The sequence below is a fragment of the Cellulomonas sp. NPDC058312 genome, assembly GCF_042880135.1.
Taxonomy (GTDB): Bacteria; Actinomycetota; Actinomycetes; order Actinomycetales; family Cellulomonadaceae; genus Cellulomonas.
This window is the reverse complement of record NZ_JBHVZE010000002.1, coordinates 695995-921252: the sequence shown is the minus strand read 5'-3', so window position 1 is coordinate 921252 and position 225258 is coordinate 695995. Positions and strand designations below refer to the sequence as shown.

General features: G+C 75.3%; 208 protein-coding genes, 3 tRNA genes, 1 other RNA gene and 1 riboswitch (2 of these 213 cut by a window edge). Of the genes, 107 read left to right on the top strand and 105 right to left on the bottom strand.

From position 1 onward, the window contains the following. The 3 genes from clpX to ACFVXN_RS08740 all read left to right on the top strand — a co-directional run. Positions 1–251, top strand: the final stretch of a protein-coding gene (clpX, locus tag ACFVXN_RS08750) for an ATP-dependent Clp protease ATP-binding subunit ClpX (RefSeq protein WP_389230376.1). It extends 1036 nt beyond the left edge of the window; the window shows 251 of its 1287 coding nt (coding positions 1037–1287); its start codon lies beyond the left edge, outside the window; it ends in the stop codon at positions 249–251. After that, a complete protein-coding gene (locus ACFVXN_RS08745; protein WP_389230373.1) occupies positions 248–580 on the top strand; it encodes a chorismate mutase in 333 nt (110 codons plus the stop codon). The genes clpX and ACFVXN_RS08745 overlap by 4 nt, the downstream gene beginning before the upstream one ends. Positions 581–735: 155 nt before the next feature. Then, complete coding sequence (locus tag ACFVXN_RS08740; protein ID WP_389230370.1) at positions 736–1938, top strand: Vms1/Ankzf1 family peptidyl-tRNA hydrolase; 1203 nt, start codon at positions 736–738, stop codon at positions 1936–1938. Between the two features lie 181 nt (positions 1939–2119). Here ACFVXN_RS08740 and efeB read toward each other — a convergent pair whose 3' ends face one another. The 9 genes from efeB to valS form a co-directional block, all read right to left on the bottom strand. After that, positions 2120–3475, bottom strand: a complete 1356-nt coding sequence (efeB, locus tag ACFVXN_RS08735) for an iron uptake transporter deferrochelatase/peroxidase subunit (protein WP_389230367.1) — start codon at positions 3473–3475, stop codon at positions 2120–2122. Next, on the bottom strand, positions 3465–4676 hold the full coding sequence (efeO, locus tag ACFVXN_RS08730; protein ID WP_389230364.1) for an iron uptake system protein EfeO: 1212 nt from the start codon (positions 4674–4676) through the stop codon (positions 3465–3467). The genes efeB and efeO overlap by 11 nt, the downstream gene beginning before the upstream one ends. 166 nt (positions 4677–4842) lie before the next feature. Beyond that, positions 4843–5727, bottom strand: a complete 885-nt coding sequence (efeU, locus tag ACFVXN_RS08725) for an iron uptake transporter permease EfeU (protein ID WP_389230361.1) — start codon at positions 5725–5727, stop codon at positions 4843–4845. Between the two features lie 174 nt (positions 5728–5901). Beyond that, positions 5902–6258, bottom strand: a complete 357-nt coding sequence (locus tag ACFVXN_RS08720) for a TM2 domain-containing protein (RefSeq protein WP_389230358.1) — start codon at positions 6256–6258, stop codon at positions 5902–5904. A gap of 126 nt (positions 6259–6384) precedes the next feature. Further along, positions 6385–8199 carry an AMP-dependent synthetase/ligase gene (locus ACFVXN_RS08715; protein WP_389230354.1) on the bottom strand — a complete coding sequence of 605 codons (1815 nt, stop codon included), beginning with the start codon at positions 8197–8199 and terminating at the stop codon, positions 6385–6387. 96 nt (positions 8200–8295) lie between these two features. Beyond that, positions 8296–9078 carry an amino acid ABC transporter ATP-binding protein gene (locus ACFVXN_RS08710; RefSeq protein WP_389230351.1) on the bottom strand — a complete coding sequence of 261 codons (783 nt, stop codon included), beginning with the start codon at positions 9076–9078 and terminating at the stop codon, positions 8296–8298. Then, on the bottom strand, positions 9078–9914 hold the full coding sequence (locus ACFVXN_RS08705) for an amino acid ABC transporter permease (protein ID WP_389230347.1): 837 nt from the start codon (positions 9912–9914) through the stop codon (positions 9078–9080). The genes ACFVXN_RS08710 and ACFVXN_RS08705 overlap by 1 nt, the downstream gene beginning before the upstream one ends. A gap of 1 nt (position 9915) precedes the next feature. Then, positions 9916–10755 (bottom strand): ABC transporter substrate-binding protein, encoded by an 840-nt coding sequence (locus ACFVXN_RS08700; RefSeq protein WP_389230344.1) that lies wholly within the window; start codon positions 10753–10755, stop codon positions 9916–9918. Positions 10756–10966: 211 nt separating this feature from the next. Further along, positions 10967–13675, bottom strand: a complete 2709-nt coding sequence (gene valS, locus ACFVXN_RS08695) for a valine--tRNA ligase (protein WP_389230341.1) — start codon at positions 13673–13675, stop codon at positions 10967–10969. A gap of 195 nt (positions 13676–13870) precedes the next feature. Here valS and ACFVXN_RS08690 point away from each other — a divergent pair, with 195 nt between their 5' ends. Continuing rightward, positions 13871–17731 carry a Pls/PosA family non-ribosomal peptide synthetase gene (locus tag ACFVXN_RS08690; RefSeq protein ID WP_389230338.1) on the top strand — a complete coding sequence of 1287 codons (3861 nt, stop codon included), beginning with the start codon at positions 13871–13873 and terminating at the stop codon, positions 17729–17731. Continuing rightward, positions 17728–19035 carry a M1 family metallopeptidase gene (locus tag ACFVXN_RS08685; RefSeq protein ID WP_389230335.1) on the top strand — a complete coding sequence of 436 codons (1308 nt, stop codon included), beginning with the start codon at positions 17728–17730 and terminating at the stop codon, positions 19033–19035. Before ACFVXN_RS08690 ends, ACFVXN_RS08685 begins: the two co-directional genes overlap by 4 nt. Before the next feature lie 63 nt (positions 19036–19098). On the opposite strand, the gene ACFVXN_RS08680 is transcribed toward ACFVXN_RS08685, so the two are convergent. Then, the gene (locus tag ACFVXN_RS08680; protein WP_389230332.1) at positions 19099–19875 is read right to left on the bottom strand and encodes a 4'-phosphopantetheinyl transferase family protein; all 777 of its coding nucleotides are present in this window, start codon (positions 19873–19875) and stop codon (positions 19099–19101) included. Positions 19876–19952: 77 nt separating this feature from the next. Further along, a complete protein-coding gene (locus ACFVXN_RS08675; RefSeq protein WP_389230329.1) occupies positions 19953–21419 on the bottom strand; it encodes an MFS transporter in 1467 nt (488 codons plus the stop codon). Between the two features lie 190 nt (positions 21420–21609). Here ACFVXN_RS08675 and ACFVXN_RS08670 point away from each other — a divergent pair, with 190 nt between their 5' ends. From ACFVXN_RS08670 to ACFVXN_RS08650, 5 genes are all read left to right on the top strand, one after another. Beyond that, positions 21610–22455: a LysR family transcriptional regulator gene (locus ACFVXN_RS08670; protein ID WP_389230326.1), complete on the top strand. Its 846-nt coding sequence runs from the start codon at positions 21610–21612 to the stop codon at positions 22453–22455. Between the two features lie 54 nt (positions 22456–22509). Further along, complete coding sequence (locus ACFVXN_RS08665; protein WP_389230323.1) at positions 22510–22887, top strand: hypothetical protein; 378 nt, start codon at positions 22510–22512, stop codon at positions 22885–22887. Between the two features lie 104 nt (positions 22888–22991). Continuing rightward, on the top strand, positions 22992–24011 hold the full coding sequence (locus ACFVXN_RS08660) for a TIGR03557 family F420-dependent LLM class oxidoreductase (RefSeq protein ID WP_389230320.1): 1020 nt from the start codon (positions 22992–22994) through the stop codon (positions 24009–24011). Positions 24012–24013: 2 nt separating this feature from the next. Then, positions 24014–24817, top strand: coding sequence for a coenzyme F420-0:L-glutamate ligase (locus ACFVXN_RS08655; RefSeq protein ID WP_389230317.1), 804 nt, complete (start codon positions 24014–24016; stop codon positions 24815–24817). Positions 24818–24917: 100 nt separating this feature from the next. Next, the gene (locus ACFVXN_RS08650; protein WP_389230313.1) at positions 24918–25310 is read left to right on the top strand and encodes a hypothetical protein; all 393 of its coding nucleotides are present in this window, start codon (positions 24918–24920) and stop codon (positions 25308–25310) included. A 50-nt stretch (positions 25311–25360) separates the two neighbouring features. Here the strand turns inward: ACFVXN_RS08650 and ACFVXN_RS08645 are convergent, their stop codons facing one another. The 3 genes from ACFVXN_RS08645 to ACFVXN_RS08635 are packed head-to-tail and all read right to left on the bottom strand — an operon-like array spanning position 25361 to position 26604. Then, entirely contained in the window at positions 25361–25741 is a 381-nt protein-coding gene (locus ACFVXN_RS08645; protein WP_389230310.1) for a YbjQ family protein, read from the bottom strand. Positions 25742–25793: 52 nt separating this feature from the next. Further along, on the bottom strand, positions 25794–26366 hold the full coding sequence (locus ACFVXN_RS08640; RefSeq protein ID WP_389230307.1) for an HhH-GPD-type base excision DNA repair protein: 573 nt from the start codon (positions 26364–26366) through the stop codon (positions 25794–25796). A 40-nt stretch (positions 26367–26406) separates the two neighbouring features. Then, positions 26407–26604, bottom strand: a complete 198-nt coding sequence (locus tag ACFVXN_RS08635; protein WP_389230304.1) for a hypothetical protein — start codon at positions 26602–26604, stop codon at positions 26407–26409. A 168-nt stretch (positions 26605–26772) separates the two neighbouring features. Here ACFVXN_RS08635 and ACFVXN_RS08630 point away from each other — a divergent pair, with 168 nt between their 5' ends. Then, positions 26773–27156, top strand: a complete 384-nt coding sequence (locus tag ACFVXN_RS08630) for an iron chaperone (RefSeq protein ID WP_389230301.1) — start codon at positions 26773–26775, stop codon at positions 27154–27156. 43 nt (positions 27157–27199) lie between these two features. Next, positions 27200–27874, top strand: coding sequence for a 2-phospho-L-lactate guanylyltransferase (gene cofC, locus ACFVXN_RS08625; protein WP_389230298.1), 675 nt, complete (start codon positions 27200–27202; stop codon positions 27872–27874). A gap of 31 nt (positions 27875–27905) precedes the next feature. On the opposite strand, the gene cofD is transcribed toward cofC, so the two are convergent. The 5 genes from cofD to ACFVXN_RS08600 form a co-directional block, all read right to left on the bottom strand. Then, positions 27906–28919: a 2-phospho-L-lactate transferase gene (cofD, locus tag ACFVXN_RS08620; RefSeq protein ID WP_389230295.1), complete on the bottom strand. Its 1014-nt coding sequence runs from the start codon at positions 28917–28919 to the stop codon at positions 27906–27908. Then, positions 28916–29716: a putative F420-0 ABC transporter ATP-binding protein gene (locus ACFVXN_RS08615; protein ID WP_389230292.1), complete on the bottom strand. Its 801-nt coding sequence runs from the start codon at positions 29714–29716 to the stop codon at positions 28916–28918. Before ACFVXN_RS08615 ends, cofD begins: the two co-directional genes overlap by 4 nt. Further along, the gene (locus ACFVXN_RS08610) at positions 29707–30789 is read right to left on the bottom strand and encodes a putative F420-0 ABC transporter permease subunit (RefSeq protein ID WP_389230289.1); all 1083 of its coding nucleotides are present in this window, start codon (positions 30787–30789) and stop codon (positions 29707–29709) included. The genes ACFVXN_RS08615 and ACFVXN_RS08610 overlap by 10 nt, the downstream gene beginning before the upstream one ends. Positions 30790–30799: 10 nt before the next feature. After that, complete coding sequence (locus ACFVXN_RS08605; RefSeq protein ID WP_389230286.1) at positions 30800–31831, bottom strand: putative F420-0 ABC transporter substrate-binding protein; 1032 nt, start codon at positions 31829–31831, stop codon at positions 30800–30802. 427 nt (positions 31832–32258) lie between these two features. Continuing rightward, a complete protein-coding gene (locus ACFVXN_RS08600; RefSeq protein WP_389230283.1) occupies positions 32259–33662 on the bottom strand; it encodes a PLP-dependent aminotransferase family protein in 1404 nt (467 codons plus the stop codon). Positions 33663–33860: 198 nt separating this feature from the next. On the opposite strand from ACFVXN_RS08600, the gene ACFVXN_RS08595 reads away from it, so the two are divergent. The 9 genes from ACFVXN_RS08595 (at position 33861) to ACFVXN_RS08555 (ending at position 43236) form a co-directional block, all read left to right on the top strand. After that, positions 33861–34709 (top strand): nitrilase-related carbon-nitrogen hydrolase, encoded by an 849-nt coding sequence (locus tag ACFVXN_RS08595; RefSeq protein WP_147796250.1) that lies wholly within the window; start codon positions 33861–33863, stop codon positions 34707–34709. A 13-nt stretch (positions 34710–34722) separates the two neighbouring features. Continuing rightward, positions 34723–36156: a dihydropyrimidinase gene (gene hydA / locus ACFVXN_RS08590; protein ID WP_389230279.1), complete on the top strand. Its 1434-nt coding sequence runs from the start codon at positions 34723–34725 to the stop codon at positions 36154–36156. Between the two features lie 32 nt (positions 36157–36188). Beyond that, on the top strand, positions 36189–37220 hold the full coding sequence (locus ACFVXN_RS08585; RefSeq protein ID WP_389230276.1) for a TIGR03842 family LLM class F420-dependent oxidoreductase: 1032 nt from the start codon (positions 36189–36191) through the stop codon (positions 37218–37220). After that, positions 37217–38101 carry an ABC transporter permease gene (locus ACFVXN_RS08580; RefSeq protein ID WP_389230273.1) on the top strand — a complete coding sequence of 295 codons (885 nt, stop codon included), beginning with the start codon at positions 37217–37219 and terminating at the stop codon, positions 38099–38101. Before ACFVXN_RS08585 ends, ACFVXN_RS08580 begins: the two co-directional genes overlap by 4 nt. Then, complete coding sequence (locus ACFVXN_RS08575) at positions 38098–38928, top strand: ABC transporter ATP-binding protein (protein WP_389230270.1); 831 nt, start codon at positions 38098–38100, stop codon at positions 38926–38928. The genes ACFVXN_RS08580 and ACFVXN_RS08575 overlap by 4 nt, the downstream gene beginning before the upstream one ends. Further along, positions 38925–39695: an ABC transporter permease gene (locus tag ACFVXN_RS08570; protein ID WP_389230267.1), complete on the top strand. Its 771-nt coding sequence runs from the start codon at positions 38925–38927 to the stop codon at positions 39693–39695. Before ACFVXN_RS08575 ends, ACFVXN_RS08570 begins: the two co-directional genes overlap by 4 nt. Before the next feature lie 122 nt (positions 39696–39817). After that, positions 39818–40975, top strand: coding sequence for an ABC transporter substrate-binding protein (locus tag ACFVXN_RS08565; RefSeq protein WP_389230264.1), 1158 nt, complete (start codon positions 39818–39820; stop codon positions 40973–40975). 88 nt (positions 40976–41063) lie between these two features. After that, positions 41064–42380: an aspartate aminotransferase family protein gene (locus ACFVXN_RS08560; protein WP_389230261.1), complete on the top strand. Its 1317-nt coding sequence runs from the start codon at positions 41064–41066 to the stop codon at positions 42378–42380. Between the two features lie 85 nt (positions 42381–42465). Continuing rightward, positions 42466–43236 carry an SDR family oxidoreductase gene (locus ACFVXN_RS08555; protein WP_389230258.1) on the top strand — a complete coding sequence of 257 codons (771 nt, stop codon included), beginning with the start codon at positions 42466–42468 and terminating at the stop codon, positions 43234–43236. A gap of 42 nt (positions 43237–43278) precedes the next feature. On the opposite strand, the gene ACFVXN_RS08550 is transcribed toward ACFVXN_RS08555, so the two are convergent. The 3 genes from ACFVXN_RS08550 to ACFVXN_RS08540 form a co-directional block, all read right to left on the bottom strand. Continuing rightward, positions 43279–44076 carry a transglutaminase family protein gene (locus tag ACFVXN_RS08550; protein ID WP_389230254.1) on the bottom strand — a complete coding sequence of 266 codons (798 nt, stop codon included), beginning with the start codon at positions 44074–44076 and terminating at the stop codon, positions 43279–43281. Positions 44077–44186: 110 nt separating this feature from the next. Next, on the bottom strand, positions 44187–45707 hold the full coding sequence (locus ACFVXN_RS08545) for a peptide MFS transporter (protein WP_389230252.1): 1521 nt from the start codon (positions 45705–45707) through the stop codon (positions 44187–44189). Between the two features lie 239 nt (positions 45708–45946). Then, positions 45947–46020, bottom strand: a tRNA-Ile gene (locus ACFVXN_RS08540). A gap of 55 nt (positions 46021–46075) precedes the next feature. Between ACFVXN_RS08540 and ACFVXN_RS08535 the strand changes: the two genes are divergently transcribed. The 5 genes from ACFVXN_RS08535 (at position 46076) to ACFVXN_RS08515 (ending at position 49199) form a co-directional block, all read left to right on the top strand. Beyond that, positions 46076–46585: a hypothetical protein gene (locus ACFVXN_RS08535; RefSeq protein ID WP_389230249.1), complete on the top strand. Its 510-nt coding sequence runs from the start codon at positions 46076–46078 to the stop codon at positions 46583–46585. A gap of 75 nt (positions 46586–46660) precedes the next feature. Next, positions 46661–46733: transfer RNA gene (locus ACFVXN_RS08530), tRNA-Asn, on the top strand. A gap of 295 nt (positions 46734–47028) precedes the next feature. Then, positions 47029–47658 (top strand): hypothetical protein, encoded by a 630-nt coding sequence (locus ACFVXN_RS08525; RefSeq protein WP_389230246.1) that lies wholly within the window; start codon positions 47029–47031, stop codon positions 47656–47658. Between the two features lie 288 nt (positions 47659–47946). Further along, complete coding sequence (locus ACFVXN_RS08520) at positions 47947–48267, top strand: hypothetical protein (protein WP_389230243.1); 321 nt, start codon at positions 47947–47949, stop codon at positions 48265–48267. A 464-nt stretch (positions 48268–48731) separates the two neighbouring features. Then, positions 48732–49199 carry a hypothetical protein gene (locus tag ACFVXN_RS08515; RefSeq protein ID WP_389230240.1) on the top strand — a complete coding sequence of 156 codons (468 nt, stop codon included), beginning with the start codon at positions 48732–48734 and terminating at the stop codon, positions 49197–49199. A gap of 52 nt (positions 49200–49251) precedes the next feature. On the opposite strand, the gene ACFVXN_RS08510 is transcribed toward ACFVXN_RS08515, so the two are convergent. The 4 genes from ACFVXN_RS08510 to uxaC are packed head-to-tail and all read right to left on the bottom strand — an operon-like array spanning position 49252 to position 55316. Beyond that, positions 49252–50715 carry a tagaturonate reductase gene (locus ACFVXN_RS08510; protein WP_389230237.1) on the bottom strand — a complete coding sequence of 488 codons (1464 nt, stop codon included), beginning with the start codon at positions 50713–50715 and terminating at the stop codon, positions 49252–49254. Positions 50716–50759: 44 nt separating this feature from the next. Then, a complete protein-coding gene (locus ACFVXN_RS08505) occupies positions 50760–52328 on the bottom strand; it encodes a UxaA family hydrolase (RefSeq protein WP_389230234.1) in 1569 nt (522 codons plus the stop codon). Positions 52329–52342: 14 nt separating this feature from the next. After that, entirely contained in the window at positions 52343–53788 is a 1446-nt protein-coding gene (locus ACFVXN_RS08500; protein ID WP_389230231.1) for a glycoside-pentoside-hexuronide (GPH):cation symporter, read from the bottom strand. Between the two features lie 34 nt (positions 53789–53822). Beyond that, positions 53823–55316 carry a glucuronate isomerase gene (gene uxaC / locus ACFVXN_RS08495; protein WP_389230228.1) on the bottom strand — a complete coding sequence of 498 codons (1494 nt, stop codon included), beginning with the start codon at positions 55314–55316 and terminating at the stop codon, positions 53823–53825. Positions 55317–55564: 248 nt separating this feature from the next. On the opposite strand from uxaC, the gene ACFVXN_RS08490 reads away from it, so the two are divergent. The 7 genes from ACFVXN_RS08490 (at position 55565) to ACFVXN_RS08460 (ending at position 64830) form a co-directional block, all read left to right on the top strand. Then, positions 55565–56620 carry a LacI family DNA-binding transcriptional regulator gene (locus ACFVXN_RS08490; RefSeq protein ID WP_389230225.1) on the top strand — a complete coding sequence of 352 codons (1056 nt, stop codon included), beginning with the start codon at positions 55565–55567 and terminating at the stop codon, positions 56618–56620. A 104-nt stretch (positions 56621–56724) separates the two neighbouring features. Next, a complete protein-coding gene (locus ACFVXN_RS08485; RefSeq protein ID WP_389230222.1) occupies positions 56725–57285 on the top strand; it encodes a hypothetical protein in 561 nt (186 codons plus the stop codon). A gap of 238 nt (positions 57286–57523) precedes the next feature. Continuing rightward, positions 57524–58480: a hypothetical protein gene (locus tag ACFVXN_RS08480; protein WP_389230219.1), complete on the top strand. Its 957-nt coding sequence runs from the start codon at positions 57524–57526 to the stop codon at positions 58478–58480. Positions 58481–58612: 132 nt separating this feature from the next. Beyond that, a complete protein-coding gene (locus ACFVXN_RS08475) occupies positions 58613–60907 on the top strand; it encodes a hypothetical protein (protein WP_389230216.1) in 2295 nt (764 codons plus the stop codon). Positions 60908–61144: 237 nt separating this feature from the next. Then, entirely contained in the window at positions 61145–63706 is a 2562-nt protein-coding gene (locus ACFVXN_RS08470) for an ATP-binding protein (RefSeq protein WP_389230213.1), read from the top strand. Continuing rightward, on the top strand, positions 63703–64434 hold the full coding sequence (locus ACFVXN_RS08465) for a response regulator (RefSeq protein ID WP_389230210.1): 732 nt from the start codon (positions 63703–63705) through the stop codon (positions 64432–64434). The genes ACFVXN_RS08470 and ACFVXN_RS08465 overlap by 4 nt, the downstream gene beginning before the upstream one ends. 83 nt (positions 64435–64517) lie before the next feature. After that, a riboswitch (cyclic di-GMP riboswitch) is annotated at positions 64518–64592 on the top strand. A 13-nt stretch (positions 64593–64605) separates the two neighbouring features. Beyond that, entirely contained in the window at positions 64606–64830 is a 225-nt protein-coding gene (locus tag ACFVXN_RS08460; RefSeq protein ID WP_389230207.1) for a BldC family transcriptional regulator, read from the top strand. Positions 64831–65196: 366 nt separating this feature from the next. Here the strand turns inward: ACFVXN_RS08460 and ACFVXN_RS08455 are convergent, their stop codons facing one another. Genes ACFVXN_RS08455 through ACFVXN_RS08445 form a run of 3 tightly spaced genes read right to left on the bottom strand, consistent with a single transcriptional unit; the run spans position 65197 to position 68846 of the window. Then, on the bottom strand, positions 65197–65805 hold the full coding sequence (locus tag ACFVXN_RS08455) for a TetR/AcrR family transcriptional regulator (RefSeq protein WP_389230204.1): 609 nt from the start codon (positions 65803–65805) through the stop codon (positions 65197–65199). A gap of 32 nt (positions 65806–65837) precedes the next feature. Next, positions 65838–68000: a YhgE/Pip family protein gene (locus ACFVXN_RS08450; protein ID WP_389230200.1), complete on the bottom strand. Its 2163-nt coding sequence runs from the start codon at positions 67998–68000 to the stop codon at positions 65838–65840. A gap of 57 nt (positions 68001–68057) precedes the next feature. After that, on the bottom strand, positions 68058–68846 hold the full coding sequence (locus tag ACFVXN_RS08445; RefSeq protein ID WP_389230197.1) for an ATP-binding cassette domain-containing protein: 789 nt from the start codon (positions 68844–68846) through the stop codon (positions 68058–68060). A 342-nt stretch (positions 68847–69188) separates the two neighbouring features. On the opposite strand from ACFVXN_RS08445, the gene ACFVXN_RS08440 reads away from it, so the two are divergent. The 6 genes from ACFVXN_RS08440 to ACFVXN_RS08415 all read left to right on the top strand — a co-directional run bounded on the left by ACFVXN_RS08440 (position 69189) and on the right by ACFVXN_RS08415 (position 75046). Further along, positions 69189–70823 (top strand): DNA-3-methyladenine glycosylase 2 family protein, encoded by a 1635-nt coding sequence (locus ACFVXN_RS08440; RefSeq protein WP_389230539.1) that lies wholly within the window; start codon positions 69189–69191, stop codon positions 70821–70823. Between the two features lie 41 nt (positions 70824–70864). Then, complete coding sequence (gene def, locus ACFVXN_RS08435) at positions 70865–71350, top strand: peptide deformylase (RefSeq protein ID WP_389230193.1); 486 nt, start codon at positions 70865–70867, stop codon at positions 71348–71350. Positions 71351–71526: 176 nt separating this feature from the next. Beyond that, a complete protein-coding gene (locus ACFVXN_RS08430) occupies positions 71527–72024 on the top strand; it encodes a DUF3145 domain-containing protein (protein ID WP_389230190.1) in 498 nt (165 codons plus the stop codon). Between the two features lie 139 nt (positions 72025–72163). Then, positions 72164–72667, top strand: a complete 504-nt coding sequence (locus ACFVXN_RS08425; RefSeq protein ID WP_389230187.1) for an FMN-binding protein — start codon at positions 72164–72166, stop codon at positions 72665–72667. After that, positions 72654–73541 (top strand): FAD:protein FMN transferase, encoded by an 888-nt coding sequence (locus tag ACFVXN_RS08420; protein ID WP_389230184.1) that lies wholly within the window; start codon positions 72654–72656, stop codon positions 73539–73541. The genes ACFVXN_RS08425 and ACFVXN_RS08420 overlap by 14 nt, the downstream gene beginning before the upstream one ends. Continuing rightward, positions 73538–75046, top strand: a complete 1509-nt coding sequence (locus tag ACFVXN_RS08415) for an FAD-dependent oxidoreductase (RefSeq protein WP_389230181.1) — start codon at positions 73538–73540, stop codon at positions 75044–75046. The genes ACFVXN_RS08420 and ACFVXN_RS08415 overlap by 4 nt, the downstream gene beginning before the upstream one ends. 117 nt (positions 75047–75163) lie before the next feature. Here the strand turns inward: ACFVXN_RS08415 and ACFVXN_RS08410 are convergent, their stop codons facing one another. The 5 genes from ACFVXN_RS08410 to ACFVXN_RS08390 form a co-directional block, all read right to left on the bottom strand. Next, the gene (locus ACFVXN_RS08410; protein WP_389230178.1) at positions 75164–76402 is read right to left on the bottom strand and encodes a beta-ketoacyl-[acyl-carrier-protein] synthase family protein; all 1239 of its coding nucleotides are present in this window, start codon (positions 76400–76402) and stop codon (positions 75164–75166) included. A gap of 173 nt (positions 76403–76575) precedes the next feature. Continuing rightward, positions 76576–76824 (bottom strand): acyl carrier protein, encoded by a 249-nt coding sequence (locus tag ACFVXN_RS08405; protein ID WP_122148979.1) that lies wholly within the window; start codon positions 76822–76824, stop codon positions 76576–76578. 88 nt (positions 76825–76912) lie between these two features. Continuing rightward, positions 76913–77917 carry a beta-ketoacyl-ACP synthase III gene (locus ACFVXN_RS08400; protein ID WP_389230174.1) on the bottom strand — a complete coding sequence of 335 codons (1005 nt, stop codon included), beginning with the start codon at positions 77915–77917 and terminating at the stop codon, positions 76913–76915. After that, the gene (locus tag ACFVXN_RS08395) at positions 77914–78897 is read right to left on the bottom strand and encodes an ACP S-malonyltransferase (RefSeq protein WP_389230171.1); all 984 of its coding nucleotides are present in this window, start codon (positions 78895–78897) and stop codon (positions 77914–77916) included. Before ACFVXN_RS08395 ends, ACFVXN_RS08400 begins: the two co-directional genes overlap by 4 nt. A 122-nt stretch (positions 78898–79019) precedes the next feature. Then, complete coding sequence (locus ACFVXN_RS08390) at positions 79020–80342, bottom strand: PucR family transcriptional regulator (RefSeq protein WP_389230168.1); 1323 nt, start codon at positions 80340–80342, stop codon at positions 79020–79022. 113 nt (positions 80343–80455) lie between these two features. On the opposite strand from ACFVXN_RS08390, the gene ACFVXN_RS08385 reads away from it, so the two are divergent. Then, positions 80456–81136 carry a hypothetical protein gene (locus tag ACFVXN_RS08385; RefSeq protein WP_389230165.1) on the top strand — a complete coding sequence of 227 codons (681 nt, stop codon included), beginning with the start codon at positions 80456–80458 and terminating at the stop codon, positions 81134–81136. 84 nt (positions 81137–81220) lie between these two features. Here ACFVXN_RS08385 and aceE read toward each other — a convergent pair whose 3' ends face one another. Then, a complete protein-coding gene (gene aceE, locus ACFVXN_RS08380) occupies positions 81221–83965 on the bottom strand; it encodes a pyruvate dehydrogenase (acetyl-transferring), homodimeric type (RefSeq protein ID WP_389230163.1) in 2745 nt (914 codons plus the stop codon). A gap of 361 nt (positions 83966–84326) precedes the next feature. Here aceE and ACFVXN_RS08375 point away from each other — a divergent pair, with 361 nt between their 5' ends. Together ACFVXN_RS08375 and ACFVXN_RS08370 are read left to right on the top strand one after the other, a co-directional pair. Beyond that, a complete protein-coding gene (locus ACFVXN_RS08375) occupies positions 84327–84746 on the top strand; it encodes a DUF3052 domain-containing protein (RefSeq protein WP_389230160.1) in 420 nt (139 codons plus the stop codon). Between the two features lie 4 nt (positions 84747–84750). Next, complete coding sequence (locus ACFVXN_RS08370) at positions 84751–85239, top strand: redoxin domain-containing protein (RefSeq protein ID WP_389230157.1); 489 nt, start codon at positions 84751–84753, stop codon at positions 85237–85239. A 13-nt stretch (positions 85240–85252) separates the two neighbouring features. On the opposite strand, the gene ACFVXN_RS08365 is transcribed toward ACFVXN_RS08370, so the two are convergent. Beyond that, positions 85253–86527: a hypothetical protein gene (locus ACFVXN_RS08365; protein WP_389230154.1), complete on the bottom strand. Its 1275-nt coding sequence runs from the start codon at positions 86525–86527 to the stop codon at positions 85253–85255. A gap of 109 nt (positions 86528–86636) precedes the next feature. Here ACFVXN_RS08365 and ACFVXN_RS08360 point away from each other — a divergent pair. Continuing rightward, a tRNA-Val gene (locus tag ACFVXN_RS08360) sits at positions 86637–86713 on the top strand. Between the two features lie 23 nt (positions 86714–86736). Here ACFVXN_RS08360 and ACFVXN_RS08355 read toward each other — a convergent pair. Both ACFVXN_RS08355 and ACFVXN_RS08350 read right to left on the bottom strand, forming a co-directional pair. Beyond that, positions 86737–87279: a hypothetical protein gene (locus ACFVXN_RS08355; protein WP_389230151.1), complete on the bottom strand. Its 543-nt coding sequence runs from the start codon at positions 87277–87279 to the stop codon at positions 86737–86739. Between the two features lie 516 nt (positions 87280–87795). Further along, positions 87796–88407, bottom strand: a complete 612-nt coding sequence (locus ACFVXN_RS08350) for a hypothetical protein (RefSeq protein WP_389230148.1) — start codon at positions 88405–88407, stop codon at positions 87796–87798. Between the two features lie 162 nt (positions 88408–88569). Between ACFVXN_RS08350 and ACFVXN_RS08345 the strand changes: the two genes are divergently transcribed. Continuing rightward, on the top strand, positions 88570–88947 hold the full coding sequence (locus ACFVXN_RS08345) for a hypothetical protein (protein WP_389230145.1): 378 nt from the start codon (positions 88570–88572) through the stop codon (positions 88945–88947). A 12-nt stretch (positions 88948–88959) separates the two neighbouring features. Beyond that, positions 88960–90240, top strand: a complete 1281-nt coding sequence (locus ACFVXN_RS08340; RefSeq protein ID WP_389230142.1) for a chloride channel protein — start codon at positions 88960–88962, stop codon at positions 90238–90240. 97 nt (positions 90241–90337) lie between these two features. Here the strand turns inward: ACFVXN_RS08340 and ACFVXN_RS08335 are convergent, their stop codons facing one another. The 3 genes from ACFVXN_RS08335 to ACFVXN_RS08325 form a co-directional block, all read right to left on the bottom strand. Further along, positions 90338–91021: a hypothetical protein gene (locus ACFVXN_RS08335; protein WP_389230139.1), complete on the bottom strand. Its 684-nt coding sequence runs from the start codon at positions 91019–91021 to the stop codon at positions 90338–90340. Between the two features lie 189 nt (positions 91022–91210). Beyond that, a complete protein-coding gene (locus ACFVXN_RS08330; RefSeq protein ID WP_389230136.1) occupies positions 91211–92059 on the bottom strand; it encodes an HAD hydrolase family protein in 849 nt (282 codons plus the stop codon). 34 nt (positions 92060–92093) lie between these two features. Beyond that, a complete protein-coding gene (locus ACFVXN_RS08325; RefSeq protein WP_389230133.1) occupies positions 92094–93794 on the bottom strand; it encodes a putative PEP-binding protein in 1701 nt (566 codons plus the stop codon). Between the two features lie 317 nt (positions 93795–94111). On the opposite strand from ACFVXN_RS08325, the gene ACFVXN_RS08320 reads away from it, so the two are divergent. Next, positions 94112–95209 carry a fatty acid desaturase family protein gene (locus tag ACFVXN_RS08320; RefSeq protein WP_389230130.1) on the top strand — a complete coding sequence of 366 codons (1098 nt, stop codon included), beginning with the start codon at positions 94112–94114 and terminating at the stop codon, positions 95207–95209. An 88-nt stretch (positions 95210–95297) separates the two neighbouring features. Here ACFVXN_RS08320 and ACFVXN_RS08315 read toward each other — a convergent pair whose 3' ends face one another. Then, positions 95298–95501: a cold-shock protein gene (locus tag ACFVXN_RS08315; protein WP_213283010.1), complete on the bottom strand. Its 204-nt coding sequence runs from the start codon at positions 95499–95501 to the stop codon at positions 95298–95300. 236 nt (positions 95502–95737) lie between these two features. Between ACFVXN_RS08315 and ACFVXN_RS08310 the strand changes: the two genes are divergently transcribed. Both ACFVXN_RS08310 and ACFVXN_RS08305 read left to right on the top strand, forming a co-directional pair. Next, the gene (locus ACFVXN_RS08310) at positions 95738–96841 is read left to right on the top strand and encodes a fatty acid desaturase family protein (RefSeq protein ID WP_389230126.1); all 1104 of its coding nucleotides are present in this window, start codon (positions 95738–95740) and stop codon (positions 96839–96841) included. A 59-nt stretch (positions 96842–96900) separates the two neighbouring features. After that, positions 96901–97740 carry a siderophore-interacting protein gene (locus ACFVXN_RS08305; RefSeq protein WP_389230124.1) on the top strand — a complete coding sequence of 280 codons (840 nt, stop codon included), beginning with the start codon at positions 96901–96903 and terminating at the stop codon, positions 97738–97740. A gap of 163 nt (positions 97741–97903) precedes the next feature. Here the strand turns inward: ACFVXN_RS08305 and ACFVXN_RS08300 are convergent, their stop codons facing one another. Continuing rightward, positions 97904–98599, bottom strand: a complete 696-nt coding sequence (locus ACFVXN_RS08300) for an SOS response-associated peptidase (RefSeq protein ID WP_389230121.1) — start codon at positions 98597–98599, stop codon at positions 97904–97906. 55 nt (positions 98600–98654) lie between these two features. On the opposite strand from ACFVXN_RS08300, the gene ACFVXN_RS08295 reads away from it, so the two are divergent. Genes ACFVXN_RS08295 through ACFVXN_RS08280 form a run of 4 tightly spaced genes read left to right on the top strand, consistent with a single transcriptional unit; the run spans position 98655 to position 102427 of the window. Beyond that, the gene (locus ACFVXN_RS08295) at positions 98655–99704 is read left to right on the top strand and encodes a zinc-dependent alcohol dehydrogenase family protein (RefSeq protein WP_389230118.1); all 1050 of its coding nucleotides are present in this window, start codon (positions 98655–98657) and stop codon (positions 99702–99704) included. A gap of 25 nt (positions 99705–99729) precedes the next feature. Further along, a complete protein-coding gene (locus ACFVXN_RS08290; RefSeq protein ID WP_389230115.1) occupies positions 99730–100953 on the top strand; it encodes a Nif3-like dinuclear metal center hexameric protein in 1224 nt (407 codons plus the stop codon). Further along, complete coding sequence (locus tag ACFVXN_RS08285) at positions 100950–101690, top strand: zinc ribbon domain-containing protein (protein ID WP_389230113.1); 741 nt, start codon at positions 100950–100952, stop codon at positions 101688–101690. The genes ACFVXN_RS08290 and ACFVXN_RS08285 overlap by 4 nt, the downstream gene beginning before the upstream one ends. Next, positions 101690–102427, top strand: a complete 738-nt coding sequence (locus tag ACFVXN_RS08280) for a histidine phosphatase family protein (RefSeq protein ID WP_389230111.1) — start codon at positions 101690–101692, stop codon at positions 102425–102427. Before ACFVXN_RS08285 ends, ACFVXN_RS08280 begins: the two co-directional genes overlap by 1 nt. 48 nt (positions 102428–102475) lie before the next feature. On the opposite strand, the gene ACFVXN_RS08275 is transcribed toward ACFVXN_RS08280, so the two are convergent. Both ACFVXN_RS08275 and ACFVXN_RS08270 read right to left on the bottom strand, forming a co-directional pair. Continuing rightward, positions 102476–104299, bottom strand: a complete 1824-nt coding sequence (locus ACFVXN_RS08275) for a threonine/serine exporter ThrE family protein (protein WP_389230108.1) — start codon at positions 104297–104299, stop codon at positions 102476–102478. Positions 104300–104405: 106 nt separating this feature from the next. Continuing rightward, positions 104406–105191 carry a YaaA family protein gene (locus tag ACFVXN_RS08270; RefSeq protein WP_389230105.1) on the bottom strand — a complete coding sequence of 262 codons (786 nt, stop codon included), beginning with the start codon at positions 105189–105191 and terminating at the stop codon, positions 104406–104408. Between the two features lie 59 nt (positions 105192–105250). On the opposite strand from ACFVXN_RS08270, the gene ACFVXN_RS08265 reads away from it, so the two are divergent. Together ACFVXN_RS08265 and rnpB are read left to right on the top strand one after the other, a co-directional pair. Next, complete coding sequence (locus ACFVXN_RS08265) at positions 105251–106099, top strand: hypothetical protein (protein WP_389230102.1); 849 nt, start codon at positions 105251–105253, stop codon at positions 106097–106099. Between the two features lie 61 nt (positions 106100–106160). Next, positions 106161–106545, top strand: an RNA gene (rnpB, locus tag ACFVXN_RS08260) — RNase P RNA component class A. Between the two features lie 35 nt (positions 106546–106580). On the opposite strand, the gene ACFVXN_RS08255 is transcribed toward rnpB, so the two are convergent. Further along, the gene (locus ACFVXN_RS08255) at positions 106581–106778 is read right to left on the bottom strand and encodes a hypothetical protein (protein ID WP_389230098.1); all 198 of its coding nucleotides are present in this window, start codon (positions 106776–106778) and stop codon (positions 106581–106583) included. 162 nt (positions 106779–106940) lie between these two features. On the opposite strand from ACFVXN_RS08255, the gene ACFVXN_RS08250 reads away from it, so the two are divergent. From ACFVXN_RS08250 to ACFVXN_RS08230, 5 genes are all read left to right on the top strand, one after another. Next, positions 106941–107450 carry an ASCH domain-containing protein gene (locus tag ACFVXN_RS08250; protein WP_389230095.1) on the top strand — a complete coding sequence of 170 codons (510 nt, stop codon included), beginning with the start codon at positions 106941–106943 and terminating at the stop codon, positions 107448–107450. 75 nt (positions 107451–107525) lie between these two features. After that, the gene (locus tag ACFVXN_RS08245) at positions 107526–108008 is read left to right on the top strand and encodes a GNAT family N-acetyltransferase (RefSeq protein WP_389230092.1); all 483 of its coding nucleotides are present in this window, start codon (positions 107526–107528) and stop codon (positions 108006–108008) included. Positions 108009–108051: 43 nt separating this feature from the next. Next, positions 108052–108381: an ArsR/SmtB family transcription factor gene (locus ACFVXN_RS08240; protein WP_389230089.1), complete on the top strand. Its 330-nt coding sequence runs from the start codon at positions 108052–108054 to the stop codon at positions 108379–108381. Further along, entirely contained in the window at positions 108378–109040 is a 663-nt protein-coding gene (locus tag ACFVXN_RS08235) for a cation transporter (RefSeq protein WP_389230086.1), read from the top strand. Before ACFVXN_RS08240 ends, ACFVXN_RS08235 begins: the two co-directional genes overlap by 4 nt. Positions 109041–109145: 105 nt before the next feature. Next, a complete protein-coding gene (locus ACFVXN_RS08230; RefSeq protein WP_389230083.1) occupies positions 109146–109469 on the top strand; it encodes a hypothetical protein in 324 nt (107 codons plus the stop codon). Between the two features lie 83 nt (positions 109470–109552). On the opposite strand, the gene ACFVXN_RS08225 is transcribed toward ACFVXN_RS08230, so the two are convergent. The 4 genes from ACFVXN_RS08225 to map all read right to left on the bottom strand — a co-directional run bounded on the left by ACFVXN_RS08225 (position 109553) and on the right by map (position 111912). Beyond that, on the bottom strand, positions 109553–109726 hold the full coding sequence (locus tag ACFVXN_RS08225; protein ID WP_389230080.1) for a CsbD family protein: 174 nt from the start codon (positions 109724–109726) through the stop codon (positions 109553–109555). Between the two features lie 79 nt (positions 109727–109805). Continuing rightward, a complete protein-coding gene (locus tag ACFVXN_RS08220) occupies positions 109806–110201 on the bottom strand; it encodes a VOC family protein (protein WP_389230077.1) in 396 nt (131 codons plus the stop codon). 44 nt (positions 110202–110245) lie between these two features. Further along, positions 110246–111043 (bottom strand): polyphosphate--glucose phosphotransferase, encoded by a 798-nt coding sequence (gene ppgK / locus ACFVXN_RS08215; RefSeq protein WP_389230074.1) that lies wholly within the window; start codon positions 111041–111043, stop codon positions 110246–110248. Continuing rightward, entirely contained in the window at positions 111040–111912 is an 873-nt protein-coding gene (gene map / locus ACFVXN_RS08210) for a type I methionyl aminopeptidase (RefSeq protein ID WP_389230071.1), read from the bottom strand. Before map ends, ppgK begins: the two co-directional genes overlap by 4 nt. A 71-nt stretch (positions 111913–111983) precedes the next feature. Between map and ACFVXN_RS08205 the strand changes: the two genes are divergently transcribed. Further along, on the top strand, positions 111984–112160 hold the full coding sequence (locus tag ACFVXN_RS08205) for an SPOR domain-containing protein (RefSeq protein WP_389230068.1): 177 nt from the start codon (positions 111984–111986) through the stop codon (positions 112158–112160). Between the two features lie 12 nt (positions 112161–112172). Here the strand turns inward: ACFVXN_RS08205 and ACFVXN_RS08200 are convergent, their stop codons facing one another. The 4 genes from ACFVXN_RS08200 to ACFVXN_RS08185 form a co-directional block, all read right to left on the bottom strand. Then, positions 112173–112952, bottom strand: a complete 780-nt coding sequence (locus ACFVXN_RS08200) for a M15 family metallopeptidase (protein WP_389230065.1) — start codon at positions 112950–112952, stop codon at positions 112173–112175. A 140-nt stretch (positions 112953–113092) separates the two neighbouring features. Further along, entirely contained in the window at positions 113093–114124 is a 1032-nt protein-coding gene (locus tag ACFVXN_RS08195) for an endonuclease/exonuclease/phosphatase family protein (protein WP_389230062.1), read from the bottom strand. A 74-nt stretch (positions 114125–114198) separates the two neighbouring features. Further along, positions 114199–115038 (bottom strand): 3-methyl-2-oxobutanoate hydroxymethyltransferase, encoded by an 840-nt coding sequence (gene panB / locus ACFVXN_RS08190; RefSeq protein ID WP_389230059.1) that lies wholly within the window; start codon positions 115036–115038, stop codon positions 114199–114201. Next, the gene (locus tag ACFVXN_RS08185) at positions 115038–116777 is read right to left on the bottom strand and encodes an NAD+ synthase (protein ID WP_389230056.1); all 1740 of its coding nucleotides are present in this window, start codon (positions 116775–116777) and stop codon (positions 115038–115040) included. Before ACFVXN_RS08185 ends, panB begins: the two co-directional genes overlap by 1 nt. Before the next feature lie 95 nt (positions 116778–116872). Between ACFVXN_RS08185 and glnA (ACFVXN_RS08180) the strand changes: the two genes are divergently transcribed. After that, the gene (glnA, locus tag ACFVXN_RS08180) at positions 116873–118210 is read left to right on the top strand and encodes a type I glutamate--ammonia ligase (protein WP_389230053.1); all 1338 of its coding nucleotides are present in this window, start codon (positions 116873–116875) and stop codon (positions 118208–118210) included. A 4-nt stretch (positions 118211–118214) separates the two neighbouring features. Next, positions 118215–121277, top strand: coding sequence for a bifunctional [glutamine synthetase] adenylyltransferase/[glutamine synthetase]-adenylyl-L-tyrosine phosphorylase (locus ACFVXN_RS08175; protein WP_389230050.1), 3063 nt, complete (start codon positions 118215–118217; stop codon positions 121275–121277). 203 nt (positions 121278–121480) lie between these two features. Here the strand turns inward: ACFVXN_RS08175 and ACFVXN_RS08170 are convergent, their stop codons facing one another. Next, positions 121481–122653: an AI-2E family transporter gene (locus tag ACFVXN_RS08170; protein WP_389230047.1), complete on the bottom strand. Its 1173-nt coding sequence runs from the start codon at positions 122651–122653 to the stop codon at positions 121481–121483. Positions 122654–122901: 248 nt separating this feature from the next. On the opposite strand from ACFVXN_RS08170, the gene ACFVXN_RS08165 reads away from it, so the two are divergent. From ACFVXN_RS08165 to ACFVXN_RS08155, 3 genes are all read left to right on the top strand, one after another. Further along, positions 122902–123921 (top strand): family 43 glycosylhydrolase, encoded by a 1020-nt coding sequence (locus ACFVXN_RS08165; RefSeq protein ID WP_389230044.1) that lies wholly within the window; start codon positions 122902–122904, stop codon positions 123919–123921. Then, positions 123918–125249 carry an oligosaccharide MFS transporter gene (locus tag ACFVXN_RS08160; RefSeq protein ID WP_389230041.1) on the top strand — a complete coding sequence of 444 codons (1332 nt, stop codon included), beginning with the start codon at positions 123918–123920 and terminating at the stop codon, positions 125247–125249. The genes ACFVXN_RS08165 and ACFVXN_RS08160 overlap by 4 nt, the downstream gene beginning before the upstream one ends. A gap of 68 nt (positions 125250–125317) precedes the next feature. Next, entirely contained in the window at positions 125318–127870 is a 2553-nt protein-coding gene (locus tag ACFVXN_RS08155) for a SpoIIE family protein phosphatase (protein WP_389230038.1), read from the top strand. Between the two features lie 31 nt (positions 127871–127901). Here the strand turns inward: ACFVXN_RS08155 and ACFVXN_RS08150 are convergent, their stop codons facing one another. Next, the gene (locus ACFVXN_RS08150; protein WP_389230035.1) at positions 127902–130244 is read right to left on the bottom strand and encodes a putative bifunctional diguanylate cyclase/phosphodiesterase; all 2343 of its coding nucleotides are present in this window, start codon (positions 130242–130244) and stop codon (positions 127902–127904) included. Positions 130245–130398: 154 nt separating this feature from the next. Here ACFVXN_RS08150 and ACFVXN_RS08145 point away from each other — a divergent pair, with 154 nt between their 5' ends. Continuing rightward, on the top strand, positions 130399–131754 hold the full coding sequence (locus ACFVXN_RS08145; RefSeq protein WP_389230032.1) for an NAD(P)/FAD-dependent oxidoreductase: 1356 nt from the start codon (positions 130399–130401) through the stop codon (positions 131752–131754). Positions 131755–131788: 34 nt separating this feature from the next. Then, positions 131789–132355 carry a dihydrofolate reductase family protein gene (locus tag ACFVXN_RS08140; protein ID WP_389230029.1) on the top strand — a complete coding sequence of 189 codons (567 nt, stop codon included), beginning with the start codon at positions 131789–131791 and terminating at the stop codon, positions 132353–132355. Between the two features lie 27 nt (positions 132356–132382). On the opposite strand, the gene solA is transcribed toward ACFVXN_RS08140, so the two are convergent. The 6 genes from solA to ACFVXN_RS08110 all read right to left on the bottom strand — a co-directional run bounded on the left by solA (position 132383) and on the right by ACFVXN_RS08110 (position 139187). Next, positions 132383–133561 carry an N-methyl-L-tryptophan oxidase gene (solA, locus tag ACFVXN_RS08135; protein WP_389230026.1) on the bottom strand — a complete coding sequence of 393 codons (1179 nt, stop codon included), beginning with the start codon at positions 133559–133561 and terminating at the stop codon, positions 132383–132385. Between the two features lie 157 nt (positions 133562–133718). Beyond that, a complete protein-coding gene (locus ACFVXN_RS08130; RefSeq protein ID WP_389230023.1) occupies positions 133719–135512 on the bottom strand; it encodes an alpha/beta hydrolase in 1794 nt (597 codons plus the stop codon). Continuing rightward, complete coding sequence (locus ACFVXN_RS08125) at positions 135509–136837, bottom strand: type II toxin-antitoxin system HipA family toxin (protein WP_389230019.1); 1329 nt, start codon at positions 136835–136837, stop codon at positions 135509–135511. Before ACFVXN_RS08125 ends, ACFVXN_RS08130 begins: the two co-directional genes overlap by 4 nt. Further along, complete coding sequence (locus ACFVXN_RS08120) at positions 136827–137159, bottom strand: helix-turn-helix domain-containing protein (RefSeq protein WP_389230016.1); 333 nt, start codon at positions 137157–137159, stop codon at positions 136827–136829. The genes ACFVXN_RS08125 and ACFVXN_RS08120 overlap by 11 nt, the downstream gene beginning before the upstream one ends. Before the next feature lie 55 nt (positions 137160–137214). Then, the gene (locus ACFVXN_RS08115) at positions 137215–137886 is read right to left on the bottom strand and encodes a response regulator (protein ID WP_389230013.1); all 672 of its coding nucleotides are present in this window, start codon (positions 137884–137886) and stop codon (positions 137215–137217) included. Then, complete coding sequence (locus tag ACFVXN_RS08110; RefSeq protein WP_389230010.1) at positions 137886–139187, bottom strand: sensor histidine kinase; 1302 nt, start codon at positions 139185–139187, stop codon at positions 137886–137888. Before ACFVXN_RS08110 ends, ACFVXN_RS08115 begins: the two co-directional genes overlap by 1 nt. A 246-nt stretch (positions 139188–139433) precedes the next feature. Between ACFVXN_RS08110 and ACFVXN_RS08105 the strand changes: the two genes are divergently transcribed. Then, the gene (locus ACFVXN_RS08105) at positions 139434–139691 is read left to right on the top strand and encodes a hypothetical protein (RefSeq protein WP_389230007.1); all 258 of its coding nucleotides are present in this window, start codon (positions 139434–139436) and stop codon (positions 139689–139691) included. Between the two features lie 3 nt (positions 139692–139694). Further along, on the top strand, positions 139695–142319 hold the full coding sequence (locus ACFVXN_RS08100; RefSeq protein WP_389230004.1) for a LuxR C-terminal-related transcriptional regulator: 2625 nt from the start codon (positions 139695–139697) through the stop codon (positions 142317–142319). Between the two features lie 21 nt (positions 142320–142340). Here the strand turns inward: ACFVXN_RS08100 and ACFVXN_RS08095 are convergent, their stop codons facing one another. Together ACFVXN_RS08095 and ACFVXN_RS08090 are read right to left on the bottom strand one after the other, a co-directional pair. Beyond that, positions 142341–142838, bottom strand: a complete 498-nt coding sequence (locus ACFVXN_RS08095; protein ID WP_389230001.1) for a DUF1269 domain-containing protein — start codon at positions 142836–142838, stop codon at positions 142341–142343. 61 nt (positions 142839–142899) lie between these two features. Then, positions 142900–144009, bottom strand: coding sequence for an alkene reductase (locus tag ACFVXN_RS08090; protein ID WP_389229998.1), 1110 nt, complete (start codon positions 144007–144009; stop codon positions 142900–142902). 73 nt (positions 144010–144082) lie between these two features. On the opposite strand from ACFVXN_RS08090, the gene ACFVXN_RS08085 reads away from it, so the two are divergent. Continuing rightward, the gene (locus ACFVXN_RS08085; protein ID WP_389229995.1) at positions 144083–145180 is read left to right on the top strand and encodes a DNA glycosylase AlkZ-like family protein; all 1098 of its coding nucleotides are present in this window, start codon (positions 144083–144085) and stop codon (positions 145178–145180) included. Positions 145181–145236: 56 nt separating this feature from the next. Then, complete coding sequence (locus tag ACFVXN_RS08080) at positions 145237–145644, top strand: PPOX class F420-dependent oxidoreductase (RefSeq protein ID WP_389229992.1); 408 nt, start codon at positions 145237–145239, stop codon at positions 145642–145644. 3 nt (positions 145645–145647) lie between these two features. Here the strand turns inward: ACFVXN_RS08080 and ACFVXN_RS08075 are convergent, their stop codons facing one another. Both ACFVXN_RS08075 and ACFVXN_RS08070 read right to left on the bottom strand, forming a co-directional pair. Next, a complete protein-coding gene (locus ACFVXN_RS08075) occupies positions 145648–146037 on the bottom strand; it encodes a hypothetical protein (protein WP_389229989.1) in 390 nt (129 codons plus the stop codon). A gap of 201 nt (positions 146038–146238) precedes the next feature. After that, positions 146239–146952, bottom strand: a complete 714-nt coding sequence (locus tag ACFVXN_RS08070) for an SDR family oxidoreductase (RefSeq protein ID WP_389229986.1) — start codon at positions 146950–146952, stop codon at positions 146239–146241. A gap of 114 nt (positions 146953–147066) precedes the next feature. Between ACFVXN_RS08070 and ACFVXN_RS08065 the strand changes: the two genes are divergently transcribed. After that, on the top strand, positions 147067–147672 hold the full coding sequence (locus tag ACFVXN_RS08065; protein WP_389229983.1) for a TetR/AcrR family transcriptional regulator: 606 nt from the start codon (positions 147067–147069) through the stop codon (positions 147670–147672). A 16-nt stretch (positions 147673–147688) separates the two neighbouring features. Here the strand turns inward: ACFVXN_RS08065 and ACFVXN_RS08060 are convergent, their stop codons facing one another. After that, positions 147689–148678, bottom strand: coding sequence for an NADP-dependent oxidoreductase (locus ACFVXN_RS08060; protein WP_389229980.1), 990 nt, complete (start codon positions 148676–148678; stop codon positions 147689–147691). A 60-nt stretch (positions 148679–148738) separates the two neighbouring features. Continuing rightward, complete coding sequence (locus tag ACFVXN_RS08055) at positions 148739–149866, bottom strand: GNAT family N-acetyltransferase (RefSeq protein WP_389229977.1); 1128 nt, start codon at positions 149864–149866, stop codon at positions 148739–148741. A gap of 115 nt (positions 149867–149981) precedes the next feature. Between ACFVXN_RS08055 and ACFVXN_RS08050 the strand changes: the two genes are divergently transcribed. Continuing rightward, on the top strand, positions 149982–151109 hold the full coding sequence (locus tag ACFVXN_RS08050) for a glycerate kinase (RefSeq protein WP_389229974.1): 1128 nt from the start codon (positions 149982–149984) through the stop codon (positions 151107–151109). 58 nt (positions 151110–151167) lie between these two features. Here the strand turns inward: ACFVXN_RS08050 and ACFVXN_RS08045 are convergent, their stop codons facing one another. Then, complete coding sequence (locus ACFVXN_RS08045; RefSeq protein WP_389229971.1) at positions 151168–151713, bottom strand: hypothetical protein; 546 nt, start codon at positions 151711–151713, stop codon at positions 151168–151170. A 207-nt stretch (positions 151714–151920) separates the two neighbouring features. Here ACFVXN_RS08045 and ACFVXN_RS08040 point away from each other — a divergent pair, with 207 nt between their 5' ends. Beyond that, positions 151921–152124 carry a hypothetical protein gene (locus ACFVXN_RS08040; RefSeq protein WP_389229968.1) on the top strand — a complete coding sequence of 68 codons (204 nt, stop codon included), beginning with the start codon at positions 151921–151923 and terminating at the stop codon, positions 152122–152124. Positions 152125–152197: 73 nt separating this feature from the next. Here the strand turns inward: ACFVXN_RS08040 and ACFVXN_RS08035 are convergent, their stop codons facing one another. The 4 genes from ACFVXN_RS08035 to ACFVXN_RS08020 all read right to left on the bottom strand — a co-directional run bounded on the left by ACFVXN_RS08035 (position 152198) and on the right by ACFVXN_RS08020 (position 155431). After that, the gene (locus ACFVXN_RS08035) at positions 152198–153601 is read right to left on the bottom strand and encodes a DNA polymerase IV (protein ID WP_389229964.1); all 1404 of its coding nucleotides are present in this window, start codon (positions 153599–153601) and stop codon (positions 152198–152200) included. A gap of 83 nt (positions 153602–153684) precedes the next feature. After that, the gene (locus tag ACFVXN_RS08030; protein ID WP_389229961.1) at positions 153685–154242 is read right to left on the bottom strand and encodes a flavodoxin family protein; all 558 of its coding nucleotides are present in this window, start codon (positions 154240–154242) and stop codon (positions 153685–153687) included. A gap of 101 nt (positions 154243–154343) precedes the next feature. Further along, a complete protein-coding gene (locus ACFVXN_RS08025) occupies positions 154344–154628 on the bottom strand; it encodes a dsRBD fold-containing protein (RefSeq protein WP_389229958.1) in 285 nt (94 codons plus the stop codon). Between the two features lie 146 nt (positions 154629–154774). Beyond that, positions 154775–155431 carry a response regulator gene (locus tag ACFVXN_RS08020; RefSeq protein ID WP_389229955.1) on the bottom strand — a complete coding sequence of 219 codons (657 nt, stop codon included), beginning with the start codon at positions 155429–155431 and terminating at the stop codon, positions 154775–154777. A gap of 93 nt (positions 155432–155524) precedes the next feature. Here ACFVXN_RS08020 and ACFVXN_RS08015 point away from each other — a divergent pair, with 93 nt between their 5' ends. Then, entirely contained in the window at positions 155525–157087 is a 1563-nt protein-coding gene (locus ACFVXN_RS08015) for a GAF domain-containing protein (RefSeq protein WP_389229952.1), read from the top strand. Between the two features lie 168 nt (positions 157088–157255). Further along, positions 157256–158104 (top strand): universal stress protein, encoded by an 849-nt coding sequence (locus ACFVXN_RS08010; protein ID WP_389229949.1) that lies wholly within the window; start codon positions 157256–157258, stop codon positions 158102–158104. 196 nt (positions 158105–158300) lie between these two features. Here the strand turns inward: ACFVXN_RS08010 and glnA (ACFVXN_RS08005) are convergent, their stop codons facing one another. Then, positions 158301–159725: a type I glutamate--ammonia ligase gene (gene glnA, locus ACFVXN_RS08005; protein WP_389229946.1), complete on the bottom strand. Its 1425-nt coding sequence runs from the start codon at positions 159723–159725 to the stop codon at positions 158301–158303. A 172-nt stretch (positions 159726–159897) separates the two neighbouring features. Between glnA (ACFVXN_RS08005) and ACFVXN_RS08000 the strand changes: the two genes are divergently transcribed. Next, positions 159898–160392, top strand: coding sequence for an RDD family protein (locus ACFVXN_RS08000; protein WP_389229943.1), 495 nt, complete (start codon positions 159898–159900; stop codon positions 160390–160392). 88 nt (positions 160393–160480) lie between these two features. On the opposite strand, the gene ACFVXN_RS07995 is transcribed toward ACFVXN_RS08000, so the two are convergent. Continuing rightward, positions 160481–161200, bottom strand: a complete 720-nt coding sequence (locus ACFVXN_RS07995; protein WP_389229940.1) for a DUF4191 domain-containing protein — start codon at positions 161198–161200, stop codon at positions 160481–160483. 171 nt (positions 161201–161371) lie between these two features. Between ACFVXN_RS07995 and ACFVXN_RS07990 the strand changes: the two genes are divergently transcribed. Then, positions 161372–161881, top strand: coding sequence for a flavodoxin domain-containing protein (locus ACFVXN_RS07990; RefSeq protein WP_389229937.1), 510 nt, complete (start codon positions 161372–161374; stop codon positions 161879–161881). 43 nt (positions 161882–161924) lie between these two features. Here ACFVXN_RS07990 and ACFVXN_RS07985 read toward each other — a convergent pair whose 3' ends face one another. Next, positions 161925–162419, bottom strand: coding sequence for a MarR family winged helix-turn-helix transcriptional regulator (locus ACFVXN_RS07985; protein WP_389229934.1), 495 nt, complete (start codon positions 162417–162419; stop codon positions 161925–161927). A gap of 100 nt (positions 162420–162519) precedes the next feature. Between ACFVXN_RS07985 and ACFVXN_RS07980 the strand changes: the two genes are divergently transcribed. Then, positions 162520–164886 carry an MMPL family transporter gene (locus tag ACFVXN_RS07980; RefSeq protein ID WP_389229931.1) on the top strand — a complete coding sequence of 789 codons (2367 nt, stop codon included), beginning with the start codon at positions 162520–162522 and terminating at the stop codon, positions 164884–164886. A gap of 27 nt (positions 164887–164913) precedes the next feature. Further along, a complete protein-coding gene (locus ACFVXN_RS07975) occupies positions 164914–165948 on the top strand; it encodes a Gfo/Idh/MocA family oxidoreductase (protein ID WP_389229928.1) in 1035 nt (344 codons plus the stop codon). A 205-nt stretch (positions 165949–166153) separates the two neighbouring features. Here the strand turns inward: ACFVXN_RS07975 and ACFVXN_RS07970 are convergent, their stop codons facing one another. Then, the gene (locus ACFVXN_RS07970) at positions 166154–167041 is read right to left on the bottom strand and encodes a TIGR01777 family oxidoreductase (protein ID WP_389229925.1); all 888 of its coding nucleotides are present in this window, start codon (positions 167039–167041) and stop codon (positions 166154–166156) included. 97 nt (positions 167042–167138) lie between these two features. Between ACFVXN_RS07970 and ACFVXN_RS07965 the strand changes: the two genes are divergently transcribed. Then, on the top strand, positions 167139–168200 hold the full coding sequence (locus tag ACFVXN_RS07965; RefSeq protein ID WP_389229922.1) for a LacI family DNA-binding transcriptional regulator: 1062 nt from the start codon (positions 167139–167141) through the stop codon (positions 168198–168200). 73 nt (positions 168201–168273) lie between these two features. Here the strand turns inward: ACFVXN_RS07965 and ACFVXN_RS07960 are convergent, their stop codons facing one another. The 3 genes from ACFVXN_RS07960 to lpdA all read right to left on the bottom strand — a co-directional run bounded on the left by ACFVXN_RS07960 (position 168274) and on the right by lpdA (position 173615). Continuing rightward, positions 168274–170262, bottom strand: a complete 1989-nt coding sequence (locus ACFVXN_RS07960; protein ID WP_389229919.1) for a glucoamylase family protein — start codon at positions 170260–170262, stop codon at positions 168274–168276. Between the two features lie 201 nt (positions 170263–170463). Continuing rightward, positions 170464–172197, bottom strand: a complete 1734-nt coding sequence (gene sucB / locus ACFVXN_RS07955; RefSeq protein WP_389229916.1) for a 2-oxoglutarate dehydrogenase, E2 component, dihydrolipoamide succinyltransferase — start codon at positions 172195–172197, stop codon at positions 170464–170466. Between the two features lie 32 nt (positions 172198–172229). Further along, positions 172230–173615 (bottom strand): dihydrolipoyl dehydrogenase, encoded by a 1386-nt coding sequence (lpdA, locus tag ACFVXN_RS07950; protein ID WP_389229913.1) that lies wholly within the window; start codon positions 173613–173615, stop codon positions 172230–172232. Between the two features lie 216 nt (positions 173616–173831). On the opposite strand from lpdA, the gene ACFVXN_RS07945 reads away from it, so the two are divergent. Further along, positions 173832–174218 (top strand): oxidoreductase, encoded by a 387-nt coding sequence (locus tag ACFVXN_RS07945; RefSeq protein ID WP_389229910.1) that lies wholly within the window; start codon positions 173832–173834, stop codon positions 174216–174218. 107 nt (positions 174219–174325) lie between these two features. Here the strand turns inward: ACFVXN_RS07945 and ACFVXN_RS07940 are convergent, their stop codons facing one another. Beyond that, complete coding sequence (locus ACFVXN_RS07940) at positions 174326–175819, bottom strand: leucyl aminopeptidase (RefSeq protein ID WP_389229907.1); 1494 nt, start codon at positions 175817–175819, stop codon at positions 174326–174328. Positions 175820–175859: 40 nt separating this feature from the next. On the opposite strand from ACFVXN_RS07940, the gene ACFVXN_RS07935 reads away from it, so the two are divergent. The 4 genes from ACFVXN_RS07935 to ACFVXN_RS07920 are packed head-to-tail and all read left to right on the top strand — an operon-like array spanning position 175860 to position 177961. After that, positions 175860–176216: a hypothetical protein gene (locus ACFVXN_RS07935; protein ID WP_389229904.1), complete on the top strand. Its 357-nt coding sequence runs from the start codon at positions 175860–175862 to the stop codon at positions 176214–176216. Further along, positions 176216–176641: a hypothetical protein gene (locus ACFVXN_RS07930; RefSeq protein ID WP_389229901.1), complete on the top strand. Its 426-nt coding sequence runs from the start codon at positions 176216–176218 to the stop codon at positions 176639–176641. The genes ACFVXN_RS07935 and ACFVXN_RS07930 overlap by 1 nt, the downstream gene beginning before the upstream one ends. 10 nt (positions 176642–176651) lie before the next feature. After that, positions 176652–177719, top strand: a complete 1068-nt coding sequence (locus tag ACFVXN_RS07925; RefSeq protein WP_389229898.1) for a quinone-dependent dihydroorotate dehydrogenase — start codon at positions 176652–176654, stop codon at positions 177717–177719. Then, on the top strand, positions 177719–177961 hold the full coding sequence (locus ACFVXN_RS07920; RefSeq protein ID WP_389229896.1) for a hypothetical protein: 243 nt from the start codon (positions 177719–177721) through the stop codon (positions 177959–177961). Before ACFVXN_RS07925 ends, ACFVXN_RS07920 begins: the two co-directional genes overlap by 1 nt. A 6-nt stretch (positions 177962–177967) precedes the next feature. Here ACFVXN_RS07920 and ACFVXN_RS07915 read toward each other — a convergent pair whose 3' ends face one another. Next, positions 177968–179470, bottom strand: a complete 1503-nt coding sequence (locus ACFVXN_RS07915) for a PLP-dependent aminotransferase family protein (protein ID WP_389229893.1) — start codon at positions 179468–179470, stop codon at positions 177968–177970. Positions 179471–179531: 61 nt separating this feature from the next. Here ACFVXN_RS07915 and ACFVXN_RS07910 point away from each other — a divergent pair, with 61 nt between their 5' ends. From ACFVXN_RS07910 to ACFVXN_RS07885, 6 genes are all read left to right on the top strand, one after another. Then, positions 179532–180209: a YitT family protein gene (locus ACFVXN_RS07910; RefSeq protein WP_389229890.1), complete on the top strand. Its 678-nt coding sequence runs from the start codon at positions 179532–179534 to the stop codon at positions 180207–180209. A 113-nt stretch (positions 180210–180322) separates the two neighbouring features. Further along, positions 180323–180889, top strand: coding sequence for an LppA family lipoprotein (locus ACFVXN_RS07905; RefSeq protein ID WP_389229888.1), 567 nt, complete (start codon positions 180323–180325; stop codon positions 180887–180889). Between the two features lie 181 nt (positions 180890–181070). Continuing rightward, positions 181071–181388: a hypothetical protein gene (locus ACFVXN_RS07900; RefSeq protein WP_389229885.1), complete on the top strand. Its 318-nt coding sequence runs from the start codon at positions 181071–181073 to the stop codon at positions 181386–181388. Further along, a complete protein-coding gene (locus ACFVXN_RS07895) occupies positions 181385–183067 on the top strand; it encodes an alpha/beta hydrolase (RefSeq protein ID WP_389229882.1) in 1683 nt (560 codons plus the stop codon). Before ACFVXN_RS07900 ends, ACFVXN_RS07895 begins: the two co-directional genes overlap by 4 nt. After that, a complete protein-coding gene (locus ACFVXN_RS07890; protein WP_389229879.1) occupies positions 183064–183639 on the top strand; it encodes an LppA family lipoprotein in 576 nt (191 codons plus the stop codon). Before ACFVXN_RS07895 ends, ACFVXN_RS07890 begins: the two co-directional genes overlap by 4 nt. A 61-nt stretch (positions 183640–183700) precedes the next feature. Continuing rightward, positions 183701–184204: an LppA family lipoprotein gene (locus ACFVXN_RS07885; protein ID WP_389229875.1), complete on the top strand. Its 504-nt coding sequence runs from the start codon at positions 183701–183703 to the stop codon at positions 184202–184204. Positions 184205–184291: 87 nt separating this feature from the next. Here ACFVXN_RS07885 and ACFVXN_RS07880 read toward each other — a convergent pair whose 3' ends face one another. Together ACFVXN_RS07880 and ACFVXN_RS07875 are read right to left on the bottom strand one after the other, a co-directional pair. Next, a complete protein-coding gene (locus ACFVXN_RS07880; protein ID WP_389229872.1) occupies positions 184292–185302 on the bottom strand; it encodes an aldo/keto reductase family protein in 1011 nt (336 codons plus the stop codon). A 31-nt stretch (positions 185303–185333) separates the two neighbouring features. Beyond that, positions 185334–185948: a DUF3043 domain-containing protein gene (locus ACFVXN_RS07875; RefSeq protein WP_389229869.1), complete on the bottom strand. Its 615-nt coding sequence runs from the start codon at positions 185946–185948 to the stop codon at positions 185334–185336. 32 nt (positions 185949–185980) lie between these two features. Here ACFVXN_RS07875 and ACFVXN_RS07870 point away from each other — a divergent pair, with 32 nt between their 5' ends. Beyond that, entirely contained in the window at positions 185981–187387 is a 1407-nt protein-coding gene (locus ACFVXN_RS07870; protein ID WP_389229866.1) for a dipeptidase, read from the top strand. A 99-nt stretch (positions 187388–187486) separates the two neighbouring features. Here ACFVXN_RS07870 and ACFVXN_RS07865 read toward each other — a convergent pair whose 3' ends face one another. Continuing rightward, on the bottom strand, positions 187487–188068 hold the full coding sequence (locus ACFVXN_RS07865) for a DJ-1/PfpI family protein (protein WP_389229864.1): 582 nt from the start codon (positions 188066–188068) through the stop codon (positions 187487–187489). A gap of 35 nt (positions 188069–188103) precedes the next feature. Next, complete coding sequence (gene nadA / locus ACFVXN_RS07860) at positions 188104–189318, bottom strand: quinolinate synthase NadA (protein WP_389229861.1); 1215 nt, start codon at positions 189316–189318, stop codon at positions 188104–188106. Positions 189319–189392: 74 nt separating this feature from the next. Here nadA and ACFVXN_RS07855 point away from each other — a divergent pair, with 74 nt between their 5' ends. After that, positions 189393–190688, top strand: coding sequence for a glycerate kinase (locus ACFVXN_RS07855; protein ID WP_389229858.1), 1296 nt, complete (start codon positions 189393–189395; stop codon positions 190686–190688). 175 nt (positions 190689–190863) lie between these two features. After that, positions 190864–191214: an iron-sulfur cluster insertion protein ErpA gene (erpA, locus tag ACFVXN_RS07850; RefSeq protein WP_389229856.1), complete on the top strand. Its 351-nt coding sequence runs from the start codon at positions 190864–190866 to the stop codon at positions 191212–191214. Positions 191215–191387: 173 nt separating this feature from the next. Here the strand turns inward: erpA and ACFVXN_RS07845 are convergent, their stop codons facing one another. After that, positions 191388–192587, bottom strand: a complete 1200-nt coding sequence (locus tag ACFVXN_RS07845) for a cysteine desulfurase family protein (RefSeq protein ID WP_389229853.1) — start codon at positions 192585–192587, stop codon at positions 191388–191390. 281 nt (positions 192588–192868) lie between these two features. Between ACFVXN_RS07845 and coxB the strand changes: the two genes are divergently transcribed. The 3 genes from coxB to ACFVXN_RS07830 all read left to right on the top strand — a co-directional run bounded on the left by coxB (position 192869) and on the right by ACFVXN_RS07830 (position 196022). Continuing rightward, a complete protein-coding gene (gene coxB / locus ACFVXN_RS07840; protein WP_389229850.1) occupies positions 192869–193726 on the top strand; it encodes a cytochrome c oxidase subunit II in 858 nt (285 codons plus the stop codon). Continuing rightward, positions 193726–195552, top strand: coding sequence for a cytochrome c oxidase subunit I (gene ctaD, locus ACFVXN_RS07835; RefSeq protein WP_389229847.1), 1827 nt, complete (start codon positions 193726–193728; stop codon positions 195550–195552). The genes coxB and ctaD overlap by 1 nt, the downstream gene beginning before the upstream one ends. Positions 195553–195623: 71 nt before the next feature. Continuing rightward, the gene (locus tag ACFVXN_RS07830; protein WP_389230536.1) at positions 195624–196022 is read left to right on the top strand and encodes a cytochrome c oxidase subunit 4; all 399 of its coding nucleotides are present in this window, start codon (positions 195624–195626) and stop codon (positions 196020–196022) included. Between the two features lie 71 nt (positions 196023–196093). Here the strand turns inward: ACFVXN_RS07830 and ACFVXN_RS07825 are convergent, their stop codons facing one another. The 10 genes from ACFVXN_RS07825 to ACFVXN_RS07780 all read right to left on the bottom strand — a co-directional run bounded on the left by ACFVXN_RS07825 (position 196094) and on the right by ACFVXN_RS07780 (position 205217). After that, entirely contained in the window at positions 196094–197161 is a 1068-nt protein-coding gene (locus ACFVXN_RS07825) for a hypothetical protein (RefSeq protein ID WP_389229844.1), read from the bottom strand. Then, positions 197158–197790: an ATP-binding cassette domain-containing protein gene (locus ACFVXN_RS07820; protein WP_389229842.1), complete on the bottom strand. Its 633-nt coding sequence runs from the start codon at positions 197788–197790 to the stop codon at positions 197158–197160. Before ACFVXN_RS07820 ends, ACFVXN_RS07825 begins: the two co-directional genes overlap by 4 nt. Positions 197791–197799: 9 nt before the next feature. Then, entirely contained in the window at positions 197800–198846 is a 1047-nt protein-coding gene (locus ACFVXN_RS07815; protein WP_389229839.1) for a hypothetical protein, read from the bottom strand. Further along, the gene (locus ACFVXN_RS07810) at positions 198846–199481 is read right to left on the bottom strand and encodes a hypothetical protein (protein WP_389229836.1); all 636 of its coding nucleotides are present in this window, start codon (positions 199479–199481) and stop codon (positions 198846–198848) included. Before ACFVXN_RS07810 ends, ACFVXN_RS07815 begins: the two co-directional genes overlap by 1 nt. Beyond that, complete coding sequence (locus ACFVXN_RS07805; RefSeq protein WP_389229833.1) at positions 199478–199783, bottom strand: hypothetical protein; 306 nt, start codon at positions 199781–199783, stop codon at positions 199478–199480. The genes ACFVXN_RS07810 and ACFVXN_RS07805 overlap by 4 nt, the downstream gene beginning before the upstream one ends. A 263-nt stretch (positions 199784–200046) precedes the next feature. Further along, entirely contained in the window at positions 200047–200676 is a 630-nt protein-coding gene (locus ACFVXN_RS07800; protein ID WP_389229830.1) for a superoxide dismutase, read from the bottom strand. A 297-nt stretch (positions 200677–200973) separates the two neighbouring features. Beyond that, positions 200974–202728: a cytochrome bc complex cytochrome b subunit gene (locus tag ACFVXN_RS07795; protein WP_389229827.1), complete on the bottom strand. Its 1755-nt coding sequence runs from the start codon at positions 202726–202728 to the stop codon at positions 200974–200976. Continuing rightward, on the bottom strand, positions 202725–203750 hold the full coding sequence (locus ACFVXN_RS07790) for a Rieske 2Fe-2S domain-containing protein (RefSeq protein ID WP_389229824.1): 1026 nt from the start codon (positions 203748–203750) through the stop codon (positions 202725–202727). Before ACFVXN_RS07790 ends, ACFVXN_RS07795 begins: the two co-directional genes overlap by 4 nt. Then, on the bottom strand, positions 203747–204550 hold the full coding sequence (locus ACFVXN_RS07785; protein ID WP_389229821.1) for a c-type cytochrome: 804 nt from the start codon (positions 204548–204550) through the stop codon (positions 203747–203749). Before ACFVXN_RS07785 ends, ACFVXN_RS07790 begins: the two co-directional genes overlap by 4 nt. Before the next feature lie 67 nt (positions 204551–204617). Continuing rightward, positions 204618–205217, bottom strand: a complete 600-nt coding sequence (locus tag ACFVXN_RS07780) for a heme-copper oxidase subunit III (RefSeq protein WP_389229818.1) — start codon at positions 205215–205217, stop codon at positions 204618–204620. A gap of 268 nt (positions 205218–205485) precedes the next feature. Here ACFVXN_RS07780 and ACFVXN_RS07775 point away from each other — a divergent pair, with 268 nt between their 5' ends. After that, positions 205486–205935 carry a hypothetical protein gene (locus ACFVXN_RS07775; RefSeq protein WP_389229815.1) on the top strand — a complete coding sequence of 150 codons (450 nt, stop codon included), beginning with the start codon at positions 205486–205488 and terminating at the stop codon, positions 205933–205935. Beyond that, on the top strand, positions 205932–206984 hold the full coding sequence (gene trpD / locus ACFVXN_RS07770) for an anthranilate phosphoribosyltransferase (protein ID WP_389229812.1): 1053 nt from the start codon (positions 205932–205934) through the stop codon (positions 206982–206984). The genes ACFVXN_RS07775 and trpD overlap by 4 nt, the downstream gene beginning before the upstream one ends. 274 nt (positions 206985–207258) lie before the next feature. Here the strand turns inward: trpD and ACFVXN_RS07765 are convergent, their stop codons facing one another. Both ACFVXN_RS07765 and ACFVXN_RS07760 read right to left on the bottom strand, forming a co-directional pair. After that, positions 207259–207540, bottom strand: coding sequence for an Lrp/AsnC family transcriptional regulator (locus ACFVXN_RS07765; RefSeq protein ID WP_389229809.1), 282 nt, complete (start codon positions 207538–207540; stop codon positions 207259–207261). A 7-nt stretch (positions 207541–207547) separates the two neighbouring features. Then, on the bottom strand, positions 207548–209458 hold the full coding sequence (locus ACFVXN_RS07760; protein WP_389229806.1) for a DEDD exonuclease domain-containing protein: 1911 nt from the start codon (positions 209456–209458) through the stop codon (positions 207548–207550). A gap of 88 nt (positions 209459–209546) precedes the next feature. Here ACFVXN_RS07760 and ACFVXN_RS07755 point away from each other — a divergent pair, with 88 nt between their 5' ends. Continuing rightward, positions 209547–210863 (top strand): NYN domain-containing protein, encoded by a 1317-nt coding sequence (locus tag ACFVXN_RS07755; protein ID WP_389229803.1) that lies wholly within the window; start codon positions 209547–209549, stop codon positions 210861–210863. A 33-nt stretch (positions 210864–210896) separates the two neighbouring features. On the opposite strand, the gene ACFVXN_RS07750 is transcribed toward ACFVXN_RS07755, so the two are convergent. Beyond that, positions 210897–212708: an AMP-dependent synthetase/ligase gene (locus tag ACFVXN_RS07750; RefSeq protein WP_389229801.1), complete on the bottom strand. Its 1812-nt coding sequence runs from the start codon at positions 212706–212708 to the stop codon at positions 210897–210899. A gap of 267 nt (positions 212709–212975) precedes the next feature. On the opposite strand from ACFVXN_RS07750, the gene ACFVXN_RS07745 reads away from it, so the two are divergent. Beyond that, complete coding sequence (locus ACFVXN_RS07745; protein ID WP_389229798.1) at positions 212976–213920, top strand: ROK family glucokinase; 945 nt, start codon at positions 212976–212978, stop codon at positions 213918–213920. A 68-nt stretch (positions 213921–213988) separates the two neighbouring features. Here ACFVXN_RS07745 and ACFVXN_RS07740 read toward each other — a convergent pair whose 3' ends face one another. Next, on the bottom strand, positions 213989–214636 hold the full coding sequence (locus ACFVXN_RS07740; RefSeq protein WP_389229795.1) for a hypothetical protein: 648 nt from the start codon (positions 214634–214636) through the stop codon (positions 213989–213991). Positions 214637–214730: 94 nt separating this feature from the next. Here ACFVXN_RS07740 and ACFVXN_RS07735 point away from each other — a divergent pair, with 94 nt between their 5' ends. The 3 genes from ACFVXN_RS07735 (at position 214731) to ACFVXN_RS07725 (ending at position 218232) form a co-directional block, all read left to right on the top strand. Beyond that, positions 214731–215522, top strand: coding sequence for a lysophospholipid acyltransferase family protein (locus ACFVXN_RS07735; protein WP_389229794.1), 792 nt, complete (start codon positions 214731–214733; stop codon positions 215520–215522). Between the two features lie 137 nt (positions 215523–215659). Then, positions 215660–216880 carry a pyrophosphate--fructose-6-phosphate 1-phosphotransferase gene (locus tag ACFVXN_RS07730; protein ID WP_389229791.1) on the top strand — a complete coding sequence of 407 codons (1221 nt, stop codon included), beginning with the start codon at positions 215660–215662 and terminating at the stop codon, positions 216878–216880. Then, on the top strand, positions 216880–218232 hold the full coding sequence (locus ACFVXN_RS07725; protein ID WP_389229788.1) for a class II 3-deoxy-7-phosphoheptulonate synthase: 1353 nt from the start codon (positions 216880–216882) through the stop codon (positions 218230–218232). Before ACFVXN_RS07730 ends, ACFVXN_RS07725 begins: the two co-directional genes overlap by 1 nt. A gap of 74 nt (positions 218233–218306) precedes the next feature. On the opposite strand, the gene pknB is transcribed toward ACFVXN_RS07725, so the two are convergent. Then, positions 218307–220295: a Stk1 family PASTA domain-containing Ser/Thr kinase gene (gene pknB, locus ACFVXN_RS07720; protein ID WP_389229784.1), complete on the bottom strand. Its 1989-nt coding sequence runs from the start codon at positions 220293–220295 to the stop codon at positions 218307–218309. A gap of 48 nt (positions 220296–220343) precedes the next feature. Then, the gene (locus ACFVXN_RS07715) at positions 220344–221561 is read right to left on the bottom strand and encodes a LysM peptidoglycan-binding domain-containing protein (protein WP_389229781.1); all 1218 of its coding nucleotides are present in this window, start codon (positions 221559–221561) and stop codon (positions 220344–220346) included. A gap of 269 nt (positions 221562–221830) precedes the next feature. Here ACFVXN_RS07715 and ACFVXN_RS07710 point away from each other — a divergent pair, with 269 nt between their 5' ends. Then, positions 221831–222268, top strand: coding sequence for an Rv2175c family DNA-binding protein (locus tag ACFVXN_RS07710; RefSeq protein WP_389229778.1), 438 nt, complete (start codon positions 221831–221833; stop codon positions 222266–222268). A 101-nt stretch (positions 222269–222369) separates the two neighbouring features. Here the strand turns inward: ACFVXN_RS07710 and ACFVXN_RS07705 are convergent, their stop codons facing one another. Both ACFVXN_RS07705 and ACFVXN_RS07700 read right to left on the bottom strand, forming a co-directional pair. After that, the gene (locus ACFVXN_RS07705) at positions 222370–223488 is read right to left on the bottom strand and encodes a polyprenyl synthetase family protein (protein ID WP_389229775.1); all 1119 of its coding nucleotides are present in this window, start codon (positions 223486–223488) and stop codon (positions 222370–222372) included. 79 nt (positions 223489–223567) lie between these two features. Further along, the gene (locus ACFVXN_RS07700; RefSeq protein WP_389229772.1) at positions 223568–224080 is read right to left on the bottom strand and encodes a hypothetical protein; all 513 of its coding nucleotides are present in this window, start codon (positions 224078–224080) and stop codon (positions 223568–223570) included. A 127-nt stretch (positions 224081–224207) separates the two neighbouring features. On the opposite strand from ACFVXN_RS07700, the gene ACFVXN_RS07695 reads away from it, so the two are divergent. Continuing rightward, positions 224208–225258, top strand: partial view of a DUF4192 family protein gene (locus ACFVXN_RS07695; protein ID WP_389229769.1) — the 5' portion only. 209 nt of this gene lie beyond the right edge of the window; 1051 of the gene's 1260 nt are visible here — the first part of the coding sequence; it begins with the start codon at positions 224208–224210; the stop codon falls past the right edge of the window.

The window sequence follows — 225258 nt, the reverse complement described above, 5'->3', positions numbered from 1 at the left end:
GCGTCGAGCTGGAGTTCACCGCCGACGCGGTCGAGGCCATCGCCGACCAGGCGCTGCTGCGCGGTACCGGTGCGCGCGGGCTGCGGGCCATCATGGAGGAGGTCCTCCAGCAGGTGATGTTCGAGGTGCCGAGCCGTGACGACGTCGAGCGCGTGGTCGTGACCCGCGAGGTCGTCCTGGAGAACGTGAACCCGACGCTGGTGCCCCGCCAGGCGCCCGCGAAGCGCACGCCGCGCGAGAAGAGCGCGTGAGCCTCGCAGACGCCGGCGGTCCGCCGCCGGAGCTGGCGCGCCTGCGCGGCAGCATCGACAACATCGACGCCGCGCTGATCCACCTCCTCGCGGAGCGGTTCAAGGCGACCCAGCAGGTCGGCGTGCTCAAGGCGCGCCTCGGCCTGCCCGCGTCGGACCCCGGCCGCGAGGCCCGGCAGGTGGCCCGGCTGCGGTCGCTCGCGCACGACGCCGACCTCGACCCGGTGTTCGCGGAGAAGTTCCTCGCGTTCATCGTCGAGGAGGTCATCCGGCACCACGAGGCGATCGCGGCGGGCGGCGACGCCCCGGGCGCGGTGCCCCCGGCCTGACCTGGCGCGCCACCGCGACCGGGACCCGGTCAGGGGTGGCGCTCGGCGCCGACCTGGCCCAGGGTGGGAGGGGTCAGGACAGGTCGGCCGCAGGGGCCCGGCAGGCGCCTCATCGGCTCGACCGACGCATCCGAAGAACCCTCGGAGGTCGCCCCGTGGAACTGCACTGGCTCAAGCCCCTGCTCGGCCGTCCCGCTCCGTTCGTGACGGTCCACCTCGACGCCACCCGCGCCGACGCGTCCGGTGACGAGGAGGTGGCGGGCCGCTGGCGGTCCCTGCGGCGGGACCTCGAGCGCGCGGGTGCCGCCGCCGGCGTGCTGGACGAGATCGAGCAGGTCGTCACCCGGCCCACGGGTGTCACCACGCCGCACGGGCGGGTCGTCATCGCGGACTCCCGCGGGGTGGTCGTCGACCGCGTGCTGAAGTCCCCGCCCGCGCAGTCGACGGCCGTGCTCGACGACGTGCCGGTGCTGCTGCCCGCGGTCCGGGCCGCGGACGAGGCGACCCGGTTCCTCCTGGTCGAGATCGACCGGCAGGGCGCGGACCTCACCTGGTCGGACGGCTCGGGCGTGCGCGGGTCGTCGAAGGAGACGGTCGAGGGCGACCACGACGTGCTGCACAAGGTGAAGGAGGGCGGCGGCGCCTGGGCGCACAAGCGCGTGCAGGTCCGCGCCGAGGACTCCTGGGAGCGCAACGCCGAGACCGTCGCGGCCGACCTCGACAAGCAGGTGGTCGAGAAGAAGCCGGAGATCGTGCTCGTCACCGGCGACGTCCGTGCCGTGTCGCTGCTCTGCCACGCGGTGGCGCCGCGCACGCGCGAGCTCGTGGTCGAGGTGCAGGGCGGCTCCCGCGCCGACGGCGTCAACCAGCAGGCGTTCCACCAGCGCGTGTCGGAGGCGCTGGAGACGTTCCGGCGGACCCGGCGGACCAGCGTGCTCGACCGCTACCGCGAGGCCCTCGGTCGCGGGGAGGCGGCGGTGACCTCGGTGGACGACGTGGTGACCGTGCTCCAGCGGGGGCAGGTCGCGGAGGTCGTGCTGCACGAGGACGCCACGCTGCCCGGGTCGTCGCTGTCCGAGCGCCGGCTGTGGGTCGGGCCGGAGCCGCTGCAGATCGCGAGCAGCGAGTCCGACCTGGCGGGCATCGGGGTCACCTCCGGGGCCCGGCAGATGCCCGCGGACGTCGCGCTGATCCGGGCGGCGCTGGGCCAGGACGCCGGGCTGACCATCGCCTCGGACGGGCAGGTCGAGGTCGTCGACGGCATCGGGGCGGTGCTCCGGTGGAGCGACGACTCGACGCCGAGCGAGTCGATCCCGACCCAGTCGGACGACCAGTCCCGCCTGCGCGACGTGGTCTGACGCCGGCGGCGGATCCGCCCGGCCGGCTCCGCCCGGCCTGACCCGCCCGGCCTGGTCGCCGAGACAGGGCCGCCGCGCCGAGACAGGGCGCTGGACGGCCCTGTCTCGGCGCGCGCGTCCTGTCTCGGCGCCTGCTGGCCGGAGTCGGGCGGCGCGGGGGGTCCGGGCTCGGGGCCGGGCGTCAGGCGAGCAGGCCGGCGCCCACGTAGGAGTCGTCCACCAGGGAGCCGTCCGGGGCGATCCGGGGGACGCCCGGTGGCACGGCGAACTGGGCGGACGCGGTGTGCTGCAGGTACTCGGACATGAGGTCCTGCTGGGCGAGCGCCTGCTGGACCGGGACGTAGTGGGTCCGCGGGTCGCGGGTGAACGCGATGAAGTAGAGGCCGGCGTCCAGCCGCCCGAGCGCGTCGTTGCCGTCGGTGAACGTGTACCCGCGGCGCAGCATCCGGGTGCCGCCGTTCGACGTCGGGTGGGCGAGCCGCACGTGCGACGCGGGGTCGATCAGCGGCGTCCCGTCGGACCCGGCACGCTCGAAGTCGGGCGCGGTGTGCTCCACGCCGCCGGACAGCGGGGAGCCGGAGCCCTTCGTCCGGCCGACGACCCGCTCCTGCTCGCGCAGCGAGGAGCGGTCCCAGGTCTCGACGGTCATCCGGATGCGCCGGCCCGTCAGGTACGTGCCGCCGGTCATCCAGGCGGAGTCGGTCCCGGTGTCGGCGCGCGCGTCGGCGGCCTGCACCCACACGTGGTCCTCGAGGGCGGTGGCCTCCTCGGCCATGATGTTCGCGGTCCCGTCCTTGAAGCCGAACAGGTTGCGCGGCGTCTGCTGGGCGGTCGACGTGGACGACGTGCGCCCGTAGCCGAGCTGCGCCCAGCGGATCCGGGCGGTGCCGAACGCGGCGCGGGACAGGTTCCGCACGGCGTGGAACGCGACCTGCGCGTCGTCGGAGCACGCCTGGACGACCAGGTCGCCGTCGCTGCGGTCGGCGTCGAGCGCGTCCCCGGGGAAGTGGGGCAGGGGCGCGAGCGCGCCCGGCAGCCGGCCGGCGAGCCCGAACGGGTCCGAGCCGCCGTCGGCGCCCACGAACAGCGACCGGCCGAACCCGAAGGTCAGGGTGAGGCCGGCGGGCGGCAGGTCCGCGGCCTCGCCGGTGTCGTCGGGCGGGGCGTCGTAGCTGCCGCGGTCGAACCCGAGCGGTCCCGCGCCGAGCCCGGCGGTGAGCCGGGCGGCCATCGTGGTCCAGGTGCGCAGCAGGTCGACGAGCGCGGCGCGGTCGGTGGTCGTCAGGTCGAACGCGGCGACGTACAGGCGGTCCTGCGCGGGCGTGACGATCCCGGCCTGGTGCGCGCCGGCGAACGGGTAGGTGCGCGCCTCGACGGCAGCGGCGCGGTCGGGGGCGGTGGCGCGTCCGCCGGCGAACGCGGCACCGGCGACCGCCGCGGCGCCGGCCGCCGCGCCGCCCCCGAGGAGGACGGCACGGCGGCTGAGACCGCGCGGGCGGTCGTCGCCGGCGGGTGCGGCGGGGTCGTCAGGCCGCATCGGTGATCGTCGCGGTCAGGCGGGACAGGGGCTCGCTCACGGCGTCGACGGCGGCGGCGAGCTCGGCGACCTGCGCGGGTGTCAGGTCGGTGTACGAGGCGAAGCCGGCGTCGACGGAGCCGTGCTGGGCGAGCAGGGCGTCGAGGTCCGCGAACCGGTCGTCGAGCTCGGTCACCAGCTCCGGGTCCTGCTGCTCGGCGACGCCACGCAGCACCCCGAGGGCGACCTCGGCCCCGTCGACGTTCGCGCGGAAGTCCCACAGGTCGGTGTGGGACCAGATCTCCTCCTCGCCGGTGACCTTGCCGGTCGCGACCTCGTCCAGCAGCTCCTTGGCGCCGTTGGAGATCTGGAACGCCTCGAAGGTGAAGTCGTCGGCGGTGACGCGGGCCTCGAGCTCGCCGGTGAGCTCGACGAGGGTGTCGGCGGCCTCCTGGCGCTGCTCGGGGGTCAGCGGGGTGTACGTCTCGCCGCCGTTCGCGTCGGGGGCGGGCTGCCAGAGGTCCTTCTCGATGTAGTGCCAGCCGCTCCACTCGTCGCCCTCGGCGAGGTCGGCCTCGCGGGCGTCGAGCAGCGGGTCCAGGTCGCCGAAGGACTCGGCCACCGGCTCGACGCGCTCCCAGTGCACGCGCACGGCGGCGTACCGGGACCGGGCGGTCGCGTCGTCGCCCGCGGCGTACGCGTCGGCGAACTCCTGGGTGCCGGTGACCAGCGAGCCGACCTGGTCCTTCACGTACGCGACGTAGTCGGCCTGCGCGGTCGCGAGCTGCTGCGCGACCGGACCGGACGGGCCGACGTCCGCGCCGGAGTCGGTCACGGTGAACGCGGCCGTGATGCCGTCGCCGACCATGCCGGGCTTGCAGGCGGTGTAGTAGTCCCCGGCCGGGACCTGCACGACGAGGTCGCGGGTGATGCCGGGGCCGATGTTCTCGACCTCGGAGACCACGCGCAGGCGGTCGTCGGCGAGCAGGTAGAACTCGGTCACGTCGTCGCCGCTGTTGGTGACGGTGAACGTGACGGTGCCGGACGGCGCCTCGGCGGTCGCGACGTCGCAGGCGTCGGCGGTGGAGTCGACGGTGATCGCGCCGGGTCCGGTGGCGTCGGCGCCGGCGGCGCCGTTGTCGACGCACGCCGCGAGCGGCAGCACGAGCGCGGCGAGGGCCGCGGCGGACGTCAGGCGGGCGGTGGGCAGGGAGCGGGACATGGGGTCTCCGGGGTGGTGGCAGGTGCGGGGTGACGGGCGCGCCGGACCCGGGGGGCCGGGTCGTGCGGCGCGCGTGCCTGCGGCGAGGAGGCGGTGGGGGCGGCTCGGGCGGGGCGCGAGCCGGGCCGTTGCGGGCCGGTGCCGGCCGGGTGCGCTACCGGTCGGGTCAGGAGCTGGCGGGTGCGGCGCCGGCGGGCGCGGCGCCGGCGGCCGGGGCGGCGGCGGGCGCGGGGGACCGGGGCCGGGCGGACCCGCCCCACACCTGCCGCACGTACACGGTGCCGACCACGGCGAGGTAGCAGGTCCACGCGACGACCTGCGCCCAGGTGGGGGCGGGGCTGAACGTGAACATGCCGGCCAGGACGGTGCCGACCCAGCTCGACGGCGGGATCAGGGCGGAGATGTCGTAGGCGACGGCGCCGAGCCCGGGCAGCACGCCGGCCTCCTGCAGGTCGTGGACGCCGTAGGCGACGACGCCGGCGGCCACGACGACGAGCAGCATCCCGGTCCAGCTGAAGAACCGGCGCAGGTCGAGCCGGACGGCGCCGCGGTAGACGGCCCAGCCGAGGACGACGGCCACGGCGATGCCGAGCAGCGCGCCGACCAGGGGTCCCGTCAGGGAGGACGACGCCTGCGCGCCGGCCCACAGGAACAGCGCCGTCTCGAGGCCCTCGCGGCCGACGGCGAGCAGCGCGACCACGTAGACCGCGCGCGGTCCTGCGCCGAGCGCGGCGCCGAGACGGCCCTCGAGGTCGGACTTCATGTGCCGCGCGGTGCGGGCCATCCAGAGGGTCATCCAGGTCAGCAGCCCGGCGGCGACCAGCGACAGCGAGCCGCCGATGATCTCCTGCGCCTCGAACGTCAGCCCCTTCGGGCCGAACGTGAGGGCGGCGCCGGCGACGAGCGACACGGCGACGGCGGTGGCGACCCCGGACCAGAGCGCGGGGACGAGGTCGCGACGGCCGGTGCGCACGAGGTAGGCCAGCAGGATGCCGACGACGAGCGAGGCCTCGAGGCCCTCGCGGAGCCCGATGAGGACGTTGGCGACCACCGGTACCTCCGTGGACGTCCGGCGACCCGCCGTGGGGATGAGGTATGCCTTACCTCACCGCGGGCGACTGTAGCGCATGGGGTCGGGTCCGCCGGACCCTCCTCGCGGCGGTGAGACACCCCGGACGCACCACCGGCCGGGCGCTCGTGCGCGGCCGGCCGGTGGTGCGGTCGCTCAGGAGCCGATGGCTGCCAGCGTGCCGGAGGCGATGTTGCCCACGATGCCGAGCACGAACAGGACGGCGGTGACGATCCAGGCGATCTTCTTGTTCTGGTCGTAGCCGGCCAGCGACCGGCCCTCCTTGTCCTTCTGCGCGCCGGCGAGCACCAGGATCAGGTCGATCAGCGCCCAGACGCCCAGGCCGCCGAGGGTGACGAGCTTGAGGACGCCGGTGCCGATCTTGCCCAGGTAGAACCGGTCGACGCCGAGCCCGCCGAGGAACGCGGACAGGAGCCAGGTCGCGACGAACGACTTGGAGGACTCGCCGGCGGTGGACGAGTAGGCGGAGGTGGACGGCTGCGGGTAGGACACGGAGGGGCTCCCGGGATCGAGACGGCTGCGGCACGAAGTGTCCCGCGCGCCGCTGAACCTATGAGTCCGCTGTGGCCCCTGTCCCGCCCTCTGAGGGTGACGTAGGTCACATGCTGCGACCGGTGCTCAGTGCTCCCGGGTGTCGACGTAGAGCTCCTCGACGTCCGCCGCGAAGTCCTTCAGCACGAGCGCGCGCTTCACCTTGAGCGACGGGGTGAGGTACCCGTTCGCCTCGGTGAAGTCGCCGTCCAGCACGCGGACCTTGCGGATCGACTCGGCGCGGGACACGGCCTCGTTGGCCCGGGCCGCGGCGCGGTCCAGGGCCGCCAGCACCTCCGGGTGCCGACCGGCCGCGCGCACGTCCATCGCCGGGAGCCCGTGCATCGACAGCCAACCGGGCAGCATGTCGGCGTCGAGGGTGACGAGCGCGCCGATGAACGGGCGCCCGTCGCCGACCACGACGACCTGGCTGACCAGGGGGTGCCCGCGGAACCGGTCCTCGAGCACCGCGGGGGCGACGTTCTTGCCGCCGGCGGTGACGATGAGCTCCTTCGCGCGGCCGGTGAGGCGCAGGTAGCCGTCCTCGTCGAGCGTGCCGATGTCACCCGTCGCGAACCACCCGTCGGCGTCCAGCACCGCGGCGGTCGCCTCGGGGTCGCCGTGGTAGCCGCGGAACACGTGCGGGCCGCGCGCGAACACGTTGCCGTCGTCGTCGACCCGCAGGGAGGTGCCGGGGTAGGCGGGGCCGACGGTGCCGATCTTGATCAGGCCCGGCCGGTTCACGGCCGACGGGGCGGTCGTCTCGGTCAGGCCGTAGCCCTCCAGGACGCGCACGCCGATGCCGCGGTAGTAGTGGCCGAGCCGCTCGCCGAGCGGGGCGCCGCCCGAGATCGCGTAGCGGAGGTTGCCGCCCATCGCGTCCTTGAGCCGGCGCAGCACCAGCGTGGTGGCGAGGGCGTGGCTCGCCTTCAGCGCGGCCGACGGCCCCTGCGGGGTGTCGAGCGCGCGGGAGTAGGTGATCGACACCTTCGCGGCCCAGCGGAACAGCTTGAGCTTCGCGCCGTGGCCGGCCTTCTGCTCGGCGGAGTTGTAGACCTTCTCGAACACGCGCGGCACCGCGAGGATGTACGTCGGCCGGAACGACGCGAAGTCCGCGAGCAGGTTGCGCGTGTCGGGGGTGTGGCCGATGGGGGAGCCCGCCGCGATCGCGACCATCTGCACGAACCGCGCGAACACGTGCGCGAGCGGCATGAACAGCAGCGTCCGCGAGCCGGGCACCGCGCACACCTCGGCCAGCGAGGCGACGCCGTTGCGGGCGTTGTCGACGAAGTTGCCGTGGCTCAGCTCGACGCCCTTGGGTCGGCCGGTCGTGCCGGAGGTGTAGATGATCGTCGCGAGGTCCGCGGCCTGCGCGAGCCCGCGGCGGCGCTCGATCTCGGCGTCCTCCACGGCCAGGCCGTCGGCCACGAGCCGGGCCAGCCCGCCGTCGTCGATGACGAACACGCCCCGTACCGCCGGGACCGCCGCGCGGACCTGCCCGACGACGGCGGCGTGCGCCGCGGTCTCGACGACGACCAGGGACGTCCCGGAGCTCGCGAGGATCCACTCGACCTGCTCGGCCGAGGAGGTCTCGTACACGGGGACGCCGACCCCGCCCGCGAACCACACCGCGAAGTCGGTCAGGGTCCACTCGTACCGGGTGCGCGACATGATCGCGACGCGGTCGCCGGGCTCGAGCCCCTGGGCGACCAGGCCCTTGGCGAGCGCGGTGACCTCGCGGACGAACTCCGCGACCGTGACGGGCTGCCACGAGCCGCCGAGGCCGGTGGACCGCTCGACGAGCACGCTCGACGGGTCGCGCCGGAGCCGCTCCAGCAGCAGGCCGGGCACGTTGAGCGCGGGGTCGTGCGGGACGGGTGTCTCGGCGCTGAACTCGCGCATCGGTGCTCCTGGTCGGTGACGGCGGGGGGTTCGCCATGCTATCCGGCGCCGGGTCCCGGGTCCGGGACCCGGCGCCACCTACCCGGTGGGGGCGGTTCAGGCGGTCCCGGTGTGCGTGGGGTCCAGGACCCGCTGCAGGAACGCCCGCGTGCGGGCCTCCCGCGGTGCGCCGATGACGTCGGCCGCGGGGCCGTCCTCGACGACCACGCCGCCGTCCATGAACACGACGCGGTCGCCCACGTCCCGCGCGAACGCCATCTCGTGCGTGACGACGATCATCGTCATGCCCGCGTCGGCGAGGTCCCGCATGACCGCCAGCACGTCGCCGACGAGCTCGGGGTCCAGCGCGGACGTCGGCTCGTCGAACAGCATGAGCTGCGGGTCCATCGACAGGGCCCGGGCGATCGCCACGCGCTGCTGCTGCCCGCCGGACAGCTGCGCGGGGTGGGCGTCGGCACGGTCGGCGAGCCCGACGCGCTCGAGGTTGGCGCGGGCGATGCGCTCGGCCTCGTCCCGGGACCGACGCAGCACCTGGCGCTGGGCGACCGTGCAGTTCTCCAGGACGGTCATGTGCGCGAACAGGTTGAACTGCTGGAACACCATGCCGACGTGCGTGCGCACCCGGTCGATGTCCACGTCCGGGTCGGTGACCTCGACGCCGAGCACGTCCACACGGCCGCCGGTGGGCTGCTCCAGCAGGTTGATGCAGCGCAGCAAGGTCGACTTGCCGGAACCCGAGGGGCCGATCACGCAGACGACCTCGCCGGCGCGGACATCGAGGTCGATGCCGGTCAGGACCTCGCGCTCGCCGAAGGCCTTGCGCAGCCCCGCGATCCGCACCACGGGGGCGTCGGCGGGGGTGGGGGTGGGCGTGGTCATCAGCGGCTCCTCGCTCCGGTGCGCTTCTCCAGGTACCGGGACAGCTGCCCGAGCGGCAGGGTGATCAGCAGGTAGCAGGCGCCGATCAGGAACAGCGGGGTGAGCCCGCCCGTGGCGCTGTTCAGCGCGTCCCGGCCGATCTTGGTCAGGTCGAACTGGTCGGCCGCGAGCCCGAGCAGGAACACCAGGGACGTGTCCTTGGTCAGCAGGATGAACTCGTTCGTCATCGGCGGCAGGACGATGCGGAACGCCTGCGGCACGACGACGGTCGCGAGCGTGCGGCCGTGCGACATGCCGAGCGAGCGAGCCGCCTCGACCTGGCCGCGCGGGACCGCCTGGATCCCGGCGCGCAGCGTCTCCGCGATGTACGCGGCGGACACGAGCCCGAGCGCGAGCGCCGCCTTGGTGGTCACCGAGCCGATGTTCACCCCGAACGCGATCGGCACCGCGTACCCGAACGACACGACGACCAGCAGCGCCGGGATGCCGCGGAAGAACTCGATGTAGACCACGGCGATCCACCGGTAGAGCGCGACCGCGGACAGGCGCATCAGCGCGAGCACCGTGCCCAGCGACAGCCCGACCGCGAAGCCGGCCAGCGTGTAGACCAGCGTGTTCCTGAAGGCCGTCGGCAGCAGCGGGAGGATGTCGCGGGCCGCGTCGACGTTGAAGAAGTTGGTCCCGACGTCGCCCCAGTCGATGGCGGACGCGACGAGCGCGAGCAGCGCCACCAGCAGCAGGTACTGCACCGCGCGGAACGCCCGGGCGCGCCGGCGCGGGCTCCACCGGCGCCGGGACGCGGGCAGCGTCCCGGGCGCGGGGGTGGTGGCGGTCACGTCAGCCGTCCGACGGGCTCGGCTCGGCCGACGCGGTCGCGGCGCCGGTCGAGGACGAGGCGGGCGCGGTGCCGATGAACTCCGTGTAGAGCGCGTCGTAGGTGCCGTCCTCGCGGATCCTGTCGAGGGTGCCGTTGATCGCGTCCAGCAGCGCCGTGTTGCCCTGCTTCACGCCGAGGCCGTACTGCTCGCCGGTGGAGAACTCCGCGGAGACCTCGAAGCCCTCGGAGACGAACGAGCCGAGCACGGCGATGTCGTTGACGGCCGCGTCGATCTGGCCGGTCTTGAGGGCCTGGACCTGGAGACCGAGGTCCTCGAACTGCACGATCTCCAGGCCGTTGTCCTGCGCCCAGGTCTCGCCGGTGGTGGCCTGCTGCACACCGATCTTCTTGCCCTCGAGCGCGGCGACGGAGTCGAGGTCCGAGCCCTCGGGCACGAGCAGGCCCTGGTTGGCGTCGAAGTACGGGTCGGAGAAGTCGATCTTCGCCTGCCGCTCCTCGGTGATCGTGATGCCCGAGGCCACGACGTCGCAGTTGCCGGTGTTGAGGTCGGCGCCGGACTGGATGCCCTCGAACGGCGTCACCTTGGTGACCACGTCCACGCCGAGGTCCTTGGCGACCTCGCCGACGATCGCGATGTCAAGGCCGACGATCTCGCCGTCCTCCTCGTACTCGAACGGCTCGTACGGCGGGTTGGTGCAGACGGTCAGCGAGCCGTCGGAGACCAGCTGGACGCCGCCGTCGCCCGCGTCGCCGGAGGCGTCGTCGCTGCCGCCGCACGCGGCCAGCAGGAGGGACGCCGCGAGCGCGGCGGGGAGGACGGCGAGGTGACGCGTGCGCATGGGGGAACTCCTCGTGGGGGAAACCGGCCGCAAAAGTATACGTGGCCGACGATACGTATGCATAACCGGGGTCGGCGGGACGTCGGTCCCAGGGTCGCACCACCCCACGGACCCCGCCCGTCGCCGCCGACCACCGACGGGACCGGGGACGACGCAGGGCACGTCCCCCCGGATCGGGAGGACGTGCCCTGCGTCTGACGGGTGCCGCGGCTCAGGCGGTCGGCTTCTGCTTCGGCTCCGGGGGCAGCAGCTCGGCGTCGTGCGCGACGACCGTCGCGTCCGGGCCGTCCGCGACCTCGACCACGTCGAGCTCGCCGGTGGCGCGGCCCGCGGCGCGGACGTCGTCCAGCGCGACCCGCACGCCCGGGAGCAGGCTCGCCGGGACCTCGAGGCGGGCGCGGAGGATCTCGGTGCGCATCGACACCTTGGCCTCGGACTTCACCTTGCGCAGCGCGGCGAGCGCGGCACCGGCGGCCGCGACCACCGTCGGGTCGCCGTCGCCCGCGGCGGCCCGCAGCGGCGCGGCCTCGGGCCACGGGGCGCGGTGCACCGAGCCCTCGCGCCACCAGGACCAGACCTCCTCGGTGGCGAACGGGATCACCGGGGCGAACAGCCGCAGCAGCACGTCGAGCGCGATGCCCAGCGCCGCGCGGGCCGAGGCCGTGGCGGCGGTGACGTCCGCGTCCGCGGCACCCGCTCCGTACGCGCGGTCCTTGACCAGCTCGAGGTAGTCGTCGCAGAACGTCCAGAAGAACGTCTCCGTGAGCTCCAGCGCGCGGGTGTGGTCGTACGCCTCGAGCGCCGCGGTCGCGCGGTCGACCACGTCGGCCAGTCCGGCGAGCATCGCGCGGTCCAGCGCGTCGGTGACCAGCGCCGGGTCCAGGGCCGCGGAGCCCTGCTCGGCGGAGCCGAAGCCCAGCGCGAACTTCGAGGCGTTCAGCACCTTGATCGCCAGGCGGCGGCCGATCTTCATCTGGCCGACCTCGAACGCCGCGTCGGTGCCGAGCCGCGCGGACGCCGCCCAGTAGCGGACCGCGTCGGAGCCGTGCTCCTCCAGGAGCCCCATCGGCGTGACGACGTTGCCCTTGGACTTCGACATCTTCTTGCGGTCGGGGTCGAGGATCCAGCCGCTGATGGCCGAGTCCTTCCAGGGCAGCGTGCCGTGCTCCAGGTGCGAGCGGACGACCGTCGAGAACAGCCAGGTGCGGATGATGTCCTGGCCCTGGGGGCGCAGGTCCATCGGGAACACCCGCGCGAACAGGTCGGGGTCGCTGCGCCAGCCGCCGGCGATCTGCGGGGTCAGGGACGACGTCGCCCAGGTGTCCATGATGTCGGGGTCGCCCACGAACCCGCCCGCGACGCCGCGCTGGTCGGCGGTGTAGCCGGCCGGCACGTCGGAGGACGGGTCGACCGGGAGCTGGTCCTCGGTCGGGACGATCGGGTGCGCGTGGTCGACCTCTCCGGCCGCGTCCACGGGGTACCAGACCGGGAACGGCACGCCGAAGAACCGCTGCCGCGACACCAGCCAGTCGCCGTTCAGGCCGCCGACCCAGTTCTCGTAGCGGACGCGCATGAAGTCGGGGTGGAACCCGAGCTCCCGGCCGCGCGCGATGAGCGCGTCGCGCAAGTCGGCGTCCCGGCCGCCGTTGCGGATGTACCACTGCCGGCTGGTCACGATCTCGAGGGGCTTGTCGCCCTTCTCGAAGAAGTTGGCCTTGCGCTGCGTCGGCTGCGGGTCGCCGTCCAGGTCGCCGGTCTCGCGCAGGCCCTCGACGACCACCTCGCGGGCGGAGAACGTCGTCTTGCCGGCCAGCTGCTCGTAGGTCGCGCGGCCCTCGGGGGCGGTGATCCACTCGGGGACCTCGCGCAGCAGGCGGCCGTCGCGGCCGATCACCGAGCGGGTCGGCAGCTGCAGCTCACGCCACCACTGCACGTCGGTCAGGTCGCCGAACGTGCAGCACATCGCGATGCCGGCGCCCTTGTCCATCTCCGCCATCGGGTGCGCCAGGACGGGCACCTCGACGCCGAACAGCGGGCTGGTCACCGTGGTGCCGAACAGGTGCTGGTAGCGCTCGTCGTCCGGGTGCGCGATGAGGGCCACGCACGCGGGCAGCAGCTCGGGGCGGGTGGTCTCGATGTAGACCGGCTCGCGGCCGGCGCCGTGGAACGCGACCCGGTGGAACGCGCCCGGGTAGTCGCGCGCCTCGAGCTCGGCCTGGGCGACGGCGGTCTGGAACGTGACGTCCCACAGGCCGGGGGCCTCGGCCTGGTACGCCTCGCCGCGCGCGAGGTTGCGCAGGAACGCCTGCTGGGCGACGGCACGCGCCTCGGCCGAGATGGTCTGGTAGGTCATCGCCCAGTCGACGGAGAGGCCGAGCCGGCGCCACAGCGCCTCGAACTGCTGCTCGTCCTCGACGGTCAGGCGCTCGCACAGCTCGACGAAGTTGCGGCGGCTGATCGGCACCTGGTCCGCGGCCTTGACGCTCTTGCCCTCGCCGCCGACGTGCGGCGGCTCGAAGTCCGGGTCGTAGGGCAGCGACGGGTCGCACCGCACGCCGAAGTAGTTCTGCACGCGACGCTCGGTGGGCAGGCCGTTGTCGTCCCAGCCCATCGGGTAGAACACCTCGGCCCCGCGCATCCGGCGGAACCGGGCGACGACGTCGGTGTGCGTGTACGAGAAGACGTGGCCGACGTGCAGGGAGCCGGAGACGGTGGGCGGCGGCGTGTCGATCGAGTAGACCTGCTCGCGGCTCTTCGTCCGGTCGAACGTGTACGTGCCCTGCGCGGTCCAGTCGGCGTCCCAGCGGCCCTCGACGCCGTCGAGCGAGACCTTGTCCGGTACCTCGCGTACCGCGCGTACGGCCGACACGGGGGCGGTCGTCGGGGCAGCGGACGTCGAGGCAGAGGGCAGATCGGTCATGTGCCCATCCTCCCAGACGCCGACGGTCCGATCGACGTCGTCCACAGGCGCCGTCCGCGGCCGGTCCGGTGGCCGCCGGACGAACACCAGGCGGCGCGTCGGTGAACAGGCCCGGCCGGGCGGGGAGAGGCTGGGAGGCGTGTGCGACAGTGCCGGTCGCGCACGCCGAGCGGCGGGCGCAGGGCGGAGGAGCACGTGGTCGGGACCGACGGACTGCTGCGGGCGACGCTCGCGGCGGACCCGCGCACGCTGGCGGACGTGCTCGCGGCGACGGTCGCGGCGCACGGCGACGCGCCGGCGGTCGACGACGGCAGCACCGTGCTCACCTACGCGGAGCTCGCCGAGGTCGTCCGCGCGGCCGCCACGGCGCTCGAGGTCGCCGGCATCGGCCCGGGCTCGCGGGTCGGCGTGCGGATCCCGTCCGGCACCGCCGAGCTGTACACCGCGATCCTCGCCGTGCTGGTCGCGGGCGCGGCGTACGTGCCCGTGGACGTCGACGACCCGGACGAGCGGGCGCGCACCGTGTTCGCCGAGGCGGCGGTCGACCGGGTGCTGGCCGAGGGCGACCTGCGGGCGCTGGTCGCCGCGGGCAGGCGCGCGGGCGGACCGGCCCCGGCGGGACCCGGCCTCGACGACGACGCGTGGATCATCTTCACGTCGGGGTCCACGGGCGCCCCCAAGGGCGTGGCCGTGACGCACCGGTCCGCGGCGGCGTTCGTGGACGCCGAGGCGCGGCTGTTCCTCGCCGACGCGCCCCTCGGCCCCGGCGACCGGGTGCTGGCCGGGCTGTCGGTGGCGTTCGACGCGAGCTGCGAGGAGATGTGGCTCGCGTGGGCGCACGGCGCCTGCCTGGTCCCCGCCCCGCGCGCACTGGTCCGCACCGGCATGGACCTCGGGCCGTGGCTCGTGGCTCAGGGCATCACCGTCATCTCGACCGTGCCGACGCTGGCCGGGCTGTGGCGCGCGGAGGAGCTCGCGGGCGTGAGGCTGCTGATCTTCGGTGGCGAGGCCTGCCCGCCCGAGCTCGCCGCACGGCTCGTGACCCCGGACCGCGAGGTCTGGAACACCTACGGCCCCACCGAGGCCACCGTCGTCGCGTGCGCGGCCCGGCTCACCGGCGAGGGCCCGGTCCGGATCGGCCTGGCGCTGGACGGCTGGGACCTCGCGGTCGTCGGGGAGGACGGCACGCCGGTGGCCGAGGGCGAGACCGGCGAGCTGATCATCGGCGGCGTCGGGCTGGCCCGGTACCTCGACCCCGCCAAGGACGCCGAGAAGTACGCGCCCGCGCCGGGCCTCGGCTGGGAGCGCGCGTACCGCAGCGGCGACGTCGTGCGCCTCGACCGCGCGGGGCTGCTGTTCGTCGGCCGCGCGGACGACCAGGTCAAGATCGGCGGTCGGCGGATCGAGCTCGGCGAGGTGGACGCGGCGCTCGGTGCGCTGCCCGGGGTGGCCGGGGCCGCCGCCGCGGTGCGCCGGACGCCCGCCGGGACGGCCGTCCTCGCCGGGTACCTGGTGGCCGCCCAGGGCGCGACCGTCGACCTGCCCGACGCCCGGACCCGGCTGCGCACGGTGCTGCCCGCCGCCCTGGTGCCGCAGCTGGCCGTCGTCGACGCGCTGCCGACCCGCGGCTCCGGGAAGGTCGACCGCGACGCGCTGCCCTGGCCGCTGCCGGGCGTCGCCGCGCCGGCCGCCGGCCCGGCCGGGCTCACCCCGACCGCCGCCTGGGTGGCGGAGCGCTGGACCGCCGCGCTCGGCGCGGAGGTCGCCGGGCCCGACGAGGACTTCTTCGCCAGCGGCGGCGGCAGCCTGGTCGCCGCGCAGCTCGTCTCGGCGCTGCGCGAGCGGTACGGCACCGTCACGGTCGCGGACGTCTACGAGTACCCGCGCCTGGGCGACCTCGCGCGCCGGCTCGACGAGCTCGAGCCCGCCGCGCCCGTCGAGCACCGCGTGGTCCGCCCGACGCCGCGCCGCGCGCAGGTGGTCCAGACGCTGCTCGGGGTGCCGCTGGCGGCGCTGGTCGGCCTGCGGTGGCTCACCTGGCTGCTGGCCGCCGAGCAGCTGCTCGCCGTCACCGGCGTGGTCCCGTGGCTGACCCCGGTGGCGGGCGCGTGGTGGTGGCTGGCCGCCGGCTGGCTCGTGCTGATCAGCCCGCTGGGCCGGATGGGCAGCACGGTCCTGGTCGCCCGGACGGTGCTGCGGGGCCTGCGCCCCGGCCGGTACCCGCGCGGCGGGTCGGTGCACCTGCGGCTGTGGTTCGCGGAGAGCTGGGCCGCGGCCGCCGGCGCCGAGAACCTGTCCTGCGCGCCCTGGACCGCGGCCTACGCCCGGGCGCTCGGCGCGCAGGTCGGCGCGGACGTCGACCTGCACACCCCGCCGCCGGTCACCGGGATGCTCACGCTCGGCGACCGCTGCGCCGTCGAGCCCGAGGTCGACCTGCGCGGGCACTGGCTGGACGGCGACGTGCTGCACCTCGGCCGGGTGCGGATCGACAAGCGCGCGACGGTCGGCACCCGCAGCACCCTCGCGCCCGGCGTCCGGATCGGGCAGGGCGCGCAGGTCGCGGCCGGGTCGGCGGTGCTGGCGAGCGTGCCCCCGGGCGAGCTGTGGACGGGGTCGCCCGCCGAGTTCGCCAAGCCCGCGAGCGAGTCCTGGCCGGCGCAGCGCGCCCCGCGGGGTCGTCGGTGGGTCCTCGTCTACGGCGCCACCGCCGCGGCGCTGGCCGCGCTGCCGGTGCTCGCCTCCACCACCGGCCTGCTGGTGGTCGGGGCCGGCATCCGCGGCTCCGGCGCGTGGGCCACCGCCTGGGACGACGCGCTGCGGGCCGCACCGCTGGGCGCGCTCGCGTCGTTCGTCGTGCTCGCGCTGGCGACGCTGGTCGGCGTCCGGCTGCTCGGGCGCGGCGTCGAGGCCGGCCACCACGCGGTCCGCAGCCGCACCGGCTGGCAGATCTGGGCGACCCAGCGGCTGATGGACGACGCCCGCACGACGCTCTACCCGCTGTACGCGAGCACCCTGACGCCGGTGTGGCTGCGGGCGCTCGGCGCGCGGATCGGCCGGGACGTCGAGGCGTCGACCGTGCTGATGCTGCCGTCGCTGACCACCGTCGGCGGCGGGGCGTTCCTCGCGGACGACACCCTGATCGGCTCCTACGAGCTCGGTCGCGGCTGGATGCGCGTCGAGCGGGCGAAGGTCGGCAAGCGCGCGTTCCTCGGCAACTCCGGGATGATCGCCCCCGGGCGCTCCGTGCCGAAGCGCGGCCTCGTCGCCGTGCTGTCCGCCACGCCGGAACGCGCCAAGGCCGGGTCGTCCTGGCTCGGCTCGCCGCCCGCCCCGCTGCGCCGCACGCCGGGGGAGTCGGACACCAGCCGGACGTTCGACCCGCCCACCCGGCTGCGCGTCGCTCGGGCGCTCGTCGAGGCGTGCCGGCTGCTGGCGGTCGTCGTCGCGTTCGGACTCGGCGTCGGCGTGCTGCTCGTGCTCCAGGTCGTCACCGCGCGGCACGGCCTCGGGGCGGCGGCGTTGCTGTCGCCCGTGGTCGTCGTCGGCGCGGCCGTCGTCGCGTGCGCGGTGGCGGTCGTCGCGAAGTGGCTGCTGGTCGGCCGGATCCGGCCCGGCGACCACGCGCTGTGGAGCGGGTTCATCTGGCGCAACGAGCTCGCGGACAGCTTCCTGGAGGTCGTCGCCGTGCCGTGGCTCGGCCCCGCGAGCGTCGGGTCGCCCGCGATGAACCTGTGGCTGCGCACGCTCGGCGCCCGGATCGGCCGGGGCGTGTGGTGCGAGACCTACTGGCTGCCGGAGGCGGACCTGGTGACCCTCGGCGACGGCGCCACCGTGAACCGCGGGTGTGTGCTCCAGACGCACCTGTTCCATGATCGGGTGATGAGCATCGACAGCGTGCGCCTCGACGCGGGCGCCGGCATCGGCCCGCACGGGGTGATCCTGCCCGCCGCTAGCCTCGGCGCCGCCGCGAGCGTGGGCCCCGCCTCCCTCGTGCTGCGCGGGGAGTCCATCCCCGCGGGCAGCCGCTGGACCGGCAACCCGGTGGCGCCGGCGTGACCGGCACCCCGGTCGACCCCTACCTGCCCGACCACGTCCCCGGCGGCCTGCACGTCGCGCGGTACGACCTCGACCTCGACTACCGCGTCGCGAGCAACCGGCTCGACGGCCGCGCCCGCGTGCACGCCACCGCGACGGACGACCTGGAGCGGCTGTCGCTCGACCTCGTCGGGCTGCGGGTCTCCAAGGTGCTCGTCGACGGCCGACGGCCCGGGCGGTTCGCGCAGCGCGACGGCCGGCTCGAGGTCCGACTCGCCCGTCCCGTCGCCGCCGGCGCCGGCGTGGTCGTCGAGGTGGAGTACGGCGGTCAGCCCGGACCCCGGCGCGGGCCGTGGGGCGAGGTCGGCTGGGAGGAGCTCACCGACGGGGTGATCGTCGCCGGGCAGCCCGACGGTGCGCCGTCCTGGTTCCCCTGCGACGACCGGCCCGGCGCCAAGGCCGCGTTCCACATCGCCGTGACCACCGACGCCGGCTACGAGGTGGTCTGCAACGGCGTCCTCGTCGGGCACCGGGTCCGGTCCAGCCGGGTGCGCTGGGAGTTCGACCAGCCCGAGCCCACCGCGCCGTACCTCGCGACCGTGCAGATCGGCCGGTACGAGCGCACGCCGCTCGCCGCCGGGCCCGTCCCGCAGGACGTCGTCGCCCCGCCCCGGCTCCGGGCCGCCCATACTCACGACCTCGCCCGGCAGCCCGCGATGATGGCGCTGTTCACCGACCGGTTCGGGCCGTACCCGTACCCGCGGTACGACGTCGTCGTCACCGACGACCCCCTCGAGATCCCGCTCGAGGCGCACGGGCTGTCGGTGTTCGGCGCCAACCACGTCGACGGCCGCCGGGGGTCCGAGCGGCTGGTCGCGCACGAGCTCGCGCACCAGTGGTTCGGCAACAGCCTGACCGCGTCGACCTGGCGGGACATCTGGCTGCACGAGGGGTTCGCCTGCTACGCCGAGTGGCTGTGGGAGGAGGAGTCCGGCGGTCGGACCGCCGACGCCCAGGCCCGCACCGTGCACACCCGCCTGCGCGGGCTGCCGCAGGACCTCGTGATCGGGGACCCCGGGCGCGAGGACATGTTCGACGACCGGCTCTACAAGCGCGGCGCGCTCACCCTGCACGCCCTGCGGCACGCGGTCGGCGACGCGGCGTTCTTCGAGGTGCTCCGCACCTGGACGGCCCGCTACCGGCACGGGTCGGTGGACACCCCCGCGCTGGCGGCGACGATCACCGACGTCACGGGGTACGACGCGGCGCCGCTCCTGACCGCGTGGCTCGGCCTCCCGGCACTCCCGCCCCTCCCGCGCCGCTGACCCGCACGCGCCCCCTCCCGCCGAGGGCGCACACGCCCGCTCCCGCCGAGGGCGTACGAGACATCACGAGGGCGTACGCCGTGGAGTACGCCCTCGTGGTGTCTCGTGCGCCCTCGGGAGCGGGAGCGGGAGCGGGAGCGGGAGCGGGAGCGGGAGCGGGAGGGAGTGGGGGTGCAGGTGGGCGAGGGCGGCTCGGTGCGTGCGGGTGCGGGGAGGGTCGAGGGGGAGGTCCTCGAGGTGCCAGCGGGTGCCGGGGGGTGGGGTGAGCGGGCCGGGGGTGGCGTGCTCGACCGTGATGCTGCCCGCGACGTCCGTGACCCGCAGCGACCTCGGGTCGACCGCGAGGCCGGTGCCTGCCGCCTTGAGGACCGCCTCCTTGCGGACCCAGGTCACCAGCAGCCCGCCGGGCCCGGGGGCGGGAGGCTCGCCGTCGGCCAGCACGACGTCCGGGCGCAGGCCCGCGCCCGCGGTCGTCGGCTCGAGGTCGATGCCGACCGGGCCCGACGCGACGGCGACCGCGACCAGGTCCGACGTCCGGCTCAGCGACAGGTGCGGCGCGGCGGCGCCGTCGGCCCGGGTGACGCGGGGGACGCCGTGGGCGGTGCTGCCGCAGCGGGGGCAGCGGCGGTCGACGCGGACGGCGGCGGGGTCGACGCCGCAGACCTCCGCGACGACGAGCCGGGCGAGCAGCAGGACGGAGGCGACGGCGTCGCGCTCGGGTGCGGGCGCGCGGTCGAGCCGGGCGCGCTCACCGGCGTCGAGGCGCGGGAGCAGGTCCGCCGCGGGCCGGACCGGAGCGGTGCGGACGACGGGCGCCGGCTCGGGGCGGGGGAACGGCACGCGTCCATCATCGACGACGCCCGGCCGCCACCCGTGCGGGGCGGCGGCCGGGCGTGGCGGTCCGGGGCGGGTGGACGTCAGGCGGTGACGGCCTCGCGCGTCGTCTCCCGGGCGGTGAACCGGCGCACGGTGCCGCGGACGCCGACGTCGCTGCGCCGGGCGAGCGCGAGGCCGACCACCAGCGCGCCGAGCAGCGGGCCGACGCCGCACGCGACCATGCCGGTACGGGCGCCGAGGTGCTCGCAGATCCACCCGATGAGGGTGCCGGACACGGCCTGCGCGCCGAGCAGCACCAGCACGTAGAGCGCCATCACCCGGCCGCGCAGGTGCGGGGCGACGGTCGTCTGGACGAGGGTGTTGCTGCCGGTCAGGTAGAGCAGCGTGACGACGCCGGTGCCGATGAGCACCGCGATGAACAGCGGTCGGCTCGGGGCGGCGGCGGCCAGCAGCTGCAGCACGCCGATGCCCGCGGCGAGCAGCACGAGGTGCGTGATCCGGCTGCCGCGGCGCCGGGTGGACAGCAGCGCGCCGCCGAGGGCGCCGACCGCCAGCATCGACGTCAGCAGCGCGTAGCCGCCGGCGTCGGTGCGGAACACCTGGTCGGTGTAGGCGGCGAGGACGGTCGCCATGTTGACGCCGGTGACCGCGACGAAGCCGACCAGCACGACCGACCACAGGATCCGCGGGCTGCGGCGGACGTACGCGAGCCCCTCGCGGAGCTGGCCCTTGGCGCGGGCGACGACGGGGGTGGCGGTCAGCTCGGACGCGCGCATCACGGCGAGCAGCGACACGGCGGCGAAGCACGCGGCGCCGTTGACCAGGAACGTCCAGCCCTCGCCGACCGCGGCGATGAGGCCGCCGGCGACCGCGGGGCCGACCAGACCGCCGAGCTGGAACACCGCGGAGTTCACGCTGATCGCCTGGCGCAGGTGCTGCGGGCCGGCGATCTCGTGCACGAACGCCTGCCGTGCCGGGTTGTCGAACACGGTCGCGAGGCCGGAGACGAACGCGGCGAGCAGCACGTGCCACGCCTGGACGTGCCCGGACAGCGCGAGCACGCCGATCGCGAGCGTCGACAGGCCGAAGACCGTCTGCGTGACCATGAGGACGCGCCGGCGCGGGTAGCGGTCGGCGACGACGCCGCCCACGAGGCCGAGCAGCAGCATCGGGACGAACTGCAGCGTCACGGTCAGGCCGACCAGGGCGGCGGACCCGGTCAGGCTCAGCACCAGCCAGTCCTGCGCGACGCGCGCGGCCCAGCCGCCGGTGTTGGTGAGCACCTGGGAGGCCACGTAGAGCCGGAAGTTGCGGACGCCTAGCGCGGCGAGCGTCGCGTTCCGGGGGCGGGGCGTCGCGGCTGCCGCGGCGGCGTCCGCCGGGGTGTCGACGGCGACGGCGGGGCGGCGGTGCAGCGCGAGCCGGGGCCGGTGCCGGGTGGCGGCGGTGCCGGTCGTGCCGGGGCCGGCGGGCCGGGCGGCGGGGGCGGCGGGGGCGGGGCGACGGGTGCGGGTCGGGGACAGGGACGGGCGACGAGCCGAGGGCACAGGTGTTCCTAGCTGGTGGTACGCGAGAGGGTGAGGTGCGGAACGGATCCGGGACGAGTCAGTACCCCCAGGCTACGGCTCGGCGCCTCATTTTTCGACGTCATGACGGCTATCAGTGCCATGATGATCCGTAATGATCGAGCGGTGTCCACGCAGGTCGTGGGCGGTATGTCCGAACCGGAGGAATGGCGTGTTTGACCCCGACCAGCTCCGCACTTTCCTCGCCGTTTCCGAGACGTTGAACTTCACGCGCGCCGGGGCCCGCCTGGGGCTGTCGCAGCCCACGGTGAGCCAGCACATGCGCAAGCTCGAGGACACCGCCGGACGCCGGCTGCTCGACCGCGACACCCGCGGCGTCGCCCTCACCGACGACGGCCAGGCGATGGCGACGTTCGCCCGGACGATCCTCGCGGCCCACGACGAGGCCACCCGGTACTTCACCGGGTCCGCCATGCACGGCCGCCTGCGGTTCGGCGCCGCCGACGACCTCGCGCTCGCGCAGCTGCCCCGGGTGCTGCGCGACTTCCGCCGGCTGCACCCCCGGATCAACCTCGAGCTGACCGTCGCGCAGAGCGGCGCGCTGCACCGACGGCTGCGGGCCGGCCAGCTCGACCTCGTCTACATCAAGGAGGCCACCGGCCACGCGGAGGGGCAGCTCGTCCGCCGCGACCGGCTGGTCTGGGTCGCGCTCCCCGGCACCCCCGTCGACCCCGACGCCCCCGTGCCGCTCATCACCTACCAGGGGACGTCGCTGACCCGGCAGGCCGCCGTCGCCGCCCTCACCGAGGCCGGCCGGCCCTGGCGGATCACCTGCAAGACCGTCGAGGTGAACGGCGTGCTCGCCGCCCTGCGCGCGGGCATCGGGATCGCCGTCCTGCCGCAGAGCCTGCTGCCCGACGACCTCGTCCAGCTGCCCGCCGGGCTGCGGCTCCCGGAGCTCGGGGACGTCGACATCACCCTCGTCGCGAACCCGCAGTCGCCGCGCGAGCCGATCGAGGCGCTGACGAGCGCGATCCTCGGGAACGCGCCGCGGTAACCTCTGCGCGGCCCCGACCACGGAGCCGACCAGACCAGCCCCGAGGAGCGCCCCGTGCCCAGCGTCGACTACTTCCTGTCCGGCTCGCCCGACGCGGCCCGCGCCGCGCTCGTCGCCGCCATCGAGGAGCACGGGTTCGAGGTCGTCACCAACCCCGACGGGTCGTGGGGGGTGTCCCGCGGCAGCGTCGCGATGACCGCGCTGTTCGGCGCCCTCGCGGGCCGCAAGAAGCAGCGCCTGGTGTACGCCGTGCAGCACCTCGACCACCAGGGCACGCCCGTCGCGCGGTTCTTCCGGGAGTCCGGCGCCGGGGTCATGGGCGGGGCGATCGGCGTCAGCCGGTCCGACGACGTGTTCCGCGAGGTCAGCGAGGCCGTCGCCGCGCACCTGCACGGGCAGGGCCACCTGGCGCACCTGGTCCGCGGCGCCTGACACCCGCGCGACCCCCGTCGGGAATCCGCCGGACACACGCGCTGGTTACGCTCGACGCAGGCCCGTGACCGAGCGGGCAGCCGTACGCGAGGGAGATCGTTCACGTGGCACAGGGTGTGGTGGCCGAGGGCCTGCAGGTCGGGTACGCGGCGATGCTGGAGCAGTTCCATCCGACGGAGGCCGTGGAGCTGTCCGCCTACGCCGAGTCCCAGGGGTTCCTCGGCACGATGGCGGCCGACCACTACCAGCCGTGGGTCCCGCAGCAGGGGCAGTCGGCGTTCGTGTGGAACGTGCTGTCCGCGCTCGGTGAGCGCACGACGGGGGACATGGGCCCGGGCGTGACCGCGCCGACGTTCCGCTGGCACCCGGCGATGGTCGCGCAGGCGTCGGCGACGCTCGCCGCGATGTACCCGGGCCGGCACTGGCTGGGCCTGGGCTCCGGCGAGGCGCTGAACGAGCACATCACCGCGTCCTACTGGCCCGAGGCCCCCGAGCGGATCAACCGCATGTTCGAGGCCATCGAGATCATCAAGAAGCTGTTCTCGGCCTCCCTGGCGGGCAAGGACGTCAAGCACGCCGGGCAGTTCTACAAGCTCGAGTCGACCCGGCTGTGGACGATGCCGGAGGTCGCGCCGGAGATCCTGGTCGCCACGGCCGGCCCCGTCACCGCGAAGCGCGCCGGTCGGCACGCCGACGGCCTCATCACCGTCGGGGCGCCGCTGGAGAAGATCAGCGGCCTGTTCGGCAAGTTCGACGAGGGCGTGCGCGAGTCCGGGCGCGACCCGCAGGACCTGCCGAAGGTCCTGCAGCTGCACCTGTCGTGGGCGGGTACCGACGAGGAGGCCATGACCAACGCGATGGTCGAGTGGCCCAACGGCGGCATGAAGTTCCCCAAGGGCGACATCCGCTCGCCGTTCGACTTCGCGCAGATGGCCAAGCTCGTGCGCCCCGAGGACTTCGAGGGCCGCATGGTCATCTCGGCGGACCCCGACGTGCACCGCGCCGAGATCCAGAAGTACGTCGACCTGGGCTTCGACCGCATCTACCTGCACAACGTGGGCCGCAACCAGCGCGAGTGGATCGACGTGTTCGGCCGCGACGTGCTGCCGAAGCTGGTGCGCTGACCGTGCACGGCTCGTCCGCGGCGGACCTCCTCACCGCCTGGGGCGTCCCCGGCATCGGCGAGGTCCGCCCGGGCGACGACCTGGCCGCGCTGCTCGGTGACGCCCTCGAGGCCGACGCCGAGGCGCGCCCCGCCACGACGCTGGCGGACGGCGACGTCCTCGTCGTGACCAGCAAGATCGTGTCCAAGGCCGAGGGGCGCGTCGTGCGCGCCGCCGACCGCGAGGCGGCGATCACCGCCGAGACCGTGCGCGTCGTCGCGACCCGCGAGCACGCCGCGGGCGTCACCCGGATCGTCGAGAACCGGCTCGGGCTGGTCATGGCCGCCGCCGGGGTGGACGCGTCCAACACCCCCGACGGCACCGTCCTGCTGCTGCCCGAGGACCCCGACGCCACCGCTCGCGCGCTGCGGGTCGCGCTGGCCGAGCGGTTCGGCGTCCGCGTGGGCGTGCTCGTCTCGGACACCGCCGGTCGGCCGTGGCGGCAGGGGCAGACGGACATCGCCATCGGCGCCGCGGGCGTGCGGGTGCTCGACGACCTGCGCGGCACGACCGACACCCACGGGCGCGCGCTGCAGGTCAGCGTCGCCGCGCTCGCGGACGAGATCGCCGCCGCCGCCGAGCTCGTCAAGGGCAAGGCCACCGGGGTGCCGGTCGCCGTCGTGCGGGGCATGGCGCACGCCGTGACCGCCGAGGACGGCCCCGGGGCGCGGGCGCTGGTCCGGGTCGGCCCGGACGACATGTTCGCCGAGGGCACCGCCGAGGCGTACGCGCGCGGCTGGAAGGACGCCGCCGGCTCCGACGCGTGAGCCTCGCGGGCCCGCGGTCGGCGCCGGGCTAGCATCGCCACGCACGGCCGCACGCCGGCCCGGGCACGCACTGCAGGGGACGACCAGGAGGAGGCCCGTCGTGGCTGACGGCGAGAAGTTCACGTACGGCGGCGGCACCTGGGGCGGCGACCCGGCCGCGACCCCGAGCCTGACCATCGAGGTCCAGCACGGCGACATCGCCGTCATCGACTACCTGCCGTCGCCGACCGCCGCCGGCCGGTTCTACCTGGGGTTCCAGCCCCGGGACTTCTTCGACAACCCGGACGAGAGCGCGCCGGTCGACATCGACGCCGAGGCGGAGTGCTTCGCCGCGTGGGCCGAGCTCGTCGGTGCCGAGGACGTGCAGCCGAACGAGGTGCGGCGGCTCATGGCCGTCGAGGGCGGCGAGCCGGACGACACGTTCGTCGAGGAGACCGTGGTGCGCCTGCTGCGCCTGGTCAACCTGCCGCTCCCGGACGGCCTGCACGCCTGACGCGGTCGAGCCGACCGGGCCCGGGGTGGTGCCGGGCCCGGACGGTCGGGTCAGGCCAGGGGCGTCTGGGCGGCGATCTGCGCCGACTGGCCCGTCGCGCCGGGCTCGCCCGCCGCGATCGGCTCCGCGATGACCGCCGTCCCGTAGGCGCAGACCTCGCTGAACTGGCCGATCGCCCCGGTGTCGAACCGCATCGCGACGATCGCGTTCGCGCCCCGCTGGGCGGCCTCGGCCGTCATCCGGCGCATCGCCTCGTGCCGGGACTCGTCGACGATCCGGGTGTACTCGGGGATCTCCCCGCCACCGATGGACCGGAAGCCCGCGGTGAAGTTCGAGCCGATGTTCGTCGAGCGGACCGTCAGGCCCATGACCTCCCCGAGGACCGCCTGCACGCGGTAGCCGGGGATCTCGTTGCTGGTGACCACGATCATGCGGCGATGCTGCCACGTCCTCCGAGGCGGGCGCGCCCGCCGCGGGGGTGACTCAGCCCTTCGCGGCGCGCGCGGCGGCCTTCGCGGCCTTCTTCGTCTCCCGCACCCGGCCCAGGGACTCCGGGTCCCGCACGTCGGCGATCGACCGCGGCACGTCATCCCCGTAGGCGCCCGCCGCCTCGCGCCAGCCCGTCGGCTCGACGCCGCGCTGCTTGCCGAGCAGCGCCAGGAAGATCCGCGCCTTCTGGTCGCCGAAGCCCGGCAGCGCCTTCAGCCGCTTCAGCACGGTGGCGCCGTCCGGGGTGCCCTCGGTCCAGAGGCGCGTCACGTCGCCGTCGTACTCGTCGACGACGGCACGCGCGACGGCCTGCACCCGGGCGGCCATCGACCCCGGGAACCGGTGCACCGCCGGCGGGGTCGCGCACAGGGCGGCGAACGCGTCGGGGTCGGCGTCCGCGATCCGGGCGACGTCGAAGCCGCCCATCCGGTCCGCGATCTTCGCCGGGCCCGCGAACGCGGACTCCATCGTCACCTGCTGGTCGAGCAGCATCCCGACCAGGAGGGCGAACGGGTCGGCGTCGAGCAGGCGGTCCGCGTCGGCGTCACCGGTCAGCCAGAGGGTCATGCGGCGATTCTCGCACCGCGGCGTCGGTACGGGCCCGACGTCACGGCCCCGCGGGGTCCGCGGGCACGCCGTGCGCCGTCGTCGCCGGCCACCGCAGGTCCGGGCACTCGGCCGCGGTGCGGCAGAACCGCAGCGGCTCGTGCGCGCCCCAGCCGAGGGGGATCGCGACGAGGCCGGTCAGGCACCCGGCGAGCACGAGGACCGACATGACGCGCTGCCGCAGCCGCACGGGTCCCACCGCCTCTCGCCCTCGCCCGGAGCGACCGCCGACCGGACGTCCACCTGTTCCATCGGCCGACCGAGGGTCCGGCGCTGGGGTCGGCGGCGGAACCACCCGGTCGGCGGGGGTACCGCCCGGCGTGGCGCGGTGCCACGATCGGGCGACCACCGAGGACGGGAGCGGGCCGTGGGCGAGGTCGCCGAGTACGTCGCGTCGCTGGACGGGGCGCAGCGGGAGCTGGTCGGGCGGCTGCTCGACCGGGCGCGCGATCGGGTGCCGGACCTCGAGGAGGGCACGTCGTACGGACTGGCGGCCCTCCGGTACCGGGGGCGGCCGCTGCTGAGCGTCGTCGCGGCGGCGTCGGGGTGCACCGCGTACCCGTTCAGCGCGGACGTCACCGCCGCGGTGCTCGCCACCCTCGACGGGTTCGACGCGACGAAGGGCGGCATCCGGTTCACGGTCGAGCGCCCCCTGCCGGACGCGGCGCTCGACGCCCTCGTGCAGGGGCGCCGGGCGGAGATCGACGCCGCCCTCGCCCGACCCCGACGCCGGACCCCGACCGCCGGCTGAGCGGCACGTCCGCGGCACCCGCGCGCCCGCGTAGGGTGCGGGGGTGCTGCACGCCCGGTGGGTCCTGGTCGTCCCGGTGAAGGACGCGAGCCGGGGCAAGACGCGGCTCGCCGACGTGCTGGAGCCCGGCGCCCGCGCCGCCCTCGTCCGGGCGATGGCGCTCGACACGGTCGAGGCCGTCCTCGCCGTGCCGCGGGTCGCCCGCGTGGTCGTGGTCACCGCCGACGCGCCCGTGGCCCGCGACGCCGCCGCGCTGCCCCGGGTCCGGGTGCTGCCGGAGCCCGCCGCCGCTGCGGGGGACGCGCCCGGCGGGTGGGCGTCGCTGGACCGGGCGGTCGCCGCCGGGGTCGCCGCCGCGCGCGCCGAGGCGCCGACCGCGCACGTCGGCGTGCTGCTCGGGGACCTGCCCGGGCTCGACCCGCGCGAGCTCGACGCTGCGCTCGCGGCCGCCGGGGCGCACCCGCTGGCGGTGCTGCCCGACGCCGACGGCACCGGGACGACCCTGCTGACCGCCCGGGCGGGGGAGCGGCTGCGCCCGGCGTTCGGCGGCGGGTCGGCCGCGGCCCACGCGGCGCTGGGGCACGCGACGATCGACCTGCCCGACGACACGACCCTCCGGCACGACGTCGACGTGCCCGCGGACCTGACGGCGCTGCTGGCCCGCGGCGTCGGCGGTCGGACCGGGGCGCTGCTGCGGCGGCTCGGGCCGCTGGGCTGAGCCGCCGGGCCCGAGGGGCCGGACCGCCGGGTCAGCGCCCGACGAGCGCCAGCGCCGCCGCCGCGATCCGGGCCGTCTCGGGGACGTCGTGCATCAGCGTGCCCGTCGCGGCGGCCCGCCAGCCGTCGGCCGCCAGCGCCGTCGCCGCGTCGGCGTCGACCGTGTCCACCAGCCACGCGTCGAGCACCCCGGGTGCGTCGGCGGGGCGCGTGCGGTCGCCGCGCAGGCCGTAGTGCCGGGCGACCGCCTCGGCGGTGGCGTCGACGCCGATCGTCGCCAGGCACTCGGCGGCCATCCCGCGCACGGGCGCGCCGCCCACGATCGGGGACACCCCGACGACGGCCGCGGAGGTCGAGGCCAGCGCCGCACGGACGCCGGGCACCGCGAGGACCGTGCCGACCGACACCACCGGGTTGGACGGCGGGAGCACCACGACGTCGGCGTCGGCGAGCGCGTCGAGCACCCCGAGCGCCGCCGACGCGGTGGCCAGCCCGACCTGCTCGAACCGCCGTGCGGGCAGCGCCGCGCGGTGCCGGACCCACCACTCCTCGAAGTGGATCAGGCGCTCGGGGTCGTCGACGACCACGTGGGTCTCGACGGGCTGGTCGGACATCGGCAGCAGCCGGACGCCCTGCGCGGCGAGGTCCCAGCGGCGCGTCAGGCGCTCGGTCGCCTCCGACAGCGTCAGCCCCTCGTGCAGCCACTGCGTCCGGGCCAGGTGGGTGGCGAGGTCCAGGTCGCCGAGCGTGAACCACTCCCAGCCGACGTCGTACGCGGCGAGGTCCGCGCTGACCCGGCTGGACTCGTCGCGGCGGCCCCAGCCCTGGTCCTCGTGGACGGCGCCGCCGAGCGTGTACATCAGCGTGTCGAGGTCCGGGCAGACGCGGACGCCGTGCAGCCACATGTCGTCGCCGGTGTTCGCCACGACCGTGACCTCGGCGGTCGTGCCGCCGCGCCCGTCGGGCAGCCGGTCGCGCAGCAGGGCCAGCAGGCCGCGGGTGAACCGGGCGCCGCCGACGCCGCCGGACAGGACGGTGATCTTCACGGTGCTCCTTCGACGGGGACGAGCGCGGGCACCGGACCGGGGTCGCCGAACGCGATCACCGGCCGGCCCGTGCGCGGGTGGGTCAGGACCTCGGCGTCGACGCCGTAGACGGCCCGCACCAGGTCGGCGGTCAGGACCTCGCGCGGGTCGCCGGCCGCGACCAGCCGGCCCTCGGCGAGCACCAGCACGTGCGCGCAGTACGCCGCCGCGAGGTTGAGGTCGTGCAGCGCGGCGACGGTGGTGCGGCCGAGGTCGCGGACGAACGCCAGCAGCGACAGCTGCGCGCTGACGTCGAGGTGGTTGGTCGGCTCGTCGAGCAGCAGCAGGTCCGGCTCCTGGGCGAGCGCACGGGCGATGTGGACGCGCTGCCGCTCGCCGCCGGACAGCGCGGCCCACGGCCGGTCGGCCAGGTGCGTCGCGTCGGCGGAGGCCAGCGCGCCGTCGACGGCCGCGGCCTCGGCGGTGTCCGTGCCCCACAGGGTCCGGTAGGGGATGCGGCCCAGCGCGACGACCTCGCGCACCGTCAGCGGGACGGTGGACGTCGACTCCTGCTCCAGCAGGGCGATCCGGCGCGCGCGCTCGCGGCGGGGCACGGTGTGCACGGGGACGTCGTCGACCAGCACCGCACCGGCCTCGGGGTCGAGCAGACCCGCGACCAGCCGCAGCAGGGTCGTCTTGCCCGCGCCGTTCGGGCCGAGCAGGCCGGTCAGCGCCCCGGACGGGGGAGTCGCGTCGACGCCGTCGACCACCCACCGGCCGCCGAGCCGGGTGCCGACGCCGGAGATCGTCAGGTCCACGCGCTGCCCCTCCCGCGACGTAGCAGCACCGCGAACACCGGGACGCCGATCAGCGCGGTGACGATGCCGACGGGCAGCTCGCGCGGGTCGAAGACCGTCCGCGCGCCGGTGTCGGCCCACACCAGGAAGATCGCCCCGACCACCGCCGCGACGGGCAGCAGCCGCCGGTGCGCGGGCCCGGTGAGCGCCGAGACCGCGTGCGGCAGCACCAGGCCGACGAACCCGATCGACCCGCTGACCGCGACCATCGCCCCCGTGAGCAGCGCGACGAGGGTCATCAGCACCCAGCGCGTCCGGTCCACGTCGATGCCGAGCGCGGCGGCCGCGGTGTCCCCGAACGCGAACGCGTCCAGCCGCACCGCGGACCCGACCAGCACCGTGCCGACCACCAGCAGCGCGACCCCGGCGATCGCCACCGACTGCCACGTCGAGCCGGCGAGCGAACCCAGGAGCCAGTTGAGGATCTCCCGGTAGGAGTCGCCGGTCGCGGACCAGAAGATCACGAACGACGTCCCCGCCGCCGCGAGCTGCGACACCGCGAGCCCCCCGAGCACCGCGCGGCCCGGGGTCAGCACGCCGCCGACCCGCGCGAGGCTCAGCGTGGCGACCAGGGCGGCCAGCGCCCCGGCGAACGCCGCCACCGGCAGCAGCAGCCCGACGCCCAGGACCAGCACCGCGACCGCCCCCAGCGACGCGCCCGACGACAGTCCCAGCAGGTACGGGTCGGCGAGCGGGTTGCGGGTGAGGCTCTGCATGACCGCGCCCGCCAGCGCCAGCCCCGCGCCGACGGCCGCGCCGGTGAGCACCCGCGGCAGCCGCAGCTCCCACACGATCGCGTCCGTCAGCACCGGCACCCCGCCGTCCGCGCCGGCCACCGGGCCCAGGCCCAGGTGCCCCGCGATGCTCCGCGCGACGTCCGCGACCGCGATGTCCGCCGGTCCGATGGTCACGGTGACCAGCACCGTGGCGACCAGCAGCAGCACGCCCACGACCAGGGTCGCCGGCAGCGGCGGTCGCCACGGCGCACGGGTCGCCGCGGGGGCGGCCGCGGTGCGGGGCGGGGTGGTGGTCATCGGCGGTCGGTCAGCCGTCCAGCGCGGCGAGCTGCTCGGACAGGCTGACGACCGCCTCGGCGTTGCGGACCCCGGCCTCCGCGGCCGGGAACGGCACGGTCAGGTACCGGTGCTCCTTGACCGCGGTCAGCTGCGCGGTCGCCGGGTTGCCCTCGAGCAGCGCGATCTTGCTGTCGGCGGTGTTCCAGGTCGCGTCGACCAGGACGATGACGTCGGGGTCCGCGGCGACGACCTGCTCCCAGCCGGCCGACGTCCAGGTGTCGTGCACGTCCGCGAAGATGTTGGTCAGCCCGGCGGCGTCCAGCATCATCTGCGGCGCGCCGATGCCCGCCCCGACGTACGGCGTGTCGGTCCCGGACGAGTACCAGAGCGCGGTGGTCTCCTCGGCCGGGGGCTCGACGCCGTCCAGGAGGTCCTGCTGCTCGGCGACGACCGCCTCGGCGCGGTCCTCGACGCCCATGATCGACCCGATCTCGCGGATCTCGTCGAACAGGCCGTCGAACGTCAGGGGGTCGGGCATGTACCCGTCCTCCTTGCACGCGGCGGGGGACACGTACGTGCCGATGCCCAGGCCCTGCAGCGCGGACCGCTCGCCGGCGCCGTCGTCGGAGAAGTTCGACTCCCAGCCCGCGTAGACGAAGTCGGGCTGCGCCTCGAGCAGCGCCTCCTGGCCGGGGACCTTGTCCGACAGCACCGGGACGGCGTCGTACGCGTCGGCGTAGGCGTCGGGCACCGGGCCGTCGGCGAACGCCGTGCCGACCAGGCGGTCCTCCAGCCCGAGGGCGAGCAGCATCTCGATCGACGTCGACTTGATCGCGACGACGCGCTCCGGCGGGCTGTCGACGGTGACCTCGGTGCCGCAGTTGTCGACGGTGACCGGTGTGAAGGCGCTCGCGGTGGCGCTCGCGGACGTGCTCGCGGCGGGCTGGTCGGCGGACGTGCCGCCGCAGGCCGCCAGCGCGGCGACTGTCAGCGCGGCGGGGGCGGCGAGGGCGAGGCGGCTGGCACGGGTGGTGCTGCTGGTCCTGGTGGTGCTGCGCACGGTGGGGCTCCTGACGGGTGCGACCCGGGCCGCCTCACGGCGGTGTCCCGGGTCGGTGCGGCCGCGCGCCCGTCGGACGCCGCGGTCCGACGGTGGACGGCTGGGGGCCTGCCCGCGCGCGAGGACGTCCGCGGGGGCGGGCCGGAGGGGAGGGGGTGCACGTCGCGCCCGGTGGCTGCGCCGCCCATGCGCGGGCGGCGACGTCCAGGCCACATCCGGCCTGGTCCAGCCCCCACCTTACGCCCGCCCCCGCCCCCGCCCCCGCCCCGCCCCGCCCCGCCCCCCGCCCCGCCCCGCCCCCGCCCCGCCGTCCGCCGAGATGGCACTCCTCGCCTGCGCGGGCCCCGGGCGCCACAGGCGAGGAGTGCCATCTCGGCGAGCGGGTCCGCGCGCAGCGCGTGGGGGCGTGCGCGCGCGGGGCGGCGGGTCAGGGGGTGGCAGCGCGGGCGAGGGCGTGGGCGACGCGGGCGACCTCGGAGGGGCCGCCGGACAGGGCGCCGACGGTGACGCGGACGTGGCCCGCGCCGGCGTCCGGGGGCGGGACGGCGCGGAACGGGCGGCCGCGGGCGACGCGGATCCCGGCGGCCTCCAGCCGGACGAGGGCGGTGGCCTCGTCGGCGACCGGGACCCACACGTTGATCCCGTCGCCGGGCTGGACCACGACGCCGTGCTCGGCGAGGGCGGTGCTGAGCGCGCGCTGCCGGGCGTAGTAGATCCGCCGGGCCTGGGCGACCGCGGCCAGGGCCTCGCCGTCGACGAGCAGGTCCGCGAGCAGGTGCTGCAGCAGCCTGCTGGTCCAGCCGGGGCCGAGCATCCGGCGCGCGATCACCCGGTCCAGCACGGCGGCCGGCCCGCCGACGGCCGCGATCCGCAGGTCGGGGCCGTGGGACTTGGAGTAGGACCGCACGTGCACCACCCGGTCGGGCAGGTGGCTGCCGAGGGAGACGTCCGCGGAGGACGCGATCTCCCCGGAGTGGTCGTCCTCGACGACGTGCACGTCGGCGGCGGGGTCGGCCGCGAGGTGCCGGCGGATGACGGCGGCGATCTCGCGGGCGCGGGTGGAGGTCATGCTGACGCCGGTGGGGTTGTGCGCGCGGGGTTGCAGCACCACCACCTCGGCGCCGGTCCGCAGCGCCGCCTCGAGGGCGTCGGGGCGCATCCCGTGCCGGTCGAGCGGGACGGGCACCCGCTCGAGGCCGAGCTGGTCGCACAGGTCGAAGATCGGCGGGAACGAGGGGTCCTCGACGATGACGCGCCCCCCGAACCCGGCGAGCTGCTCCAGGGTGCGGCTCATCGCGTCGACCGCGCCGTCGACGACGGTGACGCGCTGGGGCGTGAACGGCCAGGACGCGCGCAGCAGCCGCTCCAGGGGCTCGATGACCGGCGCGCCGAGGTAGGTGCCGGTCCCGGCGGCGGGGGTGCGGGCGGCGATCCGGCCGAGGGCGCGCTGCAGCGGGGGCAGCAGCTCGGGGTCGGGCGTGCCGGTCGACAGGTCCAGCCGGGACGCGGGGCGCGGGGGTGCGGCCGCGGGCTCGGGGACGGCGTCGACGCGGCCGCCGGCGGCCATGTCCCGGTACCGGGGCGGCAGCCACGACGCGGGCTCGGGCAGCACCACCGTCCCGGCGCGCCCGCGCGAGGTGACGAGCCCGACGGCGGCCAGCGCCTGCCACGCGCCGCTGACGGTCGCGGGGCTGACACCGAGGTCGGCGGCGAGCCGGCGCACCGTGGGCAGGCGGTCGCCGGGCTGCAGCTCGCCGCTGCGCACGAGGCGCGACACGGCGGCGGCGATCCCCCGAGGACTGCGGTCCTCCACGTGCTGGGCCACGTCCATGCCGGCCATCGTGCCGGGCGCCGCAGGGCCGCACCGACCGCCGCGACCACCGGCGCCGAAGTGTTTACAGCGCCGACACGCGCGTTCTCGCCGCCGAAACCGGCAGAAACGCCGCAGAAATGTTCAACCCCCAGAGTCACATTCCTCACCGGGGTCCGGCGCCCCGGTGGTCAGCCCCTCGAACCGCGGAGGTCCTCCATGTCAGTCGTGCGTGTCGCGTTCACCCAGGCCACCTGGACGGGCGACAAGGAGTCGATGATCCAGCTGCACGAGGACTGGACCCGGAAGGCCGCCGCCGAGGGCGCGCAGGTCATCGGGTTCCAGGAGCTGTTCTACGGCCCGTACTTCGGCATCACGCAGGACACGAAGTACTACGAGTACGCCGAGACCGTGCCCGGCCCGACCACCGACCGGTTCTCGGCGCTGGCCAAGGAGCTCGGCATCGTGATCGTGCTGCCGATCTACGAGGAGGACCAGCCGGGCGTGCTCTACAACACCGCGGCGGTCATCGACGCGGACGGCACCCTGCTCGGCACGTACCGCAAGCACCACATCCCGCACCTGCCGAAGTTCTGGGAGAAGTTCTACTTCCGTCCCGGCAACCAGGGGTACCCGGTGTTCGAGACCGCGGTCGGGAAGATCGGCGTGAACATCTGCTACGACCGGCACTTCCCGGAGGGCTGGCGGGTGCTCGCGCTGAACGGCGCGGAGATCGTGTTCAACCCGAACGCCACGGCGCCCGGCATCTCGAACAAGCTGTGGGAGGTCGAGCAGCCGGCGGCGGCCATCGCGAACGGCTACTACGTCATCGCCAACAACCGGGTCGGGCTCGAGGACAACGAGTACGGCGACGAGGCGGTGAACTTCTACGGCTCGTCCTACGCGGTCGGACCGGACGGCAACTACGTCGGCGAGGTCGGCTCGACGTCCGAGAACCAGCTGCTGATCCGCGACCTCGACCTGGACGTCATCCGCACGACCCGCGAGCGCTGGCAGTTCTTCCGCGACCGCCGCCCGGACGCCTACGGGCCCATCGTGGCGCCGTGAGCGGGGGCGACCGTTGAAGACCCTCATCACCGGCGGCACCGTCGTCAACGCCACCGGGCGCGGCGCGGCGGACGTGCTGGTCGACGGCGAGACCATCGTCGCCCTGCTCCAGCCCGGGTCGACGGCCCTGGGCGTGGACCTGAGCGCCACGGTCGACCGCGTGATCGACGCGACCGGGAAGTACGTCATCCCGGGCGGCATCGACGCGCACACCCACATGGAGATGCCGTTCGGCGGCACGTTCGCCTCGGACACGTTCGAGTCGGGGACGACCGCGGCGGCGTGGGGCGGGACGACGACGATCGTCGACTTCGTGGTGCAGTACCCGCACGAGAACCCGGTCGACCAGTTCGCGCTGTGGCAGGCCAAGGCGGCGGGGCAGTGCGCCGTCGACTACGCGTTCCACCAGATCCTGTCGGACGTGCAGGACTCGTCGCTGCACGCGATGGACGAGCTGATCGCCGAGGGCGTCACCAGCTTCAAGCTGTTCATGGCCTACAAGGGCGTGTTCCTGTCGGACGACGGGCAGATCCTGCGGGCCATGCAGAAGGCGTCCGACAACGGCGCGATGATCATGATGCACGCGGAGAACGGGTCGGTCATCGACACCCTCGTGCAGCAGCACGTCGCCCGCGGCGAGACCTCCCCGTACTACCACGGCGTCTCCCGCCCGTGGCAGGCGGAGGAGGAGGCCACCCACCGCGCGATCATGCTCGCCGACCTGACGGGTGCCCCGCTCTACATCGTGCACGTGTCCGCGAAGCAGGCGGCCGAGCAGATCGCCCAGGCGCGCGACCGCGGCCAGAACGTGTTCGGCGAGACCTGCCCGCAGTACCTGTACCTGTCGCTCGAGGACCACCTCGGGGCCACCGGGCAGGAGTGGGGCGAGTTCGAGGGCGCGAAGTACGTGTGCTCGACGCCGCTGCGGTCCAAGCACGAGGGCCACCAGCACCAGATGTGGAACAGCCTGCGCACGAACGACCTGCAGCTGGTGTCGACCGACCACTGCCCGTTCTGCATGAAGGACCAGAAGGAGATGGGCGTCGGGGACTTCTCGAAGATCCCCAACGGCATCGGCTCCGTCGAGCACCGGATGGACCTGCTGTACCAGGGCGTCGTCACCGGCGAGATCAGCCTGGAGCGCTGGGTGGAGATCTGCTGCACCACGCCCGCGCGGATGTTCGGCATGTACGGCAAGAAGGGCGTGCTCGCGCCCGGCGCCGACGCGGACGTCGTCATCTACGACCCGGACGGGCACACGTCGATCGGCGTCGGGAAGACCCACCACATGCGGATGGACTACTCCGCCTGGGAGGGCTTCGAGGTCGACGGCCACGTCGACACGGTGCTGTCCCGCGGCTCGGTGGTCGTCGACGGCGGCGCGTTCCACGGCCGCGCCGGCCACGGGCAGTACGTCAAGCGCGGCCTGTCGCAGTACCTCATCTGACACCCGCCCCCGAGACCGAGAGGAGACCCGGCATGGAGTTCGGCGTCGTCATGCAGAACGACCCGCCCGCGTCGCGCGTGGTCGACCTGGCCCGCCAGGCGGAGACCCACGGGTTCGACTACGTGTGGACCTTCGACTCGCACCTGCTCTGGCAGGAGCCGTTCGTCGTGTTCTCGCAGATCCTGGCCGCGACCCGCAAGGTCAAGGTCGGCCCGATGGTGACCAACCCGGCCACCCGGGACTGGACCGTGCTCGCCTCGTCGTTCGCGACGCTCAACGAGATGTACGGCAACCGCACGGTCTGCGGCATCGGCCGCGGGGACTCCGCGGTGCGGACCCTGGCCGGCAAGCCGTCCAACCTCGCGACGCTGCGCGAGTCGATCCACGTCATCCGTGAGCTGGCGAACTCCCGGGCGGTCGAGCTCAACGGCCGCACCGTGCAGTTCCCGTGGTCGAAGGGCTCGGAGCTGGAGATGTGGGTCGCCGCGTACGGCCCGCTGGCCCTGAAGCTGACCGGCGAGGTCGGCGACGGGTTCATCCTGCAGTGCGCCGACCCCGACGTCGCGTCCTGGATGATCCGCACCGTGCGGGACGCCGCCGAGGCCGCCGGGCGGGACCCGGACGCCGTGAAGTTCTGCGTCGCCGCCCCGATGTACGTCGGCGACGGCGACTCCCCGGCCGCCCGGGCGCACATGCGCGAGCAGTGCCGCTGGTTCGGCGGGATGGTCGGCAACCACGTCGCCGACATCGTCGCCAAGTACGGCCAGGGGTCGCAGGTGCCCACGGCGCTGACCGACTACATCGCCGGCCGGCAGGGCTACGACTACAACGAGCACGGCCGCGCGGGGAACTCGCACACCCAGTTCGTCCCGGACGAGATCGTCGAGCGGTTCTGCCTGCTCGGCAGCCCTCGCGAGCACGTCGAGAAGCTCGAGGCCCTGCGCGACCTCGGCGTCACCCAGTTCGCCGGGTACCTCCAGCACGACAACAAGGAGGAGACCCTGCGGCTGTACGGCGAGCGGATCATCCCGGCGATGGCCGAGCACGTCGTGGCCACCGCATGACGTCCGCCCGGGTGCTGCGGGTGCTGCGCCCGGCCGGCCTCGGGATCGCCGCCCTCGTCCTGCTCGCCGCCCTGTGGGAGCTGGTCAAGGCGGTCGTCCCCGACGACGGCTGGAGCATCGGGGAGCTGCGGCTGCTGCCGCGGACGACCGACCTCGCCATGCCGCACGTGTGGGAGATGGTCGCCCGGCTCGGCGACCCGCTGACCGCGCAGCCCGGCGCGGACCCGCTGTGGCTCGCCGTGCTGCGGGCCGGTGGCACCAGCCTGCGGATCGCCGCGGTGTCCTGGCTGATCGGGGTGGTGGTCGGGTTCGCGCTGGCGCTGCTGATGAGCCGGTTCCGGGTCGCGGAGTCCGCGGTGCTGCCGCTCGTCGTCCTCAGCCAGACCGTCCCGCTGATCGCGCTCGCCCCGCTGGTCAAGGGGTGGGGCAGCAAGCTCGAGCTCGGCTTCACCTGGGAGCCCTGGATGTCGGTGGCGGTGATCGCGTCGTACCTGGCGTTCTTCCCCGTCGCCGTGGGCGCGCTGCGCGGCCTGCAGTCGCCCGACACCCTGCACCGCGAGCTGTTCGACGGCTACGCGGCGTCCTGGACCCAGACCCTCATCCACCTGCGGCTGCCGGCCAGCGTGCCGCACCTGCTGCCCGCCCTCCGCCTGGCGGCCACGAGCGCCGTGCTCGGTGTCGTCGTCGCGGAGGTCTCGACCGGGATGCCCGGAGGTATCGGACGCATGATCCTCGAGTTCGCCAACTTCGCCAGCAGCGACCCCGCCAAGCCGTGGGCGCCGATCTTCGGCGCCGTGCTGCTGGGCCTGGTCGCCTCCGGGGCCGTCGCCCTGCTGGGCACCGGCCTGCGCCGGTACCGCCGCGCGGAGGTGACCGCGTGAGCACCCCGGCCCCCTCGACGACGGCCGCGGCCGTCCAGGTCACCGGCGTCGGCCGGGTGTTCGGTGCCGGCGAGCGGGCCGTCGCCGCGCTGGAGTCCGTGCACCTCACGGTCGGCGCCGGCGAGTTCGTCTCGCTGATCGGCCCCTCCGGGTGCGGCAAGTCCACGCTGCTGCGGCTGGTCGCGGACCTGGACCGGCCCACCAGCGGCACGATCGACGTGTTCGGCCGGTCCGCCGAGCAGGCGCGGCTCGGCCACGACTACGGCATCGCGTTCCAGCAGGCGGGGCTGCTGCCCTGGCGCACGGTCCGCGGCAACATCGAGCTGCCGCTGTCCCTGCACGGCGTCGGGCGCGCGGGCCGTCGGCAGCGCGCCGACGAGATGCTCGCCCTCGTCGGCCTGACCGACTTCGCCGACCACTACCCGGACCAGCTCTCGGGGGGCATGCAGCAGCGCGTCGCCATCGCCCGGGCGCTCGCCGAGCGGCCCAGCCTGCTGCTGATGGACGAGCCGTTCGGCGCGCTCGACGAGATGACCCGGGAGCGGCTGCAGTCCGAGCTGGTGCGGATCTGCGCGGAGACGCAGGCGGCGGTCGTGTTCGTCACGCACTCCATCCCCGAGGCGGTGTTCCTGTCCGACCGCGTCGTGGTGATGTCCGCCCGGCCCGGGCGGATCGCGGGGATCGTCGACGTCGGCCTCGGCCGGTCGGGGGAGCGCGGCGACGGGCTGCGCGAGGACGAGGCGTACTTCGGCGCGGTGACCGCCGTCCGCGAGGCCCTGCACGGCGGGTCGGGCGCGGTCCCGGCCCGCGGGGTGGAGACGCGGTGACCGGGCGCTGGGCCCGGGTCGGGCACCGGGCGGCGCCGGTCGTCCTGCTCCTCGCGCTCCTCGCGGCGTGGCAGGCGGTCGTGACGCTCGGCGACGTGCCGGCGTTCCTGCTGCCGAGCCCGGTCGACATCGTCCGCGAGCTCGTCGCGTTCGCGCCCACCATCGCGTCGGCCGCTCTGGTCACCGGGACGAACGCCCTGGTCGGTCTGGTGGTGGGGGCCGTGGTCGCCATCGCCGCAGCGGTGCTGGCCTCGGCCGCGCGGGTCGTCGACGCGCTGCTGTCGCCGGTGGTCGCGGGGCTCGCGGTGGTGCCGATCGTGGCGCTCGCCCCGGTGCTCTACACCATGTACGGCGCGTCGGTGGAGACGGGGCGGCAGATCGTCGTGGCGATCGCCGTCGCCGTGCCGGTGTTCGTCACCACCCTCCGGGGGCTGCGCCAGGTCCGCCCCGTGCACCGCGACCTGATGCGGGCGTACGCCGCGACGCCCCGCCAGGCGGTCCGGGCCGTCACGATCCCGACCGCGCTGCCGTTCGTGTTCACCGGTCTGCGGCTCGCGTCCTCGCTCGCGGTGATCTCGGCGATCGTCGCCGAGTACTTCGGCGGGCCGCGCTCCGGCATCGGGTCGTTCATCACCACGGCCGCGGCGGGCAGCAACTACGCCCGCGCATGGGCGTACGTCCTCGGCGGCGTGGTCGTCGGGCTCGTGTTCTACGGCGCGACCCTCGCCCTCGAGCGACGCGGCAGCCGCGGGGCCCGGCCGACCTGAGCCGGCCCCACCAGACGTCCCGCGGCGGGGGTCCCGCGGGTCGACCCACCCCACCTGCCGACGGCGCCAGGCGGGCACGCACGTGCAGCGCACCACCCGGAAGCAGGACGGAAGGGGACGACATGAGGAACAGCAGGCGCACCCGGATCGGCATCGGCACGCTCGGGCTCGTCGCGGCGCTCGCGCTCGCGGGCTGCGGCGGCTCCGACGACACGGCCGCGGGGGACGAGACCAGCGCGGCGGGCTCCGACGGGCTCACCCCCGTCAAGCTGCAGCTGCAGTGGCTCACCCAGGCGCAGTTCTCCGGCTACTACGCCGCCCTGGACCAGGGGTTCTACGAGGACGCCGGCCTGGACGTCGAGATCATCCCGTCCGGCGGCGACATCGTCCCGCAGGACGCGCTCGCCAACGGCGAGGTCGACTACGCGATCGCGTGGGTGCCCAAGGTGCTCGGCTCCATCGAGCAGGGCGCCGACATCACGAACGTCGCGCAGATCTTCGAGCGGTCGGCCACGCTGCAGGTGTCGTTCGCGGACGCCGGGATCGACTCCGTCGCGGACCTCGAGGGCAAGTCGATCGGCTCCTGGGGCTACGGCAACGAGTGGGAGCTGTTCGCGGGCCTGAACAAGGCGGGCGTCGAGGACTTCAGCATCGTCCAGCAGGCGTTCGACATGAACGCGTTCCTCGCGGGGGACATCGACGCCGCCCAGGCGATGACGTACAACGAGTACGCGCAGCTGCTCGAGACCGAGAACCCCGAGACCGGCGAGCTCTACCAGCCCGAGGACTTCTCGGTCATCGACTGGAACGACGAGGGCACGGCCATGCTCCAGGACGCCATCTGGGCGGACGCCGGCCGGCTCGCCGACGACCCGGAGTACGCCGAGACCACCGTCGCGTTCATCAAGGCGTCCCTGCAGGGCTGGATCTACGCCCGGGACAACGCGCAGGAGGCCGCGGACATCGTCACGGCCGCCGGCTCGACGCTCGGCACCAGCCACCAGCTGTGGATGACGAACGAGGTCAACAAGCTCATCTGGCCGTCCACCAGCGGCGGCATCGGGACGATCGACGACGCCGCGTGGGACGCCACCGTCGAGATGGCCAAGGCCACGTCCAACGAGACGGGCGCGACCATCATCACGGCCGACCCGCCGGAGACGGCCTACACCAACGAGTACGTGCAGCAGGCGCTGGACGAGCTCACGGCCGAGGGCGTCGACGTCGAGGGCGCGGACTTCGCGCCGCTCACCGTCGAGCTCCAGCCCGGCGGGAACTGACCCACCGACCGCCCGGGCCGGGGGTGCCGCCACCCCCGGCCCGGGCCCGACGCCCGCACCGCACCCCGCACACCGGAAGGCCCCGCCCATGACCCTCGACGCCGACGGCGCGCTCGCCCTCGAGCTCGACCGCGCCCACGTGTTCCACTCCTGGTCCGCCCAGGGGGCGCTCGCGCCGCTCGTCGTGCGCGACGCGGCCGGGTGCGAGGTGACGCTCGGCGACGGCCGGACGCTGCTGGACTTCAGCAGCCAGCTGGTCAACACCAACATCGGCCACCAGCACCCCCGCGTCACCGCCGCGATCGCCGAGCAGGCCGCGACGCTGACCACCGTCGCCCCCCAGCACGCGGTCCTGCCCCGGGGCCGGGCGGCCGAGGCGATCCTGCGGCACGCGCCCGCCGGGTTCTCGAAGGTGTTCTTCACCAACGGCGGCGCCGACGCCAACGAGAACGCGATCCGGATGGCCCGCCTCGTCACGGGCCGTGACAAGGTGCTGTCGTTCTACCGCTCGTACCACGGCAACACCGGCGCGGCCGTCGTCGCGACCGGCGACTGGCGGCGCGTGCCCAACGAGTACGCCCGCGGCCACGTGCACGTGTTCGGGCCCTACCTGTACCGCACCGAGTTCTGGGCGACGACGCCCGAGCAGGAGTGCGAGCGCGCGCTGCACCACCTCGAGCGGGTGCTCGTCGCCGAGGGCGCGTCCTCGGTCGCGGCCATCCTCGTCGAGACCGTCGTCGGCACCGGCGGCGTGCTCGTCCCGCCCCCCGGCTACCTCGCGGGACTCCGCGCGATCGCCGACCGGCACGGCGTCCTGCTGATCCTCGACGAGGTGATGGCCGGGTTCGGCCGCACCGGCTCCTGGTTCGCGCTCGACCAGCACGACGCGGTGCCCGACCTCATCACCTTCGCCAAGGGCGTGAACTCCGGCTACGTCCCCGCGGGCGGCGTGCTGATCTCCGACGCCGTCGCCGCGCACTTCGACGACCGGGTGTTCCCCGGGGGCCTCACCTACTCCGGGCACCCGCTCGCGATGGCCGCCGTCGTCGCCACGATCGAGGCGATGGAGGACGAGAAGATCGTCGAGAACGCCGCGCGCGTCGGCGCCGACGTCCTCGGGCCCGGGCTCGCGGCGCTCGCGGACGCGCACCCCTCGGTCGGCGAGGTGCGGGGGACCGGCGTGTTCTGGGCGCTCGAGCTCGTCACCGACCGGGACGCCCGCACCCCCGTCCCCGCCGCCGGGATGGCCGCCGTGAAGTCCGGGCTGCTGGACCGCGGGCTGCTGCCGTTCGTCCAGGACAACCGGATCCACGTCGTGCCGCCGTGCGTCGTCACCGACGCGCAGGTCGCGACCGCCCTGGCCGTGTACGACGCGGTGCTGACCGAGCTCGACGCCACCCTCTGACCCCCGGCCGCTCCGGCGCCCCGACCCCGCGACCGGTCGTAGGGTCGATCCAGGCCACCCACCCGACGTCCGGAAGGACCCCCGCATGTCCGAGACCACCGCCCCCACGCCCACCACGCCCCGCGCCGTCGTCACCGGCGCGTCCAGCGGGATCGGCGCCGCCACCGTGCGCCGGCTGCGCGCCGAGGGCTGGGACGTGGTCGCCGTCGCCCGCCGCGCGGACCGCCTCGAGGCGCTGGCCGCCGAGACCGGCGCCGAGGCGTTCGCCGCCGACCTCACCGTCGACGAGGACGTCGCCCGCCTGGTCGCGCACGTCGAGGCCACCGGCGGGCTCACGTCGCTGGTGAACAACGCGGGCGGCGCGCTCGGGCTGGACCGGGTCGAGGACGCCGACGTCGACGGCTGGCGGCGGATGTACGAGCTCAACGTGCTGGGCACGCTGCGGATCACGAAGGCGCTGCTCCCGGCCCTGAAGGCCAGCGGTCGCGGGGACGTCCTGGTCGTCACGTCGACCGCGTCCATCGCCCCCTACGAGGGCGGCGCCGGGTACACCGGCGTCAAGCACGCCGAGCGGATGCTCACCACGACCCTGCGCCTGGAGCTGATCGGCGAGCCCGTCCGGGTCATCGACATCGCCCCGGGCAACGTCGCGACCGAGGAGTTCTCGCTGGTCCGGTTCGACGGCGACGCCGCCCGCGCCGCGAAGATCTACGAGGGCTACGAGCCGCTGGTCGCCGACGACGTGGCGGACGTCATCGCGTTCGCCCTGACCCGCCCGCACCACGTCAACATCGACACCCTGGTGGTCCGCCCCCGCGCGCAGGTCAGCAACACCCAGATCGCCCGCCGCCCCTGACCGCGGCGCTGCCCCCGCGCCGCCCCAGCCCGCCTCGCGGGGTCAGCCCAGCGTGAGCAGGGGGGTGCCGTCGTCCTGGGGGAGGGTGCCGTCGACCGTGGCGGTGACCTGGAGGGTCCGCAGGGTGACCTCGCCGCGGTACGTGGACAGGAACGCCGTGTCGGTCGCGTCCCGGCCGGTCGCGATCCGCAGCAGCGACGGCCGCGGGGCCAGCCGGGTCGCGTCCACGACGTGCCAGCCGCCCTCGACGTGCGCCTCGACCACCGCGTGGAAGTCCATCGGCGTCAGCCCCGGCGCGTACACCGCGGCCAGCCGGGCGGGCACGTCGCGGGCCCGGAGCAGCGCGATCACCAGGTGCGCGAAGTCCCGGCACACCCCGCGCCGCTTCAGCAGCGTGTCGGTGGCGCCGTCGGTCGGCAGGCTCGACCCCGACAGGTAGCCGACGTGGCCGTGCACCCAGTCGACGACCGCGTCGACCAGCGCCCGGTCCCGCAGCCCGCGGAACTGGTCGCCCGCGAACGCCAGCAGCCTGTCCGAGTCCCCGTACCGGCTGGGCCGCAGGTACTCGACGACGTCGACCTCCTCGACCACGGGCGCGGAGTCCCGGCCGGTGACCACGGCGCGGTAGCCGACCTCGACCTGGCCGGGGTCGCAGTCGAACCGGTGCAGCCGGGTACCGTGCGGCCCCGCGATCTCCCGGACCGCGACCGGTGCGCCGTCGCGGGTGACCGACAGCGTCTCGGTGACGTCGTACGCACCCCGCGCGACCGTGACGGCCAGGACCAGGTCGGCGGGGGCGCGGACCTGCATCGACAGGTGCGAGGTGACGGTACGCAGCACGGAGGTGGGGCTCCTCGGACGGGGGAGGGCCGCGACGCCGCGGCGCCCGCGCGGAGCCGGGCGAGCACAGTGTGCTCCCCGGCGCGCGCGGGCGCCAGAGCCGGTCGCGGTCAGCTCGCCGCGGTGACCGACCCCTCCAGCTCGTCCGCCCGGCGGATGTGCCGGCCGACCCACGGGGACAGCGCCGCGAGCGCCAGCGCGAACAGCAGCGCGACGCCGCCGATCCCGCCGAAGTACAGCGTGTCGGAGGTGCCCTCGGTGGCCTTGATGAGCTGGGCGGTGATCGCCTGCCCGGCGGCCGGCGCGAGGAACCACACCGCCATCGCCTGCGTCCGGAACGCCCGGGGCGCGAGCAGCGTCGTCGCCGCGAGGCCCACAGGGGACAGGCACAGCTCGCCGAGCGTCTGGATCACGTAGACCACCACGAGCACCCACGCCGGGGCCTTGCCGTCGCCGATCGCCGCCGAGGCGGCCGACATCACCAGGAACGACACGGCCGCGAGCCCGAGGCCGAGGGCGAACTTCGACGCCGTCGCGGGTCGGTCCTGGGTCCTCGCCCAGATCCACGCGAACACCGGGGCCAGGATGATGATCGACAGCGGGTTGACCGACTGGAAGAACTCCGGGCTGATCGTCGCGCCGAACAGGTCGAGCTCCGTGCGGTTCGCGGCGAACGCGGCGAGGGTCGTGGCGGCCTGCTCGAAGATCATCCAGAACAGCATCGCCGCGACGAACAGCGGGATGTACGCGATCACGCGCGGCCGCTCGGCGTCGGTGACCTTCGGGGAGCGGTACATCGCGACGAAGTACGCCACCGGCGCGAGGAACGCCAGGTACGACATCGTGTCGATGAACGTGTCGAGGTTGAACCCGCCGGAGACCACGGCCGCGATCCCGCCGACGACCACGACCGCGCCGAGAATGATCGCCAGCCCACGCAGCAGGGCGGGGCGCTCCTCGGGGCGGATCGGGTTCGGTGCGGACCCGCCGGCCGACCCCAGGTACTTCCCGCCGGCGACGAAGAACACCAGCGCGATCGCCATGCCGACCGCCGCGACCAGGAAGCCCGCGTGGTACCCGCCCCACGCCCGGGCCGCCCCGACCAGGAACGGCGCGGTGAACGAGCCGATGTTGATGCCCATGTAGAAGATCGAGAACGCGGAGTCGCGCCGGGAGTCGTCGCGGGCGTACAGCTCGCCGACCATGCTCGACACGTTCGGCTTGAGCAGGCCGGTGCCGAGCGCCACCAGCGCGATGCCCAGGTACGAGGTCGGCGCCGACGGCAGCGCCAGCGCCACGTGCCCCGCCGCGATGATGATGCCGCCGTACAGCGTCGAGCGCCGCGAGCCGATCACCCGGTCGGCGAGCCAGCCGCCCACGACCGACAGCAGGTACACGCTGGTGCCGTAGATCGACACGAGCGCCAGGCCGGTGCGGTCGGCGATCCCGAGGCCGCCGTCCGCGACGGCGTCCGTCAGGTAGTACAGGAGGATGGCGCGCATCCCGTAGTAGCTGAACCGCTCCCACAGCTCGGTGGTGAACAGCGTCATCAGGCCGCGCGGGTGGCCGAAGAACGCGCGGTCGCCGGCGAGCTCGCCCGCGGGGCGTGCCGCTGCGTCGGGGGCGCTCATCGCGGGAGCCCGGTCTGCGGGCGGGCGGCGGACGCCGCGGTGGCGGTGGTGGTGGTCATGTCGTTCTCCTGCACTCGAGAGGCCGAGCGCGCCGCCCCGCAGCACCGCGGTCCGGTCCCGGGGGCTCGCGCAGAGCGGCGGGACCCGCCGTCCAGCATGTCGCCGCCGCTCGCAGCGCTGCAAGGCGAACGTCCCAGCCGCGGGCCCGTTGAGTGGGCAAGGGCGGCAGGCGCGCAAGGTGGGCCAGGTGGGGCTTGAACCCACGACCGACGGATTATGAGTCCGCTGCTCTGACCGGCTGAGCTACTGGCCCTCGTCGCGGTCAGGGTACCGGCCGGGCCGGTGCGCGGCGGCTACCGTGGGGCCTCGTGCCGCTCTTCTCCCGCCGCCACGCCCTGCCCGACGCCGACCGCCGCGCGCTGGACCTCCCGCCCGACGACCGGGTGCTGGCCGCCGCGCGCGTCCCGGGGGGCCGGTGGGTGGCGGCGTCGCGCCGGGCGCTGCACCTTCTCGACGGGGACACCGTGCTCCGACGCCCGTGGACCGACGTCGACCGGGCGTCGTTCACGCCCGAGCCCGCGGCGATCACCGTGCACTGGGTGTCGGGGCAGACCCAGGAGGTGCCGCTCGAGGCCCCCGTGCCGGTCGCCTTCGCGCAGGCGTTCCGCGAGCGGGTGCAGTCGTCGGTGGTGCACGTCGAGACCGTGGCGCTGCCCGGCGGGGCGACGGTCCGGGTGGCGCTGCGCCGCGGCGAGGACGGCGACCTGTTCACGCAGGTGACCGGCCCCGCGACCGTCGACCTCGCCGACCCGGGGGTGGTCGCGCTGCTCGACGAGGCCGAGGCGCGGGTCCGGTCCGCGGCCGGGCTGCGTCCCTGACGGCGGGCACGACGGCGGGCACGGTGGACGTGGCCGGAGCACCCCCGACGGGCTGCTAGAGTTTTCCCCGCACGATCCCTCGTAGCTCAATTGGCAGAGCATCCGACTGTTAATCGGACGGTTACTGGTTCGAGTCCAGTCGAGGGAGCACCCAGACCCCCGGCAGCCGCGGCTGCCGGGGGTCTTCTGCGTCCCGGGCGGCGGTGCACCGCTGCGGTGTGCCGATGGTGACGTGCTGGGTGGCCCGGCGGGTGCGCACCTAGTGGAGCGGTGATCGTCACCTCATGCGGGACCGCTCCGCACGGACCCGGGGGTCGTGGCCCGCTCAGTGGCGGTAGGGAGCGGCAGGCTCGACGTGTCCAACGCGCACCACGGGAGTGGCGGTTGCTGAGTGGGTTCCCGGCGTTCCGGTGCGCGACGTAGGAGATCGAGAGGGATGACTCATGAGCACGACAGCTTCTCCCCGTCGGCGTCGCACGGGCCGGGCGTTCGCGGCGGCCTGCCTGGCGGTCACGATGCTCGCGGGAGTCGGCGCCGTCGCGTCGGCCGCGCCCGCACCGGCCGCGCCCGCACCGGCCGCGCCCGCACCGGCAGCGCCCGCACCGGCCGCGCCGGTCAAGGCGTTCATCGGCGTGGGGCCGAACGGTTCCTTGTACCACGACTTCAAGGCCATCGACATCCCGTCGTCGGAGGCATACTCGTTCGACCGGTACCAGTACATGGAGGTCACCCGGTCGGCCCAGTGGTCGAGCGATGCCAACGCCGTCTCCTTCAGCATCCGGCCGACATCGTTCAAGTACTACTGGGCCTTCTGGTGGAAGACGAACGTAGTGAACGCGACGAGAGTCCACACCCAGGCCTTCCTCCTGAAGAACGGCGTCACCGTCGACCACCGGGAGAAGCGGGAGTTCGTGCTCGGGGACCGCGGCTCGGAGCTCAGCGGCTTCCTGTCGTTCGGGGATCACGGCAAGGGGACGTACTGCATCCGGCTCGAGTCCGCGATCACGGGCATGTACTGGAACGAGCCCAGCTCGAACATCTCGTCCTCGCGGTCGCGCTGCTTCGACCGCTGAGGGCCGCACCAGCGCCGGCGGAGCGAGGAGGGCGTCCTCGCGCCGCCGGCGCGCCGGTGCGCCGGTCAGGCGGCCGTGACCGCCGCGGCGCGCGCTGCTCCGACGAACTCCGTGGGGGTCCGGCATCCCCACCTGGGTGGGGGGGTGCGGGGTGCGGGCCGTGCGCTCGTGGCGGCGGGCCTCGCCGTCGCGATGCTGACGGGTGTGAGCGGGACGGCTCGGCCTTCACCCCGCCGCCGCTGATCCTCTACGAGGAGTACGGCTGGATGCCCGACGGCAGCCCGGTCCGTGACTTCGAAGGCGCTCGACACGACGGCGTCCGGCCGGTACTCGCCGAGCGGGAAGCAGTGGGCCGAGCTCAAGCGCGACAGCCGGTGGTCGAAGCAGAGGAAGGCCGTGCGCGTGCGGATCGAGCCGCGTTCGTACCAGGACGAGTCGGGGTGGTTCTCGTTCAACGACACCTACCGGGTGGAGTCGATGACCACGGCGACGCTCACGGGGCCGAACGGGTACACCACGACCTACCGGAACTTCCAGGTGACCAACAGGACCAGCGGTGCCCTGATGGACGCGAACCTCCCGTTCGGTGGCGCCGGGAAGGGCACCTAATGCATCACGACCACCGGGTCGGTGGGGGGTCCGGGAGCATCGCCGACACCAGGACGACCTGCTTCCCGCGCTGAGCGGCCGGTCGGCACGGGTGCCTCCCGGTTCCGGGCGTCGTGGTGACCAGCACGGACGGCTGAGTGGCCGCCGCGGCTCCACCTCATCCGCCGGTACGAGCCACCTGTTCGGTCCGATTCGGCACGGCATCCGCGTGAGGTGGCGTACCCGGTGCGGACGTCAGCGCGGGACGGTGGCCGCGTCCGATGCGCTCGGCCCACGGCCTGGCTCCGCTGCCGGCGGGGGTGCGGGCGCGATGCGTGCAACAGAAAGCGAGAATGACCATGACCATGACAGCTGCTACCCGCCTGCGCACCGCAGGCCGAGCGATCGCGGGTGCCTGTCTGGCCGCCACGATGCTGGTGGGAGCGGGTGCGGTCGCATCGGCTGCGCCGGCGCCCGCGGTGGCCGTGAAGACCCTGAGCGGCGTCGGACCGGGTGGTGTCATCTACCACGACTACCAGCACATCGTCTCGGCGACCGCTGCGTCGTACTCGTTCGACCGCAACCAGTGGTTCGAGGTGGGGCGGTCGGCGCAGTGGTCGAACCAGGCCAACGCGGTCTACGTGGACGTGCAGCCCAAGTCGTTCGAGTACCACAACGGCTGGTGGTGGGTCTCGAACAAGTCGCAGAAGACCCGGGTCCACACGAGAGCGACGCTCATCAAGATCGGTGACGGCGGCGGCGAGATCGACTGGCTCAGCACCCACGACGTGGTCACGACGAACCGTGGTGGGACCCTGACCGGCAACCTCTCGTTCGGGAAGCACGGCAAGGGGACGTACTGCATCCGGCTCGAGTCCCAGATCTCGGGGATGTACTGGGACCGGCCGAGCTCGGACGTGTCCAACTCGCGGTCGTTCTGCTTCGAGCGCTGAGATGCAGGTGCCGGCGGCGTGCGGACGGATGTCCTCGCGCCGCCGGCACCGGTCAGACCGGCGGGAGCTCGGTCAGCACCGCGTGCAGCGCCAGCCGCGGGTCCGCGAGCAGCCCCACCACGTGCGGCGTCACGTCCCGCACCAGGTCGTCCGTCGCCTCGGCGTCGAGCCCGTGGGCGAGGTCGAGCCGCTCGACGGCCGTGCGCACCCACGCGGCCGCCCCGGCGGTGTCGCGGGGGTCGGGACCTCCGCGCAGCGCGTCGAGCGTCGCCGCGTCGTCGGCGGGTGTGAACCCCGGGACGGCTGCCGCGCCCGACTGGACGACCAGCACCGCGGCCAGCGAGAACGCCGTGAGCGGTGCGGTCGCGCCGGCCCGGGTGCGGTCGACGCGCACGGGCAGGTTGCGGGTGCGCCACTTCGCCACGGCGTTCAGGGCGATGTCCGCGAGCCGGTGGTGCAGGTAGGGGTTCGTGAACCGCTCCAGGATGCCCGCCGCGAACGAGTCGAGATCCGCCCGGTCGCCCGGGATCGTCGGCAGCACCTCGTCGGCCACCAGCCGGTCGACGTAGCGGCGGACGTCGGGGTCGGCGAACGCCTCGCGCACGCTGGTGTGCCCGAGCAGGAGCCCGACGGCGCTCAGCGCGGTGTGCGTGCCGTTGAGGACGCGCACCTTCTGCTCCCGGAACGCGCGGATGTCGGGCATGAACCGCACGTCCAGCCCGGCGCGGTCCAGCGGCAGCAGCTCGCGCACGCGGGGGTCCGCGCCGATCGCCCAGACGTGGAAGTACTCGCCCTTGACGACCAGCCGGTCCGCGAACCCGATCTCGGCCTGGACCGCGTCGATGTCGTCCCGCGGGTAGCCGGGCACGATCCGGTCGACCAGGGTGTCGGCGAAGCTGCACGACTCGTGGACCCAGGTCCGGAACCCCTCGTCGAGCCCGGCGGCCGCGGCGTGCCGCAGCACCAGCTCACGCAGCGTGGACCCGTTGTCCTCGATGAGCTCGCACGCGAGGAACGCGAGCCCCCGGTCGGGGTCGCCGTCGAAGTGCCGGTACCGGTCGTGCAGCAGCGCGGTGACCTTCGCGGGGAACGACGCCGGGGGCGTGGCGGCGAGGTCGTCGCCCGGCACCCAGACGATGCCGGCCTCGGTGGTGTTGGACACGACGACCCGCAGGTCCGGGCTCAGGTACAGCTCCCGGTAGCGGTCGAACTCGCCGTGGGCGGCGACCACCTCCTGCACGCAGTCGACCCGGGTGATCTCCCGGACCGGCTCGCCGGCGCGCACGCCCTCGAGCAGGACGTGGAACAGCCCGTTCTGCTCGCGCAGCAGGTCGAGGGCGGCGTCGGGCGTCGCGGTGGCGTGCACGACGGCCACGCCGGTGTCGGTCACGCCGGCGGTGTTCGCGACCTGGATCATCCAGTCGACGAACCCGCGCAGGAAGTTGCCGCCGCCGAACTGCAGGACGGTGACGGGGCGGGCGGTGCGGGGGACGGTGGTGCTGTCGAGCGGGCGCATGGTGCTCCTGGTGGGTCGGGCCGGGGCGGGGGTCGGCTGCGGGCTCACGTGACGGTCCCGAGCTGCCACGGCACGAACTCGTCCTGACCGAGGCCCAGCTCCTCGCTCGCGGTGCGCTCGCCGGACGCCACCGCGATGATCCGGTCGAGGATCTCCTCGCCGACCTCGGTGACGCTCGCGAGGCCGTCGACGATCCGGCCGCAGTCGAGGTCCATGTCGTCGCGCATCCGGGTGTACATCTCGGTGTTCGTCGCGAGCTTGATCGTCGGTGCGGGCCGGCTGCCGAGCACCGAGCCGCGGCCGGTGGTGAAGCACACGACGGTCGCGCCGCCCGCGACCAGGCCGGTCACCGACACCGGGTCGTACCCGGGGGTGTCCATGAAGCCCATCCCGCGCGTGGTGATCGGGTCGGCGTACTGGTACACGGCCGACAGGTCCGCCTGCCCGGCCTTGGCGACCGCACCGAGCGACTTCTCCAGGATCGTCGTCAGCCCGCCGGCCTTGTTGCCGGGCGACGGGTTGTTGTCGAGGCTGCCCCCGCCGTCGGCGGCGTACCGCTGCCACCAGTCGATCCGCTCGAGCAGGGCGCGCGCGACGTCCGGCGACACCGCGCGCCGGGTGAGCAGGTGCTCGGCGCCGTAGATCTCCGGGGTCTCCGCCAGCACCGAGGTGCCGCCCGCCGCGACCAGCAGGTCGGAGGCGTGGCCGAGCGCCGGGTTGGCGGTGATGCCGGAGTAGCCGTCGGAGCCCCCGCAGTTCAGGCCGAGCACCAGCTCGGAGATCGGCGCGGGTTCACGGCGGCGGGCGTCGAGCGCGGGCAGCATCCGCTCGACGGCGGCGACCCCCGCGGCGACCGACGCCCGGATGCCGCCCTGCTCCTGGATCGTGAGCGACTCCACGAGCGTGTCCGACGCCACGGGCAGCGAGTCGAGGATCGACCGGACCTGCACCATCTCGCAGCCGAGCCCGAGCACCAGCAGCCCGGCGACGTTCGGGTGCGCGGCGTACCCGTGCAGGGTGCGCTGGAGCACGCCACCGCCGGTGGACGCGGGGATCATGCCGCAGCCGCTCTGGTGGGTGAGGGCCACGACGCCGTCGACGTGCGGGTACTGCGCGAGCAGCGGCTCGACGGCCGCGGCGATCATCCGGGCGGTCGCCGCGGAGCAGTTCACCGAGGTGAGGATCGCGACGTAGTTCCGGGTGCCGACCCGGCCGTCGGCGCGCCGGTACCCGAGGAAGGTGCGCGGCGGGCCGGACGGGACGGGGAGCTCGGTGTGCACGCCGCCGAGCTCGTGGGAGTCGGCGCCGGTGTCCATGCCGAGGTTCTGCACGTGCACGTGCGCGCCGGCGGCGATCGGGGCGGTCGCGCGGCCGATCGACTGGCCGTACTTGTGCACCTGGCCGCCTGCGGGCACGTCCCGCACCGCGAGCTTGTGGCCGCGCGGCACGTCGTCGAGGACCTCGAGGTCCCCGTCTGGGGTGGTCAGGCGCGTCCCGGCGGGCAGGCCGCGGGTGGCGACGACGACCTCGTCCGCGGGGGCCAGCCGCAGCGTGACGCGGTCCAGGGGGGTGCCGTCCAGGGGGGTGCCGTCCAGCGGGGTCGTGCTGGTCATGGGGGTCTCCTTGCTCATCGGGGCGTCCCGGGCTCGTCGGCGACCGCGCGGCCGGCCTCGCGGTCGCGGGTCTCGGCGACCAGCTCGGTGATCCGGGCGTCGGTCAGCGGGTACAGGAAGAACAGGACGGCGCCCGCGATCGTCAGGGCGAGGCAGGGGTAGAGGGTCTGCAGGCCCTTGATGCCCTGGAGGATGCCGTCGGCCTGGTCGGCGAGCTCGGGGCGCTCGGTGAACTTCGGCACGTAGCCGATCAGCGACAGGCCGAAGCCTGCGGCGCCGCCCGCGACCGCCTGGGCGATCTTCCGCGAGAAGTTGAACATCGAGTAGGTGATGCCCTCGCGGCGGACGCCGGTGCGCCAGTGGCCGTAGTCGATCGCGTCGGACACGAGCGCCCAGGTGATGCCGTTCGGCAGCGCGACGCCCACGAACGACAGGCTGTAGAGGATCGTGAACGTGACGGTGTTCGTCGGCAGCAGGAAGTTCAGGCCGTCGGCGACCGCGGCCAGGGCGAACCCGGCGATGGCGACGTTCCGCTTGCCGAACTTCGCGACCAGGAACGGGATCGTGAGGATCGCGAGGATCGAGGACCCGATGCCGAAGAAGTTCACGACCGCGAGCAGGTCCTGGTTGTGCAGGTTGTAGTCCGTGAAGTACACGATCATCGCGGGCTTGATGTTGTACGCGGAGATCGAGAACACGGTCATGAGGACCAGCACCAGCAGCGCGCGGTTCCGGCCGATCGTGGTGGCGAACGTCCGCGGCGTGATCTTCTCGGTGGTGCGGGCGACAGGCACGACCTCCTTCGTGCCGCGGAACGTCGCGAAGAACCCGAGGACGCCGACGACGGACATCGCTCCGGCGGCCGCGGCGAACCCGACCCGGTCGTTGCCGAACGCGTGCACGATCGGCATGAACGCGACGCCGGTGATGAGCAGGGCCGTGACCGAGCCCGCCTGCCGGAACGACGCGAGCTGCGCGCGCTGCGCCGGGTTCTGCGTCATCACCGAGGCCAGCGAGCCGTACGGCACGTTGGTGAACGAGTACAGGACGCCCCACGCCATGTACGACAGGTACGCGTACACGAGGTTGACGCCGTGCGTCCCGCCGGGGGTGAGGAACGTGACGACGGTCAGGGTGCCGAGGGCGATCGAGGCGTACATCATCACGGGCTTGAACCGCCCGTGCCGTCCGCCGCCGGGACGACGGTCGACGAAGATCCCGGCGACCGGGTCCATGAACGCGTCGAAGATCTTCGTGAACACGAACACCCCGGCAGCGGCGGCCGGATTCAGCCCGGCGACGTCGGTGTAGAACTTCAGCAGGTACGCCTGCCCCAGGTCGAACATGAAGCCGTTGCCCATGTCGCCCAGGCCGTAGGCGACCTTCGCGCGGAGCGGGAGCTTGTCGTGCAGGGCCGTCAGGAGGCCGCGGGGCGTGGTCGCCTCGGGTGCCGTGGTCATCGTCGTCCTCGGTTCGGGTGTCAGGTGGTGGGGATCAGCCGCGGCGCGCGTAGGCGAGCCGGGGCAGGTGGTAGGCGAGGTCGACCGCGGTCTCGACGGCCTCGTCGACCCGCAGCCGGTGCTCCAGCACCAGGCGGGCCAGGAACCCGGCGTCGACCCGGCGCGACAGGTCGTGACGCGCGGGGATCGACGCGTAGGCGCGGGTGTCGTCGACGAAGCCGGACATGTTCGCGAAGCCGGCCGTCTCCGTCGCGGTCTCGCGGAACCGGCGCATGCCCTCGGGGGAGTCGAGGAACCACCACGGCGCGCCGAGCCGCAGCGACGGGTACGCGCCGGCCAGCGGGGCGAGCTCGCGGGAGTAGACGGTCTCGTCGACGGTGAACAGCACCGCCCGGAACCGCGGGTCCGTGCCGTACGCCTGCAGCAGCGGGCGCAGGGCGCGGGTGTACTCGGTCGCGACGGGGATGTCGAAGCCCTTGTCCTGCCCGTGCGCGGCGAGCACGGCGTCGTGGTGGTCGCGCAGCACGCCGGGGTGGATCTGCATGACGAGGCCGTCCTCGCAGGCCATGCCGGCCATCTGGAACAGCATGTGCGCGGCGAACGCGTGCACCCGCTCCGGCGTCACCGAGGCCGGGTCGGCCAGCGCCTCGGCGTAGACCCGCGCGGCGACGGCGTCGTCCAGCGGCGTGGTGTCCGCCGAGAGGTGGCCGTGGTCGCTCGCGAGGGCGCCGGCCGCCACGAACGCCTGCCGGCGCTGCCGGAGCGCGGCGAGGTAGCCCGCGTAGGAGCCGGTGTCGATGCCCGACACCCGCGCGAGCTCGGCGATGTCCGCGGCCCAGGTCGGGCGGTCCAGGTGCACGACGGCGTCGGGTCGGAAGGTGGGGACCACGCGGTCCCCGAGGCCCTCGGCGGCGAGCTGCGCGTGGTGCTCCAGGGTGCTGGTCGCGGCGTCCGTCGTCGCGAGCAGCTCGATGCCGAACGTGTCCAGCAGCGCGCGGGGCCGGAAGCCCGGCTCGGCGATCCGCGCGGCGATCGTGTCGAACACCGCGTCCGCGGTGGCGGCGCTCGGCTCGACGTCGACGCCGAACACCTCGACGAGCTCGTGCTCCAGCCAGAACCGGGACGGCGTGCCGCGGTACAGGTGCCAGCTCGCGCAGAACCGGCGGAAGATCGCGCGCGAGTCCTGCTCGACCGGCCCGCCGTCGACGCGCGGGATGCCCAGGTCCGCCGGGGCGACCCCCTGGGACACCATCATCCGGGTCACGTAGTGGTCGGGCACGACCAGCAGCTGCGCGGGGTCGGCGAACGCCTCGTCGCGGGCGAACGCCTCGACCTCGACGTGGCCGTGCATGCAGATCAGGGGGAGCCGCGCGGTCTCGGCGTAGATCTCGCGGGCGACCTCGCGCTGGCGGGGGTCGGCCGGCAGGGCCCGGTCGGGGTGCAGGGTCAGCGGGCGCGGGTCGGTCGTGCGCCGGTCCGTCGTGCGGGGGGCGGTCGTGCGGGGGGCGGTCGTCGGGGGAGCGGTCATGGCCACGGGGCGTCCTCGATCCAGGGGTGACGTGCTGTTGGTCGGTGTGCGGGTGACGGGGAGCGTCGCGCTGCACACGATTGCATCGTGGCGTGACGCAGGTCTCATCGCGCGGGACCTAGGTCCGAATCGGCCGCTTCTCATGCACGAACGCGCAGGTCAGGTGTCTGCACACGTATGCAGATCCGGTGGCGCTCTAGCATGGGAGGTCCGTGCCGGGAGTCGGCCGGCTCGGGGCAGGAGGACAGGTGGCAGCGACGATCCGCGAGGTCGCCGACCGGGCCGGGGTGTCGCCGTCGACCGTGTCCCGCGCGTTCACCCGGCCGGAGATGGTCGACACCGCGACCCGCGACCGCGTGCTCGACGTCGCGGGCCGGCTCGGGTACCAGCCGAGCGCGTCGGCGCGGTCCCTGCGGACCGGCCGGACCGGCGCGATCGGCGTCCTGGTGCCCGACCTCGCGAACCCGTTCTTCCCCGAGCTGGTGCGCGGGGCCCAGCGCCGGGCGCGCGAGCTCGGCCACCCCGTCCTGCTCGCCGACAGCGGCGAGGACCCGGACGCCGAGCTCGGGCTGGTGCGCACCCTCGCGCAGAACGTCGACGGGCTCGTGCTCTGCTCGCCCCGCATGTCGGACGCCGCGCTCGCCGAGGCCGCGCGCCTGCGCCCCGTCGTGCTGGTCAACCGCGCCGCTCCGGGGTCGCCCGCGGCGACGGTGCCGCCCGTCCTCATCGACAACGCCGGCGGGATCGAGCAGGCCCTGCGGCACCTGCGGGCCCTCGGGCACCACCGTGTCGGGTTCGTCGCCGCCACGGAGACCAGCCGGTCCCACGCGCAGCGGCTCGACGCGTTCCGCACCCGCACCCCTGCGCACGGCCTCGCCGGGATCGTGCTCGGGCCCTACCCGCCGACGGTGGAGGGCGGCGCCGCGGCCGGGGACGACGTGCTGCTCGCCGACGTCACCGCGGTCGTCGTCGCCAACGACGTCATGGCCGCGGGGCTCGTGGCGCGGCTGTCCCGGCTCGGGCTCGCGCTGCCCGAGCGGCTCAGCATCGTCGGGTTCGACGACATCGCCATCTCCGCCCTGCTGACGCCCGCGCTCACCACGGTGCGGATCCCGCTCGACCGCGCGGGGGTCGTCGCCGTCGAGCGGCTGCACGGGCACCTCGCCGGTGGTGTGGTCGCCGGTGGTGTGGTCGACGGCGGGCCGGGCCCGGGCACGCCGGTCCCGGGCGTCCCGGACGCGCTGCCGACCGAGCTCGTCGTGCGCGCCAGCACCGCCTCGGTCCCCGGCGACCCCCAGGGGTAGCGTCGGGGGCGGCGTCACGGGTGCCGCCGCGCAGGCGGCCACCCGGGGCCCCGCGGTACCGGACGTGGACCTCGCCGACGCAGCACCGGACATCGGAGCACCCCGTGGAACCGACGACCCCCTTCCTGCCCGCACCCCGGCACCCGCGAGCACGCGGCCGTCTCGCCGTCGCGGCCGTCCTCGGCGCCGTCGCGCTGCTGGCCGGCTGCGGCGGTGCCGACGACGCGTCGCCCGGTGCGTCGGCCGGCGCCTCACCGGGGAGCACCGCGGGCGCGACGCCCACCCCGACCGGGCTCGAGCCGGTCGCCGGCTCCACCGCGCCCGGCCTGCCCGACGGCGCCGGGCCCGCACCGGCCGACGCGGGCGCGGGTGCCGGGCGCGCGACCGACGAGGGCCTGCTCCACGTGGTCACCTTCGGGTCCAGCACGTGCCCGGCGGTGCCCGACGACACCGCCGAGTCCACCGGCCCGGCCGCCGTGACGGTGACGTTCCCGGAGCCGGGCGACGGGCCCTGCACCGCCGACCTCGTCCCGACGACCACGGTGGTCGCCCTGCCCGCCGGGACGGACCCGACCAGCGACCTGGTCGTGACCATCGGCACGAACGGCCAGGTCACGCTGCCCGCCGGGTCCACCGACCTCGTCTGGGTGCTCCCCGCGGGCTGACACGCCGGGAGTCGTCCACAGGGACGAGGACGGGGCTCGGCAGGAGGTCCGTCGAGCCGTACAGTCGGGAGCTCAGCCGCGCTCACCTGTCCCCGACCTCGGAGCACTCCCGATGAGCGCACCCGCCGCCGCTGCACCCGCCCCTGCCCCCGAACCCCGAGGAGTCCCCGCCGCCGGACCCGTCCCCGCCCCTCACCGTGCCCCTGACCCCGAACCCCCGAGACGGCGCCGCCGCATCGTGGTCGCCGCGCTCACCGCCGCGGTCCTCGTGCTCACCAGCGGCGGGGCGGTCCTCCACGCCCGCTGGGACGCCCGCGCCGAGCAGGACCTGGCGACCGCGACGGCGGACCTCGCCGACGCGACGCGCCGGTGGCGCTCGGCGCGGACGGACGCACAGGACGCGCTCGCGTCGTCCGCGTTGCGGGTGGCCGACGACGCCGTCCGGCGCGAGCTCGCGCAGCTGCTGACGGGTGTCCCCGCGCTGGGCGTGGACCCCGACGCACCCCGTGCCCACCGCACCGCCGAGGCCCGTCGGCTCGCGGCCGAGGCGGTCCGGCGCGCCGACCGGCTGGCCGTCGCGACAGGGGCCGTGCGCACCGCACGGGCGGCCTGGGAGCTCGAGCGCGCGGCGACCGGGCACGCCGCCGCACGCGACGAGCTCCGGCTCGCGGTCGACGACGCCGGCGCCGTGCTGGCGGCATCGGCGGGCCGGGTCGCGGACGACACCGCCCGACTCGCGCTCGCGGCGGCCGTCGACGCGGCGGTGCTCGTCCGGGACGAGCCCGTCCCGACCGACACCGCCGGGCTCGACTCCGCCAGCGACCGCGTCCGCCAGCACGTGCTCGCGCTGGACGGAGCGCGGCGCGCCGTCGCCGAGGCGGAGGCCGCCTGGCAGGCGGAGCAGGACCGGCAGGAAGCCGAGGCTGCGGCGCGGGCGCGGACCCGGGGGGCGAGCGGTGCGTCCGCGGGCGGCTCACGGCCGTCGTCGGCGGCTCCGAAGCCGAGCACCGGGGGAGCCACGCGGTCCGGCGGCACAGGCGGCTCCGGTGCGGGGTCCGGCGGTGCGTCGGGTGGCGGTTCCGGGGCCGCGGGCTGGGCTTCAGGCGGTCCGGTGCCCGAGGGCTACCGGGTCGAGGTCGAGACCCAGGGCGGTGCGTGGTGCGGCACCTCGCTCGGCGAGGTGTGGGAGTGCTGACGCGCGCGCGCCGCGGGACGGGAGGCGCCGTGACCTGATCCCCGACCCGCTGCACCTCACGAGTGAGGGGCCCGGTGCTGGCACACCGGACCCCTCGTGCCCGAACGACAGTTCCCTCGAGGAGACCTGACCATGCAAGCACCGCCATCCTGGCACGCCCGCAGGAACCCGTCCGCCCCGATCACCGGCGCCCTCGTGGCCGCCGCGGTCGCCGTGCTGGCCGTCCTGCCGGCGCCCCCGCCCGCCCACGCCGCGCCCGCGGCCGGCATCACCGTCACACCCGCGGGCCACGGCCCCGTGCGGCTCGGCCCGCTCGACGGCCCCTTCGGCTCCGAGGAGCACGGCTACTGCCTCCAGGCGCGGGTCACCGCGTCCGGTCCCGCGGACGTCCCCGTCGCCGTGACCACCCTCGACGACCCCGCGCTCGCCGCGGCACTCGCCCGGCACCGGTTCGCCGTGGACGACCTCACCCAGGCCGCGCTCGGCTACGCCGTCCACCAGCGGCACGAGCGGCCCGGCAGCATGGCCGGCGGCGACGTCGCGGCCGTCACGCAGCTGCTCGCCGCCGCGACGCCCGCGGCGGTGCGCGACCGGGCGGCCGACCTGCTCGCCGAGGGCCAGCGCGCCGCCGGTCCGTACGAGGGCGACCCGGGCCAGGTCACCGGCCAGGGTCGCCGCACCGGCGTGATCGAGGGCATCGCGCTGCGGTCCGCCGCCGGGGAGCCCGTGCCCGGAGCGGCGTTCACCGTCACCCTCACCGGCCCGGCGGTGCTCGACGCCTCCGGCACCGCGACCTACTCGGGCACCACCACCGCCGAGCCGCTGCGCCTGACGTGGACGGCGACCGGGCACGGAGCGGTGCAGTACCGGGTGGCCTTCGACGACGTGTGGCGGACCACGCTCACGCTGTTCGACCTCGCGGGCAACCGGCAGGACCAGCTGAGCTACGGCAACCGGCCGGGGCACGACCCGGAGCAGGTCGTCGTCCCGGGGCCCGAGTTCCCGGTCGTGCACGACTTCCGGCCCCGGGCCACGACCACCGTGCAGGACGTGCGGGTCGGCGACGGCGAGCCGCTCGTCGACCGCCTGGACATCACCGCAGCCCCCGGCGACCGGTGGGCCGTGCTGGACGGCGTCCCCGTCCCGGTTCCCGTCGACGTCACCTGGTACGGGCCGTTCGACCGACCGCAGCCGCAGCAGCCGCTGCCGCCGCCCGGCGCTCCCGTCGCGGGCGTCGAGCGGGTCGTGGCGCACGGACCCGGGACGCTGACCACCCCCGGGACGGTGCGGGCGACCGGGGACGGCTTCTACACCGCCGTCGCCACCATCCGCCGGGCCGACGCGGGCGACCTCGCCCCGTACGTCCGGGAGGACTTCACCGCACCGTGGTTCGAGGAGGTCGAGACGGCGGTGAACCGGTTCGACCTCGAGCACACGTCGCAGGCGCGGGAGTTCAACGTCGTGCCGGGCGGGCGCGCCGCCGACACCATCGTGGTCACCGGGTACCCGGCCGACCACGGCGAGTTCGGCGGGCTCGGCGGCTGGCAGGCCGACCTCCCGGACGCCGACGTCACGGTCTACGGGCCGCTGCCCACGCTGCCCGACGGGCCCGAGGTGCCGCCCGGCACCCCGGTGCTGTGGACCGGCACGGTGCCGGCGCGCGACGGGGTCCACGAGGTCGGCCACGACCGCGACCACCCCGTCGTCGCACCGACCCGGGCGACGTACCCCGGCGGCGACTACTTCGTGTTCGTCTACGCGTTCGCCGGCGACGCGCGGGTGGCGCCGTTCGTCAGCCGGTTCGACGACCTGCGCGAGGCGTTCTTCGTCCCGGGGCAGCCCGGGGTCGTCGTCCCGGCGGCGGTCGTGACGCAGGCCCAGCCGCAGGCGGTCCCGGGCGCGCCGATCCACGACCTCGCGCTGGTCACCGGGACCACCGAGGACGGCGACCACCTCGTGTTCGAGGCGTTCGGACCGCAGGACCCCGCGACCGAGGCGGTGTGCGACGACACGACGCGGCTGTGGACGTCCGACCCGGTGCCGGTCGCCGGCCCCGGGTTCTACGGCTCCGGCGAGGTGGCGGCGCCGGCCGTGGCGGGTGCCGTGCACTGGATCGCGACCCTCACCGCGGGCGACGGGACCGTCCGGGACCGCGGCGCGTGCGGCACCTGGTCGGAGACCACGCTCGTGGTGGACGAGCCGCCGGTCGTCTCGCCGGACGACCCGGGCCCCGCACCGACGCCGGTCCCGGCCGGCCCCGAACCCGGCGAGCCCGAGCCTGCGGGCAGCGGCCCGCTCGCGGTGACCGGCAGCGACGTGCTCGTCGCCGGCGCCGTCGGGGCCGCCCTGCTCGTCGGCGGTGTGGTGCTCGTGCTGCACCGGGTACGGGTGCGTCGCGCGCTCGACGAGGTCGACCCCCTGGGCTGACAGGGGCCGGGCGGGGACGGGGTCGACCCGGCCACCGTCCCCGCCCGGGCGCACGACCTCGTGGCAGCACCGCCCGCCGGGTACCCGGCCCGCGTCCGCCACCGTGCCGGCCCGCTCCCGCGCCAGCCGGAGTGCGCCGGCGGGTCTACGATCGCCGACGCGCTGCCGGGACCCCGGACGGCCCCGGTCGGGCACCGACCCCGGTCACGGCGCGACGACGACCAGGAGGACCAGCGGATGACGCGCGGTCGGCTGCGGGTCCTGCTCGGGGCGGCGCCCGGGGTGGGCAAGACCTTCGCGATGCTCGAGAGCGGGCGGGACCTGGTGGCCGCGGGCAAGGACGTCGTGGTCGCGGTCGTCGAGACCCACGGCCGCGTCGCGACCGCCGCCCTCGTCGAGGGTCTCGAGGTCGTGCCGCGGCGGGTCGTCTCCCACCGCGGCGTCGAGCTCGCCGAGATGGACCTCGCCGGCGTGCTCGCGCGCGCCCCGCAGGTCGCGCTCGTCGACGAGTACGCGCACACCAACGCGCCGGGGTCCGAGCACGAGAAGCGGTGGCAGGACGTCGCGGCGCTGCTGGACGCCGGCATCCACGTGGTGACCACCGTGAACATCCAGCACATCGCGTCGCTCAACGACGTCGTCCGCACCATCACCGGAGTGCCGCAGCGCGAGACGGTGCCGGACGCGGTGCTGCGCGCCGCGGACGACGTCGAGCTGGTCGACCTCGCGCCGCAGTCGCTGCGCGACCGGCTGTCGGCGGGGGAGGTCTACCCGGCCGAGCGGGTCGACGCGGCCCTGTCGAACTACTTCCGGCTCGGCAACCTCACCGCCCTGCGCGAGCTCGCGCTGCTGTGGCTCGCCGACGAGGTCGACTCCGCGCTGCGGACCTACCGCGCCGAGCACGCCATCGACGCCCCCTGGGAGGCGCGCGAGCGGGTGGTCGTCGCCCTGACCGGCGGCCCCGAGGGGGAGACCCTGCTGCGGCGAGGCGCCCGGATCGCCGCCCGGTCCGCGGGCGGCGAGCTGCTCGCCGTGCACGTCACCGCCCCGACCGGCCTGCGGCAGTCGGACCCCGCGGCGCTCGCGGCCCAGCAGCGGCTCGTCACCGACCTCGGCGGGACCTTCCACCAGGTCGTCGCGGAGGACGTCCCGCGGGCGCTCGTCGAGTTCGCCCGGTCGGCCGACGCGACCCAGCTGGTCATCGGCCTCAGCCGTCGCGGCCGCCTCGCCACCGCGGTCAGCGGGCCCGGGGTCGGGGGCACGGTGATCCGCGACGCGGGTGCGATCGACGTGCACATCGTCACGCACGCCGCCGCCGGCCGGCGCACCACCCTGCCCCAGGTCGGCGGGGCGCTGACCTGGCGCCGGCGGGCCCTCGGACTCGCGATGTCGCTCGTGCTCGGCCCGCTGCTCACCTGGTTGCTGACGTCGACCCGCACCGAGACGTCCCTGGTCGGCGACGTGCTGTCCTACCAGCTGCTCGTCGTGGTCGTGGCGCTGGTCGGCGGGCTGTGGCCGTCGCTGCTCACCGCGGTGCTGTCCGGGCTGAGCCTGGACTACTTCTTCATCGAGCCGGTGCGGACGATCTCCATCGCCGAGTCGCGGCACGCCGTCGCGCTCGTGCTGTACGTGGTGAGCGGCGCGCTCGTCAGCGCCGTCGTGGACCTCGCCGCGCGCCGCAGCCGGGCAGCACAGCGCGCTCGCGCCGAGTCCGAGCTGATGCTCACGGTCGCCGGCGGGGTGCTGCGCGGGCAGGACGCGCTCGCCGCGCTGGTCGAGCGGGCCCGGGAGGCGTTCGGTCTCGCGGGCGTGCGGCTGCGCTCCGGCGAGGACGTGCTGGCGCAGTCCGGGACCGTGCGCGCGGACGCGACCGCCGTGCCCGTCGACGAGCGGAGCGTCCTCGAGGTCGACCCCGGCGAGCACCCCGCCACCCGGCGGCTGGCGCGGTTCGGCAGCCGCGACCGCACCGTCGGCCTCGGCGGGACCGACCTCGACGGCGCCGGCAACCGGCTGCTCGGCGTGGTGGTGACCCAGATCGCCGCCGCCCTCGAGCACCAGCGCCTCAGTCGCACCGCGGACGCCGTCGGGCCGCTGCGCGAGACCGACCAGGTGCGGCGGGCCCTGCTGTCCGCGGTCAGCCACGACCTGCGCCGACCGCTGACCGCCGCGACCACCGCCGTCGGCAGCCTCCGGTCGGCGGAGGTGAGCTGGTCACCCGCCGACCGCGAGGAGCTGCTCGCCACCGCCGACGAGAGTCTGCGGACCCTCACCGCGCTGGTCACCGACCTCCTGGACGTCAGCCGTCTGCAGGCCGGCGTGACCGGGGTGTCCACGACGCCGACCGACGTCGACGACGTGGTCCTGCCGGCGCTCGACGAGCTCGGTCTCGGCCCGGACGAGGTGCTCCTCGACCTCGACCCGGACCTGCCGGCGGTCGAGGCCGACCCGGCGCTGCTGCGGCGGGTCCTGGTCAACGTGCTGGCGAACGCCGTGCGCGCCAGCCCCGCCGGGACGCGCGCGCGGGTCCGGACCAGCGCGTTCGCCGACCGGGTCGAGATCCGCGTCGTCGACCACGGTCCCGGGGTGCCGGCGGAGCGGTGGCCGGACCTCTTCGTGCCGTTCCAGCGGCTCGGCGACACCGACAACACCACCGGCCTGGGCCTGGGGCTCGCCCTGTCGCGCGGGTTCACCGAGGGGATGGGTGGCACGCTGACCCCCGAGGACACGCCCGGCGGCGGTCTGACGATGGTGATCGCGCTCCGGCAGTCCGGCGCGACGGGAGAGGGGACGCGCGCGTGAAGATCCTCGTCGCGGACGACGACGCGCAGATCCTGCGCGCGCTGCGGATCACGCTGCGCGCCCGCGGGTACGAGGTGCTGACCGCCACCGACGGGGCCGACGCGCTGAACCAGGCCGTCGAGCACCGGCCGGACCTGTACCTGATCGACCTCGGCATGCCGCACCTCGACGGGGTGGAGCTGATCCAGGGCCTGCGGGGCTGGACCACCGCACCGGTCCTGGTGCTGTCCGGGCGCACCGGGTCGGCGGACAAGGTCGAGGCCCTGGACGCCGGCGCCGACGACTACGTGACCAAGCCGTTCGTGGTCGACGAGCTGCTGGCGCGCGTCCGGGCCCTCACGCGGCGGGTGCCGGGGCAGGACGCCGAGCCGCTGACCCGGATCGGCGACGTGGTGGTGGACCTGACGGCGACGACCGTGACGCGCGACGGGACGCCGCCGGAGCCGGTGCGCCTGACGCCGACGGAGTGGCGGGTGCTGGAGGTCCTGGTCCGGAACGCCGGCCGGCTGGTGACCCGGCAGACGCTGCTGCGCGACATCTGGGGCTCGGAGCACGTGACCGACACGGGGTACCTGCGGCTGTACCTGTCGCAGCTGCGCAAGAAGCTCGAGCCGGACCCGGTCACGCCCCGCTACCTGCTGACCGAGCCGGGCATGGGCTACCGGTTCGACCCGACCGGCGGTCACCCGGACGGGCCAGCGGTGGCGGGGCCCGCCGGCGACGTCTAGGGTCTGCCGCCCTGACCTGCGGTTCTGTCCGCTCTCGGGTGGTACTTGCCGATCTGTCCGATTTCTGTATAGTTCTACCCGTTGAGCGATAACGGCAAACCCGCTGCAAGGCGGGGACGCAAAGCCACGGGGCCTACAGGGCCAGCCGGGCTACCGAACCAAGGAGAGATCATGACGTACCCCCTCGAGGCCCAGATCCCGACGCAGGCCACCTCGTCGCTGCTCACCCCCGGTGAGGTCGCGGTCATGTTCCGCGTCGACCCCAAGACGGTCACCCGCTGGGCCCAGGCCGGCAAGCTGTCCGCCGTCCGGACCCTCGGCGGCCACCGCCGGTTCCTCGAGTCCGAGGTCATGCAGCTGCTCGGCGGCGTCCCCACGCAGCCCACGCGTTACTAAGCAGCACGGCACGCACACCCTGATCGGCCCCCGCGAGCACCGCTCGCGGGGGCCGATCTGCGTCCGCCCGCGCCTGCGTCCGCCCGCGCCTGCTTCCACCTGCCGGGGTGGATCCACCCGGTGCGCGTGGAAGATCCGCGCCCGCCGCGCCCGGCGGGTCGGCCCGGATGGATCCACTCGGCGGACCCGTGGTTCCCGCGGAGTGGACCCACCCCGCGGGCGTGGAAGATCCGCGCCCGCCGCGCCCAGCGAGTCTCCCTGGATGGATCCACCCGGCGGCGCGGCAGGCGGGCGTGGCGGCGGCCGGACGGGGCGAAAGTCGGGCTCGGCGGCGGGCGGGCGGGGGCCCGGGCCCAGGCGGGTGGGTCAGAGCGGGTCGAGGAGCGTGGACAGCACCGCGCGGCGGACGTCCGCCACCGGGCGGTCCGGCTGGAACGCCAGCCACTCCAGGCCCGCGACCAGGGTGGCGCCGAACATCGCGGCGGCGGTCAGCGACGGGTCGCGGTGCGGCCAGGACGCGGCGACCACCTCGGCGAACACCGCGAACGCCTCGTCGCGGACCTGGCGGATCGAGTCCTGCCAGTCCCGGCCGGTGCGGAACACCTCGGCGACCAGCACCTTGGCGAAGTCGGGGTGCCCCTGGATCTGCGCGAGCAGCTCGTGCACGAGCGCCCCGACGGCGTCGCTCCCGGTGCGACCGTCCGCGGCGCCCCGCAGTGCGGCGGTGAGCGCGAGCTGGCCCTCGGTGAGGACGGTCTCGAACAGCGCGCCCTTCGACCCGAAGTTGTAGTAGACGCTGCCCTTCGCGACCCCGGCACGCTCGGCGATGTCGTCGACCGACGTCGCCGAGAAGCCCCGGTCGGCGATCAGCGCGACGGTCGCCGTGATGATCGCCCGGCGGGTGTCCCGGCGTCCGGGTCCGGTGGTGGGCTCGGCCTCGACGTCGGCGGCGGGGGTCACGGGCACGGTGGGCATGTCTCTTAGCCTCTCAGATCGGCTGCCGCGGGTCAGATCGACAGCGAGGGGTGCAGGCGGCTCAGCGTCCAGGTCCGCTGCTGCGCCGCGCGCCACGACGTGATCGCGAGCGACCCGACGGTGAACGCCACGAGCGCCAGGACCGACGCCCAGAGGCGCCCGTCGGTGCCGCCGGTGGTGAGCTCGCGCAGTCCGGTGATCGCGTAGGTCATGGGCAGCGCGGGGTGCAGCGCCCGGAAGAACGCGGGTGTGGTCTCCACCGGGTAGGTGCCGCTGGCGGCGGTGAGCTGGAGCATCAGCAGGGCGATGATCGCGACCTTGCCGGCAGCCGCTCCGAGCACGGCGACCAGCATCTGCTGGACCGCGAGGAACGCCGCCGCGACGAGCACGGTGAACGCCACGGTGCCGAGCGCCGTCGACATGCCGAGCCCGAGACCGAAGTGGACCACGGCGAGCAGGACGACGACCTGACCGACGCCGATCGCGAGGGCCGGCAGGTACCCGGCGAACGCGATCCGCCAGCCGCGGGCCGGGGTGGCCAGCCCGCGCGGGGGCAGGGGTCGCAGCAGCAGCCAGGTGATGAGCCCGCCGACGAACAGCGCGAGCGGGATGAAGAACGGCGCGAACCCCTCGCCGTAGTTGCCGGCCTCGGCGACGTCGGTGCTGGTGGACCGCACGGGGTTGCTCAGGGCGTCGGCGCGCTGGGCGCGGGCGCTGTCGTCGTCGTCGGGGATCTGGGCTGCGCCGTCGGCGAGGGAGTCCGCGAGCTGCCGGCTGCCGTCGCCGATCTGGTCCGTGCCGTCGGCGACCTGGGTGGCCCCGGTCGCGAGCGTGGAGGTGCCGGTGGCGAGCTCCCCGGCCCCGTCGGCGAGGGTGTGCGCGCCGTCGTCGAGAGTCGCGGCGCCGGTCGCGAGCGTGCCGGAGGCGGACGCGAGGTCCGCCGCGCCGGAGGCGACGCGGGCGGTGCCGTCGGCGAGCGTGCCGGCGCCGGTGGCGAGCTCGCCGGACTTCGTGGCGAGCGTGCCGAGCCCGGTGGCGAGCGCGCCGGAGCCGTCGCGGACCTGGTGCGCCCCGTCGACGAGGGCGGCGAGCTGCGCTGCGGACTGCTGCTGCTCCGCGGGCGTCGGCAGGTCGACACCGGCGGTCGCGGTCTGCATCGCCCCGATCAGGCGCTGGAGCTCCGCGGCTGCTGCGGGGTCGCCCGCCGCCGCCTGCGCCCGGGCGAGGGCGGCGAGGTCGGTGCCGATCGAGGTGAGGTCGCCACCGAGCGTCTGCGCGGCCGTGCTCAGGCCGGTGACCGTCGCGGCGACCTGGTCGACGCCGTCGCTGACCTTCGTGGCGCCCGCGGCCAGGGTGCCCGCGCTGGTCGAGGCGTCCTGCGCGCCGGCGGCGAGCTGCGTCGCGCCCGAGGCGAGAGTGCTCGCGCCGGCGGCCGCGGTGCCCGCGCCGGAGGACAGCGTGCTCGCGCCGGACGCGAGCTGCGCGGAGCCGGAGCCGAGCCGGTCGGCGCCCCCGGCGAGGTCGGTCGAGCCGGACGCGAGCCGGGCCGCTCCGTCGGCGGCCGAGGCCGCGCCGTCCGCGACCTGGTGCGCGCCCGCGGACAGGTCGCCGCTGGCGGCGGTCAGCGTCAGGGCGCCGTCGGACGCCTGCGCGAACCCGTCGCGCGCCGAGCCGAGGCCGACCAGGACCTGGTTGACGGCCTGCTCGCCGATGGTCTCGGACACGGCCGCGCGGATCTGGTTCATCGCGCTGCGCCCGAGCGTCGAGGCGAGGTAGGAGTTCGCGTCGTTGTAGGTGACGTCGAGCTCGGCGGACGTGGGGTCGTCGCCGCCCGCCGACGCGATGTCGGCGGAGAACGTCGCGGGGATGGTCACCGCGAAGTAGTAGGTGCCGTCCCGGACGCCCGCGGCCGCGTCGTCGGCGTCGACCTCGCGCCAGTCGAGCTTGTTCCCGTCCAGCAGCTCGTCCACGACGTCGTCGCCCGCGTGCAGCGGCTCGCCGTCGGACTCGGCGCCCTGGTCGGCGTTCACGAGGGCGACGGGCAGCCGGTCGAGGTTGCCGGTCGGGTCCCAGTACGCCCACAGGTACAGGGCGCCGTAGAGCAGCGGGATCGCGAGCATCGCGACGACGGCGAGCTTGGGCAGCACGCCGCGGCGGAACCGGCGCAGCTCGGTGCCGGTGGACAGGAAGGACATCATCGGGAGACCTCGGGGTGGATCGTGACGCGGGGGTGGGTGCGGGTGGGTCGACGCTCAGCCGGCGGCGGGCACGGCGTGCGGCCCGGTGGCGAGGACCACGTGCTCGGGGGTCGCCCACCAGTCCATCCGGGCGACCTCGTCGAGCGAGGCGACCGAGGCGATCACGGTGGTGCCGGTGGCGGCGACCGCCTCGAGCCGGGTCCAGACCGTCTGCCGGCGGCGGGAGTCGTGCACCTGGTCGAGGTCGTCGACGACGAGCAGGTCGGGCTGCTGGGCGAGCGCGAGCGTGACGCGGAGCAGCATCACGTCGACCTCGTCGAGGTCCCAGATCACGGTGTCGACCCGGGGGAGCGGCCGTTCGCCGAACACGGGCGCGGCGAGCTCGGCGAACGCGTCCTGCCGGACCCGGCCGGTGCGGCGGTACCAGGGGGCCAGCCAGGCCAGCCGCTCGCGGGTGACGTCGCCGACGGTGACGGCCTCGTCGAGGTCGTCGACGCCGCTGAACCCGGCGACGGCGGCCCGGCGCTGCACGGCGCCCCGGCGGCGGGGGAGCGGCTCGCCGAGGGCGGTGAGGGCGCTGCCGCGGTCGGGGACCATCCGGCCGGCGAGGGTGAGCAGCAGGCTGGACCGGCCGGCCCCCTGCGGTCCCTGGACGACGGTGAGCGCACCGGCGGGCAGGTCGAGGTCGACCGGGCCGTAGACCGGGCCGCGCGACCCGGTGAGCCGCAGGCCGCGCGCGTGCACGGCGGGCGGGGGCGGCGGGGTGGGGGTCGGCTCCGCGGTGGGGTCGGTCTGCTCGGCCTGCTCGTCCGTCTGGCCGGGCGTGGGCTGCGTGGGTGACACCTGCGCCTCACTGGTTCTTCGCACTGACTGGTCAGTACAAAGATAGGACGACTCGTGCGGGCTGTCATGCGCGGCCGGCGTCTCGCACGTCACACCCGGGCGCGCACGGCGACGCACGGCCGTGTCCGATCACCGCCAGAACGAGCGCGTGCGCCGCGGTGGGATGGGTGTCGTGACGACGACCCCAGGCGCGAGGATGAGACCGTGACCCTGCCCGACCCGACGCGCACCGCACCGCCCGACCACGCGCGCACCGCGCCGCTCGACCACGCGCGAACCGCGCCGGGCGACCACGCGCGAACCGCGCCGGGCGACCACGCGCGAACCGCGCCGGGCGACCCGCTGTTCGACGAGCGCTACCGCGCCATCGACGCGCGCGACACCCGGTTCGACGGGCAGTTCGTCACCGCCGTGTCCTCGACGGGCATCTACTGCCGGCCATCCTGCCCGGCCCGGACGCCCCGGCGCGAGCACGTGACGTTCTACCGGACCTCCGCCGCCGCGCACGAGGCCGGCTACCGGGCGTGCAAGCGGTGCCTGCCGGAGGCGACACCGGGCACGCCCGAGTGGGACCTGCGCCGGGACGCGGTCGGTCGCGCCATGCGGCTGATCGCGGACGGCGTGCTCGACCGCGAGGGCGTCGACGCCCTCGGCGCGCGGCTCGGGTACAGCACCCGGCACGTGCACCGGATGCTGGTCGCCGAGCTCGGCGCCGGGCCGGTCGCCCTCGCCCGGGCCCGGCGGGCGCAGACCGCGCGCTCGCTGCTGGTCGGCACGGACCTGCCGCTGGCGGACGTGGCGTTCGCGGCCGGGTTCGGGTCGGTCCGCCAGTTCAACGACACGGTCCGCGAGGTGTTCGCGACCCGGCCGTCCGAGCTGCGGGCGCGCGCCCGCCACCGCGACCGCCCCGGGCCTCGCACCCGCGCCGCCGTGCCCGGTACCGCCGTCCCCGTTCCCGCCGGACCCGCCGTCGCCGCCGGACCCGCCGCCCCCGCCGCCCCCGCCGAGCCGGCCGGCTCGGTCCCCCCCGTCCGGCTGGAGCTCGCCCTGCCGGTCCGGCAGCCGTTCGACGCCCCGGGCGTCCTCGCGTTCCTCGCGGTGCGCGCCGTCTCCGGCGTCGAGGTGGCCGCGCTCGACGACCCGGACCGGCTGCGGTACGCCCGGACGCTCGCGCTCCCGCACGGCCCTGGCGCGGTCGAGGTCGTCGCGACGCGGCAGCGGGACGGCGGGTGGCGGCTCGGGCTGCTGCTCGAGCTGACGTCGCTCTCCGACGTCGGGACCGCGGTCGCCCGGGTGCGGCGGTTGCTCGACCTCGACGCCGACCCGCTCGCGGTGGACGCCGCGCTCGCCGCCGACCCGGCGCTCGCCCCCCTGGTGGCGGCGACGCCCGGCGTCCGGGTGCCCGGCGCCGTGGACCCCGCCGAGCTCGTCGTCCGGGCGATCGTCGGCCAGCAGATCTCCGTCGCCGCCGCCCGCGGCCACCTGGCGCGGCTCGTCGCGGTCGCCGGCGCGCCCTCGGTGTCGACGGTCCCGGGCCTCGACCGGCTGTTCCCGACCCCGGAGCAGGTGGTCCGGCACGTCCCGGCGCCGGTGCCCGGTGCGGCGCCCGACCCGGCGCGGCCGCTGCGGCTGCCGGGGCGGCAGGTGGCCGCGGTGCGGGCGGCGGCCGGCGCCCTGGCGGACGGCTCGCTGGCCGTGCACGTCGGGTCCGGCCCGGTGGAGCTGCGCGAGCGCCTGGTCGCGCTGCCGGGGATCGGGCCGTGGACGGCCGCGTACGTCGCGATGCGGGTGCTCGGCGACCCCGACGCGTGGCTGACCGGCGACGTGGCGCTCGTCGCCGGGGCGGTCGCCACGGGTGCGCTGCCCGCCGACCTGGCCCGGCCCGCCGCGCACCGGGAGCTCGCGGCCCGTGCCGCCGGGTGGGCGCCGTGGCGGTCCTACGCGGCGATGCACCTGTGGCAGGCCGCCGCCGGCTGAGGTCCGGCGGAACCCTCCCGGGTCGTGGGAGAATCGCCGGCATGGCGATGAGAGAGATCCGCGTGGTGGGAGACCCGGTGCTGCGCACCCCGTGCGAGCCGGTGACCACCATCGACGCCCGGGTCCGTGGCCTGGTCGAGGACCTGCTCGAGACGGTCGACCACGACGGGCGTGCGGGGCTGGCCGCGAACCAGATCGGGGTCGGCCTGCGGGCGTTCTCCTGGAACATCGACGACGAGCTCGGCTACGTGCTGAACCCGACGATCGTCGAGCTGTCCGAGGACTTCCAGGACGGCGACGAGGGCTGCCTGTCGGTGCCGGACCTGTGGTTCCCGACGCGGCGCGCCTGGTACGCACGGGTCGTCGGCCACGACCTGGACGGCAAGGAGGTCGTCGTCGAGGGCGTCGAGCTGATGGCCCGGTGCCTCCAGCACGAGGTCGACCACCTGGACGGGCACCTGTACATCGACCGGCTCGACCGGTCCGTGCGCAAGAAGGCGATGCGGGCGATCCGCGAGACCCTCTGACCTGGCTGTCGAAACCGGTCAGATCGGGCAGTTTCCGCTGAGGGGGGTCGGAGCGCTGGTGCGCACCGGCCCCCATCGGGCATGCTGTCCCCAGCACGCCGCGAGACCGTGCGTCGCTCCGTGAGCGGGACGAGGTCGTTGGGGAAGACGAACCTCGAGCCGTCAGGAGGGATGACATGGCAGGTGCGATCACCCGCGGGGTCCTTTTCGTGCACTCTGCGCCGCGCGCGCTCTGCCCGCACCTGGAGTGGGCGGCGGGCAACGTGCTGGGTGCACGCGTGTCCATGGAGTGGACCGAGCAACCGGCTGCCCCGGGCATGCTCCGGGCCGAGTTCTCCTGGCAGGGCGCCCAGGGCACGGGCGCGCGCCTGGCGTCGGCGCTGCGTGGCTGGACCCACCTGCGCTACGAGGTGACCGAGGACGCGAGCCACGGCAGCGACGGCGCGCGCTGGAGCCACACGCCGGAGCTCGGGATCTTCCACGCCCAGACGGACGTGCACGGCAACGTCGTCGTCCCCGAGGACCGGATCCGCGCGGCCCTCGAGGCGGCGGAGACCGGGTCCGTGCGCGAGGAGCTCGCGCTCGCGCTCGGGCAGGCGTGGGACGACGAGCTGGAGCCGTTCCGGTACGCCGGCGCGGGCGCCCCGGTGCGGTGGTTGCACCGGGTCGGCTGACCGCTCACGCGGGACTCCTCGGCCGCTCCCAGGGGATTCGCAGGAACCCTCCCTAGCGTCGTGCCTCGTCAGGGATGCGATCGCATTCAACCAGCCCGGTGCGCAGCCGCCGCCGGGGCTGCCGAGGGAGGGCACGACCATGACGCACTCGATCCGCCGCCGCACGCTCGGCCTGCTGTCCGGCCTGTCCGTCCTGGTGGCCGTCGCCGCGTGCGGCACCGCCGACGCCGCCACCGAGGACGACGGCGCGTCGTCCGGCACCACCCAGCCCGACAGCGCCGACGCCGGAAGCACGGACTCCGGGACCGCGGACGCCGGGACCGCCGACACGGGCACGGCCGCCGGCAGCTTCGCCGACGGGACCTACACCGCCGAGGGCTCCTACGACACCCCGGGCGGCCAGGAGTCCATCTCCGTCGAGCTCACCGTCGCCGACGACACCGTCACCGCGGTCACCGTCACCCCGGAGGCGAGCGGCGGCAACGCGGCGCGGTTCCAGGACGAGTTCGCCTCCGGCATCGCCGACGAGGTGGTGGGCAGCCCGCTCGCCGACCTCGCCGTGGACAAGGTGTCGGGCTCCTCGCTGACGGGTGACGGGTTCAACGCCGCGCTCGACCAGATCCGCGCCGATGCGCAGGCGTAGCACCGGGTTCGACGCGATCGGCACCCGCTGGACCATCGACACCCCCGACCCGCTGCCGGTCGAGGTGCTCGCCGCGGTGCACGAGCGCGTCGCCCGCTTCGACCAGGACTGGTCGCGGTTCCGCGCCGACTCCTGGGTGTCCGAGGTCGCCCGCGCCGGCGCCGGCACGTACCCGCTGCCGGCCGACGCCGGACCGCTGCTCGACGCGTACGACGTCGCGGCGGCCTGCACCGACGGGGCCGTCGACCCGCTCGTCGGGCACGCCCTGGAGCAGCTCGGCTACGACGCGGCGTACACGCTGCGCCCGCGCCGCGACGCCGACGGGGCGCTGCTGACCCGGGCCGCGCCGGGCTGGCGGACCGCCGCCCGGCGCGACGCCGGGACGCTGACCCTCGACGAGCCCGCGCTGCTGGACGTCGGGGCCGGGGGCAAGGGCTACCTGGTGGACCTGGTCGCCGGGGTGCTCGTCGCGCACGGCCTCACCGAGCACGTGGTGGACGCCGGGGGCGACCTGCGGGCCGCCGTGCCCGAGCCGCTCGCCGTCGCGCTCGAGGACCCCCGCGACCCCACCCGGGCCGTCGGCGTGCTGCGGCTCACCGAGGGCGCGCTGTGCGGCTCGGCGACGAACCGCCGGGCCTGGGCGCCCGGCGTGCACCACGTCGTCGACGCCCGCACCGGTGCCCCGACGTCGGACGTGCTCGCCACCTGGGCGGTCGGACCGTCCGCGCTGGTCGCCGACCTGGCCGCGACGGCGCTGTTCTTCGCCGAGCCCGACCTCGTGGCCGCGCGGTTCGGCGTCCGGTACGTGGTGCTGCGGGCCGACGGCGGTGCCCGCTGGTCGCTGGACCTGGACGGAGAGGTGTTCGCCCGATGATCGGTGTGCTCGACGAGCGGCTGGGCCGCGTGACGATGTACCGCCTGCTGACGCTGGGGCTGTCCGCCCTCGCGGTCGTCGCCGTGGTGCTCGCGGCGACCGGGGCCCTGTTCCTCGACCCCCTCGCCATCGTGGTCAGCGCCGCGGTCGCGGTGGCGTCGTCGGTCGCGAGCGCGTGGCTGGTCGCGCTGGTGCTCCGCACCCGCCCGCACACCGAGTCGGCGGTCATCACCGGCCTGATCCTGCTGTTCCTGTTCTGGCCCACGCTCCAGGTCCGCTTCCTCGGCGCGCTCGCGCTCGCCGCCCTGGTCGCGAACCTGTCCAAGTACCTGCTCGCGTGGCGCGGCCGGCACGTGCTCAACCCCGCGGCCGCCGGTGCGCTCGTGATCGGGCTGACCGGCCTCGACTCGACGACCTGGTGGGTGGCGGACCGGTGGCTGCTGGTCCCGGTGCTGCTGCTGACCGCCGTGATCGTCCTCCGGACCCGGCGGTTCGCGCTCGTGGGCGTGTTCGTGCTCGCGTCGGTGGCGTTCGTGACGGTGCGGCTGGTCAGCGGCGAGACGTCCGTGGTCGACGCCGCGAGCACCGCGCTCGTGTCGTACCCGATCCTGTTCCTGGCCGGCGTGATGCTCACCGAGCCGCTGACCCTGCCGCCGCGCCGGTGGCAGCAGCTGCTGGAGGCCGTCGTCGTCGCGGCGGTCCTCGCGGTGCCGTACGACCTCGACCCGCTGCACAGCACGCCCGAGGCGGCGCTCGTCGTCGGCAACCTGCTGGCGTTCGGGTTCGGCCAGCGCGGGGCCGTCCGGCTCACGCTCACCCGGCAGACGCGGCTCACCCCGCGCACGCTGGAGCTCGCGTTCCGCGCGGACCGGCCCGTCCGGTTCCTGCCCGGCCAGTGGGTCGAGCTCACCGTGCCGCACCCGCGCCCCGACGCCCGCGGCACCCGGCGCGTGTTCAGCGTGTCGTCGGCCCCCGCGGCGGACGAGATCACCGTGGCGCTGACGGTCCCCGAGCGGGCCAGCACGTTCAAGCGCGCGCTCGCCTCGCTCCCGGTCGGCACCCGCGTGCGCGCCACGGGCCTCGGCGGCGACTTCGTGCTCCCGGCCGACCCCGCCCGACCGCTGCTGCTGGTCGCCGGCGGCATCGGGGTGACGCCGTTCGCGAGCCAGCTCGCCGCGCTGGCCGCGGCGGGGGAGCAGCGGGACGTCGTGCTCGTCTACTCCGTGGCCGACCACGCGGACCTCGCGTACGCCGGCCCCGCCGCCGCGGCAGGGGCCCGGGTGCTGGTGCTCTCGCCCGACGCCGCCGGCAGCGGCCTGCCCGCCGGGTGGATCCACCTCGGGGAGCGGCGGCTGACCGCGGAGGTCCTCGCGGAGTCGGTCCCGGACCTCGCCGAGCGGGACGCGTACGTCTCCGGGCCGCCCGCGATGGTGGACGGCACCCGGGCGCTGCTGCGGTCGGCCGGGGCGCGGCGGGTGCGGACGGACGCGTTCAGCGGGTACTGACCGCGCAGCCGCCTGCGCACGAGGTCGCCGGAACGGGCCGAGGTCGCCACCTCCAGGTGGCGACCTCGGCCCGTTCGTGCGATGTCGGCGGCCGGCGCGGGCGCCGGGGACGGGCCGTCAGGCGTTCGTGACGACCAGGGCCACGTTGTGCCCGCCGAAGCCGAACGAGTTGTTGATGACCGCGAGGTCGCCGTCGGGCAGGGCGCGCGGGGTGTCGCGGACCAGGTCGAGGACGAGTTCCGGGTCGGGGTCCTCGACGTTGATCGTCGGGGGCGCCTGCCGGTCGCGGACCGCGAGCACCGAGAACACCGTCTCGAGCGCGCCGGCGCCGCCGAGCAGGTGCCCGGTCATCGACTTGGTGGCGGACAGCACCACGGCGTCGGCGTCGGAGCCGAGCGTCTCGCGGACGCCGCGGGCCTCGATGAGGTCGCCGACGACGGTCGAGGTGGCGTGCGCGTTGACGTGCCGGACGTCGGAGGTCGTGATGCCGGCGTCCTTCATGGCCATCCGCATCGCGGCGATCTGCCCGCGGCCCGAGGGCTCGGGAGACGTGATGTGGTAGCCGTCCGACGACAGCCCGACGCCGGCGATCTCGGCGTAGACGCGGGCGCCGCGGGCGGCGGCGTGCGCCTCGGACTCCAGGACGACGATGCCGGAGCCCTCGCCGATCACGAACCCGTCGCGGCCCGTGTCGTAGGGGCGGGAGGCGCGGGCCGGGTCGTCGGTGCGGGTCGACAGCGTGCGGGACGCGGCGAACGCTGCCATCGGCATCGGGTGGATCGTGGCCTCGGTGCCGCCGGCGATCACGATGTCGGCGCGGCCGGAGCGGATCATGTCGACGGCGTAGCCGATCGCCTCGGCGCCGGACGCGCACGCGGACACCAGGGCGTGCGCCCCGGCGCGGGCGCCGAACTCCAGCTCGACGTAGGCGGACGGCGAGTTCGGCATGAGCATGGGGACGGTCATCGGCAGGACGCGGCGGGCGCCCTTCTCGCGCAGCGTGTCCCACGCGTCGAGCGTGGTCCAGATGCCGCCGATGCCGGAGGACACCACGACGCCGAGGCGGTCCTTGTCGACCTCGGGGGAGCCCGCGTCGGCCCAGGCCTCGCGGGACGCGATCATCGCGTACTGCGCCGAGGGGTCCATCTTCTTCATCTCGGGCCGGGGGAGGACCTCCTCCGGGCGGACCGCGAGGGTGGCCGCGAAGTCGACCGGCAGGCCGTACGTCTCCGCCCAGTCGTTGTCGAGGGTGCGCGCGCCCGAGGTGCCGGCCAGGGCGGCCTGCCAGGTGGTGGGCACGTCCCCGCCGAGGGGGGTCGTGGCGCCGAGTCCGGTGACGACGACTCGCGTGCTCATCTGGTGCTCCTCCGGGGTGTGTCGGGCGTGCGGGGCGGTGCGGGTGCGGACCGGGCGACCCGGGTGGGTCACGCGGTCCCGGGCGTGACCAGGGGTCCGCGCCGCGGGGAGCCGTCAGGCTCCCGGGCGCCGGCGCTGGGCCGGCGTGCGGCGCGGACCCCTGGTCGTGCGGCTCAGGCCTGGGCGTTGTTGATGAACGAGACCGCGTCGCCGACGGTCGCGAGGTTCTTGACCTCGTCGTCCGGGATGCGGACCTCGAACTTCTCCTCGGCCAGCGTGACGATCGTCATCATCGACAGCGAGTCGATGTCGAGGTCGTCCGTGAACGACTTCTCGGGCAGGACCGAGTCGGTCGGCAGGCCGGTCTCCTCGCTGACGATCTCGGCCAGGCCGGCCAGGATCTCCTGCTCGCTGTGCGCCATCGGTGTCTCCTTGGTTGTGTGGTGCACCGCACCGTGAGGTGCGGCGACGTTCTGCGGTCGATGAACCGTACTGCGGTCGCGGCCCGGGTCAGGGCAGCACGACCACCTGGGCGGCGTAGACGAGGCCCGCGCCGAAGCCGATCTGCAGCGCCAGCGCGCCGCTGGACACCTGGCCCTCGCGGAGCAGGCGCTCGGTGGCGAGCGGGATCGACGCCGCCGAGGTGTTGCCCGTGTCGGCGATGTCGCGGGCGACCGCCACCGTCTCGGGGAGCTTGAGGGTCTTGATCATCTGGTCGATGATCCGCATGTTCGCCTGGTGCGGGATGAACGCGTCGATCTGGTCGGCGGTCACGCCCGCGGCGTCCAGGGCCTTCTGCGCGACCGGGGCCATCTGCCAGACGGCCCACTTGAAGACGCTCGGGCCCTCCTGGCGCAGCGTCGGCCAGCCGGCGCCGTTGTCGCGGACGTCGATCCAGGAGTGCGTCTGGCGGATCGCCTCGGACTGGCTGCCGTCCGAGCCCCAGACGGTCGGGCCGATGCCGGGGGTGTCGGACGGGCCGATCACCACGGCGCCCGCGCCGTCGCCGAGCAGGAACGAGATGCTCCGGTCGGTGGGGTCGATGAAGTCGCTCATCTTCTCCGCGCCGATGACGAGCACGTTCCGCGCGGAGCCGGCCCGGACCAGGGCGTCGGCCTGGGCGATGCCGTAGCAGTACCCCGCGCACGCGGCCGAGACGTCGAACGCGGCGGCGGGGGTCGCGCCCAGGCGGTCGGCCAGGACGGCGGCGCCCGACGGCGTCTGGTGGAAGTACGTGACGGTCGCGAGGATCACCGCGTCGATGTCCGTGCCCTGGAGCCCGGCGTTCGCGATGGCCTGGCGGCCGGCGATCTCGGCGAGGTCCAGCACATCGGTGCCGGCGCCCGCGCGGACGCGCGTCGCGATGCCGGTGCGCTGGCGGATCCACTCGTCGGAGGAGTCGATGGGGCCGACGATGTCGTCGTTCGGGACGACGTTCTCACCGCGGGCGGCGCCCAGGCCGAGGATCCGCGTGTGGGCGGGGCCGGTGGCCTGGGTCAGGGTGGGGCGGGTCACTTCGCGGTCTCCTGGGAGTCGGCGGTCGAGGTCGCAGCGCCGGACGGGGTCGCGGCGTGGCGCGCGACCAGGTCCCGGGCGGCGGGCAGGTCGGCCGGCGAGGTGATCGCGACCGTCTCCACCCCGGGCAGGCTACGCCGGGCGAGGCCCTTGAGCACACCACCGGGGGCGAGCTCCAGGACGCCGGTGACGCCGAGGTCCGCGAGGGTCGCCTGGCACAGGTCCCAGCGGACGGGCGCGGCGATCTGGGCGACGAGCCGGGCCACGACGTCCGCGCCGGTGGCGTCGTCGCCGTAGGCCGCGCCGTCGGCGTTCGACAGCAGGACCGTGCGCGGGGCGGCGGCCTCCCAGCCGGTCGCGACCGCGCCGAACGCCTCGAGGGCGGGCTGCATGTAGGGGGTGTGGAACGCGCCGGCCACCTGCAGCGGCACCACGCGGGCGCGGGCGGGCGGGTTCTCGGCGAACCGGGCCAGCGCCGCCATCGACCCGGCGGCGACGGTCTGGCCGCCGCCGTTGACGTTGGCGGGCCACAGGCCGGCGGCCTCGAGCGCCGCGGCGACCTCGTCCGGGTCGCCGCCCAGGACCGCGGCCATGCCGGTCTGCTCCGCGGCGGCGGCCTCGGCCATGAACCGGGCGCGGTACCCGACCAGCCGGACCGCGGAGGCGTCCTCGAGGACACCGGCGACCGCGGCGGCGGCGAGCTCGCCGACGGAGTGGCCGGCCGTGGCGTCCGCGTGCACGGCGCCGCCCTCGTCCTCCAGCGCACGCAGCGCGAGGAGCGAGGTCGAGACGATCAGCGGCTGCGCCACCGCCGTGTCGCGGATGGTCTCCGCGTCGGAGGTCGTCCCGTGCGCCGCCAGGTCGGTGCCCGCGGCCTCCGAGAAGGCCGCCAGGCGGTCGGCGGTGCCGGGCAGCTCGAGCCAGGGGCTGAGCATGCCGGGGGACTGGGCGCCCTGTCCGGGGCAGACGATCGCGAGCACCCGCTCACTCTGCCCGATTCGTCCCGTGGTGCCCGCCCACGACGCGCACCAACGTGACGGTCCGGTCTTGTCGGGCTCCCACAACCCCCGGGCCGGTACGGCGGCGGGGTCGGGCGGCGCGCTCAGGCGGGGTGGTCGAGGCGGCCGACCGCCAGGGCCTGCTGCAGCACGTACGCCTCGCGGGGGTCGAGCGGGTCCCAGCCGGTGACCTCCGCGACCCGGCGCAGGCGGTACCGCACGGTGTTCGGGTGCACGTAGAGCGTGCGCGCGGCCGCCTCGAGGCTCCGGCCCGCCGCCAGGTAGGCGGTCAGGGTCTCGAGGAGGCTGCCCGTGCTGGCCAGCAGCGGCACGTACGCCTGGGCGACCAGCACCGCGCGGGCGCTGGTGTCGCCGACCAGCACCCGCTCGGGCAGCAGGTCGTCGGCCAGCACCGGTCGGGGCGCCTGCGGCCAGGCGGACACCGCCACCAGCCCGGCGAGCGCGGCCTTCGCCGACTGCGCGGCCTCCGCGAGGTCCTGCCCCGTGGGGCCGAGGACGACCGGCCCGGGCCCGAACCGGGGCAGCAGCGTCGCCGCGGCCGCCCGGAGGTCGCCGGTGCCGCCGAGGAACACCACGAGCCGGTCGCCCTGGATGCCCACCAGGGCGTCGTCCGCGGCGCGCCGGGTCGCGCGGCGCAGGTCCGAGGTGCGGACGTCGTCCAGCGGCGAGGCCGTCGTGCCCACGACGACCAGGGTGCTGCCCCGGCCGCTCCACCCCAGCGCGGCGACCCGGGAGCGCAGCGAGTCGTCCACGTCGCCGCGCAGCAGCGCGTCCACGACCAGCGCCTCCAGCCGGGCGTCCCACGCGCCGCGGACCTCGGCGGCGCGGGCGTACACCTCTGCCGCCGAGAACGCGACCTCGCGGGAGTACCGCAGCACCGCCTCCAGCAGGTCGCGCTCGCCGCCGGGCGCCGCCAGCCGGTCGCTGTGCGCCTCGACGACGTCCACCACGACGCGGACCAGCTGCAGGGTGTGCTGGAGCGAGATCGACCGGGTCAGCTCGGGGGGCGCCGTCGCGAAGATCTCCCCGACGCCGTGCGGCGGCTTCGACGGGTCCGCGAACCACGTGACGAAGGCGGTGATGCCCGCCTGCGCGACGAGCCCGACCCAGGACCGGTCGTCCGCCGGCAGGGCGCGGTACCAGTCGAGGTCCTCGTCGAGCCGCCGCATCGCGGCCGCCGCGAGCACCCCGCTGCCCTCGCGGACACGGCGCAGCGTCTCGCCGTTGCTCGCGTCCGGGGCGGTGGCGATCCGCCCGGCGCGGGTGCGGGTGCGCGCGGGGGACAGGGCCTCGTGCGGGGCGGCGGGCGCCTCCTGCGGCGCGGCCGGCGCCTGCTGCGGGGCGGCGGGTGCGGTGCCCTCGGGGTCCGGCGCGGCGGCGTCGAGGGCGGCACGGGTCTGCGGCATGGGGCGAGCATAGAGCGACGTTGTGGGGAACCGACAAAGGTCCCGCACCGTGGATCGCGCCGCTGCACCCGTTCGAGCAGTGCGGAACGGGCGCAGCGGATAGTGTCGCCGTCATGGCTCTGCTGCCCCGACTGCGCCGCCTCCTGGGCAGACCTGTGCCGTCGTCGAAGGTCGGCGCCCGCCGACCGTCCGCCGCGACGCGGCACGGCGACGTCCCCCAGGAGGACGCCCTCCGGTCCCGCCTCGGCGACGACCCCAACGACGAGCGTGCCTTCGCGGCGCTCGCCGAGCTGGTCCGCCGCCACGCGGCGACCGGCTCCGACGACGACCCGCTCACCGCGGACGCGGACGACGCCGAGCGGCAGCGTGCCGCCGACCTGGCCGTCTGGTCGCTGGGCGAGGAGCTCGCCGGCAACCCGCGGGCCTGGTACCCGCTGGTCGAGGTCGCGCGGCTGTCCGTGCGCGACGACCTCGAGGGCACCGTCCGCCGCCTCACCACCGCCGCCGAGCGCGACCCGTCCGGCCAGGCGCTCGTCGCCGGCCTGCGGCTGCTGCGCGAGGCCGGGCTGCCGGTGGAGGCCCTCGGGCTCGGCACCGGCCACTGGCACCCCCGCGACCACGACCCCGAGGTCGGGCGCGAGCTCGTGCTCGCCGCGGTCGACGCCGGCCGCCCGATGGACGCCAAGCAGCACCTCGCGAGCCTGGAGCTGTACCCGAAGCAGGACGCCATCGCGCAGATGCGCCGCGAGCTCGCCCGGCTGGTCGAGCAGGCGGAGCGCACCGCCGGCGCCTGACGCCCGCACCGACGCCGGCACGACGAACGGGCCCCGCACCTCTCGAGGAGGTGCGGGGCCCGTTCGTCGTGCGGCCTCAGCCGGTCAGCTGTCGCCGCCCGCGTTGCCGGAGGTGCCGGCGGTCACGTCGTGCAGCCGGTACCGCTCGATGGCCTGCGCGGGGGCGTCCTTCGCGATCTTGCCCTCGCGGGCGAGCTGCTGCAGGACGCGGACCACGGTCGACGGGCCGTCGATCTTGAAGTGCCGGCGCGCGGCGGCGCGGGTGTCGGAGAACCCGAACCCGTCGGCACCGAGCGTCGCGTACGTGCCGGGGATCCACTGGCGCACCTGGTCGGTGACGAGGTGGTCGTAGTCCGTCGTCGCGACGAACGGGCCCTCGGCGCCCTGGAGCTTCGCCGTGATGTACGGGACCCGCTCCTCCTCGCCCGGGTGCAGGAACGCGTGCTCCTCGGCCGCGAGCGCGTCGCGACGGAGCTCGTTCCAGCTCGTGACCGACCAGACGCCCGCGCGGACGCCCCAGTCGTCGGCCAGCAGCTGCTGGGCCTCGAGCGCCCACGGCACCGCCACGCCGGACGCGAGGATCTGGGCCTGCGGGCCCTCGCCCTCACCGGCGGGCTTGAGCGAGTAGATGCCCTTGAGGATGCCCTCGACGTCCACGTCCTCCGGCTCGGCCGGCTGGACGATCGGCTCGTTGTAGACGGTGAGGTAGTAGATGACGTCGGGGTCGCGCCCGTCGTCGCCGTACATCCGGGTCAGGCCGTCCTTGACGATGTGCCGGATCTCGTACCCGTAGGCCGGGTCGTAGTGCACGACGTGCGGCATGGTCCCGGCGATGAGCGGGGAGTGGCCGTCGGCGTGCTGCAGGCCCTCGCCGGTCAGCGTGGTGCGGCCCGCGGTGGCGCCGATCAGGAACCCGCGGGTCATCTGGTCGCCGGCCGCCCAGAACTGGTCGGCCGTCCGCTGGAACCCGAACATCGAGTAGTAGAAGTAGAACGGGATCAGCGGCTCGCCGTGCGTGGCGTAGGACGTGCCGACCGCCTGGAACGCGGCGGCCGACCCGGCCTCGTTGATGCCGGTGTGCATGATCTGGCCGGCCTCGGACTCCTTGTAGGAGAGCATGAGGTCGCGGTCGACGGCGAGGTAGTTCTGGCCGTTGGTGTTGAAGATCTTCGCGCTCGGGAAGATCGAGTCCAGGCCGAACGTGCGGGCCTCGTCGGGGATGATCGGGACGAGGCGCTTGCCGATCTCCTTGTCCTTGACGAGGTCCTTGAACAGCCGCACGAGCGCCATCGTGGTGGCGACCTCCTGCGTGCCGGAGCCCTTCTTCAGCAGGTCGTAGACCTTGTCCTCCGGCAGGGTGACCGGGGTGTGCACGGTCCGGCGCTCGGGCACGTAGCCGCCGAGCGCACGACGACGCTCCTGCAGGTACTGGATCGCCGGGTCGTCCTGGCCGGGGTGGTAGTACGGCGGCAGGTACGGGTTCTCGTCGATCTGCTCGTCCGTGATCGGGATGTGCAGCGAGTCGCGCAGCGTCTTGAGCTCGGCGCTCTTGAGCTTCTTCATCTGGTGCGTGGCGTTGCGCCCGGCGAAGCCGGAGCCCAGGCCGTAGCCCTTGATGGTGTGCGCGAGGATGACGGTCGGCTGGCCGGTGTGCTCCCGGGCCGCCTTGTACGCCGCGAAGATCTTGCGGTAGTCGTGGCCGCCGCGCTTGAGCGCCCAGATCTCGTCGTCGGTCATCTTCTCGACGAGCTGCTTGGTGCGCGGGTCGCGACCGAAGAAGTTCTCCCGGATGAACGCGCCGTTCTCGGCGCGGTACGTCTGGAAGTCGCCGTCGGGCGTGGTGTTCATCAGGTGCACCAGGGCGCGGTCCTTGTCGGCGTTGAGCAGGGTGTCCCACTCGCGGCCCCAGACGACCTTGATGACGTTCCAGCCGGCGCCGCGGAACTGCGCCTCGAGCTCCTGGATGATCTTGCCGTTGCCGCGGACCGGGCCGTCGAGGCGCTGCAGGTTGCAGTTCACCACGAAGGTCAGGTTGTCGAGGCCCTGCTGGGCGGCGTGCTGCAGCATGCCGCGCGACTCGGGCTCGTCCATCTCGCCGTCGCCGAGGAACGCCCAGACGTCCTGCTGGCTGGTGTCCTTGATGCCGCGCAGGTGCAGGTACTTGTTGGTCCACGCCTGGTAGATCGCGGACGCCGGGCCGAGGCCCATCGACACCGTGGGGAACTCCCACAGGTCGGGCGCGAGGCGCGGGTGCGGGTACGACGGCAGGCCGCCGCCCGGGTGCGAGACCTCCTGGCGGAACCCGTCGAGCTGGTGCTCGGTCAGGCGGCCCTCGAGGTAGGCGCGGGCGTAGACGCCGGGGGAGGCGTGGCCCTGGAAGTAGACCTGGTCGCCGCCGCCGGGGTGGTCCTTGCCGCGGAAGAAGTGGTTGAGGCCGACCTCGGTCAGCGTCGCCACGGACGCGTACGACGAGATGTGCCCGCCGACGCCCACGCCGGGGCGCTGCGCGCGGGTCACCATGACCGCGGCGTTCCACCGGTTCCAGGACCGGTAGCGACGCTCCAGCACCTCGTCACCGGGGAAGTACGGCTCGTCGTGCACGCCGATGGTGTTCACGTACGGCGTGTTCAGGTCGGCCGGGACGGCCACGTTCCGCTCCCGCGCGCGCTTGAGCATGCTCAGCAGCACGTAGCGGGCCCGCGGGCCGCCCTTGTCGTCGATGAGCCCCTCGATGGACTCGACCCACTCGGAGGTCTCCTCCGGGTCGACGTCCGGTACCTGGCTCAGCAGACCGTTGATGAGCGGTCCCCGCTCGTCCTTCGAAGCCACCAGTGCTCCTCGCCTCTCCACGCGGCGGGGCCGGTCGGCCCCGGTGCGGTCTCGGCCCGCCGGGTGGGCGCGCCACGTTCCGGTGCGCTCGCCACATGCGGGTAGTAGGACCATTGTCCGCCGTCCGGAGGGCGAAAGTCTCCCCGTCCGTGACGTGGGATGCGTGACGTCCGTGACAATCACCAGTTCCGGGGGTGTCCGCGGTCACGTCCGGGCACGTCAGGGGGGATCCGCGCACCTCCGGCGCGCGCCACGCGGCACTTGCCACGCGCGGCGGGGGTGCTGTGGGCTACCGTTCGGTGATCGACGACAGGCCGCCGCCGAGGGTGCGGTGGCCCGGACGGAAGGAACAGGTCGGGACGTGGCATCCAGCACGGGCGACGCACCTCAGGGCGCGGGCCGTCTCGGGTTCACCTCGGGGCAGGTGGTCCAGGAGTTCGGGTACGACGACGACACCGACGCGGACCTCCGGTCCGGTGTGGAGGCCCTCACCGGCACCGAGCTCGTCGACGAGGACTACGACGACGTCGTGGACGGTGTCGTCATCTGGTTCCGTGACGAGGACGGCGACCTCGCCGACACGCTCATGGACGCGATGACGGTCCTGGACGACGGCGGGCAGATCTGGGTCCTCACCCCGAAGCCGGGCCGCGACGGGCACGTCGGGCACGACGACATCGAGGAGGCCGCGACGACCGCCGGCCTGCACGCGACGAGCACGTTCTCGATCGCGGGCGACTGGTCGGCGACGCGCCTCGGCAGCCGCGGCCGCGGCCGCTGACGCCATGACGGACCCGGGCGCGCCGCCCGGGGTGGGTGGCGGCGCGCCGCCCCGGGTCGGGACCGCCGCGCCGGTGGTGACACTGCCGGACACGCACGGCACGCCGGTCACGGTCGGCGGTCCGTCCGCGCGCCCGACGCTGCTGGTGTTCGTGCCGTTCGCGTTCTCGCGGACCTGCACGGCCGAGCTGACCGCGCTGCAGGCCGGGCTGGACGAGCTCGGCGGCGTCCGCGTGCTCGCGGCGTCCTGCGACCCGGCACCCGCGCTGCGCGCCTGGGCCACGCAGGACGGGTACACCTTCGGGCTCCTGTCGGACTTCTGGCCGCACGGCGCGGCCGCGCGGGCGTTCGGCGTGCTCGACGAGGTGGACGGGTACGCGCGGCGCGGCTCGTTCCTGATCGGGACCGACGGCACCGTGCGGTGGTCGTTGATCCACCCGGCGGGGCAGGCGCGCCCGTTCGCGGCGTACCGGGACGCGGTCGCCGCGCTCTGAGCCCGCGTCGCCGTCAGGGCCTCGGGAAGTGCCAGTCGACCATCGTCCTCAGGTCCTTCGCCCCGCCCACGGGCGAGCGGTCCGGCAGTGGCCCCGCGGCCGACGGCACCGGCACGCCGCGCGCGATCCGCCGGGCGCGGGGCAGCTTCTCCAGCGAGTGCACGCGGTACGTCGACCGGCCGTCCCGGCGCGGCTGCACGGCGTTGCCGACCGCGTCCGCCGCCGGGAGCCCCGGGTGCGCGCCGGCCAGGTACTCGACCAGCACGTAGCGGCGGGGCTCCGTCATGGCCTCACCGTGCACGTAGACGGTCACCCACCGGTCCTCGTCGATCCGGACCGCCCAGACGTCTCCCGCCTCGGCCGGGCCGTCGCCGACGTGCGCGGGGAGTCGCGGGCCGGGCGTCGCGCCCTTCCGGAGCAGCGCCGGGATCGCCACGGTGGCCGTGCCCGCCCGCGCCGGGACCGGCGTCGGCCGCGGGCCGCCGAGGTCCACGGGCTGCGTCCCGAGATGCCCGAACACCTGCTCGACCACGCCCTCGCGCAGGCCGCGGTCCGAGCTCCACCACGCCAGCGGCGCCTGCACCTCGACGCGCACGCTCGGCCGCTGGTCCCGCTCGGCGTAGGTCGTCCAGCGCTCGACCATGCCGGGTCGCTCCGCGGTCGCGACGACCCCGACCAGCGCCAGCTCCTCCAGCACCGACTGGGACGGCCACGCCGTCGACGCGGGCAGCAGCCTCGCGGCCTTCAGCGCGTCGCGGGCCTTGGACGGCCGGGTACGGTCCGGCAGGGTGCGCAGCACGGTCAGCACCGCGCGCAGGGCCCAGACGTCGTACTCGGTGGGCTCCGGGCGCGGGTGGCCCGCCAGGTGCTCCAGCAGCAGCGCGTGCCCGGTGACGTCCCCGTCGATCGGCGCGCCCTGGGTGTGCCAGGACCACCGCGCGTCCGCGACGTCCACCGGGTGCGCCTCCCGGTGCCCGCAGACCCGGCAGGTGTCCGCCGAGCCCGTGTACCGGTCCGCGTCGTGCACCGGGACCGCCTGCCCGAGGACGACGCCCGTCAGGGCGCCGCGCCAGCCGAACGGCGCGGACCACAGGCCCGCCACCCAGGCGTCGGCGGCCTCCCGCAGGGTCCACGTCGTCGCGCGGGCGCGCAGGGCGGCGACGGCCTCGTCGTGCGGCAGCGTGCGGAGGTCGGCCGGGTTGGCCGTGCGCCGCTCGACGGGGCGCAGGCCGGCGACCAGGGCGGGGTGCGTCGGCGCGGGCGGGGTGGCGGACGAGGTGGTGGTCACGCAGGGATCCTCCGGCACGGGACGCGCGCGTGACCAGCGCGGACCAGCGGGCGCACGCGCACCGGTAGGCTGACGCACCGCGCCGCACGGCTGACGTGCCCGGCGCGTGGGGCCTGTAGCTCAGTTGGTCAGAGCGCCGCGCTTACACCGCGGAGGTCGTCGGTTCGAGACCGGCCGGGCCCACCACGACCACCCCCGCGCACCCGGCGTCACGACCCCGCGCACTCCTGCGACTGCTCCGTGAGGATCCACTCGGTGGTGGGGCGGGTCATGACGACCGTGCCGCAGCTGCCCGAGTCCGCGTACGTCACGAACAGCGTGGCGTCGGTCGCGGTCTCGCTCTGCACCTCGACGTCGACCTCCGCGGTCTGCCCGAGGGCCTGGTAGAGCGCCGCCGTCGCCGCGATCATCTCCGCGCAGGTGCCGACCTGCGTCGCTCCGCCGGCGTTGAGCTCGGCGATCATCCGGGCCTGCAGGTCGGGGGACAGCGCCGCGCACGCCGCGTCGACGTCGGGGACGCGCGACGCCGCCAGCCAGGCCAGGTACGCCTCGACCGCTCCCTGGGGCTGCGCGGGCTCGGGGGCGGGCTCCTGGGCCTCCTCCGGCGTGGGCGCTGCCGTCGCGACCGTCGTCGACCCCGCGGCCGGTGGTGCGGGCTTCTCCGTGCCGCTCCCGGGGGCGCACCCGCCGAGGACGACGGTGGCGCTGAGCAGGGCGACGGTGGCGACGGCCCGGGTGGTGACGTGCGGCATGGGGCGAGGTCTCCTGACGGGCGGCGGGACGGGCCTGCGGCGCACCGCAGCGGGGGGACGGATCCCTGCGGGGCCGTGACGTGCGCGGACATCATCACCGGGGACGGGTGTCGCCGGGAAGGGGCGGCGGGTGTCGGATCGGGTTCCCGTTCGCGGGTCCCGCGTCCCGTCGCACCGGCGGGTGGGGCGAGCGGTGCCCCACGCTCCGGGGCGGTGCGACCCGCGGGGCGGCACCATCTCGGCCGACGATGCCGCCCCGCTGCGACCCCTGCGGCTAGAAGATCGTCACGGGACGTCGACCAGTGTCCCGTCGATGATCACCGGCTCCCCATCGTGCGCCGTCGCGGTGGTGGCGGTCGATCCGAGGACCGCTGCGAGTACCGCAGTGGCCGTGAGAGAGCGAGTCGCGCGCACGGCAAGGTCTCCCTACGTCGATCTTCGGGTGGTCATGCAGCGGCTCGTTCTCGACGCTGTCGGGGCCCCGACGCCAGAGCGAGACTCATCCGACCAGCGCCGTCACCCCCGCGCGCCCGCCTCCGCGACGGTCCGCAGCGCCCACCCGCCGTCCACGTCGTCGTGCTGCACCGCGGCGAGCGCGGCCGCCATCGCCTCGCGCGCGTCGGCGGCGGGCAGGCCGATGCCGGCGAGGACCACGGGCCGCACGACGCGCGCGACCTCGTGCTTCGTCGCCGGGGCGTCGGAGCCGAGGACGAGGGTCCCGGGCGCGAACAGGTCGGCGGGGACGCCGCCGGACCACGCGCCACCGAGGACCAGCAGCCCGGGGGCCAGCCGGTCGGTGGCGCGGGCGTCGTCCGGACCCGGCTGGGTCGGCAGCGCGGCGAGGCGCACGTCGGGGCGGGCACCCCAGGGCCCGTCCGCGGCGAGGTGCAGCACGGTGCTCGCGGCGTCGGACCGCAGTGCCGCGCGGCAGCGGGCCGCCAGGGGTGCGGCCGACGGCAGGCCGGTCTCGGCGACCACGACCACGCCCCGGTCGCGCAGCTCGGCGGCGAGCACGGCCATCGGGCGGAACAACGGGCCGTCCGCACGCAGACCGGCGTACCGGTGGAGCGTCGCCGTCGCGGGCTGCGTGACGGTCGGGCTCGGGGTGCGGGGCGCGGTCGTCTCCATGCCCTCCTGATCGGCGCCAGGACCGGGGGTCTGAGGCGGCGCGCGGCCGGGAGCGCGGGGCCCCGCTCATGCGGACCGGATGACGACAGGGCTCGGCGCGGGCGCCGATGCTGGTCGGAGCCTCGCCGGTGCACCCGCCCGGCCCGAGAGAGGGGCAGTGCCGTGGACGGCTTCATGCAGTGGTTCTGGTTGATGCTCTGGTGGTTCGTCTTCGTGATGTACCTGGTCCTGCTGTTCCGGATCCTCGGCGACCTCTTCGGTGACCGGGACCTCAGCGGCTGGTGGAAGGCCCTGTGGGTCCTCGCGCTCGTCGCGCTGCCGTACCTGACGGCGCTGGTCTACGTGATCGCGCGCGGCAAGGGGATGGCCGAGCGGCAGATCGCGGGCGCCCAGAAGGCGCGCGCCCAGGCGGACGCGTACATCCGGGACGTCGCGGGCAGCTCGCCGACGTCCGAGATCGCCCGCGGCAAGGAGCTCCTGGACCAGGGGGCGATCGACGCCCGGGAGTTCGCGGCCCTCAAGGCCAAGGCCCTCGCCTGACGGCGGGCGACCGTGCCGACGAGCCCAGCGGGCACCGGCCCCACCGCCGCGACGACCCGGGACGTCGCCCGCCTGACCCTGCTCGCGGCGCTCGTCGGGCTGCCGACGGGCCTCGTCGCGCTGGCGTTCCTCGGCGCGGTGCACGAGGCGCAGCACCTGCTCTGGGACGTGCTGCCCGACGCGCTGGGGTCCGACACGCCGCCGGGGTACCTGGTCGTCGGGCTGCCGGTGCTCGGTGCTGTGCTGGTCGCGGCGGCCCGCCGGCTGCCGGGTGACGGCGGGCACGGGCCCGTGCACGGGCTGGACCTGTCGCCGTCGCCCCCGTCGCACGCGGCAGGGGTGGCGCTCGCGGCCGGTGGGAGCCTGGCGTTCGGCGCGGTCCTCGGTCCGGAGGCGCCGCTGATCGCGCTCGGCTCGCTCACGGCGACGTGGGTGACGCGCCGGGTCCGGCTGGCGGGTCCGGCGCGCCAGGGGCTCGGGGTCGCGGGCGCCGCGGGGGCGATGTCGACGGTGTTCGGCGGTCCGCTGGTCGCGGGCGTGCTGCTGCTGGAGGCCGGTGGCGCGGCGATGGTGCCGGCGGTGCTGCTGCCCGCGCTCGTGGCGGCGGCGGTGTCGTTCCTGCTGGTCACGGGGGTGGGGGACTGGGCCGGCATCCCGACCGCAGGGATCACCGTGCCCGACCTGCCGGTCTACGACGCCGTGCGGCCCGCGGACCTGCTGGTGGCCGTGGCGGTCGGTGCCGGGGCCGCGGTGCTGCTCGGGGCCGTGCACCGCGGTGCGGTCCGGTTGCACGACGCGCGGGACCGGGTCGGGCGGGCGCCGCTGCTGATCGGGTCCGGGCTGGCCGTGGGACTGCTCGCGTGGGTCGCCGGCGTGCTCGGGGCGGACCCGCAGGACGTGCTGTTCTCCGGCCAGGCGTCGGTGCCCGCGCTGCTGGCGGGGCCGTCGGTGGCGGTCGTGCTCGTCCTGCTCGCCGCGAAGGCGCTCGCGTACGTCGTCAGCCTCGGCGGCGGGTTCCGGGGTGGGCCGATCTTCCCGGCGGTGCTGCTGGGCGTGGGGCTCGCGGTGCTGGCCGGCGCGCCCGTCGGCACGCCGCCGACCGCCGCGCTCGCGATCGGCACGGCGGCGGGCATGGCGGCGATGTCCCGGCTGCCGCTGTCGGCGCTGCTGCTCGCGGCGCTGCTCGTCGGGCGGGCCGGGTTGGAGGCGCTGCCCGCCGCGGCGGTCGCGGCGACGGCGGCGTGGCTGACGGTGCGGGCCCTGGACGGGCAGCCCCGGGCAACCACCACCTGACCGCCGGCCGGCGGCCGGCCCGTGCGGCGGGTCCGCCCGCCGGCGCGCCAGGTCCGCCTGCCGGTCCGCCAGGTCCGCCCGGCGGCGCTCCGCCCGGTCAGACGGACGCGCCGTCCAGGCGGAGCTGGAGGTAGGCGCCCGCGCCGTTGAGCTCGTCGTCGGTGTGGCTCGCCCCGGACTCCGCCTGCGACAGCAGGTTCACGGCGACGACCACGTACCCCTCCTCCCCGGCGGCGAGGCCGTTCAGCTCGAGGTCCTGCACCTCCTCGAACGTCAGGCCGTCCGCGAAGAACGTGGTACCGGCCGACGTCCCACCCATCGTCACCTGGAACCGCAGGCTCGAGCGGTAGCGCGGATCGGTCACCCGGTCGCCGGCCACGTCGTCCGGCAGCTGGTCGACGGAGAGCGTCACGGTGGAACCGAAGGTCGGCGAGTCGTTGCGCACCGGGATGTTGACGCCGAGCTGACCGCTGCCGGGGGCCAGCGGTCGCTCCCCGAGCAGGGCGATCGGCACACCCTCGGGGCCGTCGGCCTCCTGCCACTGCCCGGCGATGAACGCACCGTTCGCGTCGGTCGCGCCGACCTGGAGGTTGTACGCGCTGTCGGCGCCGCCGAGGCCACTGGCACCGATGTTGAGTCGGGCGACGTCGGTGAACGCCGCTGTCGTGGTCAGGGCGGCGACGCCGGCGAGGGACCCCCAGGCGAGCAGCGCCTTGCGGCGACGCCGGCGGTCCTCGGGCGTGCGGGCGGTCGAGGGAGTGGCGGTGGAGTGGCTCAGCACGGGGTGCCCTTCCTGGGTCGGGAACCGCTCGCGGCGAGGCGGAGCGGGCGTCGCGTGGGGGCGACGACCTCAGGATGGGTGGGCGCACCGGGACGTGGGGGCGCCCCGGTGCGCGCTGAGTAGCGTGGGCAGCAGGATGAGTAGGTGCCGGGCGGCGCTGCGCACCTCGTGCGCAGCGCCGGTGACCACTCAGCCCGTCAGGCCCAGGTCCGCGAACGCCGCGACCAGGCCCTCGCGGTCCGGGCCCGCGGCGACGCGGTCCGCCACGGCCAGGAGCCGCGGGTCGGCGCCCTCGATGGCCACGCCGACGCCCGCGTGCGCGAGCATCTCCAGGTCGTTGAGCCCGTCGCCGAACGCGATCACGTCGGCGCGGTCGACGCCCAGGCGCGCGGTGACCGCCTCGATCCCGCGGGCCTTGTGCACGTCGCGCAGGTAGATCTCGCCGGCGGTGTCGCCGCGCGCCGCGACCGAGCTCGGCAGGATCCCGACCGCGTCCCCGATCTCCGCGAGCAGCACCTCGCGGGGCGAGCGCGCCGCGAAGTAGGTGACCTTCGCGAAGGAGCACCCGGTGAGGTCGTCGGACATCCGCAGGTCCGCGAGGATGTCCAGCGGCCGGTCCGCCGGGGTGCCCGGCGCGCGCAGGTGCCCGCGGAGCAGCTCCGTGAGCCGGCGGTCGACGCCCGGACGGCCGTAGAGCGCGTCCGGGGCCTCCAGCACGTACGCGGCGTCGTGGGCGTCGAGCACCGCGACCGTCCGCGCCGCGAGCTCATCGGGGAACCGGGTGTCCACGAGCACCTCGCCGCCGAGCTCGACGTACCCGCCCGCCGAGGCGACCACCCCGTCGAACCCTGCCTCGAGGATCCGTGCGGGCAGCATCGCGGTCGGTCGGCCGGTGCACAGCAGCACCCGGTGCCCCGCGGCCCGGGCCGCCCGGACGGCGGCGACGTGCCCGGCGGGGACGACACCGTGGTCGGCGAACGTGCCGTCGACGTCGAGGAAGACGAGCTTGCGGGCGGTGGTCGGGGGAGCGGACGTCACGGCACGAGCCTGTCACGTCCGCCCGCGCCCGTGCTCACCGCCCGCCCAGCAGGGTCTGCGCGACGTCGGGCTCGACGAGCGCGCGCACGGCCGCGCGTCCGGCGACGGCGTCGGGGGCGTCGAGCGCCGCCGCGGCCATCGCCCGGCACTGCTCGAGGGTGTGGGCGCGCAGTGCGTACCGCACCGCGGGCACGCGCACGGCGGCCATCGACAGGCTGGTGATCCCCAGGCCGGCCAGCACCAGGGCCATCAGCGGGTCGTTCGCGGACTCGCCGCACACCCCGACCGGCTTCCCGGTCGCGACCCCGGCGGACGCCGTGGCGCGGACCAGGTCGAGCACCGCGGGCTGCCACGGGTCGAGCAGGTCGGCGAGCTCGCCGCGCAGCCGGTCGGCGGCCATCGTGTACTGCGCCAGGTCGTTGGTGCCGAGCGACACGAAGTCGACCTCGGCGAGCACGGCCGCCGCGCGCAGGGCCGCCGCCGGGACCTCGACCATGACGCCGACCTTGGTGATGCCGGCGTCCCGGGCCGCGGTCGCGAACGCGCGCGCCTCCGCGGGGGTCGCGATCATCGGGGCCATCACCCACACGTCGTCGCGACGCCCGGGCGGCAGCGAGGTGACGGCGGCGCCGAGCGCCTCGAGCTGGCGCTCGACGATGCCCGGCAGCGACCGGACGAGCCGGTAGCCGCGCACGCCGAGGGCGGGGTTCTCCTCGTCGGACTGGTGCGCGAACGCCAGGGGCTTGTCCGCCCCGGCGTCCAGGGTGCGGATGACGACCTTCCGGCCGGCGTAGGCGGCGACGACCTCCGCGTAGGCGGTGGTCTGGTCGGCGACGGACGGCTCGGTGCGCGCGTCGAGGAACAGCACCTCGGTGCGGAACAGGCCGATGCCCTCGGTCCCGTCGGCGGCGGCGCGCGCGTCGGCGGGGGTGCCCACGTTCGCGAGCAGCGGGACGGCGTGCCCGTCGGCGGTGGCGCCCGGACCCGTGAGCGCGGCGATGGTGCGCTCGCCCGCGGCGCGCCGGTCGACCTCCGCGACGGCGTCCGGCGACGGGTCCGGCACGACGGTGCCCGCGGCGGCGTCGACCAGCACCGGGGTGCCGGCGGTCAGCGTGCCGGCGCCCGCGACGCGGACCACGCAGGGCAGGCCGAGCTGGCCGGCGACGATCGCGGTGTGGCTGGTCGGGCCGCCGAGTTCTGTGACGATCGCGGCGACCAGGTCGAGGTCGAGCGCGGCGGTGTCGGCGGGGGACAGGTCGTCCGCGACGACGACGGCCCGCTCGGTCAGCGTGAGGCCGGGGGCGGGCACGCCGAGCAGCCGGGCCACGACGCGGTGCCGGACGCTGCGCAGGTCGGTGGCGCGCTCGGCGAGGTCCCCGCCGGCGGCGGTGAACACCGCGGCGAACCCCTCGACGGCCCGGTCGACGGCGGTCGCGGGCCCGGTGCCCGCGTGCACCAGCCGCACGGCCTCGGCGGCGAGCGCGGGGTCGCCGGCCATCGTGGCCGCGGCGGCGAGCATCTGCGCGAGGTCGGGGTTGCCGCTCGCGGCGGACCGGGCGCGCAGGTCGTCGCCGACCGCCGCCAGCGCCGCGCGCACCTCGGCCTCGGCCGCGGCGGGGTCCGCGGCGGCGGGCTCGTCGGCGGGGACCACCGGCGGCGGGGTGACGACGGCGACCGGGGCGACCGCCAGGCCGCGTCCGACGCCGATCCCGTGCAGCGTGGTGCCTCGAGACATCTCAGGTTCCCTTCGTCGACGACCGCCCGACGGTGGGCGGACCGTGCCAGGGCAACAAAAAAGACCTGAGGCGCCGGCGCGTGCCGGATCCTCAGGTCTTGCCTGATCTCGCTCAGTGACAACCCTGGTGAGGACCAGTTCTACGGGCGGGCGCAGGGTCCCGTCAAACCCCGGCTCGGGCGCCGCCGCCGGGCGCGTCCGTGAGATCACCCGACGCCCGGACCTACGGCACCGTAGGGTAGGGGTATCCGCACGGCCGAGCGTCCGCTCACCACCCCGGCTGGGAAGTCGAACCGACTCCCCGCAGGAGCGTGCTAGTGCCCCCCACCGCCACGACCGTCGCCCCCCGTCGTCCCCGCCAGGAGGCGGCAACCGGCAGCTACCAGCAGCTCTCCGCCAGCGTGCGCGAGGAGGGCCTCCTCGACCGGACCCACGGGTTCTACGTCGGGCTGATGGTCGTGCTGGGCCTGCTGATGGCCGGTGCCGTCGCCGGGTTCGTGCTGCTCGGCGACTCGTGGTTCCAGCTGCTGATCGCGGGTGGGCTGGGTCTGCTGTTCACGCAGTTCGCGTTCGTCGCCCACGAGGCGTCGCACCGGCAGGTGCTGCGGTCCGGGCGCGCGAACGACCGGCTCGGGCGGGTCCTCGCCAACGGCGTCGTCGGGATCAGCCACTCGTGGTGGATGTCCAAGCACAGCCGGCACCACGCGAACCCGAACCGCATCGGCAAGGACCCGGACATCGAGATGGACACCGTCTCGTTCCTCCCGGAGTCCGCGGCGACCCGCACCGGCCTCATGGCCGCGCTGACCCGGGTGCAGGGCTGGGCGTTCTTCCCGCTGCTGCTGCTCGAGGGCGTGAACCTGCACCTCACGTCGATCCGGTCGCTCGTCGGCCGCGAGGCGCCGAAGGACGGCCGCACGCGCGAGCGCGTCCTGGAGCTGGCGGTCCTGGCCGTGCGCCTGAGCGTCTACGTGTTCGTGGTGCTGTGGTTCCTGCCGCTCGGGCTCGGCTTCGCGTTCCTCGGCGTGCAGCTCGCCGTGTTCGGCGTCTACATGGGCGCGTCGTTCGCGCCGAACCACAAGGGCATGAAGATCATCCCCGCCGACAGCAAGATCGACTTCCTGTCCAAGCAGGTGCTGACCTCGCGGAACATCCTCGGCGGCCGGTGGATGAGCCTGCTCATGGGCGGCCTGAACTTCCAGATCGAGCACCACCTGTTCCCGAGCATGCCGCGCCCGCACCTGGTCCGCGCCCGGGAGATCGTCCGGGACCACTGCCGCACGCACGGCGTGCCGTACACGGAGACGACCCTGGTGAACTCGTACCGGATCGTCGTGCGGTACCTCAACGAGGTCGGCCTCGCGGCGCGCGACCCGTTCGACTGCCCGATGGTCCGGCAGTTCCGCAACGTCTGACCCGGCGTCCGCCCCCGGGCCACCCGGGTACGCAAGAGCCCCCCAACGACCGAGGTCGTGGGGGGCTCTTGTGAGGACGGCGCTCAGATCAGAGCGGCGTGATCTCCGACGCCTGCGGGCCCTTGGGGCCCTGCGTGACCTCGAACTGGACCTTCTGGCCCTCGTCGAGGGAGCGGTAGCCGCTCGTCGTGATCGCCGAGTAGTGGGCGAAGACGTCCGGGCCGTCGCCGTCGGGGGCGATGAAGCCGAAGCCCTTCTCAGCGTTGAACCACTTCACAGTTCCGGTAGCCATGTGAGCTCCTTCAGGTAGGTACGACCCCAGACGACCCAGGACCGGTATTCACGGTGGGGTTTCGTCCGTCGCCCGAACGGGCGATCGAAGACTCAAGCACTGCGACTACCCGTACAGGATAGCCCGGTTTGGGCCCGACATGCGAGAGGGTCCGTCGGGGGCTCGGCCGGACCCGTACTGTGGCGGCATCCGCAGCGGGCCCCCGCTCGGCCGCCACCACTGACGCCGGAGCGCCTGTGACCACCACGCCCGCCGTGACCGACGACGTCCCCGTGCAGCGCCGGCCCAACGCCGTCGTCGCCTCGTACCAGGAGCTGTCCGCGCAGGTGCGCGCCGAGGGTCTGCTCGACCGCACGCCCCGGTTCTACGTCGGTCTGCTGGTCGTCCTCGGGGTGCTGCTGGCCGGTCTCGTCGTCGCGTTCGTGGCGATCGGGGACTCCTGGTACCAGCTGCTCGTCGCGGCGGGGCTCGGCGTCGTCCTGACCCAGTTCGCCTTCGTCGCGCACGAGGCCTCGCACCGCCAGGTGCTCGCCACCGGTCCCGCGAACGACCGGCTCGGCCGGGTGCTCGCGAACGGCGTCGTCGGCGTGTCGCACTCCTGGTGGGTGTCGAAGCACAACCGCCACCACGCCAACCCGAACCGCGTCGGCAAGGACCCGGACATCGACATGGAGGCGCTGGCGTTCCACCCCGACGCCGCGGCGACCCGCACGGGCCTGCGCGCGGCGTTCGCGCGGGTGCAGGGCTGGGCGTTCTTCCCGCTGCTGCTCCTCGAGGGCCTGAACCTGCACGTCACGTCCGTGCGGTCGACGCTGACGAGCGACCCGACCCGCGACGGCGGCCGCAGCGCGCAGGTCCGCGAGCTCGTGGTGCTCGCGCTGCGCCTGTCGCTGTACGTCGCGGCGGTGCTGTGGTTCCTGCCGCTGGGGCTCGGGCTCGCGTTCCTCGGGGTGCAGCTCGCGGTGTTCGGCGTCTACATGGGCGCGTCGTTCGCGCCGAACCACAAGGGGATGCCGATCGTGCCGGCCGACAGCAGGCTGGACTTCTTCTCCAAGCAGGTGCTGACGTCGCGCAACATCCTCGGCGGCACGTGGATGAGCACGCTGCTCGGCGGGCTGAACTACCAGGTCGAGCACCACCTGTTCCCGAGCATGCCGCGCCCGCACCTCGCGCGGGCCGCCGAGATCGTCCGCGACCACTGCCGGGCGCACGGGGTGCCGTACACCGAGACCACGCTGCTGCGGTCCTACGGGATCGTCGTGCGGTACCTCAACGAGGTCGGGCTCTCCGCGCGCGACCCGTTCGACTGCCCGATGGTGGAGCGCTTCCGGCGCGTGTGACCGGGCTGGTACGGTCCGGCGGTCAGGTAAGGCTCACCTCACCGATCGCCGGAGGACCCGTGGCACGCCAGGACGACAGCACCCGCCGCAAGCCCGAGGTGTCGGAGCTGCTGACGCTGCACGTGCTGCGGACGCAGCGGCTGTCCACCGGGTTCGTGCGCGTGACCCTCGGCGGCGGTGACATCGCGCGGTTCCGCCCGATGGGGTTCGACCAGTGGTTCCGGCTGTTCATCCCCGTCGCCGACGAGGCCGACCTGGCGCGGCTGCCTCAGCGCCTCGACACGCTCGCGTACCTCCGGTACCTGACGATCGCGCGGACCCGGCGCCCGGTGCTGCGGAACTACACGGTGCGCGCCCACCGTCCCGACGGGCCCCAGGGCCCCGAGCTCGACGTCGACTTCGTGGTGCACGGCTCGGTGGCGGACGGCACCTCCGGCCCCGCGGCGACCTGGTCGCAGACCTGCGCGCCCGGCGATGCGGTGGCGGTCCTCGACGAGGGGACGACCTTCCCCGCCGCGGCGCACGACGACGTGCTGCTGGTCGCCGACGAGACCGGGCTGCCCGCGGTCGCCGGGGTGCTGGCGTCGCTGCCGCCGCACACCCGCGGGATCGCCGTGGTCGAGGTCGCGCACGCCGACGACCGGCAGGAGCTCGCCGGGCCGCCCGGGGTCGACGTGCGCTGGGTGGTCCGCGACGACCCGCACGCCGTCGCCGGCCCCGCCGCGCTGGCCGTTGTCGAGGCGCTGCCCGCGTCGACCGGCCCGGTGACCGCGTGGGTCGTGGGGGAGCAGTCCCTCGTCGCCGGCGCGCGCCGGCACTGGGTCGCGGGCGGTGTGCCGAAGCGGGACATCGCGTTCTGCGGCTACTGGAAGGCCGCCCGCACCCGCGCCGCCGCCTGACGCCGCGCCGCCCCTCCCGCGCCCCGCGCCGCCCTGCCGCGCCCCGCGCGGTTCGACGAGAGGTCACGACACGCGGGTCGGACGGCCCCGGGACCAGCGTGTCGTGACCACTCGTCGGGCCCTCGGCGCGGAAGGGGGCAGGGCAGCGGGTCGGAGCCTCGGGTCAGACCGGGGCGATGAGGTCCGGGCGGTCGTTCGCGACGTTGCCGACGGCGCGGCCCACCTCGCGCGGGGTCAGGTGCGGCTCGGGGACGTGCGCGAGCATCGCGCCGACCTCGTCGGGCGCCGTCACCGTCGGGTCCAGCCAGCCGTCCCAGAGGTCGCGGGGCAGCAGCACCGGGCAGCGGTCGTGGATGTGCCCGAGGGCGTCCGTCGCGGGGCGGGTGATGATCGTGACGGTCCACAGCCAGCGGGTCGGGTCGTCGTCGGCCTTGGCGTGGTCCCGCCACAGCTCGTACAGGCCCGCGGCGGCCAGCGGCTCCGCGCCGTGCAGGTAGTACGGCGTCTTCGGGCCGTGGTCGTTCGCCTGCCACTCGTAGTAGCCGTCCATCGGCACCAGCGCCCGGCGCCGCGCGGCGGCCTTCCGGAACGCCGGCTTGTCGAGCACGGTCTCCGAGCGCGCGTTGATCATCCGCGACCCGATCGACACGTCCTTCGCCCAGGACGGCACCAGCCCCCAGCGGGCGGTGCGCAGCTGGCGCTGCGGACCGTCGTCCTCCACCCGTTCCAGCACGACGGGCACGTCCTGGGTGGGGGCGACGTTCCAGGACGGACCCCGGTGCTCGCCGAGGATCCGGTCGACCACGAGGTCCCGCTCGAGCTCGTCGGCGGCGCGGGTCTGCGCGTAGCGGCCACACATGCAGCACAGTGTCGGCCCCGCGCGCCCGGCGGGCCAGCGGTCGTAGGCTGCCGGGGTGCGAGCGACTCTGATCCACGGCCCCCGCGACATCCGCCTCGAGGAGGTCCCCGACCCCACGATCCAGCGGCCGACCGACGCCGTCGTGCGGGTGGTGGCGTCCTGCGTGTGCGGGTCCGACCTGTGGCCCTACCGGGGGGTGCGGCCCACCGAGCGGCCGCGCCGGATCGGGCACGAGTTCGTCGGCGTGGTCGAGGAGGTCGGCGCCGACGTGCGGACCCTGCGCCCGGGGCAGTTCGTGGTCGCGCCGTTCACGGTGTCCGACGGCACCTGCGTGCACTGCCGGAACGGGTTCCCGACGTCCTGCGAGCACGGCAGCGGCTGGGGCGGGGACGACGCCGAGGGCGTGTTCACCGATGCCGGCCAGGGCGAGTACGTGCGGGTGCCGCTGGCGGACGGGACGCTGGTCGCGATGCGCGAGCACCCGGACGCCGACCTGCTGCCGGGCGTGCTCTCGCTGACCGACGTGATGGGCACCGGGCACCACGCGGCCGTGTCCGCGGGGGTCCGGCCGGGGTCGACCGTGGCGGTCGTCGGCGACGGTGCCGTGGGCCTGTGCGCGGTGATCGCCGCCCACCGGCTGGGCGCCGAGCGCGTGATCGCCCTCTCCCGGCACGCGTCCCGGCAGGCCCTGGCGCGCGAGTGCGGCGCGACCGACGTCGTCGAGGAGCGCGGCGACGAGGGCGCCGCGGCGGTGCGGGACCTGCTGGGCGGCGTCGGCGCGGACCACGTGCTGGAGTGCGTCGGCACCAAGGAGTCGATGCAGCAGGCGCTCGACACCGCACGCCCCGGCGGGCAGGTCGGCTTCGTCGGCGTCCCCGCGGGCGGGCCGGAGCTGCCGGTGCGCCAGCTGTTCGCCACGAACGTCGGCGTCCGCGGCGGGATGGCCCCGGTGCGCGCGTACATCGAGGAGCTCGCCGACGAGGTCTGGTCCGGCGCGATCCGGCCCGGCAAGGTGTTCGACCTGGTCCTCGGCCTGGACGACGTCGCCGAGGCGTACGCCGCGATGGACGAGCGCCGCGCGATCAAGTCGATGCTGCTGCCCTGAGCGGCGCGCCCGGTAGGTTCGCCCCGTGAGCCCTGACACCCGCGGTCCCGTCGCCACGCTGGCCGACGTCGTGCGGCTGCTCGACCGCCGCTACCCGCCGGGCACGGCCGAGTCCTGGGACCGTGTCGGCCTCGTCACCGGCGACCCGGACCAGCCCGTGCGCCGCGTCCTGCTGGCGGTCGACCCGCTGGCGTCGGTCGTGGACGAGGCGGTGGCCTGGGGCGCGGACCTGGTGGTCGTGCACCACCCGCTGCTGCTGCGTGGGGTCCACTCGGTCGCGGCCACGTCCGCGAAGGGCGCGCTGCTGCACCGGCTGGTCCGCGCCGGGATCGCGCTGTACACCGCGCACACCAACGCGGACGCGGCCGCCGGCGGCGTGGCCGACGCCCTGGCCCGGCTGGTCGGGCTCGAGGGCCTGCGGCCGCTGGTGCCCGCGCCCGCCGAGGCGCTGGACAAGCACGTGGTGTTCGTCCCCGCCGGCGACGCGGAGCGGCTGGTCGACGCGCTCGCCGCCGCCGGCGCGGGCGCGCTGGGGGAGTACGCCCGGTGCGCGTGGACGTCGACGGGCGAGGGCACGTTCACGCCCGGCCCGGACGCGCGGCCCGCGATCGGCACGCCCGGAGCGGTCGCCCGCGTCGTCGAGGCCCGCGTCGAGATGATCGCCCCGCGGCGGTCGCGCGCTGCCGTCGTCGCCGCGCTGCGTGCCGCGCACCCGTACGAGGAGCCGGCGTTCGACGTCCTGGAGCTGGCCCGGTGGGACGGCCCGACCGGCACCGGGCGGGTCGGGCACCTCGCCGAGCCGCTGCCGCTGCGCGCGTTCGCCGAGCGGGTGGCCGCCGTGCTGCCCGCCACCGAGCAGGGCATCCGGTTCGCCGGGCCGCCGGACGCGACGGTGCGGACCGTGGCGGTCGTCGGCGGCTCCGGCGACTCCCTGTTCGACGCGGTGCGGTCCGCCGGCGTCGACGCCTACCTCACCGCCGACCTGCGCCACCACCCGGCCTCCGAGCTGCGCGAGCGGGCCGAGTTCGAGGCCCGCGGCACGGCCGCCAGCCCGCCCTACCTGGTGGACGCCGCCCACTTCGCCTCCGAGTGGCCGTGGCTGACCGGGGCGGCGGACCACCTGCGCGCCGACCTCGCCGCGCACGGCACTACGGTGGAGACCCGCGTCAGCACCCTGCGCACCGATCCGTGGACCGGCCGCGTCCCGAGCCGAGCGCCCCTCGACCCGTCGGAAGGACACCCCTCGTGACCAAGGCCACCCCGCAGGACCAGAAGCGCCTGCTCGACCTGCAGGCGCTGGACACCAAGCTCGACCAGCTCACCCACAAGGCGCGGACGCTGCCGCAGCACGCCCGGATCACCGAGCTCAGCGGCCGGATGGCGGACCTCGACACCGCGATCGCCGCGTCCCGGACCGCCGTCGGCGACCTGCGCCGCGAGCTCGCGAAGGCCGAGTCCGACGTGCAGCAGGTCCGCGACCGCGCCGCCCGCGACCAGGCGCGGCTCGACTCGGGCGCCGGCTCGGCCAACGACCTGCAGGCGCTGCAGAGCGAGCTCGTGTCCCTCGGCAAGCGGCAGGGCGACCTCGAGGAGGTCGAGCTCGAGGTGATGGAGCGGCTGGAGGCCCACGAGGGCACACTGGCCGAGCTGACCACCGCGCACGCCGCGCTGCTGAACGACCGCGCGGCCGTCGAGGCGGAGCGCGACGCCGAGATCGCGGTGCTGACGCAGCAGGCGCAGCAGGTCCGGGCCGAGCGCGTGGCGATGGCCGAGCCGCTGGACGACAAGCTGCTCGCGCTCTACGACAGGCTGCGCGGTCGCCTCGGCGGCGTCGCCGTCGCCGCCCTGCGCCGCGGCCGGTCCGAGGGCAGCGGCATGCCGGTCCCCGGCACCGAGCTCGCGAAGATCAAGGCCACCCCGGAGGACGAGATCGTGTACTGCGAGGACTCGGGCCGGATCCTGGTCCGCGGCGAGGACGCGTTCTGATGGCCGCCGACGGTCCGGCCGACGCCCGCGCGCCGCGGCGGGAGCGCCCGTCCGGCGCAGCACCGCGGTTCGACGACGCCCAGCCGGTCACCGTCATCCTGGTCCGCCACGGCCAGACCGAGATGACCGTGTCCCGCGGCTACTCGGGCTCGTCCGAGCCGGGCCCGTCGCTGACCGACCACGGGCGCGCGCAGGCCGCCGCGGCCGCGGAGCTCGTCCGCCGCGTCGGGCACGACCTGTGGGGCGACGTGCCGTTCCCCACCGAGCTGATCGCGTCGCCGATGGTCCGTACGCAGGAGACCGCCACCGTCATCGGCGAGCGGCTCGGACTCGCCCCGCGGGTCGACGCGGCGTTCCAGGAGGCCGACTTCGGCGCCTGGCAGGGGCTCACCGCGGAGGAGATCGACGCCCGGTGGCCCGGGCAGCTCGAGCCGTGGCACACCCGCGCCGACGTGCGACCCGACGGCGGGGGCGAGTCGATCGCCGACGTCGGCGTCCGCATCGGCGCCGGCCTCGACGCGCTGCTCGCCGCCGGCACCGACCGCACCGTGGTCGTCGTGTCGCACGCCGTGGCGATCCGCGCCGCGCTGGGCCGCACGATGGGCGCGCAGCCCGGGTCGTGGAGCCAGCTCCGGGTCGCGCCCGCGTCGGTGAGCATCGTCCGGCTGTTCGAGGACAAGCGCGACGAGGTCGCGGTGGCCGGGGCCCCCAGCGAGGGCTGGGCCGCGCGAGGCTGACCCGCGCCCGCGCCCGCGCGGCGCCGGCGCCGGCGCCGGCCGGGCCCGTCAGACCGGCGGGTCGACCGGCCTCGCCGGCACCCGCACGCCGGGCACCCCGCCGCCGGACCAGCGCTGCCGGGCGTGACCGGGCAGGGCGCGTGCGGCGGCCAGCCCGATGACGACGCCCAGGGCGATCGCGACCATCGTCGCGGCCGTGGTGACCAGCGTGGACAGCCCGCTCGAGTCGCCCTCCAGCAGGCTGGTCACACCCACGAGGCCGAGCGTCCCGGGCACCAGCATCCAGAACGCCGGCAGGAACGACGCCAGCGGCGACGGCCCGGACGGGAACCGCGCGACCGTCAGCGCGACCGGCGTCATCGCGAGCGCCCCGACCAGCGCGGACAGCACCCCGCCGAGGAACGCGCCGCCGACCACCTGCGCGCCGTACGCGACGGTCAGCACCAGGACCACCCAGCCGATCGTCCGGGGCCGGCCGCACCGGTAGACGACCGTCCCCGCGCCGAACAGCGCCACCCCCAGCCACGGGGCCACCGGCCCGAGGGCCTGGCTCCCGCTGCCGAGGTCCACCGCCGGGACGCCGACGAGGGCGGCCGCGGCGATGATCCCCCCGGCCAGCACGACCAGCTGCATCGTCCCCGCCGCGACCCGGCCGGCGCCGGAGAGCATCTGCCCGGTCGCCAGCTCGATCACCCCGGTGGTGAGCAGCCCGCCGGGCAGGAACAGCGCCAGCGGGGCGACGAGCGCCGGCAGCACGCCGAGGTCGGGGACCACCCGGGCGAGCAGCAGCACGGCGCCCGACACCGCGAACGCGGACGCGACGGTCATCACGACCTCGACGCCCGTCGGCATCGCCCCGACCGCGAGCTGGGACGCGCCGACGGCGAGCCCGAGCGCCCCGGCGACCAGCAGGTCCACCCACGAGCCGCCGAGCAGGGCCGCCAGGCCGACCGACAGCATGAGGTAGCCGCCGAGCCGCGCCAGGGTGCCGAACGGGGGCGCGCCGGCCCGCAGGAACGCGATCCGCGCGGTCGTGTCGGCGGGCGTGGCGTCGCCGGTGGTCGCGTCGTGCAGGACGTCGGCGAGCTCGTCGACCTGGTGCAGCAGCAGCGGGCGACGCCCGGTCGACACCACGGCGGTCGCGACCGACGAGCCGTCCGGCACCGACACGAGCAGCGCCGTGGGCAGCACCACCGTCTCGACGCCCACGACGCCGTGCGCGGTCGCGACGTCCTCGAGGGTGTCCGCGACGGAGGAGACGGTGTGGCCGGCGTCGATCATCGCCTCGCCGGCGACCACCAGCAGGCGCAGCACGTCCGCGGGCGTGGCGTCGTCGCCGGTGCCGGCGGTGGTGGCCGGCACCGGGTCGTCGGAGCGGGACCGGCGGGCGCTCACGACGACGACCGCGACGGCGGCCGCGACGACGACACCCAGTGCCGCCAGCACCTGGGCCCAGGGGACGGACGTGGTCGTCACGACCGGCGGGGTGCTGAACCGGCGGGGGCCGGTGCCGGTGCCGCCGGAGGCGTCGTCGGTCGGCGCCGGGGTGGTCGTGCTGCTCGGCGTCGGTGACGGTGCCGGCTCGGGCGTCGCGGTCGGCGCGCTGCTGGCCGACGCGGACGGCTGCGGCTGCGGCTGCGGCACCGCGGTGGCCGAGGGCGCCGGCTGCGCCGGGGTACGGCTCGGGGCGGGGGACGGGACCGCGCTGGGCGTCGGCGACGGGGACGCGGCGGGCGCCTCCGGGACGACGAGCTGGTCGTCGGTGACGCTCGCGCGGGCACCGGCCGCACCGAGGGCACCCAGGACCCCCGCGAGGGCGAGCAGCAGGACCAGGAGCACCGCCGCGCCCCGTGCGGCGCCGTTCCGTCGCATGCCGCTGCTCCCTGCGTGGTGCTCGAGGTGGGTCCGCGACCGGTCGTGCGGCGCGTCTGCCGACCACCGTAACCGGCGAGACGTCGAGCGGCCGCCCGGTCGGGGGTCAGGCCACGACGAGCGAGAGCGTCGCGGGGCCGGCGGCGGGGGTGTCGAGCTCGACCGCGAGCAGCTCCGTGCCGACCAGCTCCCCGGCGACCCGCGCCAGGTCCCGCGGCGTCGTCGGGGCGTTCCCGCGGCGGGACACCAGGTGCCGGGTCAGGACGCCACGGGTGTGCTTGGCGTGGTGCGACACGACGGAGCGCCGCCCGGCGACCTCCCGCAGCACCCGCACCTGCACCCACGACCGCTGCGCCGCGCGCTCCGGCCGCCACGCGGCCAGGTACGTGGCCGAGCGGCAGTCCACGACCAGCTCGCCCGACGCGGCGCGTGCGTCCAGCACCTCGCGCAGCGGCTCGCGCCACGCCGCCGCCAGCGGCCCGACCCCCGGCAGGTCCACGCCCATCGACAACCGGTACGCCGGGATGCGGTCCTCCGGGCCCACCAGGCCCCAGAGCCCCGAGACCACCCGCACCGCGTCCGCGGCCCGGCGCCGCGCGGTCGGCGTCAGCCGGTCCAGCCCCGCCGCCGCGTACAGGACGCCGGTGTACACGTGTCGCGCCTGCGCCGTCGGGGCGGTGCGCAGGTCCAGGTTCCGGGCCACCTCGTCGGCGATCCCCGCGCCCACCCCCAGCACGTCCACCGCGTCCGGCCGCGCGCTCGCCGCGACCAGCGCGTCGAGCACCGCCTCGCGGGTCGGACCCAGCGCGGGGGAGGACAGGGACGCCAGGTCGAGGGCGTCGCCGCGCACCGGCGCGGTCTTGCCCTCGGACGGGGGGAGCAGGATCAGCACGGGCTGCACTGTAGGCGAACCCGCCCGCGGCGCCCGCCGGACGTGTGAGGATCGGACCCGTGACCGCGAGCCTGCTCGATGCGACCACGCGGCTCTGGGTCCGCGTGACGGGACGCACCGTCGACCTGGCCCGGACACCGTGGCTCCAGGGCCCGGTGGGCGACGCCACCCACGTCGGCGCCGACTGGCTCGCCGCCGAGGGCGCGCGCCTCGGAGCGACGGTCGCTCCCGCCACCGACGGCTCGGGTCCCGACCGCGGGCTGCTCGCGTCGATGGCGGCGCTCGACCGGCCCGGGTTCGCCGCCGAGGCGCTCGCGGACCCGGTCCGCCGGTTCTACGAGCGGACCAGCCGGTGGCGGCTCGACGCCTGGGTCGGGTGGGCGCCGTGGGCGTGGCCGTTCGGCTGGGCTGTCGCGGCGCTGTTCGCCCGCCGGCTCGACCAGCTGGCGCTGCCGATGCGCTCGCTCGACCTCGCGCACGGCATGTCCAGCGCGGTGACCCCGCTGACCCGGGACGGCGAGCAGGTCGGGGCCCTGTGGCTGCGCCGCCTGCGGCGCACCGGGCGGATCGTGTTCAGCGGCCTGTACGGGGTCGTCACCCTCCCCGGCTCCGGTGAACCCGCGGTCCGGGTCGCGTTCCCGCTGCCCGCGGGTCGGCTGGTGGTCCTGCTCCGGCCCGTCGCGCGGCCCGACGGCTCGCTCCTGCTGACCTCGGGCCCCGGTGCCTGGGGGGAGCCCGGCGCGTACCTGGTGGTGGAGGGCCCGCGGCGGGTCCGGGCGCGGCGCATCCCGGTGCACGAGGAGTTCCACGTGCTGCTCGACGCCGAGGGGGTGCTCCGGACCGACCACCGGCTCGACCTCGGCCCGCTCCCCGTGCTGCGCCTGCACTACCGCCTGACGGAGACCTGACCCGGACCTGACCCGGACCCGCCGAGGGGCGTGCGCGGGCGTGTAGTCTGACCGGCGCGGATGAGCTGGCCAGGCGGCCGCGTCGAGCCCTCGGGCTCGCCGAGGAACGTCCGGGCTCCGTAGAGCAGGGTGGTGGGTAACACCCACCCGGGGTGACCCGCGGGACAGTGCCACAGAGAACAGACCGCCGACCACGACCCTCGGGCCGAGGTCGGTCAGGGTGAAACGGTGGTGTAAGAGACCACCAGCGTGCCGGGCGACCGGTGCGGCTAGGTAAACCCCACCCGGAGCAAGACCAGACAGGGAGCGTTCGAGGGCTGCTCGCCCGAGCTCCCGGGTAGGTCGCTGGAGGCGTGCGGCAACGTACGTCGTAGATGGATGGCCGCCACCCGCGCGAGGGCAACCACGCGCGGGGACAGAACCCGGCGTACCGGCCAGCTCATCCGCACTCGTCACGCCGTCGGGCGCCCGAGGGACGCCGTCAGCTCGACGTGCGGCGCACCCGGCGAGCGCGTCTCGACGCTCCCGCCCCGGATGCTGCGGCGGCCGCACCCGCGATCACCCACACGGACGCGAGGTCGGTCTCGCCGAACACCCACCGGGCCACCAGGGCACCGACGGCGGCACCGACCACGGCGGCCACCAGCACGGTCAGCACGCGTCCACGGCGCAGGTCCATCTCCTCATCATGCCGCGTGGCGCGCTGTCGACGTGGACGATCCGCGCAGCATCTGGAGGCCAGGCGACGTGGCGCCCGCCTCCGGCGCGCCCCGACGCCGTGCTCTGAGCAGCCGGCGGGCTCCGCAGGTCCGGTCGGGTCGCACCTGCCAGACTGTCCGCCGTGACCCAGCACCGCACCCCGCCCGGCCCGCTCGACACCGACGCCGCGACCGCCATGTGGCAGGACTACGTCGCCGCCCACCCCGAGGTGGTGCGCGCGGGCGACGAGTACGTGGTCGACCGGTTCGGGGACTCCGTCGAGCTGAGCGACCAGCTGCTCGGCGTCGTCCGGCACGGCCAGAAGCGGGCGACGGCCGAGCTGGTCGACGAGTTCGCGCACCGCGGCGAGGAGCTGCCGCGGGTCGGCGCGCACTGGGTGGCGTGCGACGGGCGCGGCGCCCCGCAGCTGGTGCTCCGCACCGTCGAGCTGCGGATCGCGACGTTCCGGGAGGTCGACGCCGACTTCGCGTTCGACGAGGCCGAGGACGACCGGAGCCTCGCGAGCTGGCGCACCCAGCACCGCATCTACTGGGAGCGGACCTGCGCCGCGCGGGGTGCGACCTGGAGCGAGCAGGACGAGATCGTGCTGGAGCGGTTCCGGGTGGTGTGGCCGCCGGAGGCCGCGGACTGATCCGTCCGCACCGGGCGTCGCCGCGCGGTGGGGAAATCGCTCGCCCGGCCCGCCCCCGCCCGGCACGATGCCGGGATGCACCTGCGACCGGCGACCGCGTCCGACCTCCCGCTGCTCGAGCTGCTGCTGGTGGCGGCGTTCAACTGGACCGGGGAGACGCGGGTGACGCTGGAGCAGGTCCGGTCGGATCCCGACCACCGGCGGCATCTCGCCGGGTGGGGGCGGCCCTCGGACGTCGGGACGGTCGCGGTGGCCGCGGTCGGAGAGCCGGTGGGTGCGGCGTGGGCGCGGGTCGTGCCGGCTGAGCAGGCGGGGTACGGGTTCGTCGCCGAGGACGTCCCCGAGCTCGGTCTCGGTGTGCTCGCGCCGTACCGGGGACGGGGGATCGGTGCCGCGGTGCTCGACGCGCTGCTGGCGCAGCTCCGGAGTGCCGGGTACGACGCGGTCAGCCTGAGCGTGGAGGACGGGAACGACGTCGCCCGGCGGATGTACGAGGCGCGCGGGTTCCGGGTCGTCGGCCGCGAGGGCGGGTCGGACACGCTGCTGCTCGACCTCTGAGGTCGACTCCCGACAGTACAGCGGACCATGTACTGTCGGTCGGGTGGAGACCGTCACCCTCACGCACACCGCCGCGCTCGCCCGGCTCGGGCACGCGCTGTCGGACCCGACCCGCGCCCGCGTCCTGCTCGCACTCCGCGAGGCGCCGGCCTGCCCGTCCGACCTGGCGGACGCGCTCGGCGTGTCCCGGCAGGTGATGTCGAACCAGCTGGCGTGCCTGCGCGGCTGCGGGCTCGTCACGGCGGTCCCCGAGGGACGACGCACCTGGTACCGGCTCGCCGACGAGCAGCTCGCGCCCGCGCTCGGCGGCCTGCTCGGCCTCGCGCTGGCGGTGGACCCGTCCTGCTGCGCCGACGACTGCACCTGCGCATGACCGCCGCCGCGCACCCGCTGCCTGCGGACCGGGGCGCCGTCCTGCGGCGCCGGATCCGGTGGGTCGTCGCCGGCACGATCGCGTACAACGTCGTCGAGGCGGTCGTGGCGATCTCCGCCGGGCGCGCGGCGTCGTCGTCGGCGCTGATCGGCTTCGGGCTGGACTCGGTGGTCGAGGTGCTGTCCGCGGCCGCCGTCGCGTGGCAGTTCGCGGCGCCGGACCCCGAGTCCCGGGAGCGGACGGCGATGCGGCTGATCGCGGTGTCGTTCCTCGGGCTGGCCGCGTTCGTCACGGTGGACGCGGTGCGGTCGCTGGTGACGGGCGCGCGGCCCGACGGGTCTACGGTCGGCGTCGTGCTCGCGGCCGTGAGTCTGCTCGTGATGCCGGCGCTGTCCTGGGTCGAGCGCCGCGCCGGGACCGAGCTCGGATCCGCCTCGGCGGTCGCCGACTCCCGGCAGACCCTGCTCTGCTCGGTGCTGTCCGCGGTGCTGCTGCTCGGGCTGCTGCTCAACGGCACCCTCGGTTGGTGGTGGGCGGACCCGGTCGCGGCGCTGCTGATCGCGGCGTTCGCGGTGCGCGAGGGGATCGAGGCCTGGCGGGGCGACGCGTGCGGGACGCCCCTGGCGGAGCTGGTCGGCGAGGGTCGGCACGAGCGCTGACCGGCGCGCGCCGGGCCGGAGGTCCCACCCCGGACGCCCCTGACACGTCACCCTGGGGTGGGCTGGAGGTGACGGCCCGCCGGAGCAGGTGCAGGGGGACGACCGATGAGGAAGCGACGGCTGCCACGGATAGCGGCGCTCAGCGGGGTGCAGGCGGCCCAGGCCCGGCACGTGCTGGTGCACTCGCCGGTGCGGGCGGGTCCGGCCGTGCTGACCTGGACGCTCACCCTGGTCGCGGACGACGACGTCCCGCTGGCCGAGAGCCGCACCACCTCGCCCGACTTCCCGGTGCCGCTCGCGGACATCGCCCAGGTGCACCTGGACGTCGTCGGCCTGGAGCAGGCGGGGGAGTGGGAGCCGCTGCCGGTGCGGCGGGGCGAGGCCCGGTTCCGCGCACCGGTGCGGGTCGCGACACCCGCGGACGGCTGACCGCCGGGGTCACGCAGCACACCGCCCCGCCCCCGGGAGCCGGGGACGGGGCGGGCGGCGCGGTGGCCGAGTGCTGGAACGGCTCAGTGCTTGAACGCGTCCTTGACCTTCTCGCCCGCGTCCTTGAGGTCCGCCTTCGACTGGTCGGTCCGGCCCTCGGCCTCGAGGCGCTCGTCGTCCGTCGCGCGGCCGGTGGCCTCCTTCGCCTTGCCGGAGAGCTTCTCGGCGGCGTTCTCGATCTTGTCGTCCAGTCCCATGAGGGTCCTCCTTCGACGTTCCTGACCTGATGCCTCGACGGTAGGCCCCGGTGCCCGGGGTCGCATCCGCTGGCGCAGGTCAGGCCGGGTGCTCGTCCGCTGCCACCTCGGCCGGCGTGCGGTGCAGGAGGCAGAACTCGTTGCCCTCGGGGTCGGCGAGCACGTGCCACGCGACCTCGGCCTGACCCACGTCCACCCGGGTCGCCCCCAGCGCCAGCAGCCGCGCGAGCTCGCCCGCCTGGTCCTCGCCGTCCCGGGGTCGCAGGTCGACGTGCAGCCGGTTCTTCACCTGCTTCGCCTCCGGGACGCGGGCGAACAGCCACGGGGTCGCGGCCCCGTCAGGGGGGACCAGCTCGACGACCTCGTCGTCGTCCGGGTCCAGCACGACGCGCCACCCCAGCACCTCGGCCCACCACCGCGCCTGGGCCCGTGGGTCCCGGGCGTCGACGCACAGCTCGCTCACGACGGCTCCCATGCCGCGACCGTACGGCCGCGGCACGGGAGCCGCCAGAGGGAGGCTCAGTCGCCGCGGACGCCCGCGACGGGGGTGCCGGCCTTCGCCGCCAGGGCCGCGGCCCCGACGATGCCCGCGGCGTTGCGCAGCTGCGCCGGGACGATCGGGGCCCGCAGGTGCAGCAGCGGGAGGAACTTCTCGTGGTGCTTGCTGACCCCGCCGCCGACCACGATCAGGTCGGGCCAGAACAGGTCCTCGATGACGCCGAAGTAGCGCTGCAGCCGCTCCGCCCACTGCGCCCAGTCCAGGTCGTCGCGGTCGCGCGCCGCGTCCGATGCACGGGTCTCGGCGTCGTGGCCGTCGATCTCCAGGTGGCCGAGCTCGAGGTTCGGCACCAGCACGCCGTCGGCGACGATCGCGGTGCCGATCCCGGTGCCCAGCGTGCAGACGAACGTCACGCCCGAGGTCGAGCGCGCGGCGCCGAACAGCGTCTCCGCGTAGCCGGCGGCGTCGGCGTCGTTCACCGCGATCACCGGGCGACCGAGCGCGTCGCCGAGGACGTGCTCGATGTTGGTGCCGATCCACGAGCCGTCGACGTTGGCGGCGGACCGCGCGACGCCGTGCTGCACGACCGCGGGGAACGTGACGCCGATCGGGGTGTCCGACGGCAGGTCGAACCGGCCGATCAGCTCGACGACGGTCGCGGCGACGGCCGCCGGGGTCGCGGGCTGGGGCGTGGGGATGCGGATCCGGTCGGCGGCGAACTCGCCGGTCGTCAGGTCCACGGGGGCGCCCTTGATGCCGGAGCCGCCGATGTCGATGCCGAACGCCGTCGAGGCGTGGGGGTGCGTGTGGGTGCTCATGGGAGTGTGAGGATCTCCGCTCCGGTGTCGGTGACCAGCAGGGTGTGCTCGAACTGGGCGCTGCGGCGCAGGTCCGCGGTGACCACGGTCCACCCGTCGTCCCACGTCGTCCAGTCGGGGGTGCCGAGGTTGAGCATGGGCTCGATGGTGAACACCATGCCGGGCTCGATCACGCGGTCGTACATCGGGGCCGCGTCGTAGTGGGGGATGACCAGCCCGGAGTGGAACGCCTCGCCCACGCCGTGGCCGGTGTAGTCGCGGACGACTCCGTAGCCGAACCGGGCCGCGTACTTCTCGATGACCCGGCCGATCACGTTGACCTCGCGGCCCGGGCGGACGGCCCTGATCGCGCGGTCGAGGGCCTCGCGGGTGCGCTCGACCAGCAGGCGGGACTCCTCGTCGGGCTCGCCGGCGAAGAACGTGGCGTTGTTGTCCCCGTGCACCCCGCCGACGAACGCCGTGATGTCGACGTTCACCAGGTCGCCGTCCGCCAGGACGGTGGAGTCGGGGATGCCGTGGCAGATGACCTCGTTGACGGAGGTGCACAGCGACTTCGGGAACCCGCGGTAGCCCAGCGTCGACGGGTACGCGTGGTGGTCGAGCAGGAACTCGTGGCCGATCCGGTCGAGCTCGTCCGTGGTGACCCCCGGGGCGACGTGCCGGCCGACCTCCGCCAGCGCCTGCGCGGCGATCCGGGCGGCCACGCGGATCCGCTCCACGACCTCGGGCTCGACGACGTCGCTGCCGGTGAACGGGGTCGGCGCGGGCCGGTCGACGTACTCGGGTCGCGGGATGGACGCGGGCACGGGTCGCCGGGGACCGATCGTGCCCGGGACGAGCGCCGGCCTCGGCGCGTGGACGGACGTCATACCTGGCAGTCTACGAACCAGCGGCCGCCCCCGAGGAACCGGCGGCCCGCCGGACGCACCAGGAGGGCACCGTGGCCGACGAGTTCTACTACAACACCGAGACCGGGCAGATCGAGCAGGGCAAGCAGTCCTCCTGGACGCACCTGATGGGCCCGTACGACTCCCGCGAGGCCGCGGCGCACGCGCTGGAGAAGGCGCGGTCCCGCAGCGAGGCGTGGGACGAGGAGGACCGGCGCGAGGACGCCTGACCTCCGGCCCCGTCAGCCCGGCGGGGTCTCGCCCCGCAGCCGGGCCGCGACCTCGGCCACCGCGGCCGGGTTCCCGACGATCTCGAAGTGCATCTCGTCCGCGCGGCCCCCGAAGTCGCCGCCCCAGGCGACCACGGGCGCCACCTCGACGAGGATCGACCGGATCGCCTCGACCTGCCGGTCGGTGAACGTCTCGCGGGCCCCCAGCGGGTGCTCGGTGGCGTTCAGGTCGATCGACGTCCCGGAGGCGTGGTTCGACAGGCCGCCCTCGTCGTCGCCCTCGCCGCGCACCGAGCGGTTCGCCCAGCCCCACGAGGAGTCCACGTCGACGGGTTCGACCTCCGCGTCGAACCGGGCCGCGACGTGGTCCAGCACGGTCCGGACGTCGCCGCCACGGAGCCGGCCGGTCACCCACGGGGAGATCTCCAGCAACGGGTCGGCGCCGTCGGCGAACACCGGCCAGCAGTTCTGCGACGTCGACGCGGTGGGCACGCAGGCCGGGTCGGGGACGGCGACGGGGGTGACCGCCTCCGCCCCGGGGCCGGCGAGCAGCCGCACGGCCAGCACGACCAGCCACACCAGGACCGCCACGACCAGGAGCGCTCCGGTCCCGAGCACCACGGCGCCGCGTCGGGTCAGCCGCAGCCGCCCGTGCTGGGTGCCGCGCGCGGGCGCCCCCCGGACGGGCGCGGACCCGGCCGGCACCCGCCGCCCCGGCTGCCCCGGCTGCGCCCGCTGCCCCGGCTGCGCCGCCCCTGCTGCTGGGCGCACCCTCGCGCGCGTGCCGCTCATGCCGGGAATCGTAGGGCCCCCGCCCCCGCCGAGATGGCAGAACGCGCCTGGGGGCCGGCGGGCGGAGTCAGGCGGGGTCTGCCATCTCGGCGGCGGGTGACGGGCGGGCGGCGACGGGCGGGCGACGACCGGCGGGCGCATCAGCGGCGGGCGAGGTGGGCGAGGACCGGGCGGTGGTCGCTGCCGCCGACGGCGTCGAGCACCGCGTAGCCGGTGACCCGCCACACCCGGCCGTCCGCGAGGACGTGGTCGATGGGCGCGCCGAGCACGCGGGGCGCGTCGGCGGGCCAGGTGCCGAGCCCGCCGGCGCCGACCTCGGTCGCGGCGTCCACGCACGGGCCCAGGTCGGCGAGGCCGGGGTGGTCGAGCGTGGCGTTGAGGTCGCCGACGACGACCGCGCCGGGGGTGTTCCGGCAGAGGGCCGCGGTGTCGGCGGTGTGCTCCCGCCAGCCGCCCATCGACCCGAGGTCGGACGGCGCGCGCAGGTGCAGGGCCGCGAGCACGGCGGGCGCCCGGGAGCCCGCGTCGGCGGGCGTCACGGCGAACGAGCCCAGCTCGGGGGCGGGCACGCCGGTCCGGTGCTGCTGCGGCGGCCCGAGCTCGTCGGACCACAGCACCGCGGTGCCCTCGGTGGTGTGCCCGGTGTTCGGGGCGGACAGCGCGGTGGTCGGGCGACCGGCGGCGGTGAGGGCCGCGGCGGCGGCGCGGGCGGTGCGGCCGCTGGTCTCGGGCAGCACGACCAGGTCCGCGCGGTGCTCGAGCGCCAGCCGCGCGAGGGCGTCCCCGTCGACGGTGTCGAGGGTGTTGAACGACAGCACCACCAGGTCGGCGTCCGCGGGGTCGCCGACCGAAGCCCCGCCGGGCCCGGGGCCGAGACCGCGCGCGGCGACGACCGCCCCCTGGCCGACGGCGCCGACCGCGAGCAGCCCGGCGACGGCCAGCGCCAGCGGGGCGCCGGCGCGGGTCGGGACACCGGCGCGGGCGCCGACCCGGACGAGCGCCGCGGCCACGCCCACGGCGGCGAGCGCGCCCACCGCCAGCACCACGGCGAGCAGGCCGCGCAGGGCCACGACCTGGGCGACGGGTGCGCCGCCGGCCAGCCCCCAGCGGTCCGGTGCCTGCAGGACGACGAGGGCAGCCGCGAGGACGAGCAGCAGGACCGCGCCCGCCACGACCAGCGCGGTCCGCCCGGGTCGAGAGGCGCCGGGGCGGCCCGAGGGGGCGCGCAGGCCCGCCGCGTCGCCGCTCAGCTGAGGAACGAGTGGTCGGCGTCGGGGAACTGCCCGCCGCGCACCTCGGCGGCGTAGGCCCGCGCGGCGTCGCCGAGCAGCCGGCCGACGGCTGCGAACTGCTTCGCGAACCGCGGCGACCAGTCGCCCATCCCGGCCATGTCGGTCCAGACCAGCACCTGGCCGTCGCACTCCGCGCCCGCGCCGATGCCGATGGTGGGGATGTGCAGGATCTCGGTGACCCGGGCCGCGACCGGCGCCGGGACCATCTCCAGCACCACGGCGACCGCGCCGGCCTCCTGCACGGCGAGGGCGTCCTCGGCGAGCCGCTCGGCCGCCTCGTCGCCCCGGCCCTGCACGCGGTGGCCGCCGAGGGTGTGCTCGGACTGCGGGGTGAAGCCCAGGTGCCCGACGACCGGGATGCCCGCGTCGGTGAGCGCGCGGATCTGCGCGGCCGAGCGGGTGCCGCCCTCGAGCTTCACCGCGTGCGCGCCGGCCTCCTTGAGGTAGCGCACCGCCGTGGCGAGCGCCTGCGCGGGGCCGGACTCGTAGGAGCCGAACGGCAGGTCGGCGACGACCAGCGCGCGCCGGGCGGCCCGCACCACGGCGCGCGTCGGGGGCAGCATCTCGTCGACGGTCACGGGGATCGGGGACTCGTGCCCGAGCATGGTGTTGCCGATGGAGTCGCCCACGAGCAGCAGGTCGATGCCCGCCTCGTCGAAGATGCGCGCCGTCGCGAAGTCGTAGGCGGTGAGCATCGTCAGCCGCTCACCGCGCTGCTTGGCCTCGGCGAGGTGGTGCACGCGCACCCGGCGGACGGGGGCGGGGGACGCGGTCGGGGCCGGCTGGTCGGACATCAGTGCTGCTCCACGGGCTCGGTGGTCGTGCTGGCGGTGGCGATCGGCTCGCGCCAGCGCGTGGTGATCGGCAGCCTACGGTCCCGGCCGAACGCGAGCGCCGTGACCTTCGGGCCGAGGGGGTACTGCCGGCGCTTCCACTCGGCCCGGTCCACGAGCGACAGGACGCGGTCGACGATCTCCGGGTCGAACCCGCGGGCCAGCAGCTCGGCGCGGCCCTCCGCGTGCTCGACGTAGGCGTCCAGCACCTGGTCCAGCAGGTCGTACGGGGGGAGCGAGTCCTGGTCGACCTGCCCGGGCCGCAGCTCGGCCGACGGCGGCTTGGTGATCGAGCTCTCGGGGATCGGCGGCACGAGGCCCGCGTCGACGGCGTGGGTGTTCCGCCACCGGGCCAGCGCCCACACCCGGGACTTGTCGACGTCCTTCAGCGGGGCGTACCCGCCGACGGCGTCGCCGTAGATCGTCGAGTAGCCGACCGCGAGCTCGGTCTTGTTGCCGGTCGCGAGCACGAGGTGCCCCTCGGCGTTCGACAGCGCCATGAGGATGACGCCGCGCACCCGCGCCTGCAGGTTCTCCGCGGCGACGCCGTCGAGCGCCATCTCGCCCTCGAACGCGTCGACCATCGGCTTGATCGCCTGCACCCGGTAGTCGGCGCCGACCCGCTGCGCGAGGTCGAGCGCGTCGTCCTTGCTGTGGTCGGAGGACCAGCGGGACGGCATCGACACGCCGACGACGTTGCTGCCGCCGATCGCGTCCGCGGCGATCGCGGCGACCAGCGCGGAGTCGATGCCGCCGGACATGCCCAGCACGACGGACCGGAAGCCGTTCTTGCGCACGTACCCGGCCAGGCCGGTGACCAGCGCCCGGTAGATCTCCTCGTCCGCGCCGAGCGGCGGCACCAGCGAGCCGGGCGCGAGCGCCTCGCCGCGGGCCGGGACGTCCCAGGTCAGCAGGTGCTCGACGAACTGCGGCGCGGTCGCCAGCAGCGTGCCGTCGGGCGCGATGACGAACGAGCCGCCGTCGAACACCAGGTCGTCCTGGCCGCCGACCATGTTGACGTAGGCGACCGGCGCACGGACCTCCCCGGCGCGGCGGGCGGCGAGGTCGGTGCGGATGTGCCCCTTGCCCTCCTCGTACGGGGAGCCGTTGACGACGAGCAGCAGGTCGAGGTCGTCGTCGGCCAGCTCGGCGACCGGCCCGTCCTGCCAGATGTCCTCGCAGATCAGCAGACCGACGCGGCGGCCGGCGACCTCGACGACAGTCGGGCCGCCGCCGGGGGCGAAGATCCGGAACTCGTCGAACACGCCGTAGTTCGGCAGGTGGTGCTTGTCGTACCGCTCGTGCACCCGGCCGTCGCGGAGCACAACGGCCTGGTTGGTCGGGCGCGCGGGGGCGCCGTCGTGCTCGCGGGTCGTGGACTCGCCGACCGTCCCGACCACCACCGTCAGCGCGCCCAGGCCGGCGTCCGCGAGGGCTGCGGCGAGCTCGGTGAGCGCGTGCTCGGCGCCCCGGCGGAACGACGCGCGCAGCGCCAGGTCCTCGATCGGGTAGCCGGTGACCGTCATCTCGGGGAACGCCACGAGGTCGGCGCCGGCGTCGGCGGCGCGGCGGGCCCACGCGAGGACGGCCTCGGTGTTCCCGGCGAGGTCGCCCACGCAGGTGTCGATCTGGGCGAGGGCGACGCGCAGGGCGCCGGGACGGGCGGGCGCGGGGGCGGGGGAGCCGGGCTGGTCGGGCATGCCGACGAGCCTATTGCGGGTGACGCGGGCGGTGCGAGACGGCAGGTCGGCGCGTGCGCCACCCGCCGCCCGGAGGATCAGGCAGGATGTCCCCCATGGACAGGCAGCAGGAGTTCGTCCTCCGCACGGTGGAGGAGCGCGACATCCGTTTCATCCGGCTCTGGTTCACCGACGTGCTCGGGACCCTCAAGTCGGTGGCGGTCGCTCCGGCGGAGCTGGAGTCCGCGTTCTCGGAGGGCATCGGGTTCGACGGGTCGTCGATCGAGGGCCTCACGCGGGTGTACGAGGCGGACATGATCGCCAAGCCCGACCCGACGACGTTCCAGGTGCTGCCGTGGCGCGGCGAGCGGCACGGCACCGCGCGGATGTTCTGCGACATCCTCACCCCCGAGGGCGAGCCGTCGCTGGCCGACTCCCGCAACGTGCTCAAGCGTGCGCTGTCCCGGGCGAGCGAGCAGGGGTTCACCTTCTACACGCACCCCGAGGTCGAGTTCTACCTGTTCGAGGCCCCCGCCGACCCGTCGCAGCCGCTGGTGCCGGTCGACCAGGGCGGCTACTTCGACCACGTGCCGCGCGGCACCGCCCACGACTTCCGGCGCGCCGCGATCACGATGCTCGAGTCGATGGGCATCTCCGTGGAGTTCTCCCACCACGAGGCCGGCCCGGGCCAGAACGAGATCGACCTGCGGTACGCGGACGCGCTGACCACGGCCGACAACATCATGACGTTCCGCACCGTGGTCAAGGAGGTCGCGCTCGAGCAGGGCGTGTTCGCCTCGTTCATGCCGAAGCCGCTGGCCGACCAGCCGGGCTCGGGCATGCACACGCACCTGTCGCTGTTCGAGGGCGACCGGAACGCGTTCCACGAGCCGGGCGGCCACCTCGAGCTGTCGAAGACCGCGCGCTCGTTCATCGCGGGCCTGCTGCGGCACGCCGCCGAGATCACCGCGGTCACGAACCAGTTCACGAACTCCTACAAGCGGCTGTGGGGCGGCGCCGAGGCGCCGAGCTACGTCTGCTGGGGCCACAACAACCGCTCCGCGCTGGTCCGGATCCCGATGTACAAGCCGGGCAAGTCCAACTCGGCGCGCATCGAGTACCGCGCGGTCGACTCGGCCACCAACCCGTACCTCGCGTTCGCCGTCCTGCTGGCCGCCGGCCTCAAGGGCGTCGAGGAGGGCTACGAGATGCCCGAGGGTGCGGACGACGACGTCTGGAAGCTCACCGAGGCCGAGCGACGCGCGCTCGGCATCGAGCCGCTGCCGACGTCGCTGGGCGCGGCCATCGAGGTGATGGAGAAGTCCGAGCTCGTCGCCGAGACCCTGGGCGAGCACGTCTTCGACTTCGTGCTGAAGAACAAGAAGCAGGAGTGGGAGGAGTACCGGGCGCAGGTCACGCCGTACGAGCTGCGCCGGTTCCTGCCGATGCTCTGAGGCGGTGGCGGACGTGGGCTCGACGTCGACCGGCCGGGGCGGGACCCTCGCCGGCCGGCTGACGCGCGCCGGGTTCGCCGACGTCGCCCGCGCCGAGCGGCTGCTGGCCGACGCGGCGCTGGTCGACCTGGTCGTGGGGACGCAGGACGTCCCCGGCCCCGCGTCGCTTCTGCCCGCCCTCGCGGACTCCGCCGACCCCGACCAGGCGCTGCTGTCGCTCGCGAAGATCGCCGGTGCCGTCACGGGGGAGCGGCGGTCGCGGCTCGCGGCCGCCCTCGCGCAGGACGGGTCCGCGCGCGAGCGGCTGCTCGCCGTCGTCGGGGCGTCGGTCGCCCTCGGGGACGACCTGGCGGCGCACCCCGAGCACCTGGACGTGGTGCTCGACGACGCCCCCGGCACCGGCGTGCCCGTCGCCGAGGTCCGCGCCGAGCTGCTGGCCGCCGTCGGCGCCGACCCGGCGTCGCCCACCCCGGTCGCCACCGTGGCCGGCGCTGAGGGCGTCGACGCGATGCGCCGCGCGTACCGGCAGCGCCTGCAGCGGATCGCCGCGACCGACCTCACCTGCGGGGAGCCGCTGACCCGGCTGCCCGGGGTGGCGGCGGCGCTCGCCGACCTGGCCGCCGCCGCGCTCGAGGCGGCCCTCGCCCTGGCCCGCGCCGAGCTCGACGACCACGGCGCCCGCGTCCGGCTGGCCGTGATCGGCATGGGCAAGACCGGCGGGCGCGAGCTGAACTACGTCAGCGACGTCGACGTGGTCTACGTCGCCGAGCCCGCGCCCGGCGTCGACGAGGCCGAGGCGCTGGCGGCCGGCACCCGGCTCGCGACCGCCCTGGCCCGGGCGTGCGGCGGGCCGTCGGGGGAGCCCGAGCTGTGGCCCGTCGACGCGGCGCTGCGGCCCGAGGGCAAGGACGGCCCGCTGGTCCGCACGCTCGACTCGCACCGCAGCTACTACGAGCGGTGGGCCAAGACGTGGGAGTTCCAGGCGCTGCTGAAGGCCCGGCCGCTCGCGGGGGACGTCGAGCTCGGCCGCGCGTACGTGGAGCTGACCAACCCGATGGTGTGGCAGGCGGTCCGCCGGGAGAACTTCGTCCAGGACGCGCAGGCCATGCGCCGGCGCGTCGAGCGGCACCTGCCCGCCGCGGAGGCCGACCGGCAGATCAAGCTCGGCGTCGGCGGCCTGCGGGACGTCGAGTTCACCGTCCAGCTGCTGCAGCTCGTGCACGGCCGCTCCGACCCGGAGATCCGCAGCGGCAACACGCTGACGGCGCTCGCCGCCCTGTCCGCCGGCGGGTACGTGGGGCGCGAGCACGCCGCCCAGCTCGCCGTCTGCTACCGGTTCCTGCGGGCCATCGAGCACCGCGTCCAGCTGCACCGGCTGCGCCGCACCCACCTGATGCCCACCGCCGAGCCCGACCTGCGCCGGCTCGCGCGGTCCGTCGGGATGCGCACCGAGGGCGCGACCGGGCTGCTCGACCGCTGGCGGCAGGTGCGCCGCGACGTCCGGCACCTGCACGAGGAGCTGTTCTACCGGCCGCTGCTGCCCGCGACCGCGCAGCTGTCGGCCGCCGAGGTCAGCCTCGCGCCGGAGGAGGCCCGCGAGCGGCTGGCGGCCATCGGCTACCGCGACCCCGCTGGTGCCGTGCGGCACATCGCCGCGCTGACCGAGGGCGTGTCCCGGCGCGCGGCGATCCAGCGGCAGCTGCTGCCGGTGATGCTCGGCTGGTTCGCCGACGGGCCCGACCCCGACGGCGGGCTGCTCGCGTTCCGGCGGCTGTCCGAGGAGCTCGGCGGCACGCACTGGTACCTCAAGCTGCTGCGCGACTCCGGCACCGCGGCGGAGCGGCTGGCCCGCGCCCTGTCGACGTCCCGGTACGTCGCGGACGCGCTCGCCCGGTCCCCGGAGTCGGTGGTGTGGCTCGACAGCGACGCCGAGCTCGAACCGCGCAGCCAGACCCGGCTCGCCGCCGAGGCCGACGCGCTGCTCACCCGGGCCACCGAGCCCGTCCCCGCGGTCACCGCCCTGCGCGCGCTGCGGCGCCGCGAGCTCGCGCGCACCGCCGCGGCCGACGTGCTGGGCGTCGTCACCGGCACCCGCGCGTCCCGCAGCCTGACCGCGACCGCGGACGTGCTGCTCGCGGGCGCGCTGCGCGTCGCGGCCTGGGAGGAGCGCGTGGCCCGCCACCTCGACGCCGACCCGACGACGATGCTCGTCGTGGCGATGGGCCGGCTCGGCGGGCGGGAGATGGGCTACTCCTCGGACGCCGACGTGCTGTTCGTGCACGACCCGCTGCCCGGCGCCGAGCCGGTGCTCGCCCAGGACTTCGCCACCGGCGTCGCCACCCGGCTGCGGCAGCTGCTCGGCGCCGTCGGCCCGGAGCCCGTGCTCGAGGTGGACGCGGACCTGCGGCCCGAGGGCCGCAACGGCCCGCTGGTCCGCTCGTTCGACGCCTACGCCGAGTACTACGCCCGGTGGTCGCTGGTCTGGGAGAGCCAGGCCCTGCTCCGGGCCCGGCCGGTGGCCGGGGACACCGCGCTCGGCGAGCGGTTCGTGGCGCTCGTCGACCCGCTGCGCTACCCCCCGGGCGGGCTCGACCCGGCCTCGGTCCGGGAGATCCGCCGGATCAAGGCGCGCGTCGAGGCCGAGCGGCTGCCCCGCGGCGTCGACCCCACCCGGCACGTCAAGCTCGGCCGCGGCGGGATCGCCGACGTCGAGTGGACCGCCCAGCTGCTCCAGCTCCAGCACGCCCACGAGGTCCCCGGCCTGCGGACCACGTCCACGCTCGACGCCCTCGCGGCCGCGCGGGAGGCCGGGCTGATCGCGCCCGACGACGCCCTGGTGCTCGTCGAGGCGTGGGACCTCGCGTCCCGGCTGCGCGACGCCCTGGTGCTGTGGACCGGCCGCACCGGCGGTGCCCACGCCGACGTGCTGCCCCACGACCGCCCGGTGCTCACCGGCCTGGCCGCGGTCCTCGGCTACGAGAGCGGCTCCGGCCAGGACCTCGAGGACACCTGGCTCCGCGCCTCCCGCCGGTCCCGCCAGGTCGTCGAGCACCTCTTCTACACCTGACCCGGCCCCGCCCGGCCCCCGCCTCCCGCCCCGCCCCCGCACCCGCCCCGCCCCCGCCCCCGCACCCGCCCGGGGTGGATCCACCCGGTGCGCCGCGCCGGCGTGTCGGAGCGCGGATCGTCCACCCACGGCCGGGGTGGATCCACCCGGGGTGGTGGCAGGTGCGGCAGGTTCGGCAGCAGGCCCTGCGGCTGCCGGGCCGGTCAGGGGGTGGGGTCGGGGGCCGGGTCGGGCTTGGGGCGGCCGGTGGCCTCCTCCTCGAGGAGGCTCGGGTCGACGAGCTCGTGGCGGCGCAGGTACGTCGACATCACGGCCTGGATGGTCGCGGCCACCGGCAGCGACAGGAACGCCCCCAGGGCCCCGAACACCGCACCGAACGCGATGACCGACAGGAACGCGACCGCGGGGTTGAGGGCGAGGGACCGCTCGGAGACCTTCGGGGTGAGCAGCAGGTTCTCGACCTGCTGGTACGCGATGATGAACGCCAGCACCGCGAGGGCCCGCAGCGGGGAGACCGTGAGGGCGACCAGCACCGGCAGGGCGCCGCCGATGTACGTGCCGACGGTCGGGATGAACTGCGACACCAGCCCGGTGAACACGGCCAGCGGCAGCGCGTAGGGGATCCCGACGATCACCAGGAACAGCCAGGTCGCGGCGGTGGAGAACGCGGCGAGCACGATCCGCGAGGTGATGAACCCGGCGACCTTCTCCTGCGAGACCTCCCACAGCTTGAGGACCTCGCGCTGGCGGTGCGGGGCGAGGTAGCGGCAGACGGCGGCGCGGAACTTCGGGCCGGCGCTGGCCATGTAGTAGACGACGAGCAGCACGGCGGTGGCGGTGAACAGCCCGCCGGCGATCGAGGTGCCGACGCCGATGACGCCCGGGGCGATGTCGCCGACGTAGTCGCCGGCGTTGTTCAGCAGCTCGTCGGTGCGGGGCAGTGCGACGTCGAACCGGTCGGCGGTGAACCCGCGCAGGTCGGCGTAGTAGCCGGGGATGGACTGCACGAGGTCTACGAGCTGGTTGACGAACAGCCCGCCGAGCATCGCGAGGATGCCGATGCCGAGCACCAGCGAGCCGAGCATCGTGATGCCGGTGGCGAGCGGCCGCTTGATGCCGCGTCGGCCGAGCCACAGGATCATCGGCTCCATCGCCAGGGCGATGAACCAGGAGATGACGATGATCGTGATGACGTTGCCGAGCATGGAGGCGGCGCGCCACACGAGGATGCCGGCGAACACCGCGACGACCGCCATCGTCAGCGCGCGCGGCAGCCAGCGCGGGGGGATGCGCGAGTCCCGGGCGCCGGGTGACCAGCGGCCGGCCGGGGGTGCGGGTGCGGCGGCCGGGACGGTGGGGTCCTCGGGGACGGGCATGGCGGGGCGCTCCGGGGGTCGCGGGGTTGCGGGTGCGGGGGTGCGCCGGTCACGCTACCGGCGCCCGGCCGTCGGGCGGGGGTGCGGCGGTGCGACACGGCGTGCGGCTGACCCGGGACCCCGGTCCCTCACCCCGCGCCGGGCCCGGAGTACGCTCTGTTAGCGTTAACATACAACGATGGAGAAGCCTCCTCGCGGTCCCGCGCAGCAAGCCGGGGCAGCCGCGGGGTCTCGACGAGGAGACGACAGTGACGGACAGCGTCGGCGTCAACCCGATCGTGCTGCAGCGTGCGGACCCGTGCGTGCTGCGCCATGACGGGCAGTACTACTTCACGGGGTCGCACCCGGCGTACGACCGGATCGTGCTGCGTCGTGCCGCGCGGCTGGAGGACCTGCAGGGCGCCGAGGAGGTCACGATCTGGCACGCCCACGCCGAGGGGTCGCAGTCGCACCTGATCTGGGCGCCGGAGATCCACCGGATCGGCGACGCCTGGTACGTGTACTACGCCGCGGCCCCGGACGACCACGGCACGGTCGACGTGCCCGGGACCGCCGAGACGTTCAACCACCGCGTCTACGTCCTGGAGAACACCGCCGAGGACCCGTTCACCGGGCAGTGGGTCGAGCGCGGGCAGGTCGACACCGGCTGGGAGTCCTTCGCGCTGGACGCGACCAGCACCGTCGTCGACGGCGTGCAGTACCTGATCTGGGCGCAGCAGGCGTTCGACGTGCGCGGCCACTCCAACCTCTACATCGCGCGGATGTCGAACCCGTGGACCCTGGACACGTCCGCGGTCGAGCTGACCCGCCCCGAGTTCGACTGGGAGGTCAAGGGCTTCTGGGTCAACGAGGGCCCCTCGGTCCTGGTCCGCGACGGCCGGGTGTTCCTCACCTACTCGGGCGCGGCGACCGGCATCGACTACGCGATGGGCGTGCTGACCGCCCGCGTCGGGGACGACCTCCTCGACCCGGCCTCGTGGACGAAGAGCCCCGACCCGGTGTTCGTGTCCGACCCGTCCGTCGGCCAGTACGGGCCGGGCCACAACTCGTTCACCGAGCTGGCCGACGGCACGCCGGTGCTGGTGTACCACGCCCGCACCTACACCGAGATCGTCGGCGACCCGCTGTGGGACCCCAACCGGCACGCCCGCGCGCAGGTCCTGCCGTTCGACGCCGACGGCAACCCCGTGTGGGGCACGCCCGTGCCCGACACCCGCCCCACCCCGACCTCCACCGAGGTCCTCAGCCCGTCCGGAGACCCGCAGTGAGCACCACCACCCCCACCGGACGCCCGAACGTGCTGGAGTCGCTCAAGCGCGGCGTGTTCTGGAACTACGGCGGCCTGTTCTTCTTCTACTTCGCCATCTGGCAGCTCGCGTTCACGTTCCTGCCGCTGTGGCTCGCCCGCGAGGGCATGGGCACCGGCGCCATCGGCGTCGTGAGCACCGTCTCCGCGATCACGGCGCTGCTGCTCCAGCCCGTCTACGGCTACCTGCAGGACCGGCTCGGATTCAAGAAGTACCTGTTCGCGTTCGTCGTGCTGTGCGCGGCGTTCATGGGCCCGTTCTTCGTGCTGGTGTTCCAGCCGCTGATCGGCGTCAACGAGTACCTGGCGGCGGTCGTCGGCGGCATCTTCCTCAGCCTGTGCCTGAACTCGGGCGTCGGTGTGGTCGAGGCGTTCAGCGAGCGGGCCAGCCGGGCCAACGGCTACGAGTACGGCCACGCCCGGTTGTTCGGCTCGCTGGCCGGTGGCACCGCGGCGCTGGTGGGCGGGTTCATCTGGGCCGCCAACCCGGACAGCATCTGGTGGGCCGGCTCCGTGTCGGCGATCGTGCTCGGCACGCTGCTGTTCCTGGCCCGGGTCCCGCACGAGGCCGAGCGCGCCGGGGCCGAGGCCGCGGGGGGCGCGACCGAGGAGCAGGGCGGCACGCGGATCACGAAGGCGACCATCGTCGGCCTGCTGCGGGACCGGAACTTCCTCGGGTTCGTCATCCTCATGTTCGGCACGGCCGCGCTGTACGACGTGTTCGACCAGCAGTTCCCGAACTACTTCGCCACGTTCGTCACCAGCGGCGACGCCGAGGTGCTGTTCTCCCGCGTCGTCGCGGTGCAGATCTTCGCCGAGGCCGCGTTCATGGTCGCCGCGCCGTTCATCGTCAACAAGATCGGCGCCCGCAAGGGCCTCATGGTGTTCGCCGCGGTGCTGCTGGTGCGCGTGCTCGGCTCCGCGTTCTTCACGCACGAGTGGCTGCTGATCGCCTGGCGTCTGCTCGCGGCGATCGAGATGCCGTTCCTGCTGGTGTCGGTGATGAAGTACATCACCCGGATGTTCGACGTCCGGATCTCGGCGACGGCCTACATGCTGGGCTTCAACTTCGCCAAGCAGATCGGCATCGCGATCTTCGCCTCGGTGTTCGGCCTCGCGTACGAGGGCATCGGGTTCAGCGCGGCCTACGTGGTGATGGCGGGCGTGATCGTCGTGGTCACCGTGATCGCCCGGCTGCTGATGGCCGACGACCGCACGCGGGTCGCCCCCGGTGAGGGGGCCGGGGACGCGCCCGCACCGCGGACGGGGCAGGTCGCCGCGGGGGTCTGAACGCGCCTCGTCGCGGCCGGTGGCTCGCCTATGCTTCGACCACCGGCCGCGACGGGAGGAGACGGATCGTGCCCGACCAGACCTCCCGACCCGCACCCGACGACGCCCGCGGCGCCGCGGTGCAGCGCCTGCTCGGCTCCGTGGGCAACCCCGCGCTGGAGCGCCTCGCCCAGCTGGCGTCCCGGCTGCTCGCCGCCCCGGCGTCCCAGGTGTCGCTGCTCGGCGACGTGCAGACCGTGGGCGCTGCCGCCGGCGCGGCGGTCGGCGTCACGGGGGAGCGGTCCGCGCTGCAGGACTCCGTCTGCCTGGTGACCGCGCGGCTCGGTGAGCCGCTGGTGGTCGCCGACGCGGCCGCGGACCAGCGCCTGTGCGAGATCGGCGCCGTCAGCGACGGGCGGGTGCGCGCCTACCTCGGCGTCCCGCTCGTCGGCAAGGACGGGCACGTGGTGGGCGCGCTGTGCGTGTACGACGCCCAGGTGCGGACCTGGTCCACGGACGACGTGCTGGTGCTGACCGACCTCGCGGCGTCGGCCGTGGCCGAGCTCGAGCTGTCCGCGCTGTCCGTCGAGTACGAGCAGGACCGGGTCCGGTGGCGGCTCGCCGTCACCGCCGGCGGCGTCGGCAGCTTCGACTGGGACCTGACGACCGGCCGGCTGGACTGGGACGAGGCGCTGCACGCGCTGTTCGGCGTCCCCGTCGGCGAGTTCGGCGGCACCATCGCCGCGTTCGACGCGTGCGTGCACCCGGACGACCGCGGACGGGTCGCGAAGGCCCTGGCCGCCGCCATCGCGAGCTGCGGGGAGTACTCCGCGGAGTACCGGGTCGTGCGCCCCGACGGTGCGACGGTCTGGGTCCGCGCCCGCGGGCTCGCGCTCGCCGGGCCGGACGGCGCCGCGGTGCGGGTGCTCGGCGCGGCGTACGAGACGACCCGCGAGCGCGAGGCCGACGCCCGGATCGCGCGCGTGCTGGAGACGATGTCCTCGGCGTTCTTCCTGCTGGACGCGCAGTGGCGGTTCGCCTACGTCAACGCCCGCGCGGAGCGGCTGCTCGGTCGCACCCGGACGGAGCTCGTGGGCGGCGTGATCTGGGACCTGTTCCCGTTCGCGCCGGGCTCGCCGTTCGAGGAGCACTACCGCGGCGCCGTCGCGACGGGGGAGCCGCGCGCGTTCGAGTCCTACTACCCGCCGCCCCTCGACGCCTGGTTCGAGGTGCGCGCCTCCCCGGGCCCGGACGGCCTGTCGGTGTACTTCCACGACATCACCGCCCGGCGGTCGGCCGAGCGGCAGCAGGCCGAGGTCAGCGCGGTCGCCGAGACCACCCGCAAGCGGCTCGAGCTCATCACCACCGTCAGCGAGGACCTCAGCTCGACCCTGGACACCGAGTACGCCGTCGGTCGCCTCGCCCGGCACCTGGTGCGCGACTTCGGGTCCTGGTGCCTGGTGACGCTGTGGGACGAGCAGCGCCACCTGCGGGACATCGCGGGCTGGCACGCGAACCCGGCGCTGCGCCCGACGGTCGCCCGGTACGCGCAGCTGCGCCTCGGCGGGCTGTCCCCGGAGTCGTTCCTGCACCGTGCGCTGCGCACCGGCGAGGTCGTCGTGATCCAGGACGCCACCGAGGCGGTCGCCGGGGTGCTGACCGGGGAGGCGCGCGAGGTGCTGCTGCAGCTCGCGCCGCGCACCGGGTACGCCGTGCCGATGCGGGCCCGCGGCCGGGTGGTCGGTGCGGTGTCGCTGTTCCTCGACGCGGCCCACGCCGACCTGACGGACGAGGACCTGTCGCTGCTGGTGCAGGTCGCCGACCGCGCCGGGCTCGCGCTCGACAACGCCCAGCTCTACGAGAGCCAGCGGCGGATGGCCGAGACGCTGCAGCGGGCGCTGCTGTCCCCGCCGGCCGAGCCGGACGACCTCCAGGTCGAGGTGCGGTACGTGCCCGCGGCGAAGGTCGCGCAGGTCGGCGGCGACTGGTACGACTCGTTCGTCCAGCCCGGAGGCGCCACGGTGCTCGTCATCGGCGACGTGATGGGCCACGACCGGCACGCGGCGGCGGCGATGAGCCAGGTGCGCACCCTGCTGCGCGGCATCGCCGCCACCACCGGCGGGTCCCCGGCCGACGTCGTCCGCCAGCTCGACGGCGCGCTCGAGACGCTGCGGGTCGACGCGATGGCCACGGCCGTGGTGATGCGGCTGGAGCAGACGCCGCAGGAGCACGCCGACGGGGTGACCCGGCTGCGGTGGACCAACGCCGGGCACCTGCCGCCGCTGCTGGTGGACCCCGACGGCACGGTGCGCGAGCTGCGCACGGAACGGCCCGAGATCGTCCTCGGGGTCGCCCCCGACGCGCCGCGGACCGACTCCGAGGTGACGGTCCCGCGCGGGTCGACGGTGCTGATGTACACCGACGGGCTGGTGGAGCGCCGCGACGAGCACCTGCAGACCGGCGTGGACCGGCTGATCCCGGTGGTCCGGGAGGCGCTGACCGAGGCGCGCGCCCGCGCGACGACCCCCGGCGGTGTGGACGTGGCGTACCTCGCCGACGAGGTGCTGGCGCGGAGCCTGCCCGGCGAGCCGGACGACGACGTCGCGCTGCTGGTCGTGCACCTGGGGCTGCAGGACCGCTGACGCGGACCGGGCCGCCCGGCGTCGGGCGGGGTCAGGGCGCGGTGACCTGCGTGGGCAGCACGGGCCCGCGGACGACCCCGGGGGCCGGCAGCACCCGGGCGCCCGCGGCGGTGAGCACGTCGCGCTCGCGCAGCCACGCGTCGGCGGCGTCGGCGGGCATCGGGCGGCTGTGCAGGAACCCCTGGGCCCGGTCGCAGCCCATCCGGCGCAGCTCCTCGGACGTCGCCGTGTCCTCGACGCCCTCGGCGATCAGCCGCAGGCCGAGGTGGTGCGCGAGGTCGAGCGTGCCGGACACGATCGCGCGGGTGCGGTCGTCGGACGTCAGGCGCGCGGTGAACGAGCGGTCCAGCTTGAGCTCCCCGGCCGGCAGCTCGTTCAGGTAGGTCAGCGAGGAGTAGCCGGCGCCGTAGTCGTCGATGCTGAGCCCGATGCCGCGGTCGGCGATGTCCCGGGTGACGGCGACGGCGTGCCGCGGGTCGTGCATGAGCGTGGTCTCGGTGATCTCCACGACCAGGTGCTCCGGGCGCAGGCCGGCGTCGGCGAGCACGTGGTCCAGGGTCGCGAGCAGCCGCGGGTGCTCCAGGCAGGACGTCGACAGGTTCACCGCCACGGCGAGGTCCCGGCCCTCGGCCTGCCAGCGGGCGGCCTGCCGGGTCGCCTGCGCCAGCACCCGCTCGGTCAGGGCGAACATCGAGCCGGTCTGCTCCGCCAGGTCGATGAACGCCACGGGCGGCAGCAGACCGCGCTCCGGGTGCGCCCAGCGGACCAGCGCCTCCATGCCGACCACGGCGCCGTCGGTGCAGTCGAGCTGCGGCTGGTAGTGCAGCTCGAGGCCCCCGAACCGCTCGTCGTCGGTGGTGAGCATGACCCGCAGCTCGTCGGCGAGGGCCAGCTCCGCGCGCTCACGGGCGTCGGCGTCCTCGTCGTACACGCGCACGCCGCCGCCGGAGCGCTTCGCGGCGTACATCGCGGTGTCCGCCCAGCGCAGCAGCTCGCCGTCGCGGTGGTCGCCGAACGCGGTGCTGGCGACGCCGATGCTCGCCTCGAGCCGCACCACCCGCCCGGTGATCTCGATCGGCTCCCGCACCGCCTCCCGCAGCGCCGCCGCCACGGCCGACGCGCGCGCGAGGTCCGGGTCGTCGATGACGACCGCGAACTCGTCGCCGCCGAACCGCGCGAGCAGCCCGGTGCCGGCCAGCCGGTGCTGCAGGCGGCCGCTGATCGTCGTGATGACGACGTCGCCGGCCGCGTGGCCGTACCGGTCGTTGACGTCCTTGAACCGGTCGAGGTCGATCACCAGCAGCGCCGCCCCCGTGCGGGAGGTCGCGAAACGGTCGACGGTCTCCAGCATCGCGCGCCGGTTGGGCACCCCGGTCAGGGGGTCGGTGCGCGCCTCCTTGCGGGTGGACGCGACGAACGCGAGCTCGTGGATGGTGCGGAACATCCGCACGCAGCCCCCGAGGACGCCCACCGCCGCCAGCACGGGGACGAGCAGCCAGTCGCCCGGGTGCAGCGCGTACGCGACCAGGACGCCGACGCCCGTGAGGATCGCGAGCAGCGCGCACACCGTGACCACCTGGGACGACGCGAAGTGCCCGCGCAGGATCGGCGGCCGGACCGCGCCGGAACCCGCGGCGACCAGCGTCAGCGCGGTCCAGCTCAGCACCACGGGCAGCACCGGCGCCGGGGCGACCGCGGCCCCGGTCGCGAGCGGCGCGGTGACGACCTCGACGGCGCTCATCGCCAGCAGCCCCGCGGCGAGCACCCAGGCCCGGGGGTCGTCGAGCAGACCGCCGACGACCGTCACCACCACGGTCGTCACCGCGAGCACCACCAGGGCCGCCAGCCGCACGACGTGGCCCTCCACCGCCCAGCCCGGGCCGTCGGTGACCAGGCTGCTGGCGTCGAGCAGGTACGCGCCGAGCGCCAGGGTGCACAGCACGGAGCCCGCGGCGTTGACCCAGTCGGCCGGGTGCGAGGCGGACGTGCGGAACCGGTTCCAGCTGAGCAGCCCCTGGTACGCGCAGAGCACGGCGACGACCGCCGCGACCGTGAGCGGGGCGCCCCGGGCCCACGCCGCGGCGTCGCCGCGCAGCACCAGGTCGACCAGCGCCTCCAGGGCGAGTCCGACGGCGACCGCGACGGCCGCGTGCCCGACCCAGCGCCACAGCCCGCGCTCCTCGACGGCCCGCAGCGGGACCTGGCGGCGCAGCACGGCCCCGCCGATCCCCGCCGCGACGGCACCGCCGGCCGCCGTCAGGCCCGCCACGTCGGTCACGAGCTCGGCGGTCGCGAGCACCGCGACGAGCGCGGCGGCGGCGCTGAGCAGCAGGGCGGGCGGTCGGTCGCGGGACGGCGGGGGCGTGGCAGGCATCCCCTTTCTCATCGGCCCCCGCGACGCAGCACGCAAGGTCACGGGGTCGATTCACCCGGTGCGCGACGCCCGACCTCACATCCGCGGGGGCTGCGTCGTCCCAGGGGTGGAGCCGGCGCGCACGGTGCGCGGCGGCCGAGGGAGGCAGATCCACATGGCACGCATCGTCGTCGTCGGAGGCGGGTACGCGGGGTTCACCGCGGCGCGCCGGCTGGAGCGGCGGCTCGGACCCGACGACGAGCTGGTGCTCGTCGACCCGCGGCCCTACCTGACCTACCAGCCGTTCCTGCCCGAGGTGGTCGCCGGCTCGGTCGAGGCGCGGCACTCGGCGGTCGCGCACCGCCGGCACCTTCGCCGCACCCGGGTGCTCGCGGCCTCGGTGACCCGGATCGTGCACGCGCAGCGGCGCCTGACCGTGCAGCCCGCCGACGGGCCCGCCCGGGAGCTCGGGTACGACACGCTCGTGCTCACCGCGGGGGCCGTGACGCGGCGGGTACCCGTCCCGGGGGTCGCGGAGCACGCGATCGGCCTGAAGCACGTCGAGGAGGCCGTCGCGATCCGCGACCGCGTGCTCACCGCGTTCGACCGCGCCGCGGCGCTGCCGGCCGGACCGCTGCGGGAGCGGGCGCTGACCGTCGTGGTCGTCGGCGGCGGGTTCTCGGGCGTCGAGGGGTTCGCGGAGGCGCACCTGCTCGCGCTGGACCTCGCCGACCGGTACCCCGAGATCGACCCGGCCGAGGTGCAGTTCCACCTCGTCGAGCTGAGCGACCGGGTGCTGCCCGAGGTCGGCGAGGCGCAGGGGCGGTGGGTGGTGCGGCTCCTGGAGGGCCGCGGCGCGCACGTGCACCTCGGCACGGGCGTGGTGTCGGCCGTCGACGGGGTCGTCGAGCTGTCCACCGGCGAGCGGATCGCCACGGACCTGCTGGTGTGGACGGCCGGCAACGCCGCGAACCCCGTGGTCGCCACCCCCACCGACCTGCCCGTGGACGCCCGGGGGTACGTCGTCGTCCGCCCGGACCTGCGGGTGGGCACGGACGCCGCACCGGTCGAGGACGCGTGGGCGGCCGGTGACGCGGCGGCGGTGCCGGACCTGGCGGCGGACCGCCCGGGCGCCGTCACGGTGCCGAACGCGCAGCACGCCGTCCGGCAGGGCCGCCTGCTGGCGCGCAACCTGCTGGCGGTCCGGGCCGGCCGGGCCACCCGGCCCTACGTGCACCGCAGCCTCGGCGCGATCGCCACGCTCGGCCTCGGCACCGGGATCTTCCAGCAGGGGCGGGTCGTGCTGCGCGGCCGGCTCGCGTGGCTGGTGCACCGCGGCTACCACGTGCTCGCCATCCCGACCTGGGAGCGGAAGGTGCGGGTGCTCGCGGTCTGGGCGACGGCCGGGCTGTTCGGGCGGGATCTCGTGTCGCTCGCCTCGGTCGCGCACCCGCGGGCGGCGTTCCTCGCGGCGGGCACGCCTGCGCGGCAGGACCCGGCACCCGCCCCGGGGCGGCAGCCGGTGGGCTGACCGCGCTGCGAGGGGGCCCGGCTACCCTCGCGCGATGGGGCGGCTGATCTACTCGATGTTCACCTCGCTCGACGGCTACGCGTCGGGCCCGGACGGCAGCAGCGACTGGGGCGGGGCCGACGCGGACGTGCACACGTTCCTGTCCGAGCGGATGCGCGCCGTCGGGACGTACCTGTACGGGCGGCGGATGTACGAGGTGATGGCGTTCTGGCAGACCGCGCACGAGCTGCCCGACGCGCCCGACTTCGTCCGCGAGTTCGCCGCGGTGTGGCAGGCGGCGGACAAGGTCGTCTACTCCACGACCCTGACCGCGCCGACCACCCCGCGCACCCGCGTCGAGCGCGCGTTCGACCCGGCGGCCGTGCGCGCGCTCGTCGCCGGCCGGGACCACGACGTCACGATCGACGGGCCGACGCTCGCCGCGCACGCGCTGCGGGCCGGGCTCGTCGACGAGGTCCAGCCGCTCGTCGCACCGGTGGCGGTCGGCGGCGGGCTGCGGTTCTGGCCCGACGGGCTCCGGTTCGACCTGGCGCTCGCGGACCAGCACCGGTTCGCGAACGGGACCGTCTGGCTGCGGTACCGGCGCGTGCCGGCCGCGTAGCGGGGCCGCGCGGGGCCGCGGTCGGGGTCAGGCGCCCAGCGAGAACTGCGGCACGTACGTGGGGTCGGTGAGCTCGGGCCGGTCGACGCGGAACAGGTCGATGTCGTGCTCGGTGCTGCCGGTCGTCAGCAGGTCGGCCAGCACGGAGCCGATCAGGCTGGCGAACTTCCCGCCGTGCCCCGCCCCGTTGAACACCGCGACGTGCGGGTGCCCCGGGACGGTGTCGAGCACGAACTCCCGGTCCGCGGGCATGTCGTAGACGCAGGTCCGGGCGAGCAGCGGGACGCCGGCCGCCTCGGGCAGGTGCTCCGCGAGGAACCGCAGCGACCGGGCGGTCTCCGTCGCGTCGGTCTCGTGGCTGCGCTGGTCGCCGGTGATGAAGACGCCGCGCATGTCCCGGGCGATCTTGACCGCGGCCTCCCCGTAGACCGGGAACCCGTAGTGCACGTCGGCGCCGTGGTAGACCCAGATCGGGAACCGGTCCGGGGTGAACGCCGCGGGGCGCCGAGCGGCGACGTAGTCGACCTGCTCCTGCGACAGCGTCAACGTGTAGGCCAGCCCGAGGTCCGGCATCAGGTCGCCCAGCCACGAGCCCGCGGCGACGACCAGGGCGCCGGCCTCGACGTCGCCCCCGTCGGTGCGGACGGTGACGGAGCCGTCCCGGACGTCCACCCCGGTGACCCGGGTCCGGGTGCGCAGCTCCGCGCCCGCGGCGAGCGCGAGGGCGGCGTGCGCGGACACCGAGCGCCGGATGTCGATGATCCCCGCGTCCGCCTGGTAGAGCCCCGTGGTCCCGTCGGGGACCCGCCACTGGTCGAACCGCTCCCGCAGCCGGGCGGTCGTCAGGTCCTCGTAGCCGTGCCCCGCGTCCGCCAGCGCCGCACGGACCGGGTCGAGCCGCGCGTCCCCGCCGTGCTCCGGCGGGGCGAGGTCCAGCCCGCCGGTCCGCAGGTACACCGGCAGACCGGACTCCCGCTCCACGTGCGCCCAGGCCGCGAACATCGCGTCCGTCAGCCGGGTGTACTCGGGCCGGTGGTACGACCGGCGGATGATCCGCGAGTGATCGCCCGACGAGCCCAGGGCGTGCCCGAGGTCGTGCTGCTCGAGCACCAGGACGCGGCGCGCACCCCGCTGAGTGAGCCAGTACGCGGCGGCGGCGCCGATCGCACCGGCCCCGATGACGACGTGCGAGTACGTGCGGGACACGCGAACCTCCGGGACGCAGCTGACGGACCCCCATCATCCCCGCCCCGCACCCACCCCTGTCCCGTCCCCGGGTGGATCCACCCGGGCGGACACGCCGACGCGTGTCGGCACGCACCGTCCACACCGGCCCCGCGGGACCGGGTCGTCGGGGCCGGGGTCAGCGCGTCATGACCTCGCGCACGCGGGCGGTGTCCGCGTCGGACCAGTCGGCCGGCGGGGCCACGGCGAGCCAGCCGTCCAGGGTGAGGGCGTCGTAGTTGTGGCCGTGGCCGTCGGGCACCGACTTCGAGTTGACCAGGTCGAACGTCAGCTGCCAGAACGTCACCAGCGGGTACCAGGTCATCGTCAGCCCCGCCTCGCCGGTGGGGTTCTCGGACAGCCAGGCGGGTCGGGTGAGGAGCAGGTCCGGGCTCCACCAGACGATCGGGTCCGACGCGTGCTGCAGGTAGAGCACCCGGGGGTCCTCCCACGCGGTCGGTGGGTCGGCCATCTGGTCGGTGTCCCCGGCGAACCGCACCAGCAGCCCGCTCGCGTACACCGGGGCGTTCGCGGGCGTGCCCGGGTCGCGGCGGTCGACGAGCGCGTGCCAGATCGGGTTGGAGTTCGGCGGGCCGACCCACAGCACGCCGTCGGTGCGCGCGCGGATGTCGGCGAGCGAGGTGTACGCGGTCTCCGAGCCGTACGAGCCGAGGCTCTCCCCGTAGGCGAGCAGCTGGGGCCGCTCGTCCTCGGGCATCGCGGCGACCCGGGCCTCGACGGCCGCGGCGAGCGCCTGGGCCTCGTCGGCCGCACGGGACCGGTCGACCAGGAACGACAGCCAGCTCGGCAGGTACGAGTACTGCGTGGAGACCGCGGCGGTGTCGCCGCCGTGCAGCAGCTCCAGGGCCTCCACCGCCGACCCGTTGACCCAACCGCTGCCGGTGGTCGTGACGATCAGCAGCACCGCGCGGTCGAACGCGCCGGTCCGGTCGAGCTCGGCGACCGCGAGGTCCGCGCGCTCCTGGGCGGTGGGGGCGCTCTCCAGCCCCACGTACACCCGGACCGGGGTGCGGACGTCACCGTCCGGGGTGGCCGCGGCGAGCGCCTCGGGCGACGCGCCCTGCGCCACGAACCGGCGTCCCTCGCGGCCGAGGGTGTCCCAGCCGACCAGCGACTCCGGCGAGCCGGACCGCTCCGGGTCCTGCGGCTGGGTGACCCCGGGGTGGTCGCGGGTGTTCAGCGCCGCGAACGCCGAGTCCGCCGCGGACAGCGACCGCGCGAGCAGCACGTCGTCCACCAGCACCACCACGAGCGCCCCGACGACGACGGTCGCGACGGCGACGGCCAGCACCCGCGGGAACCGCAGCCGGCGCCGCAGCATCCGCTCGATGCGGACCCCCAGCCACCGCACGCCGCGCGCGACCATGACCAGCGCCACGGCGATCACCACGAGCAGCGGCCCGGCGCGCAGCCAGTCGCCCGTCGACGGCGGCGGCATCCCGATCGCGGTGGTCATCTCGCGCTGCCACCGCGCGCCGTGCACGAGCATCAGCGTCAGCGTCGCGACGACGGCCGCGCCGAGCAGCGTGCCCAGCAGGGGGCGGACCCATCGGCGCAGCCGCGGCGGCACCCGGTGCGTCGCCCCGGCCACGAACCGTCGCCAGGCGGGGACGTGGCGCAGCACCCACGCCAGCAGCACGCCCACCGCGTAGCCGAGCGCGCCGGAGATGCCGGACACCAGGCCCTGGAACAGCCAGTCCCGCGGCAGCAGCGAGGGCGTCATGGCGAGCGCCGCGAACAGGGTGCCGACCGCGACGCCGCCGGGGTGCGGGGGCCGGGGGCGTCGGCGCCGCCGCGCGGTCGCGGGGGAGTCGGGGGCGTCCGGCGTGTCAGGGTGCGCGGACGCGGGGTGCTCGGACGCCGGTTCCGGGCCGGGGTCGGCCGTGGGTGGGGACTGCCCGGTGCTGGTCATGCGGTCCCCTCGGGCTCGAAGACGTACGGGTTGCCGAACTCGCGACCACGGAGCGCCGAGCGCTGGGTCGACGTGAGCAGGGCCTGGTCGCAGGCGTCGTCCCAGCCGTCCTCGACCGCACCGCGCACCCGGTCGATGATCGCGTCCGCCTCGGTCGCGGGCAGCAGGAAGTCCGCCGCCGCCTCGCGCACCAGCCAGAGCTGGGACGCCCGCCGGCCGTCGCGGGTGATGCCGATCGCCTGGCTCGACGTCCGGCTGCTGCGGGGCTGGGGCGCCAGGTCGTAGGCAGGGGTCAGCGTGAGCCGCGCGCCGTCCCAGAACGCCGAGTGGTTGCGCAGGTGGTCGTCGTTGTTGCCGACGAGGACGCTCAGCACGAGCCGCCCGTACAGCTCCCGCAGGCTAGCCCCGACGTCGGTCCACGGCCCGGTGCGGATCGCGTCGGCGATCTGCGCGTAGCTGGCGTACCGGGAGTTCATCTCCCAGAGCCCCAGGACGGTGAGCATCGACACCATCTGCCGTCGGGTGTGGCCGGTCGTCCCGTCCGCCCGCGTCACGGGCACGCGGTCGAACCGGTCGACGAGCAGCACCGACCTGCCCGACGCGCGCACCACCCGCACCTCGGGCACCTGGAGCCCCGCACGCCGTGCGAGCAGCATCGCGACCGCCTCGGACTGCACCACGGGGCGTGTGTCCGTGCTCGACGAGAACTTGGCCACCACCCGGCGGTCGCCGTCGCGCAGCAGGGCCTTGGGTCGGGCGCCGCCGATCGACGTCCCGTGCGCGGCCGCGGCGGTGAGCGAGTCGGGGACGGTCTCGCCGCGCTCGACCAGGTCGGTGAGCTCGAGCAGCTGGTGCAGGTCGGCGTCGTCGTCGCGGGCGACATAGCGGTCGGGCGAGGCCTGGAAGTCGAGGGCGCCGATGCGGTCCGAACCCGACGCGAGGAGGTAGATCCGCTCGTCGAGGTCCGCCCCGTGCGTGCCGACCCGCGTGCCCACCCGTGCGCCGAGCCGGGCGTCGACGACGCGCCGGCCCCAGGCGTCCGGTGCTGCGTCCCGCAGCGCACCGGCGATCGGCAGCGGGTCGCGCCCGGCGGCGCGCCGGGGGTCGAACGTAGCCGGGGTGAGCGGCAGCTCGGGGGTGAACAGGGAGATCGCGTCGGGGCGGGCGCGGTAGCTGGCGGCGTAGCGGAACAGCAGCACCGGCTCGCCCTGGAGGTCGTCGCCGCTCGGGTGCAGGACGCCGGCGACGACCGGGTCGGTCGCGCCGGGCAGCCACACCCAGACGAAGACCGACGAGCCGGAGCCGGTGGCGCCGTCAGAAGTCATCGTCGACCTCGACGGAGCGCTGGTGGACGTGGCGGGGGAGCAGCGCGAGGCGGTCGCGCTCGCGGGCGGCGACGTCGCCGAGGTCGCGGCTCCCGACCCCGAACAGCGGCACGCCGCACACGATGGCGGCCTCGAACACGGTGCCGATCGCGGTTCCGGGGGCGCCCCGCTCGATGCGGGAGATCAGGGCGGTGCTGGCGCCCACCCGCTCGCCCAGCTCGGCGGCGGTCCAGCCCAGCTCACGGCGCGCGGCGGCCACCTGGGCGCCGAGCGCGACGAGGGCCGCCTCGGTCGCCGGCAGGTACGAGCGCGCGGTCTTCATGAGTCCATCGTACATAAACATCGAGTATCGCCCGATAGTCGATGTTTATATCGAGTCACTGCGAGCCGACGCCGCCCAGCCCTGCCTGGTACGCCAGGTAGACGAGCTGCGCCCGGTCGCGCGCGGCCGTCTTCATCATGGCCCGGTTGACGTGGGTCTTCGCGGTCGCGGGGCTGATGAACAGCCGCTCGGCGATCTCGGTGTTCGACAGGCCCGCGGCGACGAGCGTGGTGATCTCGCGCTCGCGCTCGGTCAGGTCGGCGAAGCCGGGGACCGGTGCGGGGACCTGGGGCTCCGGCTGCTCGAGGAGGCGCTGCACGACGGCCCGGGTCGCGGCGGGGGACAGCAGGCGGTCGCCGGCCGCGACGGTGCGGATCGCGTCGATCAGCGCCTCGGGCTCCACGCCCTTGCCGAGGAACCCGCTCGCGCCGGCCCGCAGCGCGCCGAGCACCAGGTCGTCGGCCTCGAACGTCGTGAGCATGAGCACACGCACCCCCGCCAGGGCGTCGTCGGCGGTGATCCGGCGGGTCGCCTCGATGCCGTCCATGTCCGGCATCCGGATGTCCATCAGGACGAGGTCGGCCCGGGTGCTGCGGGTCATCGCCACGGCCTCGGCGCCCGTGGCGGCCTCGCCGACCACCTCGATGTCGTCGGTCGCGTCCAGGAGCAGGCGGAACGTGGCGCGCAGCAGCGCCTGGTCGTCGGCGAGCAGCACGCGCACGCTCATCAGCGGGGTCCTCCGGTCGGGGTCGGGGTCGGTGCGGGGTCGGTCGGCTCGGGCGCGGGCTGGGCGGGGAGCGTCGCGACGACCTCGAACCCGCCGTCCGGGGCGGGCCCCGCGCGCAGGGTGCCGCCGGCGGCGGTGGCGCGCTCGCGCATGCCGATCAGCCCGTTGCCGGTGCCGGGCGCGGGGGCCCGGTCGGGGCCGGTGTCCGGGCCTACGGGGTTCGCGACGCGCAGCCGGACGCCCGCCCCGGTCCAGGTCAGCCCGACGTCGACGGTCGCGCCCGGCGCGTGCTTGGCCGCGTTGGTCAGCGACTCCTGGAGGATCCGGTAGGCCGCCAGGTCGGCGTGCTGGTCGAGCCGCCCCGGGGTGCCGGAGGTCGCCAGCTCGACCCGGGTGCCCGCCGAGCGGACGCGGTCGAGCAGCTCGTCGAGCGCGGCCAGCCCGGGGACGGGGCGCAGCGCGGCGTCCGCACCCGCGGCCCCCGGGTCGTCGTCTCGGCTCCGCAGCAGGCCGACGGTCGCCCGCAGCTCGTCGATCGCGCGCCCGGTGTGCTGCGTGATGTCGCGCAGGGCGGACTCGGCGGCGCCGGGGTCGGTGCGCAGCAGGTACCGGGCGACGCCGGCCTGCGCGTTCACCAGCGTGAGGTTGTGCGCGAGGACGTCGTGCAGCTCGCGCGCGATCCGCAGCCGCTCGTCGAGGACCGCCTGCCGGGCGTGCTCGTCGCGCTCGCGGGCCGCGCGGGCCGCGCGCTCCCGCAGCCCCGACCGCCACACCCCGAGCGCCGCGGCGGTCACCACCAGGTAGAACACGACCAGGTCGGTGAGGTAGGTCTCCGTCGACCTGATCGCCACGCCGAGCACGGCCAGGACGGCACCGGCGCCGACCCCGGCGAGCCAGCCCGTCGCCCGCGGTGCCCGGGCCGCGAGCGTCGCCACCGCGAGCATCGACGCGAGCGGGACCGGCTGGTACGCGCCCATGCCGCCGGTCGGGGCGGTGACCGCGTCCGGGACGGCCAGGAAGATCAGGATCGTGGACTCGGCCACGAGCGCGCCCGCCAGCGCGAGCGCCGGGCGCCAGGTGCGCAGCAGCAGCGGTGCCCAGGCCGCGAGCACGGCGAGCAGCAGCGGCGCGCCGGGCCGCTCGAACGTGCCGGTCCGCACGGAGGTGGTGGTCAGCATCGCGGCGAGCCAGAACCCCGTCAGGGCCAGCTGGCCGGGGGTGGGGCGGGTGCCGCGCGTCACGGTGTCGACCGCGCGGACGGCCCGGACGGCCCGGGAGCCGAGCTGCAGCGGGGTGGTCACGGGGCGGGCTCCTCCTGTCCGGCTCGATCGGGTCGCGCCGGACCAGGGTGGCAGACGCGCGTCGCGTCCCAGCATCGCCCCGGGTGCCTCGCCCGTCGTCCCCCTCCGGCGGTGCCCGGTGTACCGCACCCGCGGTACACGGGGGTTCCGTGCCCTCGCGGGAGTCACCCGCGGCGCATGACGACACCGGCCCGGGCGGGAGCCACGGTGGACCCGACGCGCGCAGGCCTCGGCGGAGGGGTGGGCATGCTCGTCCACATCCGGGTCGTCGGACCCGAGCACGACCTCGCCGGTCTGCGCGACTACGCGGACATCGTCGCGGCCCCCACCGCGGACGGCGCGGTGCTGTCCTGCCGGGTGCCGGACCGCGCGGGCCTGACGGGCGTCGTGGCCCTGCTGGGGGACCTGGGCATCGCGATCGCCGACCTCCAGGTGGTCGCCGACCCCGGTCCGCCGGACGGCGACGACACCCGGCGCTACGGTGGGCGCGACGCGGGGGCGTGAGCGATGACCGCACGAGCAGGCAGGTCCGCACCGGGCGCACCGTCCGGCACGACGTCGGGCGCGCCGCCGGGCAAGGTCCGCGCGCCCCGTCCCGCCCCGGGGCTGCTCGCCCGCCCGCGGTGCGTCGCCGAGCTCGACGAGGCCGTCGACCGGCACCGCCTGGTGCTGGTGTGCGCACCGGCCGGGTACGGCAAGACGACGCTGCTGAGCCAGTGGGCGCCCGCTGTCGCCGCCCCGCTGGTCTGGGCCTCGCTCGACCCGCTCGACGACGACCCCGGGCGCCTCGCGGGGGTGCTCGCCGACGCGGTCGCGCAGGCCGCGGCCGACGCGACGGCGTCCCCGAGCACCCCCGGCCGGCTCGGCGCCCCGGGGACCGTCGGCGCCCGCGTGGACGCGCTCGTCGCGGACCTGGACCGGCTCGACGCGCGTGCGGGGACCGGAGCCGGCGCGCCCGCACCGGTCGTGGTCCTCGACGACGTGCACCTGGTGTCCCTGCGCACCGCGCGGCAGGTGCTCACCCCGCTGCTGCGCTACGCGAGCGCGCGGCTGGTCCTGGCGTGCCGGTTCGACGCCGGGGTCCCCGTGAACCGGCTGCGGATCAGCGGGCAGCTCGGCGAGGTCCGCAGCCGGTCGCTGGCGTTCACCGAGCAGGAGGTCGCCGAGCTGGTCGGCGGCCACGGCCGGCACCCCGACCGGGCCCGGGACGTCTGGGAGGTCACCCGCGGCTGGCCCGTCGCCGTGCAGCTGGCACTGGCGGCGGGGGTGCTCGACGACGACGGGGGGCCGCTGCGCGGCGTGGGCGCGCGGGACGTGCCCCTGACCAGCTACCTGCTCGCGGAGGTGCTCGGGTCGCTGCCGCGGGCGCTCGCGGACTTCGTGCTGCGCGCGAGCGTGGCGGGCACGATCGACCCCGACCTCGCGGACGCGGTCGTCCCGGGCGGCGCGGCGCTGCTCGACGAGTGCGTCGCCCGGGGGCTGTTCCTCACGCCCGTCGGCGGGGACGAGGACGGCCGGGTCGCCTACCGGTGGCACGCGCTGGTCGCCGCGCACGCCCGGGCGGTGCTCGCGCGCCGGGACCCCGCCGCGGCGCGGGCCGCGCACCGCGTGGTCGCGGAGCACCGGGCGTCGACCGACCCGGCTGCGGCCATCGGGCACGCGCTCGAGGCCCAGGCGCCGGGGACCGCCGCGTCGATCCTCGGCGAGCGGTGGCCGGACCTGGTCGTGCGGGGCGAGGTCGGGCTGATCGAGCGGCTGCGGTCGGCGCTGCCCGACCCGCACGCCCACGCGCCCGACGTGCTGCTCGCGCTGTCCGCGGCGCGCGCGTTCGACCCGGGCGGTGCGGTCGGCGCGGGCACCGCCCCGGCGGTCGTCGGTGACCTGGTCCGCACGTTCCTGGCCCCGGGCCGTCCGCCGCTGGGCGAGGCGGTCCGCCGGGGTCGGGCGCTGCTCGCGCGCGACGACCTGGACGGTGCCACCCGGGCGCTCGGCCTGTACCTGCTGGGCCGGGCCGAGCAGCAGCGGCTCGGCGCCGCGGCGGACCCGCACGCCGCTGCGCTGCTCGACGAGGCCGCGAGGCTGGCCGCGCAGCGGGGGTGGGGGGCGCTCGCGCTCGGCTGCCGCGCGGAGTCCGCGCTCGCCCGCGCGCAGCTCGGTGACCTGGCCGACGGCCGGACCCGGGCCCTGGAGGTGCTCCGCACGGCGGCCGCGCACGGGTGGTCGGGCTCGGGGGTCGTCGCGACGGCGCACCTGACCTGCGGCCTGGTGGCGTACTGGCGCGACGACCTCGACCACGCGCGTGAGCAGCTGGCGGCGGCCGTCGAGGCGGCCGGGAGGTCCCGCCGGGAGGTCGCCGCGCACGCCGCGGGGATCGGCGCGCTCGTGGCCGTGGCCCAGGGCGACGCCGCGGGCCTGGCGGCGGCGCGCGCGGTGCTCGACGCGCCGTGGACGGACGCGGGGGAGCCCGAGCACCTGCCGGGGTTCCGCGACCTGGTGACGGCGGTGCACCTGGCCGCGTCCGGGCAGGGGCGCGCCGCGCTCGCGCGGGTCGACCGGCGGGCGGCCGCGTTCGGCGACCCGCTGTCGCTCGCCTGGCTCGCGGACGTGCTCCGGCGCACGGGGGACCGGGCGGGCGCGTGGCGGGCGGTGCACGCCGGCCGACCCGCGGCCCCCGGGCCGCCGACCCCGGCGCGGGTCGCGCTCGCGGCGGCCGCCGCGCTGCTGCACGAGCAGGACGGCGCGACCGACGCGGCGCACCGTGCGCTGGAGGACGCCCTGGACCTGGCCGCGCCGCAGGGCGTGGTGCGCCCGCTGCGCGACCGCGCCGCGGACCTGCACCCGCTGCTCTCGGCGCACCTCGAGTGGGGCAGCGCGCACGAGGAGCTGGTGGCCCGGCTCCTCGTCGCGGAGCAGGCCGCACCCGCGGCGCGCACCTCCGCCTGGGACCTCACCGCGCGCGAGCGCGACGTCCTGGCGTGCCTGCGCTCGTCGCTGACCGCCGAGGAGATCGCGGCGTCGCTCTACCTGTCGGTCAACACGGTGAAGACCCACATGCGGGCGATCTACCGCAAGCTCGGCGCGGACGGGCGGCGGGCGGCGGTCCGGGTGGCGGTGCAGCGCGGGATGCTCTGAGCCGCACCGCCGGCGGACCGGTCAGACGTTCTCCTCGAACGCCGCCCGGAGCCGCGCCTCCTCCTCGGCGGACAGGTTCGTCTGGATCAGCTCAGGGTGGATGCCCTGCTCCTTGAGCGCGGGCAGCACCTTGTCCCCGACGGCCCCGGACGACAGCAGGAACAGCGCGGACGTGCCGGGCGTGACCTTGCTGCGGACCGAGTCGATGAACCCGTCGTCGATCCCCACGTCCGTCAGCGACCCGCCGAGCGCGCCCGCCGCGGCGCCGATCGCGGCACCGAGCAGCGGCACGAAGAACAGCAGCCCGAACAGCAGACCCCAGAACGTGCCGCCGAGCGCGCCCGCGACGGTGAGGTTGTTGAGCTGCCGCGTCTTCGGCTTCTTCCGGCTGGGCTCCCACGACACGGTCGCGGCGTCGTGCACCTGGATCAGCTGCTGCTTCTGCAGGGCCTGCAGGGCGCCCTCGGCCCGGTCGGCCCCCTCGGGGGTGTCGAACTTCCACACGCTGAGCGTCGCCACGGCGGTCTCCTCGGTCGGCTGGGTCGGTCCGTCGCCGCCCAGCGTCGCCCGCGGGCGTGCGTCAGGCGCGGGCTGCGGACGCGCCGGCAGCGTCGGTGTCGGCGAGGAACGGGTAGTCCGTGTACCCCGTGGCGCCGGCGCCGTAGAACGTCGCCGGGTTCGGCTCGTTCTCCGGGTGCTGACCCGCCCAGCGCTCGACGAGGTCGGGGTTGGCGATCGCCGCGCGGCCGACGGCCACGACGTCCGCGGTGCCGTCCGCGACGAGCTGCAGCGCCTCCTCGCGGGTGGTCATCGCCGAGAAGCCGGTGTTGGCCATCAGCGGGCCGCCGAACCGGGCGCGCAGGTCCTGGACGAGCTCCCCGGCGGGGTCGGCGTGCAGGACGCTCAGGTACGCCAGGCCCAGGGGGCGGATCGCGTCGACCACGTGCCCGTAGGTGGCCGCGACGTCGGCGGCGTCCGTCTCGAACGCGTCCTGGATGTTGTGCCCGGGGGACAGGCGCAGGCCCACGCGCCCGGCGCCGACCTCGGCGGCGACCGCCGTGACGACCTCGACCACGAGGCGCGCGCGGTTCTCCGGCGAGCCGCCGTACTGGTCGTCGCGCACGTTGGACGCCGGGGACAGGAACTCGTGCAGCAGGTAGCCGTTCGCCCCGTGCACCTCGACGCCGTCCAGGCCCGCGTCGACCGCGCGGCGCGCCGCCTCGACGAACGTCGCGACGATGCCGGGGATCTCGTCGGCGGTCAGCGCGTGCGGCACCGGGTACGCGGTCTTCGAGCCGTCGGGCAGGCGGGTCTCGCCGTCGATCGCGAGCGCGCTGGGGGCGACGATCCGGTCGGTCCCGGTGATCCCGGTGTGCGACACGCGCCCACCGTGCATCAGCTGCATGACCAGACGGCCGCCGCGGGCGTGCACCGCGTCGGCGACCCGGGCCCAGCCCGCGGCCTGCTCGTCGGTGGCGATGCCCGGCTGGCCCGGGTAGGCGCGCGACTCGGCGCTGGGGAACGTGCCCTCGGTGACCATCAGGCCGGTGCTGGCGCGCTGCGCGTAGTGCTCGACGAGCAGGTCGTTCGGCACGCCGTCGGCGCCGGCGCGCGTCCGGGTCAGGGGGGCCATCGCGACGCGGTTGGGGAGCTGGAGGTCGCCCAGGGCGACGGGGGAGAAGAGGTTCACGTCGAGCCGGAACGCACGCGCCGGGCGAAACCTTCCGCCCGGTCGGCGTCGCCTGCGTCACTACCGTGGGTCCATGATCCGGCTGAGCCGCACCGAGGCCCGGCGCGTCGCGGTGCGCGCGCAGCTGCTCGACGGGGGTGGAGACGCCCCGACGGACCTGGTCGGCGTGGTGCAGCGCCTCACGTTCCTGCAGGTCGACCCCACCGCGGCGATCGCCCCCGCCGTCGACCACGTCGTGTGGTCGCGCTTGGGGACGCGCGTGTGGCCGGGCGCGGTCGACGACGCGCTCGCCGACCGGCTGCTCTACCAGCTGGTCGGCACCGTCCGGGCGACGGCGGACCTGCCCCTGTACGCCGCGGAGATGGCCGCGTGGCCGCCGGACGAGCACGGCCACGGCCGCGACTGGGTGGCGGCGAACGACGCGTTCCGCCGCGACGTGCTCGCGCGGCTGCGCGCCGAGGGTCCGCTGCGCGCGCGGGAGGTCCCCGACACGGCCGCCGTGCCGTGGCGCTCGACGGGGTGGACCGGCGACCGGAACGTCACGATGATGCTCGAGCTGCTGAGCGAGCGCGGCCTCGTGGCGATCGCCGGCCGCGAGGGCCGCGAGCGCCTGTGGGACGTCGCCGATCGGGTGTACCCGCCGGTGGAGCCGCTGCCGCTCGCCGAGGCCCGCGCCGAGCGGGTGCGGCGCCGGGTGCGGGCGCTCGGGATCGCCCGGCCTCGGGTCCTGACCGGCGCGACCGGCGAGCCGTGGCGGATGGACCTGCCGGGGGAGCCCGTGGAGGTCGACGGGGTGGCCGGCGAGTGGCGGGTGGACCCCGGTGTCCTGGCGGCGGTCCGGGCCGAGCCGTTCGTGGGCCGTACCGCGCTGCTGTCCCCGTTCGACCGCCTGGTGCACGACCGGCAGCGCCTGCTCGACCTGTTCGACCTGGACTACGCGGTGGAGATGTTCAAGCCCGCGGCGCAGCGGCGGTTCGGGTACTTCGCGCTCCCGGTGCTGCACGGCGACCGGTTCGTGGGCCGGCTGGACGCGCGGGCCGACCGCCGCGCCGGGGTGCTGCGCGTGCACGCCGTGCACCAGGAGGTGCCGTTCGACGAGGAGACCACCGCGGCGGTGGACGAGCAGATCGACGCGATGGCGGGCTGGCTGGGGCTCGCGGTCGACCGCTGACCGCGCCGCGGCCAGACTGGGCGGACCACCCGCCCGCCGACCCCGGAGGTCCCCCCGTGAGCACGTCCCCGCTGCCGTCCGACGCGATCGCGATGCTGCGCCGACCCAACCCCGCCGTCATGGCCACGCTGCGCAGCGACGGCACGCCGGTGTCGGCCGCGACCTGGTACCTCTGGCAGGAGGACGGGCGGGTGCTGCTCAACCTCGACGCGACCCGGGTGCGCCTGCGGCACCTGCGCCGGGACCCCCGCGTGACGCTCACCGCGCTCGACGCCGACGACTGGTACACGCACGTGACGCTGATCGGCCGGGTCGTGGAGCTGCGCGAGGACACGGACCGCGCCGACATCGACGCGCTCTCCCGCCACTACACCGGCCACCCGTACCCGGACCGGGTGAACCCGCGCTGGTCGGCCGTCGTGGAGGTCGACCGCTGGCACGGCTGGGGCGCGCAGAAGGACTGAGGCTCAGGCCACCTGGAGGTGGCACCACACCAGCCGGGAGTCGCCGCGCACCCGCTCGACGCCCCACTCGAACGCGGAGCGCAGCGCCTCGACGGCCCGCGAGCCGAGCCGCTGCGTGGTCGCGGGGCCGCGCGCGGACACCCGCAGCACGGGTCCCACCACGTCGACCTCGAGCCGGATCGTGCCGCCCTGGCCGGCGCGCAGCGCGGCCTCGCGGGCGAGCTCGGTGCCCATGCGGCGGACCTCCGCGCGGTGGGCCGGGGCCACGCCGGCGCTCGCGGCGCACGCGTCGACCCACGCGCGGGCCACGACGGGCGCGCTGTCGTCCGCGCGCAGGTCGACGGCGGCGTACCAGGGCTCGGTGCGGGTGGGGGTCTGCGACGGTGTGCGCACGGGCGGGCTCCTCGGGCCGTCGTCGGCGCCCGGGTGGCGGCGACCCCTCCAGCCTGGCCGTCCGCGGCCCACGGCGGATCAGCCGGGGTGCGCATCTTCGGCTACCCCCGCCGCGGTACGCGGGGGAGCCGGGGTCATCCGCAGGGGTGACGGCTGCCGGCCCCGGGTCAGGGTCGACCCGGGGTCGGCGGCTGTGCCCCGTCAGGCGACCGGTCGCGCGAGCTGCGGGTAGACGACCTCCAGCGGGGCGCTCAGCCCGGCCTTGGCCTGCACGGAGATGTCGTCCGCGAGCACCTCGTACTCGCCGGCCTCGACGGCGTCGAGCACGGCGGCGACCAGGTCGGCCGGGTCGGTCTTCGGGCCCTCGGCGTGGGCGGCCATCGCGGTGTCGACCCAGCCGACGTGCACCCCGACGACGTGCACGCCCTGCGGGACGAGCTCGAGGCGCAGCGAGTTGGTGACCGACCAGAACGCGGCCTTGGTCGCGCTGTAGATGCCCCCCACCGCGTACCAGCTCATCGCGGAGTGGATGTCGACGACCGCCGCGTTCTCCGCCCGGACCAGCAGGGGCGCGTAGGCGCGGGTGAGCAGCAGCGGCCCGACGAAGTTCGTCTCGACGCTGGCGCGGATCTCCTCGTCGGAGTGCTCCAGGATGCCGGCGCCGGCCACGGAGACGCCGGCGTTGTTGACCAGCACGGTGACGTCGGGCGCTGCCTCGACCACCGCGCGGATCGAGGCGGGGTCGGTGACGTCGAGGGCGAGCGGCACGACGCGCTCGTCGTCCCAGGTGCGGGGGGTGCGCGCGGTGGCGTAGACCTTCGCGGCCCCGCGGGCGAGGGCCTGGTGCACGAGCTGGGTGCCGATGCCGCCGTTCGCGCCGGTGACCAGGACGACTGCGCCGTCGAGAGTGGGCATGGGGTGCTCCTTCGGGTGGTGGGACGATGGGCGCCGGACCGGTGCGGATGCACCAGCGTCTGACTACACTCATAACTGACACCAGTCAGGATCTGTTCCGGAGGAGCCCACGTGATGTCCGTCGCCCCTCGACCTGTCGGCCGGCGCGAGCGCAACAAGCAGCAGAAGCTCGAGCGGATCATGGCCGCGGCGGGCGAGCTGTTCGCCGAGCACGGCGTCGACGACGTCACGACCCAGCAGATCGCCGAGCGGGCCGACATCGGTGCGGGCACGCTGTTCCTCTACGCGAGGAACAAGGGCGAGCTGCTGCTGCTCGTGCAGAACGCCGCGTACGCCGAGGCGCTCGCCCGCGGCGTCGCCGGGGCCGCGGGGGTCGACGACGAGCTCGGGGCGGTGCTGGCGATCGTCCGCCCGGTGGTCGAGTGCAACCGCAAGCAGGTCGACAACGGCCGCACCTACCTGCGGGAGATGGCGTTCGGCGACCCCGACGAGCCGCACCACCGCGAGGCGCTGACCATCGCCGCGCAGACCGAGGCGGCCCTCGCCGACGTGCTCCGGCGGGACGGCCGCACGTCGGACGAGGACGCCGCCGCCCTGGCGCACGTCGTGTCCGCGGTGATGTTCCTCGCGATGGCCGCGAGCGCGACCGCCGCGGCCACCGTCGAGGAGATCGTCGCGGACGTCGCCGCGCAGGTCGCGGTGGTCCTGCGCGGGCGCTGAGGGCGACCGTCCGGGCTCAGCCCCGGACCAGCACGGCCTTGCCCCGGACGCGACCGGCGGCGAGGGCTCCCAGGGCGGCGGGGGCGTCGTCGAGCGGGAAGGTCTCGACCGGCAGCGGGCGCAGCGTGCCGGCGTCCACCAGTGCGGTGATCTCGCGCAGCTGCGCTCCGGACGCGTGCATGAACAGGAACTCGTAGGTCACGCCCCGCTGCCGGGCCAGGCGCCGGACCTTGCTGCTCAGGGCGCCGATCGCGAGGCGCAGCACCGGGTTCAGCCCGGCCTGGCGGGCGAACGCCGGCTCCGGCGGTCCGGCGATGCCGATGGCCCTGCCGCCCGGTCGCAGGACGCGGAGCGACGACAGCAGGGTGTCGCCGCCGAGGCTGTCCAGGACCAGGTCGTAGCCGGACAGCTCGGCCTCGACGTCCTGCGAGCGGTAGTCGACCACCACGTCCGCGCCGAGCTCGCGCGCCCGCTCGAGGCCTGCCCCGCTCGCCGTGGTCGCGACGTGCGCGCCCAGGTGCTGCGCGAGCTGGATCGCGAGCGACCCGACCGCGCCCGCGCCGGCCTGCACCAGGACCTTCTGGCCGGCCTGGAGGTGGCCGCGCTCCACGAGGGCCTGCCACGCGGTGAGTGCGACCAGGGGGAGGCCCGCGGCCTGCGCGGTGCTGAGCGTGCGGGGCGCCGGGGCGAGCTCGTCCTGCGGGACGGCCACCCGCTCGGCGAACGTCCGGCCCGCGCCGACGCGCGCGTAGACGCGGTCGCCGGGCGCGAACTCCCGGACCCGCGCCCCGACGCGCAGCACGGTGCCCGCGACGTCGTACCCGAGCACCAGGGGCATCGTGGCGGGCAGGAGGGCCTTGAACTCCCCGGCGCGCATCTTCTCGTCCAGGTGGTTGAGTCCGGCGGCCTCGACGTCGACGAGGACGTCGTCCGGGCCGACGGTGGGCTCGGGGACCTCGATCCGGGTCAGCGGCTGCTGGTAGCGGGTGATGCCGAACGCGTGCACGGGGTGCTCCGGGGACGAGGGAATGAGGACCCTCAAGTCTGAGTGCGCTCACTATGAATGTCAAGACCGGAGGTGCGCCGCCGCGAGGACCGCGTGCGCGACCGGCCCCCGCGCCGCGACCAGCAGGTCCGCCTGCGGGCGCGCAGCAGGCCAGATCCGCGCCCCGACCGCGTAGTGCGAGGAGAAACCCGGGTCCACGAAGGCGGCGTCCGTCGTGCCGAGCAGGTAGGTCATCGCCGCGACCCGGCCGACCGACCCCGGGCTCAGGCGCCGGAACCGCTCGTCGTACGCGTCGAGCAGCCCGTACCAGCCGTCGCCCGACCGCACCTGGAACCCGGTCCACAGCGTCGTGCCTCCCGCGGCGAGCCGCAGCACCCGCAGGTCGCCGTCCGCGCCGAACGCCGTGACCTGGCCCCGGAACCACCGCTCGCGTGCGGGGTCCAGCCCGACGGCGGCGCCCCCACGCGCCGCGTCGCCCTTCCACCCGGCGGCCTGCAGCGCGACGAACCGGTCCACCGCCGCGGGGTCGCCCGACTCGTCGTGCAGCTCCAGGGGGCCGCCCGCCTCCCGCGCGAGACCCCGGGCGACGCGTCGGGTGTTGCGCGCGTCGTCGGTGCGCATGTGCGCGCAGGACAGCGGCGGGTCGACGAGCACGCCGTCGACCGGGGACGGCACCGGCAGGACCGCCACGGCGTCCCGCGGCGCCCACACGCCGACGTCCCGGCTGCGCTCGTGCACCCGCATCCGCCGCCGCCGGACCACCTGCGCGAGGGTCGCCGCCAGCGGGCCCTCCACCGGGAACCGCCGCAGCTGCACCAGACCGGGCAGCCCCACCTCCGCGGTACCGCGCAGCAGGGCGTCCAGCACCTCGACCGCCCGCCCCCGTCGCACCAGCGGGTGCTGGCGGTCGCACTCGCGGGTCAGCATCTCGCCGCCGGTGGTCACCGCCCGCACCGGCACCCGCGGGGCGACCCGCTTCCTGGTGCACGCGAGCGCCGCCAGCCAGGTGCCGCCCTCCCGCACCACCAGCAGGCGGATCTCGTCCGTCTCCGCCCCCAGCGCCAGGGCCGGCAGCAGGAACCGGGGGTCGAGGCACATGTTCGGGGCGAGCGCGTCGGCGGCGAGGTCCTGCCACCGGCGCGCGTCCGCGGCATCGACGTCGGACAGGGCGATCAGCTGGACCTGCACGGCGTCCTCCGGCGGCGGGGAGCGGGCTGCGTCCCCGCCGACGCTAGGAGCCCGCGGTGCCGTGCGAGGGCCGGACACCGGGTGAAGTCCGCCGGGTGACGGCCATGATGGTCCGGTGACCGGACCGATCCTGCTCGCCCCGGACAAGTTCCGGGGGTCCGCCGACGCCGCGGCGGTCGCCCGGGCCCTGCGCGCCGGCATCCAGGACGTCGACCCCGGCGCGGCCGTCGTCGAGGTGCCCGTCGCGGACGGCGGCGAGGGGACCGTCGACGCCGCGCTCCGCCGGGGGTTCCGGGCGGTGTCCGTGACCGTGCGCGGGCCGCTGGGCGACCCCGTCGAGGCCGTCGTCGCCGTCCGCGACGGCACCGCGGTGGTCGAGCTGGCGCAGGCGTCCGGTCTCGCGCTCGTCGGCGACCGCCGCGACCCGCTCGCCGCGACGACCGTCGGCACCGGTCAGCTCGTCGCCGCAGCGCTCGACGCCGGGTGCACCCGGATCGTCCTCGGGCTCGGCGGCAGCGCCACCACCGACGGCGGCGCCGGTCTCCTGCAGGCGCTCGGCGCGACGCTCCGCGACGCCGGGGGAGCGGTGCTGCGGCCGGGCGCCGGCCACCCGCTGGCGGTGGCCTCGGTCGACGTGACCGGCCTGGACCCGCGGCTGCGCGGCGCGCAGGTCGTCGTGGCCACCGACGTGGACAACCCCCTGCTCGGCGCCCGCGGCGCGGCGGCGGTGTTCGCCCCGCAGAAGGGGGCGAGCCCGGAGCAGGTCGCGGTGCTGGAGGCGGCGCTCGACCGGTGGGCCGGGCTGCTCGGACGCCCGGCCGCGGACCTGGCCGGCGCCGGGGCGGCCGGCGGTGTCGGCTACGCGGCGCTGGCCGCGCTCGGCGCGACGGTGCGGCCCGGCGTCGAGGTGGTCCTCCAGCTGGTCGGCTTCGCCGGGCTGCTGGCCGGGGCCCGGCTCGTCGTCACCGGCGAGGGCGCGCTCGACGAGCAGTCCGCGGGCGGCAAGGCGCCGGTCGGGGTGGCGCGGGCCGCCGCCGCCGCGGGCGTGCCGGTGGTCGCGGTCGCCGGGCGCGTCGACCTCGCGCCGGACCGGCTGCACGCCCTCGGGTTCACCCGCGCCTACGCGCTGACCGACCGCGAGCCGGACCCCGCACGGTGCCTCGCCGACGCGCCCCGGCTGCTGCGCGAGGTCGGACGGGAGATCGCGCGGGACCTGGCCGCGGGGGCGGGTCCCGCCGCGTAGCGGACGTGGTGCGGACGTCGGGCGCGGGTCGCGGACGTCAGGCGCGAGTCGCGGGACGTCAGGCGCGCGTCGCCCGGCGACGGGAGTGCACCGCGACGGGCGGTCCGAGGTGCGCCTCCAGGACGGCTCGCAGGCGCTCCCGCTCCTGCGGCTCGTCGGTCCCGCGCTTGGCCAGGACCAGCACCGACACCCGCTGGTGCGCGCGCCGCAGCAGGTACAGCCGCTCGGTCTCCACCAGCCCGGACCACGCGCTCCACCCGAACGTCGAGGCGATGTCGGCCTGGGCGAACCGCACGCCGTGCTCCGCGTCCACCTCCGCGGTGCTGCGGAGCGCGACCTCCGGGTGCCTGCGGCGCAGCAGCGGGACGGTGAGCACCGTCGACGCCGGGGTGAGCAGGAACGCCACCAGCAGCGCACCGACCAGCCCGACCGGGGAACGGGTCAGGACGCCCGCCCCTGCGAGCAGGAGCGCGCCACCGCCCAGCATCGCTGCGGACCGACCGCGACGGCGGAGGTGCACCATCGCGCGCGCGATCTCGACGAGGTCGGCCCGGTCCGTGGTCCACTCCAGGCGGACCGGCCCCGTCCGCGTCGTGCCCGTCATCCTGCCTGCCTCCGATCGTCCGGGACGTCCCTGCGGGCGAGCGTGCCGCACCGCGCGGGGCCGCAGGGCGCCGCGCTCGCGAGTCCACCCGGTCGGAGCAGCGGGCCGGGACCGAGGCCCCAGGCGCCGGGCCGCGCGGCTGGGGCATCCTGGTGGGTGCCGGTGACCCCGGCCGACCACCACCACCGCCCCCACGAGGAGAGCGCCATGAGCACCGTCACGACCACGACCCGCCCCGCCCCGCAGCCCCGCGACCTCCTGACCTGGGTGCGCGAGACCCCCGCCCCGGCGTGCGCCCCCGGGAGCCGCGGCCGCCTCGCCGGCTACGTGGCCGGGAGCATGGTCGCGTGGACGGTCCTCGGGGTCGCGGCGACGGCGGTGCTCGGCGCGCTGGTCGGGCTCGCGGGCTGAGGCGGCGCGGCCGAGGCGTCGCGGCCGGGCCGGTCCCGCGCCGGACCGGTCCGGCGCCGCCCGGCCGGTCCGGTCAGTCGTCGGCGGGCAGCTCCGCGCCGTCCGGCCCGAGCGCACCGACGAGCTCGATGTCCTCGGTCGCCGGGTCCAGCACGCGCTGCCGCCCCGGGCCGGTCGCCGCGGTCTCGAACCGGATCGCCACCCGGCCGTCGTCGCGGGCCTGCACCACCCAGCCGCGGCCGTGCTCCGGGTGCAGGACGTCCAGGCCGGGCACCGCGTCGTCGTGCCGGAGCCGCCCGCGCCGGCGACGGGCGACCGGCCGGAGCGCCACCTCGTCGGACCCGGGCGCGTCGTCGGGCCCGGCCGCCCGCGCGGGCGCGTCGTCACCCCCCGCGAGGTCGAGCATCAGCTGCGCGTGCTCCGACAGCCCGTGGAACGACACCCCGAGCAGCCGGACCGGCTCGGTCAGCTCGACCAGGTCGAGCGCCCTCCCCGCCGCCTCCAGGAGCGCGCCGCGGTCCGCCGTCGGCGACGGCAGCGTCACCGACCGCGACACCGTGCTGAACCCCGAGAACCGCACCTTGACGGTGACCGTGCGCGCCGCGCCACCGTGCCGCTCGAGGCGCAGCATCGCCTGGTCGGTGACCGCGGGCAGCTGCGCCGCCACCTGGGCCCGCCCGTGCAGGTCGCGCTCGAAGGTGTGCTCCGCGCCCGCCGACTTCCGCTCCCGGCTCTCCGCGACCGGTCGGTCGTCCCAGCCGCGCGCGACCCGGAACAGGTTGGTCCCGGCGGCGTCGCCGAGCACCATCGTGAGCGTGTCGAGCGGCTGACCCCGCAGGTCCTCGACCGTCCGGACCCCGATCCGCTCCAGGCGCTCCGCGGACACCGGGCCGACGCCCCACAGCGACCGCACCGGCATCGGGAGCAGGAACGCGTCCTCCTCGTCCGGCGCGACGACCCGCACGCCCGCCGGCTTCGCGGCCGCGGACGCCAGCTTCGCGACCAGCTTGGACCGGCCCATCCCGACCGACACCGGCACCCCGGCGAGCTCGACCGCGCGCGCCCGCAGCGCCTCGCCGACGCCCCGCCAGCCGTCGTCACCCGGCCGGACGGCGCCGAGGTCCGCGAACGCCTCGTCGATGCTCAGCGGCTCCACCGCGTCGGTGAGCTCGCGCAGCGCGGCCATGATCCGCGCCGAGAACGCGCTGTACGCGTCGAACCGCGGCACGACCACGGTCGCGCGGGGGCACGCCCGCCGGGCGCTCTCCATCGACATCGCGGACCGGACGCCCATCGCCCGCGCCTCGTAGGACGCCGCCGCGACGACGCCGCGCGGCCCGGTCCCACCCACCAGCACGGGACGGCCACGCAGGGACGGGCGCTGCGCCTGCTCGACGGAGGCGAAGAACGCGTCCGCGTCCAGGTGCGCGATGCTCGGCTCCGACCGCAGGCGCGGGGCCGTCACCTCGCTGCTCACGCCCACCACTGTGCCGCACGCGGGACGGTGCGGCTGCCGCACGCGGGACGGTGCGGCTGCCGCACCGGGACGGTGCGGCCGCGTCAGCCGCGCGCGACCACCACGGCGGCCAGCTCACGGCCCCACGCACGGGCGGCGTCCAGCTCGCCCTCCGCGAGGCCGTCCGCCATGCCGAGCACGTCGAACGAGCGCGGCGGCGCGACCGGGATCGCACCCCGGTGGCGCAGCAGCCGCTCGGCGGACCGCGCAGCCGAGCCCGGCAGGTTCGGGCGTCGGACCTTGGTGTCGAACGTGGCGACCAGCAGCCCGTGGGACGGCATGCGCAGCACGTCCAGCCACTCGCGGATCCCGGTGTGCCGGGAGATGACGGGCTCGGGGTGCGTGCTCCCGGGCGGCACCTCGCGCGCCGCCGACGCGCGCGTCTTCTCGCGGCTCATCCCGAAGGCGTGCGTCGGACCGCCCACCACGAGCAGCGTGATCTCCTCGGGGACCGTCGTGCCGCCCGGCTCCGCGAGCAGCGCGCCGACCTCGACGAGCCGCACGGGCAGGGTCGCGCGCAGCCCCTCGGCCACCGCGGCCGCGACGTCCCGGGTGCTGCCGAACATCGACTCGTAGACCACCAGCGCGGACACCGCCGTCACCCCGCCCTCCGGTCGACGCCCCGTCGCGGGGCGGTCCTGCCGTGCACGTCCACGTCCCTGCTCCTTCGTGCCGCATCAGCGCGCGAGGTGGACCTCGCCGCTCAGTGCGCGAGGTGGACCTCGCGGTGCTCGATCTCGGAGATGTCCGTCGACGAGGCGTCCAGCAGCCGGTCCGCGAGCTCGCGCAGGGCGCGGGCGGCGGCCAGCTCGTCGCCGATCTCGGGGACGTCCGGCTCCCCGGGGCGTCGGCGCGCGCGGCCGGTGCCGCTCATCCGGGTCGTCGCGCCGCTGCTGAGGATCGCGTGCGCGGTGGTCGTCCGGCGGTCGGACCCCGGCGCGTCCGACGTCTCGAACAGGTCGATCCGCACGTCCCAGGTCCGTGTCATCGTCGTCGCCCTCCGGGTCGTGCCGCGGGGCCGTGGACCCTGCGGCGGGTGCCTGGGGACAGCGTCCCGCGGCCCATGCGGCGCGGACCAGGGCCGGTCGACCCGGATCGCGGGACGTCGGACCCTGCGCGGGGCGGCGGCGGGCGTCAGTCGCGCAGCAGCCGCGCCGCGAGCACGGCGGCCTGGGTGCGCCGCTCGACGCCGAGCTTCGCCAGGACGTGCGACACGTAGTTCTTCACGGTCTTCTCGGCCAGGAACATCCGCTCGCCGATCTGCCGGTTGGTCAGCCCCTCGGCGATGTGGCCGAGGATGCGCCGCTCCTGCTCGCTGAGGTCGTGCAGCTCGTCGGGCTCGGCCGGTCCGGCGCGCAGCCGCTCCAGCACCCGGCCGGTGACCGCGGGGTCGAGCATCGACTGCCCCGCCGCGACGTGCCGGACCGCCCCGACCAGCTCGCCGCCGCCGATCTCCTTGAGCACGTAGCCGGCGGCCCCCGCGAGGATCGCGGCGAACAGCGCCTCGTCGTCGTCGTACGAGGTGAGGATCAGTGCCGCGACCGACGGGTCCTGGGAGCGGACCGCCCGGCACACCTCGATGCCGCTGCCGTCCGGGAGCCGCGCGTCCAGCACCGCGACGTCGGGGCGCAGCGCGGGGATGCGCCGCGTCGCCTCGGCGGCCGAGCCGCTCTCGCCGACCACCTCGATGTCGGGCTCCGCGCCGAACAGGTCCCGCAGGCCGCGGCGCACGACCTCGTGGTCGTCCAGGACGTACACCCGGATCTGGGCACCGGCGCTGCGTTGGGCCATGCTGGTGTTCTACCGCAGACCGCCGGCCGCCGCACCGGTGGCGGGGGCGGGGCGGGACGAGGGGGAGCGCACCCGATGGGTTCCGTGGGGCCGATGTCGCCGCCCGCGCAGCAGCCCGACCGCGCAGCCCGCGACGAGCTCGCGACCGCGCGGCGCCACGCCCGCGCCCTGCTCGCCGCGGTGGTCGCGGTCGACGACGAGGACGACCTGCGCATCCTGCTCGGTCGGGTCGTGCGCGCCGCGTGCGTGCTGTCCGACGCGGGCTGGGGTGCGCTCGGCGTGCTCGACCCCGACGGCCGGGTCGGCGAGCCGGTCACCCACGGGACGCCGCCGCCTGTGCGGGAGCGGGCACCCGGTCGCAGTGCGCTGGCGGTGCCGGTGCGCGCCCGCGACGAGGTGCTCGGGGTGCTCTCGCTCGCGGGCAAGCGCGACGAGGCCGACTTCACCGCCGACGACGCGGAGCTGGTCGGGTCGCTCGCCGCGGCGGCGGGCACCGCGATCGAGAACGCCCGCCTGTACCGGGCGGGACGGCACCGCCAGCGGTGGCTCGAGGCGTCGGTGGAGGTCGAGCAGCAGCTCCTCGCGGGGATGCCGCGGTCCGCCGCGCTCGCGCTGGTGTGCGACCGCGCGCACGCGCTGGCCCGCGCCGACCTGGTGGCGGTGCTGCTGCCCGACGGCCGCGACGACCTGGTGGTGCGGGCCGCGAGCGGACCGGCCGCCCGGGCGATGGCCGGCGCCCGGGTCCCGGTGGGCCGGTCCGTCAGCGGGTCGGTCGTGCGCTCGGGCGTGCCGGAGGGCGTGCGCGACTTCGCCACCGACCACCGGGTCGCGACGATCCGCGGCGCCCCGCCGCTGGGCCCGGCACGGGTGGTGCCGATGACCGCCCGCGGGCACGTGCTCGGGGTGCTGGTGGTCGGCCGGCGCCCGGGCGCCCCGCCGCTGACCCCGGAGGACGGCGCGCTGGTGGACGCCTTCGCCCGGCAGGCGGCGATCGCGCTCGAGCTCGCGGACCTCCAGGAGCAGCGCCGCGGGCTCGCGGTGGCCCGCGACCGGGAGCGCATCGCCCGTGACCTGCACGACCTGGTGATCCAGCGGATCTACGGCACCGGGCTGACGGTGCGGAGCATGCGCCCGCGGCTCGACGCGGACCTGCGGGTCGTCGGGGACGAGGTCGTCGCGGAGCTCGACGCGGCGATCCGCGAGCTCCGGTCCGCGATCTTCGCCCTGCAGCGGACGCCCGGGACCGTGGGCCTGCGTGGTCGGCTGGTGGACACGTGCCGCGCGGCCGCCCCCGCGCTCGGCCGCGAGCCCCGCCTGCGGCTGGAGGGACCGCTCGACACCGCCGTCCCCGACGACGTCGCCGGCCACCTCGCGTCGGTGCTCGGGGAGGCGCTGACGAACGTCGCCCGGCACGCCGCGGCCGGCAGCGTGGACGTCCGCGTGCACGCCCGGACCGACGGGGTGGAGCTGCGCGTCGACGACGACGGCTCGGGCCCGCCGCCCGACCCCGCGCCGCGCGGCAACGGGCTGCGCAACATGCGGTCCCGGGCGACGGAGCTCGGGGGCACCCTGACCCTGACCGCGCGCCCGGGCGGTGGGACGCGGCTGCGGTGGGCGGTGCCCCTCGGGTCGGCCGCGCCGCGCCCGCGCGGCTGACGGGCGCGACGGCACCGGGCGTCGGGCACCGGGACGTCCGGCACCGGCCCAGGGCACACCGGCGCCCGGACCGGCGCCGTTCGGCCCTGGGCCCGGCCCGGCCGGACGGCGCACCGTGGAGATGGCGCCACGACCGCCCGGGGCGTGGCCCGACGAGGGGAGCACGCCATGAGCGGCGAGGTGGTCGTCGGCGTGACCGGCACGACCTCCAGCGGGTCGGCGATCCGCTGGGCGGCCGACCAGGCGGCGGCGCGCGAGGTCCCGCTGGTGCTGGTGCACGCGGTCGCCACCTCCCAGACCGGCACCGACGCCGCATGGGACGACGCGATCGCCGCGGGCGCCGGTGAGCTGCTGGCCCGCGAGGCGGCACGCGTCGGCGTGGACCACCCCGGCCTCGACATCCGCACCGAGGTCGAGGCGCAGACCCCCGGGCGCGCGCTCACCCGCCGGTCCGCCACCGCGCACCTGGTCGTCGTCGGCACCCGCCGGACCACCCCCGCGCGCCGCGTGTTCTCCGGCTCGCTGGCCTACCAGGTCGTCGCGGGCGCCCACTGCCCGGTGGCCGTCGTCCCCCCGGACACCCCCGCGCCGGAGAACCGCGTCGTCGTCGGCGCCGACGGGTCCCCGGAGAGCGTGGTCGCCGTCCGCGCCGGAGCCCGCGAGGCCGACCGGCTCGGCGCCGTGCTCCAGGTCGTGCACGCGTGGCGGGAGCCGGCCGTGCTCGCCTCCGTGGGCTGGGTGCCGCCGGAGCTGCCGTCCGCCGTCAAGGACGAGGAGCGGGTAGTGCTCGCCGAGGCCACCGCCGGACTCGCGGACCGGTACCCCGACCTCGACGTCGAACGCACCCTGGTCCACGCCGACCCGTCCTCGGCGATGCTCGCGGCGGCGGAGCGCGCCCGGCTGGTCGTCGTCGGCAGCCACGGCCGCGGCGGGGTCGCGCGGATGCTGCTCGGCTCGGTCAGCCACGCGCTGGTCCTGCACGCCCCGTGCCCGGTCCTGGTCGTCCGCGGCACCTGACCCCGCACGCCCGCCGCCCGCCCGCACCCGCCCGCGGCCCGAAGTCCGCCGAGATCGCAGAACGCGCCTGCGTCTACCGGGTCACGCAGAGTCGTGTCCTGCCATCTCGGCGAGGCCGAACCGGGGGCGCGCACGCCACGAGGGGCGCCTCCCGGTGGGAGACGCCCCTCGCTGCGTGCTGATCGGGAGCAGCCGATCAGACGTCGTAGTAGAGCTCGAACTCGTGCGGGTGCGGGCGCAGCCGGATCGGGTCGATCTCCGCGGACCGCTTGAAGTCGATCCAGGTCTGGATCAGGTCCGGGGTGAACACGTTGCCGGCGGTCAGCCAGTCGTGGTCGGCCTCGAGGTTGTCGAGCACCTCGCCGAGCGAGCCCGGGACCTGCTGGATGAGCGCGTGCTCCTCCGGGGGCAGCTCGTAGAGGTCCTTGTCGACCGGCTCCGGCGGCTCGATGCGGTTCTGGATGCCGTCGAGGCCCGCCATCAGCATGGCCGCGAAGCACAGGTACGGGTTGGACGACGGGTCCGGCACGCGGAACTCGATGCGCTTGGCCTTCGGGTTCGAGCCGGTCACCGGGATGCGGATGCACGCGGAGCGGTTGCGGGCCGAGTAGACCAGGTTGACCGGGGCCTCGAAGCCGGGGACCAGGCGGTGGTAGGAGTTCACCGTCGGGTTGGTGAACGCCAGCAGCGCCGGGGCGTGCTTCAGCAGGCCGCCGATGTACCAGCGGGCCATGTCGGACAGGCCGCCGTAGCCCTTCTCGTCGAAGAACAGCGGCTTGCCGTCCTTCCACAGGGACTGGTGCACGTGCATGCCCGAGCCGTTGTCGCCGAACAGCGGCTTCGGCATGAAGGTGGCCGTGCGGCCGTCCTCGTGCGCCACGTTCTTCACGACGTACTTGAACAGCTGCACCTTGTCGGCCGACTTGGCGAGCGTGTCGAAGCGGTAGTTGATCTCCGCCTGGCCGGCGGTGCCGACCTCGTGGTGCGCGCGCTCGACCTCGAAGCCGAGCTCGTCGAGCTGCAGGGAGATCTTGTCGCGCAGGTCAGCGAAGTGGTCGACCGGCGGGACGGGGAAGTAGCCGCCCTTGTACGGGGTCTTGTGGCCGAGGTTGCCACCCTCCTCGACGCGGCCCGTGTTCCAGGCGGCCTCGATGGAGTCGATCGAGTAGAACGACGAGTTCTGCTTCGTCTCGAAGCGCACGTCGTCGAAGATGTAGAACTCGGCCTCGGGGGCGAAGAACGCCGTGTCCGCGATGCCGGTCGAGCGCAGGTACGCCTCCGCCTTGGCGGCGACCTGGCGGGGGTCACGCGTGTAGGGCTCGTCGGTGTACGGGTCGACGATGTGGAAGTTCAGGCAGAGCGTCTTCTCGGCGCGGAACGGGTCGATGAACGCCGTCGTCACGTCGGGCAGCAGCTTCATGTCCGACTCGTTGATCGCCTGGAAGCCGCGGATCGACGACCCGTCGAACATCTGGCCCTCGACGAAGAAGTTCTCGTCCACGGTCGCGGCGGGCACGTTGAAGTGCTGCATCACGCCCGGCAGGTCGCAGAACCGGACGTCGACGAACTTGACGTCCTCGTTCTTGATGAAGGCCAGGACTTCCTCCGGCTTGCTGAACATCCGCTGCTCCTCGGTGTCGACACGCCCGTACCGGGCTCCGACGAGGCTAGGCCGGTGCAGTTACCCGGGGGTGTGTGTCGTGTTTCCGGCGTGTTACGTGACCCCGGATCGGTGTTGCGGGGCGATGACGGCCCGGGCCGGCGGGGCCGCGGGCGCCGGTTACCGTGGGGGCATGGTCGATCGCGAGGACGTCGGTTCGTGGCTCGAGGGCCCTCCCGTGGGGGAGCCGGGCCGCGCGAACGGCACCCGGCTGGGGCTGCCGGGCGAGGGGAGCGGGTCGTTGGCGCCGCTGTCGCGCCGGGTCGTCGCCCTCGTCATCGACTGGTTCGCGTGCCAGCTGATCGCGTTCGCGTTCCTGCCCGTCGACGCGCAGGCGATCGGCACCCTGGCGATCTTCGTGCTGGAGAACGTGCTGCTGGTCGGCACCGTCGGCGGCACGCTCGGGCACCGGCTGCTCGGGATCCGCGTGCGCCGGGTGCTGCCCGCGCGCCTCGTGGAGCGTCCCGGCGCCCCGGCCGCCGACCCCGGTCCGGACGTGCCGCCGAACCTGTTCCTCGCGCTGGTGCGGACGGTGCTGCTGTGCCTGGTCATCCCGGCGGTCGTCTGGGACGCCGACGGTCGCGGCCTGCACGACCGCACCGCGGGCACGGCGATCGTCCGCCGCTGACCCGTCCGGAGGCTGCACCCGCCCCGGACGCACGAACGCGCCCGGTCCCGCACGGGGACCGAGCGCGTTCGTGCGTGTCCGGGGTGGCTCAGCGGCCGCGCATGCCCTTGCGGTCGGGGCGCGCGCGCATCGGGTCGACGCCCTTCGGGATCGGCATCTTCACGGCGCCGAGCGCGGTGAGGCGCTTGACGACCTCGCCCGTCTCCTGCTTGGTGAGCTGCGGCTTGAGGCGCTGCACCTTGCGGGCGAGCTGCGGCAGCGGGACCTGACCCTCCTCGCGGCCGACCTCGATCACCGTGATCGGGACGCCGTTCAGGACGCGGGCGGTGCGCTTGCGCTCGGCCTCGAGCAGCTTGCCGATGCGGTGCGCGGGGCCCTCGCCGACCAGGACGATGCCCGGGCGGCCGACGCCGCGGAACACCAGGTCCTGCGTGCGCGGGCCGACGGCGACGGGCTCCTCGGCGAACGTCCAGCCGCGGCGGATCGTGCCGAGGGCGGACATCGCGGCGCCGGGCTGGCCCTCGATGCGGGAGTACGCGGCGCGCTCGGCGCGGCGGGTGAGCACGAACATCGCGGCGAGCGCCGCGAACGGGATGCTCAGCAGCAGCATGTACCACCAGGTGAAGAACACCAGGCCGAGCAGCAGGCCCACCGCGATGACGCCGAAGAACACCGCGAGGATCAGCCAGGTGACCGCCGGGTCCTGCTGGCGGGTCATCTGGTACGCCTGCCAGACCTGGTGGTACCAGCGGGTCTTCTTCACCTTCGGGGGCTTCGGCGCCCCGGGGGCGGTCTTCTCACGGGCCATGCGGGGGAGTCTACCGGCGGGCGGCGGCGTCCCGGGCGCCGGACGAGCCGGACCTGCGACGGCCCGTCGGTGCCGCCGGGACCTCCGTCCCTCGTGCGCCCGGCGCGGCAGGCGTAAGCCTGGGAGGAGGTGGCGGCACCGGCGCCGCGAGCCGGCACGGGGGAGGCGGACATGCGGGTCCTGGTGACGACGGCGTCCCGGCACGGGGGGACGCGGGAGATCGGCGACGCGGTCGCGGAGGTGCTCCGGGAGGCCGGGCACGACGTGACGCACGCCGACCCGGACGACGTGGAGCAGCTGGACGGCTACGACGCGGTGGTGCTCGGCTCGGCGGTGTACGTCGGGCGGCTGGCCGTCGCGATGCGCGACCTGGTCGACCGGCAGACGGAGCAGCTCGCGGCGCGGCCGGTGTGGCTGTTCTGGTCCGGGCCGGTCGGGGTCCCGCCGCTGCCGGCGTCCGAGCCGGACGACGTCCGCTCCGTGGCGCGGCGCGTGGGCGCCCGGGACGTGCACGTGTTCTCCGGGCGTCTGCAGCGCGAGGAGCTCGGGCTCGCGGAGCGGGCGCTGGTCGCGATGATCGACGCGCAGCCCGGTGACTTCCGGGACTTCACGGAGGTCGAGGAATGGGCGGCGGGGATCGCCCGCGAGCTCGCCCGGCCCGCCGCGCGCGCCCGGCGCTGACGGAGCGGTCGGGCGCGGGTCGTCCGGCGCGGGTCGTCGGGCGTCAGGCGGCCGGGGGCTCCTCGCCGCGGCGGGCGACCAGGAGCAGCAACCCGCGCAGCTGGTCGACCTGCTCCGGGGTCAGCCCCTCGGTGACCATCGCCTCGGCGGCGGCGGGGTCGGACGCCTCGACGACGGCAGCGCGCCCGGAGTCGGTGACGGTGAGCACCTGCTTGCGCCGGTCGGTCGGGTGGGCCGTCCGGGTGAGGTAGCCCGAGCGCTCCAGGCGGGACACGACCCGGCTCATCGTCTGCTCGGTGACCTCGCACAGCGCGGCGAGCTCGGCCTGGGTGTGCGGTCCGCGCAGCAGGATCACGAGCACCGGCTGGCTGGCGTGGTTCAGGTCCCAGGAGGCGAGGTGGCCGTTCCAGTCGCGCTCGACGCGGCGCGCGGCGGCCGACAGCAGGCGCCCGACCGGCCAGCCGCTGGGGTCGCGGGCGGACATGCGCTCCCAGCGGGGGTGCGGCTCGGCGCTGCCGTGCTGCGCGTGCCCCTCCACGTCGCGTCCTCTCCGTCGGTCCCGTGCTCGATCGTGCTCGGTCATCGATCGCCCGAGGCACATGTTGCCGGAATCGCTGCCGTCCCGCATAGTGCTCAGCATGCTGAGGAACTGGGTGCGGGGGATCGGCCGCGGTGCGGTCGTGCTGGTGGTGCTGGCCGGGTGGCTGGCGGTCGGGGCGTTCGGCGGGATGGCGCAGGGGCAGCTGTCCCAGGTCCAGACCAACGACTCGGCGGCGTTCCTGCCGTCGTCGGCCGAGTCCACGCGGGCCGCCGAGCTGTCGGGGGAGTTCACCGCCGCCGAGGCGCTGCCCGTCCTGGTGGTGCTGACCGGCGACGACGGCGAGACCCTCGGCGCCGACGCGATCGCGGCCGTGCAGCCCGTGGTCGACGACCTGGCCGGCGTCGCGCTGCCCGGTGCCGACCCCGCCGCGGGCGACCCCGCGACGATCGGCGACGTGCTGTCCGCCGACCCCGTGGTCGTGCCGTCCGAGGACGGCGAGGCGCTGCTGGTGCCGCTGTCCGTCGACGCCGCGTCCGCCGACCTGTCCCTGGCCGACGACGAGAGCGTGGTCGGCGCCTTCGTGCAGGCCGTCCGCGACACCCTGGCGGACGAGCTCGGCGCGACCGCGACGTCCTCCGGCGAGGCGGGTCTGCGGGCCTGGGTCACCGGACCCGGCGGTTTCGTCGCCGACCTGACCAACGCGTTCGGCGGCATCGACGGCGTCCTGCTGCTGGTCGCGCTCGGCGCGGTGCTCGTCATCCTCGTGCTCGTCTACCGGTCGCCGTTCCTGCCGCTCGCGGTGATCTTCACCGCCGTGTTCGCGCTGTGCGCCGCCGCCCTGGCCGTCTACCACCTCGCCGACAACGGCGTCCTCACCCTGAACGGCCAGGCCCAGGGCATCCTCGCGATCCTCGTGGTCGGCGCGTCCGTCGACTACGCGCTGCTGATCGTCGCGCGCTACCGCGAGGAGCTGCGCGCCGTCGAGGCGCCGGCCACCGCGATGCGCCGGGCGCTGCGTCGCAGCCTCGAGCCGATCCTCGCCAGCGCCGGCACCGTCGTCGCCGGTCTGCTGTGCCTCCTGCTGTCGGACCTCGCGTCCAACCGGAGCCTCGGCCCGGTCGGCGCCATCGGCATCGCCGCGGCCGTGCTCGCCGCCTTCACGCTGCTGCCGCTGCTGCTGCTCGTCGCGGGCCGCCGGTCGCGCGCGCTGTTCTGGCCCCGCGTCCCGCGGGCCGAGGTCGGGGCGCACGCCGCCGGACCCGCCGCCGAGCCCGTCCCCGCCGCCACGGACGCCCCGGTGCCCGCGCACCACGGCGCGCACGAGGCGCCCGTCCCCGCCGCCGAGCCGCTGCCCGCGGGCCTGTGGGGCCGGCTGGCCGGCGCGGTCGGCCGCCGCGACCGGGTGGTGTGGATCGGCACCGCCGTCGTGCTGCTGGGCCTGGCCGCCTTCGTGCCGACGTTCCAGGCGTCCGGCACCAGCCAGGCCGACGTGTTCCTCACCGAGGTCGACGCGGTCGCCGGCGAGGACGTCCTCGCCGCGCACTTCCCGGCGGGCACGGTGCAGCCGGCGACCGTGGTCGTGGCGCAGGACGAGGCCGACGCGGTCGTCGAGGCCGCGCTGGACGTCGACGGCGTGGTGTCCGCGGCGCCGTACACCGGCGCGTCGACCACGGGTGGCCCGCCGAGCGGTGCGGCCGGCGGGACCGACGCCCCCGAGCCGAAGGTCGTCGACGGGAACGTCCGGGTCGACGTCGCCACCGAGGACGCCGCCGACACGACCGGGGGCGTCGCCACCGTCGAGGCCCTGCGCGAGGCGGTGCACGCCGTCGCCCCCGACGCCCTCGTGGGTGGCGCGGCCGCCGAGACGCTCGACGCCCAGGACGCCGGCACCCGCGACCTGCGGGTGATCGTCCCCGTGGTGCTGCTGGTGATCCTGCTCATCCTCATGGTGCTGCTGCGGTCCGTGCTCGCCGCGACGCTGCTGATGATCGCGAACGTGCTGTCGTTCGGCGCGGCGCTCGGCATCGCGGCGATCGTGTTCAACCACGTCCTCGACTACCCCGGGGCCGACCCGGCCGTGCCGCTCTACGCGTTCACGTTCCTGGTGGCGCTCGGCGTGGACTACTCGATCTTCCTGATGACCCGCGTCCGGGAGGAGAGCCTGCGGTCCGGGACCCGGGTCGGCGTCCTGCGCGGCCTGGCGGTGACCGGCGGCGTCATCACCTCGGCGGGCGTCGTGCTGGCCGTGACGTTCGCGGCGCTCGGCGTGATCCCGCTGCTGTTCCTCGCGCAGCTCGCGTTCATCGTCGCGCTCGGCGTGCTGCTCGACACGCTGGTGGTGCGCAGCCTGCTCGTGCCGGCGCTCGTGCACGACATCGGCGACCGGGTGTGGTGGCCGAGCCGGCTGTCGCGTCGCGGCGCCGAGCGGCCCGGGAGCGCGCAGGAGGTCGCCGCGCGGTCGTAGGGGTGCAGCGGTCCTAGGGTGGCAGGCATGACGGACGCGCTGCGGGTGGGACTGGTCGGCTACGGATCCGCCGGGCGGGGGATCCACGCCCGGCTGCTGCGGGAGGTCGGCGCCCAGGTGGTGCGGGTCGTCACCCGGAACCCCGAGCGGGCGGCGACCGTCCGCGACGACTGGCCCGGCGCGGCCGTCGACCCGGACGTCGCCGCCCTGCTGGCCCACGCAGCCGAGCTCGACGTGGTCGTCGTCGCCAGCCCGACCGGCGACCACGTCGAGCACGTCACCCTGGCGCTGGCCGCCGGGCTGCCGGTGGTCGTCGACAAGCCGCTCGCCACGACCGCCGACGAGGCCGCGGCCCTCGCCCGGCTCGGCGCCGACGCCGGTGGTCGGCTCACGGTGTTCCAGAACCGGCGGTGGGACCCGGAGCAGATCACGCTGCGGGCCCTGCTCGCCGCCGGCGAGCTCGGCCGGGTGCACCGGTTCGAGCGTCGCTGGGAGCGGTGGCGCCCCGTCCCGCAGGACCGCTGGAAGGAGAACGACACCCGGGCCGGCGGTCTGCTGCTCGACCTCGGCGCCCACCTCGTCGACTCCGCGGTCCAGCTGTTCGGCCCCGTCGAACGCGTGCACGCCGAGCTCCGGGCACTGACCACCCCCGCCGAGGACGACGTGTTCCTCGCGCTCACCCACGTCGCGCAGCCCGACGGCACCGCCGTCATCAGCCACCTGCAGGCCGGCGCGCTCGTCGGCGCGCCCGGGCCACGGACCCGGGTGCTCGGCGACCGGGGCGCGTACCTCGTGACGAGCTTCGAGGGTGAGGCCAGCCCGTTCTCCGTGCTCGACGCGGCGGACGACGGGCACGAGGGCTGGCTGGTGCGCGGCGACGAGCGGGTCCCCGTGCCGCGTGCCCCCGGCGGGCACCCCGACTTCTACCGGGCGGTCGACGCCTGGGTCCGCGCGGGCGGGGACGTGCCCGTCGACCCCGCCGACGCGGTCGTCACCGCCCGCGTGCTCGACGCCGCCCGGGTCTCCGCCCGCGAGCACCGCGCGGTGACGCTCCCGCGCTGACCCGCGCCGCACTGATCCGCGCCGCGCTGCCCCGCGCCGCGCCGCACCCGCCCGCGTGCACCCGCTCCCGCGCGCCGCCACGCGACGAGAGGTCACGACACGCGAGTGCGTGCGTCCTCGCGGCAGCGTGTCGTGACCTCTCGTCGGCGGGCGGGGGCGCTGAGGGGTGCTGCGGCGCGGGGTGGGGCGGTGCGGGCCGCGCGGGTCAGCGCAGGATCGCCGCCGCCGCGTCGCGGGGGGTCGGGTGCCGGTGCTCGAAGCCGCTCGCGGTCAGCGCCGCGGGCGTCGCGCGCAGCGAGCCGAGGATCTCGTCGGAGAACTGGCCCAGGGCGAGCCGCAGCGCGAACCCCGGCACCGGCAGCACCGCGGGCCGGTGCAGGCGCGCGGCCAGGGCGCGCACGAGCTCGATCTGGGACGCGGGCTCGGCGACCAGGTTCACCGGGCCGCTGACCGGCGCGTCCAGCAGGTGCAGGATCGCGCGGACCTCGTCCTCGAGCGTGATCCAGCTCCAGAACTGCCGACCCGACCCGATCGGACCGCCGAGCCCGAGCCGGATCAGCGGCAGCAGCTTCCCGAGCGCCCCGCCGGAGGGCGCCAGCACGATGCCGGTCCGCAGGAACGCCACCCGGACGTCCGGGTGCGCGACCGCCGGAGCGGCGGCCGCCTCCCACTGCTCGACCACCCCGGCGAGGAAGCTGTCGCCGTAGGGGGTCTGCTCGGTGACGACCTCGTCGCCGCGGTACCCGTACGCACCGGTCGCGGAGCCCTGGAGGAGCACGCGCGGCGGCGTGTCGAGACCGGCGACCGTCCGCGCGAGCAGCCCGGTGGTCCGGGTGCGGGACTCGAGCACGACGCGCTTGCGGGCCGAGGTCAGCCGCTTGTCGCCGACGCCGGCGCCGGCGAGGTTCACGACCGCGTCCGCGCCGGCGAGCGCGACCGGGTCCAGCACGCCCGCGTCGGGGTCCCAGGTGCGTTCCTCGGGCCCGCGAGGCGGCCGGCGCACCAGGCGGCGTACCGCGTGCCCCTCCGCGCGCAGCCGCTCCGCGAGCGCCGTCCCGATCAGCCCGCTCGATCCCGCCAGCACCACGATCATGGGCCCGACCCTACGGCCGGGACCTGGGGATCGCCCGGTGACGCGCGACCGCGTGCGGACCGACCAGGGGGCGCGCGGCGCCCTACCATCGCTGGTCATGGACGACGACGCCGCCCGCGCCCGAGCCGGGTCCCTGCCCCCGCTGTCCGTCGTCGCGGCGGACGCCGGTGTGTCGGTCCCCACGGTCTCGAAGGTGCTGAACTCCCGGCCGGACGTCGCCGCGCCGACCCGGGAGCGGGTGACCACCGTGCTCGCCCGGCACGGCTACGCGGTGCGTCCGTCAGGCAGCCGGCGGACGGGGTTCGTGGACCTGCGGATGCACGACCTCGACTCGACCTGGGCGGAGGCGGTGGTCCGGGGCGCGGCCCGGGCCGCCCGGCGGCTCGGCGCGGACCTGGTGGTGACCGTCGACCCCGACGCCGACCCGGCGTCCTGCGGGACGTGGGTGCGGCACGCGCTGGCCCGGGGCACCGACGGGCTGGTGAGCGTGGTGGGCGTGCCGGACGCGGGCTCCCGCGCGGACCTCGACCGGGCGGGGGTGCCGCTGGTCGTCGTCGACCCGCAGGCCCGCGGCGACGACGGGCTGCGGGTGGTCGGCGCGACGAACTTCCGCGGGGGCCTCGACGCGACGGACCACCTGATCGCGCTCGGCCACCGGCGGATCGCCACGATCACCGGGCCGCAGGACCAGGACAACGCGGTGGCGCGGCTCGCGGGCTACCGGACGGCGCTGATCCGGGCGGGCCTGCCGGTCGACGAGGAGCTGGTGCGCGGCGGGGCGTACGGGGTGGACGCGGGGTTCCGCGCGGCGGAGGTGCTGCTGCGCCTCGACGACCCGCCGACGGCCGTGTTCGCGGCGAGCGACGACACGGCGATCGGCGTGCTGCGCGCGGCCCGGGAGCACGGAGTGCGCGTGCCGGAGGACCTGTCGGTGGTGGGGTTCGACGACGTCCCGGTCGCGGCGTGGCTGGACCCGGCCCTGACGACGGTCCGGCAGCCGCTGACGGAGATGGGCGACGCCGCGGTCACGCTGGTCCACCGGGCCCGGACCTCCGACCCGGGCCCCGCCCACGTCGAGCTCGCCACCACGCTGGTCCCGCGGGCCTCGTCCACGCCCCCGGCCGCCCTCCCTCCCCGGGTGGATCCACCCCGCGCGTGAGCCGGGCGGCGTGGAAGGACCCTGTCCGCCACACCCGGCGTGTCGGGCAGGGTGGATCCACCCGGGGCTGAAGTTAGCGGCGGCCGGCCACCACCAGGGTGATGCGGTCGGACGTGGTCGTGAGGCCGGCGTCGTTGGTGGTCGCGGCGGTGAGGCGGTGGGCGCCGCGCTGGGTCACGGGGGTGGCGAGGGTGCAGGTCCACGCGCCGTCGGCGTCCACCTCCGCGGTGCACCACGGGGTGCCGTCGGCGCCGGTGACGGTCAGGTGCGCGCCGGGCTCGGCGGTACCGGACAGCGTCGCGATGCTGCGGACCGGTCGGCGCGGCGCCGGGTCGGTGACCGCGGGCACGACGGGCTCGGCGGCGGAGGAGAACACCTCCTGCTCGAGCACGGGGCGCAGGCGCTGCTCCATCTCGTCGTCGGTCACGTAGTCGCGCAGCGCGCCGTCGTCGAGGTAGTTGCCGATCGCCGCGACGACCATCGCCTGGTCGAGCGAGAGGTACCGCTCGGCGACCGTGCCGGACCGGACGGCCACGGCGTCGTAGAACCCGCCGGGCCCGTAGGCGCCGAGCTCGTCGCGCAGCTTCGTCAGGTTCTGGACGACGCCCCGCGGGTCGTACTCCAGCCCGAGGAACGCGGCGTGCGGCGTGACGACGCCGTCGCCGAACTCGGGGTCGGGGTTCGTGCCCTCGCGGCAGCCGGCGAACCCGGCGTCCACGTCGGTCTCGCCGTCGGACAGGTAACCGTCGGAGCGCATGCCGAGCGAGTCGACCCCGTACTCCGCGTACCCGCCGAACGGGTTGCTGGCGGGGGAGAAGCCCCAGTACCCGTAGCCGGCGACCTCGAGGCCGTGGCGCTGCTGCGCCTGGACGACCAGCGGGTGGTTGACGCCCCAGGACCGCGGGGCCCACTCGGACTCCGGCACCAGCATGTCGGGCATCAGCGCCTCGAACATCGAGCCGCCCCACCCGGGCACCAGCGCGGTGTCGCCGTCGTGGTAGACGCCCTCGTAGACCGGGACGCCGTCGTAGGTGCGCGTGACGCCGCTCGGCCGCTGCTCCTGCCAGCTCCAGTCGCACGTCGACGGGAAGGTGCGGTAGGTGCCCCAGTACGCCTCGGGCGGGATCTCCCCGTCGGTGATGCCCAGGTACAGGGCGATCCGGGTCTCGGAGACCGTGGTGTCGTAGTGGTGGCAGGTGTAGTAGACCGTGTCGCCGCCGGTGTAGTTCCCGGGGACCGAGCAGCCGGACGGCTCCTCGTCCCAGAACCCGCCGCGGATCAGGCCGACGCCGAGGTCGGGCCGTCCCTCGGGGTTGTAGTACACGCCGAAGTGCATGCCGTCGTAGAGCCCGCGGGCCTCGTCGGCGAGGGTCGGCTCGGCCTCGGCGACCACGCGCAGCGCCGCGGCCAGCCAGCCGTTGTCGACGGAGCTGAGGAAGTGCTCGACGGGTGCGCCGTCGTCCGGCCAGGTGTCCACGCGGGCGCCCGTGGCCGGGTCGTACCAGTTGTAGTACATGCCGCTGGCGTCGTGCCGGTCCATCGTCTGCAGGGTGTCGATCGTGGTGGTCAGCCGCGCGCGGGCGTCGTCCGCGTCGATGACCCCCAGGTCGCGGGCCACCACCGTCGACCAGAGGTAGCCGCCGATGTTGGTCGGGGAGGTGTAGGCGCTGGCGGTCGCGGGGTCGAGGGCGCCCTCGATGTTGTCGGCGACCAGGCCGGTCGCCGGGTCGGTCATCGCGTCGAGCGACGTGTAGGTGTCGGCCAGCCAGGTGCGCAGCAGGCCCTCGTCGACCTGCCCGTGACCGGGCCCGCCGTGACCCGGGCCGCCGTGACCGGGCCCGCCGTGGCCGGGACCTCCGTGGCCGGGGCCGCCGCCCACGGGGACCGCCGCCGCGGCGGGGACCAGCGCGGCGCCGGTGCCGGCCAGCACGGCGGCGAGCCCGAGCGCGGCGACCGACCGGGCGCGGCGGCGCCGGGGTGCGGGACCCGGGGTGGGCCGGTCCGCGGCGGGCGTGGGGGAGTCGGGGTGACGCCGGTCGGCGGCGTCGGGTGCTTCTCGCATCGGGCACGTCCTCGTGATCCGGGGGCGCCGAAATTTCGACACCCGTTGTCGAAAGAGCGCCAGCACCGTACCCGCGCATCCGCCTCCCGGCAACGCCCCGACCCCGCGCCCGCCCGACGCCGCCCGCCCGACCCCGGGTACGCCGACGCCCCGGCGACCGCGAGGGTCACCGGGGCGTCGGTCGAGCGCTCAGCGCACGGTCTACAGGCCGACCTCGGCCTCGAACGCGCCCTCCTCGATCCGCTGCTTCACGGTCATGAGGTACCGCGACGCGTCGGCGCCGTCGACCAGGCGGTGGTCGTACGACAGGGCCAGGTAGCACATCGACCGGATCGCGATGACCTCCTCGCCGTCCGCGTCCTTGATGACGACCGGGCGCTTGACGATCGCGCCGGTGCCGAGGATCGCGGAGGTGCCGCCGGGGACGATCGGCGTGTCGAACAGCGCGCCGCCCGAGCCGGTGTTCGTCACCGTGAAGGTCGCGCCGGACAGCTCGTCCGGGGTGACCTTGTTGGCGCGGGTGCGCCCGGCCAGGTCGGCGATCTTGCGGCCGATGCCCGCCAGGTTGAGGTCGCCCGCGTCGCGGATGACCGGCACGACCAGGCCGCGCTCGGTGTCCACCGCGATGCCGACGTTCTCGGAGCCGTGGTAGGTGATCTCCTTGCCCTCGAGCACCGCGTTGATCTTCGGGTGCACCTTGAGCGCCTCGACCGCGGCCTGCACGAAGAACGGCAGGAACGTGAGGTTGACGCCCTCGCGGGCCTTGAAGGAGTCCTTCGCCTTCGCGCGGAGCCGGGCCACCTTGGTGACGTCGACCTCGACCACGCTGGTCAGCTGCGCCTGGCTGTGCAGGGCGTCGACCATGCGCTCGGCGATGACCTGCCGCAGGCGGCTGGCCTTCTCCGTGGTGCCGCGTAGCGGCGAGGGCTCGACGGCCTTCGACGCCGGGGCCGCGGACGGGGTCGCGGCGGGCGCCGGGGCGGCGGCCTTCGCGGCCTGCGCCGCCTTCTCGGCCGCCTCGAGGACGTCCTCCTTGCGGATGCGGCCGCCGACGCCGGTGCCGGTCAGGGTCGCCACGTCGACGCCCTTCTCGGCGGCCAGCTTGCGGACCAGCGGGGTCAGGTACGACCCGCCGGCCTGCGGCGCGGGGGCAGCAGCAGCGGCCGGAGCCGCAGCGGGGGCATCCTGCTTCGGCGCGGGCACCGGGGCGGGGGTGGCGGCGGGCGCCTCCTCCTTCGGGGCCGGAGCCGGGGCCGCGGCCGGGGCGGACGCGGCCGGCGCGGCCGAGCCGGAGCCCGAGCCGATCACCGCGAGCGGGGCGCCGACCTCGGCGGTCTCGTCCTCGCCGACCAGGATCTCCTGGAGCGTGCCGGCGAACGGCGACGGGACCTCGGTGTCGACCTTGTCGGTCGAGATCTCGAGCAGGGGCTCGTCGACCTCGACGGAGTCGCCGACGGCCTTGAGCCAGCGGGTGACGGTGCCCTCGGTGACGGACTCGCCGAGCGCCGGGAGGACGACCTGCTGGCCGTCGCCGGAGCCGGAGTCGGCGGCCGGGGCGGCCTGCTCCTGCGCGGCGGGGGCGGCCTCGGCCTCGGGGGCCGGGTCGGCGTAGCTCTCGCCCTGCGTGTCGGCGGGGGCCTCGGCCTGCTCGGCCGGGGTCTCCTGGGCCGGGGTCTCCTGCGCGGAGCCCGAGCCGGAGCCGTCGCCGATCACGGCCAGGACGGCGCCGACCTCGGCGGTCTCGTCCTCGGCCACGAGGATCTCCTCGAGCACGCCGGCGAACGGCGACGGGACCTCGGTGTCGACCTTGTCGGTCGAGATCTCGAGCAGGGGCTCGTCGACCTCGACGCGGTCGCCCACGTTCTTGAGCCAGCGGGTGACGGTGCCCTCGGTGACGGACTCGCCGAGAGCGGGAAGCTGCACGTTGTCGGACATGACCGCTCGTGCCTCCTTCGAAGTTCGTGTGGTCAGTTGTGGGCGTGCAGCGGCTTGCCGGCGAGCGCGAGGTGCGCCTCCCCGAGAGCCTCGTTCTGCGTGGGGTGGGCGTGCACGAGCTGCGCGACGTCCTCCGGGTAGGCCTCCCAGTTCACGATGAGCTGGCCCTCCCCGATGAGCTCGCCGACGCGGGCGCCGATCATGTGGACGCCGACGACGGGGCCGTCCTTCTGGCGCACGAGCTTGACGAAGCCCTGCGTCGCGAGGATCTGGCTCTTGCCGTTGCCGCCCAGGTTGTACTCCAGGGTCTCGATCGCGTCGGCCCCGTGCACCTCCTTGGCCTTGGCCTCCGTGAGGCCGACCGAGGCGACCTCCGGGTCGGAGTAGGTGACGCGGGGGATGCCCGACTCGACGATCGGCTGCGGGTTCAGGCCCGCGATCTCCTCGGCGACGAAGATGCCCTGGGCGAAGCCGCGGTGCGCGAGCTGCAGGCCCGGGACGATGTCGCCGACGGCGTAGATGTTGCCGACGCCGGTGTGCAGCCGCTCGTTCGTGAGGACGAAGCCGCGGTCCAGGGTCAGGCCCTGCTGCTCGTAGCCGAGGTCCGCGGTGCGCGGGCCGCGGCCGACGGCGACCAGCAGCACGTCGGCGTCGAACGTCTTGCCGTCCTCCAGCGAGACGTGCACGCCGGAGTCGTCCTGGGTGACGCCGGAGAACCGGACGCCCAGGTTGAAGTTGATGCCGCGCTTGCGGAACGCGCGCTCGAACGCCTTGGACAGCGCCTCGTCCTCGTTGGGGACCAGGTGGGGGAGCGCCTCGATGATCGTGACGTCCGCGCCGAACGACTTCCACACGCTCGCGAACTCCGAGCCGATGACGCCGCCGCCGAGGATGATCGCGGACTTCGGGACGAAGTCCATCTTCAGGGCCTGGTCGGAGGTCATGACACGACCGCCGATCTCGAGGCCGGGCAGCGAGCGGGCGTAGGAGCCGGTGCCGAGGATCACGTGGCGGCCGGTGACGCGCTCGCCGTTGACCTCGACGGTGTCCTGGGCGACGAGCTTGCCGTAGCCCTCGAACACGGTGATCTTGCGGGACTTGATGAGGCCCTGCAGGCCCTTGTACAGGCGGGCGATCACCGAGTCCTTGTACTCGTTGACGCCGTTCATGTCGATGCCCGTGAGCTCGGTGTGCACGCCGAAGTGCGCACCCTCGCGGGCGTTGTCGGCCAGCTCCGCCGCGTGCAGCAGGGCCTTGGTCGGGATGCACCCGTTGTGCAGGCAGGTGCCGCCGACCTTGTCGGCCTCGATGAGGGCGACGCTCAGGCCGAGCTGGGCGCCACGGAGCGCGGCCGCGTAGCCGCCGCTCCCTCCGCCCAGGACGACGATGTCGAAAGCGGACCCGGTCGTGTCGGACACGTGTTGACTCCTCCGGCGCAGGCAGTGGTGGGACGCGGTTGTCCGTGGCCCATCTTGTCATCTCCCTCTGGGCCCGACGACCCAGATGACGGGCCGCGACGTGTGATTCTGGGAACAGTCATCCCATGTCTTGTCCGGCCGGTGCCGTCGCGAGCGACGCTGGGCCTCCCGGGTGAATCCCAGCGCGCGTCCAGGGAGCGCCGTTACCCTCCCGGCATGGGTCTGTTCTCCCGCCGCCGCCGCAGCGCCGATCCCGTGGCCGCCGACGCGCCGCCGACCGGCCGCGCCGCCCGCGAGGAGACGCTGGCGCACCTGCGCGAGTTCACCGCGACGCGGGTCGGGGTCGAGGCCTACCTCGAGCCGCAGACCAACGTCACGCAGACGACCCTCATGCTCATCGCCACGGACGGGGAGTGGACCCGGCGCCGCGTCCCGGACGCGAAGGCGGGGTACGAGATCGCCCGGACCCTCGGGATCCCGGTCTACGACGTGCAGCGCACCGGCTACCCGCAGCGGATGCGGGACTGGAACAGCCGCCAGCGCATCGAGCGCCAGCGCGCCCAGCGCGAGCGCGCGGCCCGCCGCGCCGTCGACCCCCGCTGACCCCTCCCACCCGGCGCGGCGCCGAAACAGGACCGCCGCGCCGAGACAGGGCACCCGGAGGTCCTGTCTCGACGCGGCGGTCCTACTTCGGCGCTGCGGCGGTCGGGTCAGCGCTCCGCGCGGGCCTCGAGCAGCGCGAGCAGGGTGCGGACGCCCACGCCGGTGCCGCCGACGGGGGTGTACCCGAACGCGGCCTTCTCGTTGAAGGCCGGGCCGGCGATGTCGAGGTGCGCCCACGGCGTCGTCCCGACGAACTCCTGCAGGAACAGGCCGGCGCTGAGCATCCCGCCGAACCGGTCGCCGATGTTCGCGATGTCCGCGACCTTCGACTTCAGCCCGGCGCGCAGGTCGGCGGGCAGCGGCATCGGCCAGAACTGCTCGCCCGCGGCCTCGGCGGCGTCGACGACCTCGGTGCGCGGGCCCTCGGCACCCATGACCGCGGACACCCGCGGGCCGAGCGCGACCAGCTGCGCGCCGGTCAGGGTCGCGATGTCGAGCACGACGTCGGGCTTCTCCTCGACGGCGGCGACCAGGCCGTCCGCCATGACCAGGCGGCCCTCGGCGTCCGTGTTCAGCACCTCGACGGTCTTGCCGCCGCGGATCGTGATGACGTCGGACGGGCGCTGGGCCGTGCCGGACGGCATGTTCTCCGCGAGGCACAGCCAGCCGGTCACGGCGACCGGCAGCTCGAGCCGGGCGGCGGCGACGACGGTGTGCAGGACGGCGGCGGCGCCGGCCATGTCGGACTTCATCGCCTCCATGCCCGCGGCGGGCTTGATGGAGATGCCGCCGGAGTCGAACGTGATGCCCTTGCCGACGAGCGCGACCTTCGCGGCCGGCCGCGACGGCGTGTAGGAGACCTTGACCAGGCGCGGCGGGCGAGCCGAGCCCTGGCCGACGCCGAGGATGCCGCCGTAGCCGCCGGCCGCGAGGGCCTTCTCGTCCAGGACGCTGATCTTCACGCCCTTGGCGCCGGCGTCCTTGACCGCGGTCTTCGCGGCGTCGGCGAACGCGGCGGGGTACAGGTCGTTCGGGGCGGCGTTGACCAGGTCGCGCACGCCGTGCACGGCGGCGGCCAGCACCTCGGCGCGGGCGAGCGCCTTCGCGGCGGCCTTGTCCCGGGCGCGCGGGGTGAGCACCGCGATCTCCGCGACCGCCGCGTCGGCGTCGCCGGTGCGGTAGCGGGTGTACGCGTAGGCGCCGAGCAGGGCGCCCTCGGCGACGGCGGTCAGCTGCGTGAGGTCCTCGGCGGGCAGGGCCACGGCGACCGAGGCGGTGCCGGTCAGCTCGCGCAGCGCGGCGCCGGCGGCCCGGCGCAGGGTCTCGGCGTCGGGGGTGGTGCGCTCCTCGAGTGCGCCGACGCCGGTCAGCACGACGACCTTCGCGGCGAGCCGGCCCGCGGCGGGCAGCCGGCGGACCTCGTCGGTCGCGCCGGTGATGCCGAGCACGCCGGCCAGGTCGGACACCTGGGTCGCGATCTCGGTCGGCAGCCAGTCGGCACCGACGACGCGGGGGCCGTCCGGGCTGCTGGCGACCGCGACGACGAGGGCGTCGGCGGTCTGGCGGGTGGGGTTCGCGGAGGTCAGAGTCACTCGGGGCACGCAGGCGATGCTATCGGTGCGACCGGTACCGTGGGACCCCGTGACTCCGCCCCTCCTCTACGCCGTCGCCGCGGCGGCCCTGCTGCTCGCCGGCTGGTCCGGGTGGTTCGCGGTCCGGGACCGCGCCGTGGTGCTCCGCCAGCTGTGGGGCGCGGCGGTCGTCGAGGGGCTGATGCTCCTGCAGGCGGTCGTCGCGGGCGTCCGGCAGGCGACCGGCGCCGAGCCCGCGGAGCCGCTCGTGTTCTGGGGTTATGTGGTCACGCAGCTCGTCCTGCTGCCGGCCGCCGCGCTGTGGGCGTTCGCCGAGCGCAGCCGGTGGTCCTCCGTCGTGCTGGTCGTGGCGGCCGTCGCCGTCGCGTTCCTGCAGCTCCGCCTGAACCAGACCTGGGGGTCCTGATGACCGCGCCCGCACAGCCGGCCCGCCGCAGCACCGCGTCCGGTCCGGGCCGCGTGCTCGTGGCCGTCTACGGCGTCTTCGCCCTCGCGGCGACGGCCCGTGCCGCCTACCAGATCGCCGAGAAGTTCGACGAGGCGCCGCTCGCCTACCTGCTGTCCGCGCTGGCGGGGGTCGTCTACGTCGTCGCGACGGTCGCGCTCGCGAAGGACTGGCGGCGGGTCGCGTGGGCCGCGGTCCTCGTGGAGCTCGCGGGCGTGCTGGTCGTCGGGACGCTCTCGGTGCTGGACGCGGGGGACTTCCCCGACGAGACCGTGTGGTCGGTGTTCGGCCAGGGCTACGGGTACGTGCCGCTGGTGCTGCCGTTCCTCGGGCTCGCGTGGCTCCGGCGCACCGGGTCCCGCCCCACGCGCCCCGCCGGCCAGTAGGTTGGTCGACGTGTACGACCTCCTCTTCCGCACGGTCTTCGCCCGCATGGACCCCGAGCGCGCGCACCACCTCGCGTTCGGGGCGATCCGCGCCGCCGCCCGCGTGCCCGTCCTCAACGGCGTGCTGCGCTCCGCGTTCGCGCCCCCGGCCACCGGTGCCGTCCAGGTCCTGGGCCGGACGTTCCCGTCGGCGTTCGGCGTGGCGGCCGGGTTCGACAAGAACGCGGTCGGGGTCCCGGGACTGACGATGCTGGGCTTCGGGTTCGTCGAGGTCGGCACGGTCACCGCGTGGCCGCAGCCGGGCAACGAGGCCCCGCGGCTGTGGCGCGTGCTCGACCGCCGGGCGCTGCGCAACCGGATGGGCTTCAACAACGAGGGCGCCGTCGCGGTCGCCCGGCGCCTGCAGCGGCTGCGCTCGACGCCCGCGGGGCGCGCGCTCGTCGTGGGGGTGAACATCGGCAAGACGAAGGTGACCGCGCCCGAGGACGCCGCGGACGACTACGCGACCAGCGCCGGGCACCTCGCGCCGTACGCCGACTACCTCGTGGTCAACGTGTCGTCGCCGAACACGCCGGGGCTGCGGGACCTGCAGTCGGTCGACGCGCTGCGCCCCATCCTGCAGGCGGCCCGCGCCGCGGCGGACGAGTCGGCGGCGACCGCGCGGCGACCCCGGGTGCCGCTGCTGGTGAAGATCGCCCCGGACCTCGCCGACGCGGACGTGGACGCCGTCGCCGACCTGGTGCTCGAGCTCGGCCTGGACGGCGTGGTCGCGGTCAACACGACGATCGCCCACGACCTCGGCGAGGGCGGCCTGTCGGGCCCGCCGCTGCTGGACCGGGGTCTGGTCGTCGTCGCCCGGCTGCGGCACCGCCTCGGTGCGGACGCCGTGGTCGTGGGGGTCGGCGGCGTCACCTCGCCGGCCGACGCCCGGGCGTACCTGGCCGCCGGTGCCGACCTCGTCCAGGGGTACACGGGGTTCATCTACGAGGGGCCGTTCTGGGCGTCGCGGATCGGCCGGGCGCTGGCCCGCGACGCCGCGGCGACCCGGGTGACCCGCGCGACCCGGCGGACCGCCTGATGGTGATGCAGCCCCACTGGGCGTGGGAGCTCGTCGCCGCGGACGGCACGGTCCTGGACCGTCCGGTCTCGCCGGTGTTCACCACCCGGTACGACGCCGAGGAGTGGCTCGGCGCGCAGTGGCGCGCGCTGCGCGACCAGGGGGTGCGCACCGCCGCGCTGCGCAACGACGGCGCGCCCGTCGCGCCGGTGCACGACCTCGCGGTCGTGCCGGAGCAGGTGTCCGGGGCGCCGCGCGCCTGACCGGCGTCAGACCAGGGCACCCGGGGCGGAGGCCCCGAACGCCCCCGTGTCGGCGACGCCCGGCTGCCCCAGCGCGGCCCACGCCAGCGCGAGGCCGTCGACCGCGCGGCGCAGCTCGTCCGGTTCGGCGGTGAACGGCAGCCGCAGCCGGTCCTCCAGCCCGCCGTCGACCCCGAACGCCGGGCCGGGTGCGACGCGGACCCCGTGCGCGAGCGCGAGCGAGGCGAGCGCCGACGACACGGGGGCGCCGAGGTCGACCCACAGCGTGTGGCCGCCGGGCGGCACGCTGAACCGCCAGCCCGGCAGGCGGTCGGCCAGCAGCCCGGCGAGCAGGTCGCGGCTCCCGCGCAGCTGGTCGCGCCGCTCGACCAGGGGCGCGTCGCCGAGCCGGAGCAGCTCGGTCGCGACGAGCTGGTCGATCACGGCGGTGCCGAGGTCGGCGCTGCGGCGGGCGTAGCCGAGCCGGGTCACCAGCTCGGCCGGGCCGCGCAGCCAGCCGACCCGCAGGCCGCCCCACCAGCTCTTCGACATCGACCCGATCGCCACGACGCGCGGTGACGTCCCGTCGCCCGACCAGGAGTCCGGCGCGGGCCCGTCCAGGGTGAGGTCGGTCAGCACCTCGTCGCCCGCGACGACCGTCCCGGTGCGGCGGGCCAGGTCGCGGACGCGGGCCCGGCCCTCGGCGTCGAGGCTGGCGCCGGTCGGGTTGTGGTGGTCCGGGATCAGGTAGACGAGCCGCGGGGCGACCTGCCTGACCGTGGACTCGAGGAGGTCGAGGTCCGTGCCGCCGCGGCCGGTGGGCACCGGGACGGGGCGGGCGCCGACGGCTCGCACCGCGGCGATGGCGTGCGGGTAGGTCGGCTGCTCGACGACGACGCGGTCGCCCGGGCCGGCGTGCGTGCCCATCAGCAGCGCGATCGCGTGCTGCGCGCCGGTCGTCACGAGGACCTGCTCGGGCCGGGTGGGCGTGCCGCGGGCGGTGTACCGGTCGGCGATCGCGGCCCGCAGCGCCTCGAGGCCCAGCGGGAGGTACCCGTGCCCGCAGTGCCGGGGCAGCGCCTCCACCGCGCGGGCGACGGCGTCGTGCAGGGCGGCGGGGGCGGCGCACGCCGCGATCGTCAGGTCCACGAGCCCGTCGGGGGCGAGCGGCTGGTGGGCGGACCGCGCGGGGGCGGGTCGCGGGGCGGTCGGGCTCGTCCGCGCCGGCCGGCCGGGGGAGTCGCCGGGCAGGGCGGTGACCGTGCCGGAGCCCTGGCGGCTGAGCAGGTACCCCTCCTCACGCAGCAGCCCGTACGCTCCGGTCGTCGTGGTGCGGGAGACGCCGAGCGCCGTCGCCAGCTCCCGCTCGCCGGGGACGCGGGTCGCCAGGGGGAGGTCGCCGGCGAGCACGGCGCGACGGACGGCGTCGGCGAGCGCGGCGTACGCGGGGCCGGGGCGCCGCCACTGCCCGAGGACGGCGGCCAGGCCGGTGCCGCCGATCCGGCGGTCGGAGACGAGGAGCGAGGACATGAGGCCACTCTTGCGCAAGTGGCTATCGAATGAAAGGCCACTTCGGGTCGAGAATGAGGCCATGTCCGCTGAACTCGATGCCACCTCCGGGACCGCCCCGGTGACCGCCACGCCGGCCCCGACCGACTCGCCCGACCCCCGCGCCGTCCGTCGCGGCACCCAGCTGGTCGCCGGCCTGGTGCTCTACGCCCTGTCGATGGCGATGCTCGTGCACGCCGCACTGGGCAATATGCCCTGGGACGTCCTCACGCAGGGCATCTCGAAGCAGGTCGGCTGGTCGTTCGGCAGCGTCACCCTGGTCATCAGCGTGCTCGTCCTCGCGTGCTGGATCCCCCTGCGGCAGCGCCCCGGCATCGGCACCGTCGCGAACGTCCTCGTGATCGGCGTGCTGGTGGACCCGTTCCTCGCCCTGATGGACCTGCTCCCGGACGCCCTGCCGCTCTGGTCGCGGATCGCGCTGACCGCCGCGGGCATCGTGCTCAACGGCGTCGCCGGGGGCCTGTACATCGGCGCGCGCCTCGGCCCCGGGCCCCGCGACGGCCTGATGACCGGCCTGGTCGGGCGGACCGGCTGGCCGATCGGACCGGTGCGGATCGGCATCGAGGTGGTCGTGGTCGCCGCGGGCTGGCTGCTCGGCGGGACCGTCGGCGTCGGCACCATCGCCTACGCCCTGGGCATCGGGCCGCTCGTCCACGTGCTGCTGCCGCGGTTGACGGTGCCGGTCCGGACGCGGGGCTGACCCGCGGGCTCCGGTGGTCGGGAGCGGCGTCCGACCGGCGTCGGCTCGGTAGGGTGGGCGCCGCCCGGACTCCTCGGGCGACCATGCTGAGCAGGGGGAACACGGTGCACCGCATGCGGACGGTGACGGCCCGGTGGGGTGCGCTCGCGCTGCTCGCGACGGTCGTCGCCTCCTGCGCGGGGCCCGGACGAGACCAGGCCGGGCCGTCGCCGTCCGGCTCGCAGGCGGTCCGGCCCTCGATGGAGTCGGTGCTGGACCGCTACGACGCGATGCAGCGCGACATGGTCGCGGCGCTCGACGAGCAGCTGCCGGGACTGACCTGGGAGGTGAACTCCGGGGGGCTCGGGCTCGTCCGCGCGGGCTGCGCCGACGAGGACGCGAGCGACACGGCGGAGGAGGTGAGCCTGCTCAAGCACATGGCGCCCGGCACGCTGGACCCCGCGGACTGGCACCGGTCGGTGGAGGTCGTCCAGTCGGTCGGCGAGCGGTACGGGTTCGACAGCGTGACGACGGTCGTGGACCGGCCGGACGACCTCGAGATCATCGGGGAGGACGGTTTCGGTGGTCGGTACCGGTTCGGCATGGCGGTGAACACGATCCTGTCGGTGACCACGGGCTGCCACGAGTGGGACGCCGTCCCCGCCGAGGGCGGCGAGCGACCGTCGCCGATCGTCGGATGACAGGACGGGACGCTGACTCCCTCAGCGGGACGAGCACGGGACCGTCGGGCCACGCGCAGGCTGCGGCTGACGACCGTCGCCGGGGCCGGCCTGTGGATATCGGCATCCGACGGGCTGCCGCTGGGTAGGGTGAGCGCGCACCTGGATGCGCCGGGCGGCCAGGATGAGCAGGGGGAACACGGTGAGCGACGTCCATATGGCGCCGGCCGATGTCCGCGCGTCCGCCGATCGGATCGCCGAGGCGGGTGAGGCGGTACGGACGTCCGCCCATCCCACCCACGTCGCCCAGATCGCGGCAGCCATGACCGGGAGCCGCAGTGCAGCAGCCGCGCGGCGGGTCTACACCGCGTGGAGCACCGGTGCCAGCGACTGGTCCCGAGCAGCCGCGCGCCAGTCCGCGAACATGGCGGCGGCCGTCACCGACACCGTCGCGCGGGATGCCGCGGTGGCATCGTCGACGCAGCGGATCGCCTCGCGTCTCGAGCAGGCGGCGCGGTGACGTCGGTCAGTGCCGTCCTGGCCTGGGACATCGACGGGCTGGACCGAGCCGCCGACGCCCTCGCCCTCGATCGAACGACCCTCGTCGGTCTCCAGGACGAGCTGGACGACGGTGCCCCTCCAGGGAGCTGGACAGGCGCCTCCAGGGACGCGGCGCGGACCGCTCACGAGCCGCTGGTGGACGGCCTCGCGGACACGGTCGCACAGGTCGCCGCGGTCGCCGCCGCGGTCGACGACGCCGCGGCGTCGCTCCGGGCAGCCCGCGGCGAGGTCGAGGCCGTCCTCGACTGGGCGTGGCGCAACGGCTACAGCGTCGATCGCGCGACCGGCCGCGTGCGCGATTCGCTCTGCTCTTCCGACGACGTGGCCGAGGAACGCCGCGTCGTCGCGTCCGAGACCGCCGACCGCCTGCGTCAGGCGCTGCTGTCCGCTGAGCACGCCGACACCCAGCTGGCTGCGGTGCTCGACCGCGTCTCCACCGGTGGGCTCGCCGCTCGGAGCGACACGCTCGCGGTCGCCGCGGCGGGTGGAGCCAGTGACGGCGGGCTCGGGGTCCGCCCCGCGCCGCTCGACGGCACCCCCGCGGAGGCCAACGCATGGTGGCAGTCGCTGTCGGCCGAGGACCAGGACGCTGTGCTCGCGCAGCACCCCGAGTGGCTCGGCAACACCGACGGGATCCCCGCCGGCGTCCGGGACCGGGCGAACCGCGCACTCATCGACGTCTACCGCACCGAGCTCCAGGCCGAGGCGGAACGCCTGCAGGCGGCCCTCGACGGGAACCGGTTCGGCGGGACGTTCACCAACGACGACGCGCGACTGGCGCTCGTCCTGAGCAAGATTCAGGGACTTGATGAGATCGAGATCGTGATCGGGCGAGATAACCGCCAGTTGTTGGTGCTGGACATCGACGGGTCCCGAGAACTGATGGCTGCCGTCGCGGTCGGGGATGTCGACTCCGCCGATCACGTTGCAGTCTTCACACCCGGTCTTGGCACCACGGTGCAGAAGGATCTCTCCCGGTACGACGACAGCATGCGAGCGCTCTGGGAGACGGCGAGGGACGAGTCCGAGCTCTACGGTGACGGCGGGTCGGTCGCCACTGTGTCCTGGCTGGGTTACGAGGCACCGCAGATGTCAAAGGTCTACGACCTGGGCGGAGGATCGGTAGTCAGCCCTGCAGCCGCCGAACAGGGTGCCGTCCGACTCGCCGACTTCTATCGCGGTGTCGACGCCTCGAGATCGGTCGATCCGCACCTCACAGCAGTCGCACATTCCTACGGTTCGACGACCACCGGGTACGCGTTGCGGGAGCAGACGGGGGTGGACTCCGCGGTGATCTTCGGCTCGCCGGGCATGGGGATATCAGAGATTGGCGAGCTCCACGTCCCGGAAGGCCAGGTTTTCCGGATCGAGGCGCGCAACGACGTCGTCGCGGACCTGCAGCGCTTCGGGCTCGACCCCAGTCACGTCGGTGGCATCGAAGGCCTCTCAGCCGAGGAATCGGTTGTCGATGGTCGGTCGCTCGCCGAGTCCACGGGGCATTCCGCGTACTTGCGAGCCGACACGACGAGCCAGCACAACATCGCAGCCGTCGTCGCCGGCACGTCGGAGCGCATGGTGCGCGACGACGGGCGCGGCCTCGGTGACGTGCTGACCTGGCCCGTGCCGTGGACACGATGACGCGCCCGGATCGGATTCTGGGTATCAGCCTCCTGCTGGCACTCGTCCTTGTCGGCTGCGGACGGAGCGACGTGAACGACGTGAACGACGACGAACGAGAGCAGGTGACGACGGTGAGCACGCGACCGCCGATGGAGGACGTCCTCGACCGCTACGACGCGATGCAGCGTGACATGGTCGCGGGGCTGGCCGCCGAGCTCCCGGGTCTCGAGTGGCGCGCGAACGACGACGGCATGGGCATGGTCCGGTCCGGCTGCGGGGACGACGGGGCGAGCCCGACGGGTGAGAAGGTCAGCATGCTCAAGCACGCTGCGGACGGGACTCCCGCGCGCCAGGACTGGGACCGTGCGGTCGAGATCGTGGAGGAGATCGGCCGCGGTTACGGGTTCACCGACCTGACGCCCGTCGTCGACCGGGACGAGGACCGGATCGTCATCGGGGAGGACGGTTTCGGTGGTCGGTACCGGTTCGGCATGGCGGTGAACACGATCCTGTCGGTGACCACGGGCTGCCACGAGTGGGAGACGGTTCCGTCGGGGGACTACGAGCGACCGTCGCCGATCGTCGGATGACGGCGCGCGGCACTGTGGAGCCGGTGGGCAACGCGCTCGGGCGTCTCTCGTCGCCGCCGCCGTGGCCGTGCTCGCCGCGTGCGCCGGGGGAGCGGACCCGGTGACGCTGGACGGACGACCCTCGATGGAGGAGGTCCTCGACCGCTACGAGGCGATGGAGCGCGACATGGTCGCCGCCGTGGAGGCCGAGCTGCCCGGGCTCGCGTGGCAGGTCGAGGACGACGGGGTCGGTCTGACGCGGTCGGGGTGCGTCGAGGACGTGACGTCGGACCGTGCGGAGAGCCTCAGCCTCGTCGGGCTCTGGGCCCCCGGCACGCTCGATCCCGCGTCCTGGCGCGCGTCCGCGGAGGTGGTGCGCGGCGTCGGCGAGCGGTATGGGTTCGACGACGTGACGACGCTCGTGGACCGGCCCGACGACCTGGAGCTCGTCGGGCAGGACGCGTACGGCGGTCAGTACAGGTTCGGCATGGCCGTGAACACGATCCTGCCGGTGTCCACCGGTTGCCACGAGTGGGGCGCCGTCCCCGGCGAGGAGTACGAGCGCCCGTCGCCGCTGGGTGGCTGACCGGCGAGGCGGCCGACCGGCCCCGGGACGAGTACGACGTAGGGCCGGCCCCCGAGGGGACCGGCCCTACGTCGTACCCGCGCAGTGTCAGCGCGAGGTGGGCGAGTTCTTCGCCGTCTCCTCGGGGTCGGTCACCACGGCGTCGCCGAGGATCTCGTCCATCCGCGTCAGCAGCTCCGCGGGGATCTCGACGCCGGACGCCTTGACGTTCTCGACGACCTGCTCCGGGCGGGACGCGCCGATGATCGCGGCGGCGACGTTCTGGTTCTGGAGCACCCACGCCACCGCGAGCTGCGCGAGCGACAGCCCGAGCTCGTCGGCGATGGGCTTCAGGTCCTGGACGCGCTGGAGCACGTTCGGGCGGTCGAGGAACGACTTGACCATCCGCGCCCCGCCCTTCTCGTCCGTGGCGCGGGAGCCATCGGGCAGCGGCTGGCCGGGCTTGTACTTGCCGGTGAGCACGCCCTGCGCGACGGGGGACCAGACGATCTGCGAGAGGCCGAGCTCCTCGGACGCCGGGACGACCTGCTCCTCGATGACCCGCCACAGCGCGGAGTACTGCGGCTGGTTGGAGACGAGCTGGAAGCCGAGCTCCTTCGACAGCGCGTGGCCGGCGCGGATCTGGTCCGCGGTCCACTCGCTGACGCCGATGTAGAGGGCCTTGCCGGAGCGGACGACGTCGGCGAACGCCTGCATCGTCTCCTCGAGCGGCGTCTCGTGGTCGTAGCGGTGCGCCTGGTACAGGTCGACGTAGTCGGTCTGGAGGCGCTGCAGGGAGCCGTCGATGGACTCCATGATGTGCTTGCGCGACAGGCCGGTGTCGTTCGGGCCCTTGGGGCCGGTGGGCCAGTAGACCTTCGTGAAGATCTCGAGGGACTGCCGGCGCTCGCCCTTGAGGGCCTCGCCGAGCACCTCCTCGGCGACCGTGTTCGCGTACACGTCGGCGGTGTCGAACGACGTGATGCCGTTGTCGAGGGCGGCCCGGACGCAGGCGGTCGCGGCGTCGTTCTCGACCTGCGAGCCGTGCGTGAGCCAGTTGCCGTAGGTGATCTCGGAGATCTTGAGGCCGGAGCGGCCCAGGTGGCGGTAGTTGACCATGACACCACCCTAGGCCGGTCGGCGGGCTGCGCTACTCCGGGTAGTCGCCGTGCTTGACCTGCGGCTTCGGCAGGCGGGCTCGGCGGATCTGGAACACGCGGGTGATCGCGTACATCATCAGGCCCCGCTGGCCGGCGGCGTCGGCGCCGAACTTCGCGGTCAGCTTCTTGCGCAGCCGGCGCCACATGATCACGACGTCCACGACCATCGCGATGATGAAGACGTACAGCAGCACCAGACCGAGGAACGCGAGCTCCGCGCTGATGCCCGTGAGCAGCATGTTGAGCAGCAGCATGACGATCGCGACCGGCAGGAACAGCTCGCCGAGGCTCCAGCGGGCGTCCACGTACTGGCGCACGTACCGGCGGACCGGGCCCTTGTCCTTGGCCGGCAGGTAGCGCTCGTCGCCGGTCTGCATGGCGGCGTACTGGCGGTCGCGCTCGACGCGCTGCGTCGCACGGGCCTCCTTCGCGGCGGCCTTGCGGTCGGCGGGCACCAGGGGGCGCCGGTTCGCGGCCTCCGCCACGCTGCGCTTGGGCGTCGGGCGACCCTTCTTGGACCCGGGGACCTCGACCATGCCGGGGGTCTCGGGGGTCAGGGGCGTGGAGTCCGCCTGCGCGGTGCTGTCCTTGCTGCGTCCGAACACCGCTCCAGAGTAGTCGAGTAGCGTGGCGATCCGTGACAGAGCCCACGCCCACCACCGCGTCCCCGTCCGTGACCGACCCCGCCGTGGTCGCCGACCTGCGCGCCCGCGTCCGCGACGCGTTCGCCGGCGTCCGCGCGGACCTCGAGGCCCTCGTCCGGGTCCCGAGCGTCTCCAACGGCGACTTCGACCAGGCGCACGTCGCCGCCAGCGCGGAGCACGTCGCCCGCCTGCTCGGCGAGGCAGGCCTGCCGGAGGTCCAGGTGCTCTCCGTCGAGCGCCCCGACGGCACCCCGGGGGCGCCCGCGGTCGTCGCCCGCCGGCCCGCCCCCGCCGGCGCCCCGACGGTCCTGCTCTACGCACACCACGACGTGCAGCCGCCCGGCGCCCGCGAGGACTGGGACACCGACCCGTTCGAGCCCACCGAGCGCGACGGCCGCCTGTTCGGGCGCGGCGCGGCGGACGACAAGGCCGGCGTGGTCGCGCACCTCGGCGCGCTGCGGGTGCTCGGCGACGAGCTCGGCGTCGGCGTCACGGTCTTCGTCGAGGGCGAGGAGGAGATCGGGTCGCCGTCGTTCACGCGGTTCCTGCACACCTACCGGGACCTGCTGGCCGCCGACGTCATCGTCGTCGCCGACTCGTCGAACTGGAAGGTCGGCGTCCCCGGGCTGACCACGTCGCTGCGCGGGCTCGTCGACCTCGAGGTCGAGGTCGCGGTGCTCGACCACGCGGTGCACTCGGGCATGTTCGGCGGCCCCGTGCTGGACGCCGTCACGCTGCTGTCCCGCCTGATCGCGACGCTGCACGACGATGCCGGTGACGTGGCGGTCGCGGGCCTGGTGTCCGCTGCCGACCCGGTCGTCGACTACGACGAGGCGGCGCTGCGCGCCGACGCGAGCGTGCTGGACGGCGTGAACCTCGCCGGGACCGGCCCGCTGACCGCGCGGCTCTGGACCCGCCCGACGATCGCCGTGATCGGCCTGGACGCCCCGCGCGTCGCGACCGCGTCGAACACCATCGCCCCGAAGGCCACCGCGAAGCTGTCGATGCGGATCGCCCCCGGGCAGGACCCCGTCGCCGCGCTCGCCGCGCTGCGCGCGCACCTGGAGGGCCACGCCCCGTTCGGCGCCCGCGTCACCGTGCGCGACGGCGAGCTCGGCAAGCCGTTCCAGGCCCCCGCCGACTCGTCGGCCATGCAGGCGGCGCGTCGGGCGTTCGCGGACGCCTGGGGCACCGAGCCGGTCGACATCGGCATCGGCGGGTCGATCCCGTTCATCGCCGACCTGCTCGAGGTCTACCCCGACGCGGCGATCCTGGTCACCGGCGTCGAGGACCCGGACTCCCGCGCGCACGGCGCCAACGAGTCGGTGCACCTGGCGGAGCTGGAGAAGGTCGTCCTCGCCGAGGCCCTCCTGCTGACCGGCCTGGCCCGCCCGGCCTGACGGGTCCCTCCCGCAGGGGTGGAGTGGTCCTGCCCGACGCGCCCGGCGTGTCGGGCAGGACCATTCCACCTCGCGCCGGTCGGCTGCACTCCCCCCGGGTCAGTACTGGATCTGGCGGCGGACGGCCGCGGACGCCGCGGGGGACTCCAGGCGGGACACGAGGTGCAGCGCCATGTCGATGCCGGCCGAGACGCCCGCGGACGTCACCACGTCGCCGTCGTCGACGAAGCGGGCCTCCGTGTCGATCATGACGCTCGGGTCGAGCGCGGCGAGCTCGCCCAGCGCGGCCCAGTGGGTCGTGGCGGGTCGCCCCGCGAGCAGGCCGGCGGCCGCGTAGACGAGCGCCCCGGTGCACACCGACGTCATCAGCGGCGTCGTCGCCCGGACCGTGCGGACCCAGGCGAGGTGGTCGGCGTCCTGCGCCAGCAGCCGGGTCCCGCGCCCGCCCGGGTGCACCACGACGTGCAGCGGACCGACCTCGTCGCGCGACGTGTCGGGCACCAGCCGCAGGCCCTTCGCGCACCGGACGCCGGCCCCGTCGGCGGAGAACGTCACCACCTCGGGGCGCAGCGGGGACATCGCCGCCCACGCGGCCAGCACGTCGTACGGGCCGACGACGTCCAGCTCCTCGGCGTCGTCGAACACGACGACCCCCACCCGCAGCGGGTTCCCGGTGCTCACGTGCGATCCCCCCCTCACGCGCGGTGCGGTCGAGGTCAGTACCCCGGCAGCGCCAGCATCTGGTCGAGCGCGACGCGCGCCCAGTGCGCGTCGTCGGCGTCCACGACGATCCGGTTGACGACCCGGCCGTCCCGCAGCGACTCCATCGCCCAGACCAGGTGCGGCAGGTCGATGCGGTTCATGGTCGAGCAGAAGCAGACCGTCGAGTCGAGGTACGAGATCTGCTTGTCCGGGTGCGCGGCGGCGAGGCGGCGGACCAGGTTGAGCTCCGTGCCGATCGCCCACGCCGACCCCGCGGGCGCCGCGTCCAGGGCCTGGATGATGTACTCCGTCGACCCGACCATGTCGGCACCGGTGACGACCTCGTGCTTGCACTCGGGGTGCACCAGCACGGTGACGTCCGGGACCGCCGCGCGCACGTCGAGCAGGTTCTGCTCCGAGAACCGCCCGTGCACCGAGCAGTGCCCGCGCCACAGGATCATCCGCGCGTCGCGGAGCTGCTGGGTGGTCAGGCCGCCGTTCGGCTTGCGCGGGTCGAACACGACGCACGCGTCCAGCGGGATGCCGAGCGCCAGCACGGCGGTGTTCCGGCCGAGGTGCTGGTCGGGCATGAACAGCACCTTGCCGGTGCCGTCGACGCCGCCGACCTGGTCGAACGCCCAGCGCAGTGCGACGTGCGCGTTGGAGGACGTGCAGACGGTGCCGCCGTGCCGGCCGGTGAAGGCCTTGATCGCGGCCGTCGAGTTCATGTAGGTCACGGGCACGGTGTCCTGCGCGATGCCGGCCTCGACCAGCACGTCCCAGGCGTCCTCGACCTGGTCGATGGCGGCCATGTCGGCCATCGAGCAGCCCGCCGCCATGTCCGGCAGCACCACCTGCTGGGTGTCGGACGTGAGGATGTCCGCCGACTCGGCCATGAAGTGCACCCCGCAGAACAGGATGAACTCGGCGTCGGGGCGCGCCGCCGCCTCGCGGGCGAGCTTGAAGGAGTCGCCGGTGACGTCGGCGAAGTCGATGACCTCGTCGCGCTGGTAGTGGTGGCCGAGCACGAACGCCCGGTCGCCCAGGTCCGCGCGTGCGGCACGCGCCCGCTCCACGAGGTCGGGGTCGCTCGCGGCGGGCAGGCCGCCGACGCACTCGACGCCGCGCTCGGACGCCAGGTCCGTGCCCTGGCCGAGCAGCAGGAGGGCGGAGGCGGCGGGCTCCGCGAAGGTCACCGGGGGATCGAGCAGCGTCACGCGCAGGATCATCCCACAGCGACGCCGGGCGGCGGCCGGGACCCGCACCGCCGCCGGCCCGACGGGGGCGTGCGAGGATCGCCGGCGTGCACGTCCTCGTCGCCCCCGGCCGGTTCGACGCGCGCCCCGACGACGTCCCGGCGGCGCTCGGCGGCCGCCCGTCGACCTCGCCCGCCCCGGACCCCTGGCCCGCGCTGACGGCAGCCGAGGCGGTCGCGGCGGTCACCGACGGCTGGCGCACGGTCGCGCCCCACGACGTCCTGGAGCCGCTGCCGCTGTCCGACGGCGGTCCGGGCCTGCTCGACGCGGTGCGCGCGGCCCGCGGCGGGGACCTGCTGTCGGTCACCACGACCGACGCCCACGGCGCGGTGGTCCCGGGTGCGGTGCTGGTGCTGACCGAGCCGTCGGGCGCGCGGACGGCGTACGTCGACGGCGCGCTCGCGCTGGGCGCTGCGGACCCGGCGGCTCTGCCCGTGACGGCCACGACCTCCGCGGGGCTCGGGACGCTGCTCGCCGCCGCCCTCGACACCGGGGCGGGCCGGGTGGTCGTCGGGCTGGGCGGGCGGCGGACGGTCGCGCACGACGCCGGCGCCGGGCTGCTCGCCGCGCTCGGTGCCGTGCCTGCGGGCGCGGCACGCGGGGTCGACGCCGCCGCCGGGCTCCGCGCGGCCGACCTGGGTGAGCTGGGGGCGCTGCGGGCCGCGCTCGCCGGGCGGGACCTCGTGGCGCTGCACGCGCACGACCTGCCGCTGCTCGGGATGGGCGGCGCGTCCGCGGACCTGGTCGAGGGCGGGCGCGCGGACGCCGCGGCGGCGCAGGACGTCGAGCGCGCGGTCGCGGCGTTCGTGCACGCCACCGCCGCGGCGGCCGGGTCGACGGGCCGGCGGGACCTGCTCGGGTCCGGCGTGACGACCGGTGCCACCGCGGGTGCGACGACCGGCCCGGGCGGCGGTGCGCGACGCGCGCCGGGGTCGAGGGCCGCGCTGGCCGCCGGATCCGGGGCGGGCGGCGGCGCCGGGTACGCGCTCGGGCTGCTCGGTGCGCGCCTGCTGCCGGGCGCGGCGTGGGTCGCGGACGTCGTCGGGCTCGCGGGGCGCGTCGCCGAGGCCGATCTGGTCGTGACCGGCACCGGCGTGCTCGACGGGCTCGCGCTCGAGGACGGCGTGGTCGGCTCGGTCGCCGCGGCGGCGCTGCCCCTCGGCGTGCCCGTCGTCGCCCTCGCGGCCCAGCTGCGCACCGGCCGCCGCGACTGGGGCGCCGCGGGGGTCGCCGGCGGGTTCGCGGTGCTGGAGGGCCCCGGCGACGTCGAGCGGTGGCGGGCCGACCCGACCGCCGCGCTGCGGGCGCGGGTCCCGCGGATCGCCCGGACCTGGTCGCGCTGACCGGGCGCCGCCCACGCGCCCCGCGCACGGCCGCGCCGGTCCCGTGGTGCCGCCCGACTCCGGGCGTACATTGGGAACAGATCACGCGGGGGTGCGGTTGTGCTGGACGCGACCGTCCCGCGGCGCGCGCGCCCGAGCGTGCGTCCGCGACCGAGCCGAGACACGGGAGACATCCATGAGCGAGACCACCGAGACCGCGACGCACGGCGTCCAGCTCACCGACTTCGCGGCCGACAAGGTCCGCAGCCTGCTCGAGCAGGAGGGTCGCGACGACCTGCGTCTGCGCATCGCGGTCCAGCCCGGCGGCTGCTCGGGCCTGATCTACCAGCTGTACTTCGACGAGCGCGTGCTCGACGGCGACGCGCTGGTGGACTTCGGCGGCGTCGAGGTCGTCGTGGACCGGATGAGCGTCCCGTACCTGGACGGCGCGACGATCGACTTCGCGGACACCATCGAGAAGCAGGGCTTCACGATCGACAACCCGAACGCCGGCAGCAGCTGCGCGTGCGGCGGCTCGTTCGCCTGACCGCTCCCGCCCCCGAGAGCCCCGGACCCCCACGGGTCCGGGGCTCTCGCGCGTCCCCCCCACCCCCGCTCCAGCCCGGGTGGATCCATCCGGGGCGGCGCGCCGCGGTGAGTCGCCGTGATCGGTCCACACCAGGTCCGGGTGGATCCACCCCGCACCGCAGGGCGCGCGTGTCAGAGGTCCGTGATGCCCGCCGCGCGGCGGAGCTCGGTGACCACGCCCGGGAGGACGGCGCAGAACCGGTCGACGTCCGCGGTCGTCGTCCCGACCGGCAGCGTCAGCCGCACGTTCCCCTGGGTGAGGGCGCCCATCGCCGCGAGGACGTGGCTGGGCTCCTCGGTGGCCGACGTGCACGCGGACCCGGACGCGACGGCGAACCCGGCCCGGTCCAACGCGGTCACCACGGCCTCCCCGTCGACGTAGAGGCAGGAGAACGTCAGCACGTGGGGGAGTCGTCCGGTCGCCGGCCCGGCGACGTCGACCTCGCGGACCTCGGCGGCGACCCGTGCCCGGAGCCGGTCGACGAGCGCGACCCGCGGGTCGGGTCCGGCGCCCGCGCGGGCGGCCGCGACCTGGAGGGCGACGGCGGCGGCGAGCGCGGCGGGCACCGACACGCCGCCGGGGAACCAGCGGTCCTCGTCGGTCGGGCCGACGGGGGAGCGGCGCACGCCCGCCCGGGTGACGAGCACCGCCACGCCGGGCAGCGCGCCGACGTCGCCGGGGTCGAGGGTCAGCACGTCCCACTCCGGTCCGACGGGCACGTGCCCGAACGAGGAGCCGGCGTCGACCAGCAGCGGCACCCCGGCGGCGCGCGCGGCGGCGTGCACGGCCGCGACCGGCTGGAGCGTGCCGACCTCGCCGTTGGCGTGCTGCAGCGCGGCGAGCGCGACGCCGGGGGACCGCAGCGCGTCGGCGAACGCCTCCGGGTCCACCCGGCCGGCGGCGTCCACCCCGAGGGTGCGACGCTCACCCGGGTCGCCGGTCGGCCGGTCGGCGCCGACCGCAACGTCCGCCGCGTCCAGGACGGCCATCCGCTCGACCGCGGAGACGACCACCGCACTCCCGGCGCGGCGGCGCCCGCGGGCGACGGTGCGGACCGCCCCGTGCAGGGCCGCGGTGTGCGACGGCGCGAGGTCGACCTCCTCGGTCCGGGCCCCGACGAGCGCGGCCACCGCCTCCCGCGCGCCGTCCAGCAGCGCCCGGGCGCGTCGGCCCTCGGTGTGCAGCCGGCGGGGGTCCGCCCAGCCCTCGTCGAGCGCGGCGAGGAACGCCTCCCGCGCGGCCGGCAGCACCGGGGCGCGCCCGCCCGCGTCCAGCAGGACGCGGGCCACCCGGGCCGCGGCGGGGATCGGGGGCGGGGCGGCGTCGGTCACCCGAGCACGGTAGCGGCCCGACCGGTGGCGGTTCCGTGCGCGGCCGGTGGAGCACCTGCGGACGTGATCCAGATGACACTGCGTCATCTCACGGTCCCGAAACGCGGGTCTGGGGCCACGAGGGGCCGGTCAGCGCGCTAGGCTGCTCGGGATCGAGGACATAGGTCCTAGGCGACTTCCCTGTCGGACGGCGCAGCGCAGGCGTCGCGCGCGGCGGGGACCGAAGTGGAAGGCCCCCGGTGCGCTCGCAGACCCCCCGCCCGAGGCGGAACAGACTGGCCGTGGCGGGACTCGTCGGCCTCGCCGCGCTCGCGCTCGCCGGATGCTCGCCGGAGGTCCAGCGCGGCTGGCTGCCCGGTGACTCCGAGAACGAGATCACGAACCAGACCGGCCGCATCATGAACCTCTGGGTCGGCTCCTGGGTCGCCGCGCTGCTCGTGGGCATCCTGACCTGGGGCCTGATCATCTGGTGCGTCGCCGTGTACCGGAAGCGCAAGGACGACGACCAGCTGCCCGTCCAGCTCCGCTACCACGTGCCGCTCGAGATCATGTACGTGATCCTGCCGATCATCATGGTCGGCGTGCTGTTCTACTACACGGCGCGCGACATGACCGAGATCCAGGACACCAGCGCCGAGCCCGACCTCACCGTGCAGGTGATCGGCAAGCAGTGGAGCTGGGACTTCAACTACGTCGACGACGACGTGTACGACACCGGCCAGCACGCGCAGGCCGTCGGCGAGACCGGCGTGCTCGCCGACCAGCCGACGCTGTACCTGCCCGTCGGGGAGAACGTCGAGTTCGTGCTCGACTCCCGCGACGTCATCCACTCGTTCTGGGTGCCCGCGTTCCTCTACAAGCAGGACATGATCCCGGGGCGCACCAACACGTTCCAGGTCGTCCCGCAGGTCGAGGGCGAGTACGTCGGCAAGTGCGCCGAGCTCTGCGGCGAGGAGCACTCGTCGATGCTGTTCAACGTCAAGGTCGTCTCGCGCGAGGAGTACGACGCGCACGTCGAGGAGCTCCGCGACGCCGGCCAGGACGGTCAGCTGGGCCTCGAGTACAGCCGCCTGCAGGACGTCCGGGTCACCGGCGAGGGCGACACCGAGACCGCCGCGGGCGAAGAGGGAGACAACTGATGGCTGCCACCGTCGAGACCGTCCCGGGGCTCGCCCCGCGCCGGCAGACTCTCGGGCGCACCGTCGTCAAGTGGGTCACGTCGACCGACCACAAGACGATCGGCTACATGTACCTGATCGCGGCCTTCACCTGGTTCGCGATCGGCGGCCTGATGGCGCTGCTGATCCGTGCCGAGCTGTTCGAGCCCGGCATCCAGATCGTGCAGAGCAAGGAGCAGTACAACCAGCTCTTCACGATGCACGGCACGATCATGCTGCTGCTGTTCGCGACGCCGCTGTTCTCCGCGTTCGCCAACATCATCATGCCGCTGCAGATCGGCGCTCCCGACGTCGCGTTCCCGCGGCTCAACGCGTTCTCGTTCTGGCTGTACCTGTTCGGCGGCCTGATCGCCGCGGGCGGCTTCCTCACCCCGCAGGGCGCGGCGTCGTTCGGCTGGTTCGCGTACGCGCCGCTGTCGAACTCCGTGTACTCACCGGGTGCCGGTGGTGACCTGTGGGTGTTCGGCCTCGCGCTGACCGGTTTCGGCACGATCCTCGGTGCGGTCAACTTCATCACCACGATCGTGACGATGCGCGCGCCCGGCATGACGATGTTCCGGATGCCGATCTTCACCTGGAACACGCTGGTCACCAGCCTGCTCGTGCTGATGGCGTTCCCGCCGCTGGCCGCCGCGCTGTTCGCGCTCGGTGCCGACCGCCGCCTCGGCGCGCAGGTCTTCAACCCCGAGAACGGCGGCGCCATCCTCTGGCAGCACCTCTTCTGGTTCTTCGGGCACCCCGAGGTCTACATCATCGCCCTGCCGTTCTTCGGCATCGCGACGGAGATCCTCCCGGTGTTCAGCCGCAAGCCCGTGTTCGGCTACAAGGGCCTGGTCTACGCGACCGTCGCCATCGCCGCGCTGTCCGTCACCGTGTGGGCGCACCACATGTACGTGACCGGTGCCGTGCTGCTGCCGTTCTTCGCGCTGATGACGATGCTGATCGCGGTGCCGACCGGTGTGAAGTTCTTCAACTGGATCGGCACGATGTGGCGCGGCAAGCTCACGTTCGAGACGCCGATGCTCTGGACGATCGGCTTCCTCACCACGTTCCTCTTCGGCGGTCTGACCGGCGTCATCCTGTCCAGCCCCGCGCTCGACTTCCACGTGTCCGACACCTACTTCGTGGTGGCGCACTTCCACTACGTCGTGTTCGGCACCGTCGTGTTCATGATGTTCGCGGGCATGTACTACTGGTGGCCCAAGTTCACCGGCCGGATGCTCAACGAGCGCCTCGGCAAGATCCACTTCTGGATGCTGTTCGTCGGGTTCCACATGACGTTCCTCATCCAGCACTGGCTCGGCGCCGAGGGCATGCCCCGTCGGTACGCGGACTACTCGCCGGAGGACGGCTTCACCTGGATGAACCAGGTGTCGACCGTGGGTTCGATGATCCTCGCGATCTCCACGCTGCCGTTCCTGTGGAACGTCTACATCACCTGGCGCAAGGCGCCGAAGGTCACCGTCGACGACCCGTGGGGCTACGGCCAGTCGCTCGAGTGGGCGACCTCCTGCCCGCCGCCGCGGCACAACTTCACGTCGCTGCCGCGCATCCGCTCCGAGCGTCCCGCGTTCGACCTGCACCACCCCGAGGTCGCGGCGATGGACCACGTGGAGCCCGACCCCGGGTTCTTCGACTGGGAGGCCGAGCGCTCCGGCGAGCAGGGCGTCGCCCGGGACCGCATGGCCCACGGCGGCGGCGAGCCCGAGCAGTCGTCCGCGACGATCGTGGACGACCGCCCGCGCACCGAGCGTGACACCGACGACCAGGACGGGAGCACCCGATGAACGCGCCCCTGACGCACGACGCCGGTGGCCGGCCGTCCGAGACCGGTGACGGCGCCCGCCCGCGCCACGCGATGAAGGTCGAGCCGTACCTGTTCCTCGGGGGCGTGCTGTTCTTCATCCCGATCGGGCTGGTCTACGCCTGGTGGAGCGGCGGCGAGGCCGTCGGCACCGTCGGCATCCCGCTGGTCGGTGGCCTGGTGGGCATGATCGGCGGCTACCTGCTGCTGGTCTCCCGCCGGATCGACGCCCGACCCGAGGACGACCCCGAGGCGCTCATCGCCGAGGGTGCCGGCGACCAGGGCGTGTTCAGCCCGTGGAGCTGGTGGCCCATCACGATCGCGTTCGCGGGCGCGCTGGCGTTCCTCGGCATGGCGATCGGCTGGTGGCTGCTGTACGTCGGCGCGGCGCTCGGGATCATCGGCCTGGTCGGCTGGATCTTCGAGTTCAGCCGCGGGCAGCACGCGCACTGACGCGACCCGCACACCGCACGAGGCCGGGCACCCCACGGGGAGCCCGGCCTCGTGGCGTCCGGACCGGTGGCTCACCGGAGCCGGAAGTACCGGAACAGGTGCGCCTCCCGCGTGAGGGCGACGGCGGCCTGGCACCCGAGCACCGCACCCAGCAGCCCGGGCACGGTCGCCGACACCGCGACCGCTACCAGCGCGCCGGGATCCGCACCGCTGCCCAGCGTGATCTGCGCCGCCGCCGCCGCCGCGACCAGGACCCCGGCGGGGAACACCGACGCGAGCGACTCCAGCAGGAGCTGGACGTGCTGGGCGCGGGCGGTGACACCGACGTGCCGCGCCGCCGCCAGCTCCAGCCGCCGGGTGCGGGTCCCGGCGTAGCCGAGCAGCACCCCGGCACCCAGCGCGACGGTGGGGGCGTGCCGTGTCGTCCGGTCCGCGTGGAGGCGCGCGCCGTCGAACGACGTGCCGAGCGTCGTGTTGAGCTGCGAGGTGATCGCCGGCCCGGCACCCTCGTCGGCACCCGGGAGCACGGCGAGGCGCACCAGCGCGGCCAGTCCGGCGGGCACGGGCCAGGCGTTCACCCAGCAGGTGTCGTACGGCTCCGTGCGGTCGGCCGGGACCAGCGCGGCGTAGCCGTAGCCCGACCGCCGGCCGTCGTCGGGCCAGGCGAAGACGCCGCGCACCGTCGTCGGGGTGCTGCTCAGGACGACGGGGTCTCCCGGGCCGACGCCCAGCGCGGCGGCTGCCTGCGCGGCCAGCAGGACTCCCGTGGGTTCGGTGACGTCGACGCGGAGCAGGTCGGCGGTGCCCGGGGTCACGGCGTAGTGCGCCACGGGCCCGCGCGGCAGTGCCGCGGGGACCAGGGGCTCGGGCTCCTGGCGCAGGGCACCGGCGGCGCGGACGCCGGGCACGTCCGCAAGGGCGTCGCAGGCGTCGCCGTCTACCGCCCCGGGTGCGTCGATCGTCAGCACCGCGGCGCCGGAGTCCCGGAACGCGGCACCCCGGTCGAGCAGCGCGTCCACCGAGGCGACGTCCGCTGCGGTGCACCCGCCGACGACGAGGGCGAGGACCAGGGCGGACCGCAGGACGTGGGCGGTGCCGGAGCCGATGTCGCGCGCTGCCTCGCCGAGCACCCACCTCATGCGCCGGACGCTCCCGACGCCGGACGGGGTTCGACACCGGCGGTGACGAGGTCGAGGGTGTCCGTGCAGGCTGCGCGCGTCTGCGCGTCGTGGGTGGCGACCACGACGACGGTCCCGGCGCGCGCCAGCCCGGCGAGGGTGCTGCTCACCCGCGCGGCCGTGCGGGCGTCGAGCTGGGCGGTCGGCTCGTCGACCAGGAACAGATCGGGCCGGGCGGCGATCCCGCGCGCGAGCATCAGGCGCTGCGCCTCACCGCCGGAGAGCGCGGCGAACTCCCGGTCGGCGGCGTCGCCCAGCCCGAACTCGACCAGCAGCGCCTGCGCGCGGTCGCGCGCCCGGCGGCGAGTGAGCCCCTGGACGAGCAGCGGGAGCACGACGTGGTCCAGCGCCGTGCGGCGAGCGACGCCGTGCGGGTTCTGGAACACCCAGCCGACCCGGCTCACCCCGGTGCGGTGCACCCGCCCCTCCGTGGGCTCGAGCCAGCCGGCTAGCAGCGCCAGCAGGGTGCTCTTGCCCGACCCGGACGGGCCGACCAGCGCGTAGACGCGGTTCGGGAGGAGGGTCGCCGTCACGCCGCGGAACAGGAACGGCTGCCGCGGGAACCGGTGGCCGAGGCCAGCGAGGACCACCCGCACCCGTCAGCCGCCGCATCCCGCGGGCGGGTCGGTCCGGACCGCGTCGGGGAGCGACGCCCCGGGGGCCGGCACGACGTAGGACTGGCCGAGCTCCGAGCCGACCAGACCGACCCGGACCGGTCGACCCGCGACGTCCCGCACGCAGCTGGTGGGCGTGCCCGCACCGGCCACGGCGCTCGGCGGGACCACGCCGACCTCGAGCGGCTCCGCCAACGACCAGGTCACGGTCAGCGTCACGTCGGCCGTCGGATCGCCGCCGGATGCGGCGTCGCGGTAGCTCCGCGACGCCGCGACGGCGGCGAGCGACGTCGCGTCGCGGACCTCACCGTCGGGGTCCACGGGCACGGCCTGCTCGTCCACGACGAGGACCCGGTCCCCGGGCGCCGCATCGGCGGGCACACCGACGAGCGCGGCGCCGGAGACGGCCGCCGGGAGCTCCGCGAGGGTGTCGCCGTCCACGACCTGCGTGCCCGCCGTCGCCCTGCAGCGACGCACCGGCACGACGGGTTCCGGGAGCCACACGAGCAGTGCCGGATCGACCTCCGGCACCGCCCGGGGCGTCGGGATCCCGGCTGCCACCGTCGCGGCCGCGAACGCCCGGAGCGTGGCGCGGGTGACCCGGTCACCCTGCGGGGCGTCGTGGCCGAGGGCGCGGAGCGCGGCGTGCAGCGCTGTGACGTCCGGTCCTCGGTCTCCCGGCCCGAGCGGGCGCCACAACGGCTCCGCGGTGTGCAGGTTCAGCAGCCCGGTCCCGTCGACGGCGAACGACGAGGTGCCGCTCTCGACGGTGCCGCCGGCGACGCAGGTCGTCGCGGTCACGAGGCCGTCGCTGCGCGAGGTGAGCGCGCGGGCCTCGCCCGCGGACACCCGGAGGGCCAGGCCGCGGGCGTCGTCGAACGTGCGCGTCGTGACGGGCACCTCGGTGACCGGCGCCCCCGAGGCCAGCATCGGGGGTGGACCCGGGGCGGTCACCGCGACGCCGACGCCGACGCCGCCGGCGAGGGCGGTGAGCACGATCAGCGTCAGGACCGAGGCGGGGCCGGGCCGCATCAGGGTGTGGGCTCCGGATCGACCGCGCCGGTGCCCACGACCGGGACGACACCCAGCGGGTCGATCATGCAGGCGGCCGCGGCCTCCTGCCGGGAGGGCGCCCACGGGACGGCCGCGCCGTCGACCTGCACGAACTCCTCGAGGTCCCGGGCGGTGAAGCCCGGCTCGACGATCCCGCGCTCGACGAGGCACTCGGCCTGGATCGTCGCCGGGTCGAGGTTCTCGGGGTTGAGGCGGATCTGACCGTGCAGGACGACCACGCCCCCGTCGGCGAACTCGCACGTCCCCATGACCTGCATCGGGTCCTCGCTGCCGGTGACGACCGAGACAGTGGCCCGACCGTACGGGTCGTACGTCACCTCGGCGCCGTGGTCCCGGTAGCACTGGTCGACGAGTGCGCGCCCTTCCTCCACCTCGGCATCCGAGATCTCCCCGTCGGCGAGGGCCTGGTGGGCGAACGCGCTGTCCGTGGCTGCGTCGTAGTACGCGAGCTCTGACGCCCACGGGCCACCGACCAGGTCCGAGGGCGCGGCACCGGAGGCCGTGCAGCCGGCCACCAGGCCCACGGCGACCAGCAAGCCCGGAGCGACGGCGTCCCTCCACGCCGAACCCGCTGCCGGATCGACCGAGATCACGCATGAACCATCGTCGGGAAGGCGTAGCAGATGGCAGACGGATTCGTCGACCAGCCACCAGGGAACGCCCAGGCGCCGACCTGGACACCTGTCGTCGACGCCGCGCTGCTCTTGTAGCCGTAGGCCCCGAGCTTGCAGTTGACGTTCTTCACGCTCTTCGAGGTGAGGTTGCTGAAGCTGCACCCGGCGGCATCGGCGCCGGGAGCGGCGACGCTCGCGTCGACCACTCCGATCGTGGTCAGCGCGAGTGCGACTGCTGCCACGCGGAGGAGGTGGGGACGGCGTACGGACGTGCTGCTCATGGCGTGCTCCTTCGGGGAAGCAGGCCGGTATCGGTGCGGCTGAGACACCGGGTCGGTCACGTCGGGACCGACCCGAGCCAGGGTGGTGCACGCCTGCGTGCGTGGGCAAGCGGTGCGACCGATCGGGGGACACGGAGGCCGTGACGCGTCGGCGTGTCGTCCCCGTTCGTCCGGAGTTGTCCGCCGTGCACCGTCTCATGGAGCGGACACGCCGAGGGCCGGCAACCGCGGCGGGTCGCCGGCCCTCGGTGGGTCCGGGTGCGTCAGAGCGCGGGGACGATCAGCCCCGAGGTCTGGCTGCGGGCCCGCTCGAAGCGCGCGCCGGCGTCGGCCCAGCTGACGATGTTCCACCACGCCTTGACGTAGTCCGCCTTGACGTTGACGTAGTCGAGGTAGAACGCGTGCTCCCACATGTCGAGCACGACGATCGGCACGAGGCCGAGCGGGATGTTGCCCTGCTGGTCGTAGAGCTGCACGATGACGAGCTTCTCGCCGATCGAGTCCCACGCGAGGATCGACCAGCCGGAGCCCATGATCGTGGTGGCGTTGGCGGTGAAGTGCGCCTGGAACTTGTCGAACGAGCCGAAGAACTCGTCGATCGCGGCGGCCAGCTCGCCCACGGGCTTGTCGCCGCCCTCGGGGGAGAGGTTCTGCCAGAACACGGAGTGGTTCACGTGCCCGCCGAGGTTGAACGCGAGGGTCTTCTCCAGGCCGGCGACGGCGCCGAAGTCGCCGGACTCCCGGGCGGCTGCCAGCTTCTCCAGCGTCGCGTTGGCGGCCGTCACGTACGCAGCGTGGTGCTTGTCGTGGTGCAGCTCCATGATGCGACCGGAGATGTGCGGCTCGAGCGCCGCGTAGTCGTAGGGCAGGTCCGGAAGGGTGTAGTCGGCCATCAGTGCCTCTCCTGCTCGTGCCGCGGCTCTTGCGCCGCGGCGGCGTCTTGGCGGCAGGCGCACGACCGTCCCGTGCAGGACATGCGCGCCTGCTCTCTGTCGTACCACGTCCCGGGGGTCCTGGCCCGCCGTGGCGGGCGTCGGCCGGGGACGTGGGCACGACCGGGCGCTGGCCGGGACGGCGACGCCCGGGCCGCCCCGGCGTGAGCCGACGCGACCCGGGCGTGGTGTCCCGTTCCTCGCCCACCCGGTCCAACGACCGGGCGGGCGGGATGATTCCCCTGGTCAGGGGGTGGATCAGGAGCGGTGGGTGCCCTCGGTGTCCTCGGGCTCCGGCGCGAGGTGCCGGGTGCCGGCGGACCCGGCCGTGAGCTCCTCGCGCTGCTCGTCGTGCGCGGCCGGCAGGGCGTCGTGCGCCCCGTGCGACTGCGCGGCGGCGAGCTCCGCGGGGGTGACGGGCTCGACCCGGTCCTCGTAGAAGACGCGGGACAGCCGCTGCCGCAGCGCGTCCGTGCGGTAGCCCTTGCGGCGCACGCCACGGGCGTCCTCGGCCGGCTCGATCTCGAGCGGACGTCGGGGCTCGTGCTGCACGCGCAGCCAGCGCTCGTGCGCGTCGAGGGGCTTGTGCACCTCGATGTACTCGCCCGACGCGAACCGGACGATGCGGCCGGTCTCGTGGCCGTGCAGGACCAGCTCGCGGTCCTTGCGCTGCAGCGACAGGCAGATCCGCTTCGTGATCCAGAACGCGAGAGCCGGGGCGATGAACAGCGCGAACCGCAGCACCCAGGTGATGTCGTTGATCGACAGGTGGAAGTGCGTCGCGATGAGGTCGTTCGACCCGGCGAGCAGCAGCACCATGAACGCGGTGAGGAACGCGACGCCGAACGCGGTGCGGAACGGCGCGTTGCGCGGGCGGTCGAGCACGTGGTGCTCGCGCTTGTCGCCGGTCGCGAACGCCTCGATGAACGGCCACAGGGCCAGCACCGTGAACAGCAGGCCGGGGATGACCACGCCGGGCACGAGGATGTTCGCCGACACCGTGTACTGGCCGATGACGAACTCGGCCTGACCGGGCATCAGGCGCAGACCGCCCTCGAGGAACAGCATGTACCAGTCCGGCTGGGCGCCGGCGCCGACGATGCTGGGGTCGAAGGGGCCGTAGTTCCAGACGGGGTTGATCGTCATGGTCGCGGCCATCAGGGCGATGACGGCGAACACCACGAAGAAGAAGCCACCGGCCTTCGCGACGTACACCGGGAACAGCGGGTAGCCGACGACGTTCTTGTCGGTCCGCCCCGAACCCGGGTACTGGGTGTGCTTGTGCAGCACGACCATGAGCAGGTGCAGGCCGATCAGCGCCAGGATCAGCGCGGGGATCAGCAGGATGTGCACCGTGAACAGCCGGGGGATCAGCTCCGTGCCGGGGAACTCGCCGCCGAACAGGCCGAACGAGATGTACGAGCCCAGGACCGGGATCGCGCGGGCGACGCCGTCGGCGATGCGCAGGCCGTTGCCGGACAGCACGTCGTCGGGGAGCGAGTAGCCGGAGAAGCCGGCCAGCAGGCCCAGGATCATCAGGGTGAAGCCGACGAGCCAGTTGAGCTCGCGCGGCTTGCGGAAGGCCCCGGTGAAGAACACGCGCATCATGTGCGTGACGATCGAGGCCATGAAGATCAGCGCGGCCCAGTGGTGGATCTGCCGCATGAGCAGACCGCCGCGGACCTCGAACGACAGGCGCAGCGTCGAGGCGAACGCCTCGGACATCTGCACGCCGTCCATCGCGGCCCAGGGGCCGTGGTAGTGCACCTCGGTCATCGAGGGCACGAAGAACATCGTGAGGAACGTGCCCGAGATCAGCAGCACGACGAAGGAGTAGAGCGCGATCTCACCCAGGAGGAACGACCAGTGGTCGGGGAAGATCTTGCGGGCGAACTCCTTGACCGCGCCGCCGATGCCGGTGCGCTGGTCCAGGTAGTCGGCGGTCGCGGCGGCCGCGCGGGCTCCTGCCGTCGGGGGGGCCGACGGCGTGGAGGGGGATGTCAGGGTGCTCATGTGAGGCGCTCCCAGAAGGACGGGCCGATCGGCTGGTCGAAGCCGTCCTGGGCGACGAGGTAGCCCTCGTCGTCCACGGTGATCGGCAGCTGGGGCAGCGGGCGCTTGGCCGGACCGAAGACGACCTTGGCGCTGTCGGCGGCGTCGAAGGTCGACTGGTGGCAGGGGCACAGGATGTGGTGCGTCTGCTGCTCGTAGAGGGCGACCGGGCACCCGACGTGGGTGCAGATCTTCGAGAAGGCGACGATGCCGTCGTACGACCAGCCCTCGCCCTGCTCGGAACGGAGGTCGGCCGGGTCCATGCGGACCATGAGGACGACCGCCTTGGCCTTCTCGTTGAGGGGGTGCTCGGTGTCCTCGAGCCCCTCCGGGATGACGTGGAACGCGGACCCGATGGTGACGTCCGCGGCCTTGATCGGGCGGCCCGTCGGGTCGAGCACCAGCTTGGTGCCCTTCTTCCACATCGTGTGCTTCGAGCGCGAGACGTCCCAGCCGCCACCGATGTTGCCGACGAGCGGCACGGCGATGGACAGCGGGAACAGCGCGAGCGAGGTCACCATGGCGCCCTTGAGCACACCACGGCGGCCGATCGCGGAGTCCTTGGCACCGTCGCGCAGGGCCTCGACGGCCTTGACGCGGACGGAGTCCTCGGAGCGGATGGCGTGGCGGTCCTCGGAGCGCTCGTGGTCGTTCATCAGGGACTTCGCCCAGTGGACTGCCGCGGCACCGATGCCGATGAGCCCGAAGAACAGGCCCAGGCCCAGCAGCAGGTTCGACGTCCGCATCGACCCGACGGTCTCGCCCGGCGGGAAGAACCAGTACGCGGCGAGCGCACCGACGGTGCCGATGATCGAGATCGTGAACAGGGCGACGACCTGGCGCTCCGCGCGCTTGTCGGCCTTCGGGTCCTGGTCCGCCTGACGGGGGTGGTGCTCGGGGTGACCCGGGTCCTCGAACCGCTCGGGCAGCGCGTGCGTGCCGTGGGCGGTGAGGTCCGTCGAGGGGTCGTGGTGGGTGCTCACGAGGACTTGGCTCCGATCCAGACCGAGGCGCCGATCAGCAGGCCGATGCCGATCACCCAGGCCCACAGGCCCTCGCTGACCGGGCCGACCGAGCCGAGGGTGAGGCCGCCGGGCGACCCCTCCCGCTGCGCGTCGAGGTAGGCGATGATGTCGCGCTTCTCGTCCGGGGTGATGTTGGCGTCGTTGAACACCGGCATCGACTGCGGGCCGGTCTGCATCGCCTCGTAGATGTGCGTGGGGGTGGTCTCGTCGAGCGCCGGGGCCCACTTGCCCTGGGACAGCGCGCCGCCGGCGCCGGTGACGCCGTGGCACATCGCGCAGTTGGTGCGGAACAGCGCGCCACCGGTGGCGACGTCGCCCTTCGTCGGGTCGACCTGCTCCTCGGTGGGGATCGCGGGGCCGGCGCCGAGGGAGGCGACGTACGCCGCGAGCTGCGCGATCTGCTCGTCGTCGAACTGCGCGGGCTTGGCCATGATCTGCGCGCCGTTCATCTGCGCGGGCATGCGGCCGGTGCCGACCTGGAAGTCGACGGCGGCGGCGCCCACGCCGATGAGGGACGGGCCGCCGGCGCCGCCCTCGACGGCCTCACGGCCCTCGGCGGACACGCCGTGGCAGGTGGCGCAGTTGGCCTGGAACAGCTTCTGACCGGCGGCGACGTCGCTCTCGCTCGCCGCTGCCTGCGCCGCGTCGGCGCTGGCGGGCTGGGCGATCGCGTACACGGCGCCGGTCAGCAGCAGCGCCAGCAGGAGCAGCACGACCGGTGCGGACCGGTGGTGCCTGCGGGCGGCGAGTGCCTTCACGGATGGATCCTCGTCTCGGGCGTGCGGGGGGCTTCGGGAGCTGCGGGGGTGCTGCGGGGGCGTGGCGTCAACGGATCAGGTAGATCGTCGCGAACAGCGCGATCCACACGACGTCGACGAAGTGCCAGTAGTACGAGGTGACGATCGCGGTCGTCGCCTCGTGGTGGCCGAACCGGCCGGCGGTGAACGAGCGGCCGAGCAGGAACAGGAAGGCGATCAGGCCGCCGACCACGTGCAGGCCGTGGAACCCGGTCGTCAGGTAGAACACCGAGCCGTACGGGCTGGAGGAGATGGTCAGGCCCTCGTGCACGAGCTCGGCGTACTCGAAGACCTGGCCGCCGATGAACACGGCGCCCATCACGTAGGTGAGGGTCATCCACTCGTTCATGCCCCACCCGCGGATGTTCAGCAGGCTGCCGGAGCGGACCGGCTGGAACCGCTCGGCGGCCAAGACGCCCATCTGGCAGGTGACCGACGACAGCAGCAGCACCGTCGTGTTGATCGCCGCGAACGTGATGTTCAGCTTCTCGGTCTGGACGGCCCACTCCTCGGGGACCGTCGAGCGGAGCGTGAAGTACATCGCGAACAGGCCGGCGAAGAACATCAGCTCCGAGGCCAGCCACACGATCGTCCCGACCGACACGGGGTTCGGTCGGTTGACGCTCACGTGGGGAGCGGAGGCGGGGGCAGCCGTTGCGGTCGTCACGCACGTCAGTATGGCCGATATCCGGCCCACATGGGTCACAAGTCCCAGGGCGTCGCCGAGGTTTCTGTCACACCGTCACCTCGATCCGCGCACATCCCGGGCACGATCCCGCGTGATCGCGCGGCGGGCGCGGCGCGCCGGTCGTCCCGGGTCCCGGGGGTCCGCGGCGTGCCAAGATGCAGGGCAGGGACGCGCGCGAGGCGCCCCGGACGCCCGACGAAGGACCGCGATGTCTGCAGAACTGGCCGCTGACCTGGCCGCCGACCGCCACGACGGAACCGTCGCGGCGCAGGGCCCCCGCATCCTGCTCTACAGCGACGACGCCGACACGCGCGCGCAGGTGCGCCTCGGCGTCGGCCGGCGGCTCGGCCGCGGCGCCCCGGACATCCGGTGGAGCGAGGTCGCGACGGCCGCCGCCGCGCTCGCGCAGGCCGAGACCGGGACGTACGACCTGCTCGTGCTCGACGGGGAGGCCGCCAAGGTCGGCGGCATGGCACTGGCGCGCCAGGTCAAGGACGAGGTGTTCGGCTGCCCGCCCGTGCTCGTGCTCACCGGCCGCCCGCAGGACGCGTGGCTCGCCGCGTGGTCCGACGCCGACGCCGTCGTGTCCCAGCCGCTCGACCCCGTCGAGCTGCAGGCCGCCGTCGCCGGGCTGCTGCCCGCGACGCCCGGCGCATGACGACCGGCGTCACCTGGGCCGACCTGCTGACGACCCTCGTCGAGCGCGGGGACCTCACCGAGGCCCAGACCGGCTGGGCCATGGACGAGATCATGTCCGGTGAGGCGTCGCCGGCACGGATCGCGGGCTTCCTCACCGCGCTGCGGGCCAAGGGCGAGACCGTCACCGAGCTCACCGCCCTCGCCGACCGGATGCTCGCGCACGCACTGCGGTTCGAGGTGCCCGGCCGGGCGGTCGACATCGTCGGCACCGGCGGCGACCGCGCCCACACCGTCAACGTCTCGACGATGGCGTCCGTCGTCATCGCGGGCACCGGCGTGCGGGTCGTCAAGCACGGCAACCGTGCCGCGTCGTCGTCCTCCGGGTCGGCGGACGTCCTCGAGGCGCTCGGCATCCGGCTCGACCACACGCCCGCGCGCGTCGCCGAGCTGGCGTCTGAGGTCGGCATCACGTTCTGCTTCGCCCTGACGTTCCACCCGGCGATGCGGCACGTCGCCGTCGCCCGCCGCGACCTCGGCATCCGCACGGTGTTCAACTTCCTCGGCCCGCTGACCAACCCCGCGCAGCCCGCGGCCGCCGCCATCGGCGTGGCCGACGAGCGGATGGCCGGGCTGGTCGCCGGGGTGCTCGCGCGCCGCGGCACCGACGCCCTGGTGTTCCGTGGCGACGACGGCCTGGACGAGCTCGCGCCGACCGGTACCGCGCGGATCTGGCACGTCGAGGGCGGCGAGGTCGCGGAGCACGCGCTCGACCCGGTCGCCGACCTCGGGCTCACGCGTCTGACGGTCGCGGACCTGCGCGGCGCGGACGCGGAGTTCAACGCCGGCGTCGCGCGTGCCGTCCTCGCGGGGAAGAACGTCCCTTCTCGGGAGACCGTGCTGCTCAACGCCGCCGCCGCGCTGGTCGCGGACGGCAGCCTGCCCGGCACCGGTGCGTCCGGCGGCGACCTCGTCGCCCGCCTCACGGCGGGGCTGGAGCACGCGCGCCGCTCCGTCGACGAGGGCGCCGCGGCGGACGTCCTCGCCCGCTGGCGCGCCGCCTCCGCCTGATCCACCCGCCGCGCCCGCCGCGCACCCGCCCCGCGCGCCGCGCACCCACCCGCCCCGCGCTCGCCGAGACCGGAGTCCGCGCGTCCACGCCCGCACCTCCGCAGCGGCGTGTCCTGTCACCGCGCCACCCGCCAACCCCGAGTCGACCCCGACGAGAGGTCACGACATGCTGGGTGACGGGACCGCGGGGCGGCGTGTCGTGACCCCTCGTGGGGGTGGGTGGAGCGCTGCGCAGCGGGAGCTGGTCGCGGGCCCGGCGCTGACCCGCCCGGGGTCAGTCCTCCAGGCCGAGGGCGAACGCCTGGTCGAGGTCGTGCTGGGAGTACGTGCGGAACGCGATGAAGGTCTGGGTGCGCTCGACCCCGGGGACCTTGCTGACGCGGTCGGCGATGATGTCGGCGAGCTCCTCGTGCTCGCGGACCCGGACCATCGCGATCAGGTCGACGCCGCCGGTGACGGAGTAGACCTCGCTCACACCGGGGATCTCGGCGATGGCGGCGGCGGCCTCGGGGATGCGGGCGGCGTCGGTGTCGATGTGCACGATGGCGGTCAGCATGACGCCATCATGCCGCGCCGGCGGCTCCCGTGGCCGGGTCCTGGGTCCGGTGCGTCCCACGGGCTGCCTCGGCGGTGAACCGGATGTCGCGGCCGGCGCTGCCGTCGAGGTGGCCGGTGCCGTCCAGCGGGTCGTCGAGCACGTCGAGCGCGCTCTCGACCGCGGCCTCGACGGGGGAGTGCGCCGCGACGGCCTCGGCGGGGTCGGTCCGCGCCTGGGCGGACTGCACCGGGTACGCCCAGGGCTCGCTGACGCTGACGATCCGCACCCCGGGCCGGCCGAGCCACGCGAGGACCAGGTCGGCCTCCTCCGGGTGGCCCGCGGGTGCGGGCGGGACGGGTGCGGGTACGTGCTCGCCGGTGACGCGCAGCGAGTCGATCGCGGGCTGCGGGTCGGTGCGCGGCGGGACGAGCGCGGTGCCCGCGAGCCGGCCGTGCCGGACGAGCACGACCTCCCAGCCGCCGACGTCGGTGCGCCGGGCGGCGACGAGCTCCGCGCAGGACGCCAGCGGGGCGAGCCGCTGGGACCGGGCCGCGCCACGCAGGAACGCCGCGAGCCGGTCGCGGACCCCGGCGGCCTCCTCGAAGCGCTCCTGGCCGGCGAGCGCCCGGATCCGTCCCGCGTGCGCGTCGACGACCTCGGCCGGGTCGGTGAGCATCGCGCCGCGGACCCGCTCGATCGTCGCGGCGTACTCGGCCGCGGCCTCGGGGCGGACGCACGGCGCGCTGCACCGGCCGATCTCCGCGAGGTGGCAGGCGGTGGCGCCGGGCGCCGGGACGAGCGGCAGCCGGGTCGTGCAGCGGCGGATCGCGAACGCGTCGTGCAGGGCCTCCAGCGCGGTCTGGGCGGCACCCCGGGAGGCGAACGGGCCGATGTGCGTGGCGTCGGCGCGGACGTCGCGGACCACGGACAGGCGGGGGAACGGCTCGGCGGTCAGCCGGATCCACGGCATGCGCTCGGGGGAGCGGGAGCGGCGGTTGTAGCGGGGGGAGTGCTCGGCGATCAGCCGGAGCTCGCGGACCTGCGCCTCCAGCGGGGTCGCGCACACCACCGGCGTCACGGCGTGGGCGATCCGCACCATCTCCCGCATCCGGGAGCGCTTCTCCGCCGCGGTGAAGTACGAGCGCACCCGGGTGCGCAGGGAGGTGGACGTGCCGACGTACAGCACCTCGTCCTTCGGGCCGCGGAACAGGTACACGCCGGGGGCGTCGGGCAGCCCGTCCGCGAGGGTGCGCTTGCGGCGGACGTCGGCGGGCACCGGGTCGGACGCCGTCGCGAGGTCCTCGAGGTGCGTGATGCCGAGGGGCGCGAGGCGGCTCAGCAGGGCGTGCAGCACGTCGACCGTGGCGCGCGCGTCGGCGAGGGCGCGGTGCTCGGGGGTCGTCGTGGCGTGGAACAGGGCGGCGAGCGTGCCGAGCTTGTGGTTGGGGGCCTCGTCGCGGGTGACGACCCGCCGAGCCAGCCGCACGGTGTCGACCACCGGGAACGCGGGCCAGTCGTGCCCGGTCGCCGCGGCGGCGGCCTTGAGGAACCCCACGTCGAACGGCGCGTTGTGGGCGACCAGCACCGACCCCTGCGCGAACTCGAGGAACGCCGGCAGGACCGCCTCGATCCGCGGGGCGCCGATCACCATCGACGTGGTGATGCCGGTGAGCACCTGGATCTGCGCGGGCACGGGCCCGCCGGGGTCGACGAGGGTCTGCAGCTCGCCCAGCACCTCGCCGCCGCGCACCTTGACCGCGCCGATCTCCGTGATGGCCGAGCTCCCCGGCGCGGCACCGGTCGTCTCGAGGTCCACGACGACGAACGTCACGTCCGACAGGGGCGTGCCGATGTCCTCCAGCGTCACCTGGACCGGGCGCCCGGTGAGGGGCGGCGCGGGCTCGGGACGCAGGGGGACGGGGGACCGGCGGGACATGACCGGCACGCTAGCGGCGGGGTCCGACACGCCCGCGCTCCCGCCGGCCCGGCGCCGGCCACGGGGGGCGACCCCTAGGGTGGCGGACATGCCCGCCCCCGTCCCCGCCGCCGTGCGCACCACCGTGCTGGCGCTGGCCGCGGACGTGCTGGGCGCGCTCGACGGCGCGGCCGTGCCGGTGCCGCTGCGCGCCGTGCGCCGGTTCGCGCCCCGACGACGGGCGGACGCGGGCGCCGGGCCGCTGTGGACCGCCGTCGAGCAGGACGACGCCTTCCGCGCGAAGGTCGCCCGCGCGTGGTCGCAGGCGCACCCGGCCGCCGCCGCGACGCTGCTCGCCCCGGACGCCTCGGACGCCCCCGTGGCCCCGGACGCCCCCGACGCCCCCGACCCGCTCACCCTCGCCGTCGGCGCCGTGCTGCTCCGCCCGGACGGCTGGGCGGAGCGCGTCGCGGCCCTCGTCCCGGCCACGCCCGCCCCGGACCACAGCCAGGCGCAGATGCCGTCCGGCACGCACCCCGCCCGCGCCGAGCGCGGCGACGCCGAGCTGCGCCGCCTCACCGCCCGCGTCGCCGCCGAGACGACGCGCGCCGACGCCGCGGAGGCGGAGCTGGCCGCGCTGCGCAAGGAGCTGCGCCGTCTGCGCTCCGACGCGGACCGGGCGCGCGCGGAGGCCCGGCGGTCCGCCGAGCACGCGGCCGACGTCGCGGCGGCGGCGGAGCGGGTGCACGCCGAGTCGGCGCGCGTGCGTGCCCAGGCCGATGAGGACCGCCGTCGCGCGGACGACCTGGCCCGGACCGCCCGTGCGGACGCCGCCGTGCTCCGCGAGCTCGCCGAGGTGCGGGTGCGCCTGCTGCTCGACACCGTGGTCGAGGCCGGCGCGGCGCTGCGCACCGAGCTCGCGCTGCCCCCGGCGGGGAGGATGCCCGCGGACCTGGTGGCCCCGGAGCACGTGCCGGCGGCGGCCCGCCCCACCTCGCGCGGGCGCGGTGCCGACGACCCGGCCCTGCTGGACGAGCTGCTGGCGATGCCCCGGGCCCACCTCGTCGTCGACGGCTACAACGTCACGAAGCTCGCCTGGCCCGACCAGTCGCTCGCCGAGCAGCGGCGGCGCCTGGTCGAGCGGCTCGCCAACCTCGCGGGCCGCACGGGTGCCGAGGTGACCTGCTGCTTCGACGGCCAGGACGCGCCGCCGGAGCGCGCGCCGTCGACGCCGCGGGGTGTACGGGTGCTGTTCTCGTCGGGGGAGATCGCCGACGACCTGATCCGCCGCCTCGTGCGCGCCGAGCCGACCGGCCGGGTGGTCGTGGTCGTCACCAGCGACCGCGCGCTCGGGGCGGACCTGGAGGCCGCGGGCGCGCGCGTGCTGCCGTCCGCGACCCTCCTGGCGCGGCTCGGGCGGGTCTGAGGCGCGCCAGGAGGGTCGTCGGCCGGCGTCGCGTCAGCCCGCGTGCTCCTCGCGGTAGATCGCCTCGACGTCGGTGGCGAAGTCCTTGAGCACGTGGGTGCGCCGGACGCTGAGCTTCGGCGTCAGGTGCCCGCCGGCGATCGTGAGGTCGCGGTCCAGGATCCGGTAGCGGCGGATCGACTCGGCCCGGGAGACCGCGCGGTTCGCCCGCTCGACGCCCTCGTCGATCGACGCGATCACCTCGGGGTCCACGGCGGCCTGCTCGACCGTCAGCGCGGGCCGCCCGTGCGCGGCGCACCACCCGGGCAGCCCCTCGGCGTCGAGCGTGACGAGCGCCCCGATGTACGGCCGGCCGTCGCCCACGACGACCACCTGGCTGATCAGCGGGTGGGCGCGCAGCCGGTCCTCGAGCACCGCCGGGGCGACGTTCTTGCCGCCCGCGGTGACGATGATCTCCTTCTTGCGGCCGGTGATCCGCAGGAAACCGTCCTCGTCGAGGGACCCGAGGTCGCCGGTGCGGAACCAGCCGTCGTCGAACACCTCCGCGGTGGCCGTGGGGTTGTGGTGGTAGCGCGTGAACACCTGGGGGCCGCGGACCTCCACCTCGCCGTCGGCCGCGATCCGCACGGACGTGCCGGGCAGCGGCGGCCCGACGGTGCCGATCCGGGTCTTCGTGGGCAGGTTGACGGTGGCGGGGGCGGTCGTCTCGGTCAGCCCGTAGCCCTCGAGGATGCGCACGCCGATCCCGCGGAAGAAGTGCCCGAGCCGCTCGCCCAGCGGCGCGCCCCCGGAGATCGCCCACTCGATGCGGCCGCCCATCGCCGCGCGCAGCTTGTGGAACACGAGCCGGTCGGCGAGGGCGTGCTGGGCGCGCAGGGCGAGGCCGGGGCCGCCGGCGTCCTGCGCCCGCGAGTACGCGATCGCGGTGCGGGCGGCCCAGTGGAAGATCTTCAGCTTCCCGCCGGCGGCCGCCTTCTGCTCCGCGGAGTTGTAGACCTTCTCGAAGACCCGGGGCACCGACAGGATGAACGTCGGCTGGAACTCGGCGAGGTCGGTCAGCAGCTGCTTGGTGTCGGGCGTGTGCCCGAGCACCGCGCCCGCCGGGACGCACAGCACCTCGACGAACCGCGCGAACACGTGCGCCAGCGGCATGAACAGCAGCGTCCGCGCGCCGGGCGTCGCGACGACCTCCCCGAGGCCCTCGACCGCGTTGCGCGCGAGGACCGCGAAGTTGCCGTGCGTCAGCTCGACGCCCTTGGGGCGGCCGGTGGTGCCCGAGGTGTAGATCAGGGTCGCGAGGTCGTCGCGGCCGGCGTACCGGGCCCGCCGGTCCAGCTCGTCGTCGGGGACACCCGTCCCGGCGGCCTCGAGGTGCGCGACCGCGCCGTCCTCGATGACGAGCACGTCCCGCAGCAGCGGCGCCTCGGGGCGCACCTCCGCGACCGTGGCGGCGTGCGCGGCGTCCTCGACGACGAGCAGGGTGACCTCGGCGTCGGTCAGGATCCAGTGCACCTGCTCCGCGGACGACGTCTCGTAGACGGGGACGGGGACCGCGCCGGCGCGCCAGAGCGCCCAGTCGAGCAGCGTCCACTCGTAGCGGGTGCGGGACATGATGCCGACGCGGTCGCCGGGGGCCACACCGAGCGCCGCGAACCCGCGGGCGACCGCGCGGACGCGGCGGTCGAAGTCGCGCGCGCCCACGGTGTGCCAGGTGGTGCCCGTCCCGGGCGTCTTGTACTCGATGAGCGGGCCGTCGCCGGTGGCGTCGACGCGGGCGTCGAGCAGGTCGAGCAGGTTCTCGCGGGGACCGGCGTCGACGAGCAAGGGGGTGCTGAACTCCTCCATGTCTGGCTCCATTGTCAGAGGTCGGAAGGTTCTGCGCAGCATAAGGGACCAAGGTCCCGGATGCAGGGAACGGGTCGCGACGTCACCCGCACGTGCGTGCACCGGACGGCAGGGCGCGCTGGGAGCGTGTGCAAGGACGCCTGGTTTGCACGCTAGCGTGGGGGCGCACGCGCGCAGGGCTGCCGCCGGCGCCCGGTGCGTCCATCCCCGGGACCGACGGCCCGCGCGCGTGCGTGACGCAGAACTCTGACGCGGAAGCAGGGCAGCATGCACGCCATCGGTGTGGACATCGGCGGGACGAAGATCGCCGCCGGTGTGGTCGACGAGGACGGCCGGATCATCGCGAAGACGCGTCGTGACACCGACCCGCGCGACTCCGCCAGCGTCGACCGCGGCGTGATCGAGGCGTGCCAGGAGCTCGCCGAGCAGCACGAGGTCGGGGCGATCGGCCTCGCCGCCCCCGGGTTCATCGCGGCCGACCAGGCCACGGTCCTGTTCACCCCGAACCTGCCGTGGCGCGAGCACCCCCTGCGCGACATCGTCGCGAAGGAGATCGGCGACGAGGTGAAGATCGTCGTCGAGAACGACGCGAACGCCGCCGGCTGGGCCGAGTTCCGGTTCGGCGCCGCGCGGGACGTGCAGGACATGCTCATGCTGACCATCGGCACGGGCCTGGGCGGCGCGCTCGTCGTCGCCGGCAACCTGGTCCGCGGCGCGTGGGGCGTGGCGGCCGAGGTCGGCCACATGCGCGTGGTCCCCGGCGGGCACTACTGCGGCTGCGGCCACGAGGGCTGCTGGGAGCAGTACGCGTCGGGCTCCGCGCTCGTCCGCGACGCCCAGTCCGCGCTGATCACCCAGCCCGACCGCGGCGCGCGGCTGCGCGAGCTCGCCGGCGGCGACGCCGACGACCTCACCGGCCCGCAGGTGACGCAGGCCGCGCAGGAGGGCGACCCGCTCGCCGTCGAGCTGCTGGCCGAGCTCGGCCGGTGGATCGGCGAGGGCTCTGCGTCCGTCGCCGCGCTGCTCGACCCCGCGATCGTCGTCATCGGCGGCGGCGTGAGCGCCGCGGGCGACCTGCTGCTCGCCCCGGCTCGCCGGGGGTTCCTCGACCAGCTCTCCGCCCGGGGCCACCGCCCGGAGGCCACGTTCGCCCTCGCCTCGATGGGCAACGACGCGGGCATCGTCGGCGCCGCGGACCTCGCCCGCCGCTGACGGACGCCGCCGGCGCGGTCGCACCACCGCGCCGTCGGCGCGCTCGGACCACCGCGCCGTCGGCGCGCTCAGACCACCGCGCCGTCGGTGTCGTCGTGGTCGTCGTCGCGCCGGTGCGGCATCCGCCACAGCAGGACGCCCAGACCCAGGAGCAGCACCACACCGGACGCCTGCAGGACCGCCGACGGCGCGTCACGCCACGCCACGACGACCACGAGCCAGAGCAGCGGCACGCCGGCGACCGCCAGCCACGCCATCGTCAGCAGCGGGTCGCCGCCGAGCACCGGCCCCGGCTCGGGCGGGGAGAAGCGCTCCGCCGCGTCGACCTCCCGCTCGGCCTCGTCCATCCGGTCCGTGGCGTCCCAGTCGCGGCCGGTCGCCCCGACGCCCTCGGCGCCGGTGGTGGGTGGGTCGTCGTCCCGGCGTGCCGGCCGGACGACGCGCCGGTCGGTGACCCAGGGCGCGACGGGGTAGGTTACGGCGGGACCGGACGCGGTCCGCGGGTCGTCCTGACCCACGGGCCCGGCCGCGGGATCCGCCGGGTCAGCACTCCCGGGACGGGCCCCGGTGCCCGTGTCTCCGAGCAGGTCCGCCACGATGGCGGCCCACTGCTCGTCGGACACGCGCGCGTCGCCGGCCCCGCCGGGTACCGCGTCGCGCTCCTCGTCCCCGTCCGGGGCGGGGTCGTCGGCGGGGTGGTCGGGACGCGAGGCCATGGCAGCACTCTAGAGTCGGCTCCGAGCACACGGCACGAGCACAGCGCACGGGGACGACGCACAGCGGCCCGCGACGAGGGCGAGAGGTGGCAGGTTGTTCTACTGGTTGATGAAGCGGGTCCTGGTGGGCCCGTTGCTGCACCTGCTGTTCCGTCCCTGGGTGCGCGGCGCGGAGCACGTGCCGAGCAGCGGCGCCGCGATCCTCGCCAGCAACCACCTGGCCGTCGTCGACTCGTTCTTCCTGCCGCTGGTGCTGGACCGCGAGATCGTCTTCATCGGCAAGAGCGAGTACTTCAGCGGGCGCGGCCTCAAGGGCCGGCTGACCGCGGGGTTCATGCGCGGCGTCGGCACGATCCCGGTGGACCGCAGCGGTGGCAAGGCCTCCGAGGCGGCTCTGCGCACCGGCCTGAACCGGCTCGCCGAGGGCAAGCTGTTCGGCATCTACCCCGAGGGCACCCGCAGCCCCGACGGCCGCCTCTACCGCGGCAAGACCGGTGTGGCGCGCATGGCCCTCGAGTCGGGCGCCCCGGTGATCCCCGTCGCGATGATCGACACCGACAAGGCCCAGCCGCTCGGCCAGCGCCTCCCGCGCCCGCGCCGGATCGGCGTCGTCATCGGCGAGCCGCTCGACTTCAGCCGGTACCAGGGCATGGAGAACGACCGGTTCATCCTGCGCTCGGTCACCGACGAGATCATGTACGCGCTCATGGCCCTGTCCGGCCAGGAGTACGTCGACATCTACGCGGCGACGCAGAAGGCCCGCATCGCCACCGGCCACCCCGCCGCCACCGGCCCCGCCGCGCCCGAGCCGACCGCCCCCGGCGGCCGTGCCGTGCCCGATGTCCAGGTTCCGGTCCCGCCTGAGGACCCGACGCCGTCTCAGTAGGATGACGTCAGACGCGTCCGCGCCACCGGTGCGGACGCACCCCGGACCTCGGTCCCGGGTCCGGTCCGTCCACGTCGCCTTGAGTGACGTGCGGGCTGGGAACGCCCAGCTGTGCAGTTCAACGAGAGGTGTGTCTCATGTCGGTTCGTCGCGTCGCGCTCCTGACCGCGGGTGGCTTCGCTCCGTGCCTGTCCTCGGCCGTCGGTGGGCTCATCGAGCGGTACACCGAGATCGCCCCCGAGGTCGAGATCATCGCGTACGAGCACGGCTACTACGGGCTGCTCCGCGGGGACAAGATCGTCATCGGCCCCGAGGCGCGGGCGCAGGCCGGGATCCTGCACAAGTTCGGCGGCTCGCCGATCGGCAACTCCCGCGTGAAGCTCACCAACGCGGCCGACTGCGTCAAGCGCGGCCTCGTCCAGGAGGGCCAGGACCCGCTGCAGGTCGCGGCCGACCAGCTCAAGGCCGACGGCGTCGACGTGCTGCACACCATCGGTGGCGACGACACGAACACCACCGCCGCCGACCTCGCCGCGTACCTCGCGGACAACGACTACGGCCTGACGGTCGTCGGCCTGCCGAAGACCATCGACAACGACGTGGTGCCGATCAAGCAGTCGCTCGGCGCGTGGACCGCCGCCGAGGAGGCCGCCGGCTTCGCCGCGAACGTCATCGGCGAGCACCGCTCGGGCCCGCGCATGCTGATCGTGCACGAGGTCATGGGCCGGCACTGCGGGTGGCTGACGGCCGCGTCCGCCGCCGCGTACCGCACGTGGCTCGACGCCCAGGAGTGGGCGCCGGCGCTGGGCCTGACGCGCGAGCGCTGGGACATCCACGCCGTCTTCCTGCCCGAGCTGGCCCTCGACATCGACGCCGAGGCCGCGCGCCTCAAGGCGATCATGGACGAGCAGGGGAACGTCAACATCTTCCTGTCCGAGGGCGCGGGCATGCACGAGATCGTCGAGCAGCTCGAGGCCTCCGGCGCCGAGGTGCCCCGCGACCCGTTCGGCCACGTCAAGCTCGACACGATCAACCCGGGCCAGTGGTTCGCGAAGCAGTTCGCGGAGAAGCTCGGTGCCGAGAAGGTCATGGTCCAGAAGTCCGGCTACTACTCGCGCGCCGCGGCCGCGAACGCCGAGGACCTGCGCCTCATCAAGTCGATGACCGACCTGGCGGTCGAGTGCGCCCTGCGCGGCGAGGCCGGCGTCATCGGCCACGACGAGGAGGACGGCGACCGGCTCAAGGCCATCGCGTTCCCGCGCATCGCCGGCGGCAAGGCGTTCGACGTCGCGCAGCCGTGGTTCGGCGCGCTCCTGGAGGGCATCGGGCAGCCCCTGGTGCCCGCGACGGCGCACTGATGAGCGTCGAGGCCGACCCGGCGGTCCTCGCCGGGCTCGAGGCCTGGCGGGACCTGCCGGTCACCCAGCAGCCCGCCTGGCCGGACGCCGACGCGCTGCGGCGGGTGACGGACCGGCTCGCCGGGCTGCCACCGCTGGTGTTCGCGGGGGAGGCCGACGCGCTGCGGGCCCAGCTCGCGGCCGCCGGTCGCGGGGAGGCGTTCCTGCTCCAGGGCGGGGACTGCGCCGAGACGTTCGCGGAGGCCACGGCCGACAACATCCGCGGGAAGATCATGACCGTCCTGCAGATGGCGGTCGTGCTCACCTACGGCGCCAGCCTGCCCGTCATCAAGATGGGCCGGATGGCCGGGCAGTACGCCAAGCCGCGGTCCTCGGACTCCGAGACCCGCGACGGCGTGACGCTGCCCGCGTTCCGCGGCGACATCATCAACGGCTTCGAGTTCACGCCCGAGGCCCGGACGCCGGACCCGCAGCGGCTGCTCGAGGCGTACCACACGTCCGCCTCGACGCTGAACCTCATCCGCGCGTTCACCACGGGGGGCTTCGCGTCCCTGCTGCGGGTGCACGAGTGGAACCGGGGCTTCATGGCCAACCCGGCGTACGCCCGGTACGAGGAGATCGCCGCGGAGATCGACCGCGCGATCCGGTTCATGGCCGCGTGCGGCGCCGACTTCGACGCCCTGCGCACCGTGGACTTCTACTCGAGCCACGAGGGCCTGCTGCTCGACTACGAGCGCCCGCTCACGCGGATCGACTCGCGGACCGGGCACGCCTACGACTGCTCGGCGCACTTCCTGTGGATCGGGGAGCGCACCCGGCAGCTCGACGGGGCGCACGTCGACTACTTCAGCCGCGTGCACAACCCGCTCGGCATCAAGCTCGGGCCGACGTCGACCGCCGACGACGCCCTGCGCCTGATCGACAAGCTCAACCCCGACGCCGAGCCGGGTCGGATCACCTTCATCACCCGCATGGGCGCGAGCAGGATCCGTGAGCTCCTGCCCGCGCTGGTCGAGAAGGTCACCGCCGACGGGCGTCCCGTGACCTGGGTCTGCGACCCGATGCACGGCAACGGCATCACGTCCGCGTCCGGGTACAAGACCCGCCGGTTCTCCGACGTGATGGACGAGGTCGCCGGGTTCTTCGAGGTGCACCGCGCCCTGGGCACGGTCCCCGGCGGTCTGCACATGGAGCTCACCGGCGACGACGTCACCGAGGTGCTCGGGGGTGCGGAGGAGATCGACGACGCGGGCCTGGCCCGCCGGTACGAGACCCTCGTCGACCCCCGCCTGAACCACCAGCAGTCGCTGGAGCTCGCGTTCCAGGTCGTGGAGCTGCTCCGCAAGAGCTGACCCGCCCGGCTGACGACGACGCCCGCACGACCCCCTCGGGGTGGTGCGGGCGTCGTGCTGTGCGGGGGTGGCGGTCAGACCACGGTGAGGGTGACCGTCGAGCCCTTGGGGACTGCCTGGTCGGCCGGGACGCTCTGGTCCCGCACCGTGCCGAAGATGCCGCCGAGCACGTTGCGGCGCTCGGCCTTGAGCCCGAGCCCCTCGAGGATCGTCTTCGCCTCGTCGTACTGCTTGCCGGTGAGGTTGGGCATCGGGACCGTCTCCGGCCCCTTCGACACCTGCAGCGTCACCGTGTCGAGCCGGTGCCCGGCGGTTCCGGACGCCGGGTCCTGCGCGATCACGTCGCCGGCCGGGACGGTGTCGCTGAACGCCTCCTGCGCGTCGACGCGCAGGCCCAGCTCCTCGAGCTGCGCCTTCGCCTCGGCCAGCGACGCGCCCACCACGGACACGACCGTCACGGGCGCGGGCCCGTCGGACAGCGTGAGGTAGATCGTGGACCCGCGGCGCACGCTCGCGCCCGCCTCGACCGGGTTGCCGTCCGCGTCGGTGGTCGCGAGCACCTGGCCGACCGCGGCGGCGTCGTCCCAGAAGTCGCCCTCCACGTAGTCGACCGCGAGGTCCGCGGCGGTGAGCAGCGCCTCGGCATCGGCCTGGAGCTGGCCGACGACGTCCGCGGGCATCGTCACGAGGTCCGGTCCGCGCGAGACCGACAGCGTGACCGTGCCGTCCTTGCGGACCCGGTCGCCGTCCCCGGGGTCGGCCGCGAACACGTCGCCGGCGGGCACCGTGTCGTGGAACTCCTCGACGGTGGCCGCCTCGAGCCCGGCGTCGTCGAGGCGCGCGACCGCCTGCTCCTCGGTGAGCGACGTCACGGCGGGCACGGTCGTGTAGGCGCCGGGCCCGACGGTCTGGAACCACCAGGCGCCGCCGCCGAGCAGCGCGACGAGCACGACGGCGGCCACGACCCAGGCCAGCCTGCGGCGCCGCGGAGCGGTCGTCCCGCCGGTTGCGGCGCCGCTCGTGGCGACCGCGCCGATCTGCAGCGCGACGGTGCGTCCCGGTGCGTCGATGCGGGTCGTGGCGTCGCCGGCGACGTCCAGCGCGCCGGAGTCGTCGCCGCCGTCGGACCCGGAGGCCTCGTCGGGGTCGGTCGCCTGGGGGAGCGCGACCGATGGGGGGACGTCGACACGGCGGGCCAGGGTCTCGTCGTCCAGCGCGGTCCGGGTCCGCCGCAGCAGCGCGAGCGCGGCCGCGGCGTCCGCCGGGCGGTCGTCGGGCTCGCGGGAGGCGAGCGCGCCGACGAGCTCGTCGACCTCCACCGGCAGCCAGCCCGCGGTCTCGGACGGCGCGGGGACGTCCGAGTTCACGTGCTGGAACGCGATCTGGATCGGGGTCTCGCCGGTGAACGGCTGCGTGCCCGTGAGCATCTCGTAGACCAGGACGCCGGCGGCGTACACGTCGGTGCGCGCGTCGCTCTCGCCGCGGACGACCAGCTCGGGGGCCAGGTACGCGACGGTGCCGAACACCGTGCCCGTAGTGGTGGAGGTGACCTCGGTGACCGCGCGCGCGAGCCCGAAGTCCGCGACCTTGATCCGGCCGTCCGACGCCATCAGCACGTTCTCGGGCTTCACGTCGCGGTGCACGAGCCCCGCGCGGTGAGCGGCGGCGAGCGCGTCCAGCACCTGCTCGGCGACGGCCAGCGTCTCGCCCACCGTGAGGGACCCGCGCTCGGCGAGGTGCCGGCGCAGGTTCACGCCGTCGACGTACTCCATCGTGAGGTACGAGGTCTCGCCGTCGACGCCCTGGTCGTACACGCCGACCAGGCCGGGGTGGGTCAGGCGTGCGGCGGCACGCGCCTCGCGGCGGAACCGGGCGATGAAGTCGGCGCCGGCCGCGCCCTCCGCGAGGTGCGGGTGCATGACCTTGATGGCGACCTCGCGGTCGAGCCGTCGGTCGACGGCGAGGTACACCGTGGCCATGCCGCCGCGCGCGATGCGCTGCACGACCTCGTACCGGCCGTCGACCAGCTGGCCGACGAGCGGATCGGTGACGGTTGCTCCCACGGGCCGCAGTCTACGGGCGCCGGGTGCGCGGACCGGGGAGGCGCCGTGTCAGTAGCGCGCCATGTGGGTCTGGATGTTGGCCACGTAGCGGCGCGTGTCGCTGAACATGCCGTTCCGCTTCACGGAGCCCGAGCCCTGGTAGTACGACGCGATGGCCGTCGGCAGGTCGGGGGAGGACTTCACGAGCTGGCGCAGGATGGCGACGCCCGCGACGACGTTGTCGTCCGGGTCGATCAGGTTGAGGTCGCGGCCCACGAGCTGCGAGGCCCACTCGCCGGACGACGGGATGACCTGCATCGTGCCGATGGCGTTGGCGGGGGACACCGACGTGTGGTTGAACCCCGACTCCTGGAACGCGATCGCCTGGGCCAGCGCGGGGTCGACGCCCATCGCCCGGGCGGTCGCGGCGACCTTCGCCTGCATGTCCGCCTTCGACGGGACGCCCATCGCCAGCAGCGTCGCCTTGTTGGCGTTGGCCGACGCGACGACGCTCGGCGCGTAGGTCCGGCCGAGGAACGTGTTGCCGACCAGGGTCGTGCCGGCGGGGGCCGGCGCGGCGGTCGCGGGTGCGGCGGCGCCGGGGACGGTCAGGGTCTGGCCGACGCGGATGAACGCGCGGGCGTCCAGGCCGTTGGCGGCGGTGACGGCGGCGACGGTGGTGCCGTAGCGCTTCGCGATGGCGGAGACGGTCTCGCCGGAGGCGACGGTGTGGCTGCCGCCGGCCGCGGGGGCGGGTGCGGCGGGCGTGGCGGCGGCGGGCGCGGCGCCGGCGCCGGGGATGGTCAGGGTCTGGCCGACGCGGATGAATGCGCGGGCGTCGAGCCCGTTGGCGGCGGTGACGGCGGCGACCGTGGTGCCGTAGCGCTTCGCGATGCCCGACACGGTCTCGCCGGAGGCCACGGTGTGGCTGCCACCTGACGCCGCCGGGGTCGCTGCGGCCGGGGCGGTGGTGCCCGAGGTGGGGATCGTCAGCGTCTGGCCCTCGCGGATGAACGCCCGGGCGTCGAGACCGTTGGCGGTGCGCACCGCGGCCACGGACGTGCCGTGCTTCGACGCGATGTGGCTGACGGTGTCGCCGGAGCGCACGGTGTACTGCTCGTCCGCGTGCGCGACACCCCCGGTGGCCGTGACCGCGACGGCGGCGATCGCGATCGCGCCCGTCCCGGTGGCGAGACGACGACCACGGCGGGCCGCGGCGCGCGTCGGCGTGCCGTCGCCGCTGGTGCGGGCAGCCTGGTCCGTGAGGGCGAGGGCGGTCTGCGTCATGGTGGTGATCCCTGGGGGTGTGGAGACGTGGTGCTGCTGTTCAGGCAGTGGCCTGTGTGACTCGTGTGACTGGTGTGACGAGAGCGACGGTAGTCCACGGCATCGCACCTGGGAAGCGGGGTGGGCGGTTCGTCCCGATGAGCAGCGGTTTCGCCCGGTCGGCATCACCCCCGCGGACGAGCACGGTGGGCCGCGGGGGTGAACGGCACCCCCGGATGTCCCGGCGACACCCGTCCCCGCCGGACCCCTGAGGTCAGTACGCTGACCGCGTGACTGCACAGCCCCAGCCCGATGACCTGGTCGACGCCTGGTTGACCGTCCCCGACGTCGCCGAGGAGCTCGGCACCGACCCGGGCAAGGTCCGCCGCATGCTCAAGGAGGGCCGGCTCGCCGGAGTCCGCCGGGGCGACCCGCCCGTTCTCAGCATCCCCGCCGCGTTCCTGGTGCCGGTCGACGCCGCCAACCCCGCGGCACCCCGGGGTCGGGAGGAGGACGAGGACGACGACCTCCCCGCGCCGCGCGCCGCGGTGCTCGCCTCGCTCAAGGGCACGCTGAGCGTGCTCGGGGACGTCGGCCTCACCGCCGCCGACTCCATCGCGTGGCTGTTCACCGTCGACGAGACGCTCCCGGGCGGCCCCCGCCCCGTCGACGCCCTGCGCGCCGGCCACAAGACCGAGGTGCGCCGCCGGGCGCAGGTCCTGGCCTGAGCCGCTGACCCGTCACCCCGGTCCGGGGTGACGGGGACCGCCGCGGCGGTCCGGGCCGACGGTTCGGCCTGACGCGCAGGCGCGGACGTCGTGCGCGAGCGTCACGCGCGGCGGTCGACCGCCGCGCGTCCGAGCAGGCGGAGCATCTCCCGGCCGTCCGCACGCATCGGCGCGGCGGCGAGCGCGTCGAACGCCCGCGCGCTGAGCTGGGCGATCAGCGCCTCGACGTCGGCGACCGCGCCGCTGGCGTCGATCCGGTCCGCCAGCGCCCGGCACGCCGCGTCGTCGAGGTCGCGGTCGCCCAGTCCCGCGAGCAGCGCCGCCGCGAGGTCGTCGTCCCCCTCCGCGCGAGCGTGCCCCATCGCACGGGCGACCAGCACGGTGCGCTTGCCCTCGCGCAGGTCGTCGCCCGCGGGCTTCCCCGTCGTCGCGGGGTCCCCGAACACGCCGAGCAGGTCGTCGCGCAGCTGGAAGGCCTCGCCGAGCGGCAGGCCGTAGGCACTGGTCGTCGCGAGCGCCGACGCGTCGGCTCCCGCCAGCACCGCGCCGAGAAGCAGCGGGTGCTCGACGCTGTACCGCGCCGCCTTCGCGATGACGACCTCGCGGGCCCGGGCCTCGTCGGCGGCCGGGTCCTCGCCCCACGGCAGCACCTGCGCGAGCAGGTCGAGGTACTGGCCGACCGTCACCTCCGTGCGCATCCGCTCGAAGACGCCGTGCGCCCCGGTGCGCACCCGCGGCTCGAACACCTCGACCGCGCGGATCATCTCGCGCTCGCTCGCCACCAGGGCCAGGTCGCCCAGCAGGATCGCGGCCGACTCGCCGAACCGGTCCGCGTCACCGGCCCAGCCCGAGGCGGCGTGCCGCGCGGCGAACCGCCGGTGCGCGGCCGGCTGGCCCCGGCGGGTGTCGGAGTCGTCCATGACGTCGTCGTGGAACAGCGCGGCGGCCTGGAACAGCTCGAGCGCCGCCCCGACCCGGAGCACCGCGTCGGCCTCGGGGGAGCCGGCCTCGCCACCGTGCGCGCGCCACGACCAGTAGCAGAACGCGGCCCGCAGGCGCTTCCCGCCGCCGAGCATGTGGCCCAGGGCCTCGGCGAGCGGGGCGGCGCCCTGACCGGCGGCGACCAGCTCGGGCAGGAGCGCGTCGACGTGCTCGGTGAGCAGGGCGTCGACCCGGGTGCGGAGGTCCTCGGCGTCGACGAGTGCGGTAGCGGGGCTCACCCGGCGAGCCTAGGGCCTCGGGCACCGGCGACGCCCGGGAACGCCCGCGCGCGCTGCGCTGCGCAGCCGGCGGGCGGGGTCAGAGCCGCACGGTGCCGCCGAGCGTGAGCGTGCGGACGCCGTCGCGGTCGAGCACCCCGAGCGTCAGCAGCTGGTCGCCGCCGTCCCCGCGGACGAACGTCGACGAGGCGGCCAGCCCGGTCGCGCCCGGGTCCACGACCGTCTCGGCGAAGCCCGCGGCCAGCAGCTGGTCCCGCACCGCCGCCACGAGGTCGGCCGTCGACAGCGGGCTGCGCAGGTTGAGGCTGATCGTCGTCAGGCCGCTCGCCTCGTCGGGCTCGGCGCTCGACACCAGGATCTCGCTGCCCTCGGGCGGCGCGACGACGTCCGTCGGGAACCCCGGCGCGAGGTCGCCCACCGAGCTCGCCGTGGCCGGGGCGGTGGGCAGCAGCGACTCGGTGGGGGACGCGACCGGCGCCGGCGCCACGGCGGTCGGACCGGTCGGCGACGGGTCGGCGCCACCGTCCGAGCAGGCCGCGGTGGCGAGGGCGGTCAGCACGACGAGGGCGGCGGCGAGGGGACGGACGAGCACGCCGGTCAGCGTAGTGCCGCTCCACGGGCGGGTGCCGAGCCCTCCCCAGCGCGGGGTGCCGCGCGTCGTCCCCAGGAACGGGCGTGCGGTGGTCGCTCCTGGCGCGGCGCCGGGGTGAGGTGTCGTCATGACCGCACCCGACACCGTCCCCCGTCCGCTCCATCCGACCCGCCCCGTGCTCCGGCTCGACCACCCGCACGACCTGCTCGCGCTGCTGCCGCACCGCTTCGGGTTCCGGCTGCACGAGTGCGTCGTGCTGCTCGGCCTGCGTGGCCCGCGCCGCGAGGTCGGGGTGGTCGCCCGCCTCGACCTGCGCACCGTGCTCGCGCCCGCCGGACCCGGCGCCCTGCGGCGCTCCGCCCAGCACCTGACCGCCGACGGCGCCGACGAGGTGGTCGCCGTGGTCTACGTCGACGAGGACGACCCCCGCGACCCGGACCGGGGGATGCGGGCCGACCCGACGTCCGGCGTCGCGCGGGCTGCCGCCGCGGTACGGGCCGCGTGCGGCGCGGTCCGGCCGTCGGACGACTGGCCGGTGGACGTCTGGGTGGTCGCGCGCGGGCGCTACCTCGGCCTGGACTGCCGCGACGCCGCGTGCTGCCCGCGCGGCGGCCGGGCCGTGGGGGAGCCCGGTGCCGGGGCGGTCGCCGCCCTCGTCGCAAGACGGGGCCCGGTGCTGGCGTCGCGGGACCACGTCGGCGTGATCCCTCCGGCCGACGCGGCGCCCCGCCGGTCCGCCGCTGCCGCGCGGTCACGGTGGGCGGACGACCGGCTGCGCCGTGCCGAGCGGGCGGACCTGCTCGGTTGGCGGCAGCGGTCGCTGGCGACCTGGCGGTCCGCGCTCGACGGCGGGGGCGCGGCGCCCGCGGCGCTCGGTCGCCTCGAGGCCGCCCTGGACGACCCGGTCGTGCGGGATGCCGTGCTGCTGACGCTGGTCGAGCCGGGCAGCGACCTGCCCGAGGTGCTCGTCCGGCGCGCAGGCACCGCACCGACGTGGGCCGACCCGGACGACCCGGACCCCGGGGTCGATCCGGACCTCGACGACACCGACGGCGCCGCCGGCCACCCGCCCGGCTCCGTGCCGCGCCGGGTGAGCGAGGCGCTGCGGGCGCTCGTGGACCCGGACGTCGCCCGCGAGCCCGACGCCGCGCTGGTCGACGCCGGGGAGGCGCTCCTCG

What these genes read in the sequence shown, in the direction of transcription:
- efeB (WP_389230367.1), bottom strand. Translation starts at nt 3,475, where the DNA reads ATGCGGCCTGACGACCCCGCCGCACCCGCCGGCGACGACCGCCCGCGC.
- efeO (WP_389230364.1), bottom strand. Translation starts at nt 4,676, where the DNA reads ATGTCCCGCTCCCTGCCCACCGCCCGCCTGACGTCCGCCGCGGCCCTC.
- ACFVXN_RS08715 (WP_389230354.1), bottom strand. Translation starts at nt 8,199, where the DNA reads ATGCGCGAGTTCAGCGCCGAGACACCCGTCCCGCACGACCCCGCGCTC.
- ACFVXN_RS08710 (WP_389230351.1), bottom strand. Translation starts at nt 9,078, where the DNA reads ATGACCACGCCCACCCCCACCCCCGCCGACGCCCCCGTGGTGCGGATC.
- ACFVXN_RS08700 (WP_389230344.1), bottom strand. Translation starts at nt 10,755, where the DNA reads ATGCGCACGCGTCACCTCGCCGTCCTCCCCGCCGCGCTCGCGGCGTCC.
- valS (WP_389230341.1), bottom strand. Translation starts at nt 13,675, where the DNA reads ATGACCGATCTGCCCTCTGCCTCGACGTCCGCTGCCCCGACGACCGCC.
- ACFVXN_RS08645 (WP_389230310.1), bottom strand. Translation starts at nt 25,741, where the DNA reads ATGATCGTGGTCACCAGCAACGAGATCCCCGGCTACCGCGTGCAGGCG.
- ACFVXN_RS08640 (WP_389230307.1), bottom strand. Translation starts at nt 26,366, where the DNA reads ATGACCCTCTGGCTGACCGGTGACGCCGACGCGGACCGCCTGCTCGAC.
- ACFVXN_RS08610 (WP_389230289.1), bottom strand. Translation starts at nt 30,789, where the DNA reads ATGACCACCACCCCGCCCCGCACCGCGGCCGCCCCCGCGGCGACCCGT.
- ACFVXN_RS08600 (WP_389230283.1), bottom strand. Translation starts at nt 33,662, where the DNA reads ATGGACGTGGCCCAGCACGTGGAGGACCGCAGTCCTCGGGGGATCGCC.
- ACFVXN_RS08595 (WP_147796250.1), top strand. Translation starts at nt 33,861, where the DNA reads ATGTCAGTCGTGCGTGTCGCGTTCACCCAGGCCACCTGGACGGGCGAC.
- ACFVXN_RS08585 (WP_389230276.1), top strand. Translation starts at nt 36,189, where the DNA reads ATGGAGTTCGGCGTCGTCATGCAGAACGACCCGCCCGCGTCGCGCGTG.
- ACFVXN_RS08580 (WP_389230273.1), top strand. Translation starts at nt 37,217, where the DNA reads ATGACGTCCGCCCGGGTGCTGCGGGTGCTGCGCCCGGCCGGCCTCGGG.
- ACFVXN_RS08565 (WP_389230264.1), top strand. Translation starts at nt 39,818, where the DNA reads ATGAGGAACAGCAGGCGCACCCGGATCGGCATCGGCACGCTCGGGCTC.
- ACFVXN_RS08560 (WP_389230261.1), top strand. Translation starts at nt 41,064, where the DNA reads ATGACCCTCGACGCCGACGGCGCGCTCGCCCTCGAGCTCGACCGCGCC.
- ACFVXN_RS08555 (WP_389230258.1), top strand. Translation starts at nt 42,466, where the DNA reads ATGTCCGAGACCACCGCCCCCACGCCCACCACGCCCCGCGCCGTCGTC.
- ACFVXN_RS08545 (WP_389230252.1), bottom strand. Translation starts at nt 45,707, where the DNA reads ATGAGCGCCCCCGACGCAGCGGCACGCCCCGCGGGCGAGCTCGCCGGC.
- ACFVXN_RS08525 (WP_389230246.1), top strand. Translation starts at nt 47,029, where the DNA reads ATGAGCACGACAGCTTCTCCCCGTCGGCGTCGCACGGGCCGGGCGTTC.
- ACFVXN_RS08510 (WP_389230237.1), bottom strand. Translation starts at nt 50,715, where the DNA reads ATGCGCCCGCTCGACAGCACCACCGTCCCCCGCACCGCCCGCCCCGTC.
- ACFVXN_RS08505 (WP_389230234.1), bottom strand. Translation starts at nt 52,328, where the DNA reads ATGACCAGCACGACCCCGCTGGACGGCACCCCCCTGGACGGCACCCCC.
- ACFVXN_RS08500 (WP_389230231.1), bottom strand. Translation starts at nt 53,788, where the DNA reads ATGACCACGGCACCCGAGGCGACCACGCCCCGCGGCCTCCTGACGGCC.
- uxaC (WP_389230228.1), bottom strand. Translation starts at nt 55,316, where the DNA reads ATGACCGCTCCCCCGACGACCGCCCCCCGCACGACCGCCCCCCGCACG.
- ACFVXN_RS08475 (WP_389230216.1), top strand. Translation starts at nt 58,613, where the DNA reads ATGCAAGCACCGCCATCCTGGCACGCCCGCAGGAACCCGTCCGCCCCG.
- ACFVXN_RS08470 (WP_389230213.1), top strand. Translation starts at nt 61,145, where the DNA reads ATGACGCGCGGTCGGCTGCGGGTCCTGCTCGGGGCGGCGCCCGGGGTG.
- ACFVXN_RS08460 (WP_389230207.1), top strand. Translation starts at nt 64,606, where the DNA reads ATGACGTACCCCCTCGAGGCCCAGATCCCGACGCAGGCCACCTCGTCG.
- ACFVXN_RS08455 (WP_389230204.1), bottom strand. Translation starts at nt 65,805, where the DNA reads ATGCCCACCGTGCCCGTGACCCCCGCCGCCGACGTCGAGGCCGAGCCC.
- ACFVXN_RS08450 (WP_389230200.1), bottom strand. Translation starts at nt 68,000, where the DNA reads ATGTCCTTCCTGTCCACCGGCACCGAGCTGCGCCGGTTCCGCCGCGGC.
- def (WP_389230193.1), top strand. Translation starts at nt 70,865, where the DNA reads ATGGCGATGAGAGAGATCCGCGTGGTGGGAGACCCGGTGCTGCGCACC.
- ACFVXN_RS08430 (WP_389230190.1), top strand. Translation starts at nt 71,527, where the DNA reads ATGGCAGGTGCGATCACCCGCGGGGTCCTTTTCGTGCACTCTGCGCCG.
- ACFVXN_RS08425 (WP_389230187.1), top strand. Translation starts at nt 72,164, where the DNA reads ATGACGCACTCGATCCGCCGCCGCACGCTCGGCCTGCTGTCCGGCCTG.
- ACFVXN_RS08420 (WP_389230184.1), top strand. Translation starts at nt 72,654, where the DNA reads ATGCGCAGGCGTAGCACCGGGTTCGACGCGATCGGCACCCGCTGGACC.
- ACFVXN_RS08415 (WP_389230181.1), top strand. Translation starts at nt 73,538, where the DNA reads ATGATCGGTGTGCTCGACGAGCGGCTGGGCCGCGTGACGATGTACCGC.
- ACFVXN_RS08410 (WP_389230178.1), bottom strand. Translation starts at nt 76,402, where the DNA reads ATGAGCACGCGAGTCGTCGTCACCGGACTCGGCGCCACGACCCCCCTC.
- ACFVXN_RS08405 (WP_122148979.1), bottom strand. Translation starts at nt 76,824, where the DNA reads ATGGCGCACAGCGAGCAGGAGATCCTGGCCGGCCTGGCCGAGATCGTC.
- ACFVXN_RS08390 (WP_389230168.1), bottom strand. Translation starts at nt 80,342, where the DNA reads ATGCCGCAGACCCGTGCCGCCCTCGACGCCGCCGCGCCGGACCCCGAG.
- ACFVXN_RS08385 (WP_389230165.1), top strand. Translation starts at nt 80,456, where the DNA reads ATGGCTCTGCTGCCCCGACTGCGCCGCCTCCTGGGCAGACCTGTGCCG.
- ACFVXN_RS08370 (WP_389230157.1), top strand. Translation starts at nt 84,751, where the DNA reads ATGACGGACCCGGGCGCGCCGCCCGGGGTGGGTGGCGGCGCGCCGCCC.
- ACFVXN_RS08355 (WP_389230151.1), bottom strand. Translation starts at nt 87,279, where the DNA reads ATGCCGCACGTCACCACCCGGGCCGTCGCCACCGTCGCCCTGCTCAGC.
- ACFVXN_RS08350 (WP_389230148.1), bottom strand. Translation starts at nt 88,407, where the DNA reads ATGGAGACGACCGCGCCCCGCACCCCGAGCCCGACCGTCACGCAGCCC.
- ACFVXN_RS08325 (WP_389230133.1), bottom strand. Translation starts at nt 93,794, where the DNA reads ATGTCTCGAGGCACCACGCTGCACGGGATCGGCGTCGGACGCGGCCTG.
- ACFVXN_RS08315 (WP_213283010.1), bottom strand. Translation starts at nt 95,501, where the DNA reads ATGGCTACCGGAACTGTGAAGTGGTTCAACGCTGAGAAGGGCTTCGGC.
- ACFVXN_RS08300 (WP_389230121.1), bottom strand. Translation starts at nt 98,599, where the DNA reads ATGTGTGGCCGCTACGCGCAGACCCGCGCCGCCGACGAGCTCGAGCGG.
- ACFVXN_RS08280 (WP_389230111.1), top strand. Translation starts at nt 101,690, where the DNA reads ATGGCCGCCGACGGTCCGGCCGACGCCCGCGCGCCGCGGCGGGAGCGC.
- ACFVXN_RS08275 (WP_389230108.1), bottom strand. Translation starts at nt 104,299, where the DNA reads ATGCGACGGAACGGCGCCGCACGGGGCGCGGCGGTGCTCCTGGTCCTG.
- ACFVXN_RS08255 (WP_389230098.1), bottom strand. Translation starts at nt 106,778, where the DNA reads ATGGACCTGCGCCGTGGACGCGTGCTGACCGTGCTGGTGGCCGCCGTG.
- ACFVXN_RS08245 (WP_389230092.1), top strand. Translation starts at nt 107,526, where the DNA reads ATGCACCTGCGACCGGCGACCGCGTCCGACCTCCCGCTGCTCGAGCTG.
- ACFVXN_RS08235 (WP_389230086.1), top strand. Translation starts at nt 108,378, where the DNA reads ATGACCGCCGCCGCGCACCCGCTGCCTGCGGACCGGGGCGCCGTCCTG.
- ACFVXN_RS08230 (WP_389230083.1), top strand. Translation starts at nt 109,146, where the DNA reads ATGAGGAAGCGACGGCTGCCACGGATAGCGGCGCTCAGCGGGGTGCAG.
- ACFVXN_RS08225 (WP_389230080.1), bottom strand. Translation starts at nt 109,726, where the DNA reads ATGGGACTGGACGACAAGATCGAGAACGCCGCCGAGAAGCTCTCCGGC.
- ACFVXN_RS08220 (WP_389230077.1), bottom strand. Translation starts at nt 110,201, where the DNA reads ATGGGAGCCGTCGTGAGCGAGCTGTGCGTCGACGCCCGGGACCCACGG.
- ppgK (WP_389230074.1), bottom strand. Translation starts at nt 111,043, where the DNA reads ATGAGCACCCACACGCACCCCCACGCCTCGACGGCGTTCGGCATCGAC.
- map (WP_389230071.1), bottom strand. Translation starts at nt 111,912, where the DNA reads ATGACGTCCGTCCACGCGCCGAGGCCGGCGCTCGTCCCGGGCACGATC.
- ACFVXN_RS08200 (WP_389230065.1), bottom strand. Translation starts at nt 112,952, where the DNA reads ATGAGCGGCACGCGCGCGAGGGTGCGCCCAGCAGCAGGGGCGGCGCAG.
- panB (WP_389230059.1), bottom strand. Translation starts at nt 115,038, where the DNA reads ATGTCCGACCAGCCGGCCCCGACCGCGTCCCCCGCCCCCGTCCGCCGG.
- ACFVXN_RS08185 (WP_389230056.1), bottom strand. Translation starts at nt 116,777, where the DNA reads ATGCCCGACCAGCCCGGCTCCCCCGCCCCCGCGCCCGCCCGTCCCGGC.
- glnA (WP_389230053.1), top strand. Translation starts at nt 116,873, where the DNA reads ATGGACAGGCAGCAGGAGTTCGTCCTCCGCACGGTGGAGGAGCGCGAC.
- ACFVXN_RS08170 (WP_389230047.1), bottom strand. Translation starts at nt 122,653, where the DNA reads ATGCCCGTCCCCGAGGACCCCACCGTCCCGGCCGCCGCACCCGCACCC.
- ACFVXN_RS08150 (WP_389230035.1), bottom strand. Translation starts at nt 130,244, where the DNA reads ATGCCTGCCACGCCCCCGCCGTCCCGCGACCGACCGCCCGCCCTGCTG.
- ACFVXN_RS08145 (WP_389230032.1), top strand. Translation starts at nt 130,399, where the DNA reads ATGGCACGCATCGTCGTCGTCGGAGGCGGGTACGCGGGGTTCACCGCG.
- ACFVXN_RS08140 (WP_389230029.1), top strand. Translation starts at nt 131,789, where the DNA reads ATGGGGCGGCTGATCTACTCGATGTTCACCTCGCTCGACGGCTACGCG.
- ACFVXN_RS08130 (WP_389230023.1), bottom strand. Translation starts at nt 135,512, where the DNA reads ATGACCAGCACCGGGCAGTCCCCACCCACGGCCGACCCCGGCCCGGAA.
- ACFVXN_RS08125 (WP_389230019.1), bottom strand. Translation starts at nt 136,837, where the DNA reads ATGACTTCTGACGGCGCCACCGGCTCCGGCTCGTCGGTCTTCGTCTGG.
- ACFVXN_RS08120 (WP_389230016.1), bottom strand. Translation starts at nt 137,159, where the DNA reads ATGAAGACCGCGCGCTCGTACCTGCCGGCGACCGAGGCGGCCCTCGTC.
- ACFVXN_RS08115 (WP_389230013.1), bottom strand. Translation starts at nt 137,886, where the DNA reads ATGAGCGTGCGCGTGCTGCTCGCCGACGACCAGGCGCTGCTGCGCGCC.
- ACFVXN_RS08105 (WP_389230007.1), top strand. Translation starts at nt 139,434, where the DNA reads ATGCTCGTCCACATCCGGGTCGTCGGACCCGAGCACGACCTCGCCGGT.
- ACFVXN_RS08100 (WP_389230004.1), top strand. Translation starts at nt 139,695, where the DNA reads ATGACCGCACGAGCAGGCAGGTCCGCACCGGGCGCACCGTCCGGCACG.
- ACFVXN_RS08085 (WP_389229995.1), top strand. Translation starts at nt 144,083, where the DNA reads ATGATCCGGCTGAGCCGCACCGAGGCCCGGCGCGTCGCGGTGCGCGCG.
- ACFVXN_RS08070 (WP_389229986.1), bottom strand. Translation starts at nt 146,952, where the DNA reads ATGCCCACTCTCGACGGCGCAGTCGTCCTGGTCACCGGCGCGAACGGC.
- ACFVXN_RS08065 (WP_389229983.1), top strand. Translation starts at nt 147,067, where the DNA reads ATGTCCGTCGCCCCTCGACCTGTCGGCCGGCGCGAGCGCAACAAGCAG.
- ACFVXN_RS08045 (WP_389229971.1), bottom strand. Translation starts at nt 151,713, where the DNA reads ATGACGGGCACGACGCGGACGGGGCCGGTCCGCCTGGAGTGGACCACG.
- ACFVXN_RS08040 (WP_389229968.1), top strand. Translation starts at nt 151,921, where the DNA reads ATGAGCACCGTCACGACCACGACCCGCCCCGCCCCGCAGCCCCGCGAC.
- ACFVXN_RS08025 (WP_389229958.1), bottom strand. Translation starts at nt 154,628, where the DNA reads ATGACACGGACCTGGGACGTGCGGATCGACCTGTTCGAGACGTCGGAC.
- ACFVXN_RS08020 (WP_389229955.1), bottom strand. Translation starts at nt 155,431, where the DNA reads ATGGCCCAACGCAGCGCCGGTGCCCAGATCCGGGTGTACGTCCTGGAC.
- ACFVXN_RS08015 (WP_389229952.1), top strand. Translation starts at nt 155,525, where the DNA reads ATGTCGCCGCCCGCGCAGCAGCCCGACCGCGCAGCCCGCGACGAGCTC.
- ACFVXN_RS08010 (WP_389229949.1), top strand. Translation starts at nt 157,256, where the DNA reads ATGAGCGGCGAGGTGGTCGTCGGCGTGACCGGCACGACCTCCAGCGGG.
- glnA (WP_389229946.1), bottom strand. Translation starts at nt 159,725, where the DNA reads ATGTTCAGCAAGCCGGAGGAAGTCCTGGCCTTCATCAAGAACGAGGAC.
- ACFVXN_RS08000 (WP_389229943.1), top strand. Translation starts at nt 159,898, where the DNA reads ATGGTCGATCGCGAGGACGTCGGTTCGTGGCTCGAGGGCCCTCCCGTG.
- ACFVXN_RS07995 (WP_389229940.1), bottom strand. Translation starts at nt 161,200, where the DNA reads ATGGCCCGTGAGAAGACCGCCCCCGGGGCGCCGAAGCCCCCGAAGGTG.
- ACFVXN_RS07990 (WP_389229937.1), top strand. Translation starts at nt 161,372, where the DNA reads ATGCGGGTCCTGGTGACGACGGCGTCCCGGCACGGGGGGACGCGGGAG.
- ACFVXN_RS07980 (WP_389229931.1), top strand. Translation starts at nt 162,520, where the DNA reads ATGCTGAGGAACTGGGTGCGGGGGATCGGCCGCGGTGCGGTCGTGCTG.
- ACFVXN_RS07975 (WP_389229928.1), top strand. Translation starts at nt 164,914, where the DNA reads ATGACGGACGCGCTGCGGGTGGGACTGGTCGGCTACGGATCCGCCGGG.
- ACFVXN_RS07970 (WP_389229925.1), bottom strand. Translation starts at nt 167,041, where the DNA reads ATGATCGTGGTGCTGGCGGGATCGAGCGGGCTGATCGGGACGGCGCTC.
- ACFVXN_RS07965 (WP_389229922.1), top strand. Translation starts at nt 167,139, where the DNA reads ATGGACGACGACGCCGCCCGCGCCCGAGCCGGGTCCCTGCCCCCGCTG.
- ACFVXN_RS07960 (WP_389229919.1), bottom strand. Translation starts at nt 170,262, where the DNA reads ATGCGAGAAGCACCCGACGCCGCCGACCGGCGTCACCCCGACTCCCCC.
- sucB (WP_389229916.1), bottom strand. Translation starts at nt 172,197, where the DNA reads ATGTCCGACAACGTGCAGCTTCCCGCTCTCGGCGAGTCCGTCACCGAG.
- ACFVXN_RS07945 (WP_389229910.1), top strand. Translation starts at nt 173,832, where the DNA reads ATGGGTCTGTTCTCCCGCCGCCGCCGCAGCGCCGATCCCGTGGCCGCC.
- ACFVXN_RS07930 (WP_389229901.1), top strand. Translation starts at nt 176,216, where the DNA reads ATGACCGCGCCCGCACAGCCGGCCCGCCGCAGCACCGCGTCCGGTCCG.
- ACFVXN_RS07920 (WP_389229896.1), top strand. Translation starts at nt 177,719, where the DNA reads ATGGTGATGCAGCCCCACTGGGCGTGGGAGCTCGTCGCCGCGGACGGC.
- ACFVXN_RS07915 (WP_389229893.1), bottom strand. Translation starts at nt 179,470, where the DNA reads ATGTCCTCGCTCCTCGTCTCCGACCGCCGGATCGGCGGCACCGGCCTG.
- ACFVXN_RS07910 (WP_389229890.1), top strand. Translation starts at nt 179,532, where the DNA reads ATGTCCGCTGAACTCGATGCCACCTCCGGGACCGCCCCGGTGACCGCC.
- ACFVXN_RS07905 (WP_389229888.1), top strand. Translation starts at nt 180,323, where the DNA reads ATGCGGACGGTGACGGCCCGGTGGGGTGCGCTCGCGCTGCTCGCGACG.
- ACFVXN_RS07890 (WP_389229879.1), top strand. Translation starts at nt 183,064, where the DNA reads ATGACGCGCCCGGATCGGATTCTGGGTATCAGCCTCCTGCTGGCACTC.
- ACFVXN_RS07880 (WP_389229872.1), bottom strand. Translation starts at nt 185,302, where the DNA reads ATGGTCAACTACCGCCACCTGGGCCGCTCCGGCCTCAAGATCTCCGAG.
- nadA (WP_389229861.1), bottom strand. Translation starts at nt 189,318, where the DNA reads ATGATCCTGCGCGTGACGCTGCTCGATCCCCCGGTGACCTTCGCGGAG.
- erpA (WP_389229856.1), top strand. Translation starts at nt 190,864, where the DNA reads ATGAGCGAGACCACCGAGACCGCGACGCACGGCGTCCAGCTCACCGAC.
- ctaD (WP_389229847.1), top strand. Translation starts at nt 193,726, where the DNA reads ATGGCTGCCACCGTCGAGACCGTCCCGGGGCTCGCCCCGCGCCGGCAG.
- ACFVXN_RS07830 (WP_389230536.1), top strand. Translation starts at nt 195,624, where the DNA reads ATGAAGGTCGAGCCGTACCTGTTCCTCGGGGGCGTGCTGTTCTTCATC.
- ACFVXN_RS07825 (WP_389229844.1), bottom strand. Translation starts at nt 197,161, where the DNA reads ATGAGGTGGGTGCTCGGCGAGGCAGCGCGCGACATCGGCTCCGGCACC.
- ACFVXN_RS07815 (WP_389229839.1), bottom strand. Translation starts at nt 198,846, where the DNA reads ATGCGGCCCGGCCCCGCCTCGGTCCTGACGCTGATCGTGCTCACCGCC.
- ACFVXN_RS07805 (WP_389229833.1), bottom strand. Translation starts at nt 199,783, where the DNA reads ATGAGCAGCACGTCCGTACGCCGTCCCCACCTCCTCCGCGTGGCAGCA.
- ACFVXN_RS07800 (WP_389229830.1), bottom strand. Translation starts at nt 200,676, where the DNA reads ATGGCCGACTACACCCTTCCGGACCTGCCCTACGACTACGCGGCGCTC.
- ACFVXN_RS07795 (WP_389229827.1), bottom strand. Translation starts at nt 202,728, where the DNA reads ATGAGCACCCTGACATCCCCCTCCACGCCGTCGGCCCCCCCGACGGCA.
- ACFVXN_RS07775 (WP_389229815.1), top strand. Translation starts at nt 205,486, where the DNA reads ATGTCTGCAGAACTGGCCGCTGACCTGGCCGCCGACCGCCACGACGGA.
- trpD (WP_389229812.1), top strand. Translation starts at nt 205,932, where the DNA reads ATGACGACCGGCGTCACCTGGGCCGACCTGCTGACGACCCTCGTCGAG.
- ACFVXN_RS07765 (WP_389229809.1), bottom strand. Translation starts at nt 207,540, where the DNA reads ATGCTGACCGCCATCGTGCACATCGACACCGACGCCGCCCGCATCCCC.
- ACFVXN_RS07760 (WP_389229806.1), bottom strand. Translation starts at nt 209,458, where the DNA reads ATGTCCCGCCGGTCCCCCGTCCCCCTGCGTCCCGAGCCCGCGCCGCCC.
- ACFVXN_RS07755 (WP_389229803.1), top strand. Translation starts at nt 209,547, where the DNA reads ATGCCCGCCCCCGTCCCCGCCGCCGTGCGCACCACCGTGCTGGCGCTG.
- ACFVXN_RS07750 (WP_389229801.1), bottom strand. Translation starts at nt 212,708, where the DNA reads ATGGAGGAGTTCAGCACCCCCTTGCTCGTCGACGCCGGTCCCCGCGAG.
- ACFVXN_RS07745 (WP_389229798.1), top strand. Translation starts at nt 212,976, where the DNA reads ATGCACGCCATCGGTGTGGACATCGGCGGGACGAAGATCGCCGCCGGT.
- ACFVXN_RS07740 (WP_389229795.1), bottom strand. Translation starts at nt 214,636, where the DNA reads ATGGCCTCGCGTCCCGACCACCCCGCCGACGACCCCGCCCCGGACGGG.
- ACFVXN_RS07730 (WP_389229791.1), top strand. Translation starts at nt 215,660, where the DNA reads ATGTCGGTTCGTCGCGTCGCGCTCCTGACCGCGGGTGGCTTCGCTCCG.
- ACFVXN_RS07725 (WP_389229788.1), top strand. Translation starts at nt 216,880, where the DNA reads ATGAGCGTCGAGGCCGACCCGGCGGTCCTCGCCGGGCTCGAGGCCTGG.
- ACFVXN_RS07715 (WP_389229781.1), bottom strand. Translation starts at nt 221,561, where the DNA reads ATGACGCAGACCGCCCTCGCCCTCACGGACCAGGCTGCCCGCACCAGC.